General features: G+C 68.9%; 190 protein-coding genes, 5 tRNA genes, 1 other RNA gene and 7 pseudogenes (2 of these 203 running past the window's edge). 94 read left to right on the forward strand and 109 right to left on the reverse strand.

The window, feature by feature from the left end; all coding sequences use genetic code 11:
* Positions 1-302: the beginning of an amino acid ABC transporter substrate-binding protein/permease gene (locus tag QH948_RS01250; RefSeq protein WP_281145172.1), read on the reverse strand. 1885 nt of this gene lie to the left of the window's left edge; 302 of the gene's 2187 nt are visible here — the first part of the coding sequence; its start codon is at positions 300-302; its stop codon lies off the left edge, out of view.
* Between the two features lie 128 nt (positions 303-430).
* Here QH948_RS01250 and QH948_RS01255 point away from each other — a divergent pair, with 128 nt between their 5' ends.
* The 6 genes from QH948_RS01255 (at position 431) to QH948_RS01280 (ending at position 6986) form a co-directional block, all read left to right on the forward strand.
* The gene (locus QH948_RS01255; RefSeq protein ID WP_281145173.1) at positions 431-1645 is read left to right on the forward strand and encodes an AGE family epimerase/isomerase; all 1215 of its coding nucleotides are present in this window, start codon (positions 431-433) and stop codon (positions 1643-1645) included.
* Entirely contained in the window at positions 1646-2620 is a 975-nt protein-coding gene (locus QH948_RS01260) for an acetylxylan esterase (RefSeq protein ID WP_281145174.1), read from the forward strand.
* On the forward strand, positions 2617-2955 hold the full coding sequence (locus QH948_RS01265; RefSeq protein WP_219081790.1) for a NifB/NifX family molybdenum-iron cluster-binding protein: 339 nt from the start codon (positions 2617-2619) through the stop codon (positions 2953-2955). Before QH948_RS01260 ends, QH948_RS01265 begins: the two co-directional genes overlap by 4 nt.
* 20 nt (positions 2956-2975) lie before the next feature.
* A complete protein-coding gene (locus QH948_RS01270; protein WP_281145175.1) occupies positions 2976-3959 on the forward strand; it encodes an acyltransferase family protein in 984 nt (327 codons plus the stop codon).
* A 776-nt stretch (positions 3960-4735) separates the two neighbouring features.
* Positions 4736-5155, forward strand: coding sequence for a hypothetical protein (locus QH948_RS01275; protein WP_281145176.1), 420 nt, complete (start codon positions 4736-4738; stop codon positions 5153-5155).
* A gap of 583 nt (positions 5156-5738) precedes the next feature.
* The gene (locus QH948_RS01280; protein WP_281145177.1) at positions 5739-6986 is read left to right on the forward strand and encodes an alpha/beta fold hydrolase; all 1248 of its coding nucleotides are present in this window, start codon (positions 5739-5741) and stop codon (positions 6984-6986) included.
* Between the two features lie 159 nt (positions 6987-7145).
* Here QH948_RS01280 and QH948_RS01285 read toward each other — a convergent pair whose 3' ends face one another.
* From QH948_RS01285 to QH948_RS01315, 7 genes are all read right to left on the reverse strand, one after another.
* The gene (locus QH948_RS01285; RefSeq protein ID WP_281145178.1) at positions 7146-8501 is read right to left on the reverse strand and encodes an MFS transporter; all 1356 of its coding nucleotides are present in this window, start codon (positions 8499-8501) and stop codon (positions 7146-7148) included.
* Between the two features lie 159 nt (positions 8502-8660).
* Positions 8661-9467, reverse strand: a complete 807-nt coding sequence (locus QH948_RS01290) for an ABC transporter ATP-binding protein (RefSeq protein ID WP_281145179.1) — start codon at positions 9465-9467, stop codon at positions 8661-8663.
* Positions 9464-10264 carry an ABC transporter ATP-binding protein gene (locus QH948_RS01295; protein ID WP_281145180.1) on the reverse strand — a complete coding sequence of 267 codons (801 nt, stop codon included), beginning with the start codon at positions 10262-10264 and terminating at the stop codon, positions 9464-9466. Before QH948_RS01295 ends, QH948_RS01290 begins: the two co-directional genes overlap by 4 nt.
* Entirely contained in the window at positions 10261-11121 is an 861-nt protein-coding gene (locus QH948_RS01300) for an ABC transporter permease (protein ID WP_281145181.1), read from the reverse strand. Before QH948_RS01300 ends, QH948_RS01295 begins: the two co-directional genes overlap by 4 nt.
* Positions 11118-12083, reverse strand: coding sequence for an ABC transporter permease (locus tag QH948_RS01305; RefSeq protein WP_281145182.1), 966 nt, complete (start codon positions 12081-12083; stop codon positions 11118-11120). The genes QH948_RS01300 and QH948_RS01305 overlap by 4 nt, the downstream gene beginning before the upstream one ends.
* A gap of 38 nt (positions 12084-12121) precedes the next feature.
* Positions 12122-13633, reverse strand: a complete 1512-nt coding sequence (locus tag QH948_RS01310; protein ID WP_281145183.1) for an ABC transporter substrate-binding protein — start codon at positions 13631-13633, stop codon at positions 12122-12124.
* A 161-nt stretch (positions 13634-13794) separates the two neighbouring features.
* Positions 13795-14226 carry an OsmC family protein gene (locus QH948_RS01315; protein WP_281145184.1) on the reverse strand — a complete coding sequence of 144 codons (432 nt, stop codon included), beginning with the start codon at positions 14224-14226 and terminating at the stop codon, positions 13795-13797.
* 383 nt (positions 14227-14609) lie between these two features.
* Here QH948_RS01315 and QH948_RS01320 point away from each other — a divergent pair, with 383 nt between their 5' ends.
* The 4 genes from QH948_RS01320 to mshB all read left to right on the forward strand — a co-directional run bounded on the left by QH948_RS01320 (position 14610) and on the right by mshB (position 19044).
* Positions 14610-15686 (forward strand): branched-chain amino acid aminotransferase, encoded by a 1077-nt coding sequence (locus QH948_RS01320; RefSeq protein WP_281145185.1) that lies wholly within the window; start codon positions 14610-14612, stop codon positions 15684-15686.
* 214 nt (positions 15687-15900) lie between these two features.
* Positions 15901-17055 (forward strand): LLM class flavin-dependent oxidoreductase, encoded by a 1155-nt coding sequence (locus QH948_RS01325; RefSeq protein WP_281145186.1) that lies wholly within the window; start codon positions 15901-15903, stop codon positions 17053-17055.
* 499 nt (positions 17056-17554) lie between these two features.
* The gene (locus tag QH948_RS01330) at positions 17555-18148 is read left to right on the forward strand and encodes a CE1759 family FMN reductase (RefSeq protein ID WP_281145187.1); all 594 of its coding nucleotides are present in this window, start codon (positions 17555-17557) and stop codon (positions 18146-18148) included.
* Positions 18145-19044, forward strand: coding sequence for an N-acetyl-1-D-myo-inositol-2-amino-2-deoxy-alpha-D-glucopyranoside deacetylase (gene mshB / locus QH948_RS01335; protein WP_438874106.1), 900 nt, complete (start codon positions 18145-18147; stop codon positions 19042-19044). Before QH948_RS01330 ends, mshB begins: the two co-directional genes overlap by 4 nt.
* Before the next feature lie 345 nt (positions 19045-19389).
* Here the strand turns inward: mshB and QH948_RS01340 are convergent, their stop codons facing one another.
* From QH948_RS01340 to QH948_RS01350, 3 genes and pseudogenes are all read right to left on the reverse strand, one after another.
* Entirely contained in the window at positions 19390-20019 is a 630-nt protein-coding gene (locus QH948_RS01340; protein ID WP_281145189.1) for an HAD-IA family hydrolase, read from the reverse strand.
* Positions 20020-20023: 4 nt separating this feature from the next.
* A complete protein-coding gene (locus QH948_RS01345; RefSeq protein WP_281145190.1) occupies positions 20024-21493 on the reverse strand; it encodes a purine-cytosine permease family protein in 1470 nt (489 codons plus the stop codon).
* Positions 21494-21674: 181 nt separating this feature from the next.
* A pseudogene (locus tag QH948_RS01350) lies at positions 21675-23067 on the reverse strand (IS1380 family transposase).
* A gap of 171 nt (positions 23068-23238) precedes the next feature.
* Here QH948_RS01350 and QH948_RS01355 point away from each other — a divergent pair.
* Positions 23239-23502, forward strand: a complete 264-nt coding sequence (locus QH948_RS01355; protein WP_028495563.1) for a hypothetical protein — start codon at positions 23239-23241, stop codon at positions 23500-23502.
* Between the two features lie 80 nt (positions 23503-23582).
* Here the strand turns inward: QH948_RS01355 and QH948_RS01360 are convergent.
* The 7 genes from QH948_RS01360 to QH948_RS01385 form a co-directional block, all read right to left on the reverse strand.
* A protein-coding gene (locus tag QH948_RS01360; protein WP_438874087.1) for an IS3 family transposase occupies positions 23583-24739 on the reverse strand; the annotation gives its coding sequence in 2 pieces (ribosomal slippage) (positions 23583-24475 and positions 24475-24739; 1158 coding nt in all).
* A gap of 223 nt (positions 24740-24962) precedes the next feature.
* Complete coding sequence (locus QH948_RS14120) at positions 24963-25262, reverse strand: universal stress protein (protein WP_369076702.1); 300 nt, start codon at positions 25260-25262, stop codon at positions 24963-24965.
* 115 nt (positions 25263-25377) lie between these two features.
* A complete protein-coding gene (locus QH948_RS01365) occupies positions 25378-25791 on the reverse strand; it encodes a universal stress protein (RefSeq protein WP_281145191.1) in 414 nt (137 codons plus the stop codon).
* A 613-nt stretch (positions 25792-26404) separates the two neighbouring features.
* The gene (locus QH948_RS01370; protein WP_251449792.1) at positions 26405-27247 is read right to left on the reverse strand and encodes a DUF6671 family protein; all 843 of its coding nucleotides are present in this window, start codon (positions 27245-27247) and stop codon (positions 26405-26407) included.
* On the reverse strand, positions 27244-27561 hold the full coding sequence (locus tag QH948_RS01375) for a P-II family nitrogen regulator (protein ID WP_028495566.1): 318 nt from the start codon (positions 27559-27561) through the stop codon (positions 27244-27246). Before QH948_RS01375 ends, QH948_RS01370 begins: the two co-directional genes overlap by 4 nt.
* Complete coding sequence (locus QH948_RS01380; protein ID WP_281145192.1) at positions 27549-30023, reverse strand: DUF2309 domain-containing protein; 2475 nt, start codon at positions 30021-30023, stop codon at positions 27549-27551. Before QH948_RS01380 ends, QH948_RS01375 begins: the two co-directional genes overlap by 13 nt.
* On the reverse strand, positions 30023-31546 hold the full coding sequence (locus tag QH948_RS01385; RefSeq protein WP_281145193.1) for a proton-conducting transporter transmembrane domain-containing protein: 1524 nt from the start codon (positions 31544-31546) through the stop codon (positions 30023-30025). Before QH948_RS01385 ends, QH948_RS01380 begins: the two co-directional genes overlap by 1 nt.
* A 110-nt stretch (positions 31547-31656) precedes the next feature.
* Here QH948_RS01385 and QH948_RS01390 point away from each other — a divergent pair, with 110 nt between their 5' ends.
* Both QH948_RS01390 and QH948_RS01395 read left to right on the forward strand, forming a co-directional pair.
* The gene (locus QH948_RS01390; protein ID WP_036272261.1) at positions 31657-31962 is read left to right on the forward strand and encodes a helix-turn-helix transcriptional regulator; all 306 of its coding nucleotides are present in this window, start codon (positions 31657-31659) and stop codon (positions 31960-31962) included.
* A 58-nt stretch (positions 31963-32020) separates the two neighbouring features.
* A complete protein-coding gene (locus tag QH948_RS01395) occupies positions 32021-32299 on the forward strand; it encodes a helix-turn-helix transcriptional regulator (protein ID WP_028495567.1) in 279 nt (92 codons plus the stop codon).
* Positions 32300-32341: 42 nt separating this feature from the next.
* On the opposite strand, the gene QH948_RS01400 is transcribed toward QH948_RS01395, so the two are convergent.
* On the reverse strand, positions 32342-32848 hold the full coding sequence (locus tag QH948_RS01400) for a hypothetical protein (protein ID WP_155947953.1): 507 nt from the start codon (positions 32846-32848) through the stop codon (positions 32342-32344).
* A gap of 281 nt (positions 32849-33129) precedes the next feature.
* Here QH948_RS01400 and QH948_RS01405 point away from each other — a divergent pair, with 281 nt between their 5' ends.
* From QH948_RS01405 to QH948_RS01425, 5 genes and pseudogenes are all read left to right on the forward strand, one after another.
* Complete coding sequence (locus QH948_RS01405; protein ID WP_036272489.1) at positions 33130-34173, forward strand: TerC family protein; 1044 nt, start codon at positions 33130-33132, stop codon at positions 34171-34173.
* A 67-nt stretch (positions 34174-34240) separates the two neighbouring features.
* Positions 34241-34627: a hypothetical protein gene (locus QH948_RS01410; RefSeq protein ID WP_207475889.1), complete on the forward strand. Its 387-nt coding sequence runs from the start codon at positions 34241-34243 to the stop codon at positions 34625-34627.
* A gap of 649 nt (positions 34628-35276) precedes the next feature.
* Entirely contained in the window at positions 35277-36239 is a 963-nt protein-coding gene (locus tag QH948_RS01415) for a hypothetical protein (protein ID WP_281145194.1), read from the forward strand.
* Positions 36240-36538: 299 nt separating this feature from the next.
* Positions 36539-36715: a hypothetical protein gene (locus QH948_RS01420; protein WP_155947955.1), complete on the forward strand. Its 177-nt coding sequence runs from the start codon at positions 36539-36541 to the stop codon at positions 36713-36715.
* A 269-nt stretch (positions 36716-36984) separates the two neighbouring features.
* Positions 36985-37650 (forward strand): annotated as a pseudogene (locus QH948_RS01425) (transposase); the annotation flags it as partial.
* On the opposite strand, the pseudogene QH948_RS01430 reads toward QH948_RS01425, so the two are convergent.
* Positions 37637-37882, reverse strand: a pseudogene (locus tag QH948_RS01430) (transposase); the annotation flags it as partial. The pseudogenes QH948_RS01425 and QH948_RS01430 overlap by 14 nt on opposite strands.
* 241 nt (positions 37883-38123) lie before the next feature.
* Here QH948_RS01430 and QH948_RS01435 point away from each other — a divergent pair.
* From QH948_RS01435 to QH948_RS01455, 5 genes are all read left to right on the forward strand, one after another.
* The gene (locus tag QH948_RS01435; protein WP_281145195.1) at positions 38124-40490 is read left to right on the forward strand and encodes an alpha-amylase family glycosyl hydrolase; all 2367 of its coding nucleotides are present in this window, start codon (positions 38124-38126) and stop codon (positions 40488-40490) included.
* Between the two features lies 1 nt (position 40491).
* Positions 40492-41436, forward strand: a complete 945-nt coding sequence (locus tag QH948_RS01440; protein WP_281145196.1) for a diacylglycerol/lipid kinase family protein — start codon at positions 40492-40494, stop codon at positions 41434-41436.
* Positions 41437-41574: 138 nt separating this feature from the next.
* Positions 41575-42168 (forward strand): DUF4126 domain-containing protein, encoded by a 594-nt coding sequence (locus tag QH948_RS01445; RefSeq protein ID WP_281145197.1) that lies wholly within the window; start codon positions 41575-41577, stop codon positions 42166-42168.
* 75 nt (positions 42169-42243) lie between these two features.
* Entirely contained in the window at positions 42244-42990 is a 747-nt protein-coding gene (locus QH948_RS01450) for an NUDIX hydrolase (protein ID WP_281145198.1), read from the forward strand.
* A 70-nt stretch (positions 42991-43060) separates the two neighbouring features.
* Positions 43061-43133, forward strand: a tRNA-Thr gene (locus tag QH948_RS01455).
* A gap of 44 nt (positions 43134-43177) precedes the next feature.
* On the opposite strand, the gene QH948_RS01460 is transcribed toward QH948_RS01455, so the two are convergent.
* Positions 43178-43735, reverse strand: coding sequence for a hypothetical protein (locus QH948_RS01460; protein WP_281145199.1), 558 nt, complete (start codon positions 43733-43735; stop codon positions 43178-43180).
* Positions 43736-43792: 57 nt separating this feature from the next.
* Between QH948_RS01460 and QH948_RS01465 the strand changes: the two genes are divergently transcribed.
* The 4 genes from QH948_RS01465 to QH948_RS01480 all read left to right on the forward strand — a co-directional run bounded on the left by QH948_RS01465 (position 43793) and on the right by QH948_RS01480 (position 50829).
* Complete coding sequence (locus tag QH948_RS01465) at positions 43793-45877, forward strand: NAD(+) synthase (protein WP_281145200.1); 2085 nt, start codon at positions 43793-43795, stop codon at positions 45875-45877.
* Positions 45878-46301: 424 nt separating this feature from the next.
* Complete coding sequence (locus QH948_RS01470) at positions 46302-48608, forward strand: RecQ family ATP-dependent DNA helicase (RefSeq protein WP_281145201.1); 2307 nt, start codon at positions 46302-46304, stop codon at positions 48606-48608.
* 526 nt (positions 48609-49134) lie between these two features.
* Positions 49135-50046, forward strand: a complete 912-nt coding sequence (locus QH948_RS01475) for a siderophore-interacting protein (protein ID WP_281145202.1) — start codon at positions 49135-49137, stop codon at positions 50044-50046.
* Between the two features lie 153 nt (positions 50047-50199).
* Entirely contained in the window at positions 50200-50829 is a 630-nt protein-coding gene (locus QH948_RS01480; protein ID WP_281145203.1) for a DUF1345 domain-containing protein, read from the forward strand.
* Between the two features lie 1056 nt (positions 50830-51885).
* Here the strand turns inward: QH948_RS01480 and ald are convergent.
* Genes ald through QH948_RS01500 form a run of 4 tightly spaced genes read right to left on the reverse strand, consistent with a single transcriptional unit; the run spans position 51886 to position 55541 of the window.
* Complete coding sequence (gene ald / locus QH948_RS01485; protein WP_281145204.1) at positions 51886-53007, reverse strand: alanine dehydrogenase; 1122 nt, start codon at positions 53005-53007, stop codon at positions 51886-51888.
* Positions 53008-53022: 15 nt separating this feature from the next.
* Positions 53023-53931 (reverse strand): PfkB family carbohydrate kinase, encoded by a 909-nt coding sequence (locus QH948_RS01490; RefSeq protein WP_281145205.1) that lies wholly within the window; start codon positions 53929-53931, stop codon positions 53023-53025.
* Positions 53928-54911 carry an ADP-ribosylglycohydrolase family protein gene (locus QH948_RS01495; protein WP_281145206.1) on the reverse strand — a complete coding sequence of 328 codons (984 nt, stop codon included), beginning with the start codon at positions 54909-54911 and terminating at the stop codon, positions 53928-53930. Before QH948_RS01495 ends, QH948_RS01490 begins: the two co-directional genes overlap by 4 nt.
* 9 nt (positions 54912-54920) lie before the next feature.
* Entirely contained in the window at positions 54921-55541 is a 621-nt protein-coding gene (locus QH948_RS01500) for an HAD family hydrolase (protein WP_281145207.1), read from the reverse strand.
* A 46-nt stretch (positions 55542-55587) separates the two neighbouring features.
* Between QH948_RS01500 and QH948_RS01505 the strand changes: the two genes are divergently transcribed.
* Positions 55588-55923 (forward strand): YnfA family protein, encoded by a 336-nt coding sequence (locus QH948_RS01505; RefSeq protein ID WP_281145208.1) that lies wholly within the window; start codon positions 55588-55590, stop codon positions 55921-55923.
* A gap of 17 nt (positions 55924-55940) precedes the next feature.
* Here QH948_RS01505 and QH948_RS01510 read toward each other — a convergent pair whose 3' ends face one another.
* The 3 genes from QH948_RS01510 to dnaB form a co-directional block, all read right to left on the reverse strand.
* The gene (locus QH948_RS01510; RefSeq protein WP_281145209.1) at positions 55941-56810 is read right to left on the reverse strand and encodes an iron-sulfur binding domain-containing protein; all 870 of its coding nucleotides are present in this window, start codon (positions 56808-56810) and stop codon (positions 55941-55943) included.
* A 254-nt stretch (positions 56811-57064) separates the two neighbouring features.
* A complete protein-coding gene (locus QH948_RS01515; RefSeq protein ID WP_281145210.1) occupies positions 57065-57604 on the reverse strand; it encodes a DUF6553 family protein in 540 nt (179 codons plus the stop codon).
* A gap of 140 nt (positions 57605-57744) precedes the next feature.
* Complete coding sequence (gene dnaB / locus QH948_RS01520) at positions 57745-59103, reverse strand: replicative DNA helicase (RefSeq protein ID WP_281145211.1); 1359 nt, start codon at positions 59101-59103, stop codon at positions 57745-57747.
* Between the two features lie 692 nt (positions 59104-59795).
* Between dnaB and QH948_RS01525 the strand changes: the two genes are divergently transcribed.
* The 6 genes from QH948_RS01525 to QH948_RS01550 all read left to right on the forward strand — a co-directional run bounded on the left by QH948_RS01525 (position 59796) and on the right by QH948_RS01550 (position 66443).
* Positions 59796-60089 (forward strand): metal-sensitive transcriptional regulator, encoded by a 294-nt coding sequence (locus tag QH948_RS01525; RefSeq protein WP_219081693.1) that lies wholly within the window; start codon positions 59796-59798, stop codon positions 60087-60089.
* 28 nt (positions 60090-60117) lie between these two features.
* Positions 60118-60324: a heavy-metal-associated domain-containing protein gene (locus QH948_RS01530; RefSeq protein ID WP_219081691.1), complete on the forward strand. Its 207-nt coding sequence runs from the start codon at positions 60118-60120 to the stop codon at positions 60322-60324.
* Positions 60325-60343: 19 nt separating this feature from the next.
* On the forward strand, positions 60344-62539 hold the full coding sequence (locus tag QH948_RS01535) for a heavy metal translocating P-type ATPase (protein ID WP_438874107.1): 2196 nt from the start codon (positions 60344-60346) through the stop codon (positions 62537-62539).
* A gap of 90 nt (positions 62540-62629) precedes the next feature.
* A complete protein-coding gene (locus QH948_RS01540) occupies positions 62630-63775 on the forward strand; it encodes a septal ring lytic transglycosylase RlpA family protein (protein ID WP_281145212.1) in 1146 nt (381 codons plus the stop codon).
* 226 nt (positions 63776-64001) lie between these two features.
* Positions 64002-65390 carry a class II fumarate hydratase gene (gene fumC / locus QH948_RS01545; protein WP_281145213.1) on the forward strand — a complete coding sequence of 463 codons (1389 nt, stop codon included), beginning with the start codon at positions 64002-64004 and terminating at the stop codon, positions 65388-65390.
* Between the two features lie 156 nt (positions 65391-65546).
* Positions 65547-66443 (forward strand): ribokinase, encoded by an 897-nt coding sequence (locus QH948_RS01550; protein ID WP_281145214.1) that lies wholly within the window; start codon positions 65547-65549, stop codon positions 66441-66443.
* A gap of 142 nt (positions 66444-66585) precedes the next feature.
* Here the strand turns inward: QH948_RS01550 and QH948_RS01555 are convergent, their stop codons facing one another.
* A complete protein-coding gene (locus QH948_RS01555; RefSeq protein WP_281145215.1) occupies positions 66586-67191 on the reverse strand; it encodes a TetR/AcrR family transcriptional regulator in 606 nt (201 codons plus the stop codon).
* 88 nt (positions 67192-67279) lie between these two features.
* On the opposite strand from QH948_RS01555, the gene QH948_RS01560 reads away from it, so the two are divergent.
* Complete coding sequence (locus tag QH948_RS01560) at positions 67280-69487, forward strand: glycoside hydrolase family 3 C-terminal domain-containing protein (RefSeq protein WP_281145216.1); 2208 nt, start codon at positions 67280-67282, stop codon at positions 69485-69487.
* A 248-nt stretch (positions 69488-69735) separates the two neighbouring features.
* Here QH948_RS01560 and QH948_RS01565 read toward each other — a convergent pair whose 3' ends face one another.
* Genes QH948_RS01565 through cydD form a run of 3 tightly spaced genes read right to left on the reverse strand, consistent with a single transcriptional unit; the run spans position 69736 to position 74261 of the window.
* Positions 69736-71016 carry a glycosyltransferase gene (locus tag QH948_RS01565; RefSeq protein WP_281145217.1) on the reverse strand — a complete coding sequence of 427 codons (1281 nt, stop codon included), beginning with the start codon at positions 71014-71016 and terminating at the stop codon, positions 69736-69738.
* Between the two features lie 57 nt (positions 71017-71073).
* Positions 71074-72654 (reverse strand): thiol reductant ABC exporter subunit CydC, encoded by a 1581-nt coding sequence (gene cydC, locus QH948_RS01570; protein ID WP_281145218.1) that lies wholly within the window; start codon positions 72652-72654, stop codon positions 71074-71076.
* The gene (gene cydD, locus QH948_RS01575) at positions 72651-74261 is read right to left on the reverse strand and encodes a thiol reductant ABC exporter subunit CydD (RefSeq protein ID WP_281145219.1); all 1611 of its coding nucleotides are present in this window, start codon (positions 74259-74261) and stop codon (positions 72651-72653) included. The genes cydC and cydD overlap by 4 nt, the downstream gene beginning before the upstream one ends.
* A 253-nt stretch (positions 74262-74514) precedes the next feature.
* Here cydD and QH948_RS01580 point away from each other — a divergent pair, with 253 nt between their 5' ends.
* On the forward strand, positions 74515-75027 hold the full coding sequence (locus QH948_RS01580; RefSeq protein ID WP_281145220.1) for a hypothetical protein: 513 nt from the start codon (positions 74515-74517) through the stop codon (positions 75025-75027).
* Here the strand turns inward: QH948_RS01580 and cydB are convergent.
* Entirely contained in the window at positions 74961-76037 is a 1077-nt protein-coding gene (gene cydB / locus QH948_RS01585; protein WP_281145221.1) for a cytochrome d ubiquinol oxidase subunit II, read from the reverse strand. The genes QH948_RS01580 and cydB overlap by 67 nt on opposite strands.
* Positions 76038-76050: 13 nt before the next feature.
* Positions 76051-77532 (reverse strand): cytochrome ubiquinol oxidase subunit I, encoded by a 1482-nt coding sequence (locus tag QH948_RS01590; RefSeq protein ID WP_281145222.1) that lies wholly within the window; start codon positions 77530-77532, stop codon positions 76051-76053.
* Positions 77533-77610: 78 nt separating this feature from the next.
* On the opposite strand from QH948_RS01590, the gene QH948_RS01595 reads away from it, so the two are divergent.
* On the forward strand, positions 77611-77952 hold the full coding sequence (locus tag QH948_RS01595) for a BlaI/MecI/CopY family transcriptional regulator (protein WP_281145223.1): 342 nt from the start codon (positions 77611-77613) through the stop codon (positions 77950-77952).
* 117 nt (positions 77953-78069) lie between these two features.
* On the opposite strand, the gene QH948_RS01600 is transcribed toward QH948_RS01595, so the two are convergent.
* The 8 genes from QH948_RS01600 to QH948_RS01635 all read right to left on the reverse strand — a co-directional run bounded on the left by QH948_RS01600 (position 78070) and on the right by QH948_RS01635 (position 88469).
* Positions 78070-79305, reverse strand: coding sequence for a PPK2 family polyphosphate kinase (locus QH948_RS01600; protein ID WP_281145224.1), 1236 nt, complete (start codon positions 79303-79305; stop codon positions 78070-78072).
* Between the two features lie 240 nt (positions 79306-79545).
* Positions 79546-80403, reverse strand: coding sequence for a VOC family protein (locus tag QH948_RS01605; RefSeq protein WP_281145225.1), 858 nt, complete (start codon positions 80401-80403; stop codon positions 79546-79548).
* A gap of 237 nt (positions 80404-80640) precedes the next feature.
* Positions 80641-81183 (reverse strand): HdeD family acid-resistance protein, encoded by a 543-nt coding sequence (locus QH948_RS01610; protein ID WP_281145226.1) that lies wholly within the window; start codon positions 81181-81183, stop codon positions 80641-80643.
* A 283-nt stretch (positions 81184-81466) separates the two neighbouring features.
* Positions 81467-83434, reverse strand: coding sequence for an ABC transporter ATP-binding protein (locus tag QH948_RS01615; protein WP_281145227.1), 1968 nt, complete (start codon positions 83432-83434; stop codon positions 81467-81469).
* Positions 83431-85176 (reverse strand): ABC transporter ATP-binding protein, encoded by a 1746-nt coding sequence (locus QH948_RS01620; RefSeq protein WP_281145228.1) that lies wholly within the window; start codon positions 85174-85176, stop codon positions 83431-83433. Before QH948_RS01620 ends, QH948_RS01615 begins: the two co-directional genes overlap by 4 nt.
* The gene (locus QH948_RS01625) at positions 85170-85763 is read right to left on the reverse strand and encodes a TetR/AcrR family transcriptional regulator (protein ID WP_281145229.1); all 594 of its coding nucleotides are present in this window, start codon (positions 85761-85763) and stop codon (positions 85170-85172) included. Before QH948_RS01625 ends, QH948_RS01620 begins: the two co-directional genes overlap by 7 nt.
* A 370-nt stretch (positions 85764-86133) precedes the next feature.
* Positions 86134-87290 (reverse strand): IS3 family transposase gene (locus QH948_RS01630; RefSeq protein ID WP_438874087.1). Its coding sequence is split into 2 segments (ribosomal slippage): positions 86134-87026 and positions 87026-87290, totalling 1158 coding nucleotides; the frame shifts between segments, so codons are not numbered across the junction.
* A 156-nt stretch (positions 87291-87446) separates the two neighbouring features.
* Positions 87447-88469, reverse strand: coding sequence for a DUF4031 domain-containing protein (locus QH948_RS01635; RefSeq protein ID WP_281145230.1), 1023 nt, complete (start codon positions 88467-88469; stop codon positions 87447-87449).
* Between the two features lie 42 nt (positions 88470-88511).
* Here QH948_RS01635 and QH948_RS01640 point away from each other — a divergent pair, with 42 nt between their 5' ends.
* The 3 genes from QH948_RS01640 to QH948_RS01650 all read left to right on the forward strand — a co-directional run bounded on the left by QH948_RS01640 (position 88512) and on the right by QH948_RS01650 (position 91128).
* A complete protein-coding gene (locus QH948_RS01640; protein WP_281145231.1) occupies positions 88512-89384 on the forward strand; it encodes a DMT family transporter in 873 nt (290 codons plus the stop codon).
* A gap of 30 nt (positions 89385-89414) precedes the next feature.
* Entirely contained in the window at positions 89415-90617 is a 1203-nt protein-coding gene (locus tag QH948_RS01645) for a phosphotransferase (protein ID WP_281145232.1), read from the forward strand.
* A 103-nt stretch (positions 90618-90720) separates the two neighbouring features.
* On the forward strand, positions 90721-91128 hold the full coding sequence (locus QH948_RS01650; protein ID WP_281145233.1) for a hypothetical protein: 408 nt from the start codon (positions 90721-90723) through the stop codon (positions 91126-91128).
* Between the two features lie 55 nt (positions 91129-91183).
* Here QH948_RS01650 and lysS read toward each other — a convergent pair whose 3' ends face one another.
* The 3 genes from lysS to QH948_RS01665 are packed head-to-tail and all read right to left on the reverse strand — an operon-like array spanning position 91184 to position 93677.
* A complete protein-coding gene (gene lysS / locus QH948_RS01655) occupies positions 91184-92698 on the reverse strand; it encodes a lysine--tRNA ligase (RefSeq protein ID WP_281145234.1) in 1515 nt (504 codons plus the stop codon).
* 50 nt (positions 92699-92748) lie between these two features.
* Complete coding sequence (locus QH948_RS01660) at positions 92749-93396, reverse strand: HAD family hydrolase (RefSeq protein ID WP_281145235.1); 648 nt, start codon at positions 93394-93396, stop codon at positions 92749-92751.
* Complete coding sequence (locus QH948_RS01665; RefSeq protein WP_281145236.1) at positions 93393-93677, reverse strand: cell division protein CrgA; 285 nt, start codon at positions 93675-93677, stop codon at positions 93393-93395. Before QH948_RS01665 ends, QH948_RS01660 begins: the two co-directional genes overlap by 4 nt.
* Positions 93678-93819: 142 nt before the next feature.
* On the opposite strand from QH948_RS01665, the gene QH948_RS01670 reads away from it, so the two are divergent.
* Positions 93820-94596, forward strand: a complete 777-nt coding sequence (locus QH948_RS01670; RefSeq protein ID WP_281145237.1) for a DUF881 domain-containing protein — start codon at positions 93820-93822, stop codon at positions 94594-94596.
* Between the two features lie 3 nt (positions 94597-94599).
* Here the strand turns inward: QH948_RS01670 and QH948_RS01675 are convergent, their stop codons facing one another.
* From QH948_RS01675 to meaB, 8 genes are all read right to left on the reverse strand, one after another.
* Positions 94600-95241 carry an aminodeoxychorismate/anthranilate synthase component II gene (locus tag QH948_RS01675; protein WP_281145238.1) on the reverse strand — a complete coding sequence of 214 codons (642 nt, stop codon included), beginning with the start codon at positions 95239-95241 and terminating at the stop codon, positions 94600-94602.
* Between the two features lie 92 nt (positions 95242-95333).
* The gene (gene pknB / locus QH948_RS01680) at positions 95334-97226 is read right to left on the reverse strand and encodes a Stk1 family PASTA domain-containing Ser/Thr kinase (protein WP_281145239.1); all 1893 of its coding nucleotides are present in this window, start codon (positions 97224-97226) and stop codon (positions 95334-95336) included.
* Positions 97227-97293: 67 nt separating this feature from the next.
* Positions 97294-98724 carry a peptidoglycan D,D-transpeptidase FtsI family protein gene (locus tag QH948_RS01685; RefSeq protein ID WP_281145240.1) on the reverse strand — a complete coding sequence of 477 codons (1431 nt, stop codon included), beginning with the start codon at positions 98722-98724 and terminating at the stop codon, positions 97294-97296.
* Positions 98721-100115, reverse strand: coding sequence for an FtsW/RodA/SpoVE family cell cycle protein (locus QH948_RS01690; RefSeq protein WP_281145241.1), 1395 nt, complete (start codon positions 100113-100115; stop codon positions 98721-98723). Before QH948_RS01690 ends, QH948_RS01685 begins: the two co-directional genes overlap by 4 nt.
* On the reverse strand, positions 100115-101533 hold the full coding sequence (locus QH948_RS01695; protein ID WP_281145242.1) for a PP2C family protein-serine/threonine phosphatase: 1419 nt from the start codon (positions 101531-101533) through the stop codon (positions 100115-100117). The genes QH948_RS01690 and QH948_RS01695 overlap by 1 nt, the downstream gene beginning before the upstream one ends.
* A gap of 1 nt (position 101534) precedes the next feature.
* Positions 101535-101996, reverse strand: coding sequence for an FHA domain-containing protein FhaB/FipA (locus tag QH948_RS01700; RefSeq protein WP_219081611.1), 462 nt, complete (start codon positions 101994-101996; stop codon positions 101535-101537).
* A 2-nt stretch (positions 101997-101998) separates the two neighbouring features.
* The gene (locus tag QH948_RS01705; RefSeq protein WP_219081610.1) at positions 101999-102703 is read right to left on the reverse strand and encodes an FHA domain-containing protein; all 705 of its coding nucleotides are present in this window, start codon (positions 102701-102703) and stop codon (positions 101999-102001) included.
* A gap of 105 nt (positions 102704-102808) precedes the next feature.
* Positions 102809-103831, reverse strand: a complete 1023-nt coding sequence (meaB, locus tag QH948_RS01710; protein ID WP_281145243.1) for a methylmalonyl Co-A mutase-associated GTPase MeaB — start codon at positions 103829-103831, stop codon at positions 102809-102811.
* 154 nt (positions 103832-103985) lie between these two features.
* Here meaB and QH948_RS14125 point away from each other — a divergent pair, with 154 nt between their 5' ends.
* Positions 103986-104363, forward strand: a complete 378-nt coding sequence (locus QH948_RS14125; protein ID WP_369076710.1) for a nicotinate-nucleotide--dimethylbenzimidazole phosphoribosyltransferase — start codon at positions 103986-103988, stop codon at positions 104361-104363.
* Here QH948_RS14125 and scpA read toward each other — a convergent pair.
* From scpA to QH948_RS01730, 4 genes are all read right to left on the reverse strand, one after another.
* A complete protein-coding gene (gene scpA, locus QH948_RS01715) occupies positions 104288-106468 on the reverse strand; it encodes a methylmalonyl-CoA mutase (protein ID WP_281145244.1) in 2181 nt (726 codons plus the stop codon). The genes QH948_RS14125 and scpA overlap by 76 nt on opposite strands.
* Before the next feature lie 5 nt (positions 106469-106473).
* The gene (gene mutA / locus QH948_RS01720) at positions 106474-108345 is read right to left on the reverse strand and encodes a methylmalonyl-CoA mutase small subunit (protein WP_281145245.1); all 1872 of its coding nucleotides are present in this window, start codon (positions 108343-108345) and stop codon (positions 106474-106476) included.
* A gap of 202 nt (positions 108346-108547) precedes the next feature.
* Complete coding sequence (gene folP, locus QH948_RS01725) at positions 108548-109423, reverse strand: dihydropteroate synthase (protein ID WP_281145246.1); 876 nt, start codon at positions 109421-109423, stop codon at positions 108548-108550.
* A complete protein-coding gene (locus QH948_RS01730) occupies positions 109420-109848 on the reverse strand; it encodes a hypothetical protein (RefSeq protein WP_281145247.1) in 429 nt (142 codons plus the stop codon). The genes folP and QH948_RS01730 overlap by 4 nt, the downstream gene beginning before the upstream one ends.
* 104 nt (positions 109849-109952) lie before the next feature.
* Between QH948_RS01730 and QH948_RS01735 the strand changes: the two genes are divergently transcribed.
* Entirely contained in the window at positions 109953-111380 is a 1428-nt protein-coding gene (locus QH948_RS01735; RefSeq protein WP_281145248.1) for a xylulokinase, read from the forward strand.
* Between the two features lie 173 nt (positions 111381-111553).
* On the opposite strand, the gene QH948_RS01740 is transcribed toward QH948_RS01735, so the two are convergent.
* Positions 111554-112156 (reverse strand): histidine phosphatase family protein, encoded by a 603-nt coding sequence (locus QH948_RS01740; protein ID WP_281145249.1) that lies wholly within the window; start codon positions 112154-112156, stop codon positions 111554-111556.
* A 33-nt stretch (positions 112157-112189) separates the two neighbouring features.
* A complete protein-coding gene (locus QH948_RS01745; RefSeq protein ID WP_281145250.1) occupies positions 112190-114118 on the reverse strand; it encodes a glycosyltransferase in 1929 nt (642 codons plus the stop codon).
* A 389-nt stretch (positions 114119-114507) separates the two neighbouring features.
* On the opposite strand from QH948_RS01745, the gene QH948_RS01750 reads away from it, so the two are divergent.
* Positions 114508-114590: transfer RNA gene (locus tag QH948_RS01750), tRNA-Leu, on the forward strand.
* Positions 114591-114793: 203 nt separating this feature from the next.
* Positions 114794-115027 carry a ribbon-helix-helix protein gene (locus QH948_RS01755; protein WP_281145251.1) on the forward strand — a complete coding sequence of 78 codons (234 nt, stop codon included), beginning with the start codon at positions 114794-114796 and terminating at the stop codon, positions 115025-115027.
* A gap of 84 nt (positions 115028-115111) precedes the next feature.
* Here the strand turns inward: QH948_RS01755 and QH948_RS01760 are convergent, their stop codons facing one another.
* Together QH948_RS01760 and QH948_RS01765 are read right to left on the reverse strand one after the other, a co-directional pair.
* Positions 115112-115411: a hypothetical protein gene (locus tag QH948_RS01760; protein WP_281145252.1), complete on the reverse strand. Its 300-nt coding sequence runs from the start codon at positions 115409-115411 to the stop codon at positions 115112-115114.
* A gap of 11 nt (positions 115412-115422) precedes the next feature.
* Positions 115423-116259, reverse strand: a complete 837-nt coding sequence (locus QH948_RS01765) for a cytochrome b5 domain-containing protein (RefSeq protein ID WP_281145253.1) — start codon at positions 116257-116259, stop codon at positions 115423-115425.
* 297 nt (positions 116260-116556) lie between these two features.
* Here QH948_RS01765 and QH948_RS01770 point away from each other — a divergent pair, with 297 nt between their 5' ends.
* The 3 genes from QH948_RS01770 (at position 116557) to QH948_RS01780 (ending at position 118049) form a co-directional block, all read left to right on the forward strand.
* Positions 116557-116946: a phage holin family protein gene (locus QH948_RS01770; protein ID WP_281145254.1), complete on the forward strand. Its 390-nt coding sequence runs from the start codon at positions 116557-116559 to the stop codon at positions 116944-116946.
* A gap of 2 nt (positions 116947-116948) precedes the next feature.
* Complete coding sequence (locus tag QH948_RS01775) at positions 116949-117347, forward strand: SHOCT domain-containing protein (protein WP_281145255.1); 399 nt, start codon at positions 116949-116951, stop codon at positions 117345-117347.
* A 72-nt stretch (positions 117348-117419) separates the two neighbouring features.
* Complete coding sequence (locus QH948_RS01780; protein WP_281145256.1) at positions 117420-118049, forward strand: beta/alpha barrel domain-containing protein; 630 nt, start codon at positions 117420-117422, stop codon at positions 118047-118049.
* Between the two features lie 7 nt (positions 118050-118056).
* Here QH948_RS01780 and QH948_RS01785 read toward each other — a convergent pair whose 3' ends face one another.
* Entirely contained in the window at positions 118057-119022 is a 966-nt protein-coding gene (locus QH948_RS01785; RefSeq protein WP_281145257.1) for a hypothetical protein, read from the reverse strand.
* A gap of 193 nt (positions 119023-119215) precedes the next feature.
* Between QH948_RS01785 and QH948_RS01790 the strand changes: the two genes are divergently transcribed.
* Genes QH948_RS01790 through QH948_RS01800 form a run of 3 tightly spaced genes read left to right on the forward strand, consistent with a single transcriptional unit; the run spans position 119216 to position 122590 of the window.
* Positions 119216-120214, forward strand: coding sequence for an SH3 domain-containing protein (locus tag QH948_RS01790; protein ID WP_281145258.1), 999 nt, complete (start codon positions 119216-119218; stop codon positions 120212-120214).
* A gap of 50 nt (positions 120215-120264) precedes the next feature.
* A complete protein-coding gene (gene pgi, locus QH948_RS01795) occupies positions 120265-121938 on the forward strand; it encodes a glucose-6-phosphate isomerase (protein WP_281145259.1) in 1674 nt (557 codons plus the stop codon).
* Entirely contained in the window at positions 121931-122590 is a 660-nt protein-coding gene (locus QH948_RS01800; RefSeq protein ID WP_281145260.1) for a SanA/YdcF family protein, read from the forward strand. The genes pgi and QH948_RS01800 overlap by 8 nt, the downstream gene beginning before the upstream one ends.
* A 124-nt stretch (positions 122591-122714) precedes the next feature.
* On the opposite strand, the gene QH948_RS01805 is transcribed toward QH948_RS01800, so the two are convergent.
* Complete coding sequence (locus tag QH948_RS01805) at positions 122715-124055, reverse strand: UDP-glucose dehydrogenase family protein (RefSeq protein ID WP_281145261.1); 1341 nt, start codon at positions 124053-124055, stop codon at positions 122715-122717.
* Positions 124056-124246: 191 nt separating this feature from the next.
* On the opposite strand from QH948_RS01805, the gene QH948_RS01810 reads away from it, so the two are divergent.
* A complete protein-coding gene (locus tag QH948_RS01810; RefSeq protein ID WP_281145262.1) occupies positions 124247-125836 on the forward strand; it encodes a xylulokinase in 1590 nt (529 codons plus the stop codon).
* A gap of 43 nt (positions 125837-125879) precedes the next feature.
* Positions 125880-127514, forward strand: a complete 1635-nt coding sequence (gene argS, locus QH948_RS01815; protein ID WP_281145263.1) for an arginine--tRNA ligase — start codon at positions 125880-125882, stop codon at positions 127512-127514.
* A gap of 418 nt (positions 127515-127932) precedes the next feature.
* Here the strand turns inward: argS and ppgK are convergent, their stop codons facing one another.
* The 4 genes from ppgK to QH948_RS01835 form a co-directional block, all read right to left on the reverse strand.
* Positions 127933-128703, reverse strand: coding sequence for a polyphosphate--glucose phosphotransferase (gene ppgK / locus QH948_RS01820; protein WP_281145264.1), 771 nt, complete (start codon positions 128701-128703; stop codon positions 127933-127935).
* A gap of 184 nt (positions 128704-128887) precedes the next feature.
* The gene (locus QH948_RS01825) at positions 128888-130327 is read right to left on the reverse strand and encodes a PH domain-containing protein (RefSeq protein ID WP_281145265.1); all 1440 of its coding nucleotides are present in this window, start codon (positions 130325-130327) and stop codon (positions 128888-128890) included.
* Entirely contained in the window at positions 130327-130860 is a 534-nt protein-coding gene (locus QH948_RS01830) for a PH domain-containing protein (RefSeq protein ID WP_281145266.1), read from the reverse strand. Before QH948_RS01830 ends, QH948_RS01825 begins: the two co-directional genes overlap by 1 nt.
* A gap of 76 nt (positions 130861-130936) precedes the next feature.
* Positions 130937-131581, reverse strand: a complete 645-nt coding sequence (locus QH948_RS01835) for a DUF1707 SHOCT-like domain-containing protein (protein ID WP_219081551.1) — start codon at positions 131579-131581, stop codon at positions 130937-130939.
* A 372-nt stretch (positions 131582-131953) separates the two neighbouring features.
* Here QH948_RS01835 and QH948_RS01840 point away from each other — a divergent pair, with 372 nt between their 5' ends.
* Positions 131954-133072: a 6-phosphofructokinase gene (locus tag QH948_RS01840; RefSeq protein WP_281145267.1), complete on the forward strand. Its 1119-nt coding sequence runs from the start codon at positions 131954-131956 to the stop codon at positions 133070-133072.
* A gap of 3 nt (positions 133073-133075) precedes the next feature.
* Positions 133076-134401 (forward strand): serine hydrolase domain-containing protein, encoded by a 1326-nt coding sequence (locus QH948_RS01845; RefSeq protein WP_281145268.1) that lies wholly within the window; start codon positions 133076-133078, stop codon positions 134399-134401.
* Here the strand turns inward: QH948_RS01845 and QH948_RS01850 are convergent.
* Positions 134388-137189 carry an FAD-binding and (Fe-S)-binding domain-containing protein gene (locus tag QH948_RS01850; RefSeq protein WP_281146226.1) on the reverse strand — a complete coding sequence of 934 codons (2802 nt, stop codon included), beginning with the start codon at positions 137187-137189 and terminating at the stop codon, positions 134388-134390. The genes QH948_RS01845 and QH948_RS01850 overlap by 14 nt on opposite strands.
* A gap of 168 nt (positions 137190-137357) precedes the next feature.
* On the opposite strand from QH948_RS01850, the gene QH948_RS01855 reads away from it, so the two are divergent.
* Both QH948_RS01855 and QH948_RS01860 read left to right on the forward strand, forming a co-directional pair.
* A tRNA-Gly gene (locus QH948_RS01855) sits at positions 137358-137431 on the forward strand.
* Between the two features lie 252 nt (positions 137432-137683).
* Positions 137684-139189, forward strand: coding sequence for a hypothetical protein (locus QH948_RS01860; RefSeq protein WP_281145269.1), 1506 nt, complete (start codon positions 137684-137686; stop codon positions 139187-139189).
* Here the strand turns inward: QH948_RS01860 and QH948_RS01865 are convergent.
* The 5 genes from QH948_RS01865 to QH948_RS01885 form a co-directional block, all read right to left on the reverse strand.
* Positions 139180-140241 carry a LacI family DNA-binding transcriptional regulator gene (locus tag QH948_RS01865; protein ID WP_281145270.1) on the reverse strand — a complete coding sequence of 354 codons (1062 nt, stop codon included), beginning with the start codon at positions 140239-140241 and terminating at the stop codon, positions 139180-139182. The genes QH948_RS01860 and QH948_RS01865 overlap by 10 nt on opposite strands.
* Before the next feature lie 19 nt (positions 140242-140260).
* Positions 140261-141094: a carbohydrate ABC transporter permease gene (locus QH948_RS01870; RefSeq protein ID WP_281145271.1), complete on the reverse strand. Its 834-nt coding sequence runs from the start codon at positions 141092-141094 to the stop codon at positions 140261-140263.
* A gap of 1 nt (position 141095) precedes the next feature.
* Entirely contained in the window at positions 141096-141932 is an 837-nt protein-coding gene (locus QH948_RS01875) for a carbohydrate ABC transporter permease (RefSeq protein WP_281145272.1), read from the reverse strand.
* 111 nt (positions 141933-142043) lie between these two features.
* Positions 142044-143390, reverse strand: a complete 1347-nt coding sequence (locus QH948_RS01880; protein WP_281145273.1) for an ABC transporter substrate-binding protein — start codon at positions 143388-143390, stop codon at positions 142044-142046.
* A gap of 136 nt (positions 143391-143526) precedes the next feature.
* Complete coding sequence (locus tag QH948_RS01885; RefSeq protein WP_281145274.1) at positions 143527-144138, reverse strand: DUF624 domain-containing protein; 612 nt, start codon at positions 144136-144138, stop codon at positions 143527-143529.
* 169 nt (positions 144139-144307) lie between these two features.
* Between QH948_RS01885 and QH948_RS01890 the strand changes: the two genes are divergently transcribed.
* Complete coding sequence (locus QH948_RS01890; RefSeq protein WP_281145275.1) at positions 144308-146560, forward strand: family 65 glycosyl hydrolase domain-containing protein; 2253 nt, start codon at positions 144308-144310, stop codon at positions 146558-146560.
* Positions 146561-147002: 442 nt separating this feature from the next.
* Here QH948_RS01890 and QH948_RS01895 read toward each other — a convergent pair whose 3' ends face one another.
* Positions 147003-147956, reverse strand: coding sequence for a DUF368 domain-containing protein (locus tag QH948_RS01895; protein WP_281145276.1), 954 nt, complete (start codon positions 147954-147956; stop codon positions 147003-147005).
* Between the two features lie 241 nt (positions 147957-148197).
* Between QH948_RS01895 and QH948_RS01900 the strand changes: the two genes are divergently transcribed.
* The 3 genes from QH948_RS01900 to QH948_RS01910 all read left to right on the forward strand — a co-directional run bounded on the left by QH948_RS01900 (position 148198) and on the right by QH948_RS01910 (position 150978).
* Entirely contained in the window at positions 148198-149259 is a 1062-nt protein-coding gene (locus QH948_RS01900) for a GNAT family N-acetyltransferase (RefSeq protein ID WP_281145277.1), read from the forward strand.
* 34 nt (positions 149260-149293) lie between these two features.
* Positions 149294-149614, forward strand: a complete 321-nt coding sequence (locus QH948_RS01905) for a putative quinol monooxygenase (protein WP_281145278.1) — start codon at positions 149294-149296, stop codon at positions 149612-149614.
* A gap of 476 nt (positions 149615-150090) precedes the next feature.
* Positions 150091-150978 carry a class I SAM-dependent methyltransferase gene (locus QH948_RS01910; RefSeq protein WP_281145279.1) on the forward strand — a complete coding sequence of 296 codons (888 nt, stop codon included), beginning with the start codon at positions 150091-150093 and terminating at the stop codon, positions 150976-150978.
* 93 nt (positions 150979-151071) lie between these two features.
* Here QH948_RS01910 and QH948_RS01915 read toward each other — a convergent pair whose 3' ends face one another.
* From QH948_RS01915 to QH948_RS01965, 11 genes are all read right to left on the reverse strand, one after another.
* Positions 151072-152277: an McrC family protein gene (locus QH948_RS01915; RefSeq protein WP_281145280.1), complete on the reverse strand. Its 1206-nt coding sequence runs from the start codon at positions 152275-152277 to the stop codon at positions 151072-151074.
* Positions 152267-154513 (reverse strand): McrB family protein, encoded by a 2247-nt coding sequence (locus QH948_RS01920; RefSeq protein WP_281145281.1) that lies wholly within the window; start codon positions 154511-154513, stop codon positions 152267-152269. The genes QH948_RS01915 and QH948_RS01920 overlap by 11 nt, the downstream gene beginning before the upstream one ends.
* A 236-nt stretch (positions 154514-154749) precedes the next feature.
* Complete coding sequence (locus tag QH948_RS01925) at positions 154750-155499, reverse strand: VIT1/CCC1 transporter family protein (protein WP_281145282.1); 750 nt, start codon at positions 155497-155499, stop codon at positions 154750-154752.
* Positions 155496-156158, reverse strand: coding sequence for an HAD family hydrolase (locus QH948_RS01930; RefSeq protein ID WP_281145283.1), 663 nt, complete (start codon positions 156156-156158; stop codon positions 155496-155498). Before QH948_RS01930 ends, QH948_RS01925 begins: the two co-directional genes overlap by 4 nt.
* A gap of 117 nt (positions 156159-156275) precedes the next feature.
* Positions 156276-157121: a MetQ/NlpA family ABC transporter substrate-binding protein gene (locus tag QH948_RS01935; protein WP_281145284.1), complete on the reverse strand. Its 846-nt coding sequence runs from the start codon at positions 157119-157121 to the stop codon at positions 156276-156278.
* A 90-nt stretch (positions 157122-157211) separates the two neighbouring features.
* Positions 157212-157892, reverse strand: coding sequence for a methionine ABC transporter permease (locus tag QH948_RS01940; protein WP_281145285.1), 681 nt, complete (start codon positions 157890-157892; stop codon positions 157212-157214).
* A complete protein-coding gene (locus QH948_RS01945) occupies positions 157889-158893 on the reverse strand; it encodes a methionine ABC transporter ATP-binding protein (protein ID WP_281146227.1) in 1005 nt (334 codons plus the stop codon). Before QH948_RS01945 ends, QH948_RS01940 begins: the two co-directional genes overlap by 4 nt.
* A 115-nt stretch (positions 158894-159008) precedes the next feature.
* Entirely contained in the window at positions 159009-159593 is a 585-nt protein-coding gene (locus QH948_RS01950; RefSeq protein ID WP_281145286.1) for a type II toxin-antitoxin system PemK/MazF family toxin, read from the reverse strand.
* A 97-nt stretch (positions 159594-159690) separates the two neighbouring features.
* Positions 159691-160266 (reverse strand): hypothetical protein, encoded by a 576-nt coding sequence (locus tag QH948_RS01955; RefSeq protein ID WP_281145287.1) that lies wholly within the window; start codon positions 160264-160266, stop codon positions 159691-159693.
* 211 nt (positions 160267-160477) lie between these two features.
* Complete coding sequence (locus tag QH948_RS01960; RefSeq protein ID WP_281145288.1) at positions 160478-161455, reverse strand: ATP-dependent DNA ligase; 978 nt, start codon at positions 161453-161455, stop codon at positions 160478-160480.
* A 42-nt stretch (positions 161456-161497) separates the two neighbouring features.
* Entirely contained in the window at positions 161498-162670 is a 1173-nt protein-coding gene (locus QH948_RS01965) for a M20 metallopeptidase family protein (protein WP_281145289.1), read from the reverse strand.
* On the opposite strand from QH948_RS01965, the gene QH948_RS01970 reads away from it, so the two are divergent.
* From QH948_RS01970 to QH948_RS01980, 3 genes are read left to right on the forward strand one after another with little or no spacing between them, the layout of a single operon-like run.
* A complete protein-coding gene (locus tag QH948_RS01970; RefSeq protein ID WP_281145290.1) occupies positions 162669-162821 on the forward strand; it encodes a hypothetical protein in 153 nt (50 codons plus the stop codon). The genes QH948_RS01965 and QH948_RS01970 overlap by 2 nt on opposite strands.
* Before the next feature lies 1 nt (position 162822).
* On the forward strand, positions 162823-163044 hold the full coding sequence (locus tag QH948_RS01975) for a helix-turn-helix domain-containing protein (protein WP_281145291.1): 222 nt from the start codon (positions 162823-162825) through the stop codon (positions 163042-163044).
* Between the two features lie 37 nt (positions 163045-163081).
* Positions 163082-164242 carry a pyridoxal phosphate-dependent aminotransferase gene (locus tag QH948_RS01980; protein WP_281145292.1) on the forward strand — a complete coding sequence of 387 codons (1161 nt, stop codon included), beginning with the start codon at positions 163082-163084 and terminating at the stop codon, positions 164240-164242.
* 16 nt (positions 164243-164258) lie between these two features.
* On the opposite strand, the gene QH948_RS01985 is transcribed toward QH948_RS01980, so the two are convergent.
* The 3 genes from QH948_RS01985 to QH948_RS01995 all read right to left on the reverse strand — a co-directional run bounded on the left by QH948_RS01985 (position 164259) and on the right by QH948_RS01995 (position 167044).
* Positions 164259-165722 carry an alanine/glycine:cation symporter family protein gene (locus QH948_RS01985; RefSeq protein WP_281145293.1) on the reverse strand — a complete coding sequence of 488 codons (1464 nt, stop codon included), beginning with the start codon at positions 165720-165722 and terminating at the stop codon, positions 164259-164261.
* Between the two features lie 93 nt (positions 165723-165815).
* Entirely contained in the window at positions 165816-166043 is a 228-nt protein-coding gene (locus QH948_RS01990) for a DUF2804 family protein (RefSeq protein WP_281145294.1), read from the reverse strand.
* A complete protein-coding gene (locus QH948_RS01995) occupies positions 166034-167044 on the reverse strand; it encodes a magnesium transporter CorA family protein (RefSeq protein WP_281145295.1) in 1011 nt (336 codons plus the stop codon). The genes QH948_RS01990 and QH948_RS01995 overlap by 10 nt, the downstream gene beginning before the upstream one ends.
* 87 nt (positions 167045-167131) lie before the next feature.
* On the opposite strand from QH948_RS01995, the gene QH948_RS02000 reads away from it, so the two are divergent.
* Positions 167132-168103 carry an SPFH domain-containing protein gene (locus tag QH948_RS02000; protein ID WP_281145296.1) on the forward strand — a complete coding sequence of 324 codons (972 nt, stop codon included), beginning with the start codon at positions 167132-167134 and terminating at the stop codon, positions 168101-168103.
* A complete protein-coding gene (locus tag QH948_RS02005) occupies positions 168103-168339 on the forward strand; it encodes a type II toxin-antitoxin system antitoxin (protein WP_281145297.1) in 237 nt (78 codons plus the stop codon). The genes QH948_RS02000 and QH948_RS02005 overlap by 1 nt, the downstream gene beginning before the upstream one ends.
* Positions 168340-168478: 139 nt before the next feature.
* On the opposite strand, the gene QH948_RS02010 is transcribed toward QH948_RS02005, so the two are convergent.
* The 6 genes from QH948_RS02010 to QH948_RS02035 form a co-directional block, all read right to left on the reverse strand.
* A complete protein-coding gene (locus QH948_RS02010; protein WP_281145298.1) occupies positions 168479-171313 on the reverse strand; it encodes an FAD-binding and (Fe-S)-binding domain-containing protein in 2835 nt (944 codons plus the stop codon).
* Positions 171314-171487: 174 nt separating this feature from the next.
* The gene (locus tag QH948_RS02015; protein ID WP_281145299.1) at positions 171488-172081 is read right to left on the reverse strand and encodes a MarC family protein; all 594 of its coding nucleotides are present in this window, start codon (positions 172079-172081) and stop codon (positions 171488-171490) included.
* 635 nt (positions 172082-172716) lie between these two features.
* Positions 172717-174231 (reverse strand): succinyl-CoA:acetate CoA-transferase ScpC, encoded by a 1515-nt coding sequence (scpC, locus tag QH948_RS02020; RefSeq protein ID WP_281145300.1) that lies wholly within the window; start codon positions 174229-174231, stop codon positions 172717-172719.
* A gap of 138 nt (positions 174232-174369) precedes the next feature.
* Complete coding sequence (gene serB / locus QH948_RS02025; RefSeq protein ID WP_281145301.1) at positions 174370-175236, reverse strand: phosphoserine phosphatase SerB; 867 nt, start codon at positions 175234-175236, stop codon at positions 174370-174372.
* Between the two features lie 152 nt (positions 175237-175388).
* Entirely contained in the window at positions 175389-176897 is a 1509-nt protein-coding gene (locus QH948_RS02030; protein WP_281145302.1) for a S1C family serine protease, read from the reverse strand.
* Between the two features lie 457 nt (positions 176898-177354).
* On the reverse strand, positions 177355-178347 hold the full coding sequence (locus QH948_RS02035; RefSeq protein ID WP_281145303.1) for a class I SAM-dependent methyltransferase: 993 nt from the start codon (positions 178345-178347) through the stop codon (positions 177355-177357).
* Positions 178348-178509: 162 nt separating this feature from the next.
* On the opposite strand from QH948_RS02035, the pseudogene cobU reads away from it, so the two are divergent.
* Positions 178510-179040 (forward strand): annotated as a pseudogene (gene cobU, locus QH948_RS02040) (bifunctional adenosylcobinamide kinase/adenosylcobinamide-phosphate guanylyltransferase); the annotation flags it as partial.
* Positions 179037-179804: an adenosylcobinamide-GDP ribazoletransferase gene (locus QH948_RS02045; RefSeq protein WP_281145304.1), complete on the forward strand. Its 768-nt coding sequence runs from the start codon at positions 179037-179039 to the stop codon at positions 179802-179804. The pseudogene cobU and the gene QH948_RS02045, both read left to right, overlap by 4 nt.
* Before the next feature lie 514 nt (positions 179805-180318).
* Here QH948_RS02045 and QH948_RS02050 read toward each other — a convergent pair.
* Both QH948_RS02050 and QH948_RS02055 read right to left on the reverse strand, forming a co-directional pair.
* On the reverse strand, positions 180319-180903 hold the full coding sequence (locus tag QH948_RS02050) for a 2'-5' RNA ligase family protein (protein WP_281145305.1): 585 nt from the start codon (positions 180901-180903) through the stop codon (positions 180319-180321).
* Between the two features lie 278 nt (positions 180904-181181).
* Entirely contained in the window at positions 181182-182024 is an 843-nt protein-coding gene (locus QH948_RS02055; protein WP_281145306.1) for a siderophore-interacting protein, read from the reverse strand.
* 313 nt (positions 182025-182337) lie between these two features.
* Here QH948_RS02055 and QH948_RS02060 point away from each other — a divergent pair, with 313 nt between their 5' ends.
* Positions 182338-182487, forward strand: coding sequence for a hypothetical protein (locus QH948_RS02060; protein ID WP_281145307.1), 150 nt, complete (start codon positions 182338-182340; stop codon positions 182485-182487).
* 43 nt (positions 182488-182530) lie between these two features.
* On the opposite strand, the gene QH948_RS02065 is transcribed toward QH948_RS02060, so the two are convergent.
* On the reverse strand, positions 182531-193063 hold the full coding sequence (locus QH948_RS02065) for a hypothetical protein (RefSeq protein WP_281145308.1): 10533 nt from the start codon (positions 193061-193063) through the stop codon (positions 182531-182533).
* Positions 193064-193341: 278 nt separating this feature from the next.
* Here QH948_RS02065 and QH948_RS02070 point away from each other — a divergent pair, with 278 nt between their 5' ends.
* From QH948_RS02070 to QH948_RS02115, 10 genes are all read left to right on the forward strand, one after another.
* Complete coding sequence (locus QH948_RS02070; RefSeq protein ID WP_281145309.1) at positions 193342-194274, forward strand: proteasome assembly chaperone family protein; 933 nt, start codon at positions 193342-193344, stop codon at positions 194272-194274.
* A gap of 94 nt (positions 194275-194368) precedes the next feature.
* Positions 194369-195160, forward strand: coding sequence for a DeoR/GlpR family DNA-binding transcription regulator (locus QH948_RS02075; RefSeq protein WP_281145310.1), 792 nt, complete (start codon positions 194369-194371; stop codon positions 195158-195160).
* Positions 195161-195274: 114 nt separating this feature from the next.
* Positions 195275-195754, forward strand: coding sequence for a ribose-5-phosphate isomerase (locus QH948_RS02080; protein WP_281145311.1), 480 nt, complete (start codon positions 195275-195277; stop codon positions 195752-195754).
* A 67-nt stretch (positions 195755-195821) separates the two neighbouring features.
* The gene (locus QH948_RS02085; protein WP_281145312.1) at positions 195822-196814 is read left to right on the forward strand and encodes a DUF7973 family transport facilitator; all 993 of its coding nucleotides are present in this window, start codon (positions 195822-195824) and stop codon (positions 196812-196814) included.
* Between the two features lie 20 nt (positions 196815-196834).
* Positions 196835-197695 (forward strand): HAD-IIA family hydrolase, encoded by an 861-nt coding sequence (locus QH948_RS02090; RefSeq protein WP_281145313.1) that lies wholly within the window; start codon positions 196835-196837, stop codon positions 197693-197695.
* A 38-nt stretch (positions 197696-197733) separates the two neighbouring features.
* Positions 197734-199290 (forward strand): FGGY-family carbohydrate kinase, encoded by a 1557-nt coding sequence (locus QH948_RS02095; protein ID WP_438874108.1) that lies wholly within the window; start codon positions 197734-197736, stop codon positions 199288-199290.
* Complete coding sequence (locus QH948_RS02100; protein ID WP_281145314.1) at positions 199287-200654, forward strand: sn-glycerol-1-phosphate dehydrogenase; 1368 nt, start codon at positions 199287-199289, stop codon at positions 200652-200654. Before QH948_RS02095 ends, QH948_RS02100 begins: the two co-directional genes overlap by 4 nt.
* Positions 200651-202735 carry a transketolase gene (tkt, locus tag QH948_RS02105; RefSeq protein WP_281145315.1) on the forward strand — a complete coding sequence of 695 codons (2085 nt, stop codon included), beginning with the start codon at positions 200651-200653 and terminating at the stop codon, positions 202733-202735. Before QH948_RS02100 ends, tkt begins: the two co-directional genes overlap by 4 nt.
* Positions 202736-202759: 24 nt before the next feature.
* Entirely contained in the window at positions 202760-203302 is a 543-nt protein-coding gene (locus QH948_RS02110) for a dihydrofolate reductase family protein (RefSeq protein WP_281145316.1), read from the forward strand.
* Positions 203299-203532 carry a hypothetical protein gene (locus tag QH948_RS02115; RefSeq protein ID WP_281145317.1) on the forward strand — a complete coding sequence of 78 codons (234 nt, stop codon included), beginning with the start codon at positions 203299-203301 and terminating at the stop codon, positions 203530-203532. Before QH948_RS02110 ends, QH948_RS02115 begins: the two co-directional genes overlap by 4 nt.
* Here QH948_RS02115 and QH948_RS02120 read toward each other — a convergent pair.
* The 3 genes and pseudogenes from QH948_RS02120 to QH948_RS02130 form a co-directional block, all read right to left on the reverse strand.
* Positions 203510-204511: an ABC transporter ATP-binding protein gene (locus QH948_RS02120; RefSeq protein WP_281145318.1), complete on the reverse strand. Its 1002-nt coding sequence runs from the start codon at positions 204509-204511 to the stop codon at positions 203510-203512. The genes QH948_RS02115 and QH948_RS02120 overlap by 23 nt on opposite strands.
* A gap of 7 nt (positions 204512-204518) precedes the next feature.
* Positions 204519-205055, reverse strand: coding sequence for an ABC transporter permease (locus tag QH948_RS02125; protein ID WP_281145319.1), 537 nt, complete (start codon positions 205053-205055; stop codon positions 204519-204521).
* 2 nt (positions 205056-205057) lie between these two features.
* A pseudogene (locus tag QH948_RS02130) lies at positions 205058-205552 on the reverse strand (ISL3 family transposase); the annotation flags it as partial.
* 111 nt (positions 205553-205663) lie between these two features.
* Here QH948_RS02130 and QH948_RS02135 point away from each other — a divergent pair.
* From QH948_RS02135 to QH948_RS02145, 3 genes and pseudogenes are all read left to right on the forward strand, one after another.
* Positions 205664-206785 (forward strand): annotated as a pseudogene (locus QH948_RS02135) (IS110 family RNA-guided transposase); the annotation flags it as partial.
* A gap of 507 nt (positions 206786-207292) precedes the next feature.
* Positions 207293-209656 (forward strand): helicase HerA domain-containing protein, encoded by a 2364-nt coding sequence (locus QH948_RS02140; protein ID WP_281145320.1) that lies wholly within the window; start codon positions 207293-207295, stop codon positions 209654-209656.
* 102 nt (positions 209657-209758) lie between these two features.
* Positions 209759-209947: pseudogene (locus QH948_RS02145) on the forward strand (IS30 family transposase); the annotation flags it as partial.
* Positions 209948-210024: 77 nt separating this feature from the next.
* On the opposite strand, the gene QH948_RS02150 reads toward QH948_RS02145, so the two are convergent.
* Positions 210025-211383 (reverse strand): IS256 family transposase, encoded by a 1359-nt coding sequence (locus tag QH948_RS02150; protein ID WP_438874148.1) that lies wholly within the window; start codon positions 211381-211383, stop codon positions 210025-210027.
* 181 nt (positions 211384-211564) lie between these two features.
* Between QH948_RS02150 and QH948_RS02155 the strand changes: the two genes are divergently transcribed.
* Positions 211565-211786, forward strand: a complete 222-nt coding sequence (locus tag QH948_RS02155) for a helix-turn-helix domain-containing protein (RefSeq protein WP_281145321.1) — start codon at positions 211565-211567, stop codon at positions 211784-211786.
* A gap of 238 nt (positions 211787-212024) precedes the next feature.
* On the opposite strand, the gene QH948_RS02160 is transcribed toward QH948_RS02155, so the two are convergent.
* Both QH948_RS02160 and QH948_RS02165 read right to left on the reverse strand, forming a co-directional pair.
* Positions 212025-212112: transfer RNA gene (locus tag QH948_RS02160), tRNA-Ser, on the reverse strand.
* Positions 212113-212160: 48 nt separating this feature from the next.
* Positions 212161-213135 carry an asparaginase gene (locus tag QH948_RS02165; RefSeq protein ID WP_281145322.1) on the reverse strand — a complete coding sequence of 325 codons (975 nt, stop codon included), beginning with the start codon at positions 213133-213135 and terminating at the stop codon, positions 212161-212163.
* Positions 213136-213205: 70 nt separating this feature from the next.
* Between QH948_RS02165 and ffs the strand changes: the two genes are divergently transcribed.
* The 8 genes from ffs to QH948_RS02205 all read left to right on the forward strand — a co-directional run bounded on the left by ffs (position 213206) and on the right by QH948_RS02205 (position 219894).
* Positions 213206-213302: signal recognition particle sRNA small type (gene ffs / locus QH948_RS02170), an RNA gene on the forward strand.
* 41 nt (positions 213303-213343) lie between these two features.
* On the forward strand, positions 213344-215776 hold the full coding sequence (locus tag QH948_RS02175; RefSeq protein WP_438874109.1) for a DNA polymerase III subunit gamma and tau: 2433 nt from the start codon (positions 213344-213346) through the stop codon (positions 215774-215776).
* A gap of 49 nt (positions 215777-215825) precedes the next feature.
* Complete coding sequence (locus QH948_RS02180; protein ID WP_281145323.1) at positions 215826-216140, forward strand: YbaB/EbfC family nucleoid-associated protein; 315 nt, start codon at positions 215826-215828, stop codon at positions 216138-216140.
* Positions 216141-216147: 7 nt separating this feature from the next.
* Positions 216148-216756: a recombination mediator RecR gene (gene recR / locus QH948_RS02185; RefSeq protein ID WP_281145324.1), complete on the forward strand. Its 609-nt coding sequence runs from the start codon at positions 216148-216150 to the stop codon at positions 216754-216756.
* A 9-nt stretch (positions 216757-216765) separates the two neighbouring features.
* Positions 216766-217380 carry an alpha/beta hydrolase gene (locus QH948_RS02190; protein WP_281145325.1) on the forward strand — a complete coding sequence of 205 codons (615 nt, stop codon included), beginning with the start codon at positions 216766-216768 and terminating at the stop codon, positions 217378-217380.
* Positions 217377-218303 (forward strand): ABC transporter ATP-binding protein, encoded by a 927-nt coding sequence (locus QH948_RS02195; RefSeq protein ID WP_281145326.1) that lies wholly within the window; start codon positions 217377-217379, stop codon positions 218301-218303. The genes QH948_RS02190 and QH948_RS02195 overlap by 4 nt, the downstream gene beginning before the upstream one ends.
* Positions 218300-219121 carry an ABC transporter permease gene (locus QH948_RS02200; protein WP_281145327.1) on the forward strand — a complete coding sequence of 274 codons (822 nt, stop codon included), beginning with the start codon at positions 218300-218302 and terminating at the stop codon, positions 219119-219121. The genes QH948_RS02195 and QH948_RS02200 overlap by 4 nt, the downstream gene beginning before the upstream one ends.
* Positions 219118-219894, forward strand: a complete 777-nt coding sequence (locus QH948_RS02205; RefSeq protein WP_281145328.1) for an ABC transporter permease — start codon at positions 219118-219120, stop codon at positions 219892-219894. Before QH948_RS02200 ends, QH948_RS02205 begins: the two co-directional genes overlap by 4 nt.
* 1 nt (position 219895) lies before the next feature.
* Here QH948_RS02205 and QH948_RS02210 read toward each other — a convergent pair whose 3' ends face one another.
* The 3 genes from QH948_RS02210 to QH948_RS02220 all read right to left on the reverse strand — a co-directional run bounded on the left by QH948_RS02210 (position 219896) and on the right by QH948_RS02220 (position 224226).
* Complete coding sequence (locus QH948_RS02210) at positions 219896-220942, reverse strand: Gfo/Idh/MocA family protein (RefSeq protein WP_281145329.1); 1047 nt, start codon at positions 220940-220942, stop codon at positions 219896-219898.
* A 4-nt stretch (positions 220943-220946) separates the two neighbouring features.
* Positions 220947-222143, reverse strand: a complete 1197-nt coding sequence (locus QH948_RS02215) for an MFS transporter (protein ID WP_281145330.1) — start codon at positions 222141-222143, stop codon at positions 220947-220949.
* A gap of 196 nt (positions 222144-222339) precedes the next feature.
* On the reverse strand, positions 222340-224226 hold the full coding sequence (locus QH948_RS02220; protein ID WP_281145331.1) for a phosphoenolpyruvate carboxykinase (GTP): 1887 nt from the start codon (positions 224224-224226) through the stop codon (positions 222340-222342).
* A 259-nt stretch (positions 224227-224485) separates the two neighbouring features.
* Between QH948_RS02220 and QH948_RS02225 the strand changes: the two genes are divergently transcribed.
* The 3 genes from QH948_RS02225 (at position 224486) to QH948_RS02235 (ending at position 227048) form a co-directional block, all read left to right on the forward strand.
* Positions 224486-224959, forward strand: coding sequence for a hypothetical protein (locus QH948_RS02225; protein WP_281145332.1), 474 nt, complete (start codon positions 224486-224488; stop codon positions 224957-224959).
* Positions 224960-225174: 215 nt separating this feature from the next.
* On the forward strand, positions 225175-225954 hold the full coding sequence (cobF, locus tag QH948_RS02230) for a precorrin-6A synthase (deacetylating) (RefSeq protein ID WP_281145333.1): 780 nt from the start codon (positions 225175-225177) through the stop codon (positions 225952-225954).
* Positions 225955-226121: 167 nt separating this feature from the next.
* Positions 226122-227048: an endonuclease NucS domain-containing protein gene (locus QH948_RS02235; RefSeq protein ID WP_281145334.1), complete on the forward strand. Its 927-nt coding sequence runs from the start codon at positions 226122-226124 to the stop codon at positions 227046-227048.
* A 581-nt stretch (positions 227049-227629) separates the two neighbouring features.
* Here the strand turns inward: QH948_RS02235 and QH948_RS02240 are convergent.
* The 3 genes from QH948_RS02240 to QH948_RS02250 all read right to left on the reverse strand — a co-directional run.
* A tRNA-Pro gene (locus QH948_RS02240) sits at positions 227630-227703 on the reverse strand.
* A 61-nt stretch (positions 227704-227764) separates the two neighbouring features.
* Entirely contained in the window at positions 227765-228667 is a 903-nt protein-coding gene (locus tag QH948_RS02245) for a metallophosphoesterase (protein ID WP_281145335.1), read from the reverse strand.
* Positions 228667-230686, reverse strand: the 3' portion of a protein-coding gene (locus QH948_RS02250; RefSeq protein WP_281145336.1) for a transglycosylase domain-containing protein. It continues 374 nt past the right edge of the window; only the last 2020 of its 2394 coding nucleotides appear in the window; its start codon lies beyond the right edge, outside the window; it ends in the stop codon at positions 228667-228669. Before QH948_RS02250 ends, QH948_RS02245 begins: the two co-directional genes overlap by 1 nt.

A 230686-nucleotide genomic window follows, 5' to 3' on the forward strand; every position in this document is an offset into this window, starting at 1 on the left:
GACTGCACCGCCTGGAGGGCAGCGTCGAAGCCGACGGCCTTGATATCGACCGTGAACCCCTTCATCTCGGCGATCTTGTTGATGAGGTCGATGTCGATGCCGGTCATGTTGCCGGACTCGTCGCGGTACTCGAACGGGGCGAACGTGGTGTCGGTGGCGATCACGAACGTCTTGCCCTTGACTGCGTCGTCGTCGGCGCGCGCGGCCAGTGGAGCGACCAGCGTGGTCACCAGCACCGAGAAGAGCAGCGCCAGCAGCGCAAGGGGTCGGACGGCGGAGCCGCGGATCAGCGGTCGTCGCATGGGGTCACCTCCAGAGCCGGACCGGTCGGCCCGATGCCCTGAACCGTAGTACCTCAGTGAGTCGAACCGCTTGTCCGGGTCAAGGCGTGATCCGCTAGCGTCGGTTCCGACGGCAAAGGAGTCCCCCCATGCAGATCATCGAACGAGACACGCACCGGAGCTGGCTGGACGGGCACTTCCTCAGCCTGCTTGAGTTCGGCCGCCGTACCCCGGTCGACGGTGGGGGAGCGGCCTGGCTGGACGACGAAGGTAGCCCCGTGGCGGCGGAGGGTGTGCAGTGCTGGATCACCTGCCGGACCGTCCACACCTACAGCCTCGGCGCACTGCAGGGCATCCCCGGTGCGCGTGTCATCGCGCAGCGGGCGCTCGACGGGCTGACCGGGCCGCTGTATGACGACGTCAACGGAGGGTGGTTCGCCCAGGTCGGCGGTACGCTGCCGCCCGGCGCCCGCGACAAGGCCGCCTACGCGCACGCGTTCGTGGTGCTGGCGGCGAGCTCCGGCGTGCTCGCCGAGCTCGACGGGGCAGGCGATCTCCTGGCCGAGGCGCTGCGCACCGTCGAGGAGAGATTCTGGGACGAGGAGGCCGGGCTGGTCGTCGACACGTTCAACGACGACTTCACCGTGCTCGACCCCTACCGCGGCATCAACGCCAACATGCACACCGTCGAGGCGTTCCTCGCCGCCGCAGATGTGACGGGGGAACGGATCTGGCTCGACCGCGCCGCCCGCATCGGGGCCTTCGCCGCTCGGGCCGCAAAGGCCAACGGGTGGCGGCTGCCCGAGCACTTCGACGAGCGGTGGAACCCGCTGCTCGAGTTCAACGCCGACGTCCCGGGCGACAAGTTCAAGCCGTACGGCGCCACCGTCGGGCACGGCATCGAGTGGGCTCGGCTGCTGCTGAACCTGGAGGCCGCCGGGGCGACGGGGACCGACTGGGCCGAGGCCGCCGTCGCGCTCTTCGACCGCGCCGTCGAGGACGGGTGGGATGCCGAGCGCGGTGGCTTCGCCTACACGACCGACTGGACGGGGACCCCGGTCGTCGCGGACCGCATGCACTGGGTCGTCGCGGAGGCGATCGGTGCGGCCGCGTCGCTGTGGAAGCGCACGGGCGACGCCCGATACGCGCAGCTCTATGCCACCTGGTGGGACTACGCCGACGCCTACGTGCTCGACCATGAGCACGGCTCGTGGCACCACCAGCTCGACCCCGAGAACCGGCCGACCGACACCGTCTGGCCGGGCAAGGCCGACCTGTACCACGCTGCGCAGTGCACGCTCATCCCGCGCCTGCCGCTCGCGCCCACCATGGCCAGCGCCATCGCGCGCGGAACGGAGCTCTGAATGCCCGCGATCGACCTGCCGCTGGCCCAGCTGGAGACGTACCGGTCCGCAGCCGTCGCGCCCGACGACTTCGATGAGCGCTGGGCGGCCACGCTGGCCGAGGCGCGCTCGGTGCCGATGGTGCCGGTGGTGACGCCCGTCACCACCGGGCTCAAGCTCGTCGACGTGTTCGACGTCACGTTCCCCGGCTTCGGCGGCGATCCCGTCCGGGCGTGGCTCGTCGTGCCGGCGGGCACGGCCACGCGGCTGCCCGTCGTCGTCACCTACCAGGGCTATGGCGGCGGCCGCGGGCTGCCGATCGAGCACCTGACCTCGGCGAACGCCGGCTACGCACAGCTGTTCATGGACACGCGGGGGCAGGGGTCGTCGTGGGGGAGCGGCGGCCACACGGACGACCCGCACGGCGCCGGCCCGTCGGTGCCCGGATTCCTGCTGCGTGGCATCGAGAGCTTCGAGACGTACTACTACCGTCGCCTGATCGTCGACGCGGTGCGCGCCGTCGACGCGGCAAAGGAGCTGCCGCAGGTGGACCCGGAGCGGGTGGTCGTCGCGGGCATCAGCCAGGGCGGCGGGCTCGCGATCGCCGCGGCGGCGCTCGCCGACGGGGTCGTCGCGGCGATGCCCGACGTGCCGTTCCTGTGCGACTTCGCCCGCGCCGTCGACGTGTCGACGACGACGCCGTACACCGAGGTCGCCCGGTACCTGTCCGTGCACCGCGACCGCGTCGCGACGGTGTTCGAGACCCTGAACTACGTCGACGGGGTCCACTTCGCCGCCCGGGCGACCGCGCCGGCGCTGTTCTCCGTCGCGCTGCTCGACCAGACCTGTCCGCCGTCGACGGTGTTCGGCGCGTACCACGCGTGGGCCGGGGAGGCGTCGATCGAGGTCTACCCGTTCAACGACCACGAGGGTGGTCAGGAACACCAGGTGGCGGTCCAGCTCACCTGGCTTCAGAAGAGGATGGAGACGCTGTGATCATCGCAACCCCCGTCGACGCCGAAGGGCGCGCGGCCGGATCCTGGGGACGCGCCCACTTCGTCGCGATCGCGGACGTCGTCGACGGCGCCGTCGCGGCCTGGGCGGTGCACGAGGTCGCGTGGGACGAGTCGCACGACAGCGGCACCCACGGATCGCACCACGCCCGCGTCGTGACTTTCCTGCGCGAGCAGGGGGTGCAGGCGGTCGTCGTCGACCACGTCGGCGACGGCATGCAGCGAATGCTCGGCACGATGGGGATCCCGATCCTGCCGGCCACGCCGGGCGACGCGCAGGCCTCCGTGTTGGCCGCCGTCGCATGGGCGCAGACCTAGTCAGCGGGTAGATTCAGCAGGTGGCCGCGCAGAGACTCGTCTGGATCGACCGGATCCGGGCGCTGGGAATCATCATGGTGGTGACCTACCACACGGAGATCGCCCTGGTCTCGCGCGGCATCGACCTGATCCCGGGCATGTGGACGTGGAACGCCGCCACGTCGGCGATGCGGATGCAGATCATCATCTTCGTGTCCGGGTTCCTGCTGGAGCGCACGCTGCGGAAGTCGTGGGGCGTGTTCCTAGACAACAAGCTGCGCACCATCGCGTGGCCGTGGTTCGTGTGGACGTCGATCCTGGCGATCTTCCTCGTGATCGGCAGCTGGGGCTTCGGCGGGCACACGTTCGGCTGGCAGCAGGTCCTCGACACCTACCTCAGCCAGTACACCTACACCTGGTATCTGGCCTACCTGTTCGCGTTCTTCGTCATCGCGCGGCTGCTGACCCCGGCGATCCGCGCGTGGTCGATCCCCGTCCTGCTCGTGTTTGCCCAGTGGGTCGGCGATTACGACGGCTGGCACACCCGCTTCCCATACATGCTGGCGCTGTTCTTCCTCGGCGAGCTCGTCGCCCGGCACCCGCGGTGGTGGGACGTGCTGCAGCGCTCGTGGGTCGTGGCGCTGTTCGTGCTTGTCACCGTCGCGTCGCTGGTCGCGGGGCCGCTGGGGTTCAAGACGTGGTACACGATCTGGTCCGTGCCGGGGACCGTGACGTTCGTCGCGCTACTGGTGCTGCTGTCGGACCGGATCACGCGACCGATCGGCTGGCTGGAGACCATCGGCCGCGAGGCGATCGTCTTCTATGCGTCGCACCTGCCGTTCCTGAAGACCGCGTCGTACCTGGCGGTGATCCTGGGCCTCGGCCGCTGGCCCGCGACGATCCTGATCCTGGCCGCGGCCCTGGGCATCCCCGCGCTGCTGGTGAAGCTGCGGTCCCGCTACCGCGCCGTCGGCTGGCTGTACGAGTGGGGCCCGAAGTCGCCGGCGAAGCCTGCGGTTCCCTGAGCTTGTCGAAGGGCGCCGAGCGGAGCGAGGCGTGATCAGGTTGGACCCTTCGCTTCGCTCAGGGCGTTTCGACAGGCTCAACGGCCCGGTTCCCTGAGCTGAGCCCGGTTCCCTGAGCTCAGCCCGGTTCCCTGAGCTCAGCCCGGTTCCCTGAGCTCAGCCCGGTTCCCTGAGCTTGTCGAAGGGCGCCGAGCGGAGCGAGGCGGTGGTCAAGAGGCGGTGGTCAAGGGGTCCCCTTCGCTTCGCTCAGGGCGTTTCGACAAGCTCAACGACCCGGTTCCCTGAGCTCAACCCGGTTCCTTGAGGTCAACCCGGTTCCCTGAGCTCAACCCGGTTCCCTGAGCTCAACCCGGTTCCCTGAGCACTTCGGCAAGCTCAGCACAGGCCCTGTCGAAGGGCGCCGAGCGGAGCGAGGCGGTGGTCAAGAGCCGGTGGTCAAGGGGTCCCCTTCGCTTCGCTCAGGGCGTTTCGACAGGCTCAACGACCCGGTTCCCTGAGCTCAATCCGGTTCCCTGAGCTCAGCCCGGTTCCCTGAGCTCAACCCGGTTCCCTGAGCTTGTCGAAGGGCGCCGAGCGGAGCGAGGCGGTGGTCAAGAGGCGGTGGTCAAGAGCCGGTGGTCAAGGGGTCCCCTTCGCTTCGCTCAGGGCGTTTCGACAGGCTCAACGACCCGGTTCCCTGAGCTCAGGGCGTTTCGACAGGCTCGACGACCCGGCCCTGGCGCCTACGACTAAGGGTGGCGTCTGGTGGTCGGGGTGCCGCTGGGTAGGCTGCTGGCATGAGCGACGAGCACCTGACGCAGCGGCAGCGCGACGCGAAGAAGCGTGCGGAGCTCACGGCCAACGCGGCCCGCGCCGAGGCCGCCCGCGCTCAGACGTTCATCGACGAGTTCGTCGCCACCGCCACGGAGCAAGGCCCCGCGCCGCACCCGCTGAAGGCGACGACGATGGACGGCGTGGTTGTGAAGACCGACAAGGTCGGCTGGTACCTGCGGACCAACAAGTCGCTGGCCATCGACACCGACGGCAACTACTACTCGCTCGTCGTACCGGCCGGCTTCATGGCCCGGTTCCGGGGCGTGCAGCTGGTCCCGACGCTTGCCACGATGCAGATCGGCAAGGGCGGACGCGACGGCGAGACCGGCGACCTGCGCGAGTTCCTCGCCTGGGTCCTCGACGGCACCATTCCCCAGGACTGAGCCTCCCGGCTCATCGCACACCTCGCCTCCGACGGGCTCTGGGTCTACGACATGATCACGGGGACTCCCCTGCCCCCCGACGTACGCGCGTATCTCAGCAGGCGGATCGCGGAGCTCATCGAAACATCGGGGGACCCCGCCTGAGGGTCGCAGTCGCGGCCTTCGCGCCCGACTGGGGTCGGGTCCACCTGCGTCGCGCAGCTCTCCGGCTCCACCGCGTAGCGCGCGGCTCCGGCTCCGCCGCGTTGCACACCGCGCCGGATCCCCGACGAAAAATGGGCAGTGCCCGCTTCTCCCCGGTCCGGTGCCGATTTGCGCACACTGCTTCGCGGGGGGTGGCGTGTCCCCGGTGGTCTGGTTCTCCTTGGGCGCCGGATCGCCGACGAATAACGGGCAGTGCCCGCTTCTCCCCGGTCCGCCGGCGAGAATCGTCCGCTGCCCATCGACGGTGACGCCTGCGTCCGGCGGCGTCCGGACCCGACGGCGACCACAGGATTGGCGCCTCGGAAGCGGCGACGGTGCGGGCGCGGCCAGGGAGGCGGCCGGCGGCCGCAGTGTCGTCGCCGGGGATAGGCTCGGCCACATGACCCACACCACGCGCCGGATGCAGGACCTGATCGTCGACGAGCACCACTTCAGCGCCCCGCTGGTGTGGAGGGACGAGGCGGACGCGCGCACGATCGACGTGTACGCGTCGGTCGTCAGCCGCGAGGGTGGGGAGGAGCTGCCGTTCCTGCTGTACCTGCAGGGCGGCCCGGGTCACGAGGCCCCGCGCCCGCTGCGCAACCCCACCGGCCCGGGCTGGCTGGACGCCGCGCTGAAGGAGCACCGCGTGGTGTTCCTCGACCAGCGCGGCACGGGCCGCTCGACTCCGGTGGGGGACCGCGACCTGGCCAGCCCCACCGACGTCGTCGTCGAGCACCTCACACATCTGCGGGCCGACTCCATCATCCGCGACGCCGAGGCGCTGCGCGAGCGGCTGGGCGTGGAGAAGTGGTCGGTGCTCGGGCAGTCGTTCGGCGGGTTCTGCACGCTGACCTACCTCAGCACCGCGGCGGCCAGCCTGGACAAGGTGTACTTCACCGGCGGGCTGAGCGCCATCGGGAAGACGCCCGACGAGGTGTACGGCGTCACCTACGACAAGATGCGGTGGGCCAACGCCAACTACTACCGACGGTTCCCGGAGCACCGCGCGGTCGTCGAGCGGCTGGTCGGCCTGGCCGACCGCGGCGAGCTGGTGCTGCCCGACGGTGAGGTGGTCTCGGTGTCGAGGATCCGGTCGCTGGGCTCGCTGCTCGGCGGCGACAACGGCTGGCAGACTCTGCACGCCCTGCTCGAACTGGACCCCGGCACCAACGCCTTCGCCCACGACCTGGCGGCCGCGCTGCCGTTCGGCGGCCGGAACCCGCTCTACTACGTGCTGCACGAGTCCTGCTACGCGGACGGCGTCGCGACGCGCTGGGCGGCGGACCGGGCGGAGCCGGAGGACTTCCGCGCCGACCCGACCCTGCTGACCGGCGAGCACGTCCGTCGCGAGTGGGCCGACACGGTCCCGGCGTTCAGGCCGTGGCGCGAGGTGGCCGACCAGCTGGCGGAGGTGACGTGGCCGAAGTTGTACGACGCGGACGCGATCGCCGCGTCGGGCGCCGTCGGTGCGGCGGCGGTCTACTTCAACGACGTGTACGTGCCGGCGGAGCTGTCGCTGGCCACGGCGTCGCTGATGCCGGGCCTGCGCCCCTGGGTGACGAACCAGTTCGAGCACAGCGGCCTGCGCGCCGCCGACGTCCTCCCGCGCCTGATCGACCTCGCACACGGTCGCCTCGTCCGCTGACGATCGGCCGCGTCGCTGCCGGTCCCGTGGGGTGCGATGAGCACGACACACTTGTCGTCGTCGGAAACGGTCGTTTTCGGGCCGATTGTCGCGACGAGAGGGAGGATGTGCTCATCGCGACGGTGCGGTCGGGCTCGTCACCCGCGCCTTCGGGCTACGTCAGGGGGCGGGGTCGGGGCTCGGGACGACGTCGACGTTCACGTCGCCAGCGAGGTAGCTCTCGTTGAGGCGACGGTAGGTGCGCGTGAAGAACACCGCGGCGGTCAGCACGAGGCCGACGAGGCTGAACAGCACGAAGACCAGCGCGATGCCGCGGGCCCGGCCGGTGCCGATCAGCCACGACCACGTCGCGACGCCCTCGGGCGACTGCGCGTAGGGGATCAGCCAGAACTCGGCGACGGGGCCGATGATGAACGCGCTCAGCGGGGCGGCGGAGACCTCGACCGCCTGCGCGAAGCCGAAGACGCGACCCTGCTTCTCGAGCGGGACGACGCGCTGCAGGAGTGTCTGCTCCGAGGCCTCGATGAACGGCATGAGCACCATGTAGAGGAAGACGCCGACGGCGAGGAGCCACACCTGGTCGCGGATGGTGAAGAGCGCCGACACGACCCACATGGCCATGCACGCCCGCAGCAGGGTCCGGAGCGGCAGGCGGCCGAGGCCTGTCCGGGCGATGATCGCGCCACCGACCATGAATCCGATGCTGCACAACCCGAAGAGGATGCCCCAGGCCTCGACGGACAGCAGTTCGAGGCCGTACGGGTCTAGCAGACCCATGAAGACGCCGCCGAGGAAGTTGTTGAACGTCGAGAAGATGATCAGTCCGATGAGCCCCGGCACGACGACGATCGCCCGCCAGGCGGCGCCGAAGTCCACCGCCTTCGGGGTCCCCTCGGCGTGCACGATCGTCGGCTCGGGGATCTGGATGAGCAGCAGGTGGATCAGCGATCCGACGACCGCGACGATCGAGATGAACAGCGTCCAGCCGAGCCCGAGCTGCCCGATCGCCAGGCCGGACAGCATCCCGACGACCAGCATCGTCATTCCCTGCACGGCCCCGACAAGGCCGTTCGCATTGGCTCGCTTCTCGGAGTCGACGAGGATGGTCACGCACGTCGACAGCGCGAGCGCCCGGATCATCGCGACGAGCGCGCCGAGCAGGATCAGGATGCTGAAGATCCAGAACCAGGGTCGGCCCATGTCGGAGAGGTGGTCGGCGGGGACCAGGAGGAAGATCAGTCCGCCGAGCAGGAAGAACGCCGTCGTGGCGATGGCGGAGATCATCATCGCGGTGTGCTTGCGCAGGCGGTCGATCAGCCCGCCGAACGGGACCCCCAGCACGGCCATGCCGAGCATGTACGCGCCACCGAGGAAGGACGTCGCCAGCACGGATCTGGTCTCGAGATATGCCCAGAACGTGATGCCGAACCAGATGAACGCGGTCCCGAGCGACGCGGCGGCCGAGTTGATCAGCACGTGCGTGAAGGCGCGGGAGCGCTCCTGTGAGGTCGGCATCCGGGAACGCTAGCACGGGCCGGTCCGGCCCTTCACTGTCGTCTGACCGCGTCGATGAGCACATCCTCCTGCTCGTCGCGGAAGGCAACGTTCACATCGCGATTTCGCGCGACGACAAGTGTGTCGTGCTCATCGCGGCCGGGGGAGGGGGCGGGGCGGTCAGGCAGTGGTCGGGAGGGTGGCGATGGCGGAGATCAGCTGCACGGTGTAGGGGTGCGCCGGGGAGTGGAGGACCTGCATGGTAGGTCCCTGCTCGACGACCTCGCCGTCCTTCAGCACGACGGTGTCGTCGCACAGCGCCGCTACGACGCTGACGTCGTGCGACACCATCACCACCGACAGGCCGCGGCCGCGGCGGAGCCGGTCCAGCAGCGCGATGACGTCGATCCGGGTGGTCACGTCGAGAGCACTGACGGGCTCGTCGGCGATGAGGATCGCCGGGTCGGTTACCAGCGCCCGGGCGATTGCGATCCGCTGCCGCTGCCCGCCCGAGAACTCATGTGGGTAGCGAGTCAGGGTGTCCGCGTCGAGGCCGACGTCGGCCAGCGCGTCGCGGACCTTCTGCTTCGCCGCGGCGCCCGAGGCGATCCCGAGCGACGCGAGCGGCTCGCCGACGATCCGGTCCACGCGCATGCGCGGGTCCAGCGACGCGTACGGGTCCTGGAAGACCGGCTGTACCGCGCGGCGCAGCGCCCGGATGCGCGCCGCGCCGCGGAGTTCCTCGCCGTCGAACAGCACGCGCCCCGACGAGGGCCGCAGCAGCCCCAGCAGCAGGTTGAGCGTCGTCGACTTGCCGGAACCCGACTCGCCGACGATCCCCAGGCTGCCGCGCACGGCGAACGTCGCGTCGCGCAGCGCCGGGGCAGTGGCGCCGCGGTACGTGAACGTGACGCGGTCCAGCGCAAGGCGGGGAGCGGGTGCCCCCTGGTCGGGCGTCGGAGAGACCCCGGTGGGCTCGTCGGTCATGGCAGTTCTCCCGTCGCGAGGGCCTGCTCCAGCGCCCGCGCGCTGGCGACCAGCGACGCGGTGTACGGATGCTGCGGGCGGTTCACCAGGTCGACGATCGGACCCTCCTCGACGACGTGGCCGTGCTGCATCACCAGCGCGCGGTCGACGATGCCGGCGACGACGGCGAGGTCGTGGCTGACGAAGATCAGCCCCATCCCGCGCTCGTCGCACAGCCGACGGATCAGGTCGAGGATCTCGGCCTGGACGGTGACGTCGAGGGCGGTGGTGGGCTCGTCGGCCAGCAGGAAGCGAGGCTGGCACGCGAGCGCCATCGCGATGGCGACCCTCTGCCGCTGGCCGCCGGAGATCTCGTGCGGGAACGACCGGACCGTCCGGCGGTCGTCGGGCAGAGACACCTCGCGCAGCGCGGCGCGGACGGCCTCGTCGAGCTCGGCGCCGCGGAGCCCCCGGTGGCGGGCGAGCGGTTCGGCGATCAGGTCGCCGACGCGGGTGAGCGGGTCGAGGGCCGTCGCCGGCTCCTGGAACACGATCGCCGCCTGGGCCCCGCGCAGCGCGCGCAGCTCCGCGGGGCGGGCGCCGACGACCTGCGTGCCGGAGATCTCCACCGACCCGCCGGCCACCAGCCCGCGGGGCAGCAGGCCGAGCAGGGAGAAGATGGTCACGGACTTGCCGGAGCCGGATTCGCCGATGATGCCGAGGCGCTCGCCGGGCGCAAGGGTGAACGACAGGCCCTCGACGAGCGGGCGCCCGGACGTGGCCAGCGAGATGGTGAGGTCGGCTACGTCGATGCTCATGCGCGGGTCCTTCTCGTCGGGTCGAAGCGCTCGCGCAGCCCGTCGGCCAGGAAGTTGGCGCCCAGCACGATCGCGACGATCATGACGCCCGGCGCGATAGCCGCCCACGGCGCGTTGAGCACGGTGGCCTGCGCGCCCTGCAGCAGCCGGCCGAGCGACGAGTTGGGCGGCGGGACGCCCAGACCCAGGTAGCTCAGGCTCGCCTCGGCGAGGACGGCGGTGCCGAAGATCAGGGCCGCGGTGACGACCAGCGTCGGCCACATGTTCGGCAGCAGGTGCAGCCGGATGATCCCGAACCAGCCCGTGCCCGATGTGCGGGCCGCGGTGACGAACTGCTGCTGCAGCAGGCGCTTGGCGAGGATGCGGGTGAGCCGGGCGACGACGGCGGAGGCCGCCAGGCCGATCGACCACACCGCCGACGTGAGGCTCGCGCCCTGCGTGGCGCCGATCAGCATGGCCAGCAGCAGCGTCGGGAAGGCGATCACGACGTCGAGCAGCGACGATGCGACGTCGTCGATCCAGCCTCCGAGGAAGGCCGCCGCCGTGCCGAGCACCAGGCCGACGACCATGGCGATGACCGCACTCGACAGCCCGACGGTGAGGGCGATGCGGGTGCCGACCATGACGTAGCTGAAGGTGTCGCGGCCAAGTTTGTCCGTGCCGAGCCAGTGCTGGGCGCTGGGCGACTCGAGCCGCGAGCCGGAAGTGTCGGACAGCTCATACGGCAGCCAGACCAGCGAGACGAGCGCGACCGCGGCGACGAAGGCGAGCAGCACCACGCCGATCGTCAGCGACGCGGGCCACCGTCGACGGTGCGGCCGCACCTCGACGATCGTGCCCGTCACCGACGCGCTCATGCGTGGGCCCCCGAGAGGCTGGAGCGGAGCCGCGGGTCGACGACGCGCTGCACGATGTCGGCGGCGAAGCCGATCACCAGCACCAGGAACGTCGTCACGAGCAGGACCCCCTGGATGGACGGGTAGTCGTGGGTCTCGATGGCCTTGGTCAGCATCGACCCTAGTCCGGGCAGCGTGAACACCGACTCGACGACGACGGTGCCGAGCAGCGTCGAGGCCAGTTCGATGCCGAGGATCGAGATGACGGGCACCGACGCGTTGCGCACGCCGTGCCGTCGGAACGCCTCGCCCGGCGTCGCGCCCAGGGCCTGGGCGTTGCGCAGGTAGTCGCTGTCGAGGACGTCGAGCACCGCGGAGCGCACGTACCGCACCAGCGACGCCGTCATCACGATCACGATGGTGCAGATGGGCAGCAGCAGGGACCGCAGCGCGTCGAGGGGGTCGGCCCAGTCCTCGCGAGGGAAGCCGCCCGAGGGCAGGAGCCGCAGACCCAGAGCGAAGATCCACACCAGCAGGATGCCGATCCAGAACACCGGCACCGCGATGCCGACCTGCGCCACGGCCGCGACCGCCACGCCCAGCCGGGTGTGGGAGCGGACCGCCGCGTAGTAGCCGAGCGCCGAGGCCAGCGCCACCGAGATGACGAAGGAGATGAGGGTCAGCGGGATCGTCACGCCCAGCCGGGAGGTGATCTCGGGCAGCACCGCCGTGCCGGAGGTGAACGACGTGCCCAGGTCGAGACGGGCCACGTCGCCGACCCAGTTGAGCAGCTGCGTGCCGATGGGCTGGTCGGAGCCGACCTGCGCCCGGGCGGCCGCGATCTGCTCGTCGGTCGCGTCGAGAGACAGCAGCGCGTTGGCCGGGTCGCCGGGCAGGACGCGCAGCAGCAGGAAGATCAGCAGCATCGCGGCGGCGAAGCTGAGCAGGAGAAAGGCGGTGCGCCGCACCAGGTAACTAGCCACGGGTGGGCGCACCGCCTTTCGTCATCGGGTTCAGGATGTCAGGCCTTCTCGATGTTGTACACGTAGAACTGCGAGTTCAGGCCGTTGACGGGGAAGCCCGTGACGTCGGAGGAGGCGACGACGATCTGCGGGTAGAGGTACAGCCAGTTGCTGGCGGCCTCGGTCGCGATGATCTCGTTGGCCTTCTTCAGGTCCTCGGTCTGCTCGTCGGTGGTCTCAGCCTGCTCAGCGGAGGCGACGAGCTCCTGGACCTCGGCGTTGTCGTAGCCCCAGTAGAAGTCGGGGTTGGCGTACCAGACGACGTCGCGGTCGTTGACGTGCTCCTGCAGCGTCGCCTCGAAGTCCAGGTTCTGGTAGACGTCGGTGTACCACTCGTCGGCGGTGATGACCTTGATGTCGACGGTGATGCCGACCTTCGCCAGCTCGGACTGCAGGAACTCGGCGACCGCGGGGTGCGGGTCGTAGTTCGGGGTCGAGAGGGTAAAGGAGAACCCGTCGGCCAGGCCGGCCTCGGAGAGCAGCTGCTTGGACAGCTCGGGGTCGTACGGGTTCAGCGAGGTGAGGTCCTCGTACCAGGGGTCGGTGGGGGGAACCATCGAGCCGATCAGGGTGCCGCGGCCGTCCCAGATGGCGTCGAGGAGCTTCTCGCGGTCGACGGCGGAGTAGATGGCGCGGCGGACGCGGGAGTCGTCGAACGGGGCGACGCGGTCGTTGAAGGCCAGCAGCTCCTTGGTGGTGGAGGTGCCCTCGGAGATCGTGAAGTCCTCGTTGTTCTCGAACTGGGTCAGCGAGTCGGGGCTCTGGATGCTGGTGATCAGGTCGATCTCGCCGGTCAGCAGCGCGTTGGACTCGGCGCTCGCGTCGGTGAAGTAGTGGAAGGTCACGCGGCCGTTCTTGGCCGGGTCGCCCCAGTAGTCGTCGTTGCGGACGAGGCTGAGCGTGCTGCCGCGCTGCCACTCATCGAACGAGTAGGGGCCGGTGCCGTCGGCGTCGGTCTTGGCGTCGGCGAGGTCAGGGTTCACGATCCACACGTAGGCCATCAGGTAAGGGAACGAGATGGAGCGCTGCGAGAGGGTGAAGGTGACGGTGGAGTCGTCGGTGGCCTCGACGTCGGAGACGACGGCGTAGCTGGACTTGCGCGCCGCCTGGGAGTCGTCGGCCGTGACGCGCTCGAAGCTGGAGACGACATCGTCGGCCGTCAGCTCCTTGCCGGAGTGGAACTTCACACCGTCGCGGAGGGTGAAGGTGTAGGTGAGGCCGTCGTCGCTGACCGAGTAGTCCTCGGCGAGGAGCGGGGTGACGGAGCCGTCGTCGTCGAGCTTCATCAGCGACTCGTAGACGTTGCCGCTGAACGCCTCGGTGACGCCCTGGCCGCCGGCGTCGACGTTGCTCAGGTTGCTCGGCTCGTACAGCGACCCGACCTCGATCGAGGCGGCCGTGTCGGCGGACGCGGCGGTCGTCGCGTCGCCGGTTCCTCCGCCGGCGCAGCCCGTCAGCAACAGGCCAGCGGCCAGTATTCCTGCGAGCGATGGGGCGAGGCGGAGTCTCATGTCACGTCCTTTGGTCGGGGCTGGCGCCGGGTGGCGTCAACGCCTGACAACCACCGGAGCGCCAGATTGATTCCCGTTTTGTGGAGCTTTTTTGTCGGGCGCCCTGTGAAGCGACCCCTGTGTCGCTATTCTTCTCCGCTGCGCGCTGGGTCCGCACCGGCTCAGTCCTCCGACAGGCCCATGGTCACGGGCGTGCCGGCCTCGACGGTGCGGGAGACGGTGCAGAGGCGGTCGTGGGAGTCCTGGACGGAGCGCTCGAGGATGCGTCGGGCGCGGTCTCCGTCCTCGCCCTCGGGGAAGCGGATCGTGAAGGTCACGTCGATGGCGTCGAGCCGGTTGCCGGACTCATCCTTCACACGGTCTGCGGTGATGGTGGTCGTGAACACGTCGGGCTCGGCGCGACGGTGGGTGAGCATGTCGACGTCGATGGCCGAGCAGCCCGCGATCGCGGCCATCATCAGCTCAACGGGGGTGAACTCGTCGGTCTGGCCGGTCCCGATCGGCAGCGTGCCGCCCCGGGAGTTGGTCGCCTCGTAGTGCAGCGGGCCGAGTCGATCCAGCGTCACCTCGGTGGGGTTGCGGGTCTCGGACATGGATCCTCCTTGGGTTGTGAGACCCCACCTTAGGGCGGGTGTGGAGAAGGCAGCGCCCATCAGGTATCCGGACGTGAGGGTTACCGGGCCTAGCCCGAGCTCTGGGGTCGTTCCGCCCGGAGCCTCCGCACGCCCGTCGCACCTGTCCGTGCACAACTATGCCCAGAGCGGCAGTGTTGCTCCTATGTTGCAGGGCCGGCGGAATGCGCATTGTTGTGTGCACGACACTCCGGTCGGGACACGTCGGGACACGGACCGGTCGGGAGACGAGTGCGGGCCGGGCGCGCCGACGTCGCGCGGGCACCCTTCGCACGGGCGCGCAACCCGTCGGGCGCGGATGGACGAGGACCTGGGCGTCCGACATGCCGGGCTAGCATCGCGGCATGGCTGAGTTCTCCCTCACGCGCACCACGCATCCCACCTCCCCGGCGGTCCGTCAGGCCGCCCTCGCCGACCCCGGTTTCGGGCGCCACTACGTCGATCACATGGTGGTGATCGACTACGTGGAAGGTGACGGTTGGCAGGACCCCCGGATCCTCCCGATGAGCGACTGGTCGCTGCACCCCGCGGCTGCCGTCCTGCACTACGGGCAGGAGATCTTCGAGGGCCTCAAGGCATATCGTCGTGACGACGACTCCATCTGGCTCTTCCGCCCGGACCGCAACGCTGCCCGCTTTGTGAACTCCGCGAGGCGTCTCGGGATGGCCGAGCTGCCCGAGGACGTCTTTGTTGAGGCCGTCGAGCGCATCGTCGCCCTCGAGCGCGACTGGGTCCCCGCCGGCGAGAACGAGCAGAGCCTCTACATCCGCCCGTTCATGATCGCCAGCGAGGCGCTGCTCGGCGTCCGCGAGGCGAAGTCCTACCGCTTCTCCGTCATCTGCACCCCCGTCGGCCCGTACTACTCGGAGCCCGTCAAGCTGTGGATCACGCCGAACTATACGCGCGCGGCTATCGGCGGCACGGGTGAGGCCAAGTGCGGCGGCAACTACGCCGCGAGCCTCGTCGCGACCGAGGAGGCCTACGCAAACGGCTGCGGCCAGGTGCTGTGGACCGACGGTGCCGAGCACAAGTGGGTCGAGGAGTGCGGCACGATGAACGTCATGTTCGTCACCGCCGACGGGGAGCTGTTGACCCCGTCGCTCGGCTCGATCCTCCCAGGCGTCACGCGCGACTCGATCCTCAAGCTGGCCGACGCCCACGGTCTGAAGGCCGTCGAGCGCCCCATCTCCGTCGACGAGGTGCTCGACGGGGTCGAGTCGGGCCAGATCACGGAGGTCTTCGCGTGCGGCACGGCGGCCGTCGTGACGCCGATCGTCGGCTTCAACTCGCCCCAGCGCGGCGTCGCGGTCGTCGGCGACGGGCAGCCCGGCCCGAAGACCGAGGAGATCCGTCGCCACCTGGTAGACATCCAGTTCGGCCGCGCCGAGGACACCTTCGGCTGGACGCGCAAGGTCTGCTGACCCCGCTCCGTGGCCGACCTCGCCGTCGGCCCCTGGGGCCCGGATGAGCACGACACACTTCTCATCGCGACGGGGAACGTTCACATGGGCGTTTTTCGACGATGACAAGTGTGTCGTGCTCATCGCGTCTCTACTGACCCCGGGCTGCCGCGTCACCGGAATAGTTGAACAGTCAACAATGTTGTAGGCTGGTGACACCTTGAAGGAGGTCACCATGCAGTTCGGCATCTTCAGCGTCGGCGACATCACCACCGACCCGACCACCGGTCGCACGCCCACCGAGCATGAGCGCATCAAGGCGACCGTCGCGATCGCGAAGAAGGCCGAGGAGGTCGGGCTCGACGTCGTCGCCGTCGGCCAGCACCACAACCCGCCGTTCGTCGCCAGCTCCCCGACGACGACGCTGGCCTACATCGGCGCCCAGACCGAGCGCATCATCCTGTCGACGGCCACCACGCTGATCACCACCACGGACCCGGTGCGCATCGCGGAGGACTACGCCACGCTGCAGCACCTCGTCGACGGACGCATGGACCTCACGATGGGCCGCGGCAACACCGGCCCGGTGTACCCCTGGTTCGGCAAGGACATCCGCGACGGCATCGCGCTGGCGGTCGAGAACTACGCGCTGCTGCACGAGTTGTGGCACAGCGAGGTCGTGAACTGGGAGGGCAAGCACCGCACCCCGCTGCACGGCTTCACCGCGACCCCGCGGCCGCTCGACGGGGTGGCCCCGTTCGTGTGGCACGGCTCGATCCGCTCTCCCGAGATCGCCGAGCAGGCCGCCTACTACGGCGACGGCTTCTTCCACAACAACATCTTCTGGCCGCCGAGCCACACGCGTCGCATGGTCGACCTCTACCGCCGGCGCTTCGAGCACTACGGCCACGGCTCCGCCGACCAGGCGATCGTCGGCCTCGGCGGGCAGGTGTTCATGCGGAAGAACTCGCAGGACGCCGTCCGCGAGTTCCGCCCCTACTTCGACCACGCCCCCGTCTACGGCGGCGGCCCGACGCTGGAGGAGTTCGCGAAGGAGACCCCGCTGACCGTCGGGTCGCCCGAGCAGGTCGTCGAGCGCGTGCTCGGCTTCCGCGACTACGCGGGTGACTACCAGCGCCAGCTCTTCCTGATGGACCACGCCGGACTGCCGCTCAAGACCGTCCTCGAGCAACTCGACCTGCTCGGCGAGGAGGTTGTGCCGGTGCTGCGCAGGGAGTTCGACGCGCTGCGCCCCGCGCACGTGCCGGACGGCCCGACGCATGCCGCCCGGGTCGCCGCCGCCGGCGGCCCCAAGGCGGCGGGCGAGCAGGTCGAGCCCTCCGTCGACAAGTGGACCGGCACCCGCGCGGAGGACACCAACCGTCTCTGACCGTCGGGCGCCGACCACCCGATGTCGCGGGAGCCGCAGGGCGGGTCGGCCCACCTCGGCTCTGCGGACCTCCGGCCGGGTCAACCGGGTGACGCTGCATCGCGCGTGTGAGTCGGCGCACGGCGTCCCGCGCCGCTCACGAAAAGCGGGCAGTGGTCGATTCTGGTTACCCGACCGGGGAGAATCGACCACTGCCCGCTTTTCTGCGGGGTGGGGGATGGTGGGCGTTGAACGATTCTCGTCACCGAACCGGGGAGAATCGGGCACTGGTCGATTTTCGACGGTGGATGTCACCCGGCGCGCGCCTCGAGGCGTGTGGGGGCATGTCGCGAATATGGCTGCGACGCTGGTGCGGGGATGGCGAGACGGGTGGCGACGCTGGTTCGGGGATGGCGAGACGGGGCGTGCGAAGTGTGCCGGAACGCGGACGGACCTGGAATGATTGAATGGTCAATTATGTTGTACAGTGGTGGACGCAGACCAAAGTGAGGAGTCAACCATGGCCAACATCGTCGTGATCTCCGGCGGGCTCGGATCACCCTCGAGCACCCGGGTGCTGGGTGACGACATCGTCGTCCAGCTGACCGACGCCCTGGCGCTGCGCGGTGAGGGCCTCGAGGCAAGGGTCGTCGAACTCCGCGAGCTCGGGCATCCCATCGTCGACGCCATGCTCACGGGTTTCCCGACGGGGGAACTGGCCGCCGTCGTCGAGTCCGTCGCCTCCGCCGACGCGCTGGTCGTCGTCTCCCCGACGTTCTCCGCGTCAATCAGCGGTCTCGTGAAGAGCTTCTTCGACATCCTCGAGCCCGACACCCTGCGCGGCAAGCCCGTCCTGATGGCCGCGACCGGCGGCACGGAGCGCCACTCGCTCATGCTGGAGTTCGCGATGCGACCGCTGCTCAGCTACCTCGGCGCGGTCCCCGTGCGCACCGCGATCTTCGCCGCCACGGCCGACTTCGGTGGCCCCGGCGCCACCTCCCTGAGCCATCGCGTCGCCACCGGCGCCGACGAGCTGGCCGACGCCCTCGCCCACACCGTCCCGCGCCCGGCCGACGACGGGTTCGTCGAATTCGCGACCCTGCTGGGACGATGAACACCGTGACAGCACCCGACCGCCGCCTCCTCCTCGTCCACGCGCACCCCGACGACGAGTCCAGCCAGTCGTCAGCGACCATGGCCCGCTACGTCGCCGAGGGCGCCCAGGTCACCCTCGTGACCTGCACGCTGGGGGAACTCGGCGAGATACTCGTGCCCGAGTGGACGCACTTCTCGCCCGCGGAGCTCGGCGCCCACCGCCAGGAGGAGATCCGCACGGCCCTGGCGGAGATCGGCGTCACCGACCACCTCTACCTCGGCGGGGCCGGCCGCTACCACGACTCGGGCATGACACACGACGAGAGCGGCCGTGTCGTCGCGCCACCCGAGCGCCAGCCCAACGCCTTCTGGGACGCGGATCTGCTCGAGGCGGCCGACCACCTCGTCGAGGTCATCCGTTCGCGCCGCCCGCAGGTGGTCAGCACCTACGACCCGTTCGGCAACTACGGCCACCCCGACCACGTGATGGCCCACCGCGTCGCGATGTACGCCTGCACGCTCGCCAGCGCACCGGCCCACCGGCCGGACCTGGGCGAACCCTGGCAGGTCGAGCGCGTCCTGTGGAACACGCACAACACCGCGCGCTGGGCCGAGGCGTACGCGGTCGCCCGCGAGCGGGGCCTCGAGCTGTGGCCCGAGCGTGAGGTCGATCCCGACGACGTCGGCCCCGACCCGGATCGCATCGTCGCCGTCATCGAGACCGCGCCCTGGCTGGAGGTCTGCCGCGCCGCGCTGGCGTCGCACCGCAGCCAGGTCAACACCGAGGACGACTTCTGGCAGTTCTACCGGATCATGCAGGAGCTCCCGGGGGCGGGAGAGGCGTATCTCCTGGCCGCAGGCCGGCCCTTCCCGGCCTCCGACGTGCCTGCGTCGGACCTGTTCGCGGGGCTCTGAAGTCAAGCCGACGGGGTGACTCCGGGCGAGCTGGCCGGCTGCCGCGTCGCCCCGGTGCCCTCAGGACCGCCGGGAGACCGGGGCCCGGCGACGACCATCCTGGGGCGTGTCGGTGATCATCTGCGGTCCTCTTCCGGGTCGCGTGACTTTCGGCACATGCTAGAGGTGCTTCCACACCTGGAGAGGCCCGTATCGCGGGCCGTGCCGTCGAGCGGCCAACCAGGTGCTCCGGAGGGCGGAACGGCCTGTCAGGTGGCTATCCTCGGTCCGGCCTCGTCGCCGACGAGAAGCCGACGTCTGGGTCGGGCAGCCGACGCTGACCGGCTGCGTGGACTGACCCAGCGCTCAGGCGAGCCCGAGGATCGGCCGCAGGTCGTCGAGCGAGGACACGCTGTAGTCCGCGTCGTCGTCGACGGGGGACTCCGCCGACTCGAGCGTCGCGGAGGCCATGCCGGCTCGGCGCGCGGCCAGCGCGTCGATCGGCCGGTCCCCGACGCTCAGGCACGACCCGGCCTCGAGCCGGTGCCGCCCCAGCAGGGCCAGGTGCATCGATGGGTCGGGCTTGCGCGGGAACCCATCGGAGGTGGAGATCAGGTCGTCGACGGCGAGCCCGAGGCCGCCGATGAGCGTCATCGCCGAGGTCCGGTCGCGGTGCGTCACCACGAGGTTCAGCACGCCGGCGACGGCCAGGTCGCGCAGCAGCTCCCGCGCACCCGGCATCGCCGGCGCGGGGTGCTCCTCCCAGTGACGCTTGAGCGCCGCGTTCGCTGCCTCGAACTCCGCCGCCGGGATCCCGAACCGACCGGCCAGCGCCGTGACGGCCTCGGAGGTGGAGCGCCTTGTCAGCCGCGCGACCTCCGCCTCGTCGACCGTCTCCCCGTGTGCCGCGACCACGGCCGCGAACGCGCGGTCGAGGGCCGGGTAGGTGTCGACGAGCGTCCCTCCCAGGTCCCAGACGACCGCGCGCCTCAGCATCGGATCAGGCGGCTTCCTGCGCCCGGATCTTCGCCGCGCGGGCGAAGTACGTGACCACGAAGCTCAGGACCAGCGCGAAGAACACGCCTAGATTGGCGTACGCCCAGTCGCCCTCCTTGCCGCCGATCAGCGGCAGCAGGTAGCCCTGCCAGTTGTTCCACGACGCTGAATCTGCGAAGTTGTTGACGACGAAGCCCCAGCCGATCAGTGACGCGACGACCATCGTGCCGATCGAGGTCCAGTCCCACGCCCCGTAGATGCCCTTCGGGTCGAACAGCGCGGCCTCGTCGTAGTTCCTGCGGCGACGCAGGATGTCGGCGATGAGGATGCCCGCCCATGACGCCAGCGGCACGCCGAGCGTGATGAGGAAGCTCTGGAACGGGTCGATGAAGTTCGCGGCGAAGAAGACGACGTAGATCGTGCCCAGCGTCAGGATCGTGCCGTCGATGCCCGCGGCGACCGGGCGGGGCACCTTGATGCCGAGGCTCAGCAGCGTCAGGCCGGAGGAGTAGATGCCTAGCACCGCGCCGGACACGAGGGCCAGCACGGCGGTCAGCAGGAACGGGACGAGCACCCAGATGGGCAGGATGGAGGCCAGCGCACCCAACGGGTCGGAGTTGATGGCCTCGCTGAGGGCAGGGTCGGAGCCGGCCAACAGCAGGCCGACAATGACGAGCGGGATCGGGGCGACGGAGGCGCCGAAGGTGTTCCAGAAGATGATGGAGCCGTCGGAGGCGGTGCGCTTCTGGTAGCGGGTCCAGTCGGCGGCGATGTTGATCCAGCCGAGACCGAAGCCTGTCATGACCATCACGAGCGCGCCGATGACGGCACCGAGGCTGCCGGCGGGGATGGCGGAGACAGCGGCCCAGTCGATGTGGCCGAACGTCAGCACGACGTAGAGGATAGTGATGAAGCCCGTGAGCCAGGTCAGGATCGACTGCAGCTTCATGATCGTGTGGTAGCCCAGCACCGATGCGCCGACGATCAGCACCGCGACGACGATCGTCGCCACCAGCTTCACCGCGGTCCCGCCGTCGCCGCCGAGGCGGGCGATGATGCTGGAGGTGGCCAGCACTGCCAGGATTGCGAGGTAGGTCTCCCAGCCGATCGACGTCAGCCAGCTGACGATGCCCGGCACCTTCTGCCCGCGCACGCCGAACGCGGCCCGCGACAACACCATCGTCGGCGCCGAGCCGCGCTTACCGGCGATCGCGATGACGCCGCACAGGAAGAACGAGATGACGATGCCGATCACGGAGACGACGGCGGCCTGCCAGAACGAGATGCCGAAGCCCAGGATCCAGGCGCCGTAGCTCATGCCGAACACGCTGACATTGGCCGCGAACCAGGGCCAGAACAGGTCGCGCGGCTTCGCGTGACGCTCGGACTCGGGGATGATCTCGATGCCGGCCAGCTCGATGAGTGGCGCGCCGGCGGCGTTGCCGGGCTGTCCGGCGGGCGATTCGGTGATCACTGTGTGCTCCTACTAGCCTCGATATTTCATGACGGCCCTGTGTGGGGCTGGTCGGCGCCGGTGGCGTCGAGGTTGTTCTGATTCTTGCAGGTGGGTGCGACAAGACCCCGCGTGACGTCTGCGGTGCGGGTTTCCAGGCCGGGAGCTGCCAGATTCAGAGGGACATGTCGAGGACATAGGGTCAGGTGGCTGGTGCCGGGAGGTTTCGGAGTCGGCTGATGCTGTCGATGATCAGCTCGGCCCAGCGGGATCGGTCGCTGAAGTGGACGACGGTGCGGCGGGCTCTTCTGGCGAGGGTCGCGGGGATGGTGTAGAGCCGGTAGCGGAGCCGTTTCGGTTCCCAGCGGCGGGCTTCATGACCGGCCAGCGCCAGCATCACGCTCCAGGCCTGCAACTCGGAGGCCAGGGCGACGATCTGGCACCAGATCCGATTCTGGTCGAACCCGTGCAACGGGAGGTTGGCCAGGCCTGTGTCTTTCGCGATCCGGATCCGGTCTTCGCAGCGGGCGCGGCGACGATGCCGCAACTCCAGCTGCTGGAGGGTGCCGAGGGTGGTGTTGGTGGCGAAGGCGGTGAGCCGGTAGCCGTCGACGTCGTCGAACCGCAGCTGAGCGCCGGGGTGGGGCCGTTCGCGGCGGACGATCACCCGCATCCCGGCAGGCCAACCGTCGAGATCCAGCAGTCCGGTGAAGTCAGCAAGATCGGCCCCCTCGCGAGCCTCGCCATCGCTGTTGAGGGCCGGCACCCAAACCCACTCAGGGACCAGGTGGTAGAGGTCGGGGGTGTCCATGGGGAGGGTGAACCCGACCGAGTACGCCACCCTGCGCCCGGTCAGCCACTTGGTGAACTCCTTCGTGCCGCCGGCCCCGTCCGCGCGGATCAGCACGCGGCGTCCGGGCCGCGGGTTCCGGTCGGGGAGCTGCGCGAGAGCTTGTTTGGTGACGGTGATGTGATCGGCGGCGGTGTTCGAACCGGCGTTCCCGGGGCGTAGGTGGACCTCCAGGGCTTCGCCGGTGCCGTCCGTCCCGTGGTCGCCGAACGCCAGCAACGGGTGGAACCCGAAGCCTCGTCTTCAACGTCGCAGCCGCGCGCTGCTTCTCCGAGTGGGCGGTGATCAGCGACGCGTCGAGATCGATCACCACCGGATCCTCGGCAGTCGACTCGTGGTCGGGGGCATGCTCACCGGCCAGGGCCCAGACCGTGGCGCGGGCCTGCTGTCTGGCTCCGGCGATCGCCTTGATGGCCTTGTCCGCGTCCTCGGCCAGGGCCGCGATGAGCCGCGACACGGTCGGATCCGACGCCACCGGGCCGTAGACGCCTGGTTCAGCGCGCAGGGTGGCGAGGTCACTCAACGCTTCACCGCCGAGCACCAGCGACATCGCCAGATCACAGATGATCTTGCCTGGGTCGTGGACCGCCAACGGTTTCCGCCACCGGGACAGCGCCTCCGACAGGGCCCGGTCCAGGCCGGCCGCGCGGATGGTTTCGGTCAGCAGGATCCCGCCAGCCTGGCCGACCGCGGTCACCTTCGCGGTATCGACATGAACCCTGGGATACGAGCCGGTACTCTTCACCTCGAAGGTGCTCCTTCTTGTTGGTCGATGTTTCTCTAGACAAGTCACATCATCCCAAGTCAGGGGCACTTTCGCTATCTCAGGCCACTACAGTCCACCCACCGTCATGAAAGCACGAGGCTAGAGCTCACTAAGGCTGCTCAGCAGCTCTGGACGTCATAGCCTGAACCCATGCGCGCAACTTTGATTGATGAGCGGGATGTCACGGAGGAGATCCATGACGCGGTGTTCCGCGTGTGGGGCCATCTGAATGGCGATGGCGCGGTCGCAGTGTATGAGATGGAGGGCGCCAGCCTGGTTGAGACTATCGACTGGGCGCGCGCGAACTTTCGTGAGGCCTGGTCCCTTTCAGCCGACATCCGCGGGTCGGACCGAGTCACAGCGGTGTGGCTTGTGGGCTCTGACCCGTCCGACCGCGCGGACCGTTCTGTCTAGATCGTTCTCCAGATTAGGTAGTTGTCACAACACACCGACGGGACTGCCCCCAGTTTGCTTGACAGATTTCTAGGGGTGGGTCAGGCGGCCTGTGTGGTCGTGTGATGGACTGCTTCGAACTCTACTGGGGTGAGTTTGCCGAGACGCCGTTGGCGGCGTCGGCGGTGGTAAGACTTCTCGATCCAGGTGATCATGGCCAGCCGCAGCTCGGCCCGGCTGGTCCACGGGTGGCGGTTGAGGACGTTCTTCTGCAGCAGCGCGAAGAAGCTCTCCATGGCGGCATTGTCGGGACTTGAGGCGACCCTGCCCATGGAACCTGTGAGGTCGTGGACCTTCAACTCGGCCACATAGGTGTGGGCTCGGAATTGGCTGCCTCGGTCCGAGTGGACGATGCAACCAGCAACTGGTCCGCGACGTTGGACGGCCATGCGCAGGGCGTTGATCGCGATCCGCTTCTTCATGCGGGTGTCGATCGAGTACCCCACAATGCGGTTGGACCAGACGTCCTTGACCGCACACAGGTACAGCTTGCCCTCGCTGGTGCGGTGCTCGGTGATGTCGGTCAACCACAACCGGTTAGGCCCCTCGGCATGGAACTGGCGCTGCACCAGGTCATCGTGGACCGCCGGCCCGGGCTTCTTCCATGACCCGTTCTTGACCGAGTGGAACGAACGGATCCGCTGCAGCTTGCAGAGCCGGTGGACTCGGTTCTCACCAGCGGTGATGCCCATCTCGGGCAGGTCATCGGCGATGAGGCGATAACCCAGACCAGGGTCTTCGGCATGCAGGTCGATGGCGGCGTTGATCAGGTGTGCATCGTCCCAGTCGCGCTGCGAGACTGGGCAGGCGAGCCACTGGTAGTAGGCCTGCCGCGAGAAGCCCAGCACCCGGCAGGAGACCGCGACCGGCACCCGGAGCGTCCCCTTGGTCTGGGCCAGGTCGGTGACCAAGGGGAACATCATTTTGGGTTGATGTCGCGGGACAGGTAGGCGGCGGCGCGGCGCAGGACTTCGTTCTCCTGCTCCAGCAGCCGGATGCGCTTGTTGGCTTCCCGTAGTTCGGCTGCGGAGCGGTTGTCTGCGGCGGGGGCATCAACACGATCGGCCTTGGCCAGCCAGTTGCGCAGGCAGGACTCACTGATCCCGAAGTCCTTGGCGATCTGGCCGATCGGGGCCTCGCCCTTGCGGGCGACCGCGATCACATCATCGCGGAACTCTTTCGGATGGGGCTTGGGCATGACATGCATCCTCTCACCAGGCCCTCACGGACCTGAGATGTTGATGTCAACCAAACCCGGGGCAGTCCCGACAGCCGATCAGGTGGGTCCGAATGAGACCGTCACCCTGGTCTCCACTCAGGTTGTCACAGACAGCGTGACCACCTCTTCTTGGCAAGGCTGCGCAAGCCGCCGTGACGGCTCGCGCGCCTCGAGCACCTCGCCATCTCGTTTGCGATCCCGCTCATCGCACGACGATGGTGGTTGTCGCGAGCCGGGCGAGAACCTGTTCACTGGTGGAGCCGAGGAGGAACCGTGCCATCGCCCCGCGGCGGTGCGATCCGACTATGGTGAGGCGCGCGTGCGCCGCGACACGGTTGATGAGGAGGGCCGGTTCGCCCCGTTCAACGACCAGTTCCAGTCCCAAGTCCGGGTAAGCCCACCAACAGAGCCGGCTAGCGTTTCCGCGGCCATGCGGTGCATGATGCCCAGGTAGTCGTCGGGGTAGGACCTGAGACCGAGAGGTACCGTGACTGGCGACCAAGCGCTGACGGCGGTGAGCACCTCTGCGGACCGGTCCGCCTCGGCGGCGGCGAACGCGATGGCGGCCTCGGACACATCTGCTCCGTCGATGCCGACGACGACCCCGGTTCTGCCAGTCAGGTCCAGGTCGGGTACGACGGCGACCGGACAGTGTGCACCGGCGTGATGCGGATCCCGTGCGGGCCGCGCGCTGGCCCGGTCTCTGGGCCGCGGTAGTCGCTTCCGATGACCAGCAGAGCAGCTCCCTTGGAGGCGTCGATGAGCTGTTCCACCGGTTTGCCCCGCCCGATCCGCGTCTCGACGGGCACGCCGTGCGCTCGGACGCGCTCAGCCTCCCGATCGAGAAGGCTTCGTGTGAGCTGGAGGGCCTCCTCGATGACTGGTCCCTCCCCGCGGACACCTTTCGCGCGGCCGATGATCGATACCAGCTCGAGCCGGTCACCACGCGCTGCAGCTCTCTCCACGGCCCAGTCCACGGCCCGACGAGACGCAGACGCATCCGTCACACCGACAACCAACTTCTCATTCATGTTGCACTCCTTCTCATCGAACGGGTTCTCAGCCCTGCGTCAACGGCAGATCGGCCCGACGCCGCATCCTCCGTCACGTCGGGCTCCGGGCTGGACAAAGAGGCTGCTGCGCGTTCGAAATGAAGAATCGGGGCGCCGCCGAGGCTGCGGAGCACTGTGTGCAGCGGGCCTCTGTGGAGCTGACCCGAGACACGAGTGGACGGATCCTTCGCGCGAATCTCGCCGACCAGCCGGCAAAGCTGCTCCCTGGCCTGGGAGGCGTGGCAATTCCGTTCGGCGATGGTCTCCCATGCTCGGTCTTCGACGACGCGAATGATACGGACGCCACCGCTTGTGCGAGCAGCGCCAGCCCAGGCGTCCCGAACGGTCTCCGGCGGTTCGCTCTCTCCGGTCAACAGCACGACGGCCCCGGCATCCATGGGACGAGTCGGACAGCCATCTTCAGAACGCGATCGGAGGGGTTGTCCGTGTGCAGTGCTCATGGGTCTCTGCCTCCTTCTTCTACTATCCGGGGGCCAGCCCGGCGCACGTAGGGCCGGAGGTCCTGTTGGCGGGGCCTCCAGCTGTTCCGGTCGAGCACGGCCGGCGGGATCGAGGTTGGGCTGCGAGGTGGTCAAGGATTGCAGGTCTCGCACCATTGCGGGTCGGCGAGGGTTGAGGTGCGTGGTCGGGTGTGGGTGGTGTCGCAGGTGCTGCAGGCGTGGATGTCGGCGGCGGGCAGATGCGTGGGTTGACCGCACGTGCCGCAGGGGAGTCCGGGGATGGTCTTTACTCGCCCGTATCCGGGGCTGCGGCAGCCGGGGCAAGGGGTGGAGAGGCGCCTGGCCATGCGGGAGCAGAGATCTCGGAGGATGTCGGCGCGGGCGGGTGAGCGATGCGCACGATAGTCCGGCAGCACCGACACGGGCACGTTCTGGTCGAGGAGCCGGTTGACGGTGATCTCAAGTTCGGCCGGGCTGTGGGTGTCTTTGTGGGCGTGGGATCCGTGGTCGTGGTGGGCTTGCACGATGACGCCTTGGTGGGGAAAGCCGAGGCTGGTGGCGTAGGAGAGGGCTTGCGCGCTGGTGAGGATGTGCCGGCCCGGGGGCAGGGGGAAGCTGGCGGTGCGGGATTCGACAACCTCGATCCCGCGGTCCTCGTCGAGGAAGAGGACGAGTTCGTTGTGTCGGGTACTCCACCCGTATTCGGTGGTGAAGCTGCCTTCGCTGGCCAAGCCTGCTGTGAGGCCTGCGGTGCGGATTCCGAGGCGCGCTTTGGCGCGCGCGGTTTCTCGTGGGGGGAGGGTGCGAGGAATGTCGCCGGCGAAGGTTCCGAACTGGTCAGTGTCGATTCCGGCCACGCCGAGAACTGTGGCGCCGAGGATTGTGTGGAACGGGCCACGGGCGAGATGTTCTTTGCCGTGCATGGTGGCGAACGCGATGACGGCACCGCGGTAGGGGTGCGGGGTGGGTGTCATTGGAAGTAGTCAGGTCGGCTGACGTAGGTGTCGGTGGCGAACATGACGCCGCTGCAGCTGGTGAACAATTCCCGTGCTGCGGTGATGAGCTCTTCGGCGCGGTCGGTGGGGAGGACGGTGATCAGCATGGTGAGGGTGTCGTAGTCGTTGAACAGCAGCGCACCGGAGTGTTGGCCGTGGTGGCCGATGCCGGAGACGCCGGAGACGGCGGTGTAACCGGTGGCGCCGGCAGCGGTGATCAGGGCGCGGACCGAGGGGGCGTCGCGGCCGGGGACGACGAACTCCACCTTCGTCATTTGGGTCAGTCCGTGCATGAGCGGTTCTCCTTGCTGTGTGTGTGGGCGGGTGGGCTCGACCAGCCGTAGCGGGTGTACCGGTGCCAGGGGGTGTTGGGGGAGGGGCGGGCAGTGAGGGTGATCCAGTCGTTGTCGAACAGGTCGCGCAGGACCTGGTTGCCGGAGATGATGTCGCCGATCCTTTCCAGCGGGGCTTGGATGATCACGCTCAGGCGCAACGGTTCGTGCAGGTAGTTGTCGCCGACGGCGACGGATTGCCAGGGCAGTCCGCGGCGCAGGTCGCCGCTGTGGCCGGCGAGGACGCCGATGCCGCCGATGGCGTTGTGGATGGTTTTGGTGCCGGCGGAGAGCAGGTCGGGGTTGAGGGTGGAGAAGTAGTACTGGTGGTTGATCCACTGCGCCACGATCATCGGGGCGGTCAGGATGGTTTCCAGCCCCGTCCCGCCGGGGTCCATCTCGGCGCGGTAGGAATGCAGGAACACCCGGCGATGCAGGTTCACACTGGCGGTCATTTCCCGGGGTCCGATGATCATGGCGGCGTTGCCGGCCAGTCCCAGCTCTGGGTAGACCTCTGCCCAGTCGTGTGCGCGGGCTCTCAGCCGCGCCAGGGACTGGTGCGGGTGTGCGCCGGGGAGGCCAGTGGCTCGCTCGCGGACGAGGAGATCGGCGGCGTCACGTGCGCGCGTGCTGAACTTGGCCAGTTCGGCGGCGTGGGTGCTCGGGACCAGGTGCGGGTCCAGCACGGTGATGGTGTCGGCGACGGTGTTGTGCAGTGCGGCGACGAAGATGGTGTCCTGCGGGATTGTGATCCCGCGGGGGGCGAGCGCTGCCCGGACGGTGGGGTCGTTGAAGATCGCTGCGGCTGCTCGGGCGTTGACTGCGCCTGGGTTTCCGCCGCAGGCGCCGCAGTCCAACGCTGATTGGTAGAGGTTGTTGGTGCTGGTGGATCCGTGTCCGGTGAGGACGATGAGCGGCGCGAACTGGTGCAGTCCCATCATCGTGACCGCAGCTTCGGCCAGCGTCGCACGCTCTTCGAGGCTGAAGGCAGCCGAAACGGTGACCTCGCTGGAGGAGGGCGGCGCGATGAGGGTCCGCCACGTGCGGGTGAGGGTGTGGTGCAGGCCGGGGGTGAGGGTGCGGGTGAAGGTGGCGGCGCCGTAGAACCAGCCTGCGGTTTCGGCCAGCGCGAACGGGGTCGCTGTTGCGTTCTCGGTGGTGTGCAGGGCGTGTGCGGCGGCGTCGATGAATCGGAGCCCCTGGCCGCGTCGGTGGGCGCGTTGGGGGCTCGTGGGTGATTCGGTGACGGCGTGGCGGGGACGCAACAGGGCGGGAAGCGAGTCCACCGCCCCGCGGCCCTGGTGGGACGTGAACCGGACGGGGACGCCGAAGAACCCGGCGAAGCCGAGCGTCTCCACCCCCGGTTGCGTTTCCAAGTGACGGCGTACCCCTTCGGAGCGCGGGTCGATACACATCACCACCTGCACCGCCGGCCGGTCCGGTGCGGTGCTGCTCTGGGTGATCGACTGAAGCAATGCGGCCCGATAGTGGCCGTCGTAGGCGGCTTGCCAGGTGAACGGATGATCGGTAGGGGCATGCAGGATCAGGATCCGGGCCACCATCGCCACCTCGGCACGGGTGGGCGCGGTCGCCAGGGTGGCGGAGATCTGTTCGGCGCGCTCCCACAATTCCCTCCCCGGGGCTGGGGTCTCCTCGCCTGCCGGTGTGGGGTGGGCCGCGGAGGGTGGCAGGGGCAGGTCGAGGGCATGGCGGAGGGCGAGGCGGACGGCGAGATATTCGGTCAAGTCGATGTCGCTGTTGTGCTCGGACCGCCATTTCAGGTAGCTGGTCCACCCCGGAAGCGCAGCCAGCTCTGCTGTGAGGGTCTCCACGGTGGTCGTGTCTCCGACCCCGAGATGAGTGAGGGTTGCCGTCAGCGCGGGCAGAGCCCGGTCGGGGAGGGAGCGGATCCGCCGTCGTGCCAGCCTGGTCAGGTGCGGGTCGTGGACGGCCAGGGCGTGCCAGGCGCGGTAGAACCCGTGCTGCCGTCCGGGTATCGGCCACTGCGGGTCGGGGTCCACGAATGCGGCCACCCACTTTGTGATGTGCTGCTCGAGCGGATCCGCCGGCGGCGATGTCCTCGGAGTCGGCGGGCGGGTGTCGGGACGGAGCAATTCCGCGACCAGGATCTCTTCTGTCGACCAGGCCATCCCGCCGAGCTCGATGACAGGTAGCCCGGCGAGTTCCCCGATCCGCTCCCGCAGAGCGGTGATCAGGTCGGCGCGCGTGATGCGGCCTGACGCGAACTGGGCGTGGTACCGCGGGAGAGTCTGGGTGAGCGCGACTCCGGGGTCGGCGATGTTCTCGAATCGGGTGCTCTCGTGTGCAGCGAGCGGGTTGAGCGCGATGAACGATCCGATCGGCCAGCTGGCCATGACGTCGTGGGCGGCTTGGGCGACATGGGCCTGGACCAGCAGACTCATCACACGGCCTCCTTCTGACGGGCACGGGCAGGGCCGATCCGGGTGGGCGCGGAGACCGTCGATTCGGCGAGGGTCCGCGCATACAGGGCGCTGTGCATCCGGCTGGCCGTGCGCGGGGAGTTAACGAGCAGCTCCAGACCAAGCAATAGGGCGGCGGGGATCAGCAGCCACCAAGGCGATGCCGGCTGGATTGACGCAGCGGGAGTGATCAGGTGTTCGAAAATGCCGAGGAAGGCGACGTACGAGAATCCCAGGACAGTGAGTCCGATCGCCGCGGCCGTGAGAGTGGCCGCTGTCATCGAGCGGCGCAGCCCGGCTGCGACGGCAACGGCGGCGGTAAAGGCGACGAATCCGAGCAGGGCCAGGCTCGCGGGGGTTGCCTGGGGGGCGAGCATTCCCTTCGCTGCCACGAGCACCGCCACAGGCAGGGCGGTGGCGAGCAGGACCGCTGCGACCGTTCGGGAGCGGGGGGATGGTTCCGGGGCGGGCCAGGTCCGCTGCTCGGCGTGGTTGGCCACTCCGGTGCCGGCGGAAAGGAACAGGGCGGACTTGTAAAGCGCGTGGGCGATCAGGTGGAAGATGGCCGCAGCGAACGCGCCCAGCCCGACAGCCATCATCATGAAGCCCATTTGACCGGCGGTGGAGAACACCAGCCGGCCCTTCACGTCAGGTTTGACCAGCCGAACCGCCGTGGCGTACACCAGCGTCGCCGCGCCGGCTGCGAAGATGACCAGCATCGCCGCAGCCACGGGCGCGATCAGCGGGGAGAACCGGATGACCAGGATGGCGCCGGCGTTCACGACCCCGGCGTGCAGCAGCGCAGAGACGGGGGTCGGGGCCGACAGTGTCGCGGGAAGCCACCGGTGGAAGGGGATCTGGGCGGACCGGCCAAGTGCCGCGACCACCAACAGCAGAGCCACCGCGACGACGATGCCCTCCGGCAGTGTCGCTGACACCGATCCCACCTCTGCGAGGCGAATATCTCTCCCGGCGGCCAGCGTCAGGACCAACACCGCCACCACCAGGGGGGCGTCCGCGATCAGGAAGCTCAGCCCAGTCCGCCGGACCCCTTGACGGGCCTGTGGCAGCGACCCATAGGTGTGCAACAGGAAGACCAGGGAAACGCCCGCCGCGATCCAGCCGATGGTGAAGGTGACCACCGTCCCCGCACACACCATCACCACGGTGCTGCCCGTCAACGCGTTCGCCCACACTGCGAACCATCGTTGCCGTAGGTCGCCGCGCAGGTAGCGGAGCGCGAACATCTGGATCACCGCGCTCAACCACAAGACCAGCGTCAGCATCAGCACCGCCACCGCGTCGCCGGCCCAGAGGCCCCCGGACGGCGGCTGCTGCCCAGCTAGTACCGCCAGCAGCCGGGCGGCGATAGCAGCGAGGGCGCCTGTTCCCGTCGCCCATGCAGCGGCCCGCGCCACGGTCCCGGCCGATGCCGGGAGCAAGACGGCGACCACGACACCGACCCACGGTGCCGCTATCGCGATCGTGAAGACCACACTCCCCATCAACCACACCCGCTTTCACCTGTCACTGGAAACACGAAAAACATAGCACGTATTGTGATTCGGTAAATGCGTATGCGGAAACCAGTGGGGTGGAACGGTAAGATGGGGTGATGGCGCAGTGGACCTTTCTCACCAATCACGCCCATGTTCTGCTGTGCGTGGCAGCCAACCCGCAGATTCTGTTGCGGGACGTCGCGAGCCTGGTGGGGGTGACCGAGCGTGCGGCGCAACGCATCGTCAGTGAGCTTGAGCAGGAGGGGTACCTGACCCGGGAGAGGGTCGGGCGGCGCAACACCTACCGGCTCAACCCGGACCGTCCGTTGCGGCACCCCCTGGATCGGGGCCATCACATCGGCGAACTCCTGGCCGTCTTCTCGGCGTCGGATGCATCAGAACACGCGCCCAGCGCAGCCTGATCTCAGCCGCGCGTTCGCAAGGGCTCGCCGGTAGGCGCTACGCAGGAGGAGGGGAGCGATGGCCGAGTGGACGTTCTTGACGCATCACGCGCACGTATTGCTCGCGATTGCGGGTAACCCAGACGCGACCGTCCGTGATATCGCTGCGGTGGTCGGAATCTCTACACGCTCGGCGCTCACGATCCTCAACGATCTCGAGAACGCTGGGTATCTGGAGCGGGAGAAGCGCGGACGACGCAACCACTACGTCCTGTATCAGGACCGTCCGCTGCGGCATCCCGCGAACGCCGCGCATACCGTGGACGACCTGATCCGCGCACTGCTGGACATCCACTAGACCCGCTCGTTGTCGCTCGGCTGAACGGGCACCCGGACGCGGTCAGTGCACGAGTGCCTTGAGGGCGATCAGAGCGAGTCCCATTCCTGCCGTTGCGGCGGCGGTTGCCACCTTCACCACCGTGGAGGCATTGCGTTGCCGGGCCGCCCACCATCCCAATATGGCGAGGCTGACGACACCTCCCCACAGAGAAATGTCCACGGCGACATTCATCGAGAGTCCGAGGAACACGGCTACGGTCAGACAGGCGACCGGGACGATGAGTGCCCACAGGAGTCCTGCGGAGCGCTGCAGTCCTTCGCGGACCGCTTCCCGCCAGCTCATCGCACGGTTTCCGACAATCTCGGCGTAGACGTGTGCACCCCAGAACACGAGGACGGTCCCGATGGTGCGGGCGATGAGGACCGGCAGTGTCGGGTTGTAGAGAGAGTACGCGGAAATGAGACCCGCGGTCAGCACGGTCCCGTAAACGGCCTCCGCGTTCATTGCCCGAGACACCCACGGGTAGCGTCGGAGCCCCGCATCGAGGTCGAATCCTGAACCCTTCACCCATCCACCCTATCTCGCCGCGTAGCTGACGAGCAACCGGGATTCAGCGTAGTCGCGTCAGACGGCCGTCACGGCGGCCGGAACTCGTCCATGTGCAGAGCGTGGCTCCGGACCTGTTTCGCGAACATACTTGACATGAAGCATACTTCTCCTGTTTAATGGCTCGAGAAGGGGAGTAATCCTCGCTCCGCATCGTCAATACGTTCCCTCCGCGGGATCCGGTGCGCAGGGGCCCGCCAGGCCGATGAGACCTTCACGAATCTTTCGTGGAGGTCTTTGTCATGACTGTCCCTTTGTGGGCCTGGTTCGCCGTTCTGGGTGTGATCCTGGTCATGCTCGCCGTTGATCTGGTCGCGCACCGTAAGGCGCATGTGATCGGGGTGCGGGAAGCCGCGGTTTGGTCGATCGTCTGGGTGACGCTCGGTGTCGCGTTCGGTGTGCTGGTCTGGTCGCTGTGGGGGGCGGAGTACGGGCAGCAGTACTTCGCCGGCTACCTGATCGAGAAATCCCTCGCGGTGGACAACGTGTTCGTCTGGGCGATCATCTTCGCCGCGTTCGCCGTGCCCCGCGAGTACCAGCACCGGGTACTGTTCCTCGGTGTCCTGGGTGCGCTGATCTTCCGCGGCATCTTCATCGCCGCCGGTGCCGCGCTGATCGAGAACTTCTCCTGGATCCTTTACGTGTTCGCCGCGTTCCTGATCTACACCGGATGGCGGATGTTCCGCTCCCGCAACGACCACATTCACCCGGAGAAGTCCAAGATTCTGAAGGTGTTCCGCCGGTTCGTGCCGATGACCGACGCGTACCACGGGCAGAAGTTCCTTATCCGCAAGGCCGGGATCGTCGTGGCCACCCCGCTGCTAGCAGTGCTGGTGCTGGTGGAGATCACCGACATCATCTTCGCCGTCGACTCCATCCCCGCGATCTTCGCCGTCACGTCCGAACCGTTCCTGGTCTTCACTGCCAACGCGTTCGCGATCCTGGGGCTGAGGGCCATGTACTTCCTCCTCGCCGACCTCATCCACCGGTTCATCTACCTCAAGGTCGGACTCGCGTTCGTCCTGATCTGGGTCGGGATCAAGATGTTGCTTCTGGACGTGCTCTACATCCCCACCACCATCAGTCTCGCCGTGGTCGCCACCATCATCACCGTCTCGATTATCGCGAGCCTCCGCGCTACCCGCGGTCAAGGCCGCCGGGAGGTGCAGACCGAAGCTGCCGGAGCGTTCCGGCTCGCCAGCGACGAGGAGCTCGCTGCGGCCGAGCCGGTCTTCCGCCGCCGCGGCCGAGTGCCCGCAGGCCGGAAGGTGGGTTCCGATGACTGACCGTGCCGCCTCGGCGGCCCTGGCCCCCGATCCCCAGCTGGTGAGGAGGGGCCGCCGAGGTTCGACAGTGGCGGTGCTCGTTCTGCCGCTGCTTGCAGTGACCGGGATTCTCTCAGTCGCGTGGACTGTCGGTGTCGGCGACCGCTGCGGCGGACCTCTGCCGGGGTGCGGGAGCCTGCGCAACGCAGGAGACAATCCGGTCACGGTGCGTGAGGTCACCGATCAAACCGTGACGCACGTTATCGTCCCGGCGGGGCAGCGGGTCTTGCTCGGCGGCTCGAGCAACGAGCTGCACGTGGAAGCCGGCCAGTGCCTCCTCGTCGAGGGAGGCCCGTTCTGGGACGCCCGGACCGTGATCGACCGGACCGCTGAGACCACCGGGATGTCGCATCCGATAGATGACTGGGGCGCGCGCGTGCAGCTGCACCACGATGCCTGCCCGGAATGGAGCTGACCGTGATCACGAAAGAGCACGATCTATGCTTGCTGCGCTACCGTCAGCTCACCACCCCGATCGATCGCGTCGTCCTCGAAGCGCCCGTTTGGCCCAATGATCTTCGCTCGTTCGTCGGGGAAGGTGATCTGTGTGTGCACGTCGCCTTACCGCGGGAACGTGCCCGATGGAGAGTGCTGTTCACCGCGGTTCGAGTCCTCGCAGACCGCACCGCCCATCTGGTAGCACATGTCCAGCCAGAGCGGGCAGGCTTCAGTCTCGACCCGGCCGTCCTGCTGCATTCTCGCACTCGACGGCACCGCGAGATCCGCACTATGGTCCTCGCAGATGCCAGGGCTGCGGGCGTTGAGTTGACCCCAGAGCAGGTGCGCGTCGAGAGCTACTCCGCCACGCGATCTTCCCTCCGCCTCCCCCCATCAGCTGGCCGTGCCCGGGCGTGGGGAGTGATGTCCGTGGCCTGGCTCCCGCTCGCCTGGCCTTACACATGACCGGCCAACGCGCGCAGCACGAAGACACGTCCGGGGGCGGGGAAGAGGCGCACGCGCGTTTCACCGCACCCATCCGCGTGTCATGCCCCGCAAGCGCGGCTCACCTGTCGTGATTGTCCACTGACGCCCGACATCACTCACCCATCCCAAAGGAAACGCTCATGAGCATGTTCGACCGCCTCACCGCCCTGGCCCACCGGGCCCTCAACAAGACACCCCCGCCCGCACACACCCCCGACAGTGAACCGCGCGACTGGAAGAGCACACTTCGTAGTGCGGTGGACGGCATTACCGGCAGCGCGGCCGCCGCGCCCGCCCCGGACAGCGCGCCGGCGACGCCCGCCCCACCGCCCCTAGCCGGAAATCCGCTCGCCCCACCCGCCGACACCGCGACGGCGCCCCCGAAAACCGTGGGTCTGACCCCACCGCCGGCGGACGATCAGGCGTCCGAGCGTGCCGCAGTCGCCCGGTACGAATATCTACTGCTCACCGCCGAGCCTGCCCAACTGGAGCGGATCCACGCGGACGCGTTCAGCCGACTCGCGCCCGCGGAACGCAACGAGCTCCAGGCGCGACTGCGGACCGAACTTCCCCCCGCCGAACAGCCCCGCACATCCCAGCCGGCTGATCTTGCCCGCACCGCTACCCGCGCCGAGGCAGCTCACCCCGGTCTCCTGGCCGGGATCCTCGCTCGCACCCCCCGAACCGGTGCCGCCACGACCGGGCAGAGGATCGGGATGACCGCTGCCAGTGCGGCCGGCGGGCTCCTGGTCATCGTCGCCGCCGGCGCGATCGGCACCACCATCGCCGCACCGCTCCTCAACGAAGCACTCGCCGCGGGCGTCGATTTCGACGCTCTTGCCAGCACGATCGACCTGTCAGGGCTCGCCACGGGACTCGAGGGCGTCACCGCCGGGGCCGCCGACTTCACGGCCGGAGCCGCAGACAGTGTCGCCGGCCTCGAGGACGTCACCGCCGGCGCCGCCGACCTAGCCGGCGGAGCGAGCGACCTCACGGCCGGAGCCACAGACAACATCGCCGGCTGGGGAGAAAACATCAGCGGCTTCGGGGAACAACTCACCAACATCGAGATCCCACACTGGGGAAACCTCTTCGGCAGATGACCGCCGCGAACCGGGCCATCACGTCAGCGTGACCCCTTTCAGCAACTGCGTTCTCACAGCGAAGTGACAACGTCGGCTTCGCTAGAAGCCAAGCGGTCATTGCCGCGCACGATAGCCACTTTCCGAGATGCTCTCACGTCCTCAGCGATGCCCTCGAAAGGTGGCAACATTGAAGCATGATGAGCGCAGCCGCACCTTCGCTTCGCAACGCAGCGCCACCCTCCGTGACTAGAGATGAAAGGGCCTGCAGGAACGGGCGAGGTATTGCACTCGCCGGGCTCGGGTTTGGGCTTTACTTCTTGCTGATCGCCTTGCTGATGCTATTCCCAGATCCGGAAGCCAATGTCTTCGGCGTCATCTTCATCGCACTGGTAGGTGTGTTCTTCACCGTGACGGGAGCACTTGGCGTTGCTCGATCTGCCAAGCGGGTGCGAGAGTACAACGCCACTCGCGGTGGGATTGTCGCCGGCGGTTGAGAATGAGAATGGGTGTCGGAGAGTGGCCGCGGACCCTACGGTCAGCTCGTCACCACCCGCGCACCACCCGCTCTCCGCTGATGAGCCGGAACCGGTCGGCATGAACTCTGGTCCATCGCTGCAATTAGCATCTGCTGGCGGCTTTCGGGGCTCTTCACAATCGAGGGTGTAGGTAGCGCTGTTCGGGGTTGCGGCGTGGCGGCTGGCTGAAGGGGTCGAGGCCCTCCGAAGATGGAAGTTCTCACGCTCCCCATCTGGAAGACCTCGACGTGTCCGACGCTACCTTCACGTGCCCTGATCTGACTAGTTTCTGCCGTCTCGACGGCCTCGGGTTGGAAGTCACCGGCCAGCGCATCGAACCCGACCGTGCGATCCTGGCCTGCCGCCCGGTCGACGCCGACGACTGGTGCCGAGACTGCGGCGGCCAGGGCCTCATCCGGGGCTCGGTGGTGCGACTCTTGTCGCATGTCCCGCTGGGGTGGCGCCCTACCGTGCTGCACGTGCGGCTCCGGCGCTATCGGTGCATCGAGTGCGGGCGGGTGTGGCGTCAAGACACCAGTGCCGCAGCCGAGCCGCGTTCGAAGCTGTCGCGTGCGGCGCTGCGTTGGGGACTGGAAGGACTTGTGGTCCAACACCTGAGCATGTCCAGGATCGCCGCCGGTCTCGACGTCGCGTGGAACACCGCCAACGACGCCGTGCTGGCAGAAGGACAGCGCGTCCTCATCAGCGACCTGGCCCGGTTCGACGGGGTCAAGGTGATCGGGGTCGACGAGCACTGCTGGCGCCATACCCGCCATGGTGAGAAATACGTCACCGTGATCATCGACCTCACCCCCACCAGGGACGGCACCGGTCCGGCGCGCTTGTTGGACATGGTCGAGGGACGCTCGAAACAGGTGTTCAAGACGTGGCTCGCCGCCCGCGCAGGGTGGCGAGGTCACTCAACGCTTCACCGCCGAGCACCAGCGACATCGCCAGATCACAGATGATCTTGCCTGGGTCGTGGACCGCCAACGGTTTCCGCCACCGGGACAGCGCCTCCGACAGGGCCCGGTCCAGGCCGGCCGCGCGGATGGTTTCGGTCAGCAGGATCCCGCCAGCCTGGCCGACCGCGGTCACCTTCGCGGTATCGACATGAACCCTGGGATACGAGCCGGTACTCTTCACCTCGAAGGTGCTCCTTCTTGTTGGTCGATGTTTCTCTAGACAAGTCACATCATCCCAAGTCAGGGGCACTTTCGCTATCTCAGGCCACTACAGTCCACCCACCGTCATGAAAGCACGAGGCTAGGTGGTCTGCGGTGGATTCTCGCAGACGGGTCGAGGCACGGCCCCGACGCCGCGCCGCCCGGGATGGCGACGGCCGGGATACGTGCTCCGCTTGTGGGCGCATGACAGAATCCGAGTCATGAGCTATGTCATCGCGCTCGACGAGAAGTCCTGGCCGAGGGCCGAGTGGCCTCTCGGCGCGCACCCGTCCGCCGAGGGGATCACCTTCGCGGTCTACGCGCCCGCAGCGACCCGCGTCCAGCTGGAGATCTACCCCGAGGCGATGGGCGTCGCCGCGTCCAACACGTTCCTCCTCGCCAAGGGTGACGACGACATCTGGCGAGGCAAGGTCCAGGGCCTCCAGCTCAACGCCTTGTACGCCTACCGGGTGTGGGGGCCGAACTGGCCGTACGTCGACGGATGGGAGCCCGGCTCCGAGCTGGGTTTCGAGGCGGACTTCGACGAGGCGGGCAACCGCTTCAACCCGAACAAGGCGCTGTTCGACCCCTACGCCCGCGAGGTCACCCACAATGTCTACAGCGACGCGCTGCTGGACCTCGGCGTCGACGACGGCGTGTTCGGCACCGGTGACGACGAGGTCGACGGCGTGCCGCGCCGCCTGATCGACACCGGCCCGTACGTGCCGAAGGGCGTCGTCATCGCCAGCACCGCCACCGTCTCGCCGCGGCCCCATATCCCGGGGGAGCGGGCGGCCATCTACGAGACGTCCGTCGAGCAGCTAACCGCCCACCCGTCCGCCGCCAGACTGGGGGAGCTCCTGGCGAGGGAGCCCGCGTTCGGCGACGTCGTCGACATCCCGGAGCAGTTCCTCGGCACGTACAAGGGCGCGGGCATGATGGCCCCGTACCTCAAGGCGCTGGGGTTCACGACCATCGAGCTGCTGCCCATCCATGAGACCAACGCGTCGGAGTCCGGCCGTGAGACGGACAAGAGCAACGCGTGGGGCTACATGACGCTGGACTTCTTCGCGCCCAACCGCAGCTATGCCTTCGACCAGAGCCTCGGCGGCCCGACCCGCGAGTTCAAGGACATGGTCTCCGCCTTCCATGACCACGGCCTCGAGGTGTACCTCGACGTCGTCTACAACCACACAGCGGAGGGCGGGAACTGGAACGGCGATGCCGCCGTGACGGGGTTCACGAACCTCGGCGGGTTCGCCACGGCCGAGTACTACCAGATGACATCGGCGAAGACACTGGTCGACGGGGCGACTGGCACCGGCAACCAGATGAACTACTCGTCTCAGGCCGCCGTCGACCTCGTCCTCGACTCGCTGATGTACTGGACCGACGACATGGGGGTCGACGGGTTCCGCTTCGACCTCGCCACCGTGCTCGGCCGCAAGCCCGCCGCCGCGGACGCCGACGACTGGACGGCCCAGAAGCGCTTCTTCACCGACCATCCGCTGCTGCTGGCGATCGCGCACATGGCGAGCCGCCGTCGCATCGAGGTCATCGCGGAGGCCTGGGACCTGTGGGGCTACGAGGTCGGCAACTTCCCGCGCGGCTGGGGAGAGTGGAACGGTCGCTACCGCGACGCCGTGCGCCGGTTCTCCAAGGGGGACGGCAACATGACCGACTTCCTGGACATGGTCAACGGCGACTACCACCACTTCCACGACTCCGGGGGTGCGCAGAAGACCATCAACTTCATCGACGCGCACGACGGGTTCAACCTCGCGGACCTCGTCAGCTACCAGAACAAGGTCAACGACCAGCCGTTCCCGTTCGGCCCGTCCGACGGCGGCAGTGACAACAACCTGTCGTGGGATTCAGGTGGCGACCAGTCGCTGCGCCGTCAGCGGCTGCGGAACCTATGGACGATCCTGTTCATGTCGCGCGGCGTGCCGATGGTCGTCGCGGGAGACGAGTTCGGCCGCACGCAGAACGGCAACAACAATCCGTGGGCGCTGCACTCGCTGGCCATGTGCAACAACTACGCGGCGGTCGCGACCAACCAGCCGCAGGCGATCGACGTCGACGCGGGCGTCGAGGACGCGATCTACCACGACAACCTCGGGAAGTTCGACACGGAGCCCCACGTCAACGGACTTTTCCGGTTCGCGACGTTCATGGCGAACCTGCGCCAGCGACACGAGTCGCTCCAGCAGAAGCACTACGGCGACCTGATCCCGGACAACGAGGATGTCAGCTATCTGTTCCACACTCCGTCGGGGGACGGCTACCCCCAGGAGGGGCAGCGGGCGGTTGCGGTGCACATCAACTCGCCGGGCGATGACTTCTGGATGATGGTCAACATGACATCTGAGGCCATCGACTTCCGGGTCCAGGCCGCCGAGGAGGGCAACGTCTGGCGTCGGCTCATCGACACCGCCAGCTGGGCTGAGCCGGCCAGCAACCACTGGCCTGAGGGCGACGGCATGATCGTGCGTGACGTGGCGACGGTGCAGCCCTGGTCGATCGTCGTGTGGCATCAGCTCGAACGGCCAGACGGGTCGCGCCCGGTCCCGGTCTGGCAGGACTGACGTGCCGAGGCTCGCGGTGGTGCTCAACCCCACCAAGCCCGTTGCGGACGCCGTCCGCGCCGTCGTCGCCGCGGCCGAGGCTGCGCACGGCTGGGAGCAGAGCCTCTGGTACGAGACGACCGTTGAGGACCCCGGCGTCGGGATGGCCAGGGTGGCCGTCGACGACGGGGCCGACGTCGTGCTGGCCGTCGGCGGTGACGGGACCGTGCGCGCCGTCGCGGAGGGAATGAAGGACTCGGGTGTGCCGCTGGCAATCTGCCCGCAGGGCACTGGCAACCTGCTGGCCCGCAACCTCGGGCTACCACTGGACGACGTTGTCGGCGCCGTCGAACTCGCTTTCGGCGGGGTTGACCGGTCCATCGACCTCGCGGTCGTCGCGTTGCGGCGCATCGACGGAACCCGCGACTTCCGGACCTACACCGTGATGGCCGGGGTCGGGCTCGACGCGCAGATCATGAGCAACACCGATGAGCAGCTCAAGGCGAGGGTCGGAATGCTGGCCTACGTCCAGACCGGCGCGGTCGAGGTGGGTCGGAACCGTCGGATGCAGGTCGGGTACCGGATCGAGGGCGGCCGCCAGCACCGCACCAAGGCGCAGATGGTGCTCGTCGGGAACTGCGGATCCATCGGCTATAACGTCTTCCTGATGCCCGACGCGTCGCTGGACGACGGGCGCCTCGACCTGATGATGGCCAAACCCGCGTCGCTCGTCGGCTGGCTGGTTGTCGGCTGGCGGGTCTTCGTCGACTACGCGCTCGTCCGCCGGCTGCGACGCAAGGCGGGTCATCGTGAGGACCGGTTCACGAGCTACATCCAGGCCACACAGCTGACGCTCGAGTTCGACGAACCAGAGCAGATCGAGCTCGACGGCGACCACTTCGGCCAGGTGACCGCTGCACACTTCGCCGTCGCCCCGGGGTCGCTGGTCGTCAAGGTCCGGGCCTGAGCCCACGCCTCGCTTCGCTCGGCGTCCTTCGACGGGCTCAGGGAACCGGGTGGGGGCCGGGTGGGTCGGTCCCTGAGCCGCCCCTGAACCTGTCTCCCGACCCTGGTGACGCCCGGCGGCCCGACCAATACTGGCTGCATGGAACTGCTGCCGATGACGTTCGCCGCGGGCTTCGCCTCCGGCCTCAACGCCTATGCGACGGTGTTCGTGCTCGGCCTGCTCGGCCGGTTCCTCGGCACCGGATCAGTGCCGGCCGGGTTCGAGCGGACCGACGTCCTGATCCTGATGGGTGTGCTGGCGCTGGTGGAGTTCGTGGCCGACAAGGTGCCGGTCGTCGACTCTGTATGGGACCTCCCGTCGACGGTGATCCGGCCGGTAGCCGGGGCGTTGATCGGCGCGCTGATCGCCGGGGCGCAGGGCGATCTGCTGACCATAGCCCTGGCAGCCGTCGGGGGTGTGACGGCGCTGCTGACCCATATCAGCCGGGCGGGGGTGCGGCTGGCGGTGAACTCCTCGCCCGAGCCAGTCTCGAACCTCGGCGCGTCCCTCGCCGGGGACGTGTCCATGCTGAGCGTCACGACGCTGGCCGTGCTCTACCCCGTGCCCGCCGCGATCGTCGCGGCGATCCTGCTTGCCCTGCTCCTGTGGCTCGCCTGGACGTTGATCTCGCGCATCCGCCGTGGGCTGCTGTGGTTGCGCGGCCGGCTGACGCTCAGTCAGGCCGACGGGTGACCGCCTCGCAGGCAGGTTGCGTCCATCCGACCGGATTCGGGGTAGCTGTGTCAGCGCCACATGTACACTGCCGCGGTGACCAACAGCTCTGAGATCCGGTTCGCGGTGGCCGCGGAGGTCGTCGTCCTGACGCTGCATGACCACCGCCTGCACGTCCTCCTGACCAGGGTGACACTCCCGGGCTTCACCGGCCGGTTCTCGCTGCCCGGCGGCTTCGTGCAGCCGGAGGAGAGCCTGGAGGAGGCCGCGTACCGCGAGCTCCGTGAGGAGGCACACGTCGCCCCCGAGGACGTTCGTCTCGAGCAGCTCCGCGCCTACGGCCAGCTCCCCGATGAGACCCGGGCAGAGCGCATCGTCTCCGTCGCATGGGTCGCGCTCGGTGCCGATCTGCCCGACCCGAACGAGTTCTTCGCCGAGCGCGCGAAATGGGTTCCCGTGGACGAGATCGCTGAGTGGAATCTGGCGTTCGGACACGAGGCGATCGTCCGCGACGGCGTCGAGTGGGCCCGCGAGCGCCTCGAATCGACGACGCTCGCCACTGCCTTCTGCACCGAACCGTTCACGCTGCCCGAGCTGCGTCGGGTCTACGAGGCCGTCTGGGGCGCGACGATCGACCCGCGCAACTTCCAGCGCAAGGTGCTGCACGCCGGGGGGTTCGTCGAGCCGACGGGGGAGGTCGTCCACGGCCGGGGTCGCCCCGCGCCCCTGTTCCTCCGCGGTGGTGCCACCCGCCTGCACCCCGCCATCCTGCGGCCAGAGCCTCACCACCAGGCGGTCGACGGGACTGTCAGCGCTGAACCCCTCCCGCAGATCACCCTCTGACAAGGGGCTGGGCCCTCGCCGCGCCCGGGAGTGTGTACCTGACGCGGATCGTGTAGGGTGATCGCTCGTTGCCCCTATAGCTCAGTAGGCAGAGCGTCTCCATGGTAAGGAGAAGGTCTGCGGTTCGATTCCGCATGGGGGCTCTGGACCCGGGCTTCGACCCGGGTCCCTGTGTTTTCAGGGGCAATCAGCGAAGACGCCGAAGCCCCGCCGCCACCAGCCCGCCCACCGCTGCGACGGCCACGACGACGACCGCTCCGATCAGCCACGGAGACCAGCCGCCCGCCTCGGCGGACGGATCGACGGTCGGCGCGCGTGATGCTTCCCACGGCCCGCCGAACGCCTCGACCGCCAGCTGCAGGGCAGTGGCCTCATCCACGGGCTGGCTGCAGAGGTTGGTCGAGTACGTGTCGGAGGAGCCGAACCCCCACAACACCATCTCGGTGCCCACCGACAGCCCACTGACTCCGCAGGATGCCTCGTCCGCGCTGGTGGTGACGGTCACCGTCGCCGCAGGGTCTCCCTTCCAGACGCGCGTGACCGCCGCGGAGTAGGTGAGTTCCCCGGCCGACGCGACGGGCGGCCCCAGCGTGACCGATGCGATGACGTCGACGTTCTCCACGAGGTCCGCGTCGTCGGGCGCGGCGCAGGAACAGGCGGCGGCGGGGGCGGCGTTGACCGTGTGTAGGAACCCGATGCCCAGCACCGCCAGCAGGAGCGACAGGATCCACGATGAGGCGCGCATGAACCAGTCTCCCGCAGACAGTCATGGGTTGTCACCGGCGCGTGGAAGACTGTCGGCATGGAGTTCGCCTCGCTGTACAGCCACGGTTTTGCGCGCGTTGCCGCCTGCACGTTCCACGTCGCGCTGGCCGACCCGGCCGCCAACGTCGGGCGGATCGTCGAGCAGGCGACCGCCGCGCACAACGACGGGGCCGCCGTCGCGCTCTTCCCCGAGCTGTCGCTGTCCGGCTACTCCCTCGACGACCTGCTGCTGGCCGACGTCCTGCTCGACGCCGTCGGCGACGCGATCGTCGCGCTGGCGGAGGCGACGGCGGAGCTGACTCCGCTGATCGTGGTCGGGGCGCCGGTGGAGGTCGGCGGGTCGCTGTACAACTGCGCCGTCGTGCTGCACGAGGGGCAGATCCGCGGCGTCGTGCCGAAGACCTATCTGCCTAACTACCGCGAGTTCTACGAGAAGCGGCACTTCGTCTCGGGCGCCGATGCCCCGTCGACCCTGCGACGCCCAGGCTGGCCCGGGGCCGACGGCGACGGCGAGATCCCGTTCGGCACAGACCTCATCTTCCGCGCCGGCGACCTGCCCGACCTGAGCGTCTTCGTCGAGATCTGCGAGGACATGTGGGTCCCGCTGCCCCCGTCGACCCGCGCGGCGCTGGCAGGGGCCAACGTCGTGCTGAACCTGTCGGCGTCGCCCATCACCATCGGCCGCGCGGAGGACCGCGCGCTGATGGTCCGCTCGCAGAGCGCCCGCGGCGCCGTCGCGTACCTCTATGCGGCCGCCTGCTTCGGAGAGTCCACCACGGACCTGTCCTGGGACGGGCAGACGATCGCGTACGAGGCCGGCGACCTGCTCGGCGCCTCCGAGCGCTTCCCGCTCGAGGGGTCGCGGCTGGTGGTCGACGTCGACCTCGACCGGCTCCGGCAGGAGAAGCAGCGCCAGAACTCGCTGCACGACAACGCCGTGGCGTCGGGGGTCGGGCCGGAGGACTTCAGGTGGATCGAGTTCACGCTCGACCCGCCGTCGCACGACCTCGGCCTGCGTCGTCCCCTCGACCGGTTCCCGTTCGTGCCCGACGACGCTGCCCGGCTGGAGCAGGACTGCTACGAGGGCTACAACATCCAGGTCTCCGGGCTGGAGCGGCGGATGCTGTCGATGAGTGGCGGCGACCCGGCGAAGGCGCCGCGGATCGTGATCGGCGTCTCCGGTGGCCTCGACTCGACGCACGCGCTGATCGTCGCGGCGAAGGCCTGTGACCGGCTCGGCCTTCCCCGCACCCACATCCTCGCCTACACGCTGCCCGGTTTCGCGACGTCGGGGCACACGAAGAACAACGCGACGATCCTGTCGCAGGCGTTGGGCGTCACGTTTGAGGAGGTCGAGATCCGGTCGATGGCGCTGTCGCTGCTGAAGGCGCTGGGCCACCCGGCCGGCGACGGCGAGCCCGTCTATGACGTCACCTATGAGAACGTCCAGGCCGGGTTGCGGACCGACTTCCTGTTCCGGGTCGCCAACCAACGCGGCGGGTTCGTGCTCGGCACCGGCGACCTGTCGGAGCTGGCGCTCGGCTGGTGCACCTACGGCGTGGGCGACCAGATGAGCCACTACGCCGTCAACACCGGCGTCCCGAAGACGCTGATGCAGCACCTCATCCGCTGGGTCATCAGCTCCGGCCAGTTCACCGAACCGCAGGTCAACGAGACCCTCGATTCCATCCTGGGCACCGAGATCTCGCCCGAGCTGATCCCCGTGGCCGACGGTGCCAAGCCGCAGTCGACCCAGGACTCGATCGGCCCGTACTCGCTGCACGACTTCACGCTCTACTACCTGCTGCGGCGCGGCTACCGGCCGAGCAAGACGGCCTTCCTCGCCTGGCACGCCTGGCGCGACGAGGCGGCCGGTGACTGGCCGGCCGGCTACCCGGACGAGGACAGGACGTCGTACGACCTCGCCACCATCAAGAAGTGGATGCGTGTGTTCCTGCGCCGCTTCTTCAGCAACCAGTTCAAGCGCACGGCAATCCCCAACGGCCCGAAGGTGTTGGCTGGCGGGTCGCTCTCGCCCCGCGGTGACTGGCGGATGCCGTCCGACGCGTCGTCGGCCGCCTGGCTCTCCGAGCTCGACCGCAACGTCCCGGAGACCTGCTGATCGGCTGAGGTTGGCGGGCAGGGCCTTCGCTTCGCTGAGGGCGTTTCGACAGGCCTGTGCTGAGCTTGTCGAAGTGCTCAACGACCCGGGTGGGCTTTGACGGGCTCAACGACCAAGGGTGGGCAGGTGTTCAACGACGCGGTTCCGAGCGTGTCTCGTTCGGTTCTCTGACCTCGTCTTTGGTTCTCTGAGTTCGTCTTCGGCTCCCTGGTTTTGTTTCCACCGGTTCCCTGAGCTTGTTTCCACCGGTTCCCTGGTTTTGTTTCCACCGGTTCCCTGAGCTTGTCGAAGGGCGCCGAGCGGAGCGAGGCGGGGTCTCGGCGTCGGCGTGGACCCTTCGCTTCGCTCAGGGCGTTTCGACAGGCTCAACGACCCGCACGCGCTGGCTGGGTGACTGTCGGTGGGGTTGCCTAGGGTGGAGCCCATGCGCGATGACTGGAGCGACGTTCCACCGGACGACGACTGGGCGCCGCCGCCGGAGGATGACTTCCTGCCACCCGACGACCTTCACGGCGCGGGCTGGGAGGCAGGCCTCCCGCGCCGTGGCATCGAGCCGGAACCCCGTCAGCCGGCTGGGCCGCTGGAGCGCACCACCGTCGCCGAATGGCCTCCCGCGCCACGCGACGAGGCAGAGGCCGTGCTGCGGCGCCTCGTGGGCCGCGATGACGTGGCTCTGCGCGAAGACCAGTGGTCGGCGATCGAGGCGCTGGTCAACGACCGCCGTCGCGTGCTGGTGGTGCAGCGCACCGGCTGGGGCAAGTCGGCCGTCTACTTCGTCGCGACGGCGCTGCTGCGCGCACGGGCGGCCGGGCCCACCGTCATCATCTCGCCGCTGCTCGCGCTGATGCGCGACCAGATCGCGGCGGCCGAGCGGGCCGGCATCCGCGCGGTCACGATGAACTCCGCCAACGTGACCGAGTGGGACGAGGTGCGCGAGCGCATCGCGTCGGGCGACATCGACGTGCTGCTCTGCTCGCCCGAGCGCCTCAACAACCCGGACTTCCGCGACACGGTGCTGCCGCGCCTGTCCGCCGACGCGGGACTCGTCGTGGTCGACGAGGCGCACTGCGTCTCAGACTGGGGCCACGACTTCCGCCCTGACTACCGGCGCATCCGGGACCTGATCGCCAACCTCCCCGCCAACATCCCCGTGCTCGCCACCACGGCGACCGCCAATGAGCGCGTCACGCGCGACGTCGCCGAGCAGCTGGCCGTGCATGCCGACGGCAGGGCCGAGGACGTGCTGGTCCTGCGCGGCTCGCTGGACCGGGAGTCGCTGCACCTGGCCGTGCTGCCGGTGACGGACCAGCCGACCCGGGTCGCGTGGCTGGTGGAGGCTCTGCAGAGCTTCAAGGGGTCCGGCATCGTGTACACGCTCACGGTCGCGGCCGCGAACCAGGTCGCGGAGCAGCTTCGCGAGCGGGGAATCGACGCCCGTGCGTACACCGGGCAGACCGACAACGCGGAGCGCGAGCAGCTGGAGGCGGACCTGCTCGCCAACCGTGTGAAGGCCCTGATCGCGACCAGTGCGCTGGGCATGGGCTTCGACAAGCCGGATCTCGGCTTCGTGATCCACCTCGGCGCGCCCAGCTCACCCATCGCGTACTACCAGCAGGTCGGACGTGCGGGTCGCGGCGTCGCCGACGCCACCGTCGTGCTGGTTCCCGGCGAGGAGGATGGCGCGATCTGGAGCTACTTCGGGTCGCTGGCGTTCCCTGCCGAGCGCCAGGTGCGCGAGGCCCTGTCGGTGCTGGGCGAGCACGGCACGATGTCGCTGCCGAAGCTCGAGACCTACGTCGACCTCAAGCGCAGCCGGCTCGAGCAGATGCTGAAGGTGCTCGATGTCGACGGCGCCGTCCGCCGCGTCAAGGGCGGCTGGACGGCCACCGGCCAGCCCTGGACCTACGACGCCGACCGCTACGCGCGGGTCGAGCAGTCCAGGCTCCACGAGCAGCAGGCGATGAAGGACTACGAGGCCACCGCCGGGTGCCGCATGGCGTTCCTGAGGGCGCAGCTGGATGACCCCGAGCTGGTCGATGGCTGGCGCTGCGGTCGCTGCGACCGCTGCTCGGAACTGAACCTCCCGCCGTTGCCCGACCGCGCGGCCATCGACGCCGCCCGCGCCGCGATGGACCGCCCAGGCATCGAGATCACGGCGCGCCGACAGTGGCCCTCGGGCATGAGCGCGCTCGGCGTGAGCCTCTCCGGCCGCATCCCCGTCGACGAGCAGGCCGAGCCCGGCCGCGCCGTCGCCCGGCTCGACGGCCTCGGCTGGTCCGCGCCGCTGCGCGACCTCTTCGCCCCCGGCGCCCCCGACTCCGAGGTGCCTGTGCCGCTCAGGCACGCGCTGGCCCGAGTGCTGGAGGCGTGGCCGGAGGCATCCGAGATCGACGGGATCGTCTCCGTCGCCTCGGCCGCCCGGCCCCGGCTCGTCGAGCATCTGGCCCAGGGGTTGGGAAGGATCCTCGATCGGCCGATCGTCGGCGAGATCCGCCCGAAGACCGGCTCCGAGCCCGGCCGTCACGACGTCGGCTCGGCGCTGCGGCTGGCCGGCATCGCCGGGAGGCTTGAGATGGCACTGTCCGACCAGGCGCGCGCCGGTCTGCCCGGTCGTCGGATCCTGCTGGTCGACGACCGCACCGACTCCGGCTGGACGCTCACATTCGCAGCCCGGCTGCTCCGCCAGGCCGGCGCGTCGGCCGTGTTGCCGTTCGTGCTCGCCCAGGAGTAGCCGCCGCCTGCTTGGCTGGTCGGTGCGTCGGTGGTGCTGCTGTTCGTGCTCGCCCAGGAGTAGCAGCCCATCCGTCGGGCCCGGTCGTCGAATCGAGTCACCCCGGTCACGAGTCTCCCCGAGTTTCGGGCAGTGCCCGTTTCTCCTCGGTCTGGTGCCGAGTTTCGTTCACAGCCTGCTGGGGGGACGGCGAGCTGCGGACGAGCTTGTCGGGCCGTGTGCGCTTTTCCTGAGCGGACCGGGGAGAATCGGGCACTGCCCGATTTTCTGCTGTGCCGACGTCCTTGGGCGACTGCAGTGGCTCGGCTCTACTGCCGGCCGCGACTGCAGTGGGCACTGACGCTTCTTGGGTGGGTGCAGGTGGGTTCGCGCGAGGGCGACGAGGCGACAACTCCGAGCGTGAGGCGGACAGTCGCGAGGCGAGATGAGCAGACATGACGGCCGTCCGCGTCGTCGCAGCGCCCTGAGGGGGCGCGGCCATGGGCCGGAGGTTTAGGTAAGGCTCCCCTCATGTAATACTTGCAAGGTGACAGCTACCGTCGTCGAAGCAACCGAACGTCCGGCCTACCGCGCCTTCGAGGTGCGCGTCGCGGCCAGAACGCAGCTGAGCCCGCACTTCGTGCGCCTCACGTTCACAGGTGACGACCTCCACGAGTTCGGCACCGCCGGGCTCGACCAGCGCATCAAACTCATCCTTCCGCACCCCGTCACGGGCATGGAGACGTTCCCGCGCAAGCAGGACTGGTACTCGGACTGGCGCCTCCAGGACGAGGACTCCCGCTGCGACGTGCGGACCTACACCGTCCGGGCCGTCCGCCAGGAGCTGCGCGAGGTCGACGTCGACTTCGTGTGCCACGGCGACACCGGTCCCGGCTCGGCGTTCGCCTGCTACGCGACAGTCGGGGACGAACTGATCATCATCGGCCCCGACGACCTCAGCCCCGGTCGCGAGCTGGGCATCGACTACCGGCCCGGCTTCGTCGACTCACACCTCCTCGTCGGCGACGAGACCGCCGCGCCCGCCATCTGCGCGATCATCGAGTCGCTCGGCGCCGACGCCCGCGGGCTGGCCGTCATCGAGGTGCCCAGCGCGGACGACGCCCTGCACGTGGACGCGCCCGCCGGCATGACCGTGAAGTGGCTCGCACGCGAGGGCGCCAGGGGCGAGCGGCTGACCGCCGAGGTGCGCGACTGGGTCGCCCGCACGTGTGCCGCCCGCTGCTGCGACACCTGCGACATCGCAGCCCTCGAGATCCCCGACGACGAACTCCTGTGGGAGGTGCCCGAGGGCACCAGCGCCGACGGCGGACTCTACGCCTGGCTCGCGGGCGAGGCGGGCGTCATCCGGTCGCTGCGCCGGTTCCTCGTCGGCGACGCAGGCATGGACCGTCGTCGTGTCGCGTTCATGGGCTACTGGCGTGTCGGCGCCGAGAGCTAATCACCGCGCCTCCTTGCCGCCACCCTTCTTGGCCGACGCCACCCTTACCGACAGAGGCCACCCATCGGTGACCGAGGGTGGCCTCTGTCGGTGAGGGTGGCGTGGTGGTCAGCGTGGATGCGCAGCGCTGGCCGCGGTGGCTAGATTGACGCCATGCAGGCATCCCGCGCCGTCCACCGCACCACCCGGCTGCTGATCTGCGCGGCAGTGGGCGTCGGCGTCGGGCTGCTGGTCGCCGCGTTCGCGTCCCCGCACCTGGCCGCCTCGGCCGGCTGGACGGTCGGAGTGCTCTTGTACTGCGTCTGGACCTGGGCCAAGCTCTGGCGCCTCGACGCGAGGCAGACCGCCGCCAACGCACGCCAGGAGGACCCCGGTCGCGGACCCACCGACCTCGTGCTGGTCCTCGCCTCGCTCGCCAGCGTCGGGGGCATCGGCTTCGTGCTGCTCGCCGGTCAGGCCGCCGACGACGCGTCCGCGGCACTCGGCGCGACCACCGTCGCCGCTAGCTGGGTCCTCGTCCACACCGTCTACGGCGTCCGCTACGCCGACCTGTATTTCTCCGCGCCCAGCCCGCCCATTGACTTCGGCGACGAGGCTCCCACCTACTCCGACTTCGCGTACCTGTCGTTCTGCCTCGGCATGACCTACCAGGTCTCCGACACGACGCTGCGCACCGGCCAGCTGCGTCGCGCGGTGCTCGCGCACACGCTGCTCAGCTACTTCCTGGGCGCGGTCGTGCTGGCGTGCACCATCAACCTGGTCTCCGGGCTGGCGACGCACTGATCGACCGCCGGGAGAGGGCACGGGGCCGGGAAAGCGAGTCCCTTCGCTGCGCTCAGGGCCCTTCGACAGGCTCAGGGAACCGGGGGTTGGGCCCTTCGACAGGCTCAGGGAGCCGGGGTGGCTCAGGGAGCTGGGGGTTGGGTCCTTCGACGGGGTCAGGGGACTGGGTCGGGTCGCCGAGCTTGTCGAGGTGCCTCGAGCGGAGCGAGAGGGGTGATCCCGCGGCAGGTGAGTCCCTTCGCTGCGCTCAGGGCCCTTCGACAGGCTCAGGGAGCCGGGGGTTGGGCCCTTCGACAGGCTCAGGGAGCCGGGGTGGCTCAGGGGGCTGGGGTTGGGTCCTTCGACGGGGTCAGGGGACTGGGTTGGGTCGCCGAGCTTGTCGAGGTGCCTCGAGCGGAGCGAGAGGGGTGATCCCGCGGCAGGTGAGTTCCTTCGCTGCGCTCAGGGCCCTTCGACAGGCTCAGGGAGCCGGGGGTTGGGCCCTTCGACAGGCTCAGGGAGCCGGGGTGGCTCAGGGGGCTGGGGTTGGGTCCTTCGACGGGGTCAGGGGACTGGGTTGGGTCGCCGAGCTTGTCGAGGTGCCTCGAGCGGAGCGAGAGGGGTGATCCCGCGGCAGGTGAGTTCCTTCGCTGCGCTCAGGGCCCTTCGACAGGCTCAGGGAGCCGGGGTGGCTCAGGGGACTGGGGGGGCGGGCCCTTCGACGGGGTCAGGGGACTGGTCGGGTCGCCGAGCTTGTCGAGGTGCCTCGAGCGGAGCGAGAGGGGTGACCCCGCGGCAGGTGAGTTCCTTCGCTGCGCTCAGGGCCCTTCGACAGGCTCAGGGAGCCGGGGGTTGGGCCCTTCGACAGGCTCAGGGAGCCGGGGTGGCTCAGGGGACTGGGGGTTGGGTCCTTCGACGGGGTCAGGGGACTGGTCGGGTCGCCGAGCTTGTCGAGGTGCCTCGAGCGGAGCGAGAGGGGTGACCCCTCGGCAGGTGAGTCCCTTCGCTGCGCTCAGGGCCCTTCGACAGGCTCAGGGAACGGGTGGCTCAGGGGACCGGTGGCGCTGGCAACCGCGATCAGGAGCGCTCCAGCACCTGGGCGACGGTCGTCCACTCCTGGCCAAGGGCCTCGGCCACGGGCTGGGATGTCAGGCGGCCAGCGTGCGTTGCGAGGCCTCGGGCCAGTGCCGGATCGACGCGCAGCGCGTCATGCCACCCGAGCTGGGCCAGTTCGACCAGGTATGGCAGCGTCGCGTTCGTCAGTGCACGCGTCGAGGTCCACGGGACGGCGCCCGGCATGTTGGCCACGCAATAGAACACCGATTCGTGTACGCGGAACGTTGGGTCCTCGTGCGTCGTGGGTCGGCTCGACTCGAAGCAGCCGCCCTGGTCGATCGCCACGTCGACCAGCACAGAGCCGGGTCGCATCTGCGCGACCATCTCGTCGGTGACAAGCCGCGGAGCCCGCGCGCCGGGGATAAGCACCGTGCCGATGACGAGGTCGGCGGCCGTGACCTGCTCGCGCACCGCCAGCGCCGACGACGCGACGGTGTGGACCCGCCCTCCCCAGCGCCGGCCCGCGTCGCGGAGCTTGTCGAGGTTGGTGTCCAGCAGCGTGACGTCGGCGCCCATGCCGACGGCGACCGCGGCGGCGTTCTGCCCGGCGACGCCGGCTCCGAGCACGACGACCTTCGCCTCCGGCACACCCCCGATGCCGCCCATCAGGATCCCGCGCCCACCGTCGACCCGCATGAGCGCCTGCGCGCCGACCTGCGGTGCGAGGCAGCCGGCCACCTCGCTCATCGGGTACAGGAGCGGCAGCACGCCGGCGGCCGTCTGCACCGTCTCGTACGCGATGGACGTGGTGCCGGCCGTGAGCAGAGCCTTCGTGAGGGCGGGATCGGCGGCCAGGTGCAGGTAGGTGAACAGGACGAGGTCGTCGCGCAGCAGCGGATACTCGGAGGCGACGGGCTCCTTCACCTTGCACACGAGATCCGAGAGGTCCCAGACCTCGGCCGCCTCGTCGAGGATGGTGGCCCCTGCGGCGCGGTACTCGTCGTCGCTGATCGACGACCCGCCGCCGGCACCCGCCTCGACGGAGACGTGGTGCCCGTGGGCGGTCAGCTCGTGCACCCCGGCTGGCGTGATCGCCACCCGGAACTCGCTGTTCTTGATCTCTCGTGGAATCCCGATGCGCATGGCTGCCTCCTGGGGTCAGGCTAGGGCCTCGGCCAGCTCCGCGCTGGTGGGGCCGGCTGCCGACCCGAATCGTGAAACGGCGATGGCGGCCGCTGCGTTGGCGCGCCTCACGGCAGCAGGGAGGTCCAGTCCGTCGGCGAGGGAAGCGAGCAGCGCGCCGGCGTGCGCGTCGCCAGCGCCCGTCGTGTCGACTGGGGTGGCGGGGAACGCGGGGACGCGGAACGGCGCCTCACTGCGCCGGTGGACCCAGGCTCCGTCGGGGCCGACTCGCGCGATCACCGTCGCGTCGTCGGGCAGCCGACCCCAGATGCCCAGCGGGGCGTCGACGGGTTCCCCGATGATCCCGAGCTCGCGTTTGTTCAGGCTGAGGATCGTGGTGTGCGCCAGCACCGTGTCGAGGACGTCGCGGGGGATCTCCCCGATCAGGGGGCCGGGGTCGAGCAGCACCGTGACGGGCCGCAGCCGCGCGAGGAGCCGGGCGACGGCCGGGCCGGTCGACGGGTAGAGCAGGTCGTATCCGCTGACGTAGAGCGCGTCGTCCGCCCGCCACGCGACGGTGTCGAGGTCGGCGTCGGTCAGTGTCTGCTCGACGCCGGGGCTAGTGACGAACGTGCGCTCACCGTCGGGCTCGATGAAGCCGATGCAGCAGCCGGAGTCACCGTCGACGGCACGGACGAGCAGGACGTCGGTGCCTGTCGCGGCCAGTTCACGCCACAGCAGGTCGCCCACCAGACCGGTCCCGACGCGCCCGGCAAGTGCGGTCGGCATCCCCAGGCGCGACGCGGCGGCGATGACGTTGAACAGGCCACCAGCCTGCGCGACGACGGGACCGCCCATGACGTCGCCGCCGCGCTCCGGCAGGCGCGGGACCGTCATCATCTGATCGGCGATGACGGATCCCACGATTACGAGCCGTGGGCTCATCGGCGCATCTCCATCAGTTCGGAGGCCACGCGGCGCAGGTCGAATCCGGGGTTCGCGGCCTCCAGGAACGCCACCGCGTCAGGCGGGAAACCCTCGACGCCATGCCGCGCGCCGAAGACCGCCCCGGCCATCGCCGCGACGGTGTCGGAGTCGCCTCCGAGCGAGGCCGCGGCGCATACGCCGCGCCAGGGATCGTCGGGGAAGGCGGCGACGATCGCCAGCGCTGCGGGCACCGATTCCTGCGTCGCGACCGAGGTGCCGACCAGCGTGGCGATCGCCTCGCAGGGGTCGTCGGCGGCCGCGGCCAGCGAGATCGCCCACATGATGCGCATCGCTACCGACGGGCCGGCCGTGTCATGCCCGTGCAGCGCGCCGAGCTGGGCCGCCTCGACTGCAGTGCCGAGCTGGTCGGCGACCGTCGCGCCGTCGATCCCGGCCGACACGGCCGCGGCGATGGCGGCCGCCCCGGCGTTGCCGATCGTGGTGTTGTGCGTCAGGACGTTGACGGCGGCGAGCCGATCGACGAAGGCCACAAGCGGCAGCGCGCGGTGCGCGATCCCGAACGGCGCGACGCGCATGGCGGCGCCGTTGGTGTCGCCCCAGCGGCCGGTCTCCGTCGCCGGGGTCCCGTCCCGGAAGGCGGTGATGGCGCGCAGCGTGGAGGGGCCAAGCAGGTCCAGCGAACCCGCGGCCTCCATCCGCTCGTGCCAGGCGATGAGCTCCACCGCGAAGGCGTCGAGGTCGACGGCGCCATCGCCCTCGATCAGCAGCCGGGCGAGGATCATCGCCTGATGCGTGTCGTCGGTGACAGTGCCGGCCAGCTGGCCTGGCGAGATCGGGTTCTCTGCCGGTCCGGCATGGAAGGCGTCCAGCTCTCCGAACAGGTCGCGGATCCGCGACCTGGTGAGCAGCTGCGTCGGCATGCCAAGCGCGTCGCCGAGCGCGAGCCCGATCAGCGCCCCTTCCGCCCGCGTGTTCATGTCGCCACCCTACGGTTGCGGGGTGGCGCGGGGCAGCAGGACGCCGAGCTCCTCCAGCCAGGCGCGTGTGTCGTCGTCGTTGACGAACAGGTGGGCCTGCCAGCCCTCGGCCACGGCTGCGTCGACGTTGGCGGGCCGGTCGTCGACGAAGGCGATGCGATCGGCCGGGAGCCGCAGGTCGTCGGTGACGAGGCGGTAGATCTCGGGGTCCGGCTTGACGATGCCGTAGGTGGCGGAGACGAACAGCCTGTCGAGATCCTCGCGCCAGGGTGCCCGGTCGGCCACTACCTGCATCGCGTGGGGAGAGTTGCTGAGCACGGCCACCTGGCGTCCCGCGTGGCGACAGTCGCGCAGCAGCTGCCTGGCGTCCGGCCGCAGCCCGGTCCAGATGCCGGCATCGAGCAGCGCAAGCTCATCCATGAACTCCGCGTCGGTCGGCCGGTCGAGGGCCTCGAGCAGCGGGGCCCAGTAGGCCGCGTCGTCGACCCCGGCGTCGTATGCGTCGCGCCCGACCCAGTACAGCGGCTCGAGCCGCTCGACGGGCACGACGAGATGCGCGGCGAGCATCGGTAGCAGGTCGGGCGGGGAGGCCAGCACCTCGCCGAGGTCGAACACGACAGCCTGGATCATGCCTCGAGACTAGGGGAGCCCACCGACATGGCATAGGTTCGGGGCCATGCTCACGCTGAAGTCCATCGCGCTGTTCGTCGCCGCCGCCGTCTGCGAGATCGGCGGCGCCTGGCTGGTCTGGCAGGGCATCCGCGAGCACCGGGGCTGGCTGTGGATCGGGGCGGGCGTGGTCGCGCTAGGCCTCTACGGCGCCGTCGCGACGCTGCAGCCCGATGCCAACTTCGGCCGGATTCTCGCCGCATATGGGGGCGTGTTCATCGTCGGATCGCTGGCCTGGGGCATGGTGCTCGACGGTTTCCGTCCTGACCGCTGGGACGTGGTCGGGGCGTTGATCTGCCTCGTCGGCGTCGGCATCATCATGTACGCACCGCGCGCGGCGTGAGCCTTGACCGGCGTCGGTCAGGGGAGCGTGAGCCCTGAAGCCGATCGTGCCGCGAGCCGGTCGGCGACCAGCGAGTCAGCGCAGCGGGTCAGCTGCTCCGGGTCGGGCCAGGCGACATCGGCCAGCGACACCGGACCGTCGGCAGCGCGTAACGCGGCCATGAGCCGACCTCGGCACTGACGGTCGGTCCCCTCCCATGCCTGCGCCACGCGCGGTGCGCCGCCCCACTCCGGGCGGCCGGCCGCGAGCCACGCGCAGTGCCGGGCGACGGGGCAGGCCTCGCAGCGGGGCGCCCGCGCGGTGCAGACCACGGCGCCCAACTCCATCGCGGAGGCTGACCACAGCGCCGCCTCCGCGTCGCCGTCGGGCACCCAATCCCAGGCGCGGTTCCGCTCGGCGGCGGTCTCGTGTGGGGGCGGGTGCTCGACGCCGGTCTCGATGCGCGCCAGGACGCGGCGGATGTTCACGTCGAGGACCAACGATCGGCGGCCGAACGCGAAGGCGAGCACGGCGGCGGCCGTGTAGCGGCCGATGCCGGGCAAGGCGAGCAGCGCCGCCTCGTCGTCGGGGACCTGGCCGTCGTGGCGTGCGACGATCGCGGCCGCGGCGTCGCGCAGTCTCAGCGCCCGGCGTGGGTAGCCGAGGCGGTCCCAGGCGCGCAGCACCTCGTCGACGGGGGCGGCGGCGAGGTCGGCGGGAGTGGGCCAGCGGGTCAGCCAGACGCGCCACCGCGGCTCGACCCTCGAGACGGGGGTCTGCTGCAGCATGATCTCGCTCACGAGCACGCCCCACGGCGTGACCTCGGCGCCGCGCCACGGCAGCGGCCGGTGCCCGGCCGCGAACCAGACGGCCAGCTCATGCCGGACGGCCTCGTGGTCGTGGGTCACGGGTGTCCTTTCGCTTCGCTCAAGGCCCTTCGACAGGCTCAGGGAACCGGGTACGGCCCAACGACCAAGCTCAGGGAACCGGGTACGGCCCTTTGACAAGCTGATCGTTGAGCACTTCGACAGGCTCAGCACATGCCTGTCGAAACGCCCTGAGCGTAGCGAAGGGTCCGAGGTTCACCTCGACAAATAAGCTCAGCACATGCCTGTCGAAACGCCCTGAGCGTAGCGAAGGGTCGATGGCGAGCACCGGCGGCTCAGTCGGCCGGTGGCTCGGGGAGGCGGTCGGCGACGGCAGCCTCGACTTCGGCGTAGCGGGAGACCACGGCGCGGACTTGGTCCTGGAGGCCGGGGGCTGCGAGCAGCAGCCCGTCGAGGTAGAGGCCAGGCAGGTCGGCGGCAGGGCCGAGTAGCGCGCCGGAGTCCACCATCAGACGCGCCGCCTGCGCGTACTCCAGCGCGATCTTGCCGCGCAGTTCGGCATCGTCGAGGCGCTTGAGGCCGAAGAGGGTGCTGGAGTACTGCGGGTCGGTCAGGCAGCTGCCCCAGTAGAGCTGGGCGGCGTCACGGAGTTCTGCGTGCAGCGCGTCTACCCCGGCCTCGTCGACGGCCGCCCTTGTGCCCTTGAAGAACGCGCGGATCGTCCGTGCGACGTTGCGACGGTCGCCGCCGAGGGAGGCGTTGCGGCCCGCCACCGCCAACTCGAGCCAGAACCCGACGAAACGGTCGCCGGTGCCGAGTCGGCGGCCGAAGCGGGCGCGCTCCAGCGCGGTTCGGGGCTCAGTCACGTCTGCCATGCAGAGACCCTAACAAGCCGGTCCGCTGGCCTCGCCCTGTGGTGGCCGCAGGGCGCCGGGGGAGGGCCGGCGGTAGGCCGCACGGTCATGAGGCCGCCCGTCGCGGTGGGCCGCCGAGGAGTGCCGCCGGTCACGTCCGATCACATGGGGGCGTTGGTGAACCGGGAGTAGTGCCCCTGGAACAGGGCGTCGATCTTGCCCGTCTCGCCATTGCGGTGCTTCGGGATGTGGAAGGCGGCAAGGCCGCGCTCCTCGTCGGTGGGGTTCTGCGAGTACATCTCCGGGCGGTGGATCATGATGACCATGTCTGCGTCCTGCTCGAGCGAGCCGGACTCTCGGAGGTCGCTCAGCTGCGGGATGCCGTCTTTGCGTGCCTCGGTGTTACGCGACAGCTGCGACAGCGCGATGACCGGGATCTCCAGCTCCTTGGCGAGCAGCTTGATCTGGCGGGAGAACTCCGAGACCTCCAGCTGGCGGGACTCGACCTTCTTACCGGAACTCATCAGCTGGATGTAGTCGATGGCGAGCAGCTGCAGGTCATTGCGCTGCTTCAGGCGCCGCGCCTTGGCGCGGATCTCCATCATCGTGAGGTTGGGGGAGTCGTCGATGAAGAGGTTCTTCTCGCCGAGGACGGCCGACTTGTCCGTGATGCGCTGCCAGTCGGTCTCGTCCATTTTGCCGCCGCCGCCGCGGATGCGGCCGAGCGGGACGGAGGCCTCCGCCGACAGGATCTTCATCACGATCTCGGTGCGGCTCATCTCGAGCGAGAAGAACGCGGCGGTGAGGTCGTGGTGGATTGCGGCGCTGCGGCAGATGTCGAGCGCGAACGTCGACTTCCCGACGCCGGGTCGGGCGGCCACGATGATCATCTGGCCTGCGTGGAAGCCGTTGGTGAGCCGGTCCAGTTCCGTGAATCCGGTGGGGACGCCCGAAAGTGCGTCGCCCGAGGACTGGATGGACTCGATCTCGTCGAACGTGGGCTCCAACAGCTCGCGGATGGACTTGTAGTCCTCGGAAGCCTTCTTCTCGGTGACCTCGAAGAGAGTCTGCTGCGCCTCGTCGACGATCTTGTCGACCTCGCCCTGGCCCTGGTAGCCGAGCTGCGCGATGCGGATGGAGGCGTTGACGAGGCGTCGGAGGACGGCCTTGTCGCGCACGATCTCCGCGTAGTAGGGCGCGTTGGCAGCGATGGAGACGCTGGAGAGCAGGTCGTGGAGGTAGACGGCGCCGCCGACCTTCGCCAGCTGGCCGATCTTACCGAGCTCGCCGGCCACGGTGATGGCATCCGCCGGCTCGCCGCGGCCGTAGAGGTTGATGATCGCGTCGAAGATCGTCTCGTGGTTGGGGCGGTAGAAGTCGACGCCGCGCAGCACCTCGACGACGTCGCTGATGGCATCCTTCGACATCAGCATGGCGCCGAGCACGCTCTGCTCCGCCTCGAGGTCCTGAGGCGGGGTGCGATCGAGGTCGCGGTCGTCGTAGACCTGAGCGGCCGACATGTGCCACCTCCAACGCGCGGGAAATCTGCCGAGAGCAAGGCTAGGGCACGGGTCCGACGGTTCCTCGGCCAGCTGACGTGCCCACCGCCCACAGCTGTGGACAACTCTGTGGACGCCGTGTGGACAGCTGAGGACAACCTGGGCCGCCCCGGTGGAGGGATGTGAACGAAGCTGTGCACTTCCCCTGAGTGATGTTATCAAACCGTTATAAATGTCCCTGGCGTCTCGCTCGGGGGATTTGTCCACAAATCTCCCCGGCTCCGGAGTGCGCGCCGGCTCCTCGCCCGGCCGGCTATATCACGGCCTCCGCCGTGTGGCAATAGCTGAACCACAAGGGGTGATGCACTTTAGTGCCGTCGGATGTGTCGAGGTAGCCGAGTTCTGCATGCCAACTGCTGCCGCGAGTTGTCCACAGGCTGACCGGTCCGCTGTGGACAGCCGTCGCGGCGCCTCTCGGCGGCCCCGTGCCCTTCGCGCCTCCCGGTGGGCTCGAGCCACCGTCGGCCGTTTCGACGGCCCCGCGCCGCCGTCGGCCACCCTTGTGCGGACGCCAACGCTATTTCCCGTCTGCGGATGGGGCGGCGGCGGAGGAGGCGGTGTGCCGAGGCAGGTGGCGACGGGGGCCGTGGTTGAAAGGCGGGCGTGGTTGAACTGGATACCCCCTGGGGGTATACTCACAGAAGGAGGAACCCATGAACGAGCATGCGCATCACGGCTACACGCCTCAGAAGGCGGAGTACCTGCGTCGGCTGAAGCTGATCGAGGGCCAGGCGCGCGGGATCGCGCGGATGGTGGAGGAGGACAAGTACTGCATCGACGTCCTCACCCAGATCTCGGCCGTGACCAGTGCGCTCAAGGCCGTCTCCATGGGCCTCCTGGAGGACCACCTGTCCCACTGCGTCGCCGACGCCGCTCGCAAGGGCGGACCCGAGGCCGACGAGAAGCTCGACGAGGCCATGCAGGCCATCCGCCGGCTCGCGAAGTAACCGAACCCCATCACCCAAGGGAGCAAGAATGATCGCCACGTACACCGTCTCGGGAATGACCTGCGGCAACTGCGTCAACCACGTCACGGAGGAGGTCTCCGAGGTCGAGGGCGTGAAGAACGTCAACGTGCAGCTCGAAGGGACCATGTCGGTCGAGTCCGACGAGCGCATCCCCTTCGACTTCATCGTCGAAGCCGTCCGTGAAGCGGGCGACTACACCGTCGTCGAGGCCTGAGAAGAGGCGTAACCCACCCGTGTCCACCACCACGATCAACCTCGACATCTCGGGCATGACCTGCGCCTCGTGCGCGGCCCGGATCGAGAAGAAGCTCAACAAGGTCGACGGCGTGTCCGCGACGGTCAACTTCGCGACCGAGAAGGCGACCGTCGACGCTCCGGTCGGACTGACCGCCACCGACCTGATCGAGGTGGTGGAGAAGGCCGGCTACGGCGCGAGCCTTCCCGCCCCGACCCGGCGCAACGACGACGAGACGGCGGAGCTAGGGCGACGCGCCGTCACGTCGTTCCTGCTGAGCGTCCCCGTCGTCGCCGTGTCGATGGTGCCGGCGCTGCAGTTCGACGGCTGGCAATGGCTCGCGCTCGTGGCGTCGACGTTCGTCGTCCTCTGGCTCGGACGCGGCTTCCACAGGGCCGCCTGGGTCAACCTGCGACACGGCACCACGACGATGGACACGCTCGTCAGCCTCGGCACGCTGACCGCCTACGCCTGGTCGCTCTACGCCATGCTGTTCGGCCACGCAGGCATGATCGGCATGAAGCACAGCTTCACGTTCGACCTGGTCGCCCAGGACGCCATGGGCTTCATCTACTTCGAGGCCGCCGTCACGATCATCTCGTTCCTGCTGCTGGGTAGGTGGATCGAGGCCCGCGCGAAGAGCGAGTCCGGGGCGGCGATGCGCGCGCTTCTGGAGGTCGGGGCGAAGAGCGCGACGCTGCTGGCGGACGGTCGCGAGAGCCAGGTCGATGTCGCGAGTCTGCGCGTCGGGGACCGTGTCGTCGTGCGACCGGGCGAGAAGGTCGCGGTCGACGGGGTCATCGTCGAGGGTCGCTCCGCCGTCGACGCCTCCATCATCACGGGCGAGTCCCTGCCCGTCGAGGTGGAAGAGGGTGACGACGTCGTCGGCGGCTCCATCAACACCGTCGGCAGGCTGGTGGTGGAGGCCCGCGCCGTCGGCTCGGACTCCCAGCTGGCCCGCATCGCGCAGATGGTCGAGGAGGCGCAGACCGGCAAGGCCGACGTCCAGCGCCTCGCGGACAAGGTCTCGGGCATCTTCGTGCCCGTCGTACTCGTCGTTGCCGCCGTCACCCTGGTCGCACACCTGGCCCTGGCGCACGGCTGGACCATGGCCCTCTCGGCCGCGATCTCCGTCCTGATCATCGCCTGCCCCTGCGCTCTGGGTCTGGCGACGCCGTCGGCCCTCATGGTCGGCACGGGTCGTGGCGCGCAGCTCGGCACCGTCATCCGCGGCCCGCAGGCGCTGGAGCGGGCTCGCCGTGTGGACGTGGTGATGTTCGACAAGACCGGCACCCTGACCACCGGACAGATGTCCGTCGTCGACGTCGAGCCCGCAGACGGGGTGACCCGCGACGAGCTGCTGAGGCTGGCCGCTGCCGTCGAGTCCGGCTCCGAGCACCCGATCGCCCGCGCGATCGTCGCGTCCGTGCCCCAGCACGAGCCGGTTTCCGGGTTTGTCAACGTCGCGGGGCGCGGCGTCAAGGGCGAGGTCGACGGTCGCGTCATCTACGCCGGATCCCCTGTCTTCATCTCCGAGCTCGGCCACCTGTCCCCGACCTGGCGGGGCGACCGGCTCGGCAGCATCCTGGAGATCGCCGACGACCACGACGTGCTCGGCCGCATCGTCGTCTCCGACACCGTCAAGGACAGCGCCGCCGTCGCCGTGGCGCAGCTCAAGGACCTCGGCATCACGCCCGTGATGCTGAGCGGGGACAACGAGGCGACCGCCCGCTCCGTCGCCGGCCAGCTCGGCATCGACGAGGTGCGCGCAGGGGTCACCCCGGCCGGCAAGGTCGAGGCCGTCCATGAACTCCAGGCCGCCGGCCACAGGGTGGCGATGGTGGGCGACGGCGTCAACGACGCCGCCGCGATCGCGGCCGCCGACCTCGGCATCGCCATGGGCACCGGCACGGACGCGGCCATCGCGGCCGGCGACATCACCGTGATGCGGCACGACCTCGGCGCCGTTGTCGACGCGGTGCGGCTGGCGCGCGCCACACTGCGCACCATCAGGTCCAACCTGGTGTGGGCATTCGGCTACAACACCGCTGCCATCCCGCTTGCCGCGATCGGCATGCTGACGCCCATGATCGCGGGCGCCGCGATGGCCTTCTCGAGCGTCTTCGTCGTGCTCAACAGCCTCCGTCTGAGGGGCTTCAGGTCGTCCGCGAACCAGCTCTCCTTGAAAGATTAAGATTTCTCAGGAAGCGTTTGGAGTTTCTCAGGAAAGCCTCTAGGCTTAGGCCGTCCGGCGCACCGGACGTGGCACCCTGGAGGTCACCAGATGGCAAAGATCCTCATCCCCGCGATAGCAGGCGGGGCCGCGCTCGCCCTCGTCGGCACGGCGGCCATCGCCACGGCGCTGCAGAAGAACGACGTCACCCTCACCGTCGACGGCGTCAGCAGCTCCATCGCGGTTCGCGAGACCACCGTCGGGGACGTGCTCGACCTGGAGGGCATCGACCTCGGCTCGCACGACGTCGTCCTGCCCGCCGCCGACACCACCATCACCGACGGGATGGAGATCTCCGTCGCCTACGGCCGCGAGCTCGCGCTCACCGTCGACGGCGAGCAGCGCACAGTCTGGACCACCGCGCAGACGGTCGGGCAGGCGCTCTCTCAGCTGCAGCTCGACGACGCCGACTCCAAGCTGTCCGCCACCCGCTCCGTCGGCATCGGCCGCGAGGGTCTCGACCTCGAGGTCTCGACGCCCAAGGAGGTCATGCTCAAGGCCGACGGGGCCAGCGCGGCCGTCCGCGCCGCGGGCACCGTCGCCGACCTGCTTGCGCAGGAGGGCATCGAGGTGGACGCCGACGACGAGGTGAAGCCGTCGCCCGAGACCGAGCTGAGCGAGGGCATGACGGTGAAGTACGTCGACGTCGAGGTCAAGACCAGCACGAGGAAGGTCTCCGTGGCCTACGACACGAAGAAGGTCAAGACGGACAAGCTCGCCAAGGGTACGACCAAGGTCACAACCGAGGGGGTCAAGGGCAAGGCCACCGAGACCCACACCGACACCTACCGCAACGGCAAGCTGGTCTCGTCGGAGCTGACGTCCACCACAACCACGAAGGAGCCCGTCACCGAGGTCGTCCGCGTGGGCACCAAGGAGACCGAGAGCACCGCGTCGTCCGACCTGACGCCCGCCTCAGGGACCACCTGCCGCGCGTCCTACTACGACACGGGTTCCGTGACAGCCAACGGCGAGTCCTTCAACCCCGACGGCCTGACCGCCGCGCACCTCAGTTTTCCGTTCGGGACCAAGCTGAAGGTCACCAACAAGGCCAACGGCAGGACGACCATCGTCCGCATCAATGACCGCGGCCCCTACGTCGGCGACCGCTGCCTCGACCTGTCCCGCGGCGCGATGCGCGCAGTCGGCGGACTGTCGTCCGGCATCATCACCCTGACGTACGAAGTTGTCTCCTGAGACTATTTCCGGAAAACACCTCGATCAACTTGACTGGTCTGACCTTTGTGCGTCTATAGTTGAAGCGTGCCTCGCGAGGTGCACAAGAAGCCCGGTCCCCTGCCGCCCCCCAATGCAGCGGGCCGGGCTTCTCCTTTGCCGAGCCGCGGTTGAGCCGTGTGGCGCAGCCGGGCGGGACGCGCCGAATCGTCGGTGAGGGGTTGACCGCGGCGGTAGGTTCTAGGGCATGGGACACCGCATAGAGACTGATTCCATGGGCGACGTCGAGGTCGCCGACGACCGCTACTGGGGCGCGCAGACCGAACGCAGCCTCCACAACTTCGACATCGGCCGCGACACCTTCGTATGGGGTCGGGCGATGGTGAAGGCCCTCGGGGTGCTGAAGAAGGCCGCCGGCGATGCCAACGCCCAGCTGGGCGAGTTGACGGCCGAGAAGGGCGAGCTCATCGCCCGGGCCGCCGACGACGTCATCTCCGGAGAGCTCGACGACCACTTCCCGCTCGTGGTCTTCCAGACCGGGTCCGGCACCCAGTCGAACATGAACGCCAACGAGGTCATCGCCAACCGCGCCATCGAGCTGGCCGGGGGAGTGCGGGGCTCCAAGAAGCCCATCCACCCCAACGACGACGTCAATCGCGGCCAGTCGTCCAACGACACGTTCCCCACTGCGATGCACATCGCCGTGGTCACGGAACTCAACGAGCGCCTCTACCCGGCCATCGTCGAGCTGCGTGACGTGCTCGACGCGAAGGCCAGGGAGTACGACGACGTCGTCATGGTCGGCCGCACGCACCTGCAGGACGCCACGCCCGTGCGCCTCGGCCAGGTCATCGGCGGCTGGGTCGCGCAGATCGACTTCGCGCTCGAGGGAGTGAAGGCGGCCGACGCCCGCGCCCGTGACCTCGCGATCGGCGGCACCGCCGTCGGCACCGGGCTCAACGCCCATCCCGACTTCGGCCGGACCACCGCCGAGCGCATCTCGGCCGAGACCGGGCTTGAGTTCCGCCAGGCCGACAACCTGTTCGCGGCGCTGTCCGCACACGACTCCCTCGTGGAGGTCAGCGGCGAGCTGCGCGTGCTGTCCGGGGCGCTGATGAAGATCGCCAACGACGTGCGTTGGTACGCCTCCGGCCCCCGGGACGGCATCGGTGAGCTGCTGATCCCCGAGAACGAGCCCGGCAGCTCGATCATGCCCGGCAAGGTCAACCCGACGCAGTGCGAGGCGCTGACCATGGTGGCAGCGCGGGTGTTCGGCAACGACGCGACCGTCGGCTTCTCCGGCACGCAGGGCAACTTCCAGCTCAACGTGTTCAAGCCCGTCATGGCGCATGCCGTGCTGGAGTCGATCCGCCTCCTCGCCGACGGGGCGCGCTCCTTCAACGTCCACTGCGCCGTCGGCATCGAGCCGAACCTGCCACGGATCGAGGAGCACCTTGCCTCCAACCTGATGCTGGTCACGGCGCTGAACCGCCACATCGGCTACGACAAGGCCTCCAAGATCGCCAAGCAGGCGCACCACCAGGGCATCTCGCTGCGCGAGTCTGCGCTGGCCAACGGCCTGACCGAGCAGGAGTTCGATGAGTGGGTCGTGCCGCGCGACATGACCGGCAAGTGACCTGAGGCATCGGGGCTCTCGGCGTCGCCGAGGGCCCCGATGCGTGTCAGGCGACCAGCGAGGACCGCCCCTACGGCGGCTTCCTCGTCACCGAGGGCGTGGTGTTCGAGGACTGACGTCTCGGACCCAGCCCGCTTCACCACCCCGGAGGATCCCGTGGCCCGTGTCGTCGTCGTCGGCTCGCTGAATGTCGACCTTCATCTCCTGCTCCGCCGCCACATCCTGCCGGGGGAGACCCTCATCGCGTCCGGCGGCACGTTCTCGCCGGGAGGCAAGGGTGCCAACCAGGCCTGCGCGGCCGCACTCGCCGGCGCAGACGTGACCATGTGCGGCGCCGTCGGCGACGACTCGTCCGCCCCCGTCGCGACGACCCTCCTTGCCGAGGCCGGCGTCGACCTGACCCACGTCCGCCGCCTGTCAGGGGCGACGGGTCTGGCCGTCGTGAGCGTGGACGCGGAGGGCGAGAACACCGTAGTCGTGGTGCCGGGGGCCAACGCGGCCGTCACGCCCGGGGTGGTCAGGGGATGGGAACCCGTGATCGGGGCGGCCGACGTCGTCGTGCTGCAGGGCGAGATCCCGGCCACCAGCGATCTCGAGGTCGTCGGCTGTGGGCCGAGGCGCCTGATCCTGAACCTCGCGCCGGTCATCGACGTCGCCCCTCAGTTGCTGCTGGCCGCCGACCCGCTCGTCGTCAACGAGCACGAGGGGGCAGCGGCGCTCTCGCAGCTCGGCGGACCCGATGTCACCGAGCCGGCCGACGTCGTCGCCGGGCTGCGGGCGGCCGGGGTCGCGTCTGTGGTCATGACACTGGGGGCGGCCGGGGCGCTGGTCGCCTGGTCGGGCGGCACCGTGTCGGTTCCGTCCCCCCGGGTGCGCCCCGTCGACACCGTCGGGGCCGGCGACGCCTTCTGCGGCGCGCTCGCCGCGCGGGTCGCCGACGGGGATTCCCTCGAGGTTGCCGCGGCCTTCGCAGCGCGTTTCGCGGCGTACACGGTCCAGTTCGAGGGAGCCCAGGCCTCCTACCCCGCCCCCGGAACGGCCCTCCCCGACTGACGCACCGGGCCACATAACCCACCGTCGCGCCGACCACATCCAGGCCATGGTGCGCGGCGGCTGGCTGAACGTGCTGATCACCGACGACACCACCGCCCGACGCCTCGTCGTGACCTCCGATTGACCGCGTCGGGTGAGCGGGTCAGGGGCGGCGGCGCAGGGCGTCGACGAGGGCCCGGAGGGGGGCGACCATGTCGACGGTGGGGTCCTGCAGGAACTGCAGCTGGAGCCCGTCCGCGGCGGCCTGGAGGAGTCGGGCAGTCGTGGCGGCGTCCGGCGCAGGGTCGGGGGCGACGGTCGCCGCGGCGGTACCGGTCCCCGGCGCCGAATCGGAGTCAAGGGCCCGGGCAAGGCTGTCACGGAGCGAGGCGCCCCGCTCGAGGAAGTAGGCGTGGGCGGGGTGCTCGGGGTCGGCGGCCGCGACGGCCATCCGCGAGAACAGCTCCACCAGGCCGGGGACGCTCGCGTTGTGCTCGACGACCTCCAGGAGCGCCTCGACGGGGTCGTCGGCGTTCTCGAACGTTCGGTTGTCACGCTCGTCGCGGCGTCTCAGCACTTCAACGAACAGCTCGTCCTTCGAGGTGAAGTAGTGCAGCAGGCCCGCCTGGCTGAGCCCCACCTCGTCGGCGATCTCCTTGATGGAGGCGCCGTGGAAGCCGGCCCGGGCGACGACGTCGAGGGCGCTGACAAGGATCTCCTCGCGTCGGGCGAGGCCCTTCGCGTAGGGACCCCTCGGCTGTGTCGACATGTGCACATCTTAAACCGAACGACGCTTGCCTTTTGAAAACCTAGTGTCGTAAGGTTTTGCCTAGACATCGACGTCCCGAGAGGATCCCGTGACCAACATCACCGAACTGACGCTGGAGGAGAGAGCATCCCTCACCAGCGGAGCAGACTTCTGGACCACCAAGGCCGTCGACCGGCTGGGCGTGGCCTCGATCATGATGACCGACGGCCCCCACGGCCTGCGCAAGCAGTCCGGGGCGACGGATCATCTCGGGCTGGCGGGGAGCGTCCCCGCGACGTGCTTCCCGCCCGCCGTCGCGCTGGCCTCCACCTGGGATGCCGAGCTGGCCGAGCGCGTCGGCGAGGCCCTTGGCGTCGAGTCGGCTATCGAGGACGTGGCCGTGATCCTCGGCCCCGGCATCAACATCAAGCGCTCCCCGTTGTGCGGACGCAATTTCGAGTACCTGTCGGAGGACCCGCTCGTCGCTGGGGTGCTGGGCTCCGCGCTCGTCCGCGGCATCCAGTCGCAGGGAGTCGGCGCGTCGCTCAAGCACTTCGCAGCCAACAACCAGGAGACCGACCGGATGCGCGCCAGCTCCGACGTCGACCCCCGCACACTGCGCGAGATCTACCTGCGCGCGTTCGAGCGCGTCGTCACCGGCGAGCAGCCGTGGACCGTCATGTGCTCCTACAACCGCATCAACGGCGTCTACGCCTCGGAGGACCCGTGGCTGCTGACCGGCGTGCTGCGCGGCGAGTGGGGCTTCGAGGGGCTCGTCGTCTCGGACTGGGGAGCCGTCAATGACCGCGTCGTCGGGCTTCCCGCCGGTCTTGACCTGGAGATGCCGTCCAGCGGCGGCCGCACCGACGCACAGCTCGTCGCGGCGGTGCGTGAGCAGAGGCTGTCGGAGGCCGCCCTCGACCTCGCAGCCTCGCGCGTCCTCGACCTCGTGGCCAAGGCGGGGCGACGCCCCGCGGTTGCGGGCTCGCTCGACGTCGACGCCCACCATATGCTCGCCCGCGAGGCCGCGGGTCGGGGGATGGTGCTGCTCAAGAACGACGGCGGCCTCCTGCCGCTGCGCGCCGGGGCCAGTCTTGCGGTGATCGGCGAGTTCGCCCGGACCCCCCGCTACCAGGGGGCCGGCTCGTCGCTCATCAACCCGACCCGCCTCGACCCTGCGCTCGACGCGCTGGCCGCCGACGCCGAGGTCACCTTCGCGCCCGGCTTCACGCTCGACGGCACCGGCGACGCCGCGTCCCTGCGCGCCGAGGCCGTGGCCGCTGCGGCGGCCGCTGAGGTCGTCGTGGTGTTCCTCGGCCTCCCCGCGCTGGAGGAGTCCGAGGGCTACGACCGCACCCACATCGACCTGCCGGCCGTCCAGCTCGAGACCCTGGCCGCGGTCCACGCGGCCAACCCCAATGTCATCGTCGTGCTGTCCAACGGCGGCGTCGTGGCGCTGCCGTTCCGCGACGACGTCCCGGCGATCCTCGAGGGCTGGCTGCTGGGCCAGGCCGGCGGGACCGCCACGGCCGACGTCCTTTTCGGCCGAGTCAACCCGTCGGGCCGGCTCGCCGAGACCATCCCGCTGCGCCTCGAGGACAACCCGAGCTACGGCAGCTTCCCCGGCGAGTTCGGGCACGTGCGCTACGGAGAGGGGATCCTCGTCGGCTACCGAGGCTACGATGCGCGGGGCCTCGACGTCGCCTTCCCGTTCGGCCACGGCCTGAGCTACACGACGTTCTCCTACTCCGACCCCTCGGCCGTGGTGACCGCCGACGGCGACGTCGATGTGACCGTGCTGCTCACCAACACCGGCACCGTCGCGGGTCGGGAGGTCGTCCAGGTCTACGTCGGACGCGAGGAGTCCGCCGTCCAGCGCCCGCCCCGCGCGCTGGCGGGCTTCGCGTCGGTCGAGCTGGCGCCGGGGCAGTCGCGGTCGGTCACCGTCCGTGTGGAGCGCCGAGACCTCGCCTACTGGGATGTCCGCGTCGACCGTTGGGTCGTCGAGCCTGGCGCCTACACGTTCGAGGTCGGGGCATCCAGCCGCGACCTGTGCGGCAGCGTGGCCGTCGCGCTCGAGGGCGATCTGGTCGTCCTGCCGATCAGCCTGAACTCCACCATCGGGGAGCTCGCCGACCACCCCGCCGCGGGTGCGATGGCCCGCCAGATCCTGGCGGTGCTCGACCAGGCTGGCGACGGCGCGGCCGAGATGATGGCATCCGTGCCGATCGGCCGCATCGCCACCTTCCCGGGCATGCCGATCACGCTCGAGCAGGTCCGCGAGCTGATCGACACCGCGAACTCCGACCTCGCCTGACCACCTCGGATCGTTGAGCACTTCGACAGGCCTGTGCTGAGCTTGTCGAAGTGCTCAGCACAGGCCTGTCGAAGCGCCTCGAGCGCAGCGAAAGGTCTGCCGTGGCTGCATCGTTTCGTCAGCGCTGGCGCGCTTCCGTCAACGCCCTTCGACAGGCTCAGGGAACCGGGATCGGCTCAGGGAACCGGATCGGCTCAGGGAACCGGCTCAGCTCAGGGAACCGGATCGGGTCAGCGGACTGGATCCGGTCAGGCGTCGACGAGGGCGCCTGCAAGCTCCTCATAGATGTCGAGCATCGCGTGGGCCTGGGAGCCGATGCTCCACTGGCTGGCCAGTTCGACGGAGCGCGCCTTGGCCCGGTTGCGCCAACCATCGTCCTCCAGTCGGTCCATCACGCGGAGCAGGCCGGCGGCCAGCGACGCGGGGGTCGGGCGGGTGAACTCGCCGTTGACGCCCGGCTCGACGACCAGGTCGAGCTCGTAGTCGACGGAGACGATCGGCAGACCGGCCAGGGCGGCCTCGTGCAGCACGAGGGCCTGAGTGTCGGTCTGGCTGGCGAAGGCAAAGATATCGGCCATGCCGTAGTAGGCGCCCAGCGCGTCTCGCTTCTGCTCGCCGGGCAGGATGATGCGACCCGCGGTGCGGCCCTCCTGCAGGATCCGCTTGATGTGCGTGTAGCGCTGCCAGTCTCCCACGATGCACAGGCGTGCGTCGGGCCGCTGCGAGTGGACGAGCGTGAACGCGTCGGCGAGCAGGGGGATCCCCTTTTCCGGGGCGATCCGGCCGGCGTAGATGACCATCGGACCGTCGGGGTGCGGGAACGGAGGAGGGCCGGACGGCAGTGGGTCGACGCCGTTCGGGACGACTCGGACGGTGATGTCGGGTGCCATCTGCAGGCACCGCTTCGCGGTCTTGGGCGACGGTGTGGTCACCAGCGTCGCGCTCTCCAGCATCTTCTGGCACACGCCTAGCAGCAGCGCCGTCGACCTGCCGCGGTCCTCGTAGCGGACCTCGGCCATCTTCAGGTCGTCCGAGTCGACGAGCTCGCCGCGCGACAGGGCGGTGAATGCCCGCACCACGCCGGTCAGCAGAGGCAGGACGGCGGAGTAGTGGTCGGCGTAGGCGTCGAAGTCGGTGTGCCAGGTCAGCAGCATCGGGATGCCGAGCCGGCGGGCGGTCATGGCACCCAGCGCGCCGACGGTGCCGAAGCCGTGGACGTGGATCACGTCGGGGGCCATGTCGGCGACCCGATCGATCGTGCGCTCGAAGTGCCGGCCGTTGGCGACGCGCGTCGGCATCTTCGGCACCCTGACCGACGGCAGGCGGATCTCGGTTCGGCCGGTCCGTCCGAAGTGCGGGTTGGGGCCCTTGGCCGCAGGGGCGACGACGACGACCTCGTGGCCCGCGTCGAGCAGGTTCCCCTCGAGCTGCTGCACCGCGAACATCAGCCCGTTGCTTCCGGGCCCGTAGTTGTCGACGAACTCGGCCACCTTGATCGGCCGACGTGCGCGCTGTGCGGAGGAGGTCACCCGGACATTCTATCGGCATCCCTCAGTGCGTCGGCTCCGCCCACGGGCGGGTCGGGCTCAGACCGGGGTCGTGTCCCTGGCGAGCGACACGACGCGGTCGCAGACCCGGATGATCTCCGGGTCGTGCGTGATGACGAGCACGGCGGCGTCGCGGAACGCGGTCCACACGTCGGCCATCAGGGCGTCGGCCGTCTCTCGGTCGAGGTGCTCCGTCGGCTCGTCGAGGATGATGAGATCCCTGCGGCCGACGAGCAGCCTGGACAACGCGAGGCGCCTCCGCTCACCACCGGACAGGGTCGTGCCGTCCTCCCCGATGGAGCGGGAGGGGTCGAGGTCGAGGCCGGCGCGGTGCAGGGCGTCCTGGATCTGCTCGTCCGTAGCATCTCGGAGTCCGACGCGGACGTTCTCTCCGACCGTGGTGGCGAAGATGTGTGCGTCCTGCTCGAGGTAGCCGACGCGACCCGTGCGCTGGACCGAGCCCGACATCGGCGGGATCAGCCCGAGCGCTGTCGCGGCGACGGTTGTCTTGCCGATCCCAGACGGGCCCACCAGAGCGACCCGCTCGCCGTGCGACACACGCAGGTCGAGGTGGCTCAGCACCTCGCCGGTGTCCGGCCATCCGACCGTCACATCTTTGAACGAGAGCTCGGGGGTCTCTCCCTCTCCGTCCGTGACATCCCCCTCGCCGACGGGGTCTGCATCGAGGATCTCTGTGATGCGTCCCAGCGCGGAGCGGGACCTCGTCCATGTCTGCGCCGCCTGCGTGAAGGCCGCGAAGACCTCGTGCAGCGCCAGCGGCGTCAGGGCGAGCACTGCCAGGAACCGCGGGTCGAGGTCGACGGCGACGACGGCCACCGTCCCGAACCACAGGGCCGCGGCGACGGCGATGCCCGCTGCGAGGATCTGCCCGCCGGTCGCCAGTCCGCGAACCCAGGCGCCGCGCGCCTCGGCGCGGCGCAGTTCGTCGTCGACCTGCAGCAGTCTGTCGAGCGCGGCTCTGTCGGCTCCGTAGGCCACCAGATCGGTGGCGGTGTGGGCCAGCTCCCGTGTCTCGTCGGCCAGTCGCCCCCGCGCCGGAACCACAGCGACATCGGCGGCGCGGCTCAGCCGCATCGCCACGAGCGGCAGCCCGATGCCCGCCAGCAGCGCCGTCGCAAACAGCCACAGCGCGGTCGGGAGGTTGAGCAGCGAGATGGCGCCGGTCGTCGCGACCACCACGACTGCGGCGGACGCGAACGGCAGCACGACCCGAACCACGAGGTCCTGGATCGCGGTGACGTCAGCGACGACCCTGGTAAGCAGGTCGCCGCGGCGGCGGCCGATCAGCGTGGTGCCGGCCAGCTTGTCGTAGACGCGGATGCGCAGGGCGCCCTGCATGCGCAGGGCGACGTCGTGGCCGACGACGCGCTCGAGGTAGCGGAACACGCCGCGGGAGATCGCGAAGGCGCGGACGCCGACGGCCGGGGCCTGGAGGAACAGGACAGGCGGGGCGAGCGCGGCGAAGGAGATCAGCCAGGCGCTGACCCCCATCAGGGCGACGGACGACAGCGAGGCCAGCGACGCCAGCAGGATGGCAAGCACCAGGCGACGGCGACCGTTCGGCACCGCCGCGAGCAGGCTGGTCAGCAGCTTCCTCATGCGGGAACCACCTCCACGACGCGGTCGGCGGCGGCCAGCACCGCGGGGCGGTGGGATACCACGAGCACGCTGGCGCCGGTGGCGCGGACCGTGTCGATCACATGGGCCTCGGTGTCGGCGTCGAGGCCGGCCGTGGGCTCGTCGAGGATGAGGAACCGGGCGCCGCCCAGCCTGATCCGCACGAGTGCCCTGGCCAGCGCGACGCGTCGCCGCTCTCCCGCGGAGAGGCCCTCGCCGTCGTCGCCGACGTGCTTGTCGGCCTGGAAGTCGGCGCCCGCCTCGGCCAGCGCGGCGGCGACCGCGGCGGCGTCGGCGGTGGGGTGCCCGAGCCGGACATTGTCGCCGACTGTGCCGTCGATCAGTCCCGGCTCCTGTGCCACCCAGGCCGTCCGCGCCCGCCAGGACGCCGCATCGATCTCGCGGAGGTCGACGCCGCCGATCAGGACGCGGCCGGACTCCGGCGTGATGAAACCCATCGCCATCGCCAGCGCGGTCGACTTGCCGCCGCCCGACGTGCCGCTGAGCGCGACAACCTCACCTGGGGCGACGCTCAGCCGGACCCCGTCGGTGGCGGGGGAGTCGTCGCCGGGGTAGGTGTAGGAGACGTCGTCGAGGGTCAGGGGGCCGTCGGGGGCGGGCGTGGTGCCGGTGGGGGAGGTGGCGCCGTCGATGATCTCGAAGGCGGCGTCGGCGGCGGCCACCCCGTCGGCGGAGTCGTGGAAGTGCACGCCCACCTGGCGGACGGGCAGGAACGCCTCGGGGGCGAGGATCAGCACGAACAGGGCGGTCGGGAAGTCGATCTGCCCGTAGACCAGCCGGAAACCGACAGTGACCGCGATCACGGCCACCGACAACGACGCGAGGATCTCGAGGGCGAAGCTGCTGAGGAACGAGATCCACAGCGTCTTCATCGTCGCCTCGCGGTAGTTCTCCTCGCCGAGTTCGACGCCGCGGCGCTGCGCGCGTGCCCGGGCGAAGGCCTGCAGGGTGGGCAGACCTGCGATCAGGTCGGCGAAGTGGTTGGCGAGGCGGTCGGCGACGGAGAAGCTGCGGGCCGTCGCCTTCTGCGTCGTCCAGCCGATCAGCGCCATGAACACCGGGATGAGGGGGAGGGTGAAGGCCACGATGAGCGCGGACTCCCAGTCCGTCACCAGGATCGCGGCGCCGACGATGAACGGGACGGTGACCGCGAGGCCGAGCTGAGGAAGGTACTTGGCGAAGTATCCGTCGAGCGCGTCGAGGCCCTGCGTGACGATGCGCACCAGGGACGCCGACGAGGCGCCCTCGACGGGGGTGGCCAGCCGGGCGGCGAGCACGTCGCGGCGCAGCTCCGACTTCACGGACGCCGAGGAGTGATGCGCCAGCACGGCGCTGGCCCACGCCAGCAGTCCGCGGCCGGCGAAGACGCCGAGTAGCAGGAGCAGCGTGGCGGCCGAGTGGGCGGGGAAGGCAGCTGCGTCGAACACGCTGGTGATCCAGTCGGCCAGCAGGCGCGCCTGCACGATGAGCAGCACCGCGGTGACGATGCCGACGGCGACGCTGGACACGAGGAATACCTGGGTCGCCTTGGCGCGTCGGAGCAACCGGGGATGGATGGGGCCTGCCATATCGTCGCCAAGTCTTGCATGTGTTGCTGTGCCCCCGTGTGTCGCCCCGCGGACCCGGGCCGGGAACGCGAGAGCCCCGCACCATGCGGTGCGGGGCTCTCGCTCTGGCGCTCTGAGCTCGTCTCCCGGTTCCCTGAGCTCGTCTCCCGGTTCCCTGAGCCTGTCCTCCCGGTTCCCTGAGCCTGTCCTCCCGGTTCCCTGAGCCTCTCCTCCCCGTTCCCTGAGCTCGTCGAAGGGCGCCGAGCGGAGCGAGGTGGATTCCCTCCTTGCGCCGCTTCCCGACTCGCGGGGTGGCGTGCACAACGATGCCTATGTCGTGCGTGCTGGCACATACGGTCAGCGCTCCCGATATAGGCATTGTTGTGCCCGGTTCGCCGGCTCAGCCGAGTCCCCTGAGCTCGTCTCCCGGTTCCCTGAGCTCGTCTCCCGGTTCCCTGAGCTCGTCTCCCGGTTCCCTGAGCTTGTCGAAGGGCGCCGAGCGGAGCGAGGTGTCTCGGTGGTCGGGTGGAACCCTTCGCTGCGCTCAGGGCGTTTCGACAGGCTCAACGACCCGGTTGGCAGGCTCAACGACCCGGTCGGCAGGCTCAACGACCCGGTCGGCAGGCTCAACGACCCGGTCGACAGGCTCAACGACCCGGTCGACAGGCTCAACGACCCGGTCGGCAGGCTCAACGACCCGTCGCTGAGCCTGTCTACACGTCAGGCGGCGGGCTCGACCTCGTCGGGGATGTTCTTCGTCGAGATGCGACGGTGGAACACCCAGTAGCTCCAGCACTGGTAGGCCAGCACGATCGGGACGAAGATGATCGCGGCCCACATCATGATGGTCAGGGTGGTCTCGCTCGAGGCTGCCGTGATGATGTTCAGGCGCTCAGTCGCCGCCACGGTTGTGTCCTGAGCGAAGCCCAGGTTGCCGTACAGCTTGATGAAGATGCCGATGAACAGCGTCAGGATCGTCGCGCCGGTCAGGATGAAGCCCCACCCGTCGCGGCCCTTGCGGATCATCAGCGTCGCGCCCGCGATGCAGACGATGGCCAGAATCCCGCAGATCCACGCGGCGACGGTGAAGTCGCCGAACTCGGAGTTCGCCGGGTAGAAGATGTTCTGATACAGCACGAAGGTCGCGACGAGCACCGTCGCGACGATGCCGGCCTTGCCGCCGAAAGCCTCGGCCCGCTCGTGGATCTCGTACTTGGTCTTCAGGGCGATGAACGCCGAGCCGTGCACGAGGAACAGGGTCACGAGCATCACGCCGCCCAGCAGCGCGAACGGTCCGAACAGGCCCCAGAAGGAGCCGTTCCACAGCAGGTTGTCGTTGGCCAGCCCGATGATGAAGTTCGCGAACCCGACGCCGAACACCAGCGAGGGCAGGAAGGAGCCGATCGTGGCGAACCAGTCGAGCATGTTGCGGTAGCGGGTATCGGGGTGCTTCGAGCGGTACTCGAAGGCAACGCCGCGCAGGATCAGGCCGACCAGCACGAGGAGCAACGGCAGGTAGAGGCCGGAGAACAGCGAGGCGTACCAGCCGGGGAACGCCGCGAACATCGCGCCGCCCGCGGTCAGCAGCCACACCTCGTTGCCGTCCCAGACGGGGCCGATGGTGTTGACGATGACGCGCTTGTCCTTGTCGTTCTTGCCGAGGACGGGGATCAGCATGGCCACGCCGTAGTCGAAGCCCTCGAGGAAGAAGTAGCCGAGCCAGAGCACGGCGACCAGGCAGAACCAGACGGTGGCGAGCACGGGCACCTGGGGTGCGCTCTCAAGAAGGTGAATCATGTCGTCCGTCCTCTCAGTACGCGAAGGTCAGGGGGGCGTCGGGATCCTTGATGACCTCAGGTGGAGCGACGTCGGGCAGGCCCTTCTTCGCGTACTTGAGGAACAGCCACACCTCGATCACGGCCAGGAAGCCGTAGATCAGCGTGTAGACGATCATCGAGAACAGGACCTCTCCATTGGAGACGGTCGGGGACACTCCGGCGGCGGTGGGCAGCACGCCGGCGACGAGCCACGGCTGGCGACCCATCTCGGTGAAGATCCAGCCGAAGGAGTTGGCGGCCAGCGGCAGCAGCGGCATGGCGAACATCAGCAGGGTCCAGATGCGCCCCGCCGGGGGGAACTTGTTCTTGCGGGTCATCCACAGCGTCAGCAGCGCGAGCGCGATGCCGAGCATGCCGCAGCCGATCATCAGGCGGAACGTCCAGTAGGAGACCGCGACGTTGGGCATCGGGTCGACGTCGTGGGTGGCGGCAAGGGTCTCGGCGTACTGCTCCTGGAGCGTCGTCTGGCTGCCGTCGCGGCGCATGAAGCCGTCGGTGGCGAAGCTCTCGCGCAGGTCGTTGATGCCGAGGACCTCGTCGTGGCCGGACAACGCGGACAGGAGTCCGGGCACCTCGAGCGAGAAGACGGCCTCGGTCCCTTCGCGGTTGCCGATGGTGAAGATGGAGAAGGGGGCGTTGGTCTGGGTGTAGAACAGAGCCTCGGCCGCCGCCATCTTCATGGGCTGGACCTCGGTCATCACCTTGGACTGCAGGTCGCCGGTGTACATGGTGACCGCGGAGGCGATCAGCAGCACGACCGCGCCGAAGCGTGTGCCGAAGCGGTAGGTCCTGGCGTCGCCCTCACGGGCCTCGCCGTCGCGGCCGATCTTCGCCAGATGCCAGCCGGAAATGGCGGCGATCAGGCCGCCCGCGACCATGTAGGCACCCGCGATGACGTGCGGGAAGGTGACGAGGAACACAGGGTTGGTCAGTACCTCGAGGAAACCGGACACGCCGTCGAGCTCTGCGCGGCCGTTGTTGTAGATGGTGCCGACGGGGTTCTGCATCCACGAGTTGGCGGCCAGGATGAACACGGCCGACAGCATGGTGCCGAACGCGGCGAGGTAGATGCACATGAGGTGCAGACCCTTCGGCAGCTTGTCCCAGCCGAAGATCCACAGGCCGATGAACGTCGACTCGAGGAAGAAGGCGAGCAGCGCCTCGAGGGCGAGCGGGGCGCCGAACACGTCGCCGACGAAGCGGGAGTACTCGGACCAGTTCATGCCGAACTGGAACTCCTGCACGATGCCGGTCACCACGCCGAGCGCGAAGTTGATCAGGAAGAGCTTCCCGAAGAACTTGGTCAGCCGGAGGTACTGCTCGTTGCCGGTGCGCACCCAGAAGGTCTGAAACACGGCCACCAGCATCGACATGGCGATCGTGATCGGCACGAAGAAGTAGTGGTAGACAGTGGTGATCCCGAACTGCCATCGGGACAGGGCTACAGCGTCCATGGCGAAAAACTACTACTCGAGGTCATAAACCGACAACATGTCGCAAAAAACCCGCGCGGCGGGCCCTATGCTGAGCGCATGTCGTCCCGGGGAGAGCTTGAGCAACGCATCATGGAGGTGCTCTGGTCCTCCGACGCGCCCAGGAGCGTCGCCGACGTGCACGCGATCCTGACCGTCGAGCGCCCGCTCGCCTACACCACCGTCATGACGGTTCTCGACAGGCTCGCGAAGAAGGGGCTGGTGACCCGTGAGCTGGTCGCCCGCGCCTGGCGCTACGAGGCGGGCTACTCGCAGTCCGACCTGCTCGCCGCCGAACTCGCCACAGCCCTGCAGTCCGTCTCGGGCTCCGTCCGGCGGGAGGCCCTCACGCGGCTGGCGAAGCTGCTCTCCGACGAGGACCTCACGGCCCTCCGCAACTGACCGTCGCCCGCCCCGTCGCCTCCGCCCGCCCCTGTCCGCCGCCCGCGCCGTCGCTCGGGTCCCTGCCGTCGGCTCCGTCCGCCAGGTCATGCTGCCGGCATTGCGGTTGAGTGGAGGTCAGGAGGACTTCTTGGCCTTCTTGCCGCCCTTCGACGAGCCCTTCTTGCCCTTGCCCGAGGACTTCCCCTTGCCTGCGGACCTGCTGGCTTTGCCCGCTGACTTCTCGGCCGTGGGCGAGCTGCCGTCCGTCGAAGGATCGGCTGGGACCAGCTCCGGGGCCACGGCCTGCAGCAGCTCCCGCTTCTGTTGAAGCGTGGTGGCCAGATCGTTCTCCCAGAAGGCGCGCTTCGCCTCGATGGCGGCGAAGGCGGCGTCCCGGCTGAGGTCGTCGTAGCGGTGCGTCTTCAGTTCGGCGGCATCCTCGTTGACGTCGATGCTGGCCTCCATGGCCTCCAGCACGGTCGCCCTCGTCTCCGACAGCGATTCCGCGAGAGCCTGGGGGGTCATGGTGGCGACGAGGCGCTTGCGCTGGGCCTCCGGCTGCCAGCGGGGCCTCGGCCACTGGAGGTCCATCTCGATGAGGGTCCGGGTGAGGAACTCGGTGACGACCAGGCGCGAGAACCACTTGGTGTCGGCGGGCAGCACGTGCCACGGCGCTCGCGCGGTGGAGGTCAGCCGGAAGACGTCTGAGTAGGCCTCCTGGTACGCGTCCCAGTTGGCGCGGGTCTTGAGGTCGCTCATCGAGTACTTCCAGCGCTTGTCCGGGCGGTCGAGGCGCTCCATGAGCCGCTTCGCCTGCTCCTGGTAGCTGACCATCAGCGCGAACTTCAGGATGCGCGTGCCGCTGTCGACGAGCGACTTCTCCCACTTGTTGATCTCGTCGAAGCGCTTCGACCAGACCTCCGGCTCGACGAGTTCGTCGACCCTCGCCACGAGCACGTCCTCGTAGTGCGAGCGGTCGAACAGGCCGATCTGACCGGGCTTCGGCAGTGCCTTCTTGATGCGCCAGAGGTAGTGGTGCGAGCGCTCCTCCGGCGTGGGGACACCGAAGCTGCGCAGCGCGACCCCCTGCGGGTCGACCAGTCCCATCACGTGGCGGGCGATACCACCCTTGCCGGCTGTATCGAGGCCCTGCACGATGATGAGCACGTTCTCGGTGCCGCCGGCGCGGCCGTTTGCGTAGAGACGCTCCTGCAACTCGGCAAGCAGAGCGCCCCGTTCGGCGATCAGTCTCTCGGCGTCGCGCTTCCTGCCGGTGAACCCGCCTCGCGAGGCACGATCGAAGGTGGCAAGGTCGAAGTCCGGTCCGACGCGCAGCGTCTCTCGCGGATCTGAAGTCCACAGGTCAGCCATCGTCGGCTCCTCACTCTGGGCGGTGGGCCACAGTCTAGGACTGCGGCAGGGCCGTGACTAGGGACGAAGCGCACGCGATGGGCCCGCGGCCGCCCCATTGCAGACGCCAACGAAATACACGGACGCCAACGATAGTCACGCGATTATCGTTGGCGTCCGTGTATTTCGTTGGCGCCTGGGAAACATCGTTGGCGTCCGCGGGGGAGCCCGAGGGGAGGGAGCGGCCTCGTGACGGGCCCGTCAGCCGACGGTGAGGCGGATCTCGTTGTTCCACGGGTCGAGGACGCCCAGGGTCCGACCGTCGTAGCGCGTCGAATGGCCGGCGAAGGTCAGCCTCTCGACCGCGCGGCCGAGTTCCTCCTGCGTGGGGACGAGGATGTCGACGACGCCCATGCCCAGCGTGTGGTCACGAGGCCCCGCGCCCCGCGAGTTCCACACGTTCATCGCCATGTGGTGGTGGTACCCGCCAGCCGACACGAACAGCGCGCTGCCGTGGAACGTCAGGGTCTCCTCGAACCCCAGCGCCGAGACGTAGAAGTCCCTGGCGCTCCGGATGTCTCCGACGCTGAGGTGTACGTGCCCGAGCTCGCCCGTCGCGTCGGGCAGCGTGGCGGGATCGAGGCCTCCGAGGTGGTCGTTGACGAAGCGGGCGGGGTCGAGCGCGAGGGTGTCCATGGCGACCTGGCCGTGTGTCCAGGTCCACGACTCCCGTGGGCGGTCGTGGTACAACTCGACGCCGTTGCCCTCCGGGTCGGTGAAGTAGAACGCCTGCGAGACGAGGTGGTCGCCCGACCCGGCGTAGGTCTGGGGGTACTTCGTGAACATGCTCACCAGCGTCGCCGCGAGGGCCTTCTCGTCGCGGTAGACCACCGCTGTGTGGAACAGGCCGGCCGCCCCGGGGCGGGCGGGGCGCAGGTCCTTCGACTCTGTGAGTCGGACGACTGGCACGCCCGCCAGGCCGAGGGTGACGGCGCCCGGCTCATCCGTGAGCGGGGTCAGTCCGATGCCGTCGGCGTAATAGGCGAGCTGCGCGCCGAGGTTGCGCACGCGGAGCTCGAGTCGCCCCATGCGGGTATCCGCGGCGAGAGTCTCGGTCATCAGGTCCTCCGATAAAGTTGAAGTGTCAACTAAAAGTAGCGCGCAACACGCGAGGACGCAAGGAGGGGAGAGGTATGGGTGGTGTCGGGACATGCCCGACACGGTTCGTGCCGTCGAGTTACTCGATGATGACTCTGACGTCGGGCCGCGGGCCATGGGCGACGTGCGCGGTGGCCGGTGGGATCGTCGGACGCCAGCCTCGTCGTGACGGGGCTGGCGTCATCGCGTTGAGTGGACTCAGCCCTTCCGGCCCACGAGTGCGCGGAGCACGTTCAGGATGCCGAGTACGACCAGGGAGATGCCGAGGAACCACCAGAGGAACACGACGCCCCACAGGGGGCTGCTGAGGAGAGTGAAGCCCGCGATGACGGAGAGCACTGCGAACACGATCGTCAGCACCTTGGATCCGGACTGGCCAAGGGTGAACAGGGCGGTGAGGCCCTCGGCGATCCACATGACACCCACCATGATCGTGATGAACACCGCCAGGAATGCGGCCGAGCGCTGCAAGGAGGTGAAGGCGTAGACGCCCGCGACCATGTACAGCACGCCGAGAATGACGTGTCCGATCCGCCCGCCGACGCCGAGGCCCTTGGCAAGGAGCCCGAGCGCGATGTAGATGACGCCGGCGAGGAGCGCGTAGAAGGCCATGACGGCGGTGATGGCGACGGCGGCCTTGGTGGGCCAGACGAGCACGGCGATGCCGAAGGCAGCAGCGACGAGGCCCCCGATCAGGAGGGCAAGACGTGCGCCCTTGCTGGGGGAGATGGTGTCGGTCATGGGGTCCTCGGCTCCTCGGTCGGGTCGTCGGGCGAGCGCCCGATAATCGGACTGTAGCGGGCGATGCGCTGTCTCCACCATTGGGCAGGGTGGACCGCAGAACCGTGAGCCGGGTGGACCCCAGACGCCAACGAAAAACACGGACGCCAACGATAATCGCGCGAATATCGTTGGCGTCCGTGCATACCGTTGGCGCCTGGGGTTTTTCGTTGGCGTCCGCGGGGGAGGGGGCAGGGGAAGCGAGTGGGGTGGGAACGGGAGAGGGGCTCGGTCAGTGGGTCGGTCAGTCCTCGATCGCGCCGGCGAACTGCGACTGGTACAGGTTGTAGTACGCGCCCTTCACGTCGAGCAGCTGCTGGTGGTTGCCCTGCTCGACTATCGAGCCCTCCTCCATCACGAGGATGAGGTCCGCGTCGCGGATCGTCGACAGCCGGTGGGCGATGACGAACGACGTCCGGCCCGTGCGCAACGCGGCCATGGCCTTCTGCAGTAGCAGCTCCGTGCGGGTGTCGACCGAGCTGGTGGCCTCATCGAGGATCAGCAGGCTCGGGTCGGCGAGGAATGCCCGCGCGATCGTGATCAGCTGCTTCTCGCCCGCCGAGACGTTCGAGCCCTCCTCGTCGATCACCGTGTCGTAGCCGTCGGGCAGCGAGTGCACGAAGCGGTCGACGAACGTGGCCTTGGACGCCGCGACGATCTCCTCGTCGGTCGCGTCGAGGCGGCCGTATGCGATGTTGTCGCGGATGGTGCCGCCAAACAGCCACGTGTCCTGCAGGACCATGCCTACCTCGGACCGGACAGCGGACCGCGGGACCGAAGCCACGTCGACGCCGTCCATGGTGATGCGCCCGCCGTTCAGGTCGTAGAACCGCATGATCAGGTTCACCAGCGTGGTCTTGCCAGCGCCCGTCGGGCCGACGATCGCGACGGTCTGACCTGGCTGCGCCGTGAGGTTCAGGTTCCGGATCAGGGGGCGGTCGGGGGTGTAGGAGAAGTCGACGCCCTCGAACGACACGCGGCCGGCGATCTCCTTCGGCAGGTGCCCCTCAGGTTCGGGAGACATCTCGTCGGCGTCCAGCAGTTCGAACACGCGCTCGGCCGAGGCGACGCCCGACTGCAGGATGTTCGCCATCGACGCGACGGTGGTCAGCGGCTGCGTAAACTGACGCGAGTACTGGATGAAGGCCTGCACGTCGCCGATGCTCATCGTGCCGGACGCGACCCGCAGGCCGCCGACCACCGCGATCACGACGTAGTTCAGGTTCCCGACCAGGAACATGACTGGCATGATGATGCCCGAGATGAACTGGGCTCCGAAGCCCGCCTTGTACAGCTCCTGGTTGCGGCGGCCGAACTCCTCCTCGACCTCGCGCTGACGGCCGAAGACCTTCACGAGGGAGTGGCCGGTGAAGGCCTCCTCGATCTGGGCGTTCAGCTCGCCGGTGGACTTCCAGTTCTGTGCGAACAGCTTCTGGGAGCGCTTGCCGATCACGGTCGTCACGATCATGGCGATCGGCACCGTGAGCAGCGCGATCAGGGCCAGCGTCGGGGAGATCCAGAACATCATCACGAGCACACCGATCACGGTCAACAGCGAGTTGAGCAGCTGCGACATGGTCTGTTGCAGCGTCTGTGACACGTTGTCGATGTCGTTGGTGACGCGGCTCAACACCTCGCCGCGCGCCTGCTTGTCGAAGTAGCTGAGCGGCAGCCGGTCCATCTTCTTGGAGACGCGCTGACGGATCTGGAAGATCGTCTTCTGCACGGCGCCGTTGAGGATCCAGCCCTGCGCGTAGGAGAAGCCGAAGGAGACGACGTAGAGGGCGAGCACAACGATCAGGACGACGCCGACGGCGTGGAAGTCGATCCCCTGGCCGGGGGTGAAGTCCATGCTGCGCAGCATGTCGGCCATGTCGCCGTTACCCTGCGCGATCAGAGCGTCGATGGCCTGCTCCTTCGTGATGCCGGAGGGCATCTGGCCGCCGATGGCGCCGGCCAGCAGGAGGTTGGTGGCGCGCCCGAGGATCTTTGGGCCCACGACGCTCAGCGCGACGGACAGGACGCCGAGGCACAGCGCCGCGACGATCCAGTTGCGCTGCGGACGCAGGTAGCGGACCAGCCGTTTCAGGGAGACGCCGAAGTTGGCCGCCTTCTCGCCGGAGCCGCCCAGGACCGGGCCTCCCGGGCCGCGATGCCGCTGTCCAGCGTACTTCGGCCGATTGTTGGCCTTGACCTTGATGGTGTCGCTCATGCCGCGGCCTCCTCTGCGCTCAGCTGCGAACTCACGATCTCCTGGTATGTCTCGTTGGTGGCGAGCAGTTCGGAGTGGGTGCCGCGGCCGACGATCTCGCCGTGCTCCAGCACGAGGATCTCGTCGGCGTCGGTGATGGTGGACACCCGCTGGGCGACGACGAGCACGGAGGCGCGGGCCGTCTCGGGCTCCAGCGCCGCCCGGAGGCGGGCGTCGGTCGCGACGTCGAGCGCGGAGAACGAGTCGTCGAAGACGTAGACGGAGGGCTTCTTCACCAGCGCCCTCGCGATCGCGAGGCGTTGGCGCTGGCCGCCGGACACATTGGTGCCGCCCTGCGAGATCGGTGACTCCAGCTGGCCCTCCTTCTCCTCGACGAAGTCCCTGGCCTGCGCGACGGTGATCGCGTGCCACAGCTCCTCGGGGGTCGCGTCGGGGCGGCCGTAGCGCAGGTTCGACGCGATGGTGCCGGTGAACAGGTACGGCTTCTGCGGCACCAGTCCGACGCGCGCCCACAGGTCGTCCGGGTTGAAGTCGCGCACGTCCACACCGTCGACCAGCACGCGGCCCTCCGTGGCGTCGAACAGGCGTGGAATGAGGTTGGTCAGCGTCGTCTTGCCGGACCCGGTAGAACCGATGATGGCCGTCTTGCGGCCGGGCTTCAGTTCGAAGGTCAGGTCCTTCAGCACGGGCTCCTCGGCGCCGGGGTAGCGGAAGGACACGCGGTCGAAGACGACCTCCCCGCGTGCCTGAGGGGTCGGGGCGGGGTTGGCCGGCGGCGCGACGGTCGACTCGGTCTTCAGCACAGCGTCGATGCGGTCCGCACACACGGCGGCGCGGGGCGCCAGCACCAGCAGCATCGTCGTCATCATGACCGAGATCAGGATCTGTGCCAGGTAGGACAGGAATGCCGTCAGCTGACCGATCTGCAGGTCGCCGTTCTCGATGCGGAATGCGCCGAACCACATGACGCCCACCGTGGAGATGTTCATCACGAAGCCCACGAACGGGAACATGAACGCCATCAGGCGGCCGACCCGGGTGGCGGTGTCGACGAGCTCACCGTTGGCCTTCTCGAAGCGCTGGGCCTCGTGCGGCTCTCGGACGAACGCCCGCACCACGCGGATGCCGGTGATCTGCTCGCGCAGCACCCGGTTCAGGGTGTCGATGCGCGTCTGCTGGATCGAGAACAGGGGACTCATCAGGTAGATGAGGACCGCGATGCCGGCGCCGAGCAGCATGACGGCCGCGAGGATCGTCCAGGACAGCCCGACGTCCTCGCGCAGCGCCATCACGACGCCGCCGACCATGGTGATGGGCGCCGAGATGAGCACCGTCGAGATCATCAGCACCAGCTGCTGCACCTGCAGCACGTCGTTGGTGTTGCGCGTGATCAGCGACGGCGCGCCGAACTTGTTCAGCTCGCGGGTGGAGAAGCCGAGCGCGCGGTCGAACACGGCGGCGCGGACGTCGCGGCCGAACTGCATCGCCGCGTTCGCCCCGGCCCAGACGGCGCCGACCTGCGCCAGACCCTGGACCGCGGACAGCGCCAGCATGATGCCGCCCGTGCCCCAGATGAAGTTGGTGTCGCCGGTGACGACCCCCTCGTCGATGATGCGGGCGTTGAGGGTCGGCAGGTAGAGGCTCATCACCGTGGCGATCAGCTGGAGGACCAGCACCACCGTGAGCAGCCCCCAGTAGGGCTTGATGAAGCGGCCGATGAGCCGCACGAGAGTGCCTAGCACTGGACATCCTTCCTGAGTGCCCCGTGGAGGGCGAAGGTGGCGAGGTCGTCGACGCCGAGGCGGGACGAGTTGGAGAAGTTCATGGCGTTGCCCATGGCGAGGAGGCTCAGCAGGTTCACATAGTCGCCGACGGGGCAGGTCAGTTCGCTCCCGTGGGGCTGGAACTGGGCGGTGAGCCACTCGTCCATCTCGATGCGCCTGGCGTCCAGCTCGTCCCTGATGCACGGGTTGGGGTGGTGCGGCGCCTTCCTGGGCCCGTGGACCAGCACCATCAGCGACCGGATGGTCGTGATGCGGCCGGCGATCAGCTGCAGGGTCGCGTGGGTCTTCTCCTCGAGGGTGGACCCGAGGCTGATGGTGGAGAGGGGGTCGCTGATCCGATGGGCGGACAGCGACTCGATGACCGTCGCCTCGATCAGGTCCTGCAGCGAGTCGAAGACGCGGAAGATGGTTCCCTCGGCGACGCCCGCCGCCTCGGCGACCTGCTTTGTGGTGAGGCCGGTCCCCTGCTCCTGGAGCAGCGGGATCGTCGCCTCGATGATGGCCGCCCGCCGTTGCTCGGGTGGCATGGGTACTGCGCGTGACACGTCGATGAACTGTAGTGAGTGAATACTCACTCATCAAGTCGGTTCGCTTCCGGGTGACGACGTGATTGACGTGCCCTCCGCTCCCGCAGGCCACGCTCAGGCGCAGACGCCACCCTTACCGACGGACGCTACCGTTCTCAACCGATGCCACCGCCATGGCGGTGGCATCGGCGAATAAGGGTGGCGTCCGTCGGTGAGGGTGGCATCCGTGGGTCGTCCGTCTGCCCGCTCCCCGTGTCCAGCTCGGTTCAAGCGCACAAGAATGCCTATTCCGGAGCTGCTGCGCGCATGTTGCAGCGGCCCCCGGATACGCATTCTTGTGCGGGAACGGGACTGCCCCCAGTTTGCTTGACAGATTTCTAGGGGTGGGTCAGGCGGCCTGTGTGGTCGTGTGATGGACTGCTTCGAACTCTACTGGGGTGAGTTTGCCGAGACGCCGTTGGCGGCGTCGGCGGTGGTAAGACTTCTCGATCCAGGTGATCATGGCCAGCCGCAGCTCGGCCCGGCTGGTCCACGGGTGGCGGTTGAGGACGTTCTTCTGCAGCAGCGCGAAGAAGCTCTCCATGGCGGCATTGTCGGGACTTGAGGCGACCCTGCCCATGGAACCTGTGAGGTCGTGGACCTTCAACTCGGCCACATAGGTGTGGGCTCGGAATTGGCTGCCTCGGTCCGAGTGGACGATGCAACCAGCAACTGGTCCGCGACGTTGGACGGCCATGCGCAGGGCGTTGATCGCGATCCGCTTCTTCATGCGGGTGTCGATCGAGTACCCCACAATGCGGTTGGACCAGACGTCCTTGACCGCACACAGGTACAGCTTGCCCTCGCTGGTGCGGTGCTCGGTGATGTCGGTCAACCACAACCGGTTAGGCCCCTCGGCATGGAACTGGCGCTGCACCAGGTCATCGTGGACCGCCGGCCCGGGCTTCTTCCATGACCCGTTCTTGACCGAGTGGAACGAACGGATCCGCTGCAGCTTGCAGAGCCGGTGGACTCGGTTCTCACCAGCGGTGATGCCCATCTCGGGCAGGTCATCGGCGATGAGGCGATAACCCAGACCAGGGTCTTCGGCATGCAGGTCGATGGCGGCGTTGATCAGGTGTGCATCGTCCCAGTCGCGCTGCGAGACTGGGCAGGCGAGCCACTGGTAGTAGGCCTGCCGCGAGAAGCCCAGCACCCGGCAGGAGACCGCGACCGGCACCCGGAGCGTCCCCTTGGTCTGGGCCAGGTCGGTGACCAAGGGGAACATCATTTTGGGTTGATGTCGCGGGACAGGTAGGCGGCGGCGCGGCGCAGGACTTCGTTCTCCTGCTCCAGCAGCCGGATGCGCTTGTTGGCTTCCCGTAGTTCGGCTGCGGAGCGGTTGTCTGCGGCGGGGGCATCAACACGATCGGCCTTGGCCAGCCAGTTGCGCAGGCAGGACTCACTGATCCCGAAGTCCTTGGCGATCTGGCCGATCGGGGCCTCGCCCTTGCGGGCGACCGCGATCACATCATCGCGGAACTCTTTCGGATGGGGCTTGGGCATGACATGCATCCTCTCACCAGGCCCTCACGGACCTGAGATGTTGATGTCAACCAAACCCGGGGCAGTCCCAACTGAGGAGGCAGGTGGGCGCGGGGTGTGGCGCTGCGGCGGGTGGATGCGGAGGCGTGGCACGGTGGCGCGTGGGCTGCTCGGCGATCAGCGGTCGGTCAGGCCGGCCAGCTCGTCGGCGAGGTTGGCCCTGGCCTGGGCATCCCACAGCTCCCGGCCGTGGGCGGTGTGGAACAGGGGGTCGGCGGCGAGGAGACCTTCGAGGACCCGCGAGCGGCCGACGCGCCACGCGGCGTCGTCGACGTGGGCGTAGTCCAGGCGGACGTCCCGCACGTAGACGTGGTAGCGGCCGGGGATCTGGCCGAGGATCGACAGGTCAGCGTCGGAGAGCAGCGCGCCGCGCTCGTCGGTCGGGCGGTGGTCGGCGGTCATACGGACCAGCCGCGCGACCTCCGCGACGCGGTGGGCCGCCAGCTTGCCGTCGAGCAGCCGCTCGGCGAGCCGGGCCGAGGCCTCCTCGTCGCCCGTGCTGGCCGCCTTGTCTGCCTCGCCCGTGCCGACTCCCTCACCCGCCTTGGCCGTGTTGGCCCGGTTGGTCGGGCTGGCCGTGTCGCCCGGGCTGGCCGCGCTGGTCGTGCTGGGCCGGTTGGCCGGGTTGCCCGGGGTGGCTGCGTCGCCCGTAGTTCCCGTGTAGACGGCGTCGTGGAACCAGGCCGCCAGCTCGACGATCGGGTCGTCGCAGCCGAGCACCTCCAGCGCGGCCAGACACTGCCACAGGTGCCGCACGTCGTGGTAGTGCCTGTCCTTGTGGTGCCACCGCTCAAGCAGGTCGTCGCGGATGGCCATGGGCAGCCCGAGCGGAGCCCAGCGCTCCTGGACCCGCCGCAGCGCGGTGGCCCTCGTCGGCGTGCGCTCGGGAGAGCGGACGCGCAGCCCGCTGGCGGTGAGCCGGGCGACGAGGTCTTTCTCGCCGACGATCGTCGCGCCGGCCGCGATCAGCTCGCGGTACCGTGACTCGGGGACGTCGTAGTGGTCGTGGTCGAATGCCTGCGCCGGCAACCCGACGGTGCGGGCGAAGGCGTGCAGTTCCGCGAGCGTCGAATCGGACACCAGATGTCCGAAAACCGTGCCGTGCGCAGGCCAGCGGGCCGCGTCGAGGAGAATCGCCACGACACCACACTAGGCCGCCCCGGCGGCAGCGGAAGGAGACCCATGCGGCTGGCGACGGGAGCGATCCTGCTGGTCACGGCCATCTGGGGCTCGACCTTCTTCATCATCAAGGACGCCGTCAGCCGGGTCGATCCGATCGACTTCCTGGCCGTCAGGTTCCTGGTCGGCGCGCTGGTGCCGTCGCTGATCTTCCTTGGCCGGCTCCGGCGGCTCAGCTGGCGACAGTGGAGCATCGCGCTCGGCCTGGGCGTGCTCTACGGGTTCGCGCAGATCGCCCAGACGACAGGCCTCCAGACCACGGCGGCCTCCGCCTCGGGATTCCTGACCGGCGTCTACGTCGTGCTGACGCCCCTGATCCTGTGGGCCCTGTTCCGGGTGCGGCCGCAGCGCGTCACCTGGGTGGCCGTGGCGCTCGCGATGGCGGGCATCGCGGTGCTGAGCCTGTCCGGCCTGACCGGCATCGGCCGCGGCGAGGCCCTCACCCTGCTCGGCGCGGCGCTCTACGCCCTGCACATCGTCATGCTCGACCGCTTCTCCCGCGCCATGGACCCCGTCAGCCTCGCGACGGTGCAGCTGATCGGCATCGCCATCATCTGCGGCGGCGCGGCGCTGCCGACGGGCATCGACTTCACGCCCGACGGCGTCGTCTGGGCCGCCGTGCTGTACACGGCCATCGCAGCCGGCATCGCCACGATGGTGCTGCAGACCTGGGCTCAGCGGCACATCCCGCCGTCGCGCGTGGTGCTGCTGATGGCCTTCGAGCCCGTCTTCGCGACGCTCTTCGCCGTGCTGTTCGGCGGCGAGACCCTCACCCTGAGGTTCCTGCTCGGCGGCTCGATGATCCTGGCCGCCACCCTGATCGGCGTCCGGGCAGGGCCGGGCGACCGCGCGGAACCCCTCGTCGCGGCAGACTAGGCGCAACACACCGACGAAGGGACGTGGCCCGTGACCGGCTGGGATGAGAGCGACCAGGTCCGCTTCTTCACCGACGAGGCCGCGCCGGTGGTCGCCGCGCAACTCTCGACGGAGGCCACCGCAGAGCTCGTCGAGCTGCACCACCGCCCGGGGGCGGGCGTCTCGGGGCTGTTCGAGGTGACCGACGACGGCACCAGGCGCTACCTCGTCGCCACGACGGAGAACGTGCACGGCGACCTCGTGGAGGTCGAGGTGCCGCGCGGCCGGCTCCGCATCTGGGAGCATCCCGCCGACCCGCTCCTGCCGGGCCTCCCGCTGGCCAGCGTCCCGGCCGAGGTGCAGGCGACCTGGGGCGACGGGGCCAGGCTCCGATCGCTGGAGACCGTGACCTACCGGCCGCTGCGGCGCGCCGTGCTGCGCGCCACCTTCGACGGCGGACCCGGTCAGGTATTCCTCAAGGTCCTGCGCCGCGACGCCGACCTGCTGGCCCGACGACACCGCCTCCTGAGCGAGGCGGGGATTCCGGTGCCAAGCGTCGTCGGACCGGTGAGGCAGCAGGTCGTGGCCCTCAGCTCGGTGACGGGGACCCCGCTCGCCCAGGCGTTCATGGACTCCGCGGAGATCCCCCTTCCCCCCGCCCGGATCACCGAACTCGTCGACGCCATGCCCGATGACCTCACCACCCTGCCGGCCCGCGAGGCATGGACGGACCGCATCGTCGACTACGCGAGCGCAGCGAAGGTCGCCTTCCCTGCCGGAGCGCGGCGGATCGACGCCGTCGTCGCGACCGTGACAGGCATCCTGGACGGGGAACCCCGCGGCCCGGTCGTCGCGACGCACGGCGACCTCTACGAGGCGAACCTGTTCGTCGCCGACGCCCGGGTCAGCGGCGTCATCGACGTCGACGCCGTCGGCCCAGGGCACGCCGTCGACGACCTTGCCTGCTTCCTGGCCCACCTCGCGGTGCTCCGCACGATCCACCCCGGCTACGCCCACACGGAGGCCTTCCTCAGCTCCTACCTCGACGCGTTCTCGGCCTACGTCGACGCCCACGGAGCCAGCCGCGCCGGGCTCCTGGCCCGCGCCGCCGCCGTCGTCTGCACGCTGATCGCAGGGGCCCGCGACGAGGGCCTGCCCGAGTGGGAGGCCGCCGCCGACCAACGGCTACGCATCGCGGAGGGCTTCGCCGCGCTCGCGTGGGGCTCGTGGCTCATCGCGCACCCCGGAGGTTGATGAGAGGACTCTCACGGCGCTCTCCTCTGCGTCTCAGCGCGCCCCTGTTCAGTGGTGTCAACAGGGAAACCGGGCCGAGGCCCCCACAGACAAGGAGACTCCCATGAGCAGGACAACCAACTGGATCCTCGCCGGCGCGTTCGGCATCGCCGCCCTCGGCGGCACGACGCTGGCCTTCGCCGACGACGCCGACACCCCCGATGAGGTCGCGCCCTCGTCCGCGGCGGTCTCGCCGCTCACCACCCCGACGTCACCCACCTCGACGTCACCCACCTCGACGGGCACCTCCCCGGGCGCCTGGACCACGGCGTCCGCGGTGACGGCGGCCAGCCCGGTCTCCGCAAAGACCGCGGCCTCCGTGAAGACCGCCGTGTCGGCGAAGACGGTCGCCTCCCCGGTCTCTGCAAAGTCGGCGGTCTCGCCCATCTCCGCCAAGTCGGCCGTCTCTCCGGTCTCCGCGAAGTCCGCCGTGAGCCCGGTGTCCGCCCAGTCGGCCAGGTCGGCAGCCTGACAGACGACGAGGGCCCCCGACCAGCCGGTCGGGGGCCCTCGTCGTCTCGGCGGGCTCAGCCCTGGGGGCGCAGCAGCGGGTAGAGGATCGTCTCGCGGATGCCGACGCCGGTCAGCAGCATGACGAGGCGGTCGACGCCCAGCCCGAGGCCGCCCATCGGCGGCACCCCGTACTCCAGCGCCTCCAGGAAGTCCTCGTCGAGCTGCATGGCGTCGGGGTCACCGGCCGCGGCGGCCAGCGACTGGGTCACGAGCACGTCGCGCTGGATGACCGGGTCGATCAGCTCGGTGAAGCCGGTGCCGCGCTCCATGCCGCCGATGATGAGGTCCCAGGCCTCGATCTTGCCGGGCTCGCTGCGGTGCGGGCGGGCCAGCGGCTGCGCGACGGCCGGGTAGTCGCACACGAACGTCGGCTGGATCAGCGTCGGCTCGACGAGTTCCTCGAACAGCTTCATGACGAGCTTGCCCTCGGCGAACTTCGGGTCGAACTCGATCTCGTGCTCGTCCAGCAGCGCGCGCAGCCGCTCGGCGGGGGTCTCGGGCGTGATCTCCTCGCCGACGGCCGCCGAGACGCCCGGGTAGACGCCGAGCCAGGTCCACTCGCCGTCGAGGTTGATCTCGCCCTTCGACGTCTCGACGGTGCGGCTGCCGACGGCGTCGGCCGCGGCGACGATGATCGACTGGATCAGCGCCGCGATGGTCTTCTGGTCGCCCCACGACTGGTACGCCTCGAGCATGGTGAACTCGGCGGAGTGCGTGGAGTCGATGCCCTCGTTGCGGAACACCCGGCCCAGCTCGAACACGCGGTCCGCGCCGCCGACCATCGTCCGCTTCAGGTGCAGCTCCAGCGCGATGCGCAGGCTCATGTCGATGTCGAAGGCGTTGATGTGCGTCTCGAACGGGCGGGCCGCGGCGCCGCCGTGCACCAGCTGCAGGATCGGCGTCTCGACCTCAAGGTAGCCCTGGCCGTAGAGCGTGTCGCGGATCGCGCGCGTGATGGCGGAACGCTTGCGGACCATCTCGCGGGCCTCGTCGCGGACGATGAGATCCACGTAGCGACGGCGCACGCGGGCCTCCTCAGAGAGGTCCTTGTGCAGCACGGGCAGCGGGCGCAGCGCCTTGGACGCCATCCGCCACTGGTTCGCCATGATCGACAGCTCGCCGCGCTTGGAGCGGATGACGCGCCCCTGCACCCAGACGAAGTCGCCCAGGTCGACGTCGGACTTCCAGGCTGCGAGGGCCTCCTCGCCGATCTCGGCCAGCGACAGCATCACCTGCAGGCGCTCGCCGTTCTGTTCGGGGGCGAAGCCGTCCTGCAGCGTCGCGAAGGCCAGCTTGCCGGTGTTGCGGATGAACACGACGCGACCGCCGACGGTGACGACGTCCTGGGTCTCCTCGCCCGCCTCGAGCGCATTCCAGGCCTCGTTCGCGCGGATCTCGCTGAGCGTGTGGCTGCGGCTGAGGTCCGCCGGGTACACCTGGGAACCGGCGTCCAGCAGCCGCTGCCGCTTCTCCTTGCGGACGAGGGTCTGCTCGGAATCGGTCACTTCGGTGGGGGTGGTGTCAGTCACGCAGGCATCCTACTTGTCCGACGTCGCCCGGCCACGTCCGGGAGCCAGGCTCAGGCGAGGGAGACGGCGACGCCGTCGGCGGTGACGGCGAAGGAGACCTCGGCGAGCGATCCGACGTGCCAGTCTGCGCCCAGCTCGTCGGCCGTGTGGCTAGTCAGGACGCCGAGCACGCGGCAGCCGGCCGCGTGCGCACCGGCGACGCCAGCGGGGGCGTCCTCCGCGACGAGGCAGCGGGCCGGGTCGACGCCGAGGCGCTGCGCGGCCACCAGGAACGGGTCCGGGGCGGGCTTGCCGTGTGCGTACTGCTCGCGGGCCACGACCACCGCCGGCAGGGGCAGGCCCGCTGCGTCCATCCGGGCGACGACCAGCGCCATGGTGCAGGAGGTGGCGATGGCGCGACGGCCGTCGTCGAGGGCGGAGAGCGCATCGAGGGAGCCGGGCAGCGCGACGACGCCGTCGGTGTCGGACACTTCCAGCGCGTCGAGGCGGAGGCCGGCCTCCTCCGCGCGGCCGTCGGTGACCAGGGCACGCGCGACCGCCTCGGACGGGCGGCCGGTGTACATGCGGGCCTGAGACAGGTCGACGCCGTACTCCTCGGCCCACCGCACGTAGGACCGCATCATCGCGGCGTGCGAGTCGGCCAGGGTGCCGTCGAAGTCGAAGATGACCGCGTCGAAGACGCCGAGCCGGGAGCTCACTTCCACAGGGTCATGAAGGAGAAGCACGCGACGATCAGGCCAAGCCCGATCGCGACGTTCCAGTCGCCGAGCGACTGCATGAAGGGGATCATGTTGCCGGCCAGGTTGTAGACGACCATCCACAGCACGCCGAGCAGGCCCATCGGGACGAACACGGCGGGCACCCAGTTCCGGGACGCGGGGGCAAGCCGCTTGGCCTCACGCCGCATCTCGGCGAGTTCGGCCTTCTCCTTGGACTTCTTCTTGTCCACGGCCTGCTTGCGTGTCTTCGACTCGGGCACGGTTTCTCCTTGGGGTCTGACCGCTACAGCTTAGTTGCTTCTGCGCCGATCCACGATTCGGAAGGTGACGAGGGCGACGGTGGGACGCTTTCCGCCGGTCCGCGGCGCCGTGCGCCCGCCGATGCCGGGTTAGGCTGGGCGCATGAGGATCAGGGAGTGGCTGGGGGGCCGGGCGCGCAGCGTCCGGGCCAGCGTCGGCCGCAACCAGGCCCGGCCTCGCACCCTCCGCGGCCGCACCGCGACGGTGCTCGTGTGCCTCCTTGCCGGCCTCATGATGACGGTCTCTGCCATCGCCGCCCGCGGCGAGGACCTCCGCAGCGACCGCGAGGCCGACATGCGCGACCTGATCGTTTCCCAGGGCCAGCGCAACGAGCAGCTGCGTGGGCAGTCCTCCGAGTTGTCCGACGAGGTGGACGCCCTCACCGACGCGGCCAGCGGCGACGAGGACCTGAGCGGCGAGGTGACCGCTGCCGAGAGAGCCGCCGGCCTGACCGCCGTCTACGGCCCCGGCCTGCGCGTCACGCTCGACGACGCACCGCTGGACGTGAAGCCCGCAGGCGTCGACGACGACGATCTCGTCGTGCACCAGCAGGACATCCAGGGCGTGGTGAACGCGCTCTGGTCCGGCGGGGCGGAGGCCCTGACCATCCAGGGGCAGCGGGTCATCGCGACGACCGGCATCAAGTGCGTCGGCAACACCGTCGTCCTCCACGGCGTGCCCTACGCGCCGCCCTATGTGATCGAGGCGATCGGCGACCAGGCGGCCCTGGAGTCCGCGCTGGAGAACGACCGGACCGTGCAGATCTACCGGCAGTACGTGGCCGCCTACGGGCTGGGCTACTCGGTCAGCGCGGTCGACGAGCTCGACGCCCCCGACTACTCCGGCTCGGTCGGCCTCACGCACGCCAGCCGGGGCTGAACGTCAGCCGAGGTCATCGACGTCGACCAGCGGGCTCAACCCGGCCGCGCGGCGCGGTGCGTCGGCGTCGCCACACTCGGCGAGCCAGTTCGCCAGCATCTGATAGCCACCCTCCGTGAGCACCGACTCCGGGTGGAACTGCACGGCCTCGACGGGCAGCTCGCGGTGCCGGACGGCCATGATGACCCCCGTGTCGGTGCGGGCCGTGACCTCGAGGACGTCGGGGACGGTGTCCTCGACGATGGCGAGCGAGTGGTAGCGGGTCGTCGTGACCGGCGACGGCAGGCTGGCGAAGACGCCCTTGCCCTCGTGGAACACCGGCGAGGTCTTGCCATGCAGCAACTCGGGGGCGCGGTCGACGACGCCGCCGTAGGCCACGGCCATCGCCTGCAGACCGAGGCACACGCCGAACAGCGGACGGACCCCGCCGACAGTCGAGACCACGTCGACGCAGACGCCCGCCTCCTCCGGGGTGCCGGGGCCGGGGGAGATCAGGATGCCGTCGAACGGTACCCACCACTCGTCGACGTCGAACCGCGGGTCGTCGTTACGCCACACCTCGACCTCGGCGCCGATCTGCGCCAGGTAGGAGACGAGGTTGTAGACGAACGAGTCGTAGTTGTCGATGACGAGGATGCTGGCCACAGGCACATTCTGCCATCGGCACCCGCGTGACAGCCGAGACGCCCGCCGACCCCTTTCGGGGCGGGCGGGCGTCTCGGCTGTCCTGACGCGGGTCAGGAGTTCTCGGACTCCTGAACCGTCGGTTCCTCCGTGGTCCCCTGGTCGGGCTCCTGGGTGGTGGTCTCGGTGGCGTCCGGGGTTGGGGACGTCTCCGGGGTCTCCACCGCCGGCGCCTGCGCGATCTTCACCTTGATCTTGACCTTGCGCTCCGCGGTGGAGCTGGGCTGCGGATCCTGGTCGAACACCAGACCGGGCGCCTGCGCGTCGGTCTCCTCGTAGGTCACGTCGATGTCGAAGCCGGCCAGCGTCGCCTCACGGGTGGCCTGGCTCTCGGTCAGGCCGGTGAGCCTCGGCACCTTCGAGGTACCGGTGGCCACGGTCAGCGTGATCTCCTGCGTGACGGGCACCTCCGCGCCGGACGCGGGGTTGCTGGAGATGACGTTGCCCTTGACGGAGTCGATCGGCTCCGAGGCCGGGTCGGCGTCCTGCGGGGAGGCGATGTTCGTGAAGCCCGCGGCCTTCAGCACCGCGACAGCGTCGTCATAGGAGACGCCGGTGATGCCGTCGGGGATCGCCCTGGTGTCGGGGCCCTGCGAGATGTCGAGCGTGACGGTGCTGCCGACCTCGACGGAGGTGCCGCCGTCAGGGTTCTGGCCGATGACCTTGCCCTCGTTCTCCTCGGTGCCCGTCTTCTCGACGATGTCGACCTCGAGGCCGAGCCTGATCAGGGCGCTCTCCGCCGTGGCCTGCGTCTGGTCGGTCAGGTCGGGGACCTCGACCATGGCGACGGGCGTATCGGAGGGCTCCGGGGTGGCCGGCGGGTTGAAGATCGACCACATGGCGATGATCAGGCCGATGAGCACGACGCCGGCGATGATCGACAGCGCGATGATGCCCTTGCGGCTCTTCTTGACCTCCTCGTCCTCCTCGTCGACGATCTCGTTCGGCGAGGCCCCCGACATGCCGGAGGCTACCGCCGCGGCCGCGGGTGCGGCGGCGGTCGGCACCACGCCTCGGCGCGCCGTGGTGGTCAGCGGATCGCTGCTGATGACGCGGGTCGCCTGGTCGTCGACGGCGGGCATGCCAGCCAGCACCGGCTGCCCGTCGAGTGCGCGCAGGATGTCCTCGCGCATCTCGGACGCGTCCTGGTACCGGTCGCGCGGATCCTTCTCCAGCGACTTCAACACGATCGCGTCCATCGACGGCGTGATCTCGGAGTCGAGCTGCGACGGCGGAACGGGGATCTCGCGGACGTGCTGGTACGCCACCGAGACGGGCGAGTCGCCTTTGAACAGCGGCTGCGACGTGAGCAGCTCGTACAGGAGGCAGCCGACGGAGTAGATGTCGGAGCGGTTGTCGACCTTCTCGCCGCGCGCCTGCTCGGGGGACAGGTACTGGGCGGTGCCGATCACGGCGGCCGTCTGTGTCATCGTCGCGGAGGTGTCCGCGACGGCGCGGGCGATGCCGAAGTCCATCACCTTGACGGTCCCGTTGGGCGTCAGCATGACGTTGGCGGGCTTGATGTCGCGGTGCACGATGCCCGCGCGGTGCGCGTAGGCGAGCGCGTCGAGCACGCCGGCCGTGAACTCGAGCGCACGCTCGGGGAGGATCTTGCGGCCGTCGCGCAGCACTTCGCGCAGCGTGACGCCCTCCACAAGCTCCATCACGATGTAGGGCACCGACACGTCGGAGGTGGTGTCGAGCTCCTCGCCGGTGTCGTAGACGGCAACGATGTTCGGGTGGTTCAACCCCGCGGCGGACTGGGCCTCCCGGCGGAAGCGCGCCTGGAAAGTGGGATCGCTGGCCAGGTCGACGCGCAGACGCTTGACGGCCACGTCGCGCTCGAGGCGGATGTCGCGCGCGCGCCAGACCTCGGCCATGCCGCCCCGGCCAATGATCTGGTCGAGCTGGTAGCGGCCGCCGAGCAGGGCTCCTCGCTCTGTCATCGCTGCAGGTCCTTTCGGTCAATCAGGCACCATCTTGGGCCATGCACATGAGAACTGTCCGGGATGCTCACCGAAGTGCCTCCAGAATCGCCGTGAAGATGGGGGCGGCCAGACGGCCGCCGGAGATGTCGTTTCGTTCGATGTCGGCGTTCTCGACGAACGCGACGATCGCGACGCTCGGGTCCTCGGCGTAGCCGACGAACCAGGCGTAGGGCGGCTGGTCGAGGTCCCACTGGGCGGTGCCTGTCTTCCCGCCGACGACCAGCCCGCTGACCTGGGCCGGGGTGCCGGTGCCGGACTCCACGGTGGCGACCATCATCTGCTGCAGCATTTCGGCGGTCGCGGAGCTGATGGGCTGCCCGAGTTCGGTCGGCGTGGTGGACTGCAGCACGCTCAGGTCGCGGTTGGTCACCGCGCTGGCGATGTAGGGCCGCATCATCGTGCCGTCGTTGGCGATGGTGGCCGCGACCTGCAGCATCTGCAGCGGGGAGGCCGCGACCTCGTACTGGCCGATGGCAGACAGCGCCGTCTGCGCCGCGTCGATGTCGGTGGGGAACCGCGAGGTGGCCGCCGAGATATCGATTGTCTGCTCCTGGTTGAACCCGAAGGCCTCTGCCATCGCCTGCAGCTTCTCGGAACCGAGCTGGAGGCCGACGTTGCCGAAGGCGGTGTTGCAGGAGACCTTGAGGGCCTGCTCGAGCGTGATCCGGGTGCCCCCGCAGTTGGTGGAGTTGCCCATCGAGCGGCTGGAGCCGGGCAGGGGAAGCGAGTCGGGGGAGTCGACCTCGGTGGACGGCACCCAGCCGTCCTCGATCGCGGCGGCGGCCGTGACGAGCTTGAACGTCGACCCCGGCGGGTACACCTCCCGGGTCGCACGATTCTTCAGTGGCCCCTCGTCTGCGTTCAGCAGCGTGCTCCACGCGTCGCGGGCAGCGGTCAGGTTGGTGTCGGACAGGAGCGACGGGTCGTAGGTGGGCGTCGAGGCCAGGGCAAGGATCTCGCCGGTGGTGTAGTCCATCGCGATAGCGGCGCCCTGCTTGTCGCCGAGGGCCGTGACGGCGGCCTTCTGGGCCGCGGCGTTGAGCGTGGTGGAGACGTTGGCGCCCTGGGACCTGCGGCCCGTCAGCACGTCCATGACGCGGGTGAACGTCTGCTCGGACGACGTGCCGGCCAGCACATCGTTGTAGCTCTGCTCCAGCCCGGAACGCGCGTAGTCGTAGGAGTACCAGCCGGTGACCGAACTCCACGTCTCGCCGTCGGGGTAGCTGCGCACGTAGGGGAAACGGGTCCCATCGCCGGATACCGACTCGGCGATCGCCGTGTTGCCGACGAGGATGGCGCCGCGGTTCGCCGCGAATTCCGCATCCCGGACGCGGCGGTTGCGGGCCTCCGCGTTGAGGGAGTCGGTGCGGAACACCGAGATGTAGGTGGTGTTGGCCAGCAGCGCGGCCATCATGATCGCCACGAAGACGGCGACCTTGCGGATGGGGCCGTTCACCTGATCACCGCCGTCTGGTCCTCCGAGTTCGACGCCACGTCCTGAGGCGCGGCGGTGGCGGCCTGCGGCCGGCGGGCATGGTGCGAGATCACCATCAGGATCCCGATGATGATCCAGTTGGCCACCAGCGACGAGCCGCCCTGGCTCATGAATGGTGTCGTCAGGCCCGTCAGCGGCAGGAGGCGCGTCACGCCGCCGATGATTGCGAACACCTGCAGTGCGAACGTGAAGCTGAGGCCGGCGGCGAGCAGTTTCCCGAAGCCGTCCGGCGACGTCACGGCCGTCTTGAAGCCTCGCGCCACCAGCAGGCCGTAGACCATCACGATCGCCATCAGGCCTAGGATGCCGATCTCCTCGCCGAGCGCCGCCGCGATCATGTCCGACTTCGCCAGCGGGGTGAGCCCGGGCCGCCCGAGCCCCCAGCCGCGGCCGAACAGCCCGCCCCAGGCGAGCCCGAACTGTGCGCTGATGATCTGGAGGTTGGCGTCGTAGTTGCTGAACGGGTCGAGCCACGCGTTGACGCGCCGGGCCACGTGGTTGGTGAAGAAGAAGGCGGCGAAGGCCGCGCCGACGAACCCGGCACCGGCCAGGATCGGCCAGGCGATGCGCTCCGTTGCGATGTAGATCATGACGGTGAACAGGCCGAAGAACAGCAGCGAAGTGCCGAGGTCGTTCTGGAACACCATCACGAGGATGCTCAGGACGAACATGACGGCGATCGGCCCGAGGTCGCGGGCGCGGGGCAGCTCGAGCCCCATGAAGCGGCGGCCGGCCAGCGCGAGGACCTCACGCTTCTCGTAGAAATAGGCGGCGAACGCGATGGCCAGCAGGATCTTGGCCACCTCGGCGGGCTGGAACGAGAAGCCGAAGACCCGGATCCAGATCTGCGCGCCGCCGGAGGCGTGGCCGATGAAGGGGGCGAGCGGCAACAGCAGCAGGACGAGGCCGGCGATGAACAGCAGGTACGGGTAGCGCTGCAAGCGTCGGTGGTCGCGGAGCAGGAACACGACCAGAGCGAACAGCCCGAGCCCGAGCGCCGTCCACAGCAACTGCGTGGCCGAGTCGGTCTTGATGGGGTCGGGGATCTGGTCGATCCGGTAGATCATCGCCAGCCCCAGCCCGTTCAGCAGGAAGACCGACGGCAGGATCAGCGGGTCGGCATACGGCAGCTTGAGGCGGACGATCAGGTGCGCTGCGATGCCCATGCCGAACCAGATGCAGGCGACGGGGATGAGGTTGTCCGGCAGGTCGCCATAGAGGTTGAGGTTGGTGATGATCCAGCCGCCGAACCCGAAGGTCTGGGCGAAGAGGATCAGCGCCAGCTCGGTGCCCCGGCGCTTGTTGTAGACGATGACCTGGTCGGAGACGGCAGGCTGGACCTGGACTGACATCAGCAGGCCTCGGGGTCGGCCTCTTCGGCGTCCGCAGTCGGGGTGCCGAGGGTCGTGGGGCGCAGCAGGCCGGGCGTGGGGGCGGGGTCGGGCAGCGGGGAGGTCGTCGGCGAAGCCGTCGCCAGGAGGCTGCTGGTCGGCAGGCCGGGCACGGTCGGCTCCGGATCGGGAGTGGCGTTCGCGCGCTCGGCGCGGACCTCCATGCAGCGCTCCGCCAGGGCCCTGAGCTCGGTGGTCGTGCTCTCGCCGGCCGTCTCGTCGGGGACGGTGATGGTGGCGTCGACGGCCCGCTGGTAGAACCGTGGCAGGTTGCTGACGGGAATGTCGGTGCTCGAGACGAGGCGGTTCAGCGAGACCCCCAGCACGTTGCCTGGCACGCCGTTGTAGAGCGCGACGTAGCCGGCGTCGTCGGCGGCGACGTAATAGCGGGACTGGCCGTAGGACACCAGGCCCCAGCCGCCGAGACCGAGCACTAGGAGGATCGCGAGGATCGACAGCGCGATCCCGGGCCAGCGTCGACGCTGCTCCTGCGGCGCGTACCTGGCGACCTCCGCCGCGTCGTGGTCTGCGGTGGTCTCGGGCTCGGGCGCCGATGGGGTCGGGTACTTCGGTCCCTTGTCGGCGGCTGCCCCGGTGCGGGGGATCGACACCTCGGTGGCGGACCCGACCAGCAGCGGGGCCGCCGCGTCGAGCTCGTCGTCCTGGGGCACGACCTCGCCGATGACGACCGTGATGTTGTCGTGGCCGCCGTTGGCGTTGGCGGTGTGCGCCAGGCCCGCGGCTGCGGCCTCCAGGTCGTCGGTCGCGAGCAGCTCGGCCATCGTGGCGTCGTCGACGAGCCCGCTGAGCCCGTCGGAGCAGAACATCACCCGGTCGCCGAGCTGCGCATCGAGCAGGTCGAGGTCGGGCTCGAAGGCCGCCTGGCCGTTGAGGACCTTGAGGATGAGGGAGCGGTGCGGGTGGACCGCCGCCTGGGCGGGCGTGATCTTGCCCTCGTCGATCAGCGACTGCACCCAGGAGTGGTCGTGCGTCAGCTGCGTGAGCTCGCCGTCGCGAAGCAGGTAGCCGCGGGAGTCGCCGATGTGGCCGATGCCGAACTGCGTCCCGTTGAACAGGGCCCCGCAGAAGGTGGTCCCCATGCCGTCGAGCTCGAGGTCGTCGTCGATGAGGTCGGACAGCTTCGCGTTGGTGCGCGCCATCATGCCGGCGATGCGCTCCAGCATCTCCTCGCCGTCGGCGGCCCGGACGTCGGAGCGGGCGGCCTCGGTGGAGGCGACGGCGGAGGCGAGGTCTCCCGCCGCGGCGCCGCCCATGCCGTCGGTGACCAGCAGCATGTTCGGCGAGGCGTAGCCGGCGTCCTGGTTGTTCTTGCGGACGCGGCCGACCTCGGAGTGGGCGACGAAGCGGAGGCTGAACAAGCTAGATCTCCAGTCGCATCAGGGTCTTGCCGATGCGCACCACGTCGCCGACGGTCACCCTGGTGGGCTCGGTGACGAGTTTGCCGTTGACGTAGGTCCCGTTGGTGGAGCGGAGGTCGGTGATCAGCCAGCTGTCGGCGTCCTGTTGGACGAGCTGCGCGTGGCGGGCCGACGCGTAGTCGTCGTCGAGCAGGAGGGTGGAGTCGGCGGCCCGCCCGAGGTTGATCGTCGGTTCGACGGGGACGGAGACGCCCTGCTGAGGGCCGGCCGTGATGGCGAATCGCGTCGGTACCTTCGAGCGGCCCTTGCCCCGCCCTCGGTCGGCCGGAATCGCGGACAGGGAGGCGACGGGCACCCGGCGGCCGTAGAGGTCCGTGCGCACCACGTTTGCCACGAAGAGGATGAACATCCACAACAGCACCAGGAAGACGACCTTGATGGCCGCAATGATGAGGTCCGACACCCTCAGGACTCCGAAGGCGTGTGGATCAGCATGCGTGTGCGCCCGATCTCGATCCGGGCCCCCTCGCCGACGCGGGTCTTCGTGACGCGGCTTCCGTTGACGTGGACGCCGTTCGTGGACCCGAGGTCCTCGATGGTGATGATGGGGTGCTCCGGGTCGCCGGAGACGCTGATCAGCGCGTGCCTGCGGGAGACTCCGGGGTCGTTGAGGCGGAGGTCGGCCTCGGCACCTCGGCCGATCAACAGGCCGGGGGCGACCAGCGGGTGCCGGACGCCGCTGACCTCGAGCACCATGGTGCCGGGCCGGGGCTGTGGGCTCGAGGAGGGGGTGTCCTCGCTGGAGACGGCCTGACTCGCGACCGTGAACTGGCCCGTCGGCAGCGAGGTGTCGAGGACGTAGTCGATGGCGATGGGACCGTTGAAGACGTAGCTCCGGTCCGCGGCGTGGTCGCGGATGCCCGGCAGGATCTCGGTGTTCAGGGTCTTCGCGTAGGGCGCGAGGCGGTCGTAGTCATTCTGCGACAGACCGATGGTGAACACGTTAGGCACCAGGCGCTTGTCACGGCTGAGCAGCTTGGCCTCGGCGTCCAGCTCCCGCTGGATCCCAGCGACGATCTCGACGGGATGCACGTAGCCCTTGAAGGCGCGTGCAAAAACCTTGCCGACCGCGGACTCGATGCGCTTCTCGGCCTTGTCGAAGACTCCCATGCGCCTCCTTCCTAGGGTCGTCGATGTAAACGCTACCCGCGAAGTGTACCGGCTCGTAATCCGGAGGTGGATCCGGCTGAGCCCCGGGTCGGGCGTCGGGGCAGGTCAGTCCGCGCTCCGACGGCCCCAGGGGAAGGTCGTGATCGCGTCCGCGAAGGCGCCCAGGATGACCTGCGCACCCTCGAGCGCGGACAGGGTCTCCGTGTCCAGTTTGGCTTCTACCTCTGCCGCCACCGCCTGCACCTCGGGGGAGGTCCGCAGAGCCTCGGAGAGCTCGTCGCGCACCATGTTCCACAGCCAGTCCCGCTGCTGGGCGTGGCGTCGGGCGGAGAGGTCGCCGTCGGACTCCAGCTCGGCGCGGTGCTTCAGCACCGCCTCCCACACCTCGTCCAGGCCGTCGCCGGTGTAGGAGGAACAGGTGAGCACGGGGGCTCGGCGCTTGTCGTTGTCGCTGGAGATCAGTTTCATGGCGATGGCGAGCTCCCGGGCCGCGACCCGGGCCGCCTGCTCGTTGTCGCCGTCGGCCTTCGTGATGGCGATCACGTCGGCGAGTTCGAGGATCCCGCGCTTGATGCCCTGCAGCTGGTCGCCGGTGCGGGCCACCTGCAACATCAGGAACGTGTCGACCATGCCGGAGACCGCGACCTCCGACTGCCCGACGCCCACCGTCTCGACGAGCACGACGTCGTAGCCCGCAGCCTCCAGGACGAGCATCGACTCGCGCGTGGCGCGCGCGACGCCGCCCAGATGTCCGGCTGACGGGGATGGGCGGACGAAAACGTCGTCGAGGGCGGCCAGGTCGGCCATGCGGGTGCGGTCGCCGAGGATGGAGCCGCCGGTTCGCGAGCTCGACGGGTCGACGGCCAGCACTGCGACGCGGTGGTTGCGTTCCTGCACGAGCTTGACGCCCATGGCGTTGATGAAGGTGGACTTACCGGCGCCGGGGACGCCGGAGATACCGACGCGGAACGCCTTGCCTGTCATCGGCTGGATACGCTGCAGGAGCTGGTGCGCCAGTTCGCGGTGGGCGGGCTTGACCGACTCGACGAGCGTGATCGACTGCGCGATCAGCGCCCGGTTGCCCTGTGTGATGCCCTCAACGAGCTTGTCAACGTCGAACTTGCGCATGACCCCAGACTAGCCCCCACCCTCGGGCGACCCCGTGCCGCGGTGGGTGGGCACCCCGGCGTGTCATGGGCGATCGCCGGGTGGACGTGGCGGATTCTCCCCGAAGGTCATCGTGGGGGCCTGTGCGATTCTGATTGGAGTGCTTCCCGACGTGATGATCACTGACGTGGGCGTGAAGCTCGACTACCCCGACTCCGACCGGGTCCGCGACCGCAAGGTCGCCCCAGGCACTCGCGACCTGCCCGTCGAGCCGGCCATGACCCGCGACCAGTCGCTGGCCGCCATCGAGGTGGGCCTCGACGGCGTCATCGCCTCCGCCGGTCGTCCGCTCGTCGGCCGCGATCCTCTCCGGTATGGCGACCTTCGCCGACGCGGGCATCGAGGCCTGACCTCACGCACAACGACGGCGGGCCGCCCCCGGAAAGGGGCGGCCCGCCGTCTTCTGTCAGGTGCCGGTCAGGCGTCGACGCGCTTCAGGAGGTCCTGGAGCAGCTCGACGGCCGATTCGGGGACGATCGTGCCGGGCGGGTAGATCGCGTCGGCACCGCTGGCGCGGAGCTCGTCGAAGTCCTGCGCGGGGATGACGCCGCCGACGACGATCATCAGATCCTCACGGCCGAGCTTGTCCAGCTCCTTGCGCAGCGCGGGCACCAGGGTGAGGTGACCGGCCGCGAGCGAGGAGACGCCGACCACGTGCACGTCGGACTCGACGGCCTGGCGGGCGACCTCCTCGGGGGTCTGGAACAGCGGGCCGACGTCGACGTCCATGCCGAGGTCGGCGTAGGCGGTCGCGATGACCTTCTGGCCACGGTCGTGACCGTCCTGGCCCATCTTGGCGATCAGAATGCGGGGACGACGCCCCTCCTTCTTCTCGAACTCCTCGACCAGCTTGCGGGCCTCTTCGATGCTCTTCGTGGAGCCGGACTCCTTGTTGTACACACCGGAGATCGTACGGATCTGCGCCGTGTAGCGCCCGAAGACCTTCTCAAGAGCGTCGGAGATCTCGCCGACGGTCGCCTTCGCGCGGGCCGCCTTGATGGACATGGCGAGCAGGTTGCGCTCCGGGTCGGTCGGGTCGGGGTTCTCCGCGGCCCAGGTCAGGTGCGCCAGGGCGGCCTGCGTGGCCTCCTCGTCGCGCTCGGCGCGCAGGCGCTGCAGCTTGGCGATCTGCTGCTCGCGCACGGAGCGGTTGTCGACCTTCAGGACCTCGAGCTGATCCTCGTTGTCCAGGCGGTACTTGTTGACGCCGATCACGGGCTGACGGCCGGAGTCGATGCGCGCCTGAGTGCGGGCGGCCGCCTCCTCGATGCGCATCTTCGGGATGCCTGCCTCGATGGCCTTCGCCATGCCGCCGGCCTGCTCGACCTCGGTGATGCGCTCCCATGCCTTGCGGGCGAGCTGCTCGGTGAGCTTCTCGACGTAGGCGGAACCGGCCCACGGGTCGACCGTGCGCGTGGTGCCCGACTCCTGCTGCAGGAACAGCTGGGTGTTACGGGCGATGCGGGCGGAGAAGTCCGTCGGCAGCGCGATGGCCTCGTCGAGCGCGTTGGTGTGCAGCGACTGGGTGTGACCCTGGGTCGCGCCCATCGCCTCGACGCAGGTGCGGACCACGTTGTTGTAGACGTCCTGCGCGGTCAGCGACCAGCCGGAGGTCTGCGAGTGGGTACGCAGCGACATCGACTTCGGGTTCTTCGGTCCGAACTCACGCACGAGGCGCGCCCACAGCATGCGCGCGGCGCGCATCTTGGCGACCTCCATGAAGAAGTTCATGCCGATGGCCCAGAAGAAGGACAGGCGCGGGGCGAACGCGTCGACGTTCAGGCCGACCGACTCGCCTGCGCGGATGTACTCGACACCGTCGGCCAGGGTGTAGGCCATCTCGATGTCGGCCGTCGCGCCGGCCTCCTGCATGTGGTAGCCGGAGATCGAGATCGAGTTGAACCGGGGCATGTTCGCGCTGGTGTAGGCGAAGATGTCCGCGATGATCCGCATCGACGGCTGCGGTGGGTAGATGTAGGTGTTGCGGACCATGAACTCCTTCAGAATGTCATTCTGAATGGTTCCGGCCAGCTGCTCAGGCTTGACGCCCTGCTCCTCCGCCGCGACGACGTAGAGGGCGAGCACTGGGAGCACCGCGCCGTTCATCGTCATCGAGACGGACATCTGGTCGAGCGGGATGCCGTCGAACAGCTGACGCATGTCGAGGATCGAGTCGACAGCCACGCCAGCCATGCCGACGTCGCCGGCCACGCGCGGGTGGTCCGAGTCGTAGCCACGGTGCGTCGCGAGGTCGAACGCGATAGACAGGCCCTTCTGGCCGGCCGCGAGGTTGCGGCGGTAGAAGGCGTTCGACTCCTCGGCGGTGGAGAAGCCCGCGTACTGACGGATCGTCCACGGCTGGTTGACGTACATGGTGGCGTAGGGGCCACGCAGGAACGGCGGGATGCCGGGGGCGGTCTTCAGGAAGTCCAGCCCGGCGAGGTCCTGGCCGGTGTACAGCGGCGGAACCAGGATGTGCTCCGGGGTCTGCCAGCCGGCGGTGTGGCCGCTGCCTTCGTTGAGAGCCTCGAACTTGGCCGCCTCATCGGCGGTCGCGGCGCCGTCGAGCGCCACATCGGAGAAACGGGGGAATGTCATCTGTATCAAGCTCCCAACTTGTCCAGAGTGTTGGTCAGCAGATCGACCACGTTCATGCCGTCGAAGACGTTGCCGTCGACTGCGGCATCGCCGCCTTCGCCGAGCTCCTTGACCTGACCGGCCACCAGGACCTCGACCGCGCCGGCGGCGCGCAGCGCCTCGGCGACCGCGATGCCCTGGGTCGCGTAGACCTTCGCGCTGGAGCAGAGGACGGCGACGGTGGTGCCGGCCTCCTTCAGCGCCTTGGCGAAGTCCTCCGCGCTGTCGCCCTCGGCGAGCACCGTCTCGATGCCTCCGACGTGGTACAGGTTGGAGGTGAAGCCCTCACGGCCGCCGAAGTCGCGGCGGGCGCCGAGGCAGGCGAGCAGGACCTTCGGGCCCTTGCCGGCCTCGCGGGCCGCGTCGGAGCGGTCGCGCAGCGCCTCGAACACCTCGGAGTCACGCACGGCCTTCAGACCGTTCAGCGCGGGGGCCGCGGGACGCTTGGTGCGCTCGACCGGCTCCTCCTCGTAGTTCGGGAACATCGACACGCCCGTGACGGGGATCTTGCGGGTGGCGAGCAGCTTGGCCCGGTCCGCGTTGAGCGCGTCCAGCTGGGCCGCGACGGTGCCGTCGGCCAGCTTGGCGGCGAAGCCTTCGCCGTCGAGTTGCTGGAACAGCGCCCAGGCCTTCTCGGACAGCTGCTTCGTCATCGACTCGACGAACCAGGCGCCGCCGGCGGGGTCGTTGACCCGGCCGATGTTCGACTCCTCGGCCAGCACGATCTGCGTGTTGCGGGCGATGCGGCGCGACAGGTCGTTGGGGAGGCCCGCGACGGTGTCGAACGGCAGCACGGTCTGGATCTCGGCCTGTCCGACGGAGGCGGCGAAGCAGGAGATCGTGCCGCGCAGCACGTTGACGTACGTGTCGTCGCGGGTGATGTCGCGCAGCGAGGTCACCGCGTGCTGGATGGCGCCCCGCTTGGACTCGGTGACGCCGAGCACCTCGCCGACGCGCGACCACAGGCCGCGCAGGGCGCGGAGCCGTGCGATCGTCAGGAACTGGTCGGTGGTGGCCGACACGCGGAAGATCAAGGAATCGAAGGCCTCGTCGGCGGTCAGGCCTGCGTCGGTCAGCGCACGGACGTACTCGACGCCCACCGCGATGGCGTAGGCGAGCTCGTTGACGTCGCCGGCACCAGCGTTGTTGTAGATGGTCGCGTCGACGACGATCGGGCGGACCTTCGGGTACGGCTTCGCGAGCTCGACGGCCTGCGTCAGCTGTGACAGGTCCGGCGTGGTGCCAGCCAGCGCCGCGGCGCCGATCGGGTCGACGCCGAGGTTGCCGGACACGGAGGCCGCTTCCTTGCCGGAGGCGGCGAACGTGTCGACAAGAGCCTTGGCGGCCTCAAGCTGCTGCGTCGCGCTGGTCAGGTAGACCGGCGCGAGGTCGAGCAGCACACCACCCAGCACCTCGGTCACGTCGCCGACGGCGACGGCGTCGGGGTCGACGCGCAGGAACACTCCGGTGGTGCCGCGCTCCAGGTCGGTCAGAATGGCGCTCTTGGTCTCAGCAGCGTCGGGATCCTCGTACTTCTGCGCAATCTCCCACGCGTCCATCTCGCCGTTGCGCACGGTCGTGCCGCGCACGAACGGAGCGACACCCGGGTAACCCAGGTTGTCGGTGCCGTCTTCTTCGGTGTAGAGGGGCTTGATGGTCAGGCCGTCGACGGTGGAGCTCGTCAGGCGCTGGTACGCCTGCTCGATGCTGAGTTCCTTGCCTTCGGGGCGCTTCCGGTTGAGGACCTTCAGGACCTCCTTCTCCCACTTCTCGGGGGAGGGAGTCTCGAAGTCCGCGGCCAGACTGATGTCAGCCGCGCTCGTAGCTTGATCGCTCATCGCTCTCCGTATTTGGTCTTCTTGGGCTGTTACCCGCGATCCACCCTAGTCCTACGTCCGTTGCACCTCGGCGCGGGGGTGTGCTAGACGATGTGGGCGCAATCGCTTCGGGCCCAGCCTATTGCTGAGCGCGAAGCCACACGCCGGGTGTGCGGTTGTGGCGCATTCGTGCAGCAGGTTGTGAGTGGCTTCGGTCGGGCGTTCAGCGGCCGCGGAGCGCCAGTGCGGGCGGGCGGTCACCGCGGATGCTGGCGACCATGTCCAGCACTCGACGGGTCGCCCGCACGTCGTGGGCTCGGAACACCGTCGCGCCCTGCCAGGCCGCGATCGCCGTGGCCGCCAGGGTGCCCTCGAGGCGCTCGTCGGCGGGCAGGTCGAGGGTCTCGCCGACGAAATCCTTGCGGCTGATGGCCTGCAGCACCGGGTAGCCGAGGTCGACGATCCGGCCTGTCGCGGCGACCAGGGACAGCGAGTGCAGGGTGGTCTTGCCGAAGTCGAGGGTCGGATCGACGAGGATCTGCGACGGGGCAAGCCCTGCGGCCTCCGCCCGGCCGGCGCCCTGGGCGAGGACGCGCAGCACGTCGGCCACGACCCCGTCGTCGTAGGCGACGCCGACAGGGTCGGTGCGGGGCGGGAGGCCACCGGTGTGGGACACGACGTATCCGGCGCCGTCGCGGGCCGCGACGCCGAGCAGTTCGGGGTCGGCGCCCTGCCAGGTGTCGTTGACCAGGTCGATCAGGCCGGAGCAGGCGTCGGCGACCTCGGCGCGCCAGGTGTCCAACGACGTCAGCAGCTTGGGGTGTTCGCGGCGCAGTGCGGTCAGCAGGGGGCGGACGCGGTCGATCTCCACGGCCGCGTCGACCCACTCGCCCTCCTGGCCTGCGCGTACGCCGCCGACGTCGACGATGCTGACCCCTTCGGCGACCATTGCGGCGGCCCGGGCGACGGCACTGTCGACGCTCGCGTGCCGGGCCGGTGCGTAGAAGGAGTCGGGCGTGCGGTTGATGATGCCCATCACGGCGGGGCGGGCCGCGTCGAAACGCTGGCCCCGCAGGATCAGCGGAGCGGGGTCGGTCACGGCTCGATCGTCGGGTCCGCCGGGTGTTGGCCCTGCAGTTCGATGAGGCGGGCGTTGACCTCGGAGAGGACCTCGAGGGTCTCGGCTGTCAGTGCCTTCAGGGCCTTCTTGCGCGCGGTGCCGGTGTTCGCCGTCCAGGCGAGGTCGAGACGGAGCCTCAGCGCGGAGGCCTGGCGACGCCAGCCGGCAGGCTCACGTGCGTCGGGAAAGGAGGCCTCAACCGCGTCGGCGGCGACCTCGATGGCCTTGATCTTCGCGTCGAGCCGCAGCCGTGGGTTCTCCGAGTTCGCCGTCTCTTTGAGCTTGGCGACGGCGCCGTCGATGGCCTGCGAGATCTGAGGGTTGTCTCGGAGCAGGGCCAGGAGCGTCGTCGTGGTGGCGACGATGCCGCCCGCGGTCTTGACGAAGACGGAGAGCTTGCTCATGCATCGAGTGTAGGTGTGCAGTCGTGGAAGGGCGTGGCGCCGTTCGCCGACGGCGTGCAATGCATTAGGATTGCGACACAACAAAAACTCAGTGAGGAGTTCCCATGTCTCTGGTGGCGGGCATCGATTCGTCGACGCAGTCGTGCAAGGTCATCGTCGTCGACCCGGCGACCGGTGCGATCGTGGCCTCGGGCCGCGCGTCGCACCCCGAGGGCACCGAGGTAGCCCCCGCCGCGTGGTGGGAGGCTCTGCAGGAGGCCGCGGGTCAGGTGGACCTGGGGGACGTCGTCGCGGCTGCCGTCGCAGGGCAGCAGCACGGAATGGTGCTGCTCGATGCCGACGGGGAGGTCATCCGCGACGCGCTGCTGTGGAACGACACCCGCTCCGCGCAGGCCGCCGTCGACCTCATCGCGGACTTCGGGGGCGGCGACGCAGGCGCCGGCGCCGCGTGGTGGGCCGAGGCCGTCGGCTCCGTGCCCGTCGCCTCGTACACGGTCACCAAGCTGCGCTGGGTCGCCGACCATGAGCCCGCCAATGCCGCCCGCATCGCCGCGGTCGTGCTTCCGCACGACTGGCTGACGTGGAAGCTGCTCGGCACCGGCCGCATCGAGGACCTTGTCACCGACCGGTCCGACGCGTCGGGCACCGGCTACTTCGACCCCGTCTCCGGCGATTACCGCCGCGACATCCTGGCCGCCGCGCTGCGAATCGACGAGGCTGCCGCCGGACGGATCGTCCTGCCGCGCGTCGCCGCGCCCGGCGAGGTCGTCGGCTCAGGGACGCTCGCCGGGCAGTCGGTGCAGCTCGGCGCCGGGATGGGCGACAACGCCGGCTCCGCGCTCGGGATGGGCCTGACCGCGGGCGACGTCGTGGTGTCGATCGGCACCTCCGGCGTCGTGTGCGGCGTCTCCGACACCCCCAGCCGCGACGCCTCGGGGCTCGTCTCCGGGTTCGCCGACGCCACCGGCCGCTTCCTGCCGCTGGTCTGCACGCTCAACGGGGCCCGCGTCCTCGACGCGACCGCGCGCCTGCTCGGCGTCGACCACTCCGCGCTCTCCGACCTGGCCCTGGCCGCGGCTCCCGGCGCGGACGGCCTCGTCTTCGTGCCCTACATGGAGGGGGAGCGGACGCCCAATCTGCCGGACGCGACCGCCTCCATCCACGGCGCCACGCTGACGAGCATGACGCGGGAGAACCTCGCCCGCGCCGCCGTCGAGGGCATCGTGTGCTCGCTCGTCGACGCTCTCGGGTGCCTCACCGATGCGGGCGGCCAGGCCGGGCGGGTGTTGCTGACCGGCGGCGCCGCCGCATCGCCGGCGGTGCAGGCCGCTTCCGCGACGCTGTTCCCGGTCCCCGTCGCGATGCCCGCCGCCGGCGAGTACGTCGCGCTGGGCGCGGCGCGCCAGGCCGCCTGGGCGGCGTCGGGGGAGAAGGAGGCCCCCGTCTGGGCGCTCCCCGTCGAGGAGCTGCCTGTCGCCGAGCATGCGACGGAGGTCGTCGCGGCGTACCGCGCGGTGCGCCCCTGGAGCTGACGTCGGTCAGGCGGGCGAGTAGACGCCAACGAAACTCCCCAGACGCCAACGATATGCACCGACGCCAACGATATTCGCGCGAATACCGTTGGCGTCGGTGCATATCGTTGGCGCCTGGGATGGCGCGACACTGCCCCAGGAAGAAGGTGGCAGGGACCGCCCTTCGCCGAGCGTCAGCGCTCGGGGTGGGTCAGGGCGTGGTCGCCCCAGCGCTCGATGCGCCAGCCGTCCTCGGTGCTGCCGTTCAACACGATCCACTTGGTGTTCTCGAGCGGCATGGCGATCTCGTGGCTGATGGTGGGGTCCTGCGTGAGGGCCCAGACCCGCAGTGCCGCGCCGTGGCTGACGAGCGCGACGTGCTCGTCTCCCGCCTGTTCCATCGCCGCGATCGCGTTGGTGAACCGGGTGATGAACTGGCGGGCGGTCTCGCCGCCGTCCAGGCCGACGTCGAGGTTCGTGGGCGACCACGACATCAGCATGTCGACGTAGGGGCCCCAGTCGGTGTTCATCTCCTCGACGCCGGCCGCGATCTCCTGGATGCCCTCCACGATCACGGCGTCGAGGCCGCGGGCAGCGGCGAGCGGGGCCGCTGTCTGTTGGGCGCGGGTCAGGGTGGAGCAGTAGATCGCGTCGATCCGCTCGTGCGAGATAGCGTCGACGAGCGCCTTCGCCTGCGCGTGCCCGGTCTCGTTGAGGGGCAGGCCGGGGTAGGCCGTGTCGAGCTGGCGGCGTACGTTGGCGTCGGTCTGGCCGTGGCGGATCAGGATCAGGCGCATGTCGTCACCATACCCGCGCCGTCGCGGCGCTTGTCAGGGCAGGTGGGGGACCTGTCCGACCAGGCCGGTCGACGTGACGATGGGTTCGGTCTGGCCCCCGGAGTGGGTGATCGTCGCGCCGTCGTCGTGCACCGTCAGCTGAGTGCGGTGGTTCCGCAGCGCGGACGCGACGCGTGGAAGGTAGCCCGTCAGGTCGAACCAGCGGGTCGCCTTGTCGCGGTCGGTGGTGAGAGCGGCGAAGGGGAGCCCGAGCTCGTCGGCGGCGGCCTTCGCCACGTCGTGCATCCTCACGTGGTCGGGGTGTCCGTAGCCTCCATCGTCGTCGTAGCTGACGACCAGGTCGGCGCCGCAGTGCCTCAGGTAGGCCACCGCGTCGGCGACCTCCTCCGCCTCGTCGGAGCGGCAGAGCGACGCATCGTCGGAGTCGGGGGCGGGGCCCGCGACTCCGGGACGGAGCCAGATCATGCCGGAGTCGAGGTAGCGCCGTGGCTCGTCGGTGGCGCGGGCGGGCGGGATGCCGAGGTAGGCGTGGCCCCGCACGCCGAGCGAGGTCAGCGCGCCGGCCAGCTCGGCCTCGCGGCGGTATTCGAGCGCCGGTGTGCCCGCCAGGTGCGAGAGCGGGCCGGGGACCACCTCGCCGAACTCGCCGCGGGTCGCCGTCAGCACCGAGACGTCGAACCCGGCATCGACCAGGTGGGCGATCAGGGCTCCCGAGGCGAGGGTCTCGTCGTCGGGGTGGGCGTGCAGGAAGGCGATGTGTCTGATCGGACCGGATGCGATCGCGCGCCGGTAGGCGTCGCGGGTGCGCCCGGCGACGTGCGCCCAGGACATCTGTTCCGCCCGCTGACGCCCCGTCGCACCGATCCGGAGGCGCAGCTCGTCGTCGCGGAGGAGGGGGAGCAGCGCGTCGGCCCAGTCCTGCGGATCGTGCGACGGGACCAGGATTCCGGTGTGGGTGTTGCAGATGGCCTCGGTCAGGCCGCCCGCGGCGGCAGCCAGGACCGGGACGCCCGACGAGGATGCCTCGAGCGCGACCAGGCCGAAGGTCTCCGAGTGCGACGGGACCAGCATCACCGAGGAATGCCGCATGAGGCGCGCGAGAGACTCGCGGTCCTGGCCGGGCAGGAAGATCACGCGGTCGTCGAGCGCGAGGTCGGTGACGAGACGGTGAATCTCCGCCTCGTAGTCGGCGAAATCGGCGGACACCTCGCCGACGACCACGAGGTCGGGGCGCTCCGCCTCTGGGAGTGCGGCCAGCGTGCGGATGGCCAGGTCGGGGGCCTTGAGCGGCTGGAGGCGCGCCGCGTAGAGCAGGTATCCCGGGCGCACGGACGGGGCCGGCGTCCATGCTTCGTCCGGGGCGGCGGGGCGGAAGAGGTCCGTGTCGACGCCCGGCCAGACGACGCTCACGCGCGCCGGGTCCGCCTGACAGCGGCCGATGACCACCGCGGCCTCGTAGCGTGACACGGCGATGATCAGGTCGGACTGCGTCGCGCAGGTGACCTCGCCGGTGAGGCGGGCGGGCGACTCCGGAGGCTCCCCGTCGCGCAGCGGGGAGTTGGGGTGCGCCGCGACCGAGTGGAACGTCATGACGTGCGGGATGCCTGCCGCTCGCGCGAGCGGCAGCGCCGCGACGCCGGACATCCAGTGGTGCGAGTGCACGACGTCGAACGCGTCGAGCGAGCCGAGGTTGTCGCGGAACTCGTCGATGTACTGGTCGATCTCGCTCTTGGGTAGCGGCCGCGCCGGGCCTGCGTCGATGTGGTGCACGACCAGCCCGTCGTCGAGCGTCGCCGTGTCGGGCTGCTCGGGACGCGACCGCCGCGTGAAGAACTCGACGTCGTCGCCTCCCGCCTGCAGTGCCCGCGCGAGCGCGCGGATCAGCACGTTCATGCCGCCGGCGTCGGCGGTACCCGGCCGTTCGGCCGGCGAGGTGTGCAACGAGATGAAGGCGACGCGCATGAGGGAGAAACTACCGTCCCGCCAGGAGCGGGGCCATGTCCCGCGGCGTGCAGTCCTCCTCAGCACGTCGCCTTGCTCCTTCTGTCGGCCTCGCAGGCGCTGCCGGTCTCGCGCTGGCTACTGCTTCCGGCCGCGCGCTTGTTCCATCTTCCGGTGTGCGGTGGCTTCCGTCTGGCCCCGGCAACTGCCGGCCCCGTGCACAAAAGTGGCCAGAGCCGAGGCGCGCGGCTATACGGCGCGTGCTGGTGGCCAGACCACAGTTGTGCGCGGTCCGGGGCCGACGACTGTGGAGCGAGGAGAGGGTATGGGGTGCCGACGCAGAGAGTTGCGCGTTTTGTCACGGCAGGTGAGTCGATGCTAGTGTTTCACCTCGGGTCGCAAGGCCCGATGCGCGCGTGGCGGAATGGCAGACGCGCTGGCTTCAGGTGCCAGTGTCCCTTGGGACGTGGAGGTTCAACTCCTCTCGCGCGCACAATGCAAAAACCCTCGGCCCTCTGGGCCGAGGGTTTCTTCGTTCCTTCTCGCCCACGCTTCCTCCCGACGTGAAACGCGTTCCAAGTCTCATCTTGGTTTGTCCCGCATCGAGCTCGCTCACCGCGCCACCGCGGATTCGGCCTGCGGGCGAGGACCCGCAGTGCGTCGGCTGTGGGTCCGCGCTCTCGGCGTACTCCTGGTATGACTACGACCATCAAGGTCAGCGATGAACTTCGAGACCGGCTCAAGGCTCAGGCGGCGCGAGGCGGGCTCACGCTTGGAGCGCACCTGGCGCACCTCGCGGACGCCGAGGATCGACGCCTGCGGCTGCAGGCCCTGAAGTCAGCGATCCGTGCTTCCAGCCATTCGGACGTGGAGTCACACGCGGCCGAGACCGCAGACTGGGAGCGCGCAGAACTGTCCCACGAACCGTGACCGGACTGAAACTGGTGCCCGGGTCCGTCGCGTGGGCCGTTCCCGAGCCGATCGGAGGCAGCGAGAGCAGGGAGGCGGCTGGCCTCACGCAGTAGGGCCGGCGGCGGGCGTGGAGCCTGTCAGGGTCGCTCGTTGTCTGCGGCCTCTGGGGGGCGGAGGGCTCTCGCCGTTGGCAACCGCCTCGATCCAGTCCATCTCGGCATCGGACAGGTAGAACCCGGTCGGGCCCTCGTCCTTCTCCACCCACCAGCCGTCGGTGGCGACGCCTCCGCCGAGCCGGGAGATCTCCTCCACCAGACCGGCCGGTAGGGCATCACCGTTGTTGCCGATCAGGTACTGGCGCGACTGGGGACGTAGCTTCGGCCACCACTCTTCGATGCACATCAGACCTCCGCTCAGCCGACCAGGGGGCCGAGGAGGAACGACTCCAGCTCGTCTGCCGGACGGGAGTCACCACTGTGCTGGCCCTCGAAGGCGGACGTGCCGTTGGTCCCGCACAGTGCGACGATGTGGCTCGCGCCGCCTGGGTGCTGGCTGATCCAGTCCGTCAGGTCGTAGACGTTGCCCTCGATCGCGGCCCAGCAGCTGTCCATCGTGTTGTGGGCCTCGACGTCGGCCATGGTGTAGCCGCTCGCCGAACTGGTGGTCTCGGCCGGTTCGGGGGAGGTCACCGTCGGTTCGGCGCTGGTCTCGGTGGGCTCTGCGGAGGCGGTCTCGGACGAGGCCGTTTCGGTCGCCTCGGTCGTGCTCACCGTGGCCGACGGTGTGGGCTCGGCCGAGGCGGACGGAGAGGCGTCGATCGCGCCCGACCACGCCGCGGACGCCCCCGAGTGCCCCGCGATCACCGTCAGCGCGACGACCACCGCGGAGACGACGGCGACGGCCCAGCCGACGACGTCCTTCGCCCGCGTCGACTCGCCCGAGCGCACCCAGATCAGCCACGCGCCACCGACGAGCAGCAGCGCGACCGCGCCGATCACCAGGTTCGTGCCCGCGGACGCGTGGGCGTTGGGGCGGCCGACGTGCTCGGCGAACGCGTTGCCTGAGACCACGGCCAGGACGGCGCCCGCGGTACCGAAGGCCAGGATCGCCAGGACGGCCATCGCGAAGCGAGGCCGCCATGACCTGATCGCGGCCAGGATGATGAGCCCCGCCGCCGCCAGGGGCAGCAGCACGACGGGCAGGTGGACAATCAGCGGATGGGCCGGGAGCCCGGCGATCACGTCGAACACGCGGCCAGTCTACGGGCCGACCGCCCCCGCCTCCCGTGGTTGCCCGATCCTCGCAGCCGCCCGACGGGTCGTCCCCCGGGCCGGTCGTCCCCGCGCCCTATTGCGCGCGAAACCCCTGAGAGCCTCGGAGGGGGATGGGCCGGCGAGCGCCAGGAATCTCAGGCGACTCTCAACCATACTCTCTGGTCCCATAAACGGCCGCGCTGCTAGTCTGACGACAAGATATCGACGCCTGCGGATCGGGTCGAGGCATTCGCCCGCTCCCCGGATTTCGAGCCAATGAAAGGAAGGTCGGAAATGACTCGTTTCCTCATCCGCGCACTCGTGTGGATCCTCAGTTCGCTCCTCGGCCTGCTCGCCGCGAAGCTCCTGCTGCCGGGGTTCCATCTCTCGACGGGTGGGCTGATCCTCGCCGTCATCGTCTTCGCGATCCTGCAGAGCCTGCTTGCCCCGCTCGTCGTCCGCTTGACGAGGAAGTATGCCAGCGCCCTGATCGGCGGCGTCGGCCTGGTCACGACCTTCATCTCGCTGCTCATCACCAGCCTCCTGCCCGGCGGCCTCAGCATCGACGGGTTCGGCACGTGGGCTCTCGGCACCTTCATCGTCTGGATTGTCACGGCTCTCGCCACCTGGCTGCTCCCCGGGATCATGCTCAGGGAAAAGAAGCCCGAGGGGACGAAGGGCTGAAAATGCCCGATTTCTGGTCGGCGATCTGGAATGCGATCTGGTGGTTCCTGCTCGCGTTCGTATTCATCGCCTACCTGATGGCGCTTTTCGCGATCATCACCGACCTCGTCCGGGATCGCAGCCTCAAGGGAATCTTCAAGGCCCTGTGGCTGATCCTCCTGGTCTTCCTGCCATTCCTCACCGCGCTGATCTACCTCATCGCCCGGAGCCCCGGCATGGCCGAGCGCACCGCAGAGCGGGCACACGAGACCAGGCGCGAGACCGACGACTACATCCGCCAGGTGACCGGCACGACGGTCGCCGGGGAGATCTCCGAGGCGAAGCAGCTGCTCGACTCGGGCGTCATCACCCCCGACGAGTTCGAGATCCTGAAGGCGTCCGCCCTCAGGCGCGCCTCGTAACCCGTCGTCGAGTGCCCCGGCCTGCCAGGCCGGGGCACTGCCGCGTCTGGGAGATCCGGCAAGATGGACTCCATGAACCTGCCGCCCCGACGCCCGCTGATCCCCTGCCTGCCGGACGCGCTGCTCGACGACCACATGGCGGTGGTGGAGGTCCTGATCCAGGAGGGCTTTCATTCGTTCGGGGTGCCGATCGGCTCGGATGCCCTTGCCGACCTCGTCCGGGTCTTCGGGGCGAGGGCGACGTTCTGGGCGACGAGGATCGCCACCGCGGACGACGTACGCCACGCCGTCGAGGCGGGGATCACCCGGCTGCTCGCTGACGACGCGCCGGGCGAGCTGGTGGACGAGGCGACCCGCGTCGGCGCTGAGATCTGGGCGTCGGCGATGACGGCCACGGAGATCCGCGCTGTTCTGCGGCTGCCGGTGGCCGGCGCGGTGCTCTGGCCGGCTGACGTGGTCGGCCACTCGCTCGCCTCCCGCCTGGCCGAGGTCGGCCTCGCTACCGCGGTGATACCGATGGGCGGGGTCGGGGCGTACGCCGCGGGGGAGTGGCTGGCCGCCGGAGCGCCGGCGGTGTGCGTTGACTCGGCCCTGCTGGGCGACGCCTACCAGGGCGGGTCACTGTCCAAACTGCGTGAGCGCTGTGGCGCGTTCGTCGCCGTGCAGGCGCGGCATGCCGAGGCCGACGCGGCCGCCTCCTGACGCGGCCTCAGACGCCTCGTCGACCCGCGGTAGGCGGCTGAGGAGCGTCCCCGTCGGCTGGGAGCCCGCGGGACGGACGCGGCGGCTCCTGAGCGACGGCGGACCTCACCCCTGGCGCAGTGGCCGCCTCGCCGGGGCTCTGGGCGGAGGGGGCAGATTCCGAGTCGAGGAGGCCGAGGGACTCCTCGTCGTCATCGAGGAAGCTGCCGGTCTCCAGGTCCTCGTCGGCCCGCGCCCTGCGATCCCGGTAGATCAGGAAGGCGGTCGACGCCGCGGCGATTCCGCCGAGCCCGACGAGCGCCCCGATGAACCACGTCCACACGCCGAGGCCAGGTCTGTCCGAGCTGCTGGTGGGCTCCACGGCGGGCGTGGCGATGGCCGCGACGCTCTGCCCGGCGTCCGTCTCCTCGGGCGGCGCGACGTCCGCCTCCTCGGACTCCACCTCGTCAGCTGACGGGGACGCGGTGCTGATCTCGGTGTGCTTGACCGTCAGCGACACGCTCGTGGTCGCCTCGGTGGGGGTCTCTGAGATCAGCGTCAGCGTGAGCGAGCCGTCGCCCTGGTCCTCCGGCACCGCATACATCGTGGTGAACCGGCCGTCCGCATCGGTCACCGTGAAGGAGTCGGCTACGTCACCGTTGGCGTCACTCACGTTGATCCCGCAGTTCGGGACTGCCGCTCCGTCCTGCGTCAGGGTGCCGGAGATGGGGACCACCTCCCCGTTCCCGGCCTTCCCAGGACCGCTCGCGGTCAGGGTGGGCGGGACGGCCTCGGGAGTCGGCTCCTCCGATGCCTCGACCGTGGGGGTGGCGTCGGAGGCCGTGGGGGTCGGGCTGACGGTCACGTCGTCGGCAGGCAGGCCGATGGCGACCGGAGCGGCGTACATGCCGTCGCCGGTGGCCGTCGCGGGGACCATGGGAAGGAGGAACAGGGATGCCAGGCAGGTGACCGAGGCCCATCTCGTCGCGTGCATCCGGTATCTCGTTCTCCCGTGGTTGTGAGCAATTCGGCTGAAAGGCTAGCTGATCGCGCGACGGCACCCGTCGCCAGCGTCGTTTTTCCTCGCAGTGAATCGCGTGGCGGGAAGAGTCTGGTGGTGAGGGGTTGGGGAGACGGGTGTTTTCGCCTATCCTGAGGAAACTTAAGAAACTCTCAGGGAGGTGGGCATGACGGGAGCCAGGCGAGCGGCGCTCGACGACGACATCGTCGAGGTGTCGACGGCCGAGCATGCCATCGCCCCGCGGAGGGGCTCTGGGCGCGTCGCCGGCCCATCGCTCAGGCTCGTGCTGGCGCCCCTGGCCGTCGCGACGGTGACTGCGCTGGTCGGCGGGCTCATGACCCTTCCCGCCGACGGCGAGACAGTCGATCGGACAGACCCGGTGCGGGTCGCCGCCTTCTCCGGGCCGCTCGGCACCTCTCGTTCCCTGCCCCGCACCGCGCTCGAGAGCTCCAGCCCCTCGCCCAGCCCCCTGCCCGCCGCCGCCGAGGCCGCGCAGAAGAGCAGCGCGTCGACCGAATCCTCCGCCACGACGGAGAAGCCCAAGGAGAAGAAGACCAAGGAGAAGGCGCCCGACTACGACGAGTTGGCCGACACGGCCCGCACCCTCTACGCCGAGACCGCCGTCAACGTGCGCACCGGGCCCGGCACGGACTACGACTCCGTCGGGACCCTCGGTGCGGGCGAGGACGTGAAGAGCACTGAGTGGAAGGTCGACGGCTGGCGCCAGGTGAAGTTCGACGGCGAGTCCGGGTGGATCAAGGCCAGCTACCTCACGGCGGACGAGCCGACGGAGTCAGGCTTCTCCACCGCGACCTGCTCCAAGGCGAACGGCCTCGAGGCCAACCTGACGACGGCCGCGGACGGTGTGCTGCGCGCCGTCTGCGCACGGTTCCCTGCCGTCACGAGCTTCGGTGGGTACCGGGCGGGCGACTCCGGCTACCACGGCTCCGGGCAGGCGATCGACGCGATGATCAGCGGGTCGGCCGGGTGGGAGCTCGCGGAGTGGGCCAGGGACAACGCCGGCGAGCTCGGCATCGTCGAGGTCATCTACCAGCAGAAGATCTGGACAACCCAACGCGCCGCCGACGGTTGGCGGTCGATGTCGGACCGGGGCAGCACGTCCGCTAACCACTACGACCACGTGCACATCAGCATCGGCTCCTGATGCCGCACCCGTCGTAGGAAGCGCCCGGGGCGAAATACTAGGCTGGCCCCATGACTACTCCGGTTGACGCCACCACCACCGAGGCGTGGGAAGACCTGCGCACGCTGAAGGACGCCCTCGTCCCCGACCTGCGCGCATGGTTCACCGCCGACCCGTCCCGGGCCGAGAAGTTCACCTTCGACCTTGCCGACCTGCACATCGATCTCTCGAAGAACCTCATCGACACAGATGTCGTCCAGGCGCTCCTGCGCCTCGCCGATCAGGTCGAGCTCCCCGCCCGACGTGAGGCAATGTTCAGCGGCGAGCGCATCAACGTCACCGAGGACCGCTCGGTGCTGCACACCGCGCTGCGGCTGCCCGCCGACGCTGAGCTCGTCGTCGACGGCCGAAACGTCGTCACCGACGTCCACGAGGTGCTCGACAAGATGTTCGCCTTCGCGGACAGGGTCCGCTCCGGCGAGTGGAAGGGCGTCTCGGGCAAGCGCATCGAGACCGTCGTCAACATCGGCATCGGCGGCTCCGACCTCGGCCCCGTGATGGTCTACGAGGCGCTGCTCCCGTACAAGCAGCAGGGACTGACCTGCCGCTTCATCTCCAACATCGACCCCGCCGACTGCGCCGAGACCCTCGCGGACCTCGACCCCAGCACCACGCTGTTCATCGTCGCGTCCAAGACCTTCACCACGCTCGAGACGCTGACCAACGCCCGGATGGCCCGCGACTGGCTACTGCGCGCACTCGCCGCCGACGGCGAGATCGCAGACACCGACGAGGCCCGCCGCGGCGCGATCGCCAAGCACTTCGTCGCCGTCTCCACAGCCCTGGACAAGGTCGCCGAGTTCGGCATCGACCCCGTCAACGCGTTCGGCTTCTGGAACTGGGTCGGCGGCCGCTACTCCGTCGACTCCGCCGTCGGCCTGTCCGTGGCCATCGCGATCGGCCCGGACGGCTTCCGCGACTTCCTCGGCGGCTTCCACGCCGTCGACGAGCATTTCCGGACCACGCCCGCCGAGCGCAACGTTCCGCTGCTGATGGGTCTGCTGAACGTCTGGTACGTCAACTTCTTCGACGCGCACAGCCACGCGGTGCTGCCCTACGCCCAGTACCTGCACCGCTTCCCGGCCTACCTGCAGCAGCTGACCATGGAGTCCAACGGCAAGTCCGTGCGCGCCGACGGTACGCCCGTCACGAGCCAGACCGGCGAGATCTTCTGGGGCGAGCCCGGCACCAACGGCCAGCACGCGTTCTACCAGCTGATCCACCAGGGCACGCGCCTCATCCCGGCCGACTTCATCGCCGTCGCGAACCCCGCGCACCCGGTCAAGGACGGGGAAACCGACGTGCACGGCCTGTTCCTGGCGAACTTCTTCGCGCAGACAGCCGCGCTGGCGTTCGGCAAGACGGCCGACGAGGTCCGTGCCGAGGGCACGCCCGAGGCGATCGTCCCCGCGCGTGTTTTCAAGGGCAACCGCCCCACCACGTCGATCATGGCCGCCGAACTGACCCCGTCGGTCGTCGGGCAGCTGATCGCGCTGTACGAGCACATCACGTTCGTGCAGGGCATCGTGTGGGGCATCGACTCCTTCGACCAGTGGGGCGTCGAGCTGGGCAAGAAGCTCGCGCTCGAGATCGCCCCTGCCGTGTTCGGTGACGCCGAGGCCCTGTCCCGGCAGGACCCGTCGACGCGCTCGCTGGTGAGCTGGTACCTGGAGACGCGTGCCTGATCGCCGACTGCTGACCGCCGCCGGGACGCTCGCCCTGCTGGGCGCGCTCCCGGTGGCGGCCAGCGCCGCGCGTGTCCGGTGGCTGTCCGCCGGTCGCACGCACCTGCCTCAGGACGTCCCGCACCGAGGCGTCGGCATGGTGCTGGGTGCCCGCGCCTACCCGACGTTCCCGTCGACCTTTCTCGCCGCCCGGCTCGACGTCGCCGTCGAGCTGTACGCCCGCGGCAAGATCAACGCCGTCCTCGTCACGGGCGACGGTCTGCCCCGCTCCTTCGACGAGCCGAAGGTCATGAAGGACTACCTCGTCGCGCACGGGGTGCCCGCCACCGCGGTCTTCGAGGACGGCGCCGGGTTCGACACCTACGACTCGTGCATCCGGGCCCGCGACACGTTCGGGCTGACGGAGCTGACCGTCATCTCGCAGGACTACCACCTGCCGCGCATCATCGCGATCTGCCGCGAGCTCGACATCGACGCGGTCGGCGTGCCCGACCGCACCATCCGCCGTCGCCGCGGCCCGAAGTGGGTCCGCGGCCTGCTGCGCGAGCAGCTCGCCAACCTCAAGATGGAGTGGGACCTGTTCACCCGCCGTCGGCCCCAGCGCGACGACCCCCTCGACCCGACGCTGCGCGACCACTCCCTCCGCGGCTAGCCATCCGTCCGCCCGCCGCGATGAGCACGACACACTTGTCGTCGCGCTCAAAGGCAATGTGACCGTTCAGATCGCCGACGAGCAGGAGGATGTGCTCATCGCGGCCCGAGCGGTTACGGCCGGGTCACCAGACAGAGACGCCGCGCCCCATGCCGAAGTAGCGCCACCCGGCGTCGTGCCAGCGACGCGGATCCAGCACGTTGCGACCGTCGATGATGACCGGCTGGTTGACGAGGCCGCGGATCGACTCCGGGTCGAGCTCCACGAACTCCTTCCACGGGGTCAGCACCATCACCGCGTCGGCGCCGGCGACGGCCTGCTCGACGGTGGCGGGGGTCTCGAACTCCGGCCGGCGCTCGTTCAGCCTTGGCGCGGCGGCCGGGTCGACGATCGCCAGCCGGGCCCCGCGGTCCCACAGCCGGTTGGCTATGTCGAGGGCGGGGGAGTCGCGCAGGTCGTCGGTGTCCGGCTTGAACGTGATCCCGAGCACCGCGATCCGCCTGCCCCCCAGCCCGCCGATGGCCTCCTCGGCCAGGGCGACGGCGCGGTCGCGGCGACGCAGGTTGATGGCGTCGACCTCGCGGAGGAAGGTCAGCGCCTCGTCGACGCCCAGCTCCCCGGCGCGCGCCATGAACGCCCGGATGTCCTTCGGCAGGCAGCCGCCGCCGAAGCCGATGCCGGCCTGCAGGAACTTTGACCCGATCCGGTCGTCGTAGCCAATGGCCTCAGCCAGCCGCGTGACGTCGCCGCCCGTCGCGTCGCACAGCTCGGCCATGGCGTTGATGAAGGAGATCTTGGTCGCCAGGAACGAGTTCGCCGCGACTTTCACCAGCTCGGCGGTCGGGTAGTTCGACACCACCAGAGGCGAGCCCTCGGCGAGGAGCTTCGCGTAGCACTCGTCGAGCAGCAGTTTCGCCTGCTCGCCGCGGGCGACGTCGTCGCTCAGTCCGTAGACGATGCGGTCGGGATGCAGCGTGTCCTTGACCGCGTAGCCCTCCCGGAGGAACTCCGGATTCCAGGCCAGCAGGAACGGCTTGCCCGACGCGTCGAGCCGGTCTGCGAGCCGCTGCGCGGTGCCGACGGGCACCGTCGACTTGCCCGCGACAAGCACCGGGGCCCCGTCCTCGCGGACGGCGGTGTGCTCGATGATCGTGGCGATCGCCTGGTCGACGTACGACATGTCCGCGCCGAGACGCCCCTGCTGCTGCGGCGTCCCGACGCCGATGAAGTGGATCTGCGCGTCCGCGATCAGCGACGGGTCCGTCGTGAACGTCAGCCGTCCCGACTCGACGCCACGGGCCAGCAGCTCGGGGAACCGTGGCTCGTGGAACGGTGCTACGCCGGCCGCGAGGTCGGCGACCTTCCGCTCATCCACGTCGATTCCGACGACCTCGTGCCCCAGCTCCGCCATGCACGCGGCGTGCACGGCGCCGAGGTAGCCACAGCCGATCACGGAAATACGCATGTCGCCAAGACTAACCAGTCGGCCTCAACTGCGCCCTCGGCGCCCTCGCGGAGGGGGGAGCGGACCGGCGAGGAGGAACGGACCAGCGCCCTTGATGTGAACGGTCCCATCGGGCGCGTTACGCTTAGCCTCGGAGGCACTTGCCTGCCACGGAATCGCCCGACGTGGGGCGACTGACACGGAGGTCACCAGTGGATCAGAAGGCCCAGGACGCGATCACGTCCGGCAACACCGCTCTCGGGATCGAGTTCGGATCGACCCGTATCAAGGCCGTGCTCATCGGCCCCGATCAGCAGCCGCTTGCCACCGGCGGTTTCGAGTGGCGCTCCAAGCTGGAGAACGGCCACTGGACCTATGACCTGGACGCCGTCTGGTCGGGCGTGCAGGCTGCCTACGCCGAACTGGCCGCCGCCGTCCGCGAGGACCACGGGGTCGAGCTGACGACGGTGGGGGCCATGGGGTTCTCCGCCATGATGCACGGCTACCTGGCCTTCGATGCGGCCGGCGAGCTGCTCGTCCCGTTCCGCACGTGGCAGAACACCAGCACGGGCCAGGCCGCGGGCGAACTGACGCAGCTGTTCCAGCACAACATCCCGCAGCGCTGGAGCATCGCGCACCTCTACCAGGCCGTCCTGAATGGTGAGGAGCACGTCGGGCAGGTCGCCCACTTCACCACGCTCGCCGGCTACGTCCACTGGAAGCTCACCGGCGAGAAGGTGCTCGGCGTCGGCGACGCGTCCGGCATGTTCCCGATCGACGTGGCCACCGGCCAGTTCGACACGGGCATGATCGCGCAGTTCGACGAGCTCGTCGCCGGCCGCGGCTACGGCTGGCAGCTCGCCGACCTGCTGCCCGCCGTGCTGCCCGCCGGCACGCAGGCCGGGTCGCTGACGGCCGACGGGGCGAAGCTGCTTGACCCAACCGGCACCCTGCAGCCGGGTATCCCGCTCGCGCCCGCCGAGGGCGACGCCGGCACCGGCATGGTCGCAACCAACTCCGTTGCCCGCCGCACCGCCAACGTGTCGGCCGGCACGTCGATCTTCGCGATGGTCGTCCTCGAGGGGCCGCTGAAGTCGCTGCACGAGGAGATCGACCTCGTCACGACGCCGGCCGGCGACCTCGTCGGTATGGCGCACTGCAACAATGGCACCATCGACCTGAGTGCCTGGGTCTCGCTGTTCGGTGAGGTCGCGGCCGCGCTGGGCGCCACCGTCGACACGAACACGCTGTTCGAGACGCTGTACCGTTCCGCGCTGACCGGCGATGCCGACGGTGGCGGGATGCTGGCCTACAACTTCCTGGCCGGTGAGCACGGCGTCGGGCTGGAGGCCGGGCGGCCGATGTTCGTCCGCAGCCCCGAGAGCACCTTCACGCTGGCGAACTTCATGCGCACGCACCTGTTCGCGTCGCTCGGCGCGCTGCGCGTCGGGATGGACGTCCTGCTGAAGGACGAGGGTGTGCAGCTCGATTCGATGTTCGCGCACGGTGGTCTGTTCAAGACCAAGGGCGTCGCGCAGGGCTTCCTCGCCGCGGCGATGGACACCCCGGTATCCGTCGGTGACCTGGCGGGTGAGGGTGGTGCGTGGGGCATGGCGCTGCTCGCGTCGTTCCTCCGTTCCGGTGGCGGTGACCTGACCGGCTGGCTCGCCGACGAGGTGTTCGCGGGTGCCGAGGTGGAGACCATGGAGCCGGTGCCGGCCGACGTCGCGGGCTTCGACACGTTCATGGAGCGGTTCCGCGCGGGGCTCGCGATCGAGCGCGCCGCCGTCGACAACCTCTGAGCCCGGTTGGGGCAGGCGGCGACGGGGTGACACAATTGACCCCATGCAATCGCTGCCTGCCCTACTTGACGCGCGCCTGCGCGCGCTCACCGGTGTCGATCCCGAGATGCGCCCCGCCACCAAGCCCCAGTTCGGTCACTTCCAGTCGAACGTCGCGCTGAGGCTCGCCAAGCAGCAGGGGCGCCCGCCGCGTGAGGTCGCGGCCGACCTCGTGGCGCAGTTGGACGTCGAGGACCTGTGCGAGCCGCTGGAGATCGCTGGGCCGGGCTTCATCAACTTCCGGATGCGTTCCGACGTGCTGGCCCGGGCCGTGTCGTCGCTGCTCGAGGACCCGAACGACGGGCTGAATCCGGCCCGCTTCCCGCAGCGCGTCGTCATCGACTACTCGGCGCCCAACGTCGCCAAGCAGATGCACGTCGGCCACCTGCGGACCACGATCATCGGCGACTGCTTCAACCGCGTGCTCAGCGCCCTGGGCAACACCGTCATCGCGCAGAACCACATCGGTGACTGGGGCACGCAGTTCGGCATGCTGATCGAGGAGGTCCTCGATGAAGGCCTCGACGTGCGCACCCTCACGCTGGCTGACGCCGACGCGCTCTACAAGCGGGCCGCCGCCAAGTTCAAGTCCGATGAGGAGTTCGCCGCCCGCGCCCGCGCCCGGGTGGCGACGTTCCAGGGCGGCGACGAGGAGTCGCTGGCCATCTGGCGCGGCCTCGTCGACATCTCCAAGCCGGCCTTCAACGTCGCCTACGAGCGGCTGAACGTGCTGCTCACCGACGATGACATCGCCGGCGAGTCGACCTACAACGACGACCTGCCCGTGCTCGTCAAGGAGCTCGAGGACTCCGGCGTCGCCGTCGTCGACAACGGCGCGCTGTGCGTGTTCGTCGACGGCTTCGACGCCCCGCTGATCGTGCGCAAATCCGACGGCGGCTACGGCTACGCCACCACGGACCTGGCGGCCATCCGCCGTCGCGTGCGCGAGCTGCATGCCGACCGCATCATCTACGTCACCGACGCCCGCCAGGCCGGCCACTTCGCGCAGGTGTTCGCCGCGGCGCGCAAGGCGGGCTTCCTGCCCGACGACGTCGTCGCCCAGCACGTCGGCTACGGCATGGTGCTCGGCCGCGACGGCAAGCCGTTCAAGACCCGCGACGGTTCGGCGGCGACGCTCGAGTCGCTGCTCGACGCCGCGGAGGAGCAGGCCGCGCCGAACATCGCGCTCGCGGCCATCAAGTACGCCGACCTCAGCAACGGCCTCCAGAAGGATTACACCTTCGACGCGGAGCGCATGGTGCAGACCACCGGCGACACCGGCCCCTACCTGCAGTACGCGCACGCCCGGGTGTCGCAGATCCTGCGCAAGGCGGAGGCCGAGGACATCCACTTCGGCGCCGTCACGGTGCTGGCCGACCCCGTCGAGCAGCAGCTGGCGCTCCTGCTGAGCCGCTTCGGCGAGGTCGTCGACGACGTCGCCCAGAACCTGACCCCGCACAAGCTCTGCGGCTACCTCTACGACCTGGCCGGCTCGCTGGCGTCGTTCTACGAGGCCTGCCCGGTGCTGAAGTTGGAGGGCGACGTCCGCGCGTCACGCCTCGCGCTGTGCGAGGCCACGCGTCGCGTCCTGGCCGCGGGACTGTCGCTCCTCGGAATCGACGCGCCCGCCCGCATGTGACGACGAGAGGGGCGGGGTCGGGGAGCCCCTCGACCCCGCCCCTTCGTCGTCGTCCCACGTGGCAGCCCCACCCCCGAAAACCGTTCAGTGATCGATTCTCCCCGGTCCGGCATCGAGAATCGCACACGAGCCAGGCCGACCGGGCGCCTCAGCGTCGACCTGGCGGAGGCGCTGTGCGCTTCCCGTGGTCAGACCGAGGGGAATCGACCAGTGCCCGTTTTTCGGAGGAAGGGAGCAGGAGAGCGAGACGACGGGAGGGGCTTGCGCGGTGCACAACTGTGGCCTGGTCCCCATCACGCGCGCAATATCCGGGTGCTCCGGCTCAGGCCACTCTTGTGCACGGGAATGTGCGACGAGGGGGCCGACCTCGCGGTCCGGCCCCCTCGGGTACGTCTCAGCCGTCAGGCCAACTCAGCTCTCAGACCAGGTCGGGGTGCTCGTCGGCGTCGCGGGCGGCAAGCGCCGCGCCGATGATGCCGGCGCGGTTGCGGAGTTTGGCCGGGATGATCTCCGTGTTGAGGTCCAGCAGGTGGCCGAACTTGTCCCAGTCCTTCGACACGCCGCCGCCGACGACGAACAGGTCGGGGGAGAACAGCATCTCGACATGCTTGTAGTAAGGCTGCAGGCGCTTGGTGGTCCACTCCTCGTAGGAGATGTTCTCCTTGTCCTTGATCGACGACGCCGCGTAGGTCTCCGCGTCGCGGCCGTCGAGCTCGAGGTGGCCGAGTTCGGCGTTGGGGATCAGCACGCCTCGGTAGATGATCGCCGCGCCGATGCCGGTGCCCAGCGTCGTGAGGATGACCAGGCCGTTGTTGCCCTTGGCGGCGCCGAGGTGGACCTCGGCGAGGCCGGCGGCGTCGGCGTCGTTGACCAGCGTGATCTTGCGACCCAGCTTGTCGGACAGGTACTCGTCGGCCTGCAGGCCCGCCCACTTCTGGTTCAGGTTGGCGATGAAGGGTACGCGGCCGTGCACGACGGGGGCCGGGATCGTCAGGCCGATGGACGTGTCGCCGATCTGGCCGGAGAACTCGTCGACGATCTCGCCGAGGATGGCCGCGACGTTGCTCGGGGTCGACTTCTCCGGGGTGGGGATGCGCAGACGCGGGGCGGCGAAGTCGCCGGCCTCCAGGTCCACGGGGGCGCCCTTGATGCCAGAGCCGCCGACGTCGATACCCAGGTAAATGCTCATGGCGAAAATCCTACCGCTGGTTGACTCGAAGTGGCGGGCGGCCCTCGTCAGGTGGCAGCCCACTCGGCGTGGGCGTTGACGGTCGCGGCGCCGCCTCGATGGTCAGCGTGCCGTCGCCAGGCCGCAGGGAGACTCCACCGGCGGACCCCGACCCTCGAGGCGACCCTCCTGGGGAGGGATCAGCTCAGCGGTCGGCAGCTGTGCGGGCGAGGCGGGCGAGGCGGACTTGCTCGAGCATCACCTGGCGGGCGACCTGCGCGTCGAGGTGGTAGAGCCGCAGATCGACGGGGCCGTCGGTGGTGTGGATGGCCACCGTCGCGACGCGCAGCCACCGCTCCAGCGGACCTTGGCGGAGCCCGGCGGACTGCATGCGACGGTGCGGGACGATGGTGCGCGTCTGCGTCAGCAGTCCGTGCTGGGCGACGATGACCTTGTCGTCGAAGCCCCACGTGTGGCTCCGGAACGTGACCGGGGTCAGCCAGCGGGCGCGCGCAGGCTGGGGCTGCGGCTGGATCGAGTCCAGGTCGACGTCCGGCCAGATCGCGTGCAGCACCGCGGCCACGTCCTCGGCGGTGCCATAGGGGAGGATCAGCGCGTTACTGCCCTCGTTCTCGTCGCCGACGTCGCCGTAGCCGAGCACCGTCACGCTCACCGAGTACAGACCGAAGGGTCTGTGGAGAATGTCCTGGCGAACCTGCAGGCCCTGTATGCGACGGGGGTGCAGTCCCTGCGCCGCCTTGTTGAGCGCACCCCGCGAGATGTGGAGCGTCTCCCCACGGCGCGTCATCACGAAGCCCCAGTTCTTGCCTGTCTGGCTCCAGACCCAGCCGCCGACGGCGAGCAGGGCGGGGATGGCTGTGATGGGCTCGCCCGCGACGAGCCCGACGATGAGGACGGCGGCGGCGATCACCACCCACACGGCCGTGTTGCTCGACACGAACGCGCCGATCAGCAGGTTCCTGGGGCCGACCCGCGCGACGACCACGTCCTCCGTGGACTCGAGGACGCGCGCGGGGTTTTCGGCCGGGGTCGTGATCTGGGTGGCGTCGGGGGGCGTCGGCAGCCCGCGTCGCGCTCCGCGCATGCGTGCTATCAGGTGGTCGCGCAGCGATTCGGCGCGTGCCAGCGAGAGGTAGACGAGGTCCGCGCCGCCGGCGCCGCCAACGTCGATGTGGACCTTCGCCAGTCCGAGCAGTCGGGCTACGATCGGCTGGTTGATGTCGACGGACTGCACCTTGGTGTAGTCGATGCGGGTCGAGGTCTGGGAGAGGAGGCGTCGCTCGATCCTGAACTCCTCGTCGTCGGCGATGAACGTTGTCATCCGCCAGGTCAGCACACCGGAGACACCCGCGATGATCGCGTAGATGCCCAGGACGACGCCGATGATCACCACGCTGCCGCCGAGTTCCTCGCCCTCCAGGATCTCGCGGGTCAGGAACCACGCCGCGGCGACCAGCGCGATGCCGCCGCGTGCCAGGCCAGTCAGAGGGCTGGGTCGCTCGACGATCTTCTCCGTCACGGGAGCCGGGGCGGCTGGGTTGGCGGGATGCTGCCCTACGGGGTCGGGATCGACGGGGCCCTGCGTCGGCGTTGGCAGATCGGGTTCCGTCTGCGGGCCCGTCATCAGATGCCCGCCTGCTGCTGCTCGCCGCGCGAGATGAGGCGGTCCCGTAGAGCTGCGGCGTCGGCGGCGGCCAGGCCGGGGATGTTGATCGTTCCGCTGGTCGAGGACGTGACCATCTTCACGCTCGCCAGGCGGAAGGCGCGGTCGAGGGGTCCGGCCTCGACCTCGACCAGCTGCATCCGGCCGTAGGGCACGCACTGGAGCGAGCGCCACCACAGCCCGCTCGTCAGGTAGACGTCCTCGTCGCGCTCGGCGTAGCCCCAGCGTCGGAACACCCGTGGAGCACGGAACATGCGCCAGGCGATCCACGCCACGGCCGCGGCGAGCGCGGACCAGGGGAGCCAGCTCGGCAGCCGGTCCCACCCGAGGAAGATTGTCACCGCGACGCCGACAGCCGCAAACAGGAGCCCCCACACGACAGGGATCAGGACCAGCTTCATCCGCAGGTAGTTCGGCGACAACCGTTGCCAGGCGACCCCGGGCGGGGCGAACGGGTCGTCGAGCGTCGGGGTCTGGTCAGGGGCGTTCGTCACGGCGCGTACTTCTCACACTCGATCTGTATTAGACGTCTAATACAGTAGCAGGGGCTGTGGGCGGCCGGTGGCGCCCCTATTGCGCGAACTTCTCGTACTTGCGCTGCTTGGCGATGCGCGGCCCGAGCACTGTGACCTCGCCCATGATGACCGTGCCGACGAGCGTGAGCACGATGCCGTCGGGGTGCGGCGCGACGCCGTCGACCTTCGTCTCGGCCATGACGTTCGTGATCTGGGAGGTGTTCACCTCGACGCCCTCGGGGACGCGGATCTTCACCTCGCCCATCAGCACACCGACGTGAACCGTCGTGTGCCGCGACGCGAACGTCGCCCCGACGAGGTCGAGGCGGACCTCGCCGAGCCACGAGTTGAGGGTGAGGTCGCCTGCGACGGTGCTGATCGAGCCGGACTTCTGCGTCGACAGGATCGCGTTGGCACCCGTGTAGGCCCCGGGGATCGCGACGCTGTCCAGCCGCTGCGCGGCCGGTGCAGGGGTGGCCGGCTGCGCGGCGACGTGCGGGTCGCGGGGGAGCAGGTCCGCCGTGAGTACGTCCAGGTCGCCGAAGGTCTTGGCGTCGTAGGCGGTGGCGATGCGGTCCGCGTGCTCGTCGAACGTCAGCCGTCCCTCCGCGTAGGCGTTGTTGAGCACCTGCGCGACCAGTTCGCGGTCCTGATCGGCGCAGCGCAACTGGTCGAATCGCGGGGTCATGTCGGTGGCCATGGAACGATCCTACGGCGGGGCGCCGGCGCAGGAACAGGATGGGGAACCCGAACCGGGGGCGGGTCAGGGACCACCCTGGGATCGGCGGTCCGCGGCTGGTCGGGGCCGGGGTGCACCCTTCGCTTCGCTCAGGGCGCTTCGACAGGCTCAGCGAACCGGGCTTCGACGGGTCCTCGTCTGCGGCTGGCGTCCACAACTGTGGCCAGGCCCGGAGCACGCGGGAATAGAGCGCGTGCTGGGGCTCTGGCCACAGTTGTTGCACGGGATGCTCTGGCGCGGGGCGGGGAGTTCGGGTACGCGTGGGGAAACTGCCACTGCCCAAGTGACGGTCGACGGCAATAGGGTGTGGCCAACAGGCTCTGAGGAGGAACGATGACCAGACGAGTGGGAATCCTGACGGCCGGCGGCGACTCGCCCGGCCTCAACGCCGCCATCCGCGGCTTCGGCAAGGCGGCGCTCGGGCACGGCATGGAGCTCATCGGCTTCCGCGACGGCCTCAAGGGGCTCGTGGAGGACCGCTGGCAGGAGCTCGACGGGCAGGCGTTAGCCGGGATCCTCACGATCGGCGGCACCATCCTCGGAACCTCCCGCGACAAGCCGCACAAGATGGTCGTCGACGGCGAGGTCCGCGACATGACGCCGACCATCATCGAGAACTACGAGCGCAACCAGCTCGACGCCATCGTCTGCATCGGCGGCGGCGGAACGGCGAAGAATGCGAACCGCCTGTCGAAGGCCGGGCTGAACGTCATTCACCTCCCGAAGACGATCGACAACGACATCGCGCACACCGACACCAGCTTCGGGTTCTCGACGGCGCTCGGCATCGCCACCGACGCCGTCGACCGGCTCCACTCGACTGCGCACTCGCACCACCGCGTGATCGTCGTCGAGATCATGGGCCACAAGGCCGGGTGGCTGGCGCTCGGCGCAGGCATCGCCGGCGGGGCAGACATCATCCTCATCCCCGAGATCCCGTACTCAATCGAGTCCGTTGCCGAGTCCGTCCGGGGCCGCGCCGCGTCCGGGAGACCGTTCTCGGTCATCGCCATCGCCGAGGGTGCCCGCGACCTCCAGGGCTCCGCCGACCTCGCGGCCGCCGTCGCGCTGAAGAGCAGTGCGACGTCTCCGGAGGCCAAGGCGGCAGCCGACAAGCACAAGGCGTCCGTCGAGGCGGCGCACCGCGACAACGCCTTCCGCGTCGCGTCCGCGCTCGAGTCCGCGACCGGGCTCGAGTCCCGCGTCACGATCCTCGGCTACGTCCAGCGGGGAGGCACCCCCGACGCGAACGACCGACTCCTCGGCACGCTCCTCGGCTCCGCCGGCGCCGACCTCGTGGCCGCGGGCGAGTACGGCGTCACCGTCGCGTCGCAAGGCGGCGACGCGGTCCCCGTGCCGCTCGCCGAGGTGGCGGGCAACCTGAAGACCGTCCCGCTCGACCACCCCTGGCTCACTGCGGCCCGCGGCGTGGGCACCGGCCTGGGCGACTGACCGGTGCCGCGTCGTCGGCGGGCGGTCGTCGCGGGCTCGGTGGTCGCCGCCGTGGCCCTCGTCGCGGCGGCCGGGTACTGGTCGGTGCGGCCGCTCCTGCGCACCGGCACGGGCTACGCGGCGCACAGCAACTGCGCCGTGACGCACCTCGCGGGTCGCGACGACCCCGCCTCTGACCTGCCTCCCAACCCGCTGGTTCCGTTCCTCGTCTCCCAGGCTGGGGAGGCTTCGGCGACGGTGACCGTGCTGGGGGCGCTGGCCTGGCAGACGGCCTGGTACTCGCCCGGCCTGGGCTGCACGCTGGGCTCCGGTCCCGTCGACGCGCAAGAGCCGACGCCCGTCGAGCCCGCGACGCTGGAGGTGGCGCCTGACCCCGCCCTCGACGGCGCCCTGGCTGCGGCCTTCGGCGACGACCTGGACGCACAGGCCCGCGACGAGCTGGGCACCCGCGCGGTCGTCGTGCTGCGGGACGGGGAGGTCGTCGCGGAGCGCTACGCCGACGGGTTCGACGCCGACACGCGCCAGCTGGGCTGGTCCATGACCAAGTCCGTCACCAACCTGATGGTCGGCCGCATCATCCACGACGGTGACACCACCCTCACGCTCGACAGCGATCATCTCCGCGGCGAGTGGGAGGGCGATGCGCGCGCCGGAATCACCGTGGACGACCTCCTGCGGATGACCGGCGGGCTGGCCTGGGACGAGACCTACGACCTCGGCACGCCCATCACGCAGATGCTGTACGGCGAGCCGGACATGGGTGCCTTCGTCGCCAGCCAGCCCGCGACCCACGAACCGGGCACGTTCCAGCAGTACAGCTCGGGCTCGACGACGCTGCTGTGTTCGGTGTTGGCCGGGTCCGTCACCGGCGACGGACCGCTGCTGCCCCACGACGTCCTGTTCGAGCCGCTCGGTCTGTCGACGGCCGTCCTGGAGCCCGATGCCGTCGGCACACCCGTGTGCGGCTCCTATCTCTGGGCCACGCCACGTGACTGGGCTCTCATCGGTCAGTTCGCGCTCGACGACGGCGTCGTCGACGGCGTGCGGCTGCTGCCAGACGGGTGGATGGCCAGTTCGACAACCGTCGAAGAAGTGGCGGAGACGGATTCCCCGAACCTCGCCGCCTCATGGTGGGTGAATGAGCTGCCGGACGGCACCCTCATGAACCCGGAGCTTCCGGCCGACACATACTGGGCCAGCGGCCACGACGGGCAGCGCGTCTACGTCGTGCCGAGCGAGGATCTGGTCGTCGTCCGACTCGGCTTCTCGCCGTCGGCCGACGACATCCGTGCGGACCAGCTGGTGGCCGACGTCGTCAGCGCCAGCTGAGTCTGCCCCTGGCCGGTGCGTCCTGCGTGGGGCGCGTCGCGCGGGCGAGGAGTTCCAGGATGTGCAGGTACGTCCGGCCCGTTGCCTGCGACATGCCGATCTCGCACGTCCGGTTGAGCGACGCGTAGGCCGCGTACTCGCGGCGGCCCAGCTCTGCGGCCATCTCGCGGGTCGCGGACCGCGTCAGCTCGGGGTGCAGCAGGCCACGGTCGCCCGCGAAGCCACAGCAGGCCCAGCTGTCGGGGACACGCACGTCGTCGCTGATGAAGCGCGCCACCTTCATGAGGTCGTCGTTCATGCCCGCGCGCGTCGATGAGCACGTGGGGTGCACGGCCAGCGATGCGATGGGCGAGATCACCGACAGCCGGGGCAGCAACTCGGCGACGGCGAACTGCACGACGTCGCGCACCTCGACGTCCCAGTCGTCGGCCATGCGTCGCAGCGACTGGGTGCAGCTGGAGGCGTCGGTCACGATCGGGACGCCGGGAGGTAGGTCGATGGCCGCGCGGACCCGGTCGCGCATCACGGCGTAGCCCTCGTCCATGCCCTTGGCCTGCCACGGCGCCCCGCAGCACAGGCCGGCCGCGTCGAGGAGCGTGACGCGCACGCCCGCGCGAAGGCAGAGTTCCCGGAAGGCGGCGAAGACGCCCTCGTCGGAGGAGGATCCGAGCATCGACTGCAGGCAGGACGGGAAGTAGGCCGCCACCCCCGGCGTCGTGTAGCTGCGACTGCGCGGGCGGCGCTTCAGCCCCGACCCACGGGGCAGCGAGGCCGCATAGTCGGGGACCGCCTCGGTGCCGAGGGCGCGCCGACCGATCCCGGTGGCCGCCTTGGCCAGCGGCGGCGCCGTCTTCGCGACGGTGAGGGCGGCGGACCAGAGCCGCGTGAGCAGGCCCCACGAGCGGGCGGCGTTCTTCCAGGACGTCCGCTCGGTGGGCGTGGCGGCGTCGGCGCGTTGCCGGCGGACGAGGGACCCGGTGTCGATGCCGAGAGGGCAGGCCAGCGCGCACATGGAGTCGACGGCGCAGGTGTCGATCGCCTCGTACTGGTACTCCTGATCGACGCGCGCCAGCAGCTCAGCGTCGTCCCCGCGGGCGGCGATCTCGCGGCGCAGCACGATCCGCTGGCGTGGGGTCAGCGTCAGGTCGCGCGACGGGCAGCTCGACTCGCAGAACCCGCACTCGATGCACCCGTCGACGGACTCCTCGATCGGCGGCATCAGCTTGAGGTGGCGCAGGTGCTCGTCGGGGTCGTCGGTGATGATGACGCCGGGGTTCAGGATGCCCATCGGGTCGAAGAGGTGCTTGATGGCGCGCATTACCTCGAACAGTTCGTCTCCGTACTGCTGGTGCACGAACGGAGCCATGGCGCGGCCGGTTCCGTGCTCCGCCTTGAGCGCGCCGCCGCGCTGCAGAACCCTGCGGACCATCTCGCGGGTGAACTTGCGGTAGCGCTTGAGGCCGGTCGCGTCATCGAAGCGCTCGCTGAGCAGGAAGTGGACGTTGCCGTCCTTCGCGTGCGCGAAAAGCGGCACGTTTCTCACGCCGTAGCCGTGGCGGTCGAACATCTCGTCGAGGTCGGCGAGCATGCCGGGCAGCTGGTCCAACGGCACGCAGATGTCCTCGAGCAGCGTCGTCGCGCCAGACGGGCGGACCCCCGCGACCAGCGCGTACAGCGACCGGCGGAGTGCAAGCAGCTCCCGCCGGGTGGCCTCGTCGGTGGTGATGAGGAGCTCGCCGAGGATCCCGAGCGCACGGAGCCTGGCCGCCACGGTGCTGAGCCGGAGTGTCAAAGCGGTGTCGTCCTCGTCGTGGAGCTCGACGATCAGCGCCGCCTGGGTCGTGACGTCGGCGTCGCGGAACTCGTCGGGGCTCCCGGGCTGGTGTTGGAGGACCCGCAGCGTCGCGGCGTCCATCAGTTCGATCGCCTGGCAGTCCTCGTCTGCCAGCGCGACGGCGGCCACGGAGGCCGCCTGCAGGTCGGGGAACACGGGGACAAGGACCGCGGTGAGGCGGGGCAGTGGCACCGTCCGGAACGTCGCCTCGGACACGAAGCCGAGCGTCCCCTCGCTGCCGATCAGCAGGTGGGAGATGATGTCGACGGGGCGGTGGAAGTCCATCAGGGCGTTGACGCCGTAGCCCATGGTGTTCTTCATGCCGAAGAAGTGGTTGACCTGCGCGATGGAGTCCGGGTTGGTGCGCAGCCGTCTGCGGAGCATGTGCAGGCCGCCGACGAGGTGCGTCTCCTCGAGGCGAAGCGTCATGTCGGCGGCCGGGTCCGCTGTGTCGACGACGCGCCCGCTCGGCAGGGCGAACACCATCGACTCCAACGTGTGGTAGCTGTTCTGTGCCGTGCCGCACAGGACGCCGCTGGAGTTGTTGGCGATGATCCCGCCGATCGTGCACGCGATCGCGCTCGTCGGGTCGGGTCCGAGGCGGCGCCCGTACGGAGCGAGCCGGGCATTGACCGCGCTCAGCGTGGCGCCGACGCCCGCACGCACGCGGCGCCCCTCGTCGAGGACCTCGACGTCGCGGAACCAGCGGCGCGTGTCGACCAGGGTCTTGTCGGTCACGGCCTGGCCGCTGAGGCTCGTGCCGCCGGATCGGAAGGTCATGGGGCGCCTGGTCCGAGCCGCCTCGGACATCAGGAAGGCCACATCCTCGATACGCGTCGGGGTGATGACCTCCTTGGGAGTCAGGAGGAAGTGCGAAGCATCGTGCGCCATGGCGAGGCGAGTGATGGCGCGGCTGTCGCGCGTGATCGGTGCCCTTGCAGCCTCCTCGCTCATCACGGTCGTCACACTACTCAAGCGCGGCGCTTTCGGCACGGCGACCGCAGCGGCGATGCGTCGGCCCGCGACCCGACGGCATCTTCCCTCTCGGTGGCCGGCGATCTGGTCTGATGGGAAGGGGGCTGGCGAGACCTTCCGCGGAAAGCTGCTAACCTTGGGTTCGTCGCGGGCGTAGCTCAATGGCAGAGCGCTAGCTTCCCAAGCTCGATACGCGGGTTCGATTCCCGTCGCCCGCTCCATGATGTCGGCTTGTTCAGCCCGTGGTTGGCTCTTGTCAGTGGGGTCTGCTCAACTCCTGGTCTGTGTCCTGCGCATGTGGCACCTACCTGTCCCCATCTCAGTGCTCACCGTCCCGTGTGCTGACGCAGTTGGCCGGTGGGAAGCGTCGAGTGTCTGCAGCCTGGACCAAGGGTGCCCAGTCCTGTGGCTTCGCTAGCCTGACGCTAGTCGTCCGGCTCGGGTGGGTCGACGCTAGGGAGGGAGGGCCGACGATGGGTGGCACGTCTCGCGACCGCAAGGACATCTGGGGAAACGACGTCACTGAGCATTTCGACGCGAGTGGAAACAAGACGGGCGAGTCTCGCCGGCAGGCGGGTCTGTTTGGCGACTACACGGCGCACTACGACTCCTCAGGGTCGAAGACGGGCGAGTCGCGTCAGCAGGCGGGTCTGTTTGGCGACTACACGGCGCACTACGACTCCTCAGGGTCGAAGACGGGCGAGTCGCGCCGGCAGGCGGGTCTGTTTGGCGACTACACGGCGCACTACGACTCCTCAGGATCGAAGACAGGCGAGACACGCGATCGAAGCGGTCTGTTTGGTGACTATCAGGCCCATGAAGGACGCTGGCAGCCGATCGGGGGTCTCGAGCCCGGACACCCTTCAGCCTTCTCCGGCGGCTTTGCTTCGGATGTCGGCTACTCCGGCTACTCCGGCTACTCCGGCGGTGCGGGAAGGATCCACGAGCCGGGCCCGATCGACTCCTTTGTGGCGCTGCTGACTTATGGGATGGGCGGTTCGGCCGTTTTCCTCGTTCTTGCGGTGATCTACAGCGTCGCCAGCATCTGGCTACCCATTCCCGACGGGAACGTCGTTGGTCCCTGGATCCTGATCGTGGGAGGTGGGTTGGGGTGGGCTGTCGGCTTGGGCGCGGCGGTCTGGAGTGCCGTCACGAGCGCTAAGCCCTCCTCAGCAGCAGGCGGCGTCGTGACGATGGTTGTCGGACTTGCCGCGAGTGCTGTGGCGGGCCTCGTCCCAGCGGCCATCGTGGCTGTGGCGGTGGTCGGCGGCCGTTTCTACGAGCGAAGGCAATTCAACCCGGCCATGCAGTACCCGTTCATCGTCACGTTGGAGTCGACAGTGGTGCTTACCGCGGTACTCCTCAGCCTCGGCCTGATATCCGGGGTGGCCAAGGGGGCGCTCAAGTACAGAGGTACAGCTGCGCCGCGGGCAGCCGGGCGCCGGCTCGCAGCCGGGCTGCTCGCTACGGCAGCCGGTGTGTTGTTGGGTGCCGCCCTCAACGGCGTTCTTGCACTGCTGTGGCCCGGTGCGCTGCTACTCATGGCCCTGGCGGTGAGCCCGGCGCCCGCGGCGAAGCGCGTGCTCTGGGGGATGGTTGCGATGGCCGCGCTGGCGGTGCATCCTGCGTCGGGGCGGCTGGACTGGCTGCCTGCGCAGGCAGAGGGTCTCCTGATGGATCTGCGGCACCTGCTGCTTGGCAACAACCTGGTGTTGGCCGCCAGTATCGGCGTTCTGGTGGCGATGCTACTCGGAGCCATCCTGACCGGGGTCGACGCACCTCGCTCGGCGGGGGCCTTGATGGGTGTGGCCGGTGTTCTTCCGCCGGTCCTGATCCTGTTGAAGACTCTTAACATCGACTCTGACCTGTTCCTGCGCTGGTCTCTGCCCCTGCTCCTCGCGTCGTCTGCGCTCATCGGCGTGTGGTCGTCGCGCCGACACGCCCGAGGGTCGGTGGAACCGGCTGCCGATCAAGGCTGAGGGTTGATCGGCAGCACCGACTGGCCCTCCACCAGGCTTCCCCGGATCCAGACCTGCTCTGTTGCGTGGCCCGGTTGGGTCATCGCCTTGAGCATCACGCGCGCGGTCGCCTCGGCGATCTCGGCCAGCGGCTGCTGCATCGTCGTTAGCTTGGGCGACCAGTAGCGGGCGAGATCCAGCCCGTCGTAGCCGACGAGCGAGCAGTCCTCCGGGACCCGGAGGCCGGCCTCGCGCAGGGCGCCCGCCGCACCGATGGCGACCTCGTCGCACACCGCCACGAGAGCGGTGAAGTCGATCATGCCCTCCATCAGGCGGGTGGCGAGCGAGTCGAAGCCGTTCTCCAGCGTGTACAGCCGCTCGGGGACGGCCGCGCGGATGATGAGGCCCGGATCCTGCGGGATGCCTGCGTCGGCGAGCGCGTTGCGGTAGCCCGCGAGACGCTGCGCCCACGCGTGACCCGCGTCGTTCTCCGGACCCGCGCCGACGAAGGCGATCCGACGGTGCCCGCGTTCGATCAGGTATCGCGTCAGGTCGGCGGCGCCGCGCTGGTCATCCGCGGACACGAACGAGTGCATCGCGCCCGAACTGGAGTAGTCCGACGTCGTGCAGAACACCATCGGCACGTCGATCCGGGCGAGTCGACGGCTCAGCGTCACCGACGCCTCCCTGTCGCGGTTGCCGTAGCGGCCGAGGAACACGACGCCCCGGTAGCGCTCCGCGCGCACCACACGCTCGATCGTCGAGGCCTCGGCCTCGCTGTCGACGACGTGGGTGAGGTTGGTGGTGAACCCTGCCTTCGCGAACGCCGTCTCCAGCAGCTGGAGGACGGAGATCAGGAGCCTGCCGGTCTCACCCTGGATGACCACGAGTACCGAGTTGGTCTCGGAGAGCTTCAGTGTCCGGGCACTGGAGCTCGGCACGTAGCCATGCTTCTCCGCGGCAGCCCGGATCCGTTCCTTGGTCTCCGGGCTGACGTCCTCACGGTCGTTCATGGCCCGGGAGACCGTCGAGACGGCGACGCCGCAGAGCGTGGCGAGCTCGCGGATCGTCACACCTCCACTCACTGGCGGATCACCCCTTCACGGCCCCTGCGACGACGCCCTTGATGATGTGCTTCTGGCTGAACAGGTAGAAGATGATCACGGGGATCATCGCCAGGACGAGGACGCCCATCATCGCGCCCATGTCCACGGTTCCGTACCCGCCCTTGAGGTACTGGACGGCGATCGGCACCGTCTTGTACTTGCGCATGTCCAGGGTCAGGTAGGGCAGCAGGTAGTCGTTCCACAGCCACATGACCTCGAGGATCGCGACCGTGATGACGGCCGGCTTCATGATCGGCAGCACGACGAGGAAGAAGGTGCGCACGGGGCCGCAGCCGTCGATCGTCGCCGCCTCCTCGATCTCGGTCGGGATGCCCTTCACGAAGCCCGTGAAGATGAACACCGCGAGTCCCGCGCCGAAGCCCAGGTACACGATCCACAGGCCGAACGGGTTGCCGAGGCCGAGGTAGTCGGTCAGCCAGGACAGCGTGAACATGACCATCTGGAACGGGACCACCAGGTTGAACAGGAACACGATGTACAGCGACTTGGCGAACCTGTTGTCGGTCCGCACGATCCACCATGCGGTCATCGACGTGCAGAGCAGGATCAGGAAGGCAGATCCGATCGTGATGACCAGCGACCAGCCGAATGACGACAGGAAGTCCGTCTTCGCGATGCCGGTGATGTAGTTCTCGAGCCCGACGAAGGTCTCCGCGTTGGGCAGGGCGAACGGCTCCGAGGAGACGAAGACCTTGCCCTTGAAGGAGTTGATCAGCACGAGCAGGATCGGGAACAGGTAAGCGACCGCGACGATCGCGAAGAGAACCGTCCAGAGCTTGGGGTGTCTCGGGTCTCGCATGTCACGCCTCCTTCGAGCGGGCGAAGCGGTTCTGCAGCAGCGAGATCGCGGCGACGATGATGAGGAAGATGACGGCCTTGGCCTGGCCGACTCCCTCGAAGCCCGTGCGGCCGTAGAACGTGTTGTAGATGTTGAGGGCCAGCAGCTCCGACTGCCGCGACGGAGCCCCGTTGGTCAGCGCGAGGTTCTGGTCGAAGAGCTTGAAGCCGTTGGTGATCGTCAGGAAAGTGCACACCGTGATCGACGGCATGACCAGCGGGATGATCACGCTGCGCAGGGTCTGGCGCGGCGTCGCGCCGTCGACCTCCGCCGACTCGATCAGCTCGCCCGGGATGGACTGCAGGCCGGCGATGTAGATGACCATCATGTAGCCGATCTGCTGCCAGCACACCAGGATCACGAGGCCCCAGAAGCCGTAGGTCGCCGAGTAGGTGATCGAGCGGGCCCAGTGCCCGAGGATGCCGTTGAGGAGCAGCAGCCACACGTAGCCGAGCACGATGCCGCCGATGAGGTTCGGCATGAAGAACACGGAGCGGTAGAGGTTCGAGCCCTTGAACTTCTTCACGAGCATGTACGCGACGGCGAAGGCGACCACGTTGATGATGACGGTCGTGACCAGCGCGAATGCCGCGGTGTACCAGAGGGAGTGCAGGAACGTGTCGTCACTGAGCAGCCGCGCGTAGTTGTCGAGGCCGACCCACCGGCTCTTCGTGACGGTCGTGAACTTCGTGAAGGACAGGTAGACGCCAAGCGCGAACGGCGCGACGAACCCGATGATGAAGGCGGCGATGGTCGGCCCGGTGAACAGCCACCACCAGCGCTTGAGGGATCTGTACATATTACTTCTCCTACGCGCGACGGTGCGGGCGCACTGTGAAGTGCGCCCGCACCGTCACACCGTTTCAGTTTGGGTCAGGGGCTCCGTCTCTCCGGCGGAGTCCCGTGGGGGTCAGCCCTGGTTGGAGAGCTCGACCTCGGTGGCCCAGTTGTCGACGAAGGCTGCCCGGACGGCGTCCCAGTCGCCGGTGCCCTGTGCGTAGGCCAGCATCGCCTGACCCAGCGTGTTCTTCCACTCCTCGGAAGGCATGGTGGTGAAGTTCCACGTCACGGCCGTCTTGCCGGCAGCGGTGTAGGCGGCGTCGGCCTGGACCAGCGGGTTGCTGGACTCGTAGTCGGCGAACGTCTTGAAGGGGGTCACGAAGCCCATGGTGTTGGTCAGGGTGTCGCGGCCGGTGTCGGAGGTGATGACCCAGTTGAGGAAGTCCTTGGTGGCCTTCTGGTCGGCCTCGGATGCCTCGGAGTTGACGACCCAGTAGTTCTCGGAACCCGTGGTCAGGCCCTGGTTCTCCTCGCCGTCGGCGCCGATGTAGATCGGCAGCATGCCCATGTCGGCGTCGTCGACCTTCTGGTCCTTGATGTCGTTGTAGGCCCAGGTGCCGTTCTGGTAGAAGACGGCCTGACCGAGGGCGAACTCGGAGTTGGCGTCATCGATCGTCTTGCCCGACAGCAGCGAGGGCTCCGTGGTGGAGTTGTTGATGTACAGGTCGAAGATGTTCTTGAAGCCGTCGAGGTAGGTGCCCTTGATGGATGCGGGCTGCCCGACGATGCCGTCCGCCTTGTACTCGTAGTACAGCGGGATGTTGGCGAGGTGGGTCTTGAAGCGCCAGTCGGACGAGGAATCGAAGCCGGCGGAGGTGAAGGCACCGTCGATGCCGAGGTCGTCCTTCTTGGCCTGGATGTCCTCGACGACGGACTTCAGCGTGTCGAAGCTGGTGATCTCGTCGACGGAGGTGACCTTGGCGCCGTCGGTTTTGATGTAATCCTCGAGGATCGCCTTGTTGTAGATGATGCCGTAGGTCTCCATGACGTACGGGATGGCGACGGGGTTGCCGTCGTCGTTGGTCAGGGCGATCGACTGGTCGTTGAGCTGCGCGTAGATCTCGGTGTCGCTGAGGTCGGCGGCGTAGTCCTTCCAGGTCTGCAGTCCGACGGGGCCATTGACCTGGAACAGGGTCGGGGCCTCGGACTTGGCCATCTCGGACTTCAGCGTGGTCTCGTAGGTGCCGGACGCCGCGGTCTGGACGTCGACCTGGACGCCGGTCTCCTCGGTGTACTGCTTGGCCAGAGCCACCCAGTCGTCGGCCTGCTCGGGCTTGAAGTTCAGGTAGTAGACCTTGCCGGTCGCGTCGGTCGCGTCATCGCTGTCGTCGGTGGTACCGCTGCAGGCGGTCACACCGAAGAGCAGGGCACCTGCCATGAGGCCGGCCGCGAGCTTCGCTGTCTTGCGTGTTGCCATAGTCCTGTTGCCTTCCTTGGAATGAGGACTCTCTGTGTCTCACGTGGTTGTTTCCGACGATATGCCGGAAACGATTCCGCTAAGCGTCACAGTACAGAAGGGCAACAGGACCCGCAAGAGTCGGGGTCGAATAAGGTCAGGAGGCCCGGTCGAGCAGAGGGCGGAACGCGCGCTCGATCAGCGGCGCCGAGGCGACCCAGGGGAGCGAGACGCCGAGCAGCAGGAGCACCGGAAAGCCGGCGGGCAGGTAGTACGCGGTGGCCACCACCAGGGCGATCATCCCGGCGTGGATCGCGAGCACCCCGAGGGCCAGGGGGAGGTTGCCGATCGCCACGAGCCAGGCGTTCTTCAGATGGGCTCCCACCGTGTTGTCGAAGCGGGCGATCAGCGACCACAGGAACGGGAAGCCGAGTAGCAACACGGCGCTGATAAGCGCTTTCAAGACGATGAGCTCGTCGGCCTGCACGAAGATCCAAGCGGCGAGCAGCACCAGGGCCACGGGTCCGACCACCGCCCAGGCGAGCGACGCGGTCCGGAAGTTGCGTCGGAACGAGGTCAGGAACATCCGCCAGACGGCGGTGCCCTCACCCTGGGCCATGCGGCGCGAGGTGTCGGCCAGCGCGGTGAGGCTGGCGCCCGCCGTGACCACGGGCAGCGCGCAGATGCATGCGAGCAGATTCAGGACGATCAGATCGCCGATGGTGCTGACCGCCCGCCACAGGGGGGCGTCGTACTGGAACAGCCGCACGCTGATCACCTCGCTTCCGAAGACAAGACTACGTCGTCGCGCTCAGCTCACCCCGGGGGATGACTCTCAGAGCCCGGGCAGGTTAAGGTGCTCCCGGATACGTTTCCGCCGGAATCAGGGAGGCCATGTGCGCGTTACCGGTTCCGGGGCAGCAGAGAAAGCGACGAGCATGATTGACCGAGTATTCGACGTCGAACCGACGGCCCTCACGACCCGCGTCCTCCACCGCGACAAGCTCCGGCTGATCGAGTCCCTGACCTCGATCGGCAACGGGCACATGGGCATGCGCGGGAACTTCGAGGAGGGCTACTCAGGGGATCACCACCTGGGCACCTACCTGGCCGGCGTCTGGTACCCCGACCGCACCCGGGTCGGCTGGTGGAAGAACGGCTACCCGGAGTACTTCGGCAAGGCCATCAACGCACTGAACTTCGCGGCCGTCGACGTCCTGATCGACGAGGCTCCCGTCGACCTCGCGACCATGGAGCCGGCCGACTTCCGGATCCGCCTCGACCTCCGCAACGGGCTCCTGACAAGGTCGTTCGAGCTCGCCGCTGCCGGGTCGACGTTCCGGATCAGCTTCGAGAAGTTTCTGTCGGTAGTCGAGGTCGAGACCTGCTGGCAGCGCGTCGTCGTCGAGTGCCTAACCGGCGGCGCGAACGTCGAGCTGCGGCCCCGGATCGAGCGCGACGTGCACAACCAGGACTCCAATTACGGCGAGCAGTTCTGGGAGGAGACCGGGCGCCGCGTCGGCGAGCAGCCGGCACTGTCCACCAGGACGGTCCCGAACTCCTTCGGCGTGCCGCAGTTCACCGTCACGGCGGTCAGCCGGGTGGCAGCCGACGTGAAGGTCGAGCCGCTCGAGCTCCCCACGTCGGTCGGCGTGAGCGTCGCCTCGGGGCTCGAGGCCGGGCAGCGGATCGAGATCGTGCGCACCACTGCGGTCCTGACCTCGCGCGACCACGAGGCGGACATGCACGAGGCTGTCGCCGATGCGCTGCTGGAGCGCCTCTCCGCCGAGAGCTTCGACGAGCATCTGGCCCGCCACACCGCGGCCTGGGAGGCCCGCTGGGCGACCGCGGCCGTCACGGTCGTCGGCGACGACGAGGCGCAGCAGGGCATCGCGTTCAACCTGTTCCAGCTGTTCTCGACCTACTACGGACACGACTACCGCCTCAACATCGGCCCCAAGGGTTTCACCGGCGAGAAGTACGGGGGCGCGACGTACTGGGACACCGAGGCCTACCTGGTGCCGCTGTACCTCGCGGTCGCGGACCCCGAGGTCACCAAGGCGCTGCTCCGCTACCGCCACGAGCAGCTGCCCCAGGCGCAGCACAACGCCCGCCAGCAGGGACTGGCCGGCGCGCTGTACCCGATGGTGACCTTCAACGGCATCGAGTGTCACAACGAGTGGGAGATCACCTTCGAGGAGATCCACCGCAACGGCGCCATCGCTTTCGCGATCCACAACTACGCCAACTACACCGGAGACCGCAGCTACCTCGAGGGCGACGGCGCCGACGTGCTGGTGGAGATCAGCCGCTTCTGGGCGGACCGGGTGCACTTCTCGAAGCGTCGCGGCCAGTGGATGCTGCACGGCGTCACGGGCCCGAACGAGTACGAGAACAACATCAACAACAACTTCTACACGAACTACCTCGCCGCCTGGACGCTGCGCTCGACCGCGGAACTGGTCGCGGCCGGCCACGGGCCGGAGGTGTCCCCGGACGAGCTCGCGCGGTGGCGCGAGATCGCCGACGGGATGTACTTCCCGACCGACGACGAGCTCGGTATCTTCGTGCAGCACGACACGTTCCTCGACAAGGACCTCACGCCCGTGGCGGAGCTGCGGCCCGAGGACCGTCCGCTGAACCAGAACTGGTCGTGGGACCGGATCCTGCGCTCCTGCTACATCAAGCAGGCCGACGTGCTTCAGGGCATGTACCTGTTCGAGGACGACTTCACCGTCGAGCAGCTGCGCCGCAACTTCGCGTTCTACGAGCCGCTCACGGTGCACGAGTCGTCGCTGTCGCCCAGCGTGCACTCGGTCCTCGCCTCGTCGATCGGCGAGCGGGAGAAGGCCGTCGAGCTGTACCAGCGCACGGCTCGTCTCGACCTCGACAACTACAACGCCGACACCGAGGACGGCCTGCACATCACGTCGATGAGCGGTGCGTGGCTCGCGATCGTGCAGGGCTTCGCCGGGATGCGCGTGCGCGACGGGCAGCTGTCGTTCGCGCCGTACTGCCCTGACGGCTGGGAGTCGTACTCGTTCAGCCTGGAGTTCCGCGGCCGCACCGTCGGCCTGACCGTGAGCCCGGGTGAGGCGGCGGTTCAGCTACGGGCCGGGGATCCGCTCACCGTCGCCGTCGCGGGGGAGCCGTACGAGCTGTCGGACCGGATCGTCGTCCCGCTGTCCTGAGCCGGAGTCGCGGTCGAGCGCCGCTCGCTGGTGGCCTGAATCGCTACATCGCGCCGGGCAGCCTGATCCAGACAGTCACGCCAACCCCGTCGCCTCGTCAAGCTGTAGTCAGCCTGACGAGGCGATGACAGTCTTCGCCGCACCCCAGCCGCCCACTTCCGGCCCAGGTGTACGACTGCGCCTCCGCACCGGAACAATCGCCCCCGGCTCCTCCCCGAAAACCGTTCAGTGGTCGATTCTGGTTGGTCCTGTGCAGAGAATCGCTCGATGCCTCGACGGGCTCTGGCCCTCCTCATGGAGCATTGGGCGGTTCTCGTCACCACACCGGGGAGAATCGACCACTGAACGATTTTCGGGATTGGGCCAGCGGTCAGGTGGGACCGAGATGACTGGGCGAGGCGCGGCCGCGAGGGCGAGTCGACGGCGAGGGCGAGTCGACGGGTCAGTTGTCCTTGCCGGCCGCCTCGATGGCCTCACGCTGGTCGGAGTAGCGGTCCTCGACCTTGCTGAACAGGTACGACGCGACCACGCCGACGACGAGCAGGGCCGCGGCGAACGCGATCGACCCGCCGAGTGAGAGCCCGCTCGCGGCGAGCCCGGCCGGCGCGAAGGCGGGGAACACCACCGTCGGGAAGATGGCGACGGATGAGCCGATCACCATGCCGAGGATGAAGTGGTACATGCCGGAGTAGTACCGGTCGAAGGCCCAGGCCGCGGCCTTGGCGAGCAGCATCACGCACACGATGAGGCCCAGCGCGAGCGGGATGATCGTGCCCATGTCGAAGTTCTTGATGCCGGTGGCCATCTTGTCGTAGAGGCCGAAGTAGATCAGGAAGTTCGACGGGCTCATGCCCGGCACGATCACGCCGAGCCCGATCAGGGCACCCGAGCCGAACCAGACAGGGACGCTCGGCTCGACCTGCAGAAGCTGCGAATCGCCGCCGATGTACATCAGGGCGAAGATCGCCAGCGCCGCCAGGCCCATGATGACAAGGTCCTTCGTGCTACGACCTCGCTTGCCGGCCTGACGGTACAGCGACGGGAACGTGCCGATCACGAAGCCGATGAACAGGCATGTGAACTGCGCGGCGTAGCGGCCGAACGCGGCCTCGACGACGACGGAGAACCCGACGATGCCGAGCATCATGCCGATGCCGACGGGGGTGAAGAACAGCACGTTCTTCACGAAGTTGCGTCGCAGGTTCGCCAGGAACCGGATCATCGGGTCGTAGAGCTTGAAGATGACGGCGAGCACGCCGCCCGAGAGACCGGGGAGGATGGCGCCGACGCCGACGGCCATACCCTTCAGCAGCCGCGATACCCAGCCCTTCGGCGTATCTGGCCTTGTCACGTCGATGGCGGCGGGGTCGTTGCGCAGTTCGTCAGCGGGGGCCATGGGCGCGTCTTCTCGTCTCGGTCGGTGGCGATTACCGCTCCACCCTACGCAGCCGGGCGGTGACTTCGAAACGGTGACGACCTGATTCAGGGCGACTCAGGGGTTGCCAGGGCCTCGACGATCATGGCAGGCTCGCCCCATGTTCGCTTTCCGTCGCTGACCGCGCAGACGCCTTGAGCCGCACAGGCTCGGCGTCTGTCGCACGCCCGAACACACCCCTTTCGCCACCCGAGGACACCTCATGCCCATTTCCATCATCGACGTCCCGCTGCCCGAGCAGCCCGACGACCTCTGGCACGCCTACTGCGAGCTGATACGCACCAACAACCACCTCCTGATCGACGGTCCCGGTTGGGACGCCACCGACGAAGCCTCCCTCCATCGGGCACGGGCCAACCTGGCCGAGCGGACGACCGAACGCCTCCTCGCCGTCGACCGGGAGCGACCCGTCGGCTTCGCCAGTCTGTCCGTCCAACTCGTCGACGATCCCGACGCACCCCAGGTGTTCGTCTTCGTCCTGCCCGACGAGCGCGGCCGCGGCATCGGCGGGGAGCTTGCCGCTCGCCTCGACGAGCGGCTCGCCGCGCGGGGAGCGAAGCGGGCCACGGCCTGGGTCGAGGCCCCGCGCCCTGGTGACGACCGTGTCGTCCCGACGAGCGGGGTCGGCGCGGCGCCGGCCGACCACGACGGCGTCCGCTTCGCACTCAGCCGTGGCTACGAGCTGCATCAGATCGAGCGGGTCAGCCGCTACGACTTCGCCGCGCCTCTCATCGACCCCGTCGCCGCGCGCGACACCGCGGCCGCCGTCGCGGGGGAGGAGTATGAGGCGCTCACCTGGGAGGGCGCGACACCAGAGGAGTTCCTCGCCGACATCGCCGTGCTCAAGGAACGGATGAGCGTCGACCCGCCGTCGGGCGGCCTCACCGTCGTGGAGACGACGTGGGACGCGGAGCGCGTCCGGCGCATGGAGGACTCCATGCTTCCGACGATGCGCCGCTGGGTGGCGGTCATCCGTCACCGACCCTCTGGCCGGACGGTTGCCATCAGCGAGTTGATGCTCGAGCGCGACGCGCCCGGGGCGTTCGTCGATCAGTGGGACACGATCGTCCATCCTGATCACCGCGGCCACCGGCTCGGCATGATGGTCAAGGCGGCGAACCTCGTGCAGGTGCGGGAGGCCGCGCCCGATGCGACGGCGATCGTCACCTGGAATGCCGAGGAGAACCGCCACATGCTCGACGTGAACGAGGCCCTCGGCTTCCGCCCGATCCTCGTCGAGGCCGCGTTCGAGAAGACCCTGTAGCTAAGGTGTCAGCAACCGATCAAGGAGGATGCCCATGTACTTCATCGTCGTGAAGTTCCCTGTCAAGCCGGAGTTCGCCGATCAGTGGCCCGAGATCTCGCGCCCCTTCACCGAGGCGACGCTCGCCGAGCCGGGCAACAAGTGGTTCGAGTGGTCGCGCTCCGTCAAGGACCCCAACGAGTACGTGCTCGTCGAGGCCTTCGACGACGACGGTGCGGGTCCGCACGTGAACTCGGCCCATTTCAAGCAGATGCAGGTCGACTTCCCGCCGTACCTGTCCGCTACGCCGAAGATCGTGTCGAGGCAGGTAGACGGGGACGACTGGGACGAGATGGGTGAGCTGAAGGTCGGCTGACCCCCGATTCGCTGTGCCTGGCAGTAGAGCCTGAGCTGGCCGGTTCCCTGAGCCTGTCGAAGGGCCCTGAGCTGTACCCGGTTCCCTGAGCCTGTCGAAGGGCCCTGAGCGGAGCGAAGGGGTTTCCCTCTCGCTTCGCTCGAGGCACCTCGACAGGCTCGGCGACCCGGAGAGGCCCGGCGACCCGGTTGCCTGAGCCCGGCAGGTTCCCTGAGCCTGTCGAAGGGCCCTGAGCGGAGCGAAGGGATCTCCTCTCGCTTCGCTCGAGGCACCTCGACAGGCTCGGCGACCCGGAGAGGCCCGGCGACCCGGTTGCCTGAGCCCGGCAGGTTCCCTGAGCCTGTCGAAGGGCCCTGAGCGGAGCGAAGGGATCTCCTCTCGCTTCGCTCGCTCGAGGCACCTCGACAGGCTTGTGCTGAGCCTGTCGAAGCGCTCGGCGACCGCACGACCCCGACACCCGCTCAACAAGGAGAAGGATGACCGACGACAGCTACCTGAAGATCAACCGCGCCAACTGGGACGCGCGGGCGGACGTGCATGTCGGGCCCGACGGCTACCGGTTGGATGCCTTCGACGACCCTGAGTGGATCTCCGATGTGGTGGCCTTCGACCGGCCCCGACTCGGTGACCTGACAGGCCTGGATGCCGTCCACCTGCAATGCCACATCGGCACGGACACCGTCAGCCTTGCCCGACTCGGAGCGCGGATGGCCGGGCTCGACCTGTCCCCCCGCGCGCTGGCCCACGCCCGGACCTTCGCCGCGCGGGCCGGCGTCGACGTCGAATTCGTGGAGTCCGATGTGTACGGCGCAGTGGAGGCCCTGGGCCCGGCCCGCTTCGACCTCGTCTACACCGGCATCGGCGCCATCTGCTGGCTGCCCGACATCGACCGCTGGGCCCGCACCGTCGCCGCGCTGCTCCGGCCCGGCGGAAGGCTGTTCATCCGCGACGGCCACCCGGTGCTGAACTCACTGGCGGCCGTGGTCGTCGGGAACGAGTATGCGGAGCGCGACCAGCAGCCCGACATGACCGCCCCCGGGGGGATGAGCCCCGCGCTGGAGTTCCCCTACTACACACAGCCCGAGTACCGGGTCTGGTGTGAAGAGACCAGCTATGCGGGGTCGACGCCGGTTGCGTCGCCGGTCTCGGTCGAGTGGAACCACTCGATCGGCGAGATCCTGACGGCGGTGCTCTCGGCAGGGCTGACGATTGACACGTTCGTCGAGCACGACAGCGTGCCGTGGGATGCGCTGCCGGGCATGATGACGCTCGGCGATGACGGTGAGTACCGGCTTTCGGACCGCCCCGAACGCCTGCCGGCCAGCTTCACGCTGATCGCCACGCGTCCGGCCTCGGACATCTGAAGATATCCGGCAAGCTGTCGGAGCGTCGGTTCAGCAGGAAGTCGCACTACGCGACGGCGTGTGCGCGATTTGCCTTGCCCCGAAGCTCGGCGGCTACTTGAGCTCGCCGGTGAATGCCACGTGACGTTGAGATGGATTGTTGAGAACCATGCGATCAGCCAGCTGCCGGATCGCGGCATCACGCGCGGCCGGTGGCACGTCGATCCGAACCTCGGCGAGCCTGATCGTCACGCCGCCGACCTCGAGACGATCGACCCGAGGAGCCTCGGGATAGATGAGCGTGCATTCGGCGAGCCCGTATCGAGAGGCGTAGGCGAGAGCCTGGTAGACGTCGTTCGGTGAAACGCCGCGCTCGCCGACGCGCTTGTATTTGACGTCGGCCACCGCGGCGGCGTGGCCGCCGGTACTGATGAGGATGTCGGGACGAATCTGCACTTGCCGTTGGGCATCCAGATAATCGCGACGTTGAAGGTCGACCGCCAGGTCAGGGGCGAGGGCCTCTCGTACGGCGTTCCCGACGACATCCTCGAAGACCTTGTTCATGTCGATGAGGAAGGCTGGCGCGTTCGTCGTCGGTTCCCCTTCGAAGTCAAGCGCACCGCACTGCAGGATGATCCGAGCGAGTGTCAAAGCCGGCCGGTACCGGAGATTCAGGCGGGTCCATCTCACCGGGACCGGATTCGGAGACGGCCGCGACGGTGTGACCTCGAGGAGCTGGTACTCGAGACGGCGGAGGCGGTGAAGCAACGACAGGGGGAGACCGGGAAGACGTAGCAGGAGACGCCCGGCCCCGGCGAGCAGCTGGTTCTCGAGGATGTCTGTCGTGTACTCGTCGTAGGTCACTGCGATCGGAAGCGGCAACCCGGGATTGCGAGACAGCTGTCGGCTCAGATCGATGCGGCCACGCACCGCGTAGAGCGATGCTTCCTCAGTGACGTAGCCCTGCAGAATTCCTGATCTCAACGCACGCTCGGCGGTTGCCAGGAAGGCTCCGGCGATTGTCGGCACCAGCTCGTGGGACGCCTCCCAGGTCCCATCGCGATCGTCCCAAGCGACGCGGTCAAGGGAAGCGGACATGAGCTCGACGAGTCGGTGCGGGGGCACTTTCGGGCGCACCCGAAGCTCGAGGTCGTCGACGCGGGCGATGCCGACGTGCTGCTGGGCAGTCAAGGTCCATCTGCCGGGATTCGATGCGTCTGGAGCCACGGTGAAGGCCGCCGAACGTGCGAGCTGCTGGACGACGTCGGGGGACAGATCGAGTCCTCCGACGCTCTCCCACTCGGTGAGGTCAATCCGCATTCGTGGATGGGGCTATCGCGGACCGGATCGAGGCGAGTGAGTAACGCTGGAGGTCTTCACCCGTGCCGTAGAAACGTTCCTCGAGCAGTGGAAGGATCGCGTGCGCCCAGATCCGCTCCAGCCGTCCGCGCTGCATCACCGACTTGGTCATCAAGTAGCTCGGGCCGATTGCCGCATCTGGGTCGCCGAGTCGACGGTTGAGCTCCTCGAGAAGCAGCGCCGGTTCATCTGGCATCCCATGCTGGGAAAGCCATTTCGAAAGCACGTCGCTGACAGGGGCGGCTGACGGTGCCATCTCCAGGAAGTAGAAGCGTCGCCGCATCGCTGCGTCGACCAACGCGATTGAGCGATCGGCGGTGTTCATGGTGCCGATGATGAAGAGGTTCGGGGGAAGGGTGAACTCGATGTCCGAGTACTGCAGGCTGATCGGTCGGTCACGGTACTCGAGCAGAAAGTAGAGCTCGCCGAAGACTTTGGCGAGGTTAGCCCGGTTGATTTCGTCGATGATCAGTACATGGGGAGTTTCCGGTGCGGCGGATGCTGCTTCTGCAATCCGGCGAAGCGGCCCTGGTTTGATCTGGAACTCGACACGACCGCCCGCGCTCGGCGCGGGTCTGTAGCCCTCGAAGAAGTCCTCGTACGTGTAGGAGGGGTGGAACTGCACGAGTTCGGATGCACCGCCACTTCCGGCCGCAAAGTGATCCGCCAATGCCTGGGCAAGAAACGTCTTGCCGGTGCCCGGGGGACCATAGAAGACGAGTTGCTTCTTCTCCTCGAGGAGTTCGATGACTTCGTTGAGCCACGACTGTGGCATGAGGAGATCCAGCTCGAGCTGAGGTGTTGCCCGAGGCAGCTCAAGCTCGCGAACCGTTGGTGGCGTCGTAGGTTCGTCCCAAGTGTGTCCGGCGACCCAGCGTTCGAGTTCGTCGATCTCGGCGGTGATGAGACTGACTGTCAGCAGCGTCTTCATCTTCGACAGCAGCGTCGATGCGATTGCTCGCCGTCGGATGGGACGACCCGCATTGAGCCATTCGACCGAGCGGACGGTCTCGATCCGCGTACGAGCGGCTCGATCTCGCGGCCCTGAGTCGACGACGCCGAGGTACACGTCGGAGCCGTTCACGGTAACGACGTAGTCGCCGACCTCGATCTTGTTGACGAAACGCCAGACTTGCCCGAGCTCGTTGTTGTAGCTCCCAGTCGTCGTGTCGACCCCGGCTTCCTCTGACAGCGCGCGGAGCTCTTCCCGGCTCAGCCCGGGTGTGAGTGGAAATGGGAACGATCCGACGAAGTCGATCGAACACACGCCGCTTTCAAGCCACCCAGGGACTTTCGCGCCACCGGCTCCGCGGATGAACCATGCTCCGCGGGCAATGGTCTCAGGGTCTTCAGGGCTCACCGGTGGCGACACGGTTGGCGTTTCTGCAGGAGGTGCAGGCTGCTCTGCCGGCTGCCAGAGGGGGCGAACGCCTGGACTGTAGAAGGAGAAGTCGTTGCCGTGCTCGCCTGTGAGCCGAGCCCGGACGTTCGCGATGGTCTCGTCGTCGTTCTCGCCTATCTCGCCGGGGTCGGCGAGGGTCGTGAGATCGTGCTTGTGGTACTGACTGACGATGTCCTCGAATGCGTCGGGGTGCACGAGGTGCAACAGCGCGTGTCGCTGTGTCTGATCGGCAACACCGTCGAGCGCGAAGACCATCTCGCGGAACGCAGCAGGGTCAGCAAGCCACCGGGTACGTTCGGCCGGAGTCGCTGAGGTCCATCGAGCAGCGAAGCGAACGAGCAACCAGAGTTGGTTTGGTCTACGGGTGAAGAACGATGTGCCTGGCGCAGCAATGCCGGCGTGCAGTGCTTCATCGAAGATCCCGCTCGGCCCGGTCGCGTTGCCCATCCCGGCGATCTGATCAAGCAACTTCCGCTTGGACGCGTAGCCCTGCTTGTCGGGTGCAGCGATGACGAAGTGCAGCCACGCCAGCTCCTCGAAGAGTTGGCCGGCTGCACGGGAGACTCCGCTGAGTTGACCTTCAAGCTTCTCAAGAAAGGACCGATCGCCCTCGTCGGGGCTCTCTACGAAGTGCCGCATGAGGTCGGCGGAGGCTTGGGCGGTCCACACGCCTTCGGCATCAGGGTCGTCGTTGCGGAGGAAACTCGAGCGGAGGCCCCGCAATGAGCGCTCGCGAAAGACGTCGAGCGCCTCGTAGACGAGCATCACGGATTTGCCATGGAGGCGGGTTTTCATCGTGCATCCTCTCCCATGCGACGGTTCCGCTCACTGGGGCCCTGACCCTCGATCGTGGACACGGTCTCGGTGCGGTTGTGCCGCTTCCGTGAGGGTAGCGGACGTGGTTGCCGCGTAGGCGGCTTCATAGGTGTTCAGGCGCATGTGCAAGATCGCGTCGGCCAGCGACCCCGGTCCCTGAACACCTCGACAAGCTCAGCACAGGCTTGTCGAAGGGGCAGCAGCGGGCCAGGGGATCAGGAGCCCAGCAGGGCTCCGATGCCGTAGGTGGCCGCAAGCGCCAGGGCGCCGCCGACGACGGTGCGGGCGACGGCCCGCGGCCACGGCGCGCCGCCGATCCACGCGGCGACCGCCCCCGTCGCCGCCAGCGCGACCAGCACCGACACGAACGTCACCGGGATCCGTAGCGCGTCGGGCGGCAGCAGGATCGCCAGCATGGGTAGCACGGCCCCGAGTGTGAACGCGACCAACGATGCAGCCGCCGCCCGCCACGGGCTGACGACGTCGTCGGCGTTGATGTGGAGCTCTGCGTCAAGGTGCGCAGCCAGCGCGTCGTGGGCCGTCAGCTCGTCCGCGACCCTCCGCGCGGTCTCCGGCGACAGGCCCTTCTGCTCGTAGAGGTCGGCCAGCTCTGCCAACTCCTCGCGGGGCATCGTCCGTAGCTCCTCGCGTTCCTTGGCGATCAGCGCCCGCTCGGTGTCGCGCTGGCTGCTGACCGAGACGTACTCGCCCAGCGCCATGGAGATCGCACCGCCGATCAGCGCCGCCATGCCGGCAAGCAGCACGGTCGCAGAGTCGGTGGTCGCCGCCGCGACGCCGACGACGACCGCAGCCACCGACACGATCCCGTCGTTGGCGCCCAGCACACCGGCCCGCAGCCAGTTCAGCCGCTGAGCCAGGCCCTCGCGATGCGGCTCTTCGTGTGGGGGAATCGGCGCCGCGTCCCCGGGCGACGGTGCGGCGCGACCGGCGTCGGGGGAGGTCATGCGTCGGCGGAGAGGACGACGGGGGCGACGGCCGAGGCGTCCGCGACGACCAGCTCTGCGCCGGCGGCGAGCAGTTCCTCCGCTGAGCTGGCTCCGGTGGTCACGCCGAGCGGACGCATGCCAGCGGCCCGGGCCATCACAACGTCCGAGACGGCGTCGCCGACGTACCACGTGGCGCGGGGATCGATGCCCAGCTGCTCCGCCGCCAGCAGAGCGGAGTCGGGGGCGGGCTTGCCGTGGGTCACGAGGTCGGTGCCGACGACGATGTCGACGAGGTCGGCGATGCCGATGGCCTGCAGGAGGTGCTCAGCCCCGTCGGTGGTCTTCGCCGTGACGACACCGACGCTGAGCCCGGCCTCGCGCAGGGAGTCGAGGAGCGCCCGCGCGCCCGGGAGGAGCAGCGTGACGCCGTGCTCGTCGACGACGCTGCGCCACGTCTCGCGGTAGGCGGCCACCATCTCGGGGATCTGGGGGTCGTCGTGCTGCAACCCGCTGAGCTCCACCAAGGCCACTTCGAGCGGCCGGCCGACGTAGGGGACCACAGCCTCGGGCACCACCAGCGTGCCGAAGCTGGTGACCGTGAGCGCGATGTGGTGCGCGATCACCGGAACGGTGTCCGCGAGAGTGCCGTCAAGGTCGAAGAGAACAGCGCGCGCCACATCTGCACCGTACCAGTGCGAGCGGCCCTGCGGGTCGGGGGAAGCGAGAGGGGCCGCCACGCTCTCGCGCGACGGCCCCTCCGATCCGGATGCCCCTGAGGGCTCAGCGGTGGGTGATCAGCCGGGGATCACGTCACCCGCGGGCCACTCGGACTTGATGAACTCGGCCACCTCATCGGAGTGCAGCAGCTCGTCGAGCTTCGCGATGGCGGCGTTCCCGTCGTCCTCGGTGCGCCAAACGAGCACGTTGGCGTACGGGTTGTTCTCGACGGACTCGACCGCGATGGCGTCCTCGGCCTTCAGGCCGGCGTTCAGGATGAAGTTGCCGTTGATGAGAGCCGCGGCGACCTTCGGGTCATCCAGCTGCTTCACGACGACCTCAGGCTGAGACTCCTCGAAGGCCAGACCCTTGGGGTTCTGCTCGTCGCTCAGGGTCAGGACGGTGGTGTCCTCGGTGATGCCGGCCAGCAGGCCGTTGTCTTCGAGGAGCTTCAGGCCGCGGTACTGGTTCGACGGGTCGTTAGTGATGGCGATGGTGCCGCCGTCGGGGATCGCGTCGACCGAGTCGTACTGGTTCGAGAACAGCGCGAACGGCTCGATGTGGATGCCGGTTCCGTGCGAGAACTCGTAGCCCTTCTCGGCGATCTGGCTCTCGAGGTACGGGACGTGCTGGAAGTAGTTCGCGTCGAGTTCGCCGGAGGCGAGCGCCTCGTTCGGCAGGACGTAGTCGTCGAACTCCTGGATCTCGATCTCGAGACCGGCGTCGGTCGCGAGGTTGTCGCGGACGTACTCGAGGATCTTGGCGTGCGGGACAGGGCTGGCGCCGACGACGAGCTTCGTCGGGCTGGCCGGGTCCAGAGTTGCGGGGGCGCTGGACGTGTCGGTCGTCGTCGACGAACCGCACGCGGACAGGGCGAGGGTGGCTGCCAACGAGGCAGCGACTACGGTGAGAATCTTTCGCATGAGGAGTACTCCTTGCTCTGGGCCGACAACAAGTCGGCCATCTTCTGTGGCCTGGTGGCCGTTTCCCGGTACGTGGGAAGTCTGTGGGGATCAGCGGTGGTCGATGGCCTTGCCGATCCTGTCCCCGATCCACTGGACCAGTTGGACGATGATGACCAGCAGGATCACCGTGATGACCATCACGTCGAACTGGTAACGCTGGAAGCCGTAGTTGTAGGCGAGGCGCCCGAGCCCGCCGCCGCCGATCAGGCCCGCCATGGCGGAGTAGCCGATCAGCACGACGACGGTGGTGGTCACTGCGGCGACCAGCGCCGGCATGGCCTCGGGGATCAGCACCTTGGTGACCGACTGCAGCTTCGTCGAGCCCATCGCGTGCGCCGCGTCGAGCTTGCCGGGGTGCACTTCACGCAGGGCGGACTCGACGAGACGGGCGAAGAACGGAATCGCGCCGATCGCCAGAGACACCGACGCCGCGATCGGGCCGAGCGATGTCCCCACGAGCACGCGCGTGACGGGGATCAACGCCAGCATCAGAATGGCGTAGGGGATCGAGCGGGTGATGTTGACGATGACGCTGGAGAGGATGACGTTGACCGGACGGTTCTCGCTCATCCCGCCCTTCTGCGTGACGAACAGCACGACGCCGAGTGGCAGTCCGATGATGACGGTCGCGAGCGACGAGATGCCCACCATGATGAGCGTCTCCCACAGCGCGGGGAGGAGGGCCTTCTGGATGGCCGGGTTGCTGAGCCAGGTGTCGAGGAGGATCACGCCGCAGCCTCCTCGGTCAGCTCGCTGGTGAGTCGCGCGTCGGCGCCGAGCCTGCGCAGCTCGGCGATGGCGGCCTGCGGGTCCGCTTCCGGCGGGACGAGGAGGCGCAGGTGCGAGAAGGTGGTGCCGGCGAGGTGCTCGACGCTGCCGGCAATGATCGCGATCTCGGCGCCGATCGCCCGAGATGCCATTGCGACGACGGGCTGGTTCGCACGCTCGCCGGCGGACAGGACGTCGACGAGCGTGCCGCGCGAGTCGTCGATCGACTCGTGCGGCGGGATGCCGAGCAGTGCCTTGCTGAGGCGACCGTCGAGGCGGTTGACGACCTCGGTCAGCGGCCCGGACTCGAGCACCCGGCCCCCGTCGAGCAGGGAGACGGAGTCACAGATCTTCTTGACGACGTGCATCTCATGGGTGATGACAAGGACGACGAGGTCGGAGCGGTGGTTGCGCAGTTGCACGATGAGGTCGAGGATCTCGTCGGTGGTGCGCGGGTCGAGCGCCGAGGTGGGCTCGTCGAACAGGAGCACATCAGGGTCGGTCGCGAGTGCCCGGGCGATGCCGACGCGCTGCCGCATGCCTCCGGACAGCTGAGCGGGGTACGCCTTGCCCGAGTCCCCGAGGCCGACGAGACGGAGCAGTTCCGCGACCTTCGCCTCGCGGTCCGTAGGCGGCACGCCGGTGATCTCGAGGGGGTATCCGACGTTGTCGGCGATCGTGCGCGAATCAAACAGGTTGGCCTGCTGGAAGACGAGCCCGATCCGGCGACGCGCGGTGCGCAGCGCGTCGGAGCGGGCAGCGGTCAGGTCGACGCCGTTGATCTCGACGGTGCCCGACGTCGGGCGGTCGAGCAGGGTGAGGCAGCGCACCAGGGTCGACTTGCCGGCGCCCGAGTGGCCGATGATGCCGTGGATGGAACCGGACGGGACGCTCAGCGACACGCCGTCGAGGGCGCGCACCTCCCGCTTGCCCTGGAAATAGACCTTCGTGAGGTCCTTCACAGTGATCAACCCGACTCCTTCAACCGTATGGTGAGATATTCAAGCAGCCGATCGGCATGCCGGAACAATCGCGGTCACGTAGTTCCGCATGCTGTTCACCACTGGCGGAGCGGTCTCAGTAATGCCGGCGCACCTCCGCAGCGACCGTCTCGAACGTCGAGCGGTCCAGGACGGCGCCGATGCGGCGTACCGCGTCGGGGTCGATGCGGATAATCCGGTTGACCCTGGCCTCGCTGGAGCGGCGCTGCGGGTCCCACGCCCCGGTGCCGATGTCGACCCAGAATCGGCCGGCTTCGGCCTCCTGGTCCGCGTCGCGGTCGTGGTCATGGCTGGTCACCTGGAGGGCGAGCAGCCAGCCGCCGTCGCGCCCGATGATCAGCGCCGGCCGGTCCTTGCCTTGTGTGGGGTCCTCCTCGTAGGGGACCCAGGTCCACACGATCTCGCCCGGGTCTGGCTCCCCATCGTGTCGGGGGCTGTAGACGATCTCCGGTAGCCGGTCGTAGTCGCCGGGGTAGTTGGCGCCGTCGCCTGAGGGTCGGGCGGCTGAGCGGGCGCCGTCGGCCCGAGGCTTTGTGGGCCGGGGGCCGCCGCGTCGCGCGGCGTTGCGCGAACTGGGGCGGGTCGCGTTGTTGAGTGCGGTGTTCGCGACGTCGCGCAGCACGCGCAGGACGCCGTCGAGGAAAGCGCTGGAGCTGGCCATGTCGGCAGCCTAGTGCCGACGCCGCCGGCGACCTGCGGAAGTAGATCGTGGTTTCCGTCGGCCGGCCGACGGAAACCACGATCAACCTCGTCCGAGATCAGCGGAAGCGGGGCAAGCGGCCGTAGAAGACACGCTCGGGGCGTCGGTAGAGCTCGGGTCGTTCGGCGCGGACGCGGTCCTGGTCGTGGAAGTACCGCGCCACCGGCGGGAGGAACAGCAGCGCGGCGCCGAGGACCGTCAGCGCGAGGGCCGGGACGACCCACGTGCTGGTGATCGCGAGGTATCCGCCGACGAGTCCGACGGCGACGAGCCCAGCCCAGCGGGACCAGCGCCAGCCGTTCCAGGCCTGGAAGCCCGCGACGCCCGCGGCTCCCGCGGCCAGCACCGTCGCCGCGGCCAGGGCTGCCTCGAGCGTGAGCGAGAGCCACTTGCCCGGATCGGGCTCGATCCAGGCGATCAGCCGGGCGGACGTGGGGTACGAAGACGGGTGGACGGCGAGCCACCAGTGATGGGCGTAGGCGACGGCGGTGGCGGCGACGGCGAGCTGGAGCAGGATCGCGGCGACGAGCAGCACCGCAGGGCGGCGGGGCTCGCCCGTGCGAGGGCTGCGCACGACCTCGTTGTGCAGCTCCTCGATCGGAGGCAGCGTGGCGATCTGCTTGTCGTCGGTCACGCCCACCAGAGTAGTGCCCTCGCTGCGAAGGTGGCTCGGTGTGTCGGGGCGCTGTCGGGTGAGGCGACTCGAGAGGGGGTGGCGGGTTGGACCTCTCGCTTCGCTTCGAGGCACCTCGACAGGCTTGTGCTGAACTTGTCGAAGTGCTCGGCGACCCGGCTCCCTGAGCTTGTCGAAGGGCCCTGAGCGGAGCGAAGGGGTCTTTCCCCGTTCAGACCACCGGTGCCGTGGAGGCCTCCACCGGGCTGACGTCGGGGCGGAGCTTACGCAGCACCGGCTGGCGCAGGGCGCCGCCCTTCGACGTCGACAGGTAGCGGATCTGCACGCACACCATGGGTTCGACCCAGTGCGTGCGTCGGACCTCGGGCCCCTCTGGGAGCGGCTGGAACGGGGCGGTGTCGCGGGCGAGGCCGCGCAGCACCGTCATGAGCGCGTCCCGTTCCTTCGACTTCAGCCCCGAGCCCACCCGCGCAAGCGGGTAGAGGACGGGGTCGGCATCGAAGGTCGCCTCATCGGTCGCGTGTCCGACCCACAGGGCGCCGAGCACGTTGTCGGTGCCGGCCTGCGGGACCCAGCCGCCGATCACCGCGACGACCTCCCTGCGGTGGGGCGTCTTCACCCAGTCGGGGCTGCGGTGACCCGGCTGGTAGCGGGAGCCCCGGCGCTTGCTCATGACCCCCTCCATGCCCGCGTCGGCCGTGAATTGCGTGATGGCCTCGGCGTCGTCGAACACGTCGGACAGGTGCCAGCACGGACGGTCGAGGTCGACGAGGGCCAGCCGCCGACGGCGCTCCTCAAGTGGCAGCCCGGTGAGATCGGCCCCGCCCTCACGCAGCAGGTCGAACACCACGAGCAGTGCGGGCCGCTCCGCGGCGAGCTTCGCGGCCTTCTTCGCGTTGCTCACGTGGATCCGCGGCGCGATGGCCTGCAGCGTCGGGATCCCTGTCGTCGGATCGAGGGCGGTGATCTCGCAGTCGAACAGCAGGCCGTCGGGCAGCCCGACGGCGCCGGCGACGATCTCCGGGTAGGCGACCGTCACGTCGGCCTGGTTGCGGTTGTAGATCCTCAGGCCGCCGTCGACGGTCTCGGCCAGGGCACGGACGCCGTCCCACTTCACCTCGTGGACCCACTCGTCGCCCGACGGGGGAACCCCGGGCGTCGCGGTGGGTGTCGCCAGCATGGGTCGCATGGATGCCATTGTGTCGCGGTCGAGCCGGTTGCGGGAGGGGTATCAGGCCAGGTGACGCAGCGCCAGCTCGGTCAGGAGCCGGGCGCCGTCCGGCACGACGGAGTCGTCGAAGCGGGCATAGGCCGAGTGGTTGAACGGGGCGGTGGCCGGGTCGAGTTCCGGAGGGCAGGCGGACAGACCGATGAAGCAGCCGGGGGCAGTCTCCAGCAGGCGTGAGAAGTCCTCCGCCGCGGGCAGTGCGTGCTGCCAGCGCAGGTGGCGGTCCTCGCCGAAGAGCTCCCCGACGAGGCCCGCGACCAGGTCGGCCTGATCGTCGTCGTTGACCGTGACCGGGTACTGCTCGATCAGCTCGAACTCCGCCTGCACGCCGTGGATGGCGGCGACCGAGTCGGCGACCTGAGGGATCATGTCCACTGCGCGGTCGCGGGCCTCGCGGGAGAAGGCCCGCACGGTCGCGGCGAGGCGCCCTTCCTCGGGGATGACGGTGGCCATGGTGCCTGCCTGCAGAAGGCCCACGGTGATGACGACCGGGTCCTGCACGACGTCGTACTGGCGCGTGACAACGGTCTGGAGCGCCGTGGTGAGTTCGGCGAGGGCCGGAACGGGGTCGGCGGCGCGGTGCGGCGACGAGCCGTGGCCGCCGCGCCCGATCATCCGCACGCGCACCTCGTCCGAGCTGGCCATGACCGTGCCCTGCTTGGTCGAGAAGGTGCCGCACGGGTCGAGCGACGACCAGACGTGGATGCCGTAGACGCGATCGGGGCGCGACCCGGCCACGTCGAGGAGGCCCTCCTCCAGCATGTAGCGGCAGCCGTCCGCGCCCTCCTCTCCGGGCTGGAACATGAAGATGACGTCGCCGGCCAGCTCGTCGCGCCGGGCACACAGGTCGTGCGCTGCGCCGACCAGCATCGACATGTGCAGGTCGTGCCCGCAGCCGTGCATCGCGCCGTTGGTAGATGCGTATTCGAGCCCGGTGAGTTCCTCGACGGGCAGGGCATCCATGTCCTCGCGCAGCAGCACGACGGGACGCTTGCCCTCGGTGGGGCGACCGCCGCGCAGCACGCCTACGACCGACGTCACGCTCCTGCCCAGCGTGATCTCCAGCGGCAGCCCGTCGAGGGCCTGCAGGATGCGCTCCTGAGTCCGGGGCAGCTGCAGCCCGACCTCGGGGATCTGGTGGAGTTCACGGCGCAGGGCGATCAGGTCGATGGTCATGACAGATGTCTACCGCATCCGACAAGCCGACGGGGCCACGTTGACCAGCACGCAGTTTCTGCTCTTCGCCTTCGGCGTGATGATGGCGCTGGTCGCCGCGATCCTCGAACGCGGCGTCAAGCTCGAGGAAGACGTCGAGGGGCTGGTCTGACATGCCGGCCGACGACGACCACAAGGTGGTATGTCACCTCGATCGGCTCCTGGATGAGCGCGGCATGACCCTGGCCGCGCTCGCGGAGACGATCGGCGTCACGCCCGTGAACCTGTCCGTCCTGAAGAACCAGCGTGCCAGGGCCGTGCGCTTCAGCACCCTGACAGCGCTGTGCGACACGCTGGGCTGCCAGCCCGGCGACCTGTTCACCGTCGCCCGCTGACCCGGCGCGTCGGGCGCGGCTGCCTAGAATCGCCCGCATGACGACGCACGGCACCGTGGCACGGCTGAGGCCCTTCGGTGGCACGATCTTCGCCGAGATGTCCGAACTCGCCGTCCGCCACGGCGCGGTCAACCTCGGCCAGGGGTTCCCCGACTGGGACGGGCCGCCGCGGATGCTGGAGGTCGCCCGCGGGCAGATCGCGGCCGGGAACAACCAGTACCCGCCAGGACGCGGCATGCCCGGCCTCCGCGCCGCCATCGCCGACGACCGGGCCGCGCGGTACGGCTCGGTCCTCGACCCTGCGACCGAGGTGCTCGTCACCGTCGGTGCCACTGAGGCGATCGCCGCCGCGGTCCTCGGCCTGGTCGAGCCCGGCCGCGAGGTCATCCTGATCGAGCCGTACTACGACTCCTACGCCGCCGCCGTCGCGTTGGCCGGCGCCCGCCGCGTCGCCGTGCCCCTCGTCCGCGACGGCCGGGGTTTCGCGCTCGACGTCGACGCCCTGCGTGCCGCGGTCACGCGCGACACGGCGATGATCGTCGTCAACACGCCACACAACCCCACCGGGACCATGCTCACAGCCGACGAGTTGGGCGCCGTCGCGGAGATTGCATGCGAACACGACCTGATCGTCCTGTCCGACGAGGTCTACGAGCACCTCACCTTCGATGCCGGCCACGTCCCCGTCGCGTCCCTGCCCGGCATGCGAGAGCGGACCATCACGGTCTCGAGCGCCGCCAAGGCGTTCAATGTGACGGGGTGGAAGATCGGCTGGGCGCTGGCCCCCGCACCGCTGATCGACGGGGTGCTCGCCGCCAAACAGTTCCTCACCTTCGTCGGCGGCGCTCCCTTCCAGCCCGCCGTCGAACACGCCCTGCGCCACGAGCAGGCGTGGGTCGAGGGGCTACGACGCGACCTGCTCGGTAAGCGCGACCGGCTGTCGGCTGCGCTCCGGAACGCCGGATTCGACACCCTCACCAGTGCCGGCACCTACTACGTGTGCGTCGACCTCGGCGACGGCGTCGACGGCCTCGACTTCTGCCGACGGCTCCCGGCTGAGCGGGGTGTGGCCGGCGTGCCGGTCTCCGTGTTCACCGACCACCCCGGACCATGGCGAGGCATCGTGCGCTTCGCCTTCTGCAAGCGGGACGAGGTGCTCGACGAAGGCGTTCGGCGGCTCCTGGCTGCGAACAGCTGACGTCGGTCCCGGGCCCTCAGGCGGTTGTCTCGGCCTCGCTGGCCCGCCACTCGTCCCAGCCCGGCTCACCCTCCATGAACGCCTCGACCTCGGCCTGGCTCGCCGTGAGCTGGGGGTCGTGCTTGAGGTAGGCCCGGGTCTCGCGTGCGACCAGCCCGGACAGGATGAGCAGGCCGATCAGGTTCGGCAGGGCCATGAGGCCGTTGGCGATGTCAGAGAAGGCCCACACGGCGTCCAACGCGGTGGTGCAGCCGAAGTAGGTGATGATCGAGAACACCACCCGGAAGGGGAGCACCGCGCGGTGGCCGAGCAGCCGCTCGACGTTGCGTTCGCCGTAGTAGGCCCAGCCCAGGATGGTTGAGAAGGCGAACATCACCAGGGCGATCGTCACGACGATGTGCCCCCACTGCCCCGGCAGACCGTGTGAGAAGGCTTCACCCGTCATCACGGACGCCGAGATCTGGGCGCCGGACTCGTCCACGGCGGACCAGGCGCCGGTCGTCACGATCACGAGGCCGGTCATCGTGACCACGATGATGGTGTCGATGAAGGTCTGGGTCATGGACACCAGACCCTGCCGGACCGGGTGGCTCGTCCGTGCCGCCGCCGCCGCGATGGCCGCCGAGCCCATGCCGGACTCGTTGGAGAAGATGCCGCGTGCCACGCCGAACTGCACGGCGATGATCAGCACGGAGCCGACGAAGCCGCCGGTGGCCGCCGAACCGGTGAAGGCGTCGTGGAAGATCTGGGCGAGGGCGGCGGGCACCGACCCGATGTTGGCGATCAGGATCACGATCGCCCCGACGACGTAGAAGACGATCATGATCGGCACGAAGCCCGCCGTGACCTTGCCGATGGACTTGATGCCGCCCACGAGGACCAACAGAGTGACGGCGGCGATCACGAGCCCGGTTGCCCAGGTGGGGATGGCGAAGCTGTGGCTCAGGTTCGCCGCGACCGAGTTGGCCTGGGTCAGGTTGCCGATGCCGAAGCAGGCGACGATCGTGAAGATGGTGAACGACCAGGCGAGCACCTTGCCCAGCGGGCCGCGGATCCCGCGCTCCAGGTAGTACTGGGGCCCGCCGTTGCGCTCGCCCACCTCGTCGGTGGTGCGGTACCGCACGGCCAGGAATGCCTCGGTGTACTTCGACGCCATGCCGAGCAGGCCGGTCACCCACATCCAGAACAGGGCGCCGGGACCACCGATGCCGATGGCCGTGGCGACGCCGACAATGTTGCCGGTGCCGACGGTCGCGGCCAGTGCGGTGGTCAGCGCCTGGAACTGCGAGATGTCACCCTCGGAGCCGTCGTCGCTGCGCTTCCACAGCCCCAGACGCAGCGCGGCGCCGAGGCGTCGGAACTGGATGCCGCCCAGGCGGACGGTCAGGTAGAGCCCCGTGCCGAGCAGCAGGGGAATCAGGAGAAACGGTCCCCACACGATGCCGCTCAGGGCATTGAGAAAGTCGGTCAGCTGGTCCATCGCGGGGGTCCTTGCGGGTGTTGGGAGCGGGGGAACCCGTCGAGCCTAGTGGCAGGGCAGCGCCGTCGCGGATGGATCCACCAGACGGTCCGATCACCAGAGCTGGTGCGTCTCCTCCGCGAAACCCACAAGGGCGTCGAAGGCGACGACCACGCTGCCGTGCGTCCAGGTGCCGGACCACGTCCCGAACACCTGGGTCGTGCTCGAGGCGAGGATGCCGACGTTGGCGCGCGCCCAGCCGTGCGCCTCCCGGTTGAACCGCCCGTGGGCGTCGGTCAGCGACACGGGATACGTGAGTTCGCGCTCGCGCATCAGAGCCAACCGCGCTTCTTGAACGACCAGTAGAGCACCACGCTCACCAGACCGATCGAGATCACCGACGCCCACACGCCCCAGTCCTGGCCGAAGCCGAGGTAGGGGAGGTTCTGCCCGAACCATCCGGTGATGGCCGTCGGGACGGCGATGATGGCGGCCCACGCGGCGAGCTGGCGCATCACGATGTTCAGCCGGGTGTCCTGCAGGGACATGTTGGTCTCGAAGATCGTCGTGACGAGGTCGCGGAGCGAGTCGGCCCATTCCGCCGCGCGCAGGGAGTGGTCGTAGAGGTCATCGAACCAGGGATCGAGTGACGGGTCCCCGTCGGTCTCGCGGCGGTGCCGCATGATCGAGGCGACCACCTCGCGCATCGGGACCACGGCTCGGCGCAGCCTGACGAGCGACTTCCGGAGGCGGTAGATGCGTCGCTGCAGGCCGCGCGTCGTGCCGGCGTGCTGTTCGAGGACCTCGTCCTCCAGCTCCTCGATCTCGTCGTCGAGGCTCTGGGTGCGGTGGAAGTAGCCGTCGACGATGTAGTCGAGCATGCCGTGGACCAGCATTTGGGAGCCGTGCCGGCCCAGGTTGCCCGTTTCGTTCCAGCGGTCGATGATCTCGTCGAATCCGAAGCGGTCGTCGTACCAGACCGAGACCATCCCCCTCGGGAACACGAACGACGAGACCTTCGCCAGCGCGAGCTCCTCGTCCTGCTCCACGTTGTCGGCGACGGGCGGCTGCTCCACCGCCGCGTACACGGTCACGAAGGAGTAGGTGCCGTAGCGCACGGCCTTGGGGCGCTCTACGTGGTTGAGCGCGTCCTCGATGGCGGCGGGTTCGAGCCCGAGTTCACCGCCGAGCTGCTCGAAGATCTGGGCGTTCGGGTTGCGGATGCCCACCCAGATCAGCGACGACTCGTCGGCGAGGTGGTCGGAGATCGTGGCGAAGGGCACGTCGCGCGCGGCCACGGCGTCGCCCTTCCAGACGACAGAGTGGATCTCGCTGTTCTTCACGGGCCCATTCTTGTCCCGTAGGTGCGCAGGCGGCCACGCGCCTGCTAAAGTGATATCACATTGATAGCTGTTTTCAGGAGGATGATCATGGAAGACATCACCACACTCGACGAGGCCTCGGTCGGCGGCGTGGCCGCCGGCCGCCCCGTCGGACACGACGGCACCCGCGTCGTGATCGACGAGCGCACGGCGTGGACCATGAACGGCGGGCTCGCGTTGCTGCTGGGCGTCGCCATCTTCGGCCTCAGCGTCTGGGGGACCATCGTGGCGGTCGTCGCGGCGGAGGCCGGCGACGAGATCAGCGCCATCCTGGGCCTCGGGATCGTGGTCGGTTGGCTGGTCGCGATCGTCATCTTCTCCTCGCTCACGATCGTGTCGCCCGGCGACACCAAGGTCCTGCAGTTCTTCGGTCGCTATGTCGGCACCATCCGGAAGCAGGGCCTCCTGCTGACGGTGCCGCTGACGACGAAGAAGAAGGTCTCGGTCAAGGTCCGCAACTTCGAGACCAACGAGCTCAAGGTCAACGACGCCGACGGCAATCCCATCAACATCGCAGCGATCGTCGTGTGGCAGGTCGCCGACACGGCCAAGTCCGTCTTCGCCGTCGAGGCGTACGAGGACTTCGTGCAGGTCCAGTCGGAGGCGGGGCTGCGCCACGTCGCCACGTCGCACCCGTACGACTTCGCCGACGAGGGGGAGGAGTCCCTGCGCGGCTCGACCGACCTCGTTTCCGGAGAGCTGGCGCGCGAGGTCGCCGCACGCATCGCGATCGCAGGCCTGGAGGTCGTCGAGACGCGCATCTCGTCGCTGGCCTACGCCCCCGAGATCGCCCAGGCGATGCTTCAGCGGCAGCAGGCCTCCGCGGTCCTGTCGGCTCGTTCGAAGATCGTCGAAGGAGCCGTCGGTATGGTCGAGTCGGCGCTCGAGCGCCTCGAGGCCGACCAGATCGTCGAACTCGACGACGAACGGAAGGCCGCCATGGTGTCCAACCTGCTCGTGGTGCTGTGCTCCGACTCGCGCTCGACGCCGGTCATCAACACGGGCACGCTCTACGGCTGATGAGCGACGAGCAGCCCGGCGCCGACTCCGCGAAGCCTGCGAAGGCGTCGCGGAAGTCGGTGCTGCTCCGGCTCGACCCCGGGGTGCACGAGGCGCTGGCGCAGTGGGCGGCCGACGACCTGCGCAGCCTCAACGCGCACATCGAGATGCTGCTGCGTGACGCCCTGCGACGGTCGGGTCGCGAGGTGAAGGCCAGGCCCATCCGTCGTCCCGGTCGCCCCCCGAAGGAGGGCTGAGCGCCCGGGCCCCGCTGGCCCGGGCATCGGGTCCATTCGCTTTCCCTTGGACCGCGCACAAGAATGCCCCAGAGCGGGAGGCATGCCCGTATGGGACCGCCCCCGGCTCTGGGGCATCTTTGTGCGGTGAAGGATCCGATCAGGCCTTGGCGAGGCGGGCAGCCAGTTCCTCCAGCACGTGCACGTACGTCTTGCCGACGGCGCGCGTCATGCCGATCTCGCAGGTGCGGTTGAGCGACAGGTACAGGTCGGCGTTCGCCTCGCGGGCGTTGCGGGCCTCGTCCTGCGTCGAAGTGGCGGTCAGCTCCTCGTGCAGCATGCCGCGGTCGCCGGCGAAGGCGCAGCAGCGCCAGCCCTGCGGCACGATGACCTCGTCGGCGACGAGGCCGGCCAGGAACAGCAGGTTGTCGTTGACGCCCATCAGCGTGGAGGAGCACGTCGGGTGTACGACGGCCGTGCCGGCCTTCGCGACGACGGGCAGCTTCGGCGCGACCTTCTCCGCGACCCACTGGACGGCGTCGTAGACGTGCACGGTGGTCACGCCGCGATTCTTCAGCGCGACCTCCATGCCCTCGGAGCAGGAGACGTTGTCGCTGACGAGGGGGAGGCGGCCGTTGTCCGTGGCGGCCACGACCCAGTCGACCAGCTTCTGGCTCATGGTGTCGTAGCCCTTGGCCAGCCCCTTCGACTTCCACGGCGTGCCGCAGCACAGCTCCTTGACGCCGTCGGGAGTGCTGAGCGTCAGTCCGGCGTGGGCGGCCAGCTGGCGCACCGCCCCCGCGACGCCGGTGCCGCAGCCGTGCTGCGAGCCGAACATCGAGCCGACACAGGCGGGCAGGAAGATCGCGTCCGGGTTCGCCTTGGGCTCGGGCTTCCGGATCGGGCCGCCGCCGGGCATCTCCTTGGTCAGCAGCGGCACGACGTCGGTGCCCGCGACGGCGCGCGCCGTGTGCAGCACGCCACGCACCAGCGGGGTGGGGACCTTCTCGACGACGCTCATGCCGATCGATGCGGTGCGCAGCACGACACCCCAGTGTTCGGCCGCGACGTTCCAGCCGGCGTCGAGGGCGGGCTTCTGACGTTCCTTGCGCAGAGTGCGGATCAGGTCGCCGGTGTTGATGCCGACCGGGCAGGCCGTCGAACACATGCCGTCGACCGCGCACGTCTGCACGACGTCGTAGGTCTCCTGCTTGAACAGGGCCTCAGCGAGCTCGGTGTTGCCCTCGGCCTCGGCCGCCTCGATGGCGCGCTGGATCACGATGCGCTGGCGCGGAGTCGTCGTCAGATGCTGGCTGGGGCACACGGGCTCGCAGTACCCGCACTCGACGCAGTTGTCGATCACCTCGCGGACCTCGCCGGTGGGCTTGATGTCCTTGAGGTGGAGCTTCGGGTCATCGGTCAGGACTGCGCCGGGGTTGAGGATGCGCTTCGGGTCGCAGGCGTTCTTGACGTCCCACATCGCCTGGTACAGGTCATCGCCGTACTGGCGCTGCACGAAGGGAGCCATGATGCGGCCGGTGCCGTGCTCGGCCTTCAGCGTGCCCTGCGCGTCGAGCACGAGCGAGACCATATCCTCGGTGAACGCGTCGTAGCGGGTGAGTGACTCTGGTCCGGCGAAGTCCTCGGTGACCAGGAAGTGGATGTTGCCGTCCTTGGCGTGGCCGAAGATCACCGCGTCGTGGTAGTCGTGCTTCGTGAACAGCGTCTGCAGCTCGTTGCAGATGCCGCCCAGCGTCTCCATCGGGACCGCGATGTCCTCGAGCAGCGCCGCGGTGCCCTTGGGGCGGTTCTTCGCGACCTTCGTGTAGAGGCCCTTGCGCATCAGCCACATCTGGCCGCGGCGCTTGTTGTCCTCTGTCAGCTCGGGGGCCGACGCGAGGCCGCCCAGGTCGGCGAACGTCTTCATGCCCGTGGAGGCGCGCTCGGCGATGCCGTCGGCGTCGTCGGCCTGGTACTCGACAAGCAGCGAGGCGTGCTGCTCGGGCGCGAAACCCTGCGGGAGCACGTCCTTCGCGTCGTCGCCCATGGCGCGGATCGCGGCGGCATCGATCAGCTCGACGACGTCGGCGCCGGAGTAGACCAGCGCCGGGAGGGCGGTCGTCGCAGCGTCGAGGGAGTCGAACAGCAGCAGGCCGGTGGTGGTGCGGGCGGGCACCTTGACCGTGTTGAACACCGCCTCGGCGACGAAGCCGAGCGTGCCCTCCGAGCCGATCATCAGGTGCTCGAGGATCTTGACGGGGGAGGTGTGGTCGATGAACGAGTTGATGCCGTAGCCCATCGTGTTCTTGATGGCGTAGCGGCGCTCGATGTCGGAGCGGAAGGCGTCGCCGCTCAGCTGGTCGCGCAGGCGCACCAGCACGTCGACCAGGGCCGGCTCGGCGCGGCGGAGCCGCTCGTCGGCGTCCGGTGCGCCGGTGTCGATCACGGTGCCGGAGGCCAGCACGATCGTCATCGACTCGATGGTCTGGTAGGCGTTCTTGACCGTGCCGCAGGTCATGCCGGAGGAGTTGTTGGCGATCATGCCGCCGACGGTGCAGGCGATCTCCGAGGCGGGGTCGGGGCCGAGCTTTGTCTTGTACGAGGCGAGCGCGCCGTTGACGGCGCGGATGGTCGCGCCCGGCTGCACGCGCACCTTAGCGCCGTTCTCGAGCACCTCGATGTCGCGGAAGTGGCGCCGCACGTCGACGGTCAGCCCCTCTGACAGCGCCTGGCCGGACAGGGACGTGCCGCCGGAGCGCAGGGTCAGGGGCCAGCCGAGCTGGTTCGAGATCGACATCGCGACGGCGACGTCCTGAGCGTGGCGGGCGCGCATGATGGCGTCGGGCGTGCGGAGGTAGTGCGACGCGTCGACCGCGAGTGCGACGCGGTCGAGTTCACGGGTGCTGACGGCGTCGTTGCCGAGTGCGGCGCGAAGCGCGCCGATAGCGGCCTGATTGCCCGGCGTGAGGACCGCGCGGGACGTTGTCACGGACATATGACCGGCTCCATTCTTCATTGGGGAGTGCTGGTCTGACCAAGTCACGATAACAACACCACGTCTCTCGTCTCAGGGGTGGGGTCGATGTCCTGCAACAGGCGTGCCACAAGGGCATTTCCGCAACGAGAAAGGGTTGAAAACAGATTGTGGATGTGTTGTCGAAATGGCTTGTCAGGCCATGAAGAATGCCTTGGTTCCCTCGAACATCATCTGCACGGAGAGCAGGACGAGGATCATGCCCATCAGCCGCTCGACTGCGACCAGCGCGCGAGTGCCCACGACCCGCTGCAGGAACCCGGAGAAGTACAGGGTCACGGTGGTGACCAGCCAGGACATGACCAGGCCGCCGAGGTACCAGGGCACGTTGTCGGGGTCCTGGCTCACGAACACCACGATCATGGCTAGCAGCGACGGTCCCGCGACGTACGGCACGGCCAGCGGCACGATGAAGGGCTCCTCGTGCGTGACGGGCTCCTTGAGGCTCTTCTCGGGGGTGGGGAACACCATCCGGATGGCGATGAGCATCAGGATGACGCCGCCCGCGGCTTTCAGGGCCGCCTCGTCGATGTGGAGGACGGTCAGCAGTCCCTTGCCGGCGAACACGAAGACCACCATCACCAGCAGCGCGATCAGGCACTCGCGCAGGATCACCCACTGGCGACGCTCGGGGCTGGTCTTGCGCAGCGACGTGAGGAACAGCGGCACGTTGCCGAGGGGATCCATGATCAGGAGGAAGGTCATTCCGGCGGTGAGCATGATCTCCATGCGGCGGGGCTCCTAGTCGCGCTCGGCGGACGAATGTCGTCCGGGCAAGGCGATGGGCCGAGCGGTGGTGCGCTCGGCCCATCTCAATCACCCTGGCGAGGGTGATGTAAGACACACCCGGAGGTGGTCAGAGGCCTAGTCTAGACCACGGCCCTGGCTGGGCCAAACGCCGGTCCCCTCCGCGTCGTCGCGCCGTCTATGAAGATGACGCCGCAGCGGCAAACCCCGGTCGCCTCCGGCACTGACCCCGCAGCGCCTCCAGGCGTGTGTTGCGCTGCCTACGGACCCGACGCAGTGCCTGCCGCGCGGATCACGAAAATCGGGCATTGGTCGGTTCTCCCCTGTCCGGTCGCGAAAAGCGTTCATAGCCTGACGGGCCAGGTCGACGCGCCACCAGGCGGTGGGCGATTCTCGACGCGCGACCGGGGAGAAGTGGGCACTGTTCGAAATTCGTGCGGACGACTGCTTCACCGATTTCGAGGGACCGACCTCGGCGGGATGGTTCGGCATCGCCTGCGCTCTGCTCGGCGGGTTGAGTTCCCTGGTCGGTCCTGGGTCGGGGCTTTCGTCCCTGACGGTCTGAACGCACGAGTGCCCCACCACTGCTGCGGTGGGGCACTCGGCTGTCTCGTGGATCAGGCCTGCATGGTGCCGGTCTCGAGGAAGCGCACGTGCCAGCCGAGGGCGGTGGCGAGGTCGTGCGGGGTGTGCTGCCCGTTGGCCTTGGTCGCGGCGAACTTCACGTACTCGCGCAGGGGCTCCTTGTAGTCCGGGTGCGCGCAGTTCTCGATGATGACCTGGGCGCGCTGGCGGGGAGCCAGGCCGCGGAGGTCGGCGAGACCCTGCTCGGTGATGATGACCTGGACGTCGTGCTCCGTGTGGTCGACGTGGTTGACCATCGGGACGATGCAGGAGATCGCGCCGCCCTTGGCCGTCGACGGGGTCACGAACGAGGAGATCCAGCCGTTGCGGGTGAAGTCGCCCGAGCCGCCGATGCCGTTCTGCATGCGCGAACCCATGACGTGGGTGGAGTTCACGTTGCCGTAGATGTCGGCTTCGATCATACCGTTGCAGGCGATGACGCCGAGTCGACGGATGACCTCGGGGTGGTTCGAGACGTCCTGCGGGCGAAGGACGATCTTCTCGCGGTACATCGCGGCGTTCTCGTTCATGCGGTGCGCGGCCTCGGGAGACAGCGAGAACGCCGTGGCCGAGGCGACGGTGAGCTTGCCGGAGTCGAGCAGGTCGACCATGCCGTCCTGGATGACCTCGGTGTAGGAAGTCAGGCGCTCGAACGGGCCGTCGAGCAGGCCGGCGAGGACCGCGTTGGCGATGTTGCCGACGCCGGACTGCAGCGGAAGGAGGTTTTTGGGCAGTCGACCCTGCTTCACCTCGTTGCTCAGGAAGTCGAGCAGGTTGTTCGCGATCGCGCGGGAGTCGTCGTCGAGCGGCTTGAAGGGCGAGTTGCGGTCGGGGTCGTCCGTGACGATGACGCCGATGACCTTCTCCGACTTGATCCGCATGACCTGGTCGCCGATGCGGTCTCCGGGGTTGATCAGCGGGATCGGCGCGCGGCGGGGCGGCAGGGCGCCGATCGGGTAGTAGATGTCGTGCATGCCGAAGAGATCCTCGGACTGCCACTCGTTGACCTCGATGATGATGTGCTTCGCGTACTCGAGGTAGGTGCGGTTCATGCCGACCGACGACGACGGGATGATGTTGCCGTCGGCGTCGATGCCGCTGGCCTCGACGACGGCGAGGTCGAGGGGGCCGAGGAAGCCCTGGAAGACCTGAGGTGCCATGTGGGACAGGTGGATGTCCTGGTAGTACGTGACGCCCGAGTTGATGGCCTTGCGCATGTCCGGGTCGGACTGGTACGGGGCGCGGTAGGAGACGCCGCCGGTCCGCGCGAGCGCTCCGTCGAGCTCGGGGGCCGTCGAGGCGCCGGTCCACACGCCGACCTTGAACTCCTCGCCGCGGTCGTGGGCCGCGTTGATGACGTCGGCCAGCGCTACCGGGAACTCCTTGGGGTAGCCGGCGCCGGTGAACCCGGAGAAGCCGATGTTCCAGCCGTTCTTGACGAGTGCGGCAGCGTCCTGTGCCGACATGACCTTGCTCTTGAACAGTTCGCTGTGAATGCGACCTGACATCTGTCCTCCTTGAAGAGATCGCGGTGCTGCGCCCAACCCTAGCGGTCGCCCCCCAGACAACATGTCGGGGCCGCCCAAATCGCCAATGACAAGATTCAATCGAGGGCGGCTGGTTCATCGAGTGGACGAGTAGGACCGCTAGTCGGTACGGAAAGCGAAGGCTGCGACGGCATCCAGCCGCGGAAAGCCGATCGCCACGTCCGCGGCGGCGGCGGTGACGGGCTTCGCACAGTACGCGACGGAGAGGCCTGCTGCGGCGAACATCCCCAGGTCGTTGGCCCCGTCGCCCACAGCGACGGACATGGCAGGGTCGACGCCGGACTCGTCGGCGAACCGCAGCAGGTCGCGAGCCTTCTGGTCGCGGTCGACGACCGTGCCGACGACGCGGCCCGTCAGTACCTCGCTGCCATCGACGACGGCGGTCTCGAGCTGGTTCGCGTTGTAGAAGTCCAAGCCCAGCTGCTCGGCGAGCGGCCCGACGAGGTGCGTGAAGCCGCCCGAGGTGACCCCGACCCGCGCCCCGGCCTGTCGGGCCGCGGCGATGAGTTCGACGGCGCCGGGAGTCAGCGTCATGGCGGGGAACACGTCGTCGAACACGCTGATCGGCAGGCCTTCCAGGGTGGCGACCCTCTCGCGCAGCGATTCGCCGAAGTCAAGCTCCCCGCGCATGGCGCGCTCGGTGATCTCGGCCACCTCGTCGCCGACGCCGGCGTGGCCGGCCAGCAGGTCGATGGCCTCGGTGGTGGTCAGGGTGGAGTCGACGTCCATCATCAGCAGCTGCGCGGACAGGCGCGCGATGGGACCGGACACGACGCCCACGGCCACGTTCCCGGCGACGGAACGCAGGGCGGCCAGGAGCTGCTCCGGGTCGTCGTGCTCGGTGAAGATGCTGATCCGCTGGCCGTACAGCGTCTCGTCGCTGATGACCTGCTCGGACTGGGGGACGAGCGCCACCAGCGAGGCGGGGATGGGGCCCATGGCGGCCAACGTCACGCGGATCTCCATGCTGAGAGCCTAGCCGGGACCGATCCGCGTCCCCGTCGCGCCCGGAAACGGCGAAAGCCGCGCCCGAAGGCGCGGCTTTCACACAGGGAGATTCTCAACGAAGTTCCTGCCAACCTGTCTCCTCTCGTCGACGATGATGAAGTCTGACGCGGTCAGTTCGCGGCGGCGGTCGGAGTCACCGAAACGTCCTGCTCCGTGCCGTTGCGGATCACGGTGAGCGTCATGGGCTTGCCGACCTGGCCGGCCCTGACGAGCGCGACGAGCGACTCGGTCGAGGAGACCGCGTTGCCGTTGACGGCGGTGACGACGTCGCCCGCCTCGAGGCCAGCCTCCGCCGCGCCCGAACCCTCGGTCACGGACACGATCTGCGCGCCCTGCTGGCCGGTGCCGGTCACGTCGGTCGCGGTGACGCCGAGTTGCGGGTGCTCGGCGGTGCCGTTGGTGATGAGCTGGTCGACGACGTACTTGACCTGGTCGGAGCCGATCGCGAAACCGATGCCGATGTTGCCGGACGACGACTCGCTCGACGAGGACGAGGAGAGCGTCGCGATCGAGCTGGTGATGCCGACCAGCTCGCCCGAGGTGTTCACGAGCGCGCCGCCGGAGTTGCCGGGGTTGATCGCCGCGTTGGTCTGGATGGCCGCCGTCACGACCGTCTCGCTGGTGGAGGTGGTCGCGCTTTGGTTCTGCTGCTGTTGCTGCTGACCACCGAACGGGTTGTTGCCGTTCTGGGGCACCTGCGTCTGGGACTCGGTGGTCGTGTCGTCGGTCACGGCCTCGGTGGTGACGGGCCGGTTGAGGGCCGACACGATGCCGGTGGTGACGGTGTCCGCGAGGCCGAGCGGGTTGCCGATCGCCATCACCGGGTCGCCGACCGAGAGGGCCGTGTTGTCGCCGTACGACATCACGGCGAGGTCCTTGGGCGGGTTGTCCATCTTGATGACCGCGAGGTCGGTCGACGGGTCGGTGCCGACGATGGTCGCCGCGTAGGACACGTTGTTGAGGAGCACCGTGATCGTCGCACCGCTCATGCCGGACACGACGTGGTTGTTGGTCACGATGTACCCGTCGGCGTCGATCACGACGCCCGAGCCCTGGGCCTCGCCGGAGGAGCTGACCACGTCGATCGCGACGACGGACTGTGTGGCGGCCTCCGCGACGGTGGTCCAGTTCGGGTTCGACGCGTCCGCCTGCACAACGGTGGTCGTGACGCCCGAGGCGGATGTAGAGTCGCCGAGCTGAGTCGCCGCGTAGCCGGCGCCGCCTCCCGCACCCACGGCGAGGAGCGCGAGCGCGAGCACGCCCGCCACCTTGCTGCGGCCCTTCGAGCGGGTCTTGGTTTGCGTCCCGGCGGTGGCCTGGGGCTGGCCGAAGGGGCCGACCGGCTGGTAGCCGGGGTTGCTGGTGGGGTAGCCCTGCTGAGCGTCGGGGCCGCTGGTGGGGAACCCCTGCTGCGAGGTGAGGTTGAGCGTCGGCTCGTTGACCGACGTGGATGCCTGCTGGGGCTGTTGGGTCGCTTGCGGCTGGGGCTGCGCCTGCTGCGGCTGATGCGCGGCGTCACCCTGTGCGGCCCACTGCTGCCGCGGGGCCGACTCGCGGGGGGTACCGGACGTGCTCCACGCCTCGCGGCTCCAGGGGTTCGGGTGCTGCTCGTTGCTCATGTCCACTATGAAACCCTGCGACCCTATGTGAATCCTGTGCGTTGGCTGATGGGTCGCTAAGACTCCTGGCGTTGTCGATATTCGTGATGTGGGCCGGCCGGAGGGGCGATGGCGGGCTGGCAAGGGGTTCCATCGCGCCGGGTCGTCGAGCCCTTCGACAGGCTCAGGGCCCTTCGACAGGCTCAGGGAACCGGGGCGGCTCAGCCCTTCTGCCGGGTCGCCGAGCTCGTCGAGGTGCCTCGAGCGGAGCGAGAGGGCGATGCGTGGGCTCAGCCCTTCGACAGGGTCAGGGAACCGGGGCGGCTCAGCCCTTCTGCCGGGTCGCCGAGCTCGTCGAGGTGCCTCGAGCGGAGCGAGAGGGCGATGCGTGGGCTCAGCCCTTCGACAGGGTCAGGGAACCGGGGCGGCTCAGGGCCCTTCGACAGGCTCAGGGAACCGGTGAGGCTCGGCGAGCCGGTCAGCGCAGCGTGGTCACCGTCACGGTGAAATTGGGATCCTGCGCCGCCACCTGGGTCTGCCCGAGGCGGACGTTCAGCTCCCGACGGTAGGGCAGGTGGGAGTTGAACACGCACCAGAGCTGTCCGCCCGGACGCAGGACGCGGGCGGCGTCGTCGAACATGGCGAGCGTGTCGGTGGTGTCCTTGGCCACGCCCTGGTGGAACGGCGGATTGGTGACGATGGCGTCGAAGGAATCGTCCTCGAAGCCGTCCAGCCCGGCGCCCCAGGACGCGTCGACCTCGAGCCCGTTGACCTCCGCCGCGACGGACGTGCCGGCGACGGCCGACCAGCTGACGTCGCGCGCGCTGACGTTGAGTCCGTCCTTCGCCAGGCGCATGGAGAGCGTGCCGTTGCCGCAGCCGAAGTCCAGCACGTCGTCGGCCTCCAGACCGGGCGTCCGGCCCCCGCCGGCCAGCGCCATCATCAGGAGCCGGGAGCCGGGGTCGATCTTCGTGCCGCCGAACGTGTACCCGTGCGCCGCGACCGCGAAGCCGAAGTCCTCGTGCATGCGCACCTTGGGCCAGTCGGACTCCTGGTTCTCCGGGCCCCACGCGCGCAGCACGCGGGACTTCGAGCGGCCGAGCGACGCGGCGACGGCGGCGAAGTGCTTGTTCAGTACCTCGTTCATGCTGCGATTCATGTGCTTGATGCGTGCGCCGCCGACGAAGGTCACGTCCGGCGCGCCCTGCACGGCTGCGGCCTGCTCGTCGAGCGCGGCGAGCGACTTCGGGAGTCGGGAGAGCGCGACGTCGACGCCGTGCAGGTCGTCGGGGTGCTCGACGAGGAGGTCGGGGTCGACGAGGGAGGCGTCGCGCCAGTCGTCGCAGAACACGCGGACGTCGGGGGTCAGGGTGAGTGCGTCGGCCACCAGTTCGGGGGCGTCGAACACCGCCACAGCCGAAGCCTGCTTCGGCGCCTCGTCCCAGATCAGTTCGTCAACCACGTCGCGCATGCACCGATCCTAGAGTGCGGCACCGCCGACCCGCAGCGTAGGTTGGTGCCCGTGAAGGACCCCATGGAGTTCCACGTGACCATCGACCCGTCCGACGATGCGGCCGTCGCCCTGCTCCACGAACTCGCGGGCCGCGGCGAGGTGATGGTGCCAGTGCACGGTCCGGGCACCGCGCTGGTGCTCGGGGGCGCGCGTTCCGGCAAGTCGTTCTGGGCGGAGTCGCAGCTCGCCGACGAGGCGAACGTCGAGTACGTCGCCACTTCCTACTACGACCCCACCGACGCCGAATGGGTCGAGCGGATCCGGCTGCACCGCGAGCGGCGGCCCTCGTCGTGGCGCACGACCGAGACCGTCGACTTGCCCGCGGTCCTCGCCGCCGATGACCCGGCTCCCGTGCTCGTCGACTGCCTCGCGGTGTGGCTCGACAGGGTGCTGTTCGACGCAGACGCCTGGGACGACGCGCCGGGCTGGCGTGGGACCCTCCGCTCAAAGGTCGACGGGCTGGTCGACGCCATCCGCTCCACGCGCCGCGACGTCATCTTCGTCACCAACGAGGTCGGCCTCGGCATCGTGCCCGCCACCCCGGGCGGCCGCCTGTACCGCGACGAGCTCGGTCGGCTCAACGTCGCCGTCGCCGCCGTCGTCGACGAGGTGTGGACCTGCACCGCCGGTATCGCCAGGCGCATCCGGTGAGGGCGCTGCTCGAGGCCACCGGCCTTTTCACGCTCATCCCCGTGCGGCCGTTCGACGTCGACCGCGACACCGCCCGTCGCGCCATGGCGGCGATGCCGTGGCTCGGGCTTGCGCTCGGCTCGGTTGCTGGCCTCGTGTTCGTTGCTGTGGCGCGGTTCGCGTCGCCGCTGCTCGGCGCGGTTCTCGCGCTGGCAGTCCTCGCAGCCGCCACCGGAGCCCTCCACCTCGACGGTGTGGCGGACACTGCCGACGGGCTCGGCTCCCGCAAGCCGGCCGAGGACGCGCTGGCGATCATGAAGCGCTCCGACATCGGCCCGATGGGCGTCGTGACGCTGCTGTTCGTGCTGCTGGTCGACGTGACCGCGGCTGTGTCGCTGCCCGGTGCGTGGGTCGGAGGGGCCGCGATCGCGTGCGCGGCGATGGCCGGCCGCGCGGCGGTCATGACCGCCACCGTGTCCCAGTCGTCCGCCCGCGCCGTCGGATTCGGTGCGCTGTTTGTCGGCGTGACCCCGCGCTGGGAGGCGGCAGCCAACCTGGCCGTCGTCGCGGCCGTCACCCTCGGGCTGGGCTGGCTGACCGGGGGAGTGCACGCTCTGGCCGCGTTCACCGTCGCGGGTGTGGCCGCGGCCGTCGTAGCGGTCGTCTGGGGACGGCACCTGCTGCGCCGCCTCGGCGGCTGGACCGGCGACCTGTTCGGGTCGCTCATCGAGGTCACCCAGGCTGCGTTCCTTGTCGTTGCCGCCTTGACCATCGGGTCGATCTAGCGCGACCCCGTCGTCCGCCCGCTGGCTGGCTGCTAGCTGGTCCCGTCGCCCGCTCAGACGCCACGCTTACCGACAAACGCCACCCTTCGCTACACATGCCACCGCCATGGCGGTGGCATGTGCGAACAAGGGTGGCGTCCGTTGGTAAGGGTGGCGTCGGTCAGTAAGGGTGGCGTTTGGGGGCTGAGGGCGTCGACGGGGTGGGCTGGCGGAGCGACGGTCGGGTGGGGCCCCTTCGCTGCGCTTAGGGCGTTTCGACAGGGCCTGTGCTGAGCTTGTCGAAGCGCTCATCGAACGGGGTCCCTGAGCTTGTCGAAGGGCGCCGAGCGCAGCGAGGTGGTTGCGTTGATCCCTTCGCTTCGCTCAGGGCGTTTCGACAGGCTCAACGAACCGGGGTTGGGCGTTTCGACAGGGCCTGTGCTGAGCTGGTCGAGGCGCTCAACGATCCGGGTCCCTGAGCTTGTCGAAGGGCGCCGAGCGCAGCGAGGTGGTTGCGTTGATCCCTTCGCTTCGCTCAGGGCGTTTCGACGAGCTCAACGATCCGGGCGACGGACAGTCGGCCGGCGATGTCGTGGGTCTCGTAGCTCGCCAGGGTCAGGTGGCCGACCGGCACCTCCAGGTCCGGGAACTGGAACCCCTCCAACCGGCGGCGGACGTCCTCCACCGGGACGCTGACCGCGTAGTGGCCGGTGGTGACGTGCGTGACGTAGGTCGGGGCGAAGTCGGCGGTGCGGGGGCGCTCGCGGATGAGCGCCTCGTGCAGCACCGCCAGTTGCGGCGCCTCGACCGCGAGGTACGGCGTCGTCGTGAACGTGTCCCAGCCCGAGATCCGCACCGTGAACGGGGCCACGCCCAGATCCCGCACGCGGGCGGCGTGCAGGTCGGCGAGATCCGGTGGGTACAGCACGCCCGTCGGGGTTGCGCCCGCCACCGGCGCCAGCCCGCCGAACGCGACCGTCACGTGTGGCTGGCGGTCGTAGCGAGGCAGCAGCAGATGGCCCAGCCGGTCACGCATGGCGGCGACGGCCTCGCGAACCTCGGGTGTGTCGACGTCGGCCACCCACACCAGCGCGTGCCGACACCCGCCGTGCCAGTCCACGAAGTCCCGGTCCTCGATTGCGACTGTGGTCTCGTCGTTCCGGGTTCCCTGGGCCCGCCCGGATCCCCCTTCCCGTGCACAACGATGCGCATCTCGGGTTTGCTGCAACAAGGGAGCAGCAGTTCCGGCATAGGCATTGTTGTGCGCCGGAATCGAGCTGGGGTGGGCACCCCACGCACCGTCGGGCGCAGCAGCGAGGTCCACCGAGTCGCGGCCGTCGCGCGGGCCGGGGCGTCCCCCGCGCCCGGCGTCGCTGCCCTCGATGGCGACCGTCCGACTCATGCCGACAGGTTACCGGCGAGCGCCGCGGCCTCCTGCTCCTCCATGCCGGCGACGAACTCGCGCTTGGAGCTCTGCCAGCCGTCCTCCGTCATGCCGGTACGCCAGTAGCCGGAGATCGACACGTTGGCGCGGTCGAGGCCCAGCTCGACGAACAGGTAGCGGCGCAGGTCCTTGACCATCTCTGCGACGCCGTGGACGAACCAGGCGACGCCCTTGTCGGTGGGCGCCTGCGCGCGGACGGTCTCGGCCAGCCTCGACCCGTACGGGGCACCGGCGCGCGCGACCCAGACGACCTCGACGCCCTCGCCCTCCGGGACAGCGAAGCGCGAGTCGTCGTCGGCGACCTCCAAGAATGCGATGGCGCGGGCGCCGGCGGGCAGCGACTCCAGCGCGGCAGAGATCGCGGGCGCCGCGGCCTCATCGCCGGCCAGCACGTAGCTGGTGTGCTCCGCATCGGGCGCCCACGCGCCGCCCGGACCGAAGAAGCCGATCTCGTCGCCCACCTTCGCGCGCGCCGCCCAGGGGCCGGCCAGGCCGTCTTCGCCGTGCTCGACGAAGTCGACGGTGATCGTCCCGGACTCGGCGTCGTGCGTCCGCAGCGAGTACGTCCGGGTCACCGGCGCGTGCTCCGGGCACCGCTCACGGACAACCTCAGGGTCGAACGGCGCCGAGTAGGGCGCCCCCGCGGGCGGGAACAGGATCTTGATGTAATGGTCGGTGAACGGCAGGTCCGCCCCCGCCAGGTCGGGGCTGGCGAACGTCAGTCGGACGAGGCAGGGGGAGACCCGTTCGGTCGCGGTGACCGTGGCATGGCGCAGGACGCGCTGACGCGGTGGCATGTGTCTCCTTTGAGCATGGGTAGTTTCGTCAGCCTAACCTTTCTCAAACCCTGTCGCTCCCCGATGTCCAGAGCCCCGCCGGTTCCGCCTCGGGGCATTTCGCGAAGGGCTCAAGCGGGGGCGGCATCGTCGGGCGGCGCGCCCCGGAGCTGGTCAGCCGCGCGAAGGGGTGGGCGGACGCGGGTCGAAGATTCGTCGGACCACCTGTGAACGCAGGGAGTCGGCAACGCTGAAGATCCGCAAGGCGGCCACCTGCGGCTGCGCGACCTCGGCCGACGCGTCGCCCCTGGCCATCGGGGACACCAGGGCGGAGGTGGACGCGAAGCTTCACTCGCACGGCCGCCTCGACTACGCCGACGGCGGCCACGAGGACTGGCGCTACACCTACTGCGGCAGCGACGTGCAGTGGGTGTGGGTGACGTTCGAGGACGGCGTCGCGGTCGACACGGCCTGGATCGAGTGAGCCGGAGCGCCGCCGGGGATGGCTCCCCGGCGGCGCGTCACGGTCAGGCCTCGTCGCGGCGTCGGCGTGTGCCTGCCAGGGCCAGCAGTCCGACCAGGGCCAGCAGGCCGACCCCGAACGAGACTCCCTGGCCGCCGCCCGCGTTGGGCAGCCTGACCACCGTCACCGTGCCCTCCGCGCTGGCCTCCACCACGTCGTCCGACGCGTCGGAGGTGGCCGTGGCGACGTTGATGATGTCGCCGCTAGCGTCCGCCGACACGTACACGGTCAGGTCGACGGTGGCCGTCTGCCCGACCTCGAGCCCGTCGACGAGGCAGGTGACCTCTTCGGCGTCCACCTCACACGAGCCGTCGGCCCCGGTGAGCTCCGCACCCCTGGCGACGAGGCCGTCCGGCATCGGGTCGGTGACCGTGACCGGGCCCGGATCGGCCGTCGGGCCCTGGTTCGTCACCGTGACGACGTAGTGCGCCGTCTTGCCCGTCATGAGGCCCCCGGTCAGCTCCTTGGTGATCGCCAGGGAACTCTGCGCCGGCACCTCCACCGTCGCGGTCGAGGAGTTGTCCGCGAGCGTCGCCGCGTCCTCCGGCGTGGTCGACGACACCGACGCCGTGTTGGCGACGGTCGGGTACGCGGCCGGCAGCACCCTGACCAGCACCGTGATCACCGGGGCGCTCTGGCCCGCGGCCAGCTCGGGCAGTGCGCACGAGACGGCTCCCGTCGAGGAGTCGAGGCCGCAGGACCAGCCCTCGCCCTCCGCGGAGACGGCCGTCAGGGAGGCTGGGAGCAGGTCGGAGACCAGCACCCCGCGGGCCATGGCGGGCCCGGCGTTGCGCACGGCCAGTTCGTAGGCGAACGTCTCGCCGACCACCGGCGTGCCCGTCGCCGTCTTCACGATCGACAGGTCGACCCGCTCCGCCACCGTGCCGGTGGCGGTCCCCGTGTTGTTGTCGGGGTCGGGGTCCAGCGTCGTGGCAGACACCGTCGCGGTGTTGACGATGTCGCCCGTCAGGGACTCGTCAGCCGTGACGTCGATCAGCAGCGTGAGCGACGCGGCGGGCGCCAGGACCTCGGCATAGGAGCAGTCCACCTCCTGGCCGTCGGCGGCGCATTCCCAGCCGTCGCCGGTGGCGGCGGCGAACGTGAGGCCGTAGGGCAGTGTGTCGACGATCGCGACACCGCGGGCCGTCGACGGGCCGAGGTTGGTGACCGTCAGTGCGTACCGACCTCCGGAGCCGGCGGTGATCGTCTCGGCGACGGCCTTCGTCAGCAGCAGGTCAGCGGACTCCCCGACGGGGGCGTTCGCGTGGTCGGTGTTGCCGTCACGGCTGCCGTCGGGCTCAGGCGTGAGGCCCGGCCAGACCTCGACCTCGTTGCGCACCGAGTCCTGCACACCGGGATCGATGAGCCCGACGATCGTGATCGCTGGGGCGCGCCCCACGGGAAGGTCGGACGTGAGGAGGCACTCCACGGTCTCGCGGCCGTCGACCACCTCACCGGCCGTGCAGGACCAGCCGGTTCCCTCGGCGGACACGAACGAGACGCCGGAAGGCAGCGTGTCCACGACGCGGATCGGGTCGTCGGGCGACGCGTCCGAGTTGGACGGGCCGCGGTTGATGACGTGGACCTCCCACTCGATCTGGTGCCCCGCCACCACATCGTCGGCCGCGGTCACGACCCCCTTCTCGACGGCGAGGTCGGCGACCTCCGCCACCGGGACAGTGTCGGTGCCGGTGTTGTTGGCGAGGTCGGGGTCCGCGGTGTCGCCAGGCGTGGCGGTGGCCGAGTTGGAGAGTTCACCGGCCAGAGCCTCGTCGAGCGCGACGCGCACGTCGACGCTCGCCGAGCCACCCGCCGGGATCGTCTGCTCGATGAGGCACACGACGAGTTGCGGGTCGGCGGGGTCGACGCTGCACGCGTCGGAGGACCGATCCGGGACGAACGTGGTGCCGTCCTCCAGTCGGTCGGTCACCGTGATGGGCGAGGCCTCGGACGCGACCGAGTCGCTCGGCCCGTCGTTGGCGACGGTGACCGTCCAGGTGAACTCCTCGCCGGCGACCGCCGGCAGCTCGGGGTCGTGGGACTTGGTGACGACGAGGTCGGCGGAGGTCACCAGCGTCCCGTCGACGCCGTCGGTGTTGTTGACCGGGTCGGGGTCGGGAGTCGCGGAGGTGACCGTCGCCGTGTTGGTGACGTCGCCGGTCAGGTCCGCCGCGGCGGACACCTCGATCTCCAGCGTCACGGCCTCCGGGCCGGGAACGATCGACCCGTCGTAGGCGCACTCGATGACCTGCGCGTCAGCGGACGACGGCGCGCAGGTCCACTGGGATGCCTCGCCCTCAGGCGTCACAACCCGCTCGAAGGTCAGGACCTCCGGCAGCCGGTCCGTGACCGTCACGTCGCGGGCGGTCGACGGGCCGTCGTTGAACACCTGGATCAGGTAGCGGCCGGTCGCTCCGGCGACCACCTCGCCGCTGATGTCCTTGACCAGCCGCAGGTCCGCGGACTCGAGCGCGGTGGACGTGGCGGTCGCCTCGTCATTGTCGGTCGAGTCGGCGGGCTGCGCCGTGAGGCCGGGGGCGACGGCCGCGGTGTTGGTGACATCGCCCCGGGTGTCCGGGTCGATCAGGGCCTGCACGGTGATCGTCTGCGGGTCGCCGGTGGCGAGGTCGCTGTCGAGCGTGCACGTGACGGTCGTCTGGTCCTGCGACACAGCGCAGTCCCATCCCTGACCGCTGGCCGACTGCGCGGTCACGCCCGCGGGCAGGGTGTCGGTCACGACGATCGGGTGGTCGGCATCCGCATCGGAGTTCGACGGGCCGAGGTTGGTCACCGTGAGCTGCCACGCGATCGGCTGCCCTGCCACGATGTCGCCGGCGTCCGTGGTGACCGCCTTCCCGATCGCCAGGTCGGCCGCCTCGATGACGGGGTCCGTCACGTTGGTCGCCTCGTTGGGATGGGTCGCGCCGTCGGGCTCATCGGTCAGCGACGGGGTCACGGTGGCCGTGTTGCTGATCGTCCCGCTGGCGGCCTCGTCGACTGCCACGCGGAGGGTCACGGCGACGGAGTCGCCCGCGGCGAGCGTGCTGCGCAGCTCGCAGGTCACTGTGCCGTCCTCGTCGGTGCAGGCCGCGCCCGAACTCGACACGAACGTGACGCCCGTGGGCAGCTCGTCGGTGATCAGGATGGGATCGGTCGCGCTGGCCACCGAGTCGCTGGGGCCGTGGTTCGTCACGGTGATCGTCCAGGCGAACTCCTCGCCGGCCGTCGGAGTGCCGACGGCCGTCTTGGTGATGCCGAGGTCGGCGAACGTGACGACGTCCACGTCTGCGGTGTCCGACGGCGGGGTCGGGTCGCTCGGCGACGTGGCCTTCGCCGTGTTCGTCACCTTCCCGGCCGGCAGCGCCGCGTCCAGGACAGCGGAGATCTGGAGAACGGGCGCATCGGTGCCGGCCGCCAGCGTCACCGGGTCACCGTCGGCGTCCCGGAGCGTGCAGACGACGTCGTCGCCCCCGTCCTCGCAGACCCACTGCGCGGGCCCGCCGATGGTGGAGGAGGAGATGAACGTGGCTCCGTCGGGAAGCGTGTCGGTCACCTTCACGGCCGCGGCGGCGTCGGAGGGACCGTCGTTGCCCACCGCGATGCGGAAGATGGCGACCTCGCCGGCGGAGACCGTCGGGGTGGTCGTCGTCTTGCTGATCGTCAGCTCGCTCCTGGCGATGGTGGCGATCTCGTCCCCACCCGTCGCGGTGGCGGGGTCCCCGGTGCTGGGATCGATCGTCGACGAGGTCGCGGTGGCCTCGTTCGGGATCGTCGTGCCCTCGACGACCGACGACCGGACCCGTGTCACGACGGAGAGACGTACCGTCTCGCCCGCCGCGATCGTGCCAAGTGAGCAGGTCGCCGCATCATCGGCGCACGTGACGCCCGAGGTGGAGGAGCCGGCGGAGACGAACTCCAGCCCGGGTGCGAGGACGTCCGTCAGGAGCACATCGCGGGCGTCCGAGGGGCCGTCGTTGTCGACGACGATCGTCCACGTGACGGTGCCGCCGGCCGTGACGGTCTCAGCCGACGGGGTCTTGGTCACGCGGAGCGTGGCGCGCGAGATGACGTCCAGCGTCGCGGTGTCCGCATTGTTGCCGGTGTCGGGGTCATCGGTGACGGAGGTGACCGTCGCCGTGTTGTCAACCGAGGTGCCGTCGAACGAGGGGTCGACCAGCACCGTGAAGGAGAAGGACCACGGGTCGTCGTCGGCGTCGAGGCCGTCGGCCAGGACGCACGTGATCCTGCGGCCGTCTGCCTCACACTGCGCCGGCAGGTCGCCGTCCACGCTGAGCCCCTCGGGCAGGACGTCGGTCACCGTGACGGCGTCCGCGTCGGACGGCCCACGGTTGTCGACGGTGATCGTGTAGACGGCCGTCTTCCCGGCGACCACGGGGTCACCGGCCTCGCCGCCGGCTGGACGGACGGACTTGTCGAGAGCCAGGTCCGCCTCCGGGTTCGGCACTCCGGGGATGGCGCTGCTGGAATCCTGGTTCGCCTTCCACGCCGAGGAGACCGTCGCGACGTTCTCCAGAGCCGCCGGGGCGCCCGTCACGTGCGCGCCGAGCTTCGCCGTGTAGGTGATCAGCGGCGCGTCGGCCCCTGCGGCGAGCGTGCCGGCGTAGGTGAACGTCACCGTGTGGTCAGCGTTCGCCGTTGCCGTCCAGCCGCCTCCGGCGCCGACGATGCTGCCGAACGTCAGGCCCTCCGGGAGGGCGTCGACGATGAAGACGCCGCGGGCATCGGAGGGTCCGCCGTTGCTGACCCGGAGGGTGTAGGTCAGCTGTTCACCCGGGGTGACCTCGGCGGGCGGGGCGGGGTCGGTGATCGCCTTGACGATGGTCAGAGCCTCGCGGACCACCACGTCGGTGGTGGTCGTCGAGGTGTTGTTCGGCGTGGCCGGGTCGGTGGTGACCGGCGTCACCGAGGCGGTGTTGACGATCGCGCCACGGCCGGCGGGCACGCTCGAGGCGACGGTGCCGGCGACGCGCACGACGATCGTGTCGCCGACGGCGAGGTCACGGTCGATCTCGCAGCGCAGCTGACGGCCCGTCAGGGTGCATCCGTCCGGCGCCGTGCCCGTGATCGAGAGCCCCGTGACGGTGCTCGGCAGCGTGTCCGTCAGCACGATCGGCGTCGCCGCGCTGCCGCGCGACACCGACGGACCGAGGTTGGTGAGCGTGACAGACCACTCGATCGCCTGCCCGGCGGTGACGGCCCCGCTCGCGGGGTTCGTCACGGCCTTGGAGACGGCGAGGTCGGCGGACGTGATGACCCTGCCGGTTGCCGTCGCGGTGTTGTTGCCGGGCGTGCGGTCCTCGGTGCGTGCCGAGACGGTCGCGGTGTTGGGGACCTCCGTCCCGGAGGCGACGTCGGCCGCGACCGAGAGGCCGACGGTGATGGTCCAGGTTCCGCCCGAGGCGAGTGGGTCCGGGTTCGTGCAGTCGAGGACGCTGCCGGTCAGGGAGCAGGTGCCGCGGGTCGTGCCAACGCTGGCGACGGATACTCCCGTCGGCAGGGTGAGGGTGTCGCGGACGCTGGCACCGACGGCGGGGTCGGCGCCCTTGTTGGTGACCACGATCGTGAAGCTGCCCGTACCGCCCGCGGTGAACGTGCCGGCGGTCTTGGTGATCGCCAGGTCGGCCTGGTGGATGCGTGCGGTCGCCGAGTCGCCGGTGCCGACGTAGGGGAGTGCGCCGCCGTTGAGGGAGGTGCCGCCCGTCGCGTCAGTCACGTCCGCCGCGGTGACGGCGTTCGTGTGGGCGACGGTGCTGCCCACCTGCACGCCGCTACCCGCGACCGCCTGGTAGGTGATAGTCAGCGACTGCGCGGGCGTCAGCGGGCCGAGGCCGGCCCAGGTGAGCCGCTGTCCGGAGACGGCCGGATCGGCGAGCGGGGAGCCGCCGAGTGTGGCCGACCCGGCGACGTACGTCCACCCGGTGGGCAGGGTGTCGACCGCGCTCAGGGAAACCGCTGTTGCGGTGCCGCTGTTGGTCAGCGTGAGTGAGAACGTCACGTTGTCGCCGATGTAGACGGGATTGGCCGTCACCTGCTGCTTGGTCGCGTCGACCTTCGGCGCGGCCGGGGTGACGGACGCCGTCGCGCCGGTGGTCGAGGTGTAGGTCTTGCCGCCGGTAGGCAGGGAGTCCCATGCGGTCGGCGTCGCGGTGTTCACCAGAGCCGCGCCGGTGAGTCGTGTCGCGAGATCGAGCTTCGCCGGGTAGCTGACGCTGGTCGCGGTCGCGCCCGGGGTGAGCGACGCGAAGGTCCAGGTGATTGTCCGGGCGGTCGCGTTCCACACGCCGCCGCCGGCGAGGGTCGCGTTGTCGGCCAGCGGCGTCGGGTCGGTGGAGCTCACGACGGGGATGACCCCGGTGGGCACCGTGTCGACCACCTTCACGTTGTAGGCGGGCTTGCCGTTCGGCGAGGTGTTCTGGACGGCGCCGGCGGTGACCGTGTAGGTGAAGATCTCGCCCTGGGCCTTGGGCGTCGAGGCGTCGCTGACGGACTTGGTGACCGTCACGAGGGGATGCCGCAGGTCGACCGTGGCACTCACGTTGGACGTCGAGTTGGTGCCGGCGACCGCGGTGGTCGGCGGGGTGCCCTCCGTGGTGTTCCAGCTGATGCGGGCCTGGTTGGTGGCGGTCAGGACGGTCACAGCCGTCGAGGTGGGCACGACGCTGGTGACGTCGACGTAGAGGGTCCGCGCGGTGTCGGCGGCCGCGATGTCGTCGAGGTAGACGCCGAGCACCTGCGGCGAGCCGGACGGCGCGGCGAGGCGGGAGCCGGTCGGGCAGGGGCCGGTCCAGTCGTCGGCGCAGGACACGGCGAACGTGGCGTTGGCTGCGGTGCCCAGCGGCGTTCCGAGGGTGTCGAGGATCCGGGCCTCGTGCAGCAGGACGCCGGCGGGGACCTTCATGGTCAGGCGCCAGGTGACGGTCTCGCCGGGCACGGTCGCGCCGGTGGGGGAGACCCGGACCTTCGTGAGGGTCGGCGGGGCGGCCGTGACGGTGCGGTTGGCGGTCGCGGTGAGTGTGCGTTCACCGTCGACGACGCCGGCGAGCGTCGACCCGGTCAGCGCGGCGTCGTTGCGGAACGTGACGCCGCCCGCGATGGGGTTCGGCACGGTGGCGCTGTAGATGATCGTCGCACTGGAGGCGAGGTCCTGCGCCAGGGTCCACGTGTACTTCGTGCGACCGGTGGCGCAGCCGTTGGTGCCGTCGCCGGCGACGGGTCCGCCGAGAGTGGCGACCGTCGAGGAGGTGAGGTTCGAGAAGTTGGTGAGGCGGGAGTCGATGCAGTCGACGATCACGGTGTCGTGCACCGGAGGCCGACCGCTGGTGTTGCTGGCAGTGAGGCGGTAGTACAGGGTCTGGCCGCCGTCGGCGACGAGGCTGTCGGCCGTGGTCCAGCCGGCGGTGGCGGAGGTCACGGACGCGGCCTTCGCCAGCGCCGGGGCCGCGACCACGACGCCGACCTGCGCCGTCGCGGTGCCGCGGGTCACCGACCCGGTCGGCGCGGTGCCGGGGGTGCTGGTCAGCGTCGCGGTGTTGGAGATGGTCGACGAGTGGGTGTTGGCCGCCACGTCGGCGACCCGAGTGGGGAGCGTGACGGTGAAGGTCACGGGCTGCGAGGAGGCGTTCGTCCAGATCGTCGGGAAGAGCAGCGAGCCGAACTGCGGGTCGGCCGCGTCGCTACACAGCCGGAAGGCGGTGGCGTCGGCCGTGCAGCCGGTGGTGATCGTCGCGCCGTTCGACGCCGTCGCGGTGGGCGCGCCCGCCCCCGTGACCGTGAGGCGGGAACCGACCGGCAGCCCGTCGCTCATCACCCCGTTGAAGATGCTGGTGTTCGCCGGGATGGTCGCGGTGTAGCGCCAGGTCACGGTCTCGCCGATCGTGGCCTGCTTGTCGGCGGAGTTGTTGGTCTCGGAGACGCCGGTGGAGACCACCGCCTTCGTGACGGAGGCCGGGGCGAGCCCGACCGTCGCCTGGTCGGACGCCTCGGGCGCGTTCTTCGTCTCGTCGGGGTAGGCGCCGACGGGGTTGGTGGGGTAGAAGGTCGGACGCCCGGTGACGGCACTGATCCCGTCGGTGCTTTTCGGCGTGTAGCGGACCACGGCCGCGGTGTTGGTGTGCGTCGAGGAGATCGACAGCGGCGTCGGGACTGAGAGGGTGTACGAGATGGTCGTCTTCCCGCCGCCGACGAGCGGGGTCGCCAGGTCGAGGTTCCAGACCACGCGGGTGCTGCCGTCGGGCAGGGTCGTGCAGTCGGTCGCGGGGGCGATCGCCGGGGACGACGACGTGATGTCGTCGCAGTCGAAGCCCGCGGGCAGGACGTCCCAGACCTCGACCTCGTCGACGGGGTCGGCGGTCGAGTTCGCGGTCGTCCCGGTGTGCGACACATCGATGGTGAAGGAGAGGGACTGGCCCTCACGCACGGGGGTGAGCGAATCCTTGTCGTTGACCTTCTTGTCCAGCGCGAGCGGGGGCGGCGGTGAGAGCTGGAGGTCGACGGCGTCGCGCAGACCGATGACGCGGCCGTCCTGTGTGGAGTAGCGCAGCTTCGCCAGGTTTCCCGTGACCTCCGGCTTCGTGTCGGGTACGGAGTCGACCCGCGCGAGGATGTCGATCGTCGCGGTGGCTCCCGGGGTGACGAAGCGGGTGCCGAAGGTCTCCTCGCCGAGCGCCCAGCGGGTCGCCGTGGCAGGCGTGCTACCCAGCGGCGTGACGGTGGTGGTGTTTCCGGGGGCGGTTGCCCAGCCGACCATGGACATGCCCGGGGGCAGGAAGTCGGTGAGGAACACAGACCGGGTCGACACGCCGACGGGGAACGTGGACTCGATGCGGAAGCAGACGAGGTCGCCGAGCTGGTAGCTCGGGGCATCCGACGAGGCGTCGGCGTACTCGCGGTTTTCGCACGTCGAGCCGGCGCCGGAGACCCCCGTGATCGGGGTGCGCGAGGAGTTGAGCCAGATCGACTTGGTCAGGGTCACGTCGGCCGTGTCGAGCGAGGCCGACGAGTCGTTGGTCGCGTTCCGGTCCTCGTCGTCGGCGTGCGTGGTGCCGGTGATCGTCGCGGAGTTGGTGAACCCGTCCGCGACGGCGGTCGGCTCGCCGTCCTGGTACTTCCGGCGCATCAGCACCGAGTAGCGGACGGTGGCGTCCTGGTCTGCGTCGAGGTCCCGGAGGGCGAAGTCGACCGTGAACACGCCGGTGGCGGCGTCGAAATCGACGGCTGTCATCGTTGCGCCGGTGACCGAGCCGGTGCCCGCCGCGGCGTCGGCGCACTCGGCCGGCCAGGTGTCTCCCGTGAGCTGCACGCCGGCCGGCAGCACGGGGCACATGCCGTTGGGGATGATGTCGGTGACCGTGATGCCCGACGTGGAGACGTACTGGCTGGTCCGGACGTTCAGGGTGTAGCGCAGGGTGTCTCCACCGACGAAATCGCTGGCGGAGGCGGTCTTCACGACGCCGAGGTCGAGCACGCGCACCGTCGCGGAGTCGGAGACGGTGACGTCCGCCTGGGATCCGGGGGCCACGTCGCCGGCGTAGGTGCCCGTGAGGATCGCCTTGTTCGTGACGTCGTAGCCCTCGCCGTCGGGGCGGGTGCTGGCGCCGGTGGCTTCACCGTCGGGCATCGTGATCTCGCGCTCGCCGACATAGGCCGTGTAGGTCAGCTTGACTGTGGTATCGGCCGCGACGGTGCCGAGGTCCCAGGCGAGGCGGGTGAAGACCTCGCCGTCGACCTCGACGGTCGTGCGGGTGCACGGGAACGCCCCCGTGCAGCCCGTGACCGTGAACTGGGCGGGCACGTCGTCGACCACGACGACGCCGGCCGTGCCGCCGTCAGGGGCGGTGCGCACCGTCACGGCGTAGGTTGCGGGGTTCTGGGGGCCGCGGTAGACCTCGGCCTCGGCGTTTGCCGTCTCCGACTTGGTGACGGTGACAGGGACGACCTGGACGGTCGCGTCCTTGTCGCCTCCCTCGGTGGCGTCGCTGATGACGGGCGGGCCGGAGTCGGGGATGGTGACGTCGGGGGCGTTGCGCTCGTTGTCGCTGGCGTAGAAGCCGACGCCGACCTGATAGGTGGAGCCGGCGGGGTAGCGGTCAGGGTCGGCGACGGTGCCGAAAGTAAGGTCGACGGTGGAGCCTGTGGGCAGGTCCGCGATGTTGGACCAGACCAGCACCTGAGCCGTCGCCGGGTGCTCGGGGTCGGGGTCATTCGGGTCGGGGACCCAGGTGAGGATCGTCGGCTCACCGAGGCTGCTGGGGCTGATGCTGCCCGGTGCGTAGGCGACGCCCACGGGGAGCACGGCCACCGCGAGGGCGTTGAACAGTTCTACGCCTGCCGGGTTGCTGACCGACGCATTCACCTGCCCTGCGGCACCGGCGAGGACGGCATCGCCGTGGACCGTGACGGTGATACCGTCCGTCACGTCGGGTGCGACGGGCACCTCCGCGGACGCCGGGACCGAGGCCCCCACCCCCGCAAGCAGAGCCAGCACCACGACCAGGAGAAACGAAATACGGGCACGCACGACGTCTTGACCATCCCTCAGAGCTTGGTCCGGAAGCCGCCTCTCTCGCGCCGACCCCCCCGGAGCACAGTGATCCGCAAAGTAGGGGCAGGTGGGTCACACCGCGAATCGCCTGCGTTCTGCGTGCGTAATATGACACTGCGCCGTGTAGTACTGACGTGATCGCCGTGATGCGAACCGCGCGGTCTGGCGTGCTGCGGGTAGTGTCAGAGGGACCGGCAGCGCCGGCCGGCGGAAGGTCGTCGGCCCGGGCCGGGCGTCAACGTGAAAGGCATGTCGTGCAGAACCCGTCCGACCTCTTCCGCTTCGAGTCCGACGCCGACGCGGACGTTCCACGCTCCGGCGTGCTGGTCGTCGCCGTGGGATCGTTCATCGACGCAGGCAAGATCCAGAGCCTTCTCGGCGACCACCTCGTCGAGTCCGGCGACCCGGAGACGGTCGCCACGTTCGACATCGATCAGCTGGTCGACTACCGCGACCGCCGGCCCACCATGATCTTCGACCGCAACCGCTGGGACGGCTACGACGACCCGGCGATCCTCCTGCGGCGCCTCACTGACCGCGACGGCCGCCTCTACTACCTGCTCACCGGCCCCGAGCCCGACTTCCAGTGGGAGCGGCTCGTCGAGGCCGTCCGCGAGCTGATCGACCGGCTCGATGTCTCCCTGGTCGTCACTGTGCACGGCATCCCCATGGGTGTGCCGCACACCCGCCCGATCGGGATGACGTCGCATGCCACTGATCCCGAGCTGATCGGAGAGGCGCGCTCCCCCTTCGGCCGGGTCCAGGTGCCCGCCTCGTTCCCGGCCCTGCTCGAGTACCGGCTAGGGGAGGCGGGTCAGCGCGCCGTCGGGTTCGCCATCCACGTCCCGCACTACCTGGCGGCCTCCGAGTTCGCCGAGGGCGCGCTCGCCGCGCTCAATGCCGTGGTCGACGCCACCGGGTTGAGTCTGCCCAATGACGGCCTGGTGGAGAAGGCGGAGGTGAACCGGCGCGCCATCGCGGCCGAGGTTGAGGACAACGACGAGGTCAAGGCGATCGTCGAGGCGTTGGAACAGCAGTACGACGCGTTCATGCGCGGCCAGCAGGCCCCCAACCTGTGGGTGCCGGAGGGATCGCAGATCCCGTCGGCCGACCAGCTCGGCGCGGAGTTCGAGGACTTCCTGCGCACCATCTCCGACGACGACGAGGGCGACGACCCTGCGCGATAGGCCGATAGAGCCGCGACCCGGAAGCGTCGCCAACGTGCTCGTTTGATGAGAGTGCCCCTAGGCTGAACCCACGGGTGAGCGCGGAGGGAGCACCATGTCGACAGGTGGAGGCCGGGCCTCGGCGGAGGCGGTCAGGCGCCGGCGGAGGCTGATTGCCGAGAAGGTGGCGAAGCGCGGGACGATGTCGGTGGAGGACGTGGCGTCCGAGACCGGTGTCTCGACCATGACCGCCTACCGCGACATCGAGGCGCTTGTGGAAGAGGGCCTCGTGACACGTCAGGGGCGGGGCACAGTGTCGGCCGCGGCCTCGCGTCTGAGCGAGGTGAGTGCGCTGCTCAGGCTCGAGCAGAACTCCGCCGAGAAGGTCGCGATCGCACGCGCCGCCGCCGCTCTGATCCGGCCGGGCAGTTCCGTCCTCATCGACGACTCCACCAGCGCGCTGTGGGCCCTCCGTGAACTCGCCTCTGTGCCGTTGACTGTCGTCACGAACTCGTTGCTCGTCGCGCGCGAGGTCGAGCCGCGAAGCGCGGTCCGGCTGCTCGTGACCGGAGGCGAGTACCAGCCATGGGCGGAGTCCCTCCTCGGGAAGACGGCTCTCGACATGATCAGCGGTATCCGCACGGACTACTGCCTCCTCAGCGCCTCCGGCATCAGTGACGGAAGGTGCTTCCATCCGTACGAGGATGTCGCGCTGGTGAAGCGGGCAATGGTCGCGTCGGCCGAGAAGGCGATCCTCCTGCTGGACCACACCAAGTTCGCCAGGAGGGCGCTGCACAGCTTCGCGCCGCTGACCGACTTCTCGCACATCGTCACCGACTCCGCGATCGACCCGGCAGACCTGGAGCTGGTCAGGCAGCTTGGACCGGAGGTCGTCGTCGCCGAGTAGGACCACCCGCCGGAGAATCCAACACATTCGCTGTTGTTTCTTACACAAGTTGTGATACTTTCATCACAACTTGGTGCGCGCATCGATGCGCGCACGTGTGAGAGGACACGCACAATGGGACTTCGCATCGTGGTTGCCGCCGACTCGGCCGGCTATGACTACAAGGAGCAGCTGAAACAGGACCTGGCGGCCGATCCCCGCGTCGATGAGGTGATCGACGTCGGCGTGGGTCACGGTGAGAACACCGACTACCCGCACGTCGCGGTGACGGGGGCGCGTCTGATCGCGGCAGGCAAGGCGGATCGAGGCCTGTTCGTCTGCGGCACCGGGATGGGCGTCGCGATGGCCGCCAACAAGGTGCCCGGCATCCGCGCCTCCGTCGCCCACGACTCCTTCTCGGTCGAGCGGCTTGTGCTGTCCAACGACGCGCAGGTGCTCACGTTCGGCGAGCGCGTCATCGGCCTCGAACTGGCACGCCGCCTCACGCGGGAGTGGCTCGGCTACACCTTCGACCCTGCGTCCGCCTCGGCCCCCAAGGTCGCCGCGCTCTGCTCCTACGAGCCCCAGACCCAGTCCGCGGACGCCTCCGCCTGACCCCCTCCGCCCACCGCGGACCCCTCCCGGCGGCACCGCAGCCGCCCCATTCCAGAAGGACACGACAATGGAGTTCCTGTTCATGCTCATCGCCGCGCTCGGCGGTGGCTTCTTCGGCGCCGCGATCGGCGCCAACTTCGCCTTCGTCATGGTTGGCTTCAGCCTGCTCGCCGCCGTCGGCTCCGCCGTCGCCGGTGCGCCGGAGATGAGCGACATGATGTTCAACTACGTCTCATTCGGCCCCTTCATGGGCCCCCACGTCGCCTTCGCAGGCGGCGTCGCGGCCGCGGCCTACGCAGCCCGCCGCGGCTACTCCGACTCTGGCAAGGACATCGTCCTTCCCCTGGCACGTCTCGGAAAGCCCGATGTGCTGCTGGTCGGCGCGCTGTTCGGCGGCATCGGCTACGCCCTGCAACAGGCAATCCACCTCATCCCCTGGTTCGGCAGCCACACGGACTCCGTGGCGCTGTCGATCATCATCTCGGCCTTCGCCGTGCGCCTCATCTTCGGCGACGGGTCGCTGCTCAACCTGGACAAGTGCAACCCGTCCGGTCCTCGCTTCGCACCACACGGCGACTCCTCGTGGCTGCGGTACCAGGAGAAGCCCGGCCAGATGCTCACCATCGGAGCCTTCGCCGGCATCCTCGCCGCGGGTGTCTCCGTAGTGCTCTCGACGAGCTTCCCGGCCGTCGCCGCCTTCGGCAACGCCAACACCCTGCCCTTCGCCATTTCGGCCATCACCATCTGCCTGCTCAACATGGGCTACAACGTGCCTGTCACGCACCACATGACCAACATCGGTGGGCTCGCGGCGATCGTGTTCTACCCCTACCTCGCCGGCGCGGCCTCCATCTCCGAGGCGGGCTGGGTGCCGGAGGCTGCGGTGGGAGCCCTGATCGTCGGCGCCGTCTTCGGCGTGCTCGCCGCGTTCCTCGGCGAGTGGATGGCCCGGTTCTTCCTCGCGAGGGGAACGACCCACGTCGACCCGCCGGCCTTCGCCATCTGGCCCATGAACACCGTCATCATGCTCATCGCCGCGCTGCTGCCGGCCGTCAGCTGACCCTGACCCGGAGGACTCCCATGACCGAGACCTTGCTGCGCGCCCCCGCGGAACTGTTCGACGCCTACGTCTTCGACATGGACGGAACGATCTACCTCGGCGATCACCTGCTGCCCGGCGCCGCGCGCCTTGTCCACGAGCTGCGCCGTCGGGAGATCCCCGTGCGATTCCTGTCCAACAACCCGACCAAGGACCCGGCGATGTACGCCGAGAAGCTGGAGCGGCTCGGACTGCCGACCCCAGTCGGGGACATCGCCAACACCATCGTCACCACCGTCACCTGGCTCAGGCGACACCACCCCGACGCCGTGCTGTATCCCATCGCGGAGGAACCCCTCATCAACGCCCTCGTCGAGGCCGGGTTCCGGCTCAGCGAGGACCCCGCCAAGATCGACATCGTCATCGCCAGCTACGACCGCGGCTTCGACTACCGGAAGCTGCAGATCGCATTCGATGCGCTCTGGTTCCACCGCGGCGCGTTCCTTGTGCAGACGAACCCCGACCGCTTCTGTCCGTTCCCCGGAGGACGGGGAGAGCCTGACTGCGCCGCCATCACCGCCGCGATCGAGGCCTGCTCGGGGGTGAAGTGCCGGATCAGCTTCGGCAAACCCGACCCGATCATGCTCGAGGCGGTCATGTCGACACTCGACTGCCCCGTCGAGCGGGCCGTCATGGTTGGAGACCGGCTTCAGACCGACATCGCCATGGCCCTCGATACCGGGATGGCTGCCGCGGCAGTCCTGACCGGTGAGACCACCGTCGAGGAGATCGCTGCGCAACCCGAGGGCCGGGTTCCGGACCTTGTTCTCGATCGCATCGATCGCCTCATTCCCGCCCACCTCTGGGACGAACTCGGCTGGGCCGAGTCCGATCCCTCCTGACCTATGTGTCAGTGTTTCAGTCATCAAAGGAGATAGACATGCCAGGTCCCTACGTGATGGGAATCGACTACGGCACGGAGAGCTGCCGGGTCGCGATCTTCGATCTGGTCGGCACGCCGGTCAGCATTGCCGCCACGACCTATGCGACGACGCATCCGCGTCCGGGGTGGGCCGAACAGTCGCCCGACGACTGGTACCTCGCTCTGCAGTCCTCTGCCAGACGGGCCATGAACCAGGCCGGGATCAGTGGCGATGAGGTCGCCGGGATCTCGTACGACGCCACCACGATGACGGTCGTCGCCATGGACCGGGAGGGCAACCACCTCCGTCCCGCGATCATGTGGATGGACGTCCGCGCGACCGAGCAGGCGGCCCGCGCACTTACCACCGATCACTGGGCTCGTCTCTACAACGGTGGCGGGACCATGCCGGCTACTGCCGAGTGGTATCCGTTCAAGGCCGCCTGGCTGCGAGAACACGAACCCGAGACGTATCGCAACGCCTACCGACTGGTGGACGCGCCGGAGTGGGTGACCTTCAAGCTCACCGGCGAGTGGACGGTCAACATCAACTCGGCAGCGCAGCGCATGTACTACAACCGTGACCGCGGTGGGTGGCCGGTTGAGTTCTACGAGCACATCGGCTGCGGCGACGTCTTCGACAAGATCCCCGAGCGGGTCCTCGACCTTGGAGAGCGCGTCGGTGGCCTCACCCCCCGCGCTGCGGAGGATCTCGGCCTGCCTGTCGGGACACCCGTCGCTCAGGGCCCGGCCGACGCATGGGCCGGCCAGGTCGGCCTGGGCGTGGTCAACCCGGGCAAGATGGCGCTCATCACGGGTTCCTCGCACGTCCTCAGTGGCCAGTCCGCCCACTCCGTCCACGGCCCCGGCTTCTTCGGGTCCTACACCGACGGTGTCGTGCCCGGTCAGTACACCGTCGAGGGTGGCCAGGTCTCGACCGGTTCGGTCATGAAGTGGTTCAAGGACAACTTCGCCCGGGACCTCGTGTCGGCCGCAGACCGCACCGGCGCCAACGTCTACGACGTCCTGAACGCCGAGAGCTCGCACATCCCCGTCGGGTCCGATGGCCTCATCGTCAACGAGTACTTCCAGGGGAACCGCACGCCGTATACCGACTCCAAGGCGCGAGGAATCATCTGGGGTCTCTCGTTGGCGCACGGTCCGGCGCACGTCTACCACGCAATCCAGGAGGGGATCTGCTACGGCTCGGCCCACATTCTTCGTGAGATGTCTCGGGCCGGCTTCCAGGTCACCGAGCTGGTCGCTGCGGGCGGGATGACCAAGAGCCGCTCGCTGCTGCAGATGCATGCCGACGTGACGGGTATCCCGATCACGCTCACCCGCGTCGGCGATGCCGTCGCCCTCGGCTCGTCGATGTGCGCCGCCGTCGGGGCAGGGTTCTATGACAACCTGCAGGAGGCGGCCGCCGGCATGGTTCACGAGGTGGATCAGCTGGTGCCTGACCTCCAACGGCACCTCGACTATTCGTTCTATCTGGATGCCTACTGCGCCGGCTATCCCGCGCTGTCCGACCAGATCCACAAGATCGTCGACCACGAGGCGGTGCGGGCATGAGTGAGCTCATCCAGCAGGCCCTTGCCGCGGCGACGGACACCTCCGAGGTGCTGATCGGGCACGGCGTGATCGCTGACCTTCCCGAGGCCTTCCGTCGGGTGTTCGGGGGAGCGACGGCGCTGGTCGTCGCTGACGAGCGGACCAGAGATGCTGCCGGGCAGGACGTCTGTGGTGTTCTCGCCGCCGCGGGCGTGCCGCTGGCTCCGCCGTTCATCTTTCCCGGAGACCCCGAGCTCTACGCCCGCTACGAGAACGCCGAGCTGCTCCGGGACCGGATCGCCGAGGTGGATGCCGTCGTGGTGGCGGTGGGGGCCGGCACCCTGAACGACCTGGCCAAGCGTGCCTGCGGAGAGCTGGGCCGCCGTTACGTCGTGGTGGGCACCGCCGCGTCGATGGACGGGTACACGGCCTTCGGCGCCTCGATTGCGGTCGACGGCTACAAGCAGACGCTCGACTGCCCTGCCCCGGCGGTGGCGGTCGCCGACCTCGACGTGATGGCGTCGGCGCCCTCGGCGATGACGGCTTCTGGGTACGGTGACCTGCTCGGCAAGCTCCCGGCCGGAGCCGACTGGCTCCTGGCGGACCTGGTTGGGGCGGAGGCGATCGACACGAACGTCTGGGACCTCGTCCAGGGCCCGCTCCGTGGTGCCCTGCAGCGGCCCGCGGCGCTGGCCTCCGGCGACTCGGACGCCCTTGGCCAGCTGGCCGAGGGTCTGGTGATGTCCGGTCTAGCCATGCAGGCCTACCACGGCTCCCGGCCGGCCTCCGGATCGGAGCACCTCTTCTCTCACCTGTGGGAGATGGAGGGCCATGGAGTCGACGTGACGCCGCGTCGGCTGTCGCACGGGTTCAAGGTGGCGGTCGGGAGCGTGGCCATCTCCGCGCTCTACGAGGAACTGCTCGCTGACGATCTCACCTCCCTCGATATCGACGGAGCCGTCCGGGCCTGGCCCGGACGCGACGAGATGGAGCTCCTCGTTCTTTCGCAGCACCGGCGACCGGGCCTGCGCGAGGCTGCGGTCCAGCAGACCATGTCCAAGTACGTCGATGGGACGAGTGTCGGCCGACGCCTCGAGACCCTCGCACAGGGGTGGCCGACTCTGTCAGCCCGGCTGCGCGAGCATCTGATACCCGCCGACACGCTGCAGGCCATGCTCCGGGCCGCTGGCGCCCCGGCCCACCCGGATGAGATCGGACTCGACTGGGACGCGTTCCGCGCCACTTACGTCCGCAGTCAACTCATCCGGTCCCGGTACACCATCCTCGACACGCTGGCAGAGGCAAACCTGCTGGACTACTTCACTGACCGGCTGTTCTCGCCCAGCGGCTTCTGGGGGGCCCAGGGATCTGTGAGGGCCGCATGAGTGCGCTGAACTGGACGGACACGGACAGGGCTGCGGTCGACGCGGCCAGGGTGCTCGCCGCCGATGCGGTGGAGAAGGCCGGCAACGGCCATCCGGGAACGGCGATTTCGCTCGCCCCCGTCGCCCATCTGCTCTACCAGAAGGTCATGGTGGGTGATCCCTCTGATCCGCGATGGCTCGGCCGGGACCGCTTCGTGCTGTCGGCCGGGCACTCCTCCCTGACCCAGTACTGTCAGCTTTTCCTTGCCGGGTACGGGCTGGAGCTCGACGACCTCAGGGCGCTCAGGACCGAGGGTTCCCTGACGCCGGGGCATCCCGAGTATGGACACACCGCAGGGGTCGAGTGCACGACGGGGCCCCTGGGTGCCGGCATCGCGATGGCAGTCGGCTTCGCGATGGCCGCCCGCCGGGCGCGTGGGCTGTTCGAGCCGGAGGCCGCCCCCGGCACGTCCGTGTTCGACCATATGGTCTACGCACTTGCTGGCGATGGTTGTTTCCAGGAGGGCGTCTCCGGCGAGGCCTCCTCGCTGGCTGGCGCGCAGAAGCTGGGCAACCTCGTGGTCATCTACGACGACAACCGCATCACGATCGAGGGCGAGACCCAGATCGCCTTCACCGAGGACGTCGCCGCCCGCTATGAGGCGTACGGCTGGCATGTGGCGCACGTGGACTGGACCCAGGGAGGGGCCGGCTACTCGGAGGACGTCGACGCGCTGTACAAGGCCATCGACGAGGCGAAGGCGGTGACGGACAGGCCCTCCCTGATCCGGCTGTCGACGCTCATCGGATGGCCGCTCCCGACCAGGGCCGGCCATCACAGCGTGCACGGCGCCGCTCTGGGTGCCGAGGAGATCGCCGGCCTGAAGGCCCGCCTCGGGCTCGATCCGACCCGGAGCTTCGCCGTCCCGGCGGACCTCGTGGCGAGGACCAGAGCGAATGCGGCGTCGCGGGCGGCTGAGGCACGGGGCGCGTGGCAGGCCCGTTTCGACGCATGGCGCACCGCGCACCCCGACAAGGCTGCACTCCTCGACCGCATCCTTGCTGGGGAGCATCCCGACCTCGGGGTGGCACTGCCGTCGTTCCCCGAGGGAAGGAAGTCGACGAGGGCTGCCTCGGGCGAGGTGCTGACCGCAATCGCGGATGCGGTCCCGGAGCTGTGGGGCGGATCTGCCGACCTCGCAGGGTCGAACAACACGACCATGCGCGGCCAACGCTCCTTCCTCCCGCCCGAACACGCGTCCGCCGACGTCGTCGGCGACTACAACGGCCGGACCCTGCACTTCGGTATCCGCGAGCACGCGATGGGCAACATCCTCAACGCCATCAACATCGACGGCCTGACGCGGGCCTACGGCGGCACCTTCCTCGTCTTTGCCGACTACATGCGTCCGGCGGTGCGGCTGGCCGCTCTCCAGAAGTCGCCCACCATCTTCGTGTGGACGCACGATTCGATCGGCGTTGGCGAGGATGGGCCGACGCACCAGCCGATCGAACACCTCGCCAGCCTGCGTGCCATTCCTGGCCTGGACGTGATCCGCCCCGCCGACGCCAACGAGACCGCTCAGGCCTGGGCCGAGGTACTGCGACACACCGACAGGCCGAGCGCGCTGATCCTCTCCCGGCAGGATCTGCCAGTCACCGCCCGTGGAGCGGGCGCCGCTGCTCCTGCCGAGCTGACCGTCCGCGGCGGCTACACCCTGTTCGACGCGGACGGGGAGCTCGAGGTGGTCCTCGTGGCAACCGGGTCCGAGGTCGCTCTCGCCGTCGAGGCCAGGGACCTGCTGCAGGCCCAGGGCATCGGGACGCGCGTCGTGTCGATGCCCTGCCGGGAGTGGTTCGACCATCAGCCAGCCGCATACCGGGCTGAGGTCCTGCCCGAGGCGGTGGCGAGGGTCTCGGTCGAGGCGGGCATCGCTCTGGGCTGGCGCGAGGTCGTCGGCGCCACGGGGGAGATCGTCTCCATCGATCACTTCGGCGAGTCGGCCCCCGGGGCGGCGCTGTTCGCCAAGTACGGGTTCACGGCGGGGAATGTGGCGGAACGGGCGAAGGCTGCGATCTCCCGAACCACGTGTGCTGTGTGATGGGTCCGACAGGAAGGAGCCGCCATGGCCAGGATCGTCTACGGGATGAACCAGTCGCTGGACGGGTACGTGGACCACGACCGGTTCGGCCCCGACGAGACGCTGTTTAGGCACTTCGTCGACGAGGTCGGCTCGCAGGCCGGCTGCCTCTACGGCCGCACCATGTACTCCCTGATGCGGTACTGGGACGACGACGATCCCGGCTGGAGCGACGACGAGCGCGCCTACGCGACCGCCTGGCGTGCGCTGCCCAAGTGGGTGGTCTCCGGCACGCTGGCCGACGTCGGCCCCAACGCCACGCTCATCCGGGGTGACCTCTCGGAGGTCGTGCGCCGGCTGAAGGAGGACGTCGACGGGGAGATCGAGGTCGCCGGGCCGGTGCTGGCGTCCGGCCTCGGGCGCCTCGGCCTCATCGACGAGTACCGCATCTACCTGCACCCCGTCGTCCTCGGCCACGGGACCCCCTTCTTCAACGGCTTCCGGCCGGAGCTGCGCCTCACCGGCCACGAGCAGATCGGCGATCGCGCGCTGAAGCTGACGTTCGAGCCGACGGACGGGGGAGCGTGATTCGCGGCGGTGGGATGGTCGCGGTCGGGCTGCTCTGCGCGGCGACGGGCACCCTCCTGTTCTTCATGGCGGGGATGGCGGCCTTCGACTGGCTGGAGAACGCCGAGGGTGGGCCGTGGCCACTGGAGTTATGGATCTCCCTCGCGGGCGCCGTGCTCGCCTTCGGCGGCGGGATGGCCGCGCTGTTCGGCCTCAGCGAGCGGCTCGTCAGGCGCGAGCTGGTCCGCTGACCGCCGCCGGGCCGCCCGCGCGCTCCTCGGCGGTGACGAGGTTGACGAACACGTCCTCGATCGACGGCTCGACGGGCGTTACGGCCGCGTCGGCGAACCCCACCCCGGCGAGCCGCTCCAGGAGCTGTTTGCCCGTTACGGCCGAGTCCCGCGGCAGGACGGCGTGCAGGGTCGCGCCCGACAGGTAGGCGTCGTCGACCCAGTCCTCGGCCTCCAGCCAGCTGAGGGCGGCGTCGACATCGGTGAGCGTGACATCGAAGATCGGCCGACCGTGCCCGGCCCGCAGCTCGGCGGGGCTCCCGTCGGCGATTAGTCGGCCCCGGTAGATGAACGCGAGCCGATCGCAGTAGGCGGCCTCGTCCATGTAGTGCGTCGTCACGAACAGCGTGACGCCGCGGCCGGCCAGCTCGTAGAGCAGGTCCCAGAACTGGCGACGTGCGACGGGATCGACACCGGAGGTGGGCTCGTCGAGGAACAGCAGCTCGGGGTCGTGGATGGTGGCCGTCCCGAGGGCGAGCCGCTGCCGCCAGCCAACCGACAGGTTGCGGGTCAGCTCCTTCTCGCGCCCGACGAGGTCGGCCATCTGGAGCACGTAGTCGCGCTGCTCGAGGAACCGGTCGGCCGGGAGCTGGTACACGCCGGCGTAGAACCGGAGGTTCTGCTCGACCGTGAGGTCCTCGAACAGCGCGAACTTCTGGCTCATGTACCCGATCCGCGGCGCGACCCTGCGACTGTGCCGGACGACATCCTCGCCCAACACCCGGACACGGCCGGCGGTGGGGCGCAGGGTCCCGGTCAGCATCCGGATGGTCGTGGTCTTGCCCGAGCCGTTCGGGCCCAGGAAGCCGAAGATCTGGCCGCGGGGCACGTCGAGGTCGATGTGATCGACGGCGGTGAAGCCGCCGAAGGTCTTCGTCAGCCCCCGGACGTTGACGGCGGTCCCCGCGGGGAGCGTCGGCAGCTCTGTTGTGGTGGTCACGGCTCTCCTATGAGGTGATCCGGCGACGGGTGGCGAGGACGGCGGAGGTGAAGATCACGATGCCGAACACCGCGAGGATGCTGAGCGGCTGGGCGAGGTCCGCGAAGCCAGCGCCCTTGACGAAGCTGCCGCGCAGCACCTCGAGGATGTAGGTCATCGGGATGCAGGCGCTGATCGCCTGCATCCAGCCTGGCATCGCCTCGACGGGGAAGATGAACCCGGACAGGATCATGAACGGCATCATCAGGAACACCATGACCTGCCGGGCCTGCTGGCGGGTGCTCGCCAGCAGGGAGACGAGCAGCCCGAGGCCGATGCTCGTCAGCATGAACAGCAGCATGCCGACGGCCACGACCGCCACGTTGCCGTTGAACGGGACCTTGAACCAGCCGATGCCGACGCTGGCGACCAGCACCATCTGCACGACGGCCAGCAGCGCGTAGGGGGTGATCTTGCCGATGATGTACTCGCCGGCCCGGATGGGCGTGACGAACATCTGCTCCAGCGTGCCCGCCTCACGCTCCTTCACGACGGCCTGGCTCATTACACACCGTGCAACCTGGTCGGGTCGTCGATCAGGACCCGCTTGCCTTCAGCCAGGACCGCCGTGTTGGCGGTGTTCCACGACACCCCCAGCCCTTCGGCGACGCGGGCGAGGGTGAGATGCTGAACTACCAGGCCCTCCAACGCCCACCGCAGCCCGCGGCGTGACAGCTTCGCTCGCGGTTCCGCGGCGAGGCTGGTGTCTTGCCGCCACACATGCCCGCAGCCCGTGCAACGGTCGCGACGGATCGTGACCAGCAACGTGGTCGGCCGCCAGCCGAACGGCTCATGCGCCAACGCCCGCGACACGGAGTCACGCGCGATGCCCTCGCAGCCGCAGCGTCGGCACCACTGATCCGGGTCCACGACCCGGCAGGCGAGGACCGCGCGGCCAGGCTCCAGCAGTTGGCCGCTGACCTCCAGGCCGAGCTCATCGAGCCGACACAACGAGGACAGGTCAGGGCAGGCGAACCCCGCCACAGGGGTAGCATCAGACACGTCGGGGTCTTCCAGATGGGCAGCGTGAGAACTTCCACCATCGGGAGACCTCGACCCCTACCCGGCCCGACGCGCCGGACAGCCCCCTACACCCTCATCTGTGATGAGCCGGTATTCAACAAGCCTCTACCGCAGGACCAGAGCAAGCTCGAGGGCGTTTTCTCGATGCTGGCCGAGCGCGGCAGGGTGTTGGTGATTGTCGATCAGCCGAACACGATCGGCGCACTGCCCATCGCTGTGGCAAGGTCGATGGGCATCCAGGTCGCCTACCTGCCAGGACTCGCGATGCGCAGGGCAGCGGACCTCTACCCGGGCAGCGCGAAGACCGACGCGCGCGACGCGTTCATCATCGCGGACGCTGCCCGAACGATGCCCCACACCCTTCGCCGGGTCGACCTCGGCGAAGATGCCCTGGCCGAGCTGAAGGTTCTGGTCGGGTTCGACGAGGACCTTGCGGCGGAAGCAACACGATTGGCGAACCGGATCCGTGGACTCCTCACGCAGATCCATCCCGCACTCGAACGCGTAGTCGGACCCCGCTTGGCCACAAAGCAGGGCCTCGCCGTGATCGAACAGCTCGGCGGCCCACAAGGCATCAGCGCAGTCTCGAGGGCAAAGCTGCTGCGGATCGTCAGCCATGCCAACCCGCGACACGCCCAAGACTTCGTCGACGCGATCTCCCACGCCTTGTCCGAGCAGACCGTTGTTGTCGCCGGCACCACCGCCGCTGAGCAGGTCCTCCCGAAGCTCGCAGCTGCCCTGCGTCAGACGCTGCAGCAGCGCTCCGAGTTGGCCGCGCAAGTCGAGAAGGTCGTTGATGCGCACCCTCTTGCCAAGGTCCTGATCTCGATGCCAGGCGTCGGGGTCAGGACCGCTGCACGGATCCTCCTCGACGTCGGCGACGCCTCGCTGTTCCCGACCGCGGGACACCTGGCTGCCTACGCCGGCCTCTCACCCGTCACCCACCGATCCGGAACCAGCATCCGAGGCGAATACCCAGCCAGATCAGGAAACAAGCACCTCAAACGAGCCCTGTTCCTCTCAGCGTTCGCCGCGCTCCGATCCGACCCCGCCAGCAGGGCCTACTACGACCGGAAGCGAGCCCAAGGCAAGAAACACAACGCCGCACTGATCTGCCTGTCCCGACGCCGCATCGATGCCCTGTTCGCCATGCTCAGAAACCGAGAGCCCTACCGGACCCCCAACCCGACACCCCAGCCCCTCGCAGCTTGACGAGAACCATAGGGACACCCCCCCCGCTGCGGCACTGGCAACTTCGGTGCGTTTCGTGGTGGAACTGACGATCGGTGACGCCCACCCCAACATGAGACGGAGCCTTGCCGATCAGGTCAAGCCAGCGTTGGATGGGTTGATCAGCGCCTTTGAGGTTCCCCCAGAGCGTGGAGGCATCAGCATTGGGGATTGAGATGCCAGAGAAGCGACAGAAGTACGACCGTGAGTTCCGGTGAGGACGCGGTGCGGATCGTGGAGGAGACAGGGAAGCCGATCGCGCAGGTCGCAGGTGACCCGGGGCCATCGAGCGAAGAGACAACCCCGGCCGCGCGTGCCCCTCCTGATCCCCTCTTGCATGTCGCGCCATGCTCTGGTAGAGTTCACTTGCCTCGGAGGTAGCTAGTCTGACTTGCGAGAGCCATTCTCATATTAGGCAAATAGCCCTCCTTTGGAGGGCTATTTACATGTCCGCTCCCGGCAACTCCACTCGCGCGGTACTATCCGCTCATGACCACCCTTCTGATAGGCACCGCGGCGGTCAAACGCCAGCCAGTAGCGCTATCCCTCCCAGGACTCCTTCATCACACGCTCATAGTGGGCCAGTCCGGAAGTGGGAAGTCGTTCTTCGTCGCCCGCTTGATAGAGGAGATCTTGCTCCGCACCGGCGCACGGGTGGTTGCGCTCGACCCCAACGGTGATCTGCGAAGCCTTGATCGTGTTCAAGTCGCCGGCCTGACCACGCAACGTGCCGAGGCGTCGGCAGCAGCCACTGTAGCGCAACTGCCTGATTTTGATAACCCCGCGGATTTTGAAGCCGCCTGGGGAAGTCAGCGGATGATATTCCTCTCAGCCGAACGCGAACCGCCGCTGGACGGTCCACAAAGAATTGAGCGTCGTCGCCTATTCGTAGACTGGGCCAAGATTGGGGACATTCAGGATTCCCTTCTCGAACTGAACAGCCATGAACGCCCTGCGCAGTTCCTCGGTGTTCGCGCGTGTCGAGGACTGGTTAAATGGGCCAACGATGAACGCTCTGGGCTGAAGCTCCCTTACAGTTTGAGAGGGCTCGCTGACGCCGCGGCTCTCTTCGGCGAACAAAACGTCAACATGCGGGTCTACGAGTACGCAAAGAACCTGACCAAGGCTGACTGGGACAACGTTAAGGCGCGATTCCTGGATCTCGCCGCGCGCCATCTAGCATGGTTGCCTGATGAGGAACGCTCCACAGCATACCGCGCCATGACCTTGACAGACATCCTCGATGCTCCCTTCTCCACAAAGCCGATACTGGCCGATTGGAACTGTTTGATAATCGGGCTTGATGCCGCACAACAAGCAGACGCACTGCTGGCTGCTAGCGTCGCCCTAAACCAGTTGTGGAGCAATGCAAAAAGGCAGACGCGCCTGACCGCCAACGACGATCCGCGGGTGCCGACATTCATCGTGATTGATGAGGCCCACAACTTCGTGCCGGCGACAACGACCGACCCGCTTAGGCGCCGAGTCTCGGAACAAGTGCTTCAGATCGCCTCAGAGGGGAGAAAGTTTGGTTTGTACCTTATCCTCGCAACTCAGCGACCCACCAAACTCCATCCCGAACTGGTACCCGAATGCGAGAATTCATGCGTCTTGCGAGTGCAGTCGGACCGCGAACTGCGATTCGCTTCGGAAACATTGGGAATTCAACACGCGCGAGTTGAGCCAGCGTCTCGCTTCACCACCGGACAGGGACTCCTTAGTGGCAGGTGGGTTGGTGGTGAACTTGTGGAGGTTCTAGCAGCCCCGGCAAGGACTTCCGTGGGAGGCGGCGGGTTGAGCGACACTTGGATGGGCGGGGCAAGACCGATCATGTGGGCACGCACGCTGGCCGTCAATCCAGTGGACGAAGAAGCCCCGCTCCTTGATGCATCCCCCAAGAGCGATGTCGCTGCTGAGGCCGCACGACTAGTCGTGGAGCAAATTCGGAGCAGTTCTGAACCAGTACCTTTGGCCGCCCTCGCCCACCAAATTCGTTCCACACTAGGAGTCGGTGAACCGGATTGGGATGGTTCTGCTTCATTCAAGGACTACCTACTGCGTCTAGAAATTCCTAATCTTCAGATAGATCCAAAGGGGCCAAGTTACGCGCTCTTGACCGATATGGCTACCGCCACGGAGCAGTCAGAGAGTGGAATCATTGATCGTTTACATCGTGAGATAGATCTGCCGCGTCTAACTTCGGAGGAGTACGCCGCCATTTTCAACGCGATTTCGGACGAGTTGGCAGTGAATCCCTTTGGACTGACTCAAACGAGCAAGGCTATCCGGGATGCACTCCAAACGACTGCGACGCCAGTCAATCGCGCTTCCATCAACTACGTATTGAAGGGCATCGGCATCGGGGGGCATGACTTTTCCCCCGATCGAAGCCAAGATCCCAACGTGTTGGCAGAGGCATTTCTGCGTGGTGTAGTCAAGACCGCCAACATCGCCCAGGAGCGTGTCGATCAGCTGTCTCTTCTCCGAAGCCACATCGCTGGGGCTCTTGAGCCGCAAGTCCTAATCGATGATGAGATTCAGGAAGAGTATCAGAGTGATCCATCGGCAGGATCGGTCGATATCCTAGCTAGAGTCATTGAACTTAAGCGAGCAAGGAGGTATCCTGAAGCGCGCGAAGTGGTTCAGACGGCGCTCGCGGAGACTTCTTGGACTACACAAGAGGATATTTCCCTTGCTGGTGAACTGACCAGGCAGGGCGCGTTCATCTCTCGCCGCCTGAAAGATCGAGATGGAGAGATCACTCTTCTCCGGAGCTACTTGGTTGCTCCTAATCGCCATCCCAACGATGAGGAATGGGTTCGCGCAAGACTGAATATGCTGGTAGGCATGTGAGAGGGATCTTTCGTTCAGCACGATCGGCCGCAACCAATGTGATTGGCGGACGTAGGGCGGATTCAACTGGTCGTCGCAACACCTCGATGGTGGAGGTGTGTGGTGGCGAGTTCGAGGAAGCCGTGGGCGGAGGCTCCGGTGGGTGCACGTCGGCAGTGGGCGGCGGATCGGGCGTTGCGGCCTGCGATGCGGTCTCCGGGGCGGCCGGAGCCCTCTCGAGCGGTGCAGCGCGAGTTCTGGCGGCTGATCGCGACCGGTGTCACGACGCTCGAGGCGGCGGCAGCTGTGGGTCGCCGTCCAGTCGCGCGGTCGCTGCGCCCTCCGAGCTTGTCAAGTTGTTTGTGTAAGGAGTTCGGTCTTCGAGTGGGTCAGAGGTAGGGGTTGATCCGGTCGGGGTAGGCGATCGCGAGTTGGGCGAGGGCCTGTTTCCAGTTCGTGGTGACCTGCCCCTCGACGAGGCGGCCTTCGGCTTTGCGTTTCTCTCCCTTCTTGCGTCCTTTCTCCTTGGCGCGGTCGCGGGCCCGCTTGTCTTCGATGTTGCAGATCGCCAACCACAGCAGCTTCACGGTGGCCTCGTCGGAGGGGAAGTGGCCGCGGTTCTTCGTCACTTTCCGCAGCTGGTAGTCGAGCGACTCGATGGCGTTGGTGGTGTAGATCACGCGGCGCAGCATGGGCGGGAACGCCAGGAAAGGCACGAACCGGGTCCAGGCGTCGGTGAACACACGCACGGTGTTTGGGTTCGCCCGGCCGAGCTCGGAGGCTGCGAACGTGTCCAGGGCGGCCCGCGCGGCCGGCTCGTCGGCGGCCTGGTAGATCGGCTTCAACGCCGCCGCCATCTGCTTGCGGTCCTTGTAGGTGACGAATCGCATCGCGGAGCGGATCAAGTGGACAACGCATGTCTGAACGGTCGACTGGGGCCAGGTGGCCTCGACGGCCTCGGGGAAACCGGTCAGTCCGTCGCAGCATACGATCAGCACGTCACGGACGCCGCGGTTGGCGAGCTGCGCGCAGACCCCAGCCCAGAACTTCGCCCCTTCGGTGGCCTGGATCCAGATCCCCAGCACGTGTTTGATCCCGTCCATGTCGACGCCGACCGCGATGTGAGCGGCCTTGTTGCGTACGTGGGCGCCGTCGCGGACCTTCACGATCAGCGCGTCGAGGTAGATCACCGGGTAGAACGCCTCCAGTGGCCGCTGCTGCCACACCATCACCTCGTCGGCGACCTCGTCGGTGATCTTCGAGATCGTCTCCCTCGAGATCTCGGTCCCGATGGTCGAAACGAGGTGATGCTCGATGTCACGGACCGTCATCCCGCCCGCATACAAGCTGATGATCATGTCATCGAGGCCTGACAGCCGCCTGGAGCCCTTCGGGACCAGCATCGGGGTGAACGAGCCGTCCCGATCGCGGGGTATCGCCAAATCGACGTCGCCGACGCTGGTGGCCACCGTCTTCGGGTACGACCCGTTGCGCGAGTTCGGGAACATCGAGGCTTCGGCGTCGCCCTTGTCGTAGCCGAGGTGGTCGGCGAGTTCGGTCTGGAGGCCTCGCTCGAGGCCGGCCTTGATCAGGTGCTGGATCAGCCCGTCCCGGCCCTCCAGCTGGACATCGCCGGCATCGATGCGGGCATACAAGTCATCCAGAGCCCCGGAGGCCTCCAACGCGGCCACTCCGTCGCGCTGCGCACGTCGCCGGTCTTCACGGTCGAGTTTGTCTATCACGGTCATCATTCTGCTTTCGTGTCAGGAGCAACCCCTTACACAAACCATCTGACACCCTCCGCCCTCCATGGCCCTGTGATCTGACTCATCGCCATCGACGGATACACACCAACTCGCCCTTCCATCCCCGACACCGACAGGAGACCGGCCATGTCGCTCCCCATCTCGCCCACCTGGGGTCAACCCCGTGCCCGAGTGGCTGTCATTGCAGCAGGCGGACGCGGTGCACGGCGTGAGTGTCGACACCCTGCGGCGCCGCATCGCCTCAGGGAAGCTCCGGGCGTCACGGTTCGGCGTGAGGGTCATCCGAGTGCGCGTCGAGGATCTCGACAAGCTGTTCCGGACCATCCCCACGGGCGATGACCTCACTCAACGACGGGCCCGTGCGCGCAATCAGCGCCCTTGGTAAACCACTGATCGTCCTCACCGGCGCTGCGCACCTCATGGTGCGCGGCGCTCACGCCTGCGTCTGCGAGCCCGTGCGACTCCACGTCGCCCGGATACAGGGCGGCCCTGCCAGAGCGCGCTCAAGTGCTCGAGGAACATGCCACAAAAACTCGGGGCACACTCGGGGCACGAATCGTGCAACGGAACTCCATCAATCCCCGAAAAGACGACTCACGCCCTAGTCAGAGCGGGAATCGAAGTGGCGGAGGATACGAGATTCGAACTCGTGAGGGCGTGAACCCAACCCGCTTTCCAAGCGAGCGCCATAGGCCTCTAGGCGAATCCTCCGTGGGGGACTCTACCGGAGGCCGCGGCGTCGTCTCAAATCCGGGTCGGTCACATCCCTGCGAGTGCCACCAGCAGTCCCTGCGACGCAGAAACCCGGCCGACGACCCTGCCGTGGCCGAGCACCGGCTGCGGCTGGAACTCCCTCAACGTGTCCGTTGCCAGCCCGAGTGCGTCGAGCACCGCGACAACGACGGGGACGGTCGCGCGGTGTGCCCCGTCGGACGCCTTCACGACGATGCCGGTCCCGCCGGACAGGCCGACGGCGAGCGTCCCCTCCGCCCCGATCTTGCAGACCAGGCCCGAGACCTCGCGGTGCAGCACGAGCTCGTCGCGACGGGTACCCGAGACGTACTCGGGGTGCGCCCGGTAGGCGTCGGCCAGCCTCCGCGACTCGACGGTGTCGCCGGCGGCGAACCGGCCGAACGCCCTCGCCAGGCCCTTGACCGTGCAGGGGAGCGCCGGGGCCCCGCAGCCGTCGGGCACGGGATCGCCGATCTCGTCGCCCGTGTACTCGCCCAGCGTCTCGCGGATCGCGAGCTGCAGCGGGTGCCCAGGCTCGAGGTAGCTCTCCAGCGGCCAGCCCGCCCGCACGCAGGTCCGCACCATCGCCGAGTGTTTCCCGGAGCAGTTGTGGATGATCCGCTTCTCGCCGTGGCCGGCGGCGAACCACGCCCGCGCAGCCTGGGGGTCCAGCGGGGTGCCGGGCGTGACCTGCAGCGCGTCCTCGGTCAGGCCGGCACCGACCAGGATGTCGCGCGCGCCCTCGACGTGGATCTCCTCCCCGGAGTGTGACGCGGACGCGAGCGCCAGCTCCGCGCCGGTAAGGTCGAGGCCGGCTCTGAGCATCGCGATCGCCTGGAAGGGCTTGATCGCGGATCGGGCGAGGAAAGGGGAGTCGACATCGCCGAGGACGAGCGCCACGGAGCCGTCGGGGTTCGTGACCGCCAGGCAGCCGTGGTGCACGGCCTCGAGGTAGTCGCCCCGCCACACCTCGGCGAGAGCGGGATCTGCAGTCTTGACCATGCGCGTCACCCTACTGGCGCGGGAGCCCCGGGCGCCGCCCGGGACACTTCGGGCATGCGCTACAGTGGTTCCCGGTTCCTCGCGCGGCGGTATCTCGCCCAACTCCCCCAGGGTCGGAAGGCAGCAAGGGTAAGTGAGCTCTTCCGGGTGCGCGAGGGGCCTTTTTTCTGTCCGGAAACTGTCTGCTGGCTGGAATAGGGTGGATCGGGTGAACGACGACTACGACGACGAGGACGACTACGCCCCCATCGACGGGGACGCCTACGGCTCGGCCGACACGCCCGATTTCGTCCCGATGGACGGCCCCGGCCTCTTCGACGAGGCCGAGGAGGAGTTCGAGGTCGTCGCCGAGGTGACGGCCCCCGTCGTCGAGGCGAGGCGCACGACCGCCGCGCCGCGGGCCCAGACTCCCGACGCCCCGCTGGCGCTGTACCGCCGCTACCGGCCCGACACGTTCGCCGAGGTCATCGGCCAGGAGCACGTCACCGTCCCGCTGCAGCGCGCCCTGGCAAACAACAAGGTCGGCCACGCCTACCTGTTCTCCGGCCCCCGCGGCTGCGGCAAGACGACGTCGGCCCGCATCCTCGCCCGCTGCCTGAACTGCGAGCAGGGCCCCACGCCCACGCCGTGTGGCGAGTGCCAGTCGTGTCGCGACCTGGCGCGCGGCGGCCCCGGCTCCATCGACGTCATCGAGATCGACGCGGCCTCGCACGGCGGCGTCGACGACGCCCGTGATCTGCGCGAGCGGGCCTACTTCGCCCCGGTCGCCAGCCGCTACAAGATCTACATCATCGACGAGGCCCACATGGTCACGACGCAGGGCTTCAACGCCCTGCTGAAGCTCGTCGAGGAGCCACCGCCGCACACCAAGTTCATCTTCGCGACCACTGAGCCCGAGAAGGTCATCGGCACCATCCGGTCCCGGACGCACCACTACCCGTTCCGGCTCGTGCCGCCCCGGGTGCTGGGCGACTACCTGACCCACATCTGCGAGGTCGAGGGCGTCTCGATCGAGCACGCCGCCATCCCGCTGGTCGTGCGTGCCGGCGCCGGCTCCGTGCGTGACTCGCTCTCGGTGCTCGACCAGCTCCTCGGCGGGGCCGCCGACACGGGAGTCAGCTACGAGCAGGCCGCCGCGCTGCTCGGATACACGCCCGACGTTCTGCTCGACGAGATCGTCGACGCGTTCGCCGCCGGAGACTCCGCAGGCGTCTTCACCACCATCGACAAGGTCATCGAGGTCGGCCAGGACCCGCGCCGCTTCGGCGAGGACCTGCTCCGTCGCCTCCGTGACCTCGTCATCCTCGCCGCGGTGCCCGAGGCCGTCACCACCGGCATCCTCGACGTGGCCGAGGACCAGGCGCAGCGCCTCCAGACGCAGGTTGCCGGCATGGGGGCCGGTGAACTGACCCGCGCCGCCGAGGTCATCGCCACCGGCCTGACCCAGATGCGCGGCACCACCGCGCCCCGGCTCCACCTCGAGCTGATGTGCTCCCGCGTCCTGCTGCCCGGCGCCGACGACGACGAGCGCGGACTGCACGCCCGCCTCGACCGGCTCGAGCGCCGCGTCGGGATGATGGGCGAGGCGCCCGCCGCGGCCGCCCCGGCGATGCCCCCCGCGCCGGCTCAGCAGCACCCCGCGCCTCAGCAGCGGCCGGCCGAACGGCCCGCCCAGCAGCGCCCGGCTGAGCAGCCCCTCCAGCAGCGTCCCGCGGAGCAGCCCGCCCAGGAGCGACCGGCCGAGCAGGCTTCCGACGCCCAGCCTGCCCCCGCTGCCGAGGCTCCCGCTCCGCAGCCTGCAGCGCAGCAGCGTCCGGCGGGAAGCGCCCCGGCCGCCCCGGCGCAGCCCGTGGAACCCGTGCAGTCCACCCCGACGCCCCCCGCGCCCGCGGCGCAGACCGCCCCGTCGAGCGGTCAGCTCACCGCCGCCGAACTACGCCGGGTGTGGCCAACCGTCCTCGACGAGGTCAAGCGCCGTCGCCGCTTCACCCACATGCTGCTCGCCCAGCACGCGCAGGTGCTCGACGTATCGGACGGCGTGCTGACTCTCGGGTTCAGCGCCGCCGGTCCCCGCGAGAACTTCGGCTCCGGCGGCTCCGCCGACGTGCTCGCCGACTCGATGATCGAGGTCATGGGCGTCGAGCTGCACATCACCACCGTCGTCAACGACGGGTCAACCCCGCCCGATGCGCCTCAGCAGCAGCGGCCTGCGGCAGCGCCGCCGGCCGATCAGCGGGTCCAGCCCGTCGATCAGCGGCCGCAGCCCGAGCGTGTACATCAGGCGGACCCGGCGCCAGTCGAGCGGCACCCCTCCGCCGAGCAGCGGCCCGCCGGAGCAGAGGTGTCGGGCGCTGACCCTTCGACAAGCTCAGGGAACCGTGGGGGAGGCTCAGGGAACCGGGATGGCTCGGGCCCTTCGACAAGCTCACGGAACCGGGGGGGAGACTCAGGCCCCTCGACAAGCTCAGGGAACCGAGGAGCAAGCTCAGGCCCTTCGACAAGCTCAGGGAACCGGGAGAGCCGGAACCGGGAGAACGAGGTCTCCGCGGAGGACGCGGTCCTCGACGCCGAACACAACGCAGAGGAGCTCCTGAGCACCGAGCTCGGGGCGGAGATCATCGCGGTCCGCGACGCGGACTGACGTCTCCAGCTGCTTCTATTCTTGACCCCAACCCATCTAGGAGAGACCGATGTTTGGTGACTTCGACATCAACGCGCTGATGGCCCAGGCCCAGCAGATGCAGGACGACCTCGAGCGCGCGCAGCGCGAGGTCTCCGCCATGACATTCACGGCCCAGTCCGGCGGCGACCTCGTCGAGGTGGTCCTCAACGGCAAGGGCGAGATCGACGCGCTGACCATCAAGCCCGAAGCCTGCGACCCGGACGACACGGAGACCCTCGCGGACCTGATCATCGCCGCCTACCGCTCCGCCAAGGAGCAGGCCGACACCGCGATGGCCTCCGCCATGCCGCAGATCCCGCAGATCCCCGGCCTCGGGGGCTGACCCGCCCGTGTATGAAGGGCCTATTCAGGACCTCATCGACGCGCTGAGCCGGCTCCCTGGCATCGGGCCGCGCGGCGCACAGCGCATCGCCTTCTTCCTGCTCGACGCGCCCGAGGAGGACGTGTTCGAGCTGTCCGAGACCCTGCGTCGCGTGAAGGAGTCGTCGCGATTCTGCGAGGTCTGCTTCAACGTGTCGCAGGAGGCGCGCTGCCGCATCTGCCGCGACCCGCGCCGCGACCCCAGCCAGCTCTGCGTCGTCGAGGAGTCGAAGGACGTCGTCGCCATCGAGCGCACCGGAGAGTTCCGCGGGCTCTACCACGTGCTCGGCGGCTCAATCTCGCCCATCGACGGGCGCGGCCCGGGCGACCTGCACACACGCGAGCTCTTCCAGCGCCTCGCCGACGGGTCCGTCACCGAGGTCATCCTCGCCACCGACCCCGACACGCAGGGCGAGGCCACGGCCGCGTACCTCAGCCGGATGCTCCGCGACTTCGGCGTCCGCGTCACGCGCCCCGCCTCCGGCCTGCCCGTCGGCGGCGACCTCGAATACGCCGACCAGGTCACCCTCGGCCGAGCCTTCGAGGGCCGCCGCACCATGTTCGAACCCGGCACGTAAAGGAACCACATGCGCATCGACCAGGCCGTCGGATCGCGCGGCTTCGACCCCGCCGCGCCCATCGTCACCGTCCTCCTGCACGGCTTCGGGGCCGACGAGCGGGACCTCGCCACCATCGGCGAGGCCCTCTACCTGCCCTGGATCTCGCCCCGCGCGCCGCTGCCGGTGCAGGGCGGCGGCGCCGCCTGGTTCAACCTCGGCTACCCGTCGGACGTCGACGAGGTCACCGCCGCGACCGAGGCGCTCTGGGCCCTGCTGGACGAGGTGCTCGACCCCGCGACGCGTATCCTCGCCGTCGGCTTCTCGCAAGGCGGCCTCATGGCCACGCAGCTGCTCCGCACCCGCCCCGAGCGCATCGCCGCGACCGTCGTGCTGTCCGGCTTCCTGCTCGACGCCGAACAACCGGCCGACGCTCAGCTGGCCGAGAGCCGCCCGCCGGTCTTCTACGGGCGCGGCGAGCTCGACCGGATCATCCCGCCACAGGCGGTGTCGGGCCTCCTCGACTGGCTGCCCGGCCACGCCGACGCGACCGTCTTCGCTTACCCCGGCCTCGAGCACGGCACCAGCTCCACCGAGATGCAGGACCTGACCGACTTCCTGAGGTCTACGGGGATCGTCGAGTGAGCGCCCCGGTCATCACGGCCAGGGGCCTGACCAAACGCTACGGCGACGTCACCGCCGTCGACGGCATCGACTTCGACATCGCGCCGGGCGAGTCCTTCGGGTTCCTCGGCCCCAACGGCGCCGGCAAGTCGACGACCATGCGGATGATCGCCGCCACCTCCACGCGGACCGCCGGCAGCCTTGACGTGCTGGGCCTCGACACGAACCACCATGGCCCGCAGATCCGGGCCCAACTGGGCATCGTGCCGCAGGGCGACCTGCTCGACGAGGAACTGCGCGTCATCGACAACCTCATCGTCTACGGCCTCTACTTCGGGCTGCCGCGCGCCCACGTCAAGGCCCGTGCCGAGGAGTTGCTGGACTTCGCGCAGCTGCGCGAGAAGCGCACCGCCCGCGTCGACGGGCTTTCGGGAGGCATGAAGCGGCGCCTCACGATCGCCCGCGGGCTGATCAACGACCCGAAGATCATGCTGCTCGACGAGCCGACCACCGGCCTCGACCCGCAGGCCAGGCACATCCTGTGGGACCGGCTGTTCCGGCTCAAGGAGCAGGGCACCACCCTGGTCGTGACCACGCACTTCATGGACGAGGCCGAGCAGCTGTGTGACCGGCTCGTCGTCGTCGACCACGGCCGGATCGTCGCGGAGGGCTCCCCGACGTCGCTGATCTCGCAGTACGCCACCCGCGAGGTGCTGGAGGTGCGCTTCGGGTCCGGCCGCAACGAGGAGGTCGCCGTCCGGCTCGACGGGATCGGCGAGCGTCGCGAGGTCCTCGCCGACCGCGTCCTGATCTACGCCGACAACGGCGAACACGCGCTCAAGGCGGTCATCGACCGCGAGCTGGAGCCCATCGCCTCTCTCGTGCGTCGCTCTTCGCTCGAGGACGTGTTCCTCCGGCTCACCGGCCGGAGCCTGATCGAATGAGCCTCGCCACGCGCCCAATGACGGCCGTCGACCCTCGCCGCGTCGCCCGCTGGGGCTGGCTCGGCGTCGTGCACCACCAGCTGCGCCTGATGCGCCTCTACCTGCCGACGATGCTGCTCACCGGCATCGGCTCGCCTTTCCTGTACCTGCTCGGCCTCGGGCTGGGCCTCGGCGTGCTCGTCGACGGGGGCAGCGGGATCGAGGGGGTCGACTACATCGTCTTCGTCGCCCCCGCGCTGGTGATGGCGACCGCCATGCAGACCGCGGCCCAGGAGAACACCTACGGCGTGTTCGGCGGGTTCAAGTGGTCCAACATCTTCACCGCGATGCGGCTCACCCCCATGAGCCCCGGCCAGATGGCCTTCGGGTTCCAGGTCTCCACGCTGCTGCGCGTCACCCCGATGCTGGTGTTCTACTGCCTCGCCGTCATGGTGTTCGGGCTGGGCCACCCGCTGAGGGTCCTCCTGCTGATCCCCATCGGCCTGCTGCTGGCTTTCGCCGTCGGGTTCACCGTGATGGCGTGGGTGGCAGGCCAGAAGGACGACCGCGGCCAGCTGTCTTTCGTCGAGCGCTTCGTGATCCTGCCCCTGACGCTGTTCTCCGGCAGCTACTTCCCACTCGAGACGCTGCCCGGCTACCTGCAGCCCATCGGCTGGGTCTCGCCGCTGTGGCACGCGGCCGAGCTCGGCCGCGTCGCGCTCTACTCCGCGCCCGTGCCGGGCTGGCTCGTCGCCGTCCACGTCGCCTACCTCGCGGTCCTCGCGCTCGTCATGGGGCTCATCGCGGCCCGCGTCTTCCGCGGGAGGCTCGACCAGTGAACAGCCTCTACGCCGGCAACACCCGCGCTGTCGTCGAACGCGGCGTGCGCGTCATGATGAAGCACAACACACTCGTGATCCTGTCCGGCTTCTTCGAGCCGGTGTTCTACCTCCTCAGCATGGGATTCGGCCTCGGCGCGCTCATCGGCACCGTGTCGTTCTACGGGCACGACGTGCCCTACGGCGCGTACATCGCGCCGGCGCTGATGGCGGTGTCCGCCATGAACGGCGCCGTCTACGACTCGACGATGAACGTCTTCTTCCGCATGCGATACGCGAAGCTGTACGACCAGATGCTGTCGACGTCGCTGGGCCCGCTCGACGTGGCGCTCGGCGAGATCATCATGGCGCTGATCCGCGGCCTGCTGTACGCCATCGGGTTCATGATCATCACGACGATCCTCGGGCTGAACCTCGCCTGGACCGCGGTCCTGGCGATCCCCGCCGCGCTGCTCGTCGCGTTCGGTTTCGCGTCCATCGGCCTGGCGATCACCAGCTTCATGAAGCGGTTCCAGCACCTCGACATGGTCTACTTCGTGCTGCTGCCGATGTTCCTGCTGTCGGCGACGTTCTTCCCGATCGAGGTGTACCCGGAGGCGGTGCAGTGGGTCATCAAGGCGCTGCCGCTGTGGCACGGCGTCGACATGATCCGCCAGCTGACGACGGGCCTGATCCAGCCGACCATCTGGATCCACGTCACCTACTTCGTGGTGATGATCGTGGTGGGCGTCACGCTGGCCACCGCCCGCCTCCGGGCGCTGTTCCTCCGCTGAGCTACAGCTCCTCGCCCGGCAGCAGCGCGCCCACCTGGTAGCGCAGCGCGTCCATCGTCTCCATGACCGCCATGGTCTCTGACCACGGCATCAGGTCCGACTGCTGGCGACCCTCGGCCACCATCGTCGCGAAGTGCGCTGCCTCGAAGCACAGACCCTCGTGCGCCTCGATGACGGGAGCCTCCGAGAAGGCCTCCTCGCCGTCGCGGGTGAAGACGCGGACCTTCTGCGGCGTGTAGAAGGTGCCGGGGATCTCCAGCGTCGCGAGGTCGCCGGAGACGAACGCTATGTTCGGAGTCAGCGATGCCAGCGTCGTGGAGACCTGCGCCTGCGCGTTTTCGTGGCCCGGGTACCCCTCGAGCGTCGCGGAGATCTGCCGGTCGACCCCCGTGAAGGCCTTGGTGCCCAGCGCGGAGAGGCGGCTCGGGGAACCGAGGACGAAGTGCGTGAACGAGACGGGGTAGACGCCGAGGTCGAGCATGGCGCCGCCGGCCTTGTCGGGGTCGAACATGCGGTGGGACGGGTCGGGGGCGAACCACTGGCCGTGGTCGGCGAACACGGACTCGATCTCGCCGAGGGCGCCGATGTCCAGCAGTTGCCGCACGACGTCGATGTGGGGGAGGAAGCGCGTCCACATGGCCTCCATGACGGCGACGCCCGCGGAGCCGGCGGCCTCGAGGACCCGGAGGGCCTCGTCGGCGTTGCGGGTGAAGGCCTTCTCGACCAGGACGGGCTTGCCCGCCGAGATCGCCAGCAGCGCGTTGGCGAGGTGCTCGCTGTGCGGGGTCGCGACGTAGACGATGTCGACGCCCTTGTCGGCGACCAGTTCCTCGTAGGAACCGTAGGCGCGCTCGGCGCCGACCGTCGAGGCGAAGGCCTGCGCCCGCTCGAGCGTGCGCGAACCGACCGCGACGAGGCGCTGGCGGGTGTGCTTGTGCATCGCGTCGACGAAGCGTTCGGCGATCCAGCCGGTGCCGATGATGCCCCAGCGCAGCGGGGGAGCGGTCATCGGGTCCGGGGTGCGGGGGGTGGGCAGCGTCAGGCTCATGGCCCTATTCAACCGCAGATGCGGCCTTCGCAGGAGGCGTGAGCGCGGGCGACAGCGCCAGCATCGCCAAGGCGGCGACGGGGATGACGATGAGGGCCCACCGGATGGTCAGGGAGTCGGCCACCAGGCCGATCAGCGGAGGCGAGACGAAGAATCCGAGCCGCATCAGCCAACTGACGAACGTCAGGCCGTTGCCGGCCGCCATGCCGGGCAGCTCGTCGGCGGCGTGCATCACCATGGGGATCGCGGTGGCGATGCCCCAACCGGCGCAGGCGAAGCCCACCAGCGTCAGCGCGGGCGAGGGGAAGGCCACGGCCAGCGCCATGCCGACCCCGGCGACGATCGCGCCCTGCGTCACCGCGGCGCGCGGGCCGAAGCGGTTGGTCAGCGCGTCCCCGGTGAACCGCCCGACGACCTGCACCGACTGCAGCGCCACGAAGGCCATGCCGACGAGGAACGGGCTCACCTCGAACATCGAGTCCATGTAGACGGCTCCCCAGGAGGCGCCGGAGTCCTCGATCATGCCCGCAAACGCGCCGAGCAGGCCGAGCGCGATCAGGCGCGGCAGCCACCGTCGCGCGACGCCCCTGCCGACGGGGGCGGCCGACGCGTCGGGGGCGGGATCGACGACGGTGTCGGGGCCCTTCAGCAGCAGCGTCTTCGCGTAGAGGGCGACGCCGGAGAAGATCACGAAGGCGACGAGGCACTGCACCCAGATGGGCAGCTGCGCCTGGGCCGCGAGGGAGCCGAGGAAACCTCCGCAGACGGCGCCGACGGACCACCAGCCGTGGAAGCCGTTGAGGATCGACGAGCCGTGCAGGCGCTGTACGCGCAGCCCGTGCGAGTTCATGGAGATGTCGGTGAACGCGTCGAGCGCGGACATCAGCAGGATGCCGAGCACGAACACGGCCCAGTGGGTGGCGTTGCCGTAGATCGACAGGCACGCGAGCCCGAGGATCGCGGAGACGACGGTCACTGTCGACGAGGTGTGGCGGCGGATCAGTCGGGCGGTGAACAGCCCGGCCAGCAGGCCGCCGAGCGGCCCGAGCCCCACGGCGAGCCCCCACTGCAGGTCGCCGAGGCCGAGGTTGGCCTTCAGCTCGGGGTAGCGGGGCAGCAGCGACGCGAAGCCGACGCCGTTGAGCCAGAACATGATGGTGACGCCCCACCGGGCGCGCACGACCTCGCGGGTGGGTGCCATGGCAGGAGAGCCTAGCGGTACCGACCGCGGGGTAGATAGCCGCCGCCAGGGGGGTGCGATGAGCACGACACACTTGTCACGCGTCGGGCGAACGTTCACACATCGGTTTTCGGTCGACGAGCAGGAGGATGTGCTCATCGGGCCCCGGGCAGGCGGATCCCCGCAGGGCCGACGCCCTGCGGGGACCCGCCGCCGGTCACATGCCGAACGTGCTCTCCGGCTGCCCGAGCGCCGACTCCAGTTGCCGCAGTTCGTCGACGAGGTCGCGCGGCAGCCGCCACCCGAACGTGTCGAACCACCGGCCGATGCGGGGCACCTCGTCGCGCCACTCCTGCGGCTGGTAGCGCACGACGTCGTGCAGGTCGTCGGCCGAGATGTCGAGCCCGTCGACGTCGAGGCCGTCGTCGGTCGGCAGGAGGCCGATCGGGGTCTCGACGGCGTCGACGAGCCCGTCGACACGCTCCGCGACCCACTTCAGCACGCGGGAGTTCTCACCGAATCCCGGCCACATGAAGCGGCCGGAGGAGTCGCGGCGGAACCAGTTGACGTAGAAGATCTTCGGGAGCTTGTCCGCGTCGGCCTTGGCGCCCAGGTTGAGCCAGTGCTGCACATAGTCGGCGACGTGGTAGCCGATGAACGGCAGCATCGCCATCGGGTCGCGACGAAGCACGCCGACGGCGCCCTTCGCTGCGGCCGTCGACTCCGACGAGCACGTCGCCCCCATGAAGACCCCGTGGCGCCAGTCACGCGACTGGGTCACGAGCGGGACGGTGTTCTCGCGGCGGCCGCCGAAGATGATCGCGTCGATCGGCACGCCCTCGGGGTTGTCGTAGTCGGGGCTGAGGATCGGGCACTGGTCGATCGGGGTGCAGAAGCGGCTGTTCGGATGCGCCGCGGTCTCGTCGGGTCGGCCGCCCTCGGGACCGGACTCAGCGCGCCAGGTACGCCCCTTCCAGTCCGTGAGTACGGCGGGCTTCTCCTTCGTCATGCCCTCCCACCACACGTCGCCGTCCGGGGTCAGGGCGACGTTGGTGAAGATGGAGTTGCCGCGGTCGATGGCCGCCATCGCGTTGGGGTTCGTCGCGGCGCCGGTGCCGGGGGCGACGCCGAAGAAACCCGTCTCGGGGTTGGTCGCGTATAGCCTCCCGTCCTCGCCGAAGCGCATCCAGGCGATGTCGTCACCGAGCGTCTCGACCCGCCAGCCGGGCACCGTCGGCTGCAGCATCGCGAGGTTGGTCTTGCCGCAGGCCGACGGGAAGGCCGCGGCGATGTGGTATTCGCGCCCCGTCGGCGAGATGAGCTTCAGGATCAACATGTGCTCGGCCAGCCAGCCCTCGTCCCGGGCCATGGCCGAGGCTATCCGCAGCGCGTAGCACTTCTTGCCGAGCAGCGAGTTGCCGCCGTAGCCGGAGCCGTACGACCAGATCATCCGCTCCTCGGGGAAGTGGACGATGTACTTGGTGGAGTTGCATGGCCACGCGACGTCTGGCTGCCCGTCGGACAGGGGCATGCCGACGGAGTGGAGACACGGCACGAAATCGGCCCCCGTCTCCTCCATGACGCGCAGCACCTCGGCGCCCATCCGGGTCATGATCCGCATCGACAGCGCGACATAGGCCGAGTCAGAGACCTCGACGCCGAACTTCGGGTCCTTCGCATCCAGGTGGCCCATGCAGAAGGGCATGACGTACATCGTGCGCCCGACCATGCAGCCGTCGTAGAGCTGCGTCATGACGCGCTTCATCTCGGCCGGGGCCATCCAGTTGTTGGTGGGGCCGGCGTCGCGCTCGTCGACCGAACAGATGAAGGTAGAGTCCTCAACGCGCGCGACGTCGTCCGGATCGGTCCGGGCGTAGATGGAGTTCGGCTTGCGGTCTTCGTTGAGCCTCTGGACGGTGCCGGCGGCAACCAGCAGGTCGACCAGCGAGTCCCACTCCTCATCCGACCCGTCACAGTAGTGGATGGCGTCGGGCCGGCAGAGTTCGACGACCTTGTCGAGCCATTCGAGGAGCCTCGGGTGGGTGGGCTGGTCGCCCGTGGTGGGGAGTGAGTTTCGTAGGGATAGGCCAACAGTGGTGCTCATGATCGGCTATTTCCTTGTCCGCGTCGTTGCGTCGGGCATCCGCCCCGGGTGCCTCTGGGGTCACCATAACCTTGGCCAGGCGGATTTACCGGGCATCTGATCAGTTTCGCCCGGTGCTATTCTCAGCGGCGTGGGACGTCAGCTACTATGCGCCGCCATTCTCCTGATGCTGGGAGCGGTCGCCGGATGCGCGGGCCAGGAACCTGTCACGGGTCGGCCGGCTTCCTCCCCGACGCCCGTGGCGAATCCTTCCGCAGTCGTGAGTCCCTCCGCGGTCGTCTCTCCGACCGAGGAGCCCGACGCCACCACCCCGCCCACCGCGGAGTCCGCACCCGCCACCTCCCTGGCATCCGTCGAACAGTCGTCGCCACGCGGCGGCCCCTGGACGGTCGTCGACGCCGAAGTCACCAGCGCCGCACAACTCGAGAGCCTCGACGCTGTGCCCCCGTCGCTGCGGTCGTTTCTGGCGGGCAGGCTCGGCGAGGATGAGGCGACGGGATGCGTCACCGAGAGCATCCGGCTGCGTGGTGTCCACCCCGACGGGTACGCCTTCGGCGCGGAGGACTCGACGTGCGGCGACGGCCAGTCGCTGTGGGGTGTGGACGACGGCCAGTGGCAGTACGTGCTGCAGTTCGCCGACCCGCAGCCCTGCTACACGTTCGAGCGGCTCGACATCCCCGCCGGCGTGCCGGGTCTGCGCTGCACGGAGGACGGCAAGGGAGTCGACTACTAGGATCGAGCAACGCCTTGGGCGCCATTGCCGGCCAGGATCAGCGGTGGCGCTTCGGTCGGGACGGCGGCCGGGGGAGGAGCGGGTTGCGTGTGGGTCATGGCTTCTCCTGCAGAAGTGGCGTGCGTGCGGCCAGCGTTGCCCGTGGGCTGCGCGCTCGCGGGCTGTGCCAGGGGCGATCTGGCCCACTGCCGGAGGTCGCCATACGATGGGTTCCCATGAGTCGTGAACTAGTGCTGATCGGCGTCGGAGCCGGCGACCCCGACTGGCTGACGCTGGCCGCGGTCGACGCGATCCGGCGCGTCGATGTCCTGTTCGTCGTGGTCAAGGAGGCCGAATACGACGACCTCGTGGAGGCCCGGCGCGAGCTCATCGCCCGGCACCGGGACACACCGCTGCGGACCGTCTCCCTGCAGGACCCGAAGCGCCCCTGGCGCACCACGCCCGACTACCCGGCCGCCGTGAGGCGGTGGCGCGCCCAGCGCCGCGACGCATGGGGCGCGGCCCTCGCCGCCGAACTCGGCGAGGGGGAGACCGGCGGCTTCCTGGTGTGGGGCGATCCGTCGCTGTACGAGAGCACCCTGGCGATCATCGAGGAGGTCATCTCCCACTCGCAGACCGACATCGAGCTGGACGTCATCCCCGGAGTGAGCAGCGTCCTCGCGCTCGCCGCCCGCCACCACATCCCCCTGAACCGCCAGGGGCACGCCGTCCAGATCATGCCCGCGCGGCTGCTCGCCGACGGCATGCCGGACGGGGTCGTCGACGCCGTCGTCATGCTGGATGGCAAGCAGGCCTTCGCCTCGATCGACCCCGAGGGCATCGACATCTACTGGGGCGCCTATCTCGGCTCGCCCGACGAGATCCTCATCTCCGGACCCCTGGCTGAGGTCCGCGACGAGGTCCTCAGGGTCCGCAACGAGGCCATCGAGCGCAAGGGGTGGATGTTCGACACCTATCTGCTCCGCCGCGTCGACCCGGGTCGGTCGGCCGACTGACTCAGACCGCAGTGGCCTCCCGGTCACAGGCCGTCCAGCCATCGCCCAGACAGCTCGACACCCGAATGTCACCAACCCGTTCACCCGGTGCAAAGTCGGAGCGGCGGGCAACGTCGGCTACGCGGGCCTACGCTGAGCGCAGTGTTTGGACGACAGGGAGGACATCGATGACGGCCTGCTACTTCATCCGACTCGGTAGGCGGGGGACCTTCGTCCAGGACGCAGTCGAGCGGGGCTACGTCGGAGTCGACTACGGCATGGTCGACGACTTCAAGGGCAAGTTCCCCGACGAGTGGACCGCATTCAACAAGACCTACATCCCTCGTTACCTCGACCTGCACCCGGACAAGACCAAGGTGGCCGCGGGTCTTGCGTGTGGCACGATCTGGACCCTTGGCAAGGGAATGAAGGACGGAGACCTCGTCGTCACCCCGGACCCCGCTGGCATCCTGCACGTGGGCCGAGTCACCGGCCCTTACGCCTTCGTTCCAGGCGAAGAGTTGCCGCACCGCCGGCCGGTGTCGTGGCAGTTCGGGACCATCAACCGCGATGAGATGAGTGCCGAGTTGAGGCGCTCGACGGACAGGTACCCGGCCACTGTGTCCAACATCAGCCAACACCTCGCTGAGATCGAGAGTCTGCTCCAGGAATACCCGCAGTTGGTTTCGACGGATCCAGACGTTGAGGATCCCGTTCAGTTCGCCCTGGAGAAGTACCTGGAGGAGTTCCTCGTCGACAACTGGACGAGGACTGAGTTGGGGAAGCGCTACGACATCTACTGCGATGATGAGGGAAACCAGATCGGCCGCCAGTACCAAAGCGACACAGGCCCGCTCGATATCCTGGCCGTGAGCAAGGATGGCGCGGAACTCCTTGTCGTCGAGCTCAAGAGGGGCAAGGCCAGCGACTCAGTCGTCGGGCAGATCCAGCGCTACATGGGCTACATCAAGGATCAGGTGGCCGAGCCCACTCAAGCAGTTCGCGGCGTGATCATTGCGCTCGAGGACGACCTCCGGATCCAGCGGGCCCTCTCCGTGGCCAGCGGCATCGAGTTCTACCGCTATCAAGTGAAGTTCACCCTGATCAAAGCGTGACATCCCCCGTGCGGAGCGGCATCCCGGGGCTGTCCAACTCCCGCAGGAAGCCCAAGGCTTGCCGACCGACTTCCGAGTGTGAGCGTTGTGGGCGGAGGAACACCTTCCGCACCCGGCCGAGGCGGTCGCATTCGCTGGCTCTACTCGTCGAGCTTCTGGATTCGCACGGCGGCTCGGTCACCCGGTCACCCGCGGCGATACCCGGACCGGGGACCCAGACCGATGGCGGGTAGTTCGGAGAACGCGACTCAGGATCGTTGGGTACTTGCAGGACTCCGTCCGAGCGCAACTCCGCCGACGCGGGGCCTTGCAAGGACCCGCCGGGTAGTCATTGGGCTCGGTGATCGCTACGCAGGCGGGCGAGCGTAGGGAGGGTCGTCGCGAGTTCCTCGCGCTCAATCTGGTCAAGAGGGCCAATAAGGTGCTCGACAGGGCGGGCGTTGCTGCCCGTGCGCAATCGGCGTGACAGAGTGCGCAGAACCCCGCAAGAGTTGGCAGGGCTGAGGATGCGCGGGGACGCACGACGCGGAAAGCCGCTCTGATTCGGAGTGGAACTCCAAACCAGAGCGGCTTTCCAACTGTCGGGGTGACAGGATTTGAACCTGCGGCCTCGTCGTCCCGAACGACGCGCGCTACCAAGCTGCGCCACACCCCGATGGCCCTTGGGCCACCGAAATACTAGCCCACCTGCGCAGGAAGTGCGAAACGGGGGCGCGTCACGCGCGGGGCCGCAGGGTCAGCATCGTGACCTCGGGTCGGCACGCGAAGCGGTACGGGGCGTACTTCGACGTGCCGAGGCCCGCAGATACGTGCAGCGCGGACTTGTGCGGCCCGACGGTGTGCTGGGACAGGCCCTTCACCCGGGCGGGCTCGATGTCGCAGTTGGTCGCGAGCGCGCCGTAGCCGGGCACACACACTTGGCCGCCGTGCGTGTGGCCGGCCAGAATCAGGTCGGGGTCGTCGGCGGTGAGCTGGTCGAGCACCCTCAGGTACGGCGCGTGGGTGACGCCGAGCTTGAGGTCGGCCGCAGGGTCGAAGGGCCCGGCCACCTGTTCGTACTCGTCGCGGTTCAGGTGCGCGTCGTCGGTGCCTCGCAGGTCGAGGTGCAGGCCGCCGACGTCGAGTTGCGCCCGGCGGTTGTCCAGGTCGACCCAGCCGAAGCTCTCCAGTCCGGACTTGAGTTCGCGCCAGGGGAGTTCGACCCGGGGATGCCGGACAGTGCGCGGCCGACGGGAGACGTACTTGAGCGGGTTCCGGAAGCTCGGCGGGTAGTAGTCGTTGGACCCGAACACGAAGGCGCCGGGCGCGAACGACAGCGGGGCGAGTGCCTCAAGCAACGGCTCGACGGCCGCGGCCTCGGTGAGGTTGTCGCCAGTGTTGACGACGAGGTCCGGCTCGAGCGAGGCAAGCGATGACAGGAAGGCCAGCTTCCGGCGCTGCGTGTGGAGCAGGTGCACGTCGGAGATGTGCAGCAGCTTCAGCTCACGCGCGCCCGGGCGCAGCACCCGGACCTCTGCCCGGCGCAGGGTGTACAGCCCGGCCTCGAACAGTCCCCACGAGAAACAGGCGGCCCCGGCGGCGGCCGTGACGGCCGCCGTCTTCAGGATCGGACGCCCCATCAGTCGCCGTCGTCCTTGTCGTCCTTCTTGGAGTCCTCCTTCTTGGAGTCGTCCTTCTTGTCCTTGTCGGAGGACTTGTCCTCCTCCTCGGGCTCGGCCGCGACCGGCTTCGGCCCGACGGAGACCTTCAGGCTGATCGTCGAGAACTTCGTGGCTGTGCCCGAGGGGGAGATGCCCAGGAACGTGCCCACGGAGTAGTTGGAGTAGATGCCCCAGCGCTGGGTGCTGAACCCGGCCGCCTCGAGCGTCTCCTTCGCCTCGTTGTAGGACATGCCCGACACGTCGGGGACCTTGACCTTGACGCCCTCGAGGATCTCGTCGGACGGCTGGGTGAAGCTGGTCTTCGGGAGGTCTCGGAGAGCGGACTTCATGGCCGCCTTCCAGATCAGGCCGGCGTCGCCGCCACCCGTACCGGCGAGGTAGCCGCCCTTGACCCGCAGGCCCGTCAGGGACTGGCTCCGGCCCTCCCAGTAGTCGTTGGTCTTGTCGACGGCGATCATCGCCACGCCGGCAAGCTCGGGGGTGTAGCCCGCGTACCAGACGGCGGTCGCGTTGTTGGTCGTACCGGTCTTGCCGGCCTCGTCGCGACCGTCGTTGATGGCCGCGGGTCGGCCGGTGCCCTGCTCGGCGACCGACTGGAGGATGTAGTTGACGCCGTCGGCCACGTCCTTCTTGATGACCTGCTTGCAGTTCGCGTCGGGCACCTCGAGGTTGGCCCCCTCGACCGTCTCGACGCTCTCGAGGATGATCGGGTTGCAGTGCTTGCCGCGGTTGGCGAACGTCGCGTAGGCCTCCGCCATGGAGATCGGCGTCACGTCCGCGGTGCCGAGCACGAAGGACGGGTAGTTCTGCATGGTTTTGAGGCTGTCGCCGCTGGCCAGCTCGACGCCGGCCTTCTGCGCCATCTCGATCGACGAGCAGATGCCCGTGTCGCGGATCAGCTGCATGAAGTACGTGTTGACCGAGTTCTGGGCGGCCTTGAGCATGTTGATGGTGCCGTAGCCACGCAGGTACTGGTTGCCCAGGTTGTAGTCCTGGTTGAACGTGAAGGACCCGTCGCAGTTCTTGAAGGTCTGCCCCCGGAACTGCATCTGGCCCGGCGCGTTGTACGTCTTCTGCGGAGTCATGCCCTGGTCGAGGGCCGAGGCGATCGTGAACGTCTTGAACGTCGAACCGGCCTGATAGCCCTCCGCGCCACCCAGCGCCTTCGACGCGCTGTAGTTCCAGTACGTCTCGCCCTTGCCAGTGCCCATGTCCGGTCTGGACTGGGCCATGGCGACGATCAGCCCGGTCTTCGGCTGGATCAGCACGCTGGTGGCGATCGCCGCGTCGGTCGGGGCGACCTGCAGCGCGACGGCGGCCTCCGCGGAGTCCTGCGCGACGGGATCGATGAGGGTCTGGATGGTCAGGCCGCCGCGGTTCAGGCGGTTGGCGCGCTCCTCGCTGGTGTCACCCATGCTGGGCATGTCGTCCGAGAGGAGGGTGCGGCGCACATAGTCGCACAGGAACGGGTAGTCCGAGGCGATGCAGCCGTTGGGCGTCGGGGTGACCTGCTTGGGCTTGAAGGTCTCCTTCTTGGCCTCGGCGGCGGTGTCCTCGGAGATCATGCCCCACTTGACCATCTGGTTCAGCACCACGTCGCGGCGGTCTAGCGCGCGCTGCGTGTGGTTGACCGGGTTCAGGTTCACGGGGTTCTGCACGATGCCTGCCAGCAGCGCGGACTGCCCCAGGGTCAGCTCCTTCGCCGACGTGCCGAAGTAGTGCTGCGCGGCGGCCTCGACGCCGTAGGCACCGTCGCCGTAGTACGCGATGTTGAGGTAGCGCTCGAGGATCTCGTCCTTCGTCAGCCGCTCCTCGAGGGCCATGGCGTAGCGGGCCTCGATGATCTTGCGCTCCAGCGTCACCTCGGTGGCGGCGCGGACAGCCTCGGCGTCGCCCGAGACGGAGGCCGTCTCGACGCGCACGAGCTTGACGTACTGCTGCGTCAGCGTGGAGGCGCCCTGGGTGTCGCCCGACAGC

The organism is Tessaracoccus lacteus (assembly GCF_029917005.1).
GTDB classification, from domain to species: domain Bacteria; phylum Actinomycetota; class Actinomycetes; order Propionibacteriales; family Propionibacteriaceae; genus Arachnia; species Arachnia lactea.

Excerpts from the sequence above, each read along its gene's own strand:
- QH948_RS01735 (WP_281145248.1), top strand. The coding sequence starts at position 109,953 with ATGTCTCTGGTGGCGGGCATCGATTCGTCGACGCAGTCGTGCAAGGTC.
- scpC (WP_281145300.1), bottom strand. The coding sequence starts at position 174,231 with ATGTCAGGTCGCATTCACAGCGAACTGTTCAAGAGCAAGGTCATGTCG.
- QH948_RS01790 (WP_281145258.1), top strand. The coding sequence starts at position 119,216 with ATGACGGGAGCCAGGCGAGCGGCGCTCGACGACGACATCGTCGAGGTG.
- QH948_RS02125 (WP_281145319.1), bottom strand. The coding sequence starts at position 205,055 with ATGAGCCAGGCCGTCGTGAAGGAGCGTGAGGCGGGCACGCTGGAGCAG.
- cobF (WP_281145333.1), top strand. The coding sequence starts at position 225,175 with ATGAGTCGTGAACTAGTGCTGATCGGCGTCGGAGCCGGCGACCCCGAC.
- QH948_RS02030 (WP_281145302.1), bottom strand. The coding sequence starts at position 176,897 with ATGAGCAACGAGCAGCACCCGAACCCCTGGAGCCGCGAGGCGTGGAGC.
- QH948_RS01920 (WP_281145281.1), bottom strand. The coding sequence starts at position 154,513 with ATGAAAACCCGCCTCCATGGCAAATCCGTGATGCTCGTCTACGAGGCG.
- QH948_RS01770 (WP_281145254.1), top strand. The coding sequence starts at position 116,557 with ATGACTCGTTTCCTCATCCGCGCACTCGTGTGGATCCTCAGTTCGCTC.
- QH948_RS01910 (WP_281145279.1), top strand. The coding sequence starts at position 150,091 with ATGACCGACGACAGCTACCTGAAGATCAACCGCGCCAACTGGGACGCG.
- QH948_RS01435 (WP_281145195.1), top strand. The coding sequence starts at position 38,124 with ATGAGCTATGTCATCGCGCTCGACGAGAAGTCCTGGCCGAGGGCCGAG.
- QH948_RS01690 (WP_281145241.1), bottom strand. The coding sequence starts at position 100,115 with ATGTCAGTCCAGGTCCAGCCTGCCGTCTCCGACCAGGTCATCGTCTAC.
- QH948_RS02110 (WP_281145316.1), top strand. The coding sequence starts at position 202,760 with ATGGCCAGGATCGTCTACGGGATGAACCAGTCGCTGGACGGGTACGTG.
- QH948_RS01370 (WP_251449792.1), bottom strand. The coding sequence starts at position 27,247 with ATGACACCCACCCCGCACCCCTACCGCGGTGCCGTCATCGCGTTCGCC.
- QH948_RS02010 (WP_281145298.1), bottom strand. The coding sequence starts at position 171,313 with ATGTCCGTGACAACGTCCCGCGCGGTCCTCACGCCGGGCAATCAGGCC.
- QH948_RS01295 (WP_281145180.1), bottom strand. The coding sequence starts at position 10,264 with ATGAGCATCGACGTAGCCGACCTCACCATCTCGCTGGCCACGTCCGGG.
- QH948_RS01670 (WP_281145237.1), top strand. The coding sequence starts at position 93,820 with ATGAGGATCAGGGAGTGGCTGGGGGGCCGGGCGCGCAGCGTCCGGGCC.
- QH948_RS01515 (WP_281145210.1), bottom strand. The coding sequence starts at position 57,604 with ATGGCAGACGTGACTGAGCCCCGAACCGCGCTGGAGCGCGCCCGCTTC.
- argS (WP_281145263.1), top strand. The coding sequence starts at position 125,880 with ATGCAATCGCTGCCTGCCCTACTTGACGCGCGCCTGCGCGCGCTCACC.
- QH948_RS01900 (WP_281145277.1), top strand. The coding sequence starts at position 148,198 with ATGCCCATTTCCATCATCGACGTCCCGCTGCCCGAGCAGCCCGACGAC.
- QH948_RS01705 (WP_219081610.1), bottom strand. The coding sequence starts at position 102,703 with ATGGGAGTCTTCGACAAGGCCGAGAAGCGCATCGAGTCCGCGGTCGGC.
- QH948_RS01605 (WP_281145225.1), bottom strand. The coding sequence starts at position 80,403 with ATGACCGAGACTCTCGCCGCGGATACCCGCATGGGGCGACTCGAGCTC.
- QH948_RS02095 (WP_438874108.1), top strand. The coding sequence starts at position 197,734 with ATGCCAGGTCCCTACGTGATGGGAATCGACTACGGCACGGAGAGCTGC.
- ppgK (WP_281145264.1), bottom strand. The coding sequence starts at position 128,703 with ATGAGCATTTACCTGGGTATCGACGTCGGCGGCTCTGGCATCAAGGGC.
- QH948_RS01745 (WP_281145250.1), bottom strand. The coding sequence starts at position 114,118 with ATGCGCGTCGCCTTCATCTCGTTGCACACCTCGCCGGCCGAACGGCCG.
- QH948_RS01590 (WP_281145222.1), bottom strand. The coding sequence starts at position 77,532 with ATGGACGCTGTAGCCCTGTCCCGATGGCAGTTCGGGATCACCACTGTC.
- QH948_RS01650 (WP_281145233.1), top strand. The coding sequence starts at position 90,721 with ATGAGCAGGACAACCAACTGGATCCTCGCCGGCGCGTTCGGCATCGCC.
- QH948_RS01395 (WP_028495567.1), top strand. The coding sequence starts at position 32,021 with ATGGCCGAGTGGACGTTCTTGACGCATCACGCGCACGTATTGCTCGCG.
- QH948_RS01415 (WP_281145194.1), top strand. The coding sequence starts at position 35,277 with ATGAGCATGTTCGACCGCCTCACCGCCCTGGCCCACCGGGCCCTCAAC.
- QH948_RS02210 (WP_281145329.1), bottom strand. The coding sequence starts at position 220,942 with ATGAGCCTGACGCTGCCCACCCCCCGCACCCCGGACCCGATGACCGCT.
- QH948_RS02245 (WP_281145335.1), bottom strand. The coding sequence starts at position 228,667 with ATGGGGCGTCCGATCCTGAAGACGGCGGCCGTCACGGCCGCCGCCGGG.
- QH948_RS01760 (WP_281145252.1), bottom strand. The coding sequence starts at position 115,411 with ATGTGCATCGAAGAGTGGTGGCCGAAGCTACGTCCCCAGTCGCGCCAG.
- meaB (WP_281145243.1), bottom strand. The coding sequence starts at position 103,831 with ATGCGCAAGTTCGACGTTGACAAGCTCGTTGAGGGCATCACACAGGGC.
- QH948_RS01315 (WP_281145184.1), bottom strand. The coding sequence starts at position 14,226 with ATGTCCGAGACCCGCAACCCCACCGAGGTGACGCTGGATCGACTCGGC.
- QH948_RS01730 (WP_281145247.1), bottom strand. The coding sequence starts at position 109,848 with ATGAGCAAGCTCTCCGTCTTCGTCAAGACCGCGGGCGGCATCGTCGCC.
- QH948_RS01340 (WP_281145189.1), bottom strand. The coding sequence starts at position 20,019 with ATGCTGAGGCGCGCGGTCGTCTGGGACCTGGGAGGGACGCTCGTCGAC.
- QH948_RS02150 (WP_438874148.1), bottom strand. The coding sequence starts at position 211,383 with ATGACCGTGATAGACAAACTCGACCGTGAAGACCGGCGACGTGCGCAG.
- QH948_RS01615 (WP_281145227.1), bottom strand. The coding sequence starts at position 83,434 with ATGAGCGACACCATCAAGGTCAAGGCCAACAATCGGCCGAAGTACGCT.
- QH948_RS01530 (WP_219081691.1), top strand. The coding sequence starts at position 60,118 with ATGATCGCCACGTACACCGTCTCGGGAATGACCTGCGGCAACTGCGTC.
- QH948_RS01895 (WP_281145276.1), bottom strand. The coding sequence starts at position 147,956 with ATGGCCCCCGCTGACGAACTGCGCAACGACCCCGCCGCCATCGACGTG.
- QH948_RS01540 (WP_281145212.1), top strand. The coding sequence starts at position 62,630 with ATGGCAAAGATCCTCATCCCCGCGATAGCAGGCGGGGCCGCGCTCGCC.
- cydD (WP_281145219.1), bottom strand. The coding sequence starts at position 74,261 with ATGGCAGGCCCCATCCATCCCCGGTTGCTCCGACGCGCCAAGGCGACC.
- QH948_RS01960 (WP_281145288.1), bottom strand. The coding sequence starts at position 161,455 with ATGCGACCCATGCTGGCGACACCCACCGCGACGCCCGGGGTTCCCCCG.
- pknB (WP_281145239.1), bottom strand. The coding sequence starts at position 97,226 with ATGACAGAGCGAGGAGCCCTGCTCGGCGGCCGCTACCAGCTCGACCAG.
- QH948_RS01365 (WP_281145191.1), bottom strand. The coding sequence starts at position 25,791 with ATGAATGAGAAGTTGGTTGTCGGTGTGACGGATGCGTCTGCGTCTCGT.
- QH948_RS01755 (WP_281145251.1), top strand. The coding sequence starts at position 114,794 with ATGACTACGACCATCAAGGTCAGCGATGAACTTCGAGACCGGCTCAAG.
- QH948_RS01905 (WP_281145278.1), top strand. The coding sequence starts at position 149,294 with ATGTACTTCATCGTCGTGAAGTTCCCTGTCAAGCCGGAGTTCGCCGAT.
- QH948_RS02235 (WP_281145334.1), top strand. The coding sequence starts at position 226,122 with ATGACGGCCTGCTACTTCATCCGACTCGGTAGGCGGGGGACCTTCGTC.
- QH948_RS02055 (WP_281145306.1), bottom strand. The coding sequence starts at position 182,024 with ATGCCACCGCGTCAGCGCGTCCTGCGCCATGCCACGGTCACCGCGACC.
- QH948_RS02085 (WP_281145312.1), top strand. The coding sequence starts at position 195,822 with ATGGAGTTCCTGTTCATGCTCATCGCCGCGCTCGGCGGTGGCTTCTTC.
- QH948_RS01600 (WP_281145224.1), bottom strand. The coding sequence starts at position 79,305 with ATGGCTGACCTGTGGACTTCAGATCCGCGAGAGACGCTGCGCGTCGGA.
- QH948_RS01330 (WP_281145187.1), top strand. The coding sequence starts at position 17,555 with ATGGCCAACATCGTCGTGATCTCCGGCGGGCTCGGATCACCCTCGAGC.
- QH948_RS01470 (WP_281145201.1), top strand. The coding sequence starts at position 46,302 with ATGCGCGATGACTGGAGCGACGTTCCACCGGACGACGACTGGGCGCCG.
- QH948_RS01320 (WP_281145185.1), top strand. The coding sequence starts at position 14,610 with ATGGCTGAGTTCTCCCTCACGCGCACCACGCATCCCACCTCCCCGGCG.
- QH948_RS01595 (WP_281145223.1), top strand. The coding sequence starts at position 77,611 with ATGTCGTCCCGGGGAGAGCTTGAGCAACGCATCATGGAGGTGCTCTGG.
- QH948_RS01275 (WP_281145176.1), top strand. The coding sequence starts at position 4,736 with ATGAGCGACGAGCACCTGACGCAGCGGCAGCGCGACGCGAAGAAGCGT.
- QH948_RS02165 (WP_281145322.1), bottom strand. The coding sequence starts at position 213,135 with ATGGTCAAGACTGCAGATCCCGCTCTCGCCGAGGTGTGGCGGGGCGAC.
- QH948_RS02180 (WP_281145323.1), top strand. The coding sequence starts at position 215,826 with ATGTTTGGTGACTTCGACATCAACGCGCTGATGGCCCAGGCCCAGCAG.
- QH948_RS01405 (WP_036272489.1), top strand. The coding sequence starts at position 33,130 with ATGACTGTCCCTTTGTGGGCCTGGTTCGCCGTTCTGGGTGTGATCCTG.
- QH948_RS01280 (WP_281145177.1), top strand. The coding sequence starts at position 5,739 with ATGACCCACACCACGCGCCGGATGCAGGACCTGATCGTCGACGAGCAC.
- tkt (WP_281145315.1), top strand. The coding sequence starts at position 200,651 with ATGAGTGCGCTGAACTGGACGGACACGGACAGGGCTGCGGTCGACGCG.
- QH948_RS01310 (WP_281145183.1), bottom strand. The coding sequence starts at position 13,633 with ATGAGACTCCGCCTCGCCCCATCGCTCGCAGGAATACTGGCCGCTGGC.
- QH948_RS01390 (WP_036272261.1), top strand. The coding sequence starts at position 31,657 with ATGGCGCAGTGGACCTTTCTCACCAATCACGCCCATGTTCTGCTGTGC.
- QH948_RS01255 (WP_281145173.1), top strand. The coding sequence starts at position 431 with ATGCAGATCATCGAACGAGACACGCACCGGAGCTGGCTGGACGGGCAC.
- QH948_RS01925 (WP_281145282.1), bottom strand. The coding sequence starts at position 155,499 with ATGACCTCCCCCGACGCCGGTCGCGCCGCACCGTCGCCCGGGGACGCG.
- QH948_RS01875 (WP_281145272.1), bottom strand. The coding sequence starts at position 141,932 with ATGTACAGATCCCTCAAGCGCTGGTGGTGGCTGTTCACCGGGCCGACC.
- QH948_RS02190 (WP_281145325.1), top strand. The coding sequence starts at position 216,766 with ATGCGCATCGACCAGGCCGTCGGATCGCGCGGCTTCGACCCCGCCGCG.
- QH948_RS01480 (WP_281145203.1), top strand. The coding sequence starts at position 50,200 with ATGCAGGCATCCCGCGCCGTCCACCGCACCACCCGGCTGCTGATCTGC.
- QH948_RS02220 (WP_281145331.1), bottom strand. The coding sequence starts at position 224,226 with ATGAGCACCACTGTTGGCCTATCCCTACGAAACTCACTCCCCACCACG.
- QH948_RS01850 (WP_281146226.1), bottom strand. The coding sequence starts at position 137,189 with ATGAGCGAGGAGGCTGCAAGGGCACCGATCACGCGCGACAGCCGCGCC.
- QH948_RS01935 (WP_281145284.1), bottom strand. The coding sequence starts at position 157,121 with ATGCGAAAGATTCTCACCGTAGTCGCTGCCTCGTTGGCAGCCACCCTC.
- QH948_RS01835 (WP_219081551.1), bottom strand. The coding sequence starts at position 131,581 with ATGGCCACCGACATGACCCCGCGATTCGACCAGTTGCGCTGCGCCGAT.
- QH948_RS01300 (WP_281145181.1), bottom strand. The coding sequence starts at position 11,121 with ATGAGCGCGTCGGTGACGGGCACGATCGTCGAGGTGCGGCCGCACCGT.
- dnaB (WP_281145211.1), bottom strand. The coding sequence starts at position 59,103 with ATGTCGGCCGCTCAGGTCTACGACGACCGCGACCTCGATCGCACCCCG.
- QH948_RS14125 (WP_369076710.1), top strand. The coding sequence starts at position 103,986 with ATGATCACTGACGTGGGCGTGAAGCTCGACTACCCCGACTCCGACCGG.
- QH948_RS01490 (WP_281145205.1), bottom strand. The coding sequence starts at position 53,931 with ATGAGCCCACGGCTCGTAATCGTGGGATCCGTCATCGCCGATCAGATG.
- QH948_RS01385 (WP_281145193.1), bottom strand. The coding sequence starts at position 31,546 with ATGGGGAGTGTGGTCTTCACGATCGCGATAGCGGCACCGTGGGTCGGT.
- QH948_RS01950 (WP_281145286.1), bottom strand. The coding sequence starts at position 159,593 with ATGGCCAGCTCCAGCGCTTTCCTCGACGGCGTCCTGCGCGTGCTGCGC.
- QH948_RS01980 (WP_281145292.1), top strand. The coding sequence starts at position 163,082 with ATGACGACGCACGGCACCGTGGCACGGCTGAGGCCCTTCGGTGGCACG.
- QH948_RS01445 (WP_281145197.1), top strand. The coding sequence starts at position 41,575 with ATGGAACTGCTGCCGATGACGTTCGCCGCGGGCTTCGCCTCCGGCCTC.
- QH948_RS02015 (WP_281145299.1), bottom strand. The coding sequence starts at position 172,081 with ATGGAGATCATGCTCACCGCCGGAATGACCTTCCTCCTGATCATGGAT.
- QH948_RS01825 (WP_281145265.1), bottom strand. The coding sequence starts at position 130,327 with ATGACGGGCCCGCAGACGGAACCCGATCTGCCAACGCCGACGCAGGGC.
- QH948_RS01285 (WP_281145178.1), bottom strand. The coding sequence starts at position 8,501 with ATGCCGACCTCACAGGAGCGCTCCCGCGCCTTCACGCACGTGCTGATC.
- fumC (WP_281145213.1), top strand. The coding sequence starts at position 64,002 with ATGGGACACCGCATAGAGACTGATTCCATGGGCGACGTCGAGGTCGCC.
- QH948_RS01965 (WP_281145289.1), bottom strand. The coding sequence starts at position 162,670 with ATGACCATCGACCTGATCGCCCTGCGCCGTGAACTCCACCAGATCCCC.
- mutA (WP_281145245.1), bottom strand. The coding sequence starts at position 108,345 with ATGAGCGATCAAGCTACGAGCGCGGCTGACATCAGTCTGGCCGCGGAC.
- QH948_RS01970 (WP_281145290.1), top strand. The coding sequence starts at position 162,669 with ATGACAGATGTCTACCGCATCCGACAAGCCGACGGGGCCACGTTGACC.
- QH948_RS01380 (WP_281145192.1), bottom strand. The coding sequence starts at position 30,023 with ATGAGTCTGCTGGTCCAGGCCCATGTCGCCCAAGCCGCCCACGACGTC.
- QH948_RS01840 (WP_281145267.1), top strand. The coding sequence starts at position 131,954 with ATGACCAGACGAGTGGGAATCCTGACGGCCGGCGGCGACTCGCCCGGC.
- QH948_RS01975 (WP_281145291.1), top strand. The coding sequence starts at position 162,823 with ATGCCGGCCGACGACGACCACAAGGTGGTATGTCACCTCGATCGGCTC.
- QH948_RS01375 (WP_028495566.1), bottom strand. The coding sequence starts at position 27,561 with ATGCACGGACTGACCCAAATGACGAAGGTGGAGTTCGTCGTCCCCGGC.
- QH948_RS02080 (WP_281145311.1), top strand. The coding sequence starts at position 195,275 with ATGGGACTTCGCATCGTGGTTGCCGCCGACTCGGCCGGCTATGACTAC.
- QH948_RS01465 (WP_281145200.1), top strand. The coding sequence starts at position 43,793 with ATGGAGTTCGCCTCGCTGTACAGCCACGGTTTTGCGCGCGTTGCCGCC.
- pgi (WP_281145259.1), top strand. The coding sequence starts at position 120,265 with ATGACTACTCCGGTTGACGCCACCACCACCGAGGCGTGGGAAGACCTG.
- QH948_RS01890 (WP_281145275.1), top strand. The coding sequence starts at position 144,308 with ATGATTGACCGAGTATTCGACGTCGAACCGACGGCCCTCACGACCCGC.
- scpA (WP_281145244.1), bottom strand. The coding sequence starts at position 106,468 with ATGACATTCCCCCGTTTCTCCGATGTGGCGCTCGACGGCGCCGCGACC.
- QH948_RS02000 (WP_281145296.1), top strand. The coding sequence starts at position 167,132 with ATGGAAGACATCACCACACTCGACGAGGCCTCGGTCGGCGGCGTGGCC.
- QH948_RS01500 (WP_281145207.1), bottom strand. The coding sequence starts at position 55,541 with ATGATCCAGGCTGTCGTGTTCGACCTCGGCGAGGTGCTGGCCTCCCCG.
- ald (WP_281145204.1), bottom strand. The coding sequence starts at position 53,007 with ATGCGCATCGGGATTCCACGAGAGATCAAGAACAGCGAGTTCCGGGTG.
- QH948_RS01610 (WP_281145226.1), bottom strand. The coding sequence starts at position 81,183 with ATGACCGACACCATCTCCCCCAGCAAGGGCGCACGTCTTGCCCTCCTG.
- QH948_RS01870 (WP_281145271.1), bottom strand. The coding sequence starts at position 141,094 with ATGCGAGACCCGAGACACCCCAAGCTCTGGACGGTTCTCTTCGCGATC.
- QH948_RS01860 (WP_281145269.1), top strand. The coding sequence starts at position 137,684 with ATGGGTGGCACGTCTCGCGACCGCAAGGACATCTGGGGAAACGACGTC.
- QH948_RS01880 (WP_281145273.1), bottom strand. The coding sequence starts at position 143,390 with ATGGCAACACGCAAGACAGCGAAGCTCGCGGCCGGCCTCATGGCAGGT.
- QH948_RS01985 (WP_281145293.1), bottom strand. The coding sequence starts at position 165,722 with ATGGACCAGCTGACCGACTTTCTCAATGCCCTGAGCGGCATCGTGTGG.
- QH948_RS01290 (WP_281145179.1), bottom strand. The coding sequence starts at position 9,467 with ATGACCGACGAGCCCACCGGGGTCTCTCCGACGCCCGACCAGGGGGCA.
- QH948_RS01355 (WP_028495563.1), top strand. The coding sequence starts at position 23,239 with ATGCGCGCAACTTTGATTGATGAGCGGGATGTCACGGAGGAGATCCAT.
- QH948_RS01555 (WP_281145215.1), bottom strand. The coding sequence starts at position 67,191 with ATGTCGACACAGCCGAGGGGTCCCTACGCGAAGGGCCTCGCCCGACGC.
- QH948_RS02200 (WP_281145327.1), top strand. The coding sequence starts at position 218,300 with ATGAGCCTCGCCACGCGCCCAATGACGGCCGTCGACCCTCGCCGCGTC.
- QH948_RS01495 (WP_281145206.1), bottom strand. The coding sequence starts at position 54,911 with ATGAACACGCGGGCGGAAGGGGCGCTGATCGGGCTCGCGCTCGGCGAC.
- QH948_RS02140 (WP_281145320.1), top strand. The coding sequence starts at position 207,293 with ATGACCACCCTTCTGATAGGCACCGCGGCGGTCAAACGCCAGCCAGTA.
- QH948_RS02035 (WP_281145303.1), bottom strand. The coding sequence starts at position 178,347 with ATGCGCGACGTGGTTGACGAACTGATCTGGGACGAGGCGCCGAAGCAG.
- serB (WP_281145301.1), bottom strand. The coding sequence starts at position 175,236 with ATGGAGATCCGCGTGACGTTGGCCGCCATGGGCCCCATCCCCGCCTCG.
- QH948_RS01325 (WP_281145186.1), top strand. The coding sequence starts at position 15,901 with ATGCAGTTCGGCATCTTCAGCGTCGGCGACATCACCACCGACCCGACC.
- QH948_RS02090 (WP_281145313.1), top strand. The coding sequence starts at position 196,835 with ATGACCGAGACCTTGCTGCGCGCCCCCGCGGAACTGTTCGACGCCTAC.
- QH948_RS01260 (WP_281145174.1), top strand. The coding sequence starts at position 1,646 with ATGCCCGCGATCGACCTGCCGCTGGCCCAGCTGGAGACGTACCGGTCC.
- QH948_RS02075 (WP_281145310.1), top strand. The coding sequence starts at position 194,369 with ATGTCGACAGGTGGAGGCCGGGCCTCGGCGGAGGCGGTCAGGCGCCGG.
- cydC (WP_281145218.1), bottom strand. The coding sequence starts at position 72,654 with ATGAGGAAGCTGCTGACCAGCCTGCTCGCGGCGGTGCCGAACGGTCGC.
- mshB (WP_438874106.1), top strand. The coding sequence starts at position 18,145 with ATGAACACCGTGACAGCACCCGACCGCCGCCTCCTCCTCGTCCACGCG.
- QH948_RS02215 (WP_281145330.1), bottom strand. The coding sequence starts at position 222,143 with ATGGCACCCACCCGCGAGGTCGTGCGCGCCCGGTGGGGCGTCACCATC.
- QH948_RS01525 (WP_219081693.1), top strand. The coding sequence starts at position 59,796 with ATGAACGAGCATGCGCATCACGGCTACACGCCTCAGAAGGCGGAGTAC.
- QH948_RS02100 (WP_281145314.1), top strand. The coding sequence starts at position 199,287 with ATGAGTGAGCTCATCCAGCAGGCCCTTGCCGCGGCGACGGACACCTCC.
- QH948_RS01740 (WP_281145249.1), bottom strand. The coding sequence starts at position 112,156 with ATGCGCCTGATCCTGATCCGCCACGGCCAGACCGACGCCAACGTACGC.
- QH948_RS01915 (WP_281145280.1), bottom strand. The coding sequence starts at position 152,277 with ATGCGGATTGACCTCACCGAGTGGGAGAGCGTCGGAGGACTCGATCTG.
- QH948_RS01785 (WP_281145257.1), bottom strand. The coding sequence starts at position 119,022 with ATGCACGCGACGAGATGGGCCTCGGTCACCTGCCTGGCATCCCTGTTC.
- QH948_RS02005 (WP_281145297.1), top strand. The coding sequence starts at position 168,103 with ATGAGCGACGAGCAGCCCGGCGCCGACTCCGCGAAGCCTGCGAAGGCG.
- QH948_RS01775 (WP_281145255.1), top strand. The coding sequence starts at position 116,949 with ATGCCCGATTTCTGGTCGGCGATCTGGAATGCGATCTGGTGGTTCCTG.
- QH948_RS01780 (WP_281145256.1), top strand. The coding sequence starts at position 117,420 with ATGAACCTGCCGCCCCGACGCCCGCTGATCCCCTGCCTGCCGGACGCG.
- QH948_RS01460 (WP_281145199.1), bottom strand. The coding sequence starts at position 43,735 with ATGCGCGCCTCATCGTGGATCCTGTCGCTCCTGCTGGCGGTGCTGGGC.
- QH948_RS01505 (WP_281145208.1), top strand. The coding sequence starts at position 55,588 with ATGCTCACGCTGAAGTCCATCGCGCTGTTCGTCGCCGCCGCCGTCTGC.
- QH948_RS01805 (WP_281145261.1), bottom strand. The coding sequence starts at position 124,055 with ATGCGTATTTCCGTGATCGGCTGTGGCTACCTCGGCGCCGTGCACGCC.
- QH948_RS01640 (WP_281145231.1), top strand. The coding sequence starts at position 88,512 with ATGCGGCTGGCGACGGGAGCGATCCTGCTGGTCACGGCCATCTGGGGC.
- cydB (WP_281145221.1), bottom strand. The coding sequence starts at position 76,037 with ATGATTCACCTTCTTGAGAGCGCACCCCAGGTGCCCGTGCTCGCCACC.